The 230,686-nt window shown below is 59.7% G+C and carries 217 protein-coding genes and 2 tRNA genes (2 of these 219 only partly in view); 124 read left to right on the top strand and 95 right to left on the bottom strand.

Annotated features, from left to right (window positions below):
- The 3 genes in view from rph to hemW are tightly spaced (each overlapping or abutting the next) and all read left to right on the top strand, a layout consistent with a single transcriptional unit that may run on beyond the window.
- Positions 1-160: the final stretch of a ribonuclease PH gene (rph, locus tag ABD815_RS03320; protein WP_344843423.1), read on the top strand. 554 nt of this gene lie to the left of the window's left edge; 160 of the gene's 714 nt are visible here — the last part of the coding sequence; its start codon lies off the left edge, out of view; it ends in the stop codon at positions 158-160.
- Complete coding sequence (rdgB, locus tag ABD815_RS03325; RefSeq protein ID WP_344843426.1) at positions 160-774, top strand: RdgB/HAM1 family non-canonical purine NTP pyrophosphatase; 615 nt, start codon at positions 160-162, stop codon at positions 772-774. Before rph ends, rdgB begins: the two co-directional genes overlap by 1 nt.
- Positions 764-1,933 (top strand): radical SAM family heme chaperone HemW, encoded by a 1,170-nt coding sequence (hemW, locus tag ABD815_RS03330; RefSeq protein WP_344843429.1) that lies wholly within the window; start codon positions 764-766, stop codon positions 1,931-1,933. Before rdgB ends, hemW begins: the two co-directional genes overlap by 11 nt.
- Here hemW and ABD815_RS03335 read toward each other — a convergent pair.
- The 7 genes from ABD815_RS03335 to hemJ form a co-directional block, all read right to left on the bottom strand.
- Positions 1,930-2,844, bottom strand: coding sequence for a ParB/RepB/Spo0J family partition protein (locus ABD815_RS03335; protein WP_344843431.1), 915 nt, complete (start codon positions 2,842-2,844; stop codon positions 1,930-1,932). The two genes, hemW and ABD815_RS03335, sit on opposite strands and share 4 nt — an antisense overlap.
- A gap of 3 nt (positions 2,845-2,847) precedes the next feature.
- Positions 2,848-3,645, bottom strand: coding sequence for a ParA family protein (locus ABD815_RS03340; RefSeq protein ID WP_344843433.1), 798 nt, complete (start codon positions 3,643-3,645; stop codon positions 2,848-2,850).
- Positions 3,638-4,255, bottom strand: a complete 618-nt coding sequence (rsmG, locus tag ABD815_RS03345; RefSeq protein WP_344843436.1) for a 16S rRNA (guanine(527)-N(7))-methyltransferase RsmG — start codon at positions 4,253-4,255, stop codon at positions 3,638-3,640. Before rsmG ends, ABD815_RS03340 begins: the two co-directional genes overlap by 8 nt.
- Positions 4,255-6,132 carry a tRNA uridine-5-carboxymethylaminomethyl(34) synthesis enzyme MnmG gene (gene mnmG / locus ABD815_RS03350; protein ID WP_344843438.1) on the bottom strand — a complete coding sequence of 626 codons (1,878 nt, stop codon included), beginning with the start codon at positions 6,130-6,132 and terminating at the stop codon, positions 4,255-4,257. Before mnmG ends, rsmG begins: the two co-directional genes overlap by 1 nt.
- A 6-nt stretch (positions 6,133-6,138) precedes the next feature.
- Entirely contained in the window at positions 6,139-7,425 is a 1,287-nt protein-coding gene (mnmE, locus tag ABD815_RS03355; protein ID WP_344843441.1) for a tRNA uridine-5-carboxymethylaminomethyl(34) synthesis GTPase MnmE, read from the bottom strand.
- A 27-nt stretch (positions 7,426-7,452) separates the two neighbouring features.
- Complete coding sequence (gene rho / locus ABD815_RS03360; protein WP_344843444.1) at positions 7,453-8,733, bottom strand: transcription termination factor Rho; 1,281 nt, start codon at positions 8,731-8,733, stop codon at positions 7,453-7,455.
- A 125-nt stretch (positions 8,734-8,858) separates the two neighbouring features.
- A complete protein-coding gene (gene hemJ, locus ABD815_RS03365; protein ID WP_344843447.1) occupies positions 8,859-9,311 on the bottom strand; it encodes a protoporphyrinogen oxidase HemJ in 453 nt (150 codons plus the stop codon).
- Between the two features lie 396 nt (positions 9,312-9,707).
- Between hemJ and ABD815_RS03370 the strand changes: the two genes are divergently transcribed.
- The 4 genes from ABD815_RS03370 to dnaQ are packed head-to-tail and all read left to right on the top strand — an operon-like array spanning position 9,708 to position 12,472.
- Positions 9,708-10,313, top strand: coding sequence for a Maf family protein (locus ABD815_RS03370; RefSeq protein WP_344843450.1), 606 nt, complete (start codon positions 9,708-9,710; stop codon positions 10,311-10,313).
- Positions 10,310-11,140 (top strand): shikimate dehydrogenase, encoded by an 831-nt coding sequence (locus ABD815_RS03375; RefSeq protein WP_344843453.1) that lies wholly within the window; start codon positions 10,310-10,312, stop codon positions 11,138-11,140. The genes ABD815_RS03370 and ABD815_RS03375 overlap by 4 nt, the downstream gene beginning before the upstream one ends.
- Positions 11,137-11,736, top strand: coding sequence for a dephospho-CoA kinase (gene coaE, locus ABD815_RS03380; protein ID WP_344843456.1), 600 nt, complete (start codon positions 11,137-11,139; stop codon positions 11,734-11,736). The genes ABD815_RS03375 and coaE overlap by 4 nt, the downstream gene beginning before the upstream one ends.
- Positions 11,729-12,472 (top strand): DNA polymerase III subunit epsilon, encoded by a 744-nt coding sequence (gene dnaQ, locus ABD815_RS03385; protein ID WP_344843458.1) that lies wholly within the window; start codon positions 11,729-11,731, stop codon positions 12,470-12,472. Before coaE ends, dnaQ begins: the two co-directional genes overlap by 8 nt.
- Positions 12,473-12,475: 3 nt before the next feature.
- On the opposite strand, the gene secB is transcribed toward dnaQ, so the two are convergent.
- A complete protein-coding gene (gene secB / locus ABD815_RS03390; protein ID WP_344843461.1) occupies positions 12,476-12,985 on the bottom strand; it encodes a protein-export chaperone SecB in 510 nt (169 codons plus the stop codon).
- 57 nt (positions 12,986-13,042) lie between these two features.
- Positions 13,043-13,552 (bottom strand): FxsA family protein, encoded by a 510-nt coding sequence (locus tag ABD815_RS03395; protein WP_344843463.1) that lies wholly within the window; start codon positions 13,550-13,552, stop codon positions 13,043-13,045.
- Between the two features lie 108 nt (positions 13,553-13,660).
- Here ABD815_RS03395 and ABD815_RS03400 point away from each other — a divergent pair, with 108 nt between their 5' ends.
- The 3 genes from ABD815_RS03400 to ABD815_RS03410 are packed head-to-tail and all read left to right on the top strand — an operon-like array spanning position 13,661 to position 15,952.
- On the top strand, positions 13,661-14,332 hold the full coding sequence (locus ABD815_RS03400; protein WP_344843466.1) for a Tim44/TimA family putative adaptor protein: 672 nt from the start codon (positions 13,661-13,663) through the stop codon (positions 14,330-14,332).
- 10 nt (positions 14,333-14,342) lie between these two features.
- Positions 14,343-15,359 (top strand): murein transglycosylase A, encoded by a 1,017-nt coding sequence (mltA, locus tag ABD815_RS03405; protein ID WP_344844249.1) that lies wholly within the window; start codon positions 14,343-14,345, stop codon positions 15,357-15,359.
- Positions 15,356-15,952, top strand: a complete 597-nt coding sequence (locus tag ABD815_RS03410; RefSeq protein WP_344843469.1) for a Smr/MutS family protein — start codon at positions 15,356-15,358, stop codon at positions 15,950-15,952. Before mltA ends, ABD815_RS03410 begins: the two co-directional genes overlap by 4 nt.
- Here the strand turns inward: ABD815_RS03410 and hslU are convergent, their stop codons facing one another.
- The 9 genes from hslU to regB form a co-directional block, all read right to left on the bottom strand.
- Entirely contained in the window at positions 15,953-17,254 is a 1,302-nt protein-coding gene (gene hslU, locus ABD815_RS03415) for an ATP-dependent protease ATPase subunit HslU (protein ID WP_344843472.1), read from the bottom strand.
- Positions 17,251-17,808 carry an ATP-dependent protease subunit HslV gene (gene hslV / locus ABD815_RS03420; protein WP_344843475.1) on the bottom strand — a complete coding sequence of 186 codons (558 nt, stop codon included), beginning with the start codon at positions 17,806-17,808 and terminating at the stop codon, positions 17,251-17,253. The genes hslU and hslV overlap by 4 nt, the downstream gene beginning before the upstream one ends.
- 131 nt (positions 17,809-17,939) lie before the next feature.
- Complete coding sequence (gene trxA / locus ABD815_RS03425) at positions 17,940-18,260, bottom strand: thioredoxin (protein WP_344843478.1); 321 nt, start codon at positions 18,258-18,260, stop codon at positions 17,940-17,942.
- A 58-nt stretch (positions 18,261-18,318) separates the two neighbouring features.
- A complete protein-coding gene (gene addA / locus ABD815_RS03430) occupies positions 18,319-21,726 on the bottom strand; it encodes a double-strand break repair helicase AddA (RefSeq protein WP_344843482.1) in 3,408 nt (1,135 codons plus the stop codon).
- On the bottom strand, positions 21,723-24,686 hold the full coding sequence (gene addB / locus ABD815_RS03435; RefSeq protein WP_344843485.1) for a double-strand break repair protein AddB: 2,964 nt from the start codon (positions 24,684-24,686) through the stop codon (positions 21,723-21,725). Before addB ends, addA begins: the two co-directional genes overlap by 4 nt.
- Positions 24,679-25,305, bottom strand: coding sequence for a nucleotidyltransferase family protein (locus tag ABD815_RS03440; RefSeq protein WP_344843488.1), 627 nt, complete (start codon positions 25,303-25,305; stop codon positions 24,679-24,681). Before ABD815_RS03440 ends, addB begins: the two co-directional genes overlap by 8 nt.
- Positions 25,306-25,331: 26 nt before the next feature.
- Positions 25,332-26,390 carry an aminoglycoside phosphotransferase family protein gene (locus ABD815_RS03445; RefSeq protein WP_344843490.1) on the bottom strand — a complete coding sequence of 353 codons (1,059 nt, stop codon included), beginning with the start codon at positions 26,388-26,390 and terminating at the stop codon, positions 25,332-25,334.
- Positions 26,391-26,430: 40 nt separating this feature from the next.
- On the bottom strand, positions 26,431-28,005 hold the full coding sequence (locus ABD815_RS03450; protein WP_344843492.1) for a PAS-domain containing protein: 1,575 nt from the start codon (positions 28,003-28,005) through the stop codon (positions 26,431-26,433).
- 75 nt (positions 28,006-28,080) lie between these two features.
- On the bottom strand, positions 28,081-29,481 hold the full coding sequence (gene regB, locus ABD815_RS03455; RefSeq protein WP_344843494.1) for a sensor histidine kinase RegB: 1,401 nt from the start codon (positions 29,479-29,481) through the stop codon (positions 28,081-28,083).
- 91 nt (positions 29,482-29,572) lie between these two features.
- On the opposite strand from regB, the gene ABD815_RS03460 reads away from it, so the two are divergent.
- Together ABD815_RS03460 and ABD815_RS03465 are read left to right on the top strand one after the other, a co-directional pair.
- Positions 29,573-30,202 (top strand): SCO family protein, encoded by a 630-nt coding sequence (locus tag ABD815_RS03460; RefSeq protein WP_344843497.1) that lies wholly within the window; start codon positions 29,573-29,575, stop codon positions 30,200-30,202.
- Positions 30,203-30,304: 102 nt separating this feature from the next.
- Positions 30,305-30,856: an ActR/PrrA/RegA family redox response regulator transcription factor gene (locus ABD815_RS03465; RefSeq protein ID WP_344843500.1), complete on the top strand. Its 552-nt coding sequence runs from the start codon at positions 30,305-30,307 to the stop codon at positions 30,854-30,856.
- Positions 30,857-30,859: 3 nt separating this feature from the next.
- Here the strand turns inward: ABD815_RS03465 and ABD815_RS03470 are convergent, their stop codons facing one another.
- Positions 30,860-31,786, bottom strand: a complete 927-nt coding sequence (locus tag ABD815_RS03470; RefSeq protein WP_344843502.1) for a LysR family transcriptional regulator — start codon at positions 31,784-31,786, stop codon at positions 30,860-30,862.
- Between the two features lie 96 nt (positions 31,787-31,882).
- Between ABD815_RS03470 and ABD815_RS03475 the strand changes: the two genes are divergently transcribed.
- Positions 31,883-32,035 carry a hypothetical protein gene (locus ABD815_RS03475; RefSeq protein WP_344843504.1) on the top strand — a complete coding sequence of 51 codons (153 nt, stop codon included), beginning with the start codon at positions 31,883-31,885 and terminating at the stop codon, positions 32,033-32,035.
- A 128-nt stretch (positions 32,036-32,163) separates the two neighbouring features.
- On the opposite strand, the gene ABD815_RS03480 is transcribed toward ABD815_RS03475, so the two are convergent.
- Positions 32,164-32,787: an HD domain-containing protein gene (locus tag ABD815_RS03480; protein WP_425549844.1), complete on the bottom strand. Its 624-nt coding sequence runs from the start codon at positions 32,785-32,787 to the stop codon at positions 32,164-32,166.
- A 79-nt stretch (positions 32,788-32,866) separates the two neighbouring features.
- On the opposite strand from ABD815_RS03480, the gene ahcY reads away from it, so the two are divergent.
- Together ahcY and ABD815_RS03490 are read left to right on the top strand one after the other, a co-directional pair.
- Positions 32,867-34,255, top strand: coding sequence for an adenosylhomocysteinase (ahcY, locus tag ABD815_RS03485; protein WP_344843507.1), 1,389 nt, complete (start codon positions 32,867-32,869; stop codon positions 34,253-34,255).
- Between the two features lie 240 nt (positions 34,256-34,495).
- Complete coding sequence (locus tag ABD815_RS03490) at positions 34,496-34,837, top strand: DUF2853 family protein (RefSeq protein WP_344843510.1); 342 nt, start codon at positions 34,496-34,498, stop codon at positions 34,835-34,837.
- A gap of 282 nt (positions 34,838-35,119) precedes the next feature.
- Here the strand turns inward: ABD815_RS03490 and ABD815_RS03495 are convergent, their stop codons facing one another.
- The 4 genes from ABD815_RS03495 to ABD815_RS03510 form a co-directional block, all read right to left on the bottom strand.
- Positions 35,120-35,518: a DUF1761 domain-containing protein gene (locus ABD815_RS03495; protein WP_344843512.1), complete on the bottom strand. Its 399-nt coding sequence runs from the start codon at positions 35,516-35,518 to the stop codon at positions 35,120-35,122.
- A 61-nt stretch (positions 35,519-35,579) separates the two neighbouring features.
- On the bottom strand, positions 35,580-35,999 hold the full coding sequence (locus ABD815_RS03500) for an EVE domain-containing protein (RefSeq protein WP_344844254.1): 420 nt from the start codon (positions 35,997-35,999) through the stop codon (positions 35,580-35,582).
- Positions 35,999-36,271, bottom strand: coding sequence for a YciI family protein (locus tag ABD815_RS03505; RefSeq protein ID WP_344843514.1), 273 nt, complete (start codon positions 36,269-36,271; stop codon positions 35,999-36,001). Before ABD815_RS03505 ends, ABD815_RS03500 begins: the two co-directional genes overlap by 1 nt.
- Before the next feature lie 3 nt (positions 36,272-36,274).
- Entirely contained in the window at positions 36,275-37,246 is a 972-nt protein-coding gene (locus tag ABD815_RS03510; RefSeq protein ID WP_344843518.1) for an NAD(P)H-dependent glycerol-3-phosphate dehydrogenase, read from the bottom strand.
- A 151-nt stretch (positions 37,247-37,397) separates the two neighbouring features.
- Between ABD815_RS03510 and ABD815_RS03515 the strand changes: the two genes are divergently transcribed.
- The 9 genes from ABD815_RS03515 (at position 37,398) to ABD815_RS03555 (ending at position 46,884) form a co-directional block, all read left to right on the top strand.
- A complete protein-coding gene (locus ABD815_RS03515) occupies positions 37,398-38,036 on the top strand; it encodes a uroporphyrinogen-III synthase (protein WP_344843521.1) in 639 nt (212 codons plus the stop codon).
- Positions 38,037-38,119: 83 nt separating this feature from the next.
- Positions 38,120-39,328 (top strand): COG4223 family protein, encoded by a 1,209-nt coding sequence (locus ABD815_RS03520; RefSeq protein WP_344843523.1) that lies wholly within the window; start codon positions 38,120-38,122, stop codon positions 39,326-39,328.
- A gap of 12 nt (positions 39,329-39,340) precedes the next feature.
- Positions 39,341-40,828, top strand: a complete 1,488-nt coding sequence (locus ABD815_RS03525) for a heme biosynthesis protein HemY (protein WP_344843526.1) — start codon at positions 39,341-39,343, stop codon at positions 40,826-40,828.
- Between the two features lie 64 nt (positions 40,829-40,892).
- Positions 40,893-40,968, top strand: a tRNA-Thr gene (locus tag ABD815_RS03530).
- A 104-nt stretch (positions 40,969-41,072) separates the two neighbouring features.
- The gene (locus ABD815_RS03535; protein ID WP_344843528.1) at positions 41,073-41,900 is read left to right on the top strand and encodes a flagellar motor protein MotB; all 828 of its coding nucleotides are present in this window, start codon (positions 41,073-41,075) and stop codon (positions 41,898-41,900) included.
- Positions 41,901-41,987: 87 nt separating this feature from the next.
- Positions 41,988-43,280 (top strand): flagellar hook protein FlgE, encoded by a 1,293-nt coding sequence (locus ABD815_RS03540; RefSeq protein ID WP_344843530.1) that lies wholly within the window; start codon positions 41,988-41,990, stop codon positions 43,278-43,280.
- Between the two features lie 33 nt (positions 43,281-43,313).
- Complete coding sequence (flgK, locus tag ABD815_RS03545) at positions 43,314-44,774, top strand: flagellar hook-associated protein FlgK (RefSeq protein WP_344843532.1); 1,461 nt, start codon at positions 43,314-43,316, stop codon at positions 44,772-44,774.
- On the top strand, positions 44,774-45,778 hold the full coding sequence (locus ABD815_RS03550) for a flagellin (protein WP_344843534.1): 1,005 nt from the start codon (positions 44,774-44,776) through the stop codon (positions 45,776-45,778). Before flgK ends, ABD815_RS03550 begins: the two co-directional genes overlap by 1 nt.
- Positions 45,775-46,884, top strand: coding sequence for a flagellar basal body P-ring protein FlgI (locus ABD815_RS03555; protein ID WP_344843537.1), 1,110 nt, complete (start codon positions 45,775-45,777; stop codon positions 46,882-46,884). The genes ABD815_RS03550 and ABD815_RS03555 overlap by 4 nt, the downstream gene beginning before the upstream one ends.
- Before the next feature lie 167 nt (positions 46,885-47,051).
- Here ABD815_RS03555 and fliP read toward each other — a convergent pair whose 3' ends face one another.
- Genes fliP through fliF form a run of 4 tightly spaced genes read right to left on the bottom strand, consistent with a single transcriptional unit; the run spans position 47,052 to position 50,300 of the window.
- Positions 47,052-47,789, bottom strand: a complete 738-nt coding sequence (fliP, locus tag ABD815_RS03560) for a flagellar type III secretion system pore protein FliP (protein WP_344843540.1) — start codon at positions 47,787-47,789, stop codon at positions 47,052-47,054.
- 3 nt (positions 47,790-47,792) lie between these two features.
- Positions 47,793-48,071 carry a FliM/FliN family flagellar motor switch protein gene (locus ABD815_RS03565; RefSeq protein ID WP_344843543.1) on the bottom strand — a complete coding sequence of 93 codons (279 nt, stop codon included), beginning with the start codon at positions 48,069-48,071 and terminating at the stop codon, positions 47,793-47,795.
- Positions 48,064-48,684, bottom strand: coding sequence for a FliH/SctL family protein (locus tag ABD815_RS03570; protein ID WP_344843546.1), 621 nt, complete (start codon positions 48,682-48,684; stop codon positions 48,064-48,066). Before ABD815_RS03570 ends, ABD815_RS03565 begins: the two co-directional genes overlap by 8 nt.
- Entirely contained in the window at positions 48,681-50,300 is a 1,620-nt protein-coding gene (gene fliF / locus ABD815_RS03575; RefSeq protein WP_344843549.1) for a flagellar basal-body MS-ring/collar protein FliF, read from the bottom strand. Before fliF ends, ABD815_RS03570 begins: the two co-directional genes overlap by 4 nt.
- A gap of 124 nt (positions 50,301-50,424) precedes the next feature.
- On the opposite strand from fliF, the gene ABD815_RS03580 reads away from it, so the two are divergent.
- The 9 genes from ABD815_RS03580 to ABD815_RS03620 all read left to right on the top strand — a co-directional run bounded on the left by ABD815_RS03580 (position 50,425) and on the right by ABD815_RS03620 (position 59,701).
- Entirely contained in the window at positions 50,425-50,925 is a 501-nt protein-coding gene (locus ABD815_RS03580; protein ID WP_344843552.1) for a flagellar basal body-associated FliL family protein, read from the top strand.
- A 10-nt stretch (positions 50,926-50,935) separates the two neighbouring features.
- Positions 50,936-51,331: a hypothetical protein gene (locus tag ABD815_RS03585; protein ID WP_344843555.1), complete on the top strand. Its 396-nt coding sequence runs from the start codon at positions 50,936-50,938 to the stop codon at positions 51,329-51,331.
- Positions 51,328-51,951, top strand: a complete 624-nt coding sequence (locus tag ABD815_RS03590; RefSeq protein WP_344843558.1) for a MotE family protein — start codon at positions 51,328-51,330, stop codon at positions 51,949-51,951. The genes ABD815_RS03585 and ABD815_RS03590 overlap by 4 nt, the downstream gene beginning before the upstream one ends.
- 70 nt (positions 51,952-52,021) lie before the next feature.
- Positions 52,022-52,891, top strand: coding sequence for a flagellar motor stator protein MotA (motA, locus tag ABD815_RS03595; protein ID WP_344843561.1), 870 nt, complete (start codon positions 52,022-52,024; stop codon positions 52,889-52,891).
- On the top strand, positions 52,888-55,188 hold the full coding sequence (locus tag ABD815_RS03600; protein WP_344843564.1) for a tetratricopeptide repeat protein: 2,301 nt from the start codon (positions 52,888-52,890) through the stop codon (positions 55,186-55,188). Before motA ends, ABD815_RS03600 begins: the two co-directional genes overlap by 4 nt.
- Positions 55,189-55,369: 181 nt before the next feature.
- Entirely contained in the window at positions 55,370-57,457 is a 2,088-nt protein-coding gene (flhA, locus tag ABD815_RS03605; RefSeq protein WP_344843567.1) for a flagellar biosynthesis protein FlhA, read from the top strand.
- Positions 57,454-58,233, top strand: coding sequence for a flagellar biosynthetic protein FliR (locus tag ABD815_RS03610; RefSeq protein WP_425549835.1), 780 nt, complete (start codon positions 57,454-57,456; stop codon positions 58,231-58,233). The genes flhA and ABD815_RS03610 overlap by 4 nt, the downstream gene beginning before the upstream one ends.
- Positions 58,230-59,327, top strand: a complete 1,098-nt coding sequence (locus ABD815_RS03615; RefSeq protein ID WP_344843572.1) for an EscU/YscU/HrcU family type III secretion system export apparatus switch protein — start codon at positions 58,230-58,232, stop codon at positions 59,325-59,327. The genes ABD815_RS03610 and ABD815_RS03615 overlap by 4 nt, the downstream gene beginning before the upstream one ends.
- Positions 59,324-59,701 carry a hypothetical protein gene (locus ABD815_RS03620; protein ID WP_344843575.1) on the top strand — a complete coding sequence of 126 codons (378 nt, stop codon included), beginning with the start codon at positions 59,324-59,326 and terminating at the stop codon, positions 59,699-59,701. Before ABD815_RS03615 ends, ABD815_RS03620 begins: the two co-directional genes overlap by 4 nt.
- Here the strand turns inward: ABD815_RS03620 and ABD815_RS03625 are convergent.
- Genes ABD815_RS03625 through ABD815_RS03665 form a run of 9 tightly spaced genes read right to left on the bottom strand, consistent with a single transcriptional unit; the run spans position 59,698 to position 64,284 of the window.
- Positions 59,698-60,204: a flagellar basal body-associated FliL family protein gene (locus ABD815_RS03625; protein WP_344843578.1), complete on the bottom strand. Its 507-nt coding sequence runs from the start codon at positions 60,202-60,204 to the stop codon at positions 59,698-59,700. The genes ABD815_RS03620 and ABD815_RS03625 overlap by 4 nt on opposite strands.
- Positions 60,205-60,216: 12 nt before the next feature.
- Positions 60,217-60,942: a flagellar basal body L-ring protein FlgH gene (gene flgH, locus ABD815_RS03630; protein WP_344843581.1), complete on the bottom strand. Its 726-nt coding sequence runs from the start codon at positions 60,940-60,942 to the stop codon at positions 60,217-60,219.
- Between the two features lie 20 nt (positions 60,943-60,962).
- Complete coding sequence (gene flgA, locus ABD815_RS03635) at positions 60,963-61,391, bottom strand: flagellar basal body P-ring formation chaperone FlgA (protein WP_344843584.1); 429 nt, start codon at positions 61,389-61,391, stop codon at positions 60,963-60,965.
- On the bottom strand, positions 61,388-62,173 hold the full coding sequence (gene flgG, locus ABD815_RS03640) for a flagellar basal-body rod protein FlgG (RefSeq protein WP_344843587.1): 786 nt from the start codon (positions 62,171-62,173) through the stop codon (positions 61,388-61,390). The genes flgA and flgG overlap by 4 nt, the downstream gene beginning before the upstream one ends.
- Positions 62,174-62,187: 14 nt before the next feature.
- On the bottom strand, positions 62,188-62,904 hold the full coding sequence (locus ABD815_RS03645) for a flagellar hook-basal body complex protein (protein WP_344843589.1): 717 nt from the start codon (positions 62,902-62,904) through the stop codon (positions 62,188-62,190).
- Positions 62,904-63,170 (bottom strand): flagellar biosynthetic protein FliQ, encoded by a 267-nt coding sequence (locus ABD815_RS03650; protein WP_344843592.1) that lies wholly within the window; start codon positions 63,168-63,170, stop codon positions 62,904-62,906. The genes ABD815_RS03645 and ABD815_RS03650 overlap by 1 nt, the downstream gene beginning before the upstream one ends.
- 4 nt (positions 63,171-63,174) lie before the next feature.
- Positions 63,175-63,468: a flagellar hook-basal body complex protein FliE gene (gene fliE / locus ABD815_RS03655; protein WP_344843594.1), complete on the bottom strand. Its 294-nt coding sequence runs from the start codon at positions 63,466-63,468 to the stop codon at positions 63,175-63,177.
- 22 nt (positions 63,469-63,490) lie between these two features.
- The gene (gene flgC / locus ABD815_RS03660) at positions 63,491-63,883 is read right to left on the bottom strand and encodes a flagellar basal body rod protein FlgC (protein ID WP_344843596.1); all 393 of its coding nucleotides are present in this window, start codon (positions 63,881-63,883) and stop codon (positions 63,491-63,493) included.
- A gap of 11 nt (positions 63,884-63,894) precedes the next feature.
- Positions 63,895-64,284: a FlgB family protein gene (locus ABD815_RS03665; RefSeq protein WP_344843598.1), complete on the bottom strand. Its 390-nt coding sequence runs from the start codon at positions 64,282-64,284 to the stop codon at positions 63,895-63,897.
- An 80-nt stretch (positions 64,285-64,364) separates the two neighbouring features.
- Between ABD815_RS03665 and ABD815_RS03670 the strand changes: the two genes are divergently transcribed.
- A complete protein-coding gene (locus tag ABD815_RS03670; protein ID WP_344843600.1) occupies positions 64,365-65,690 on the top strand; it encodes a FliI/YscN family ATPase in 1,326 nt (441 codons plus the stop codon).
- A gap of 5 nt (positions 65,691-65,695) precedes the next feature.
- Here ABD815_RS03670 and ABD815_RS03675 read toward each other — a convergent pair whose 3' ends face one another.
- From ABD815_RS03675 to ABD815_RS03700, 6 genes are all read right to left on the bottom strand, one after another.
- Entirely contained in the window at positions 65,696-66,490 is a 795-nt protein-coding gene (locus tag ABD815_RS03675; protein WP_344843603.1) for a DUF1217 domain-containing protein, read from the bottom strand.
- Entirely contained in the window at positions 66,487-66,894 is a 408-nt protein-coding gene (flbT, locus tag ABD815_RS03680) for a flagellar biosynthesis repressor FlbT (RefSeq protein WP_344843606.1), read from the bottom strand. Before flbT ends, ABD815_RS03675 begins: the two co-directional genes overlap by 4 nt.
- Complete coding sequence (gene flaF / locus ABD815_RS03685) at positions 66,891-67,268, bottom strand: flagellar biosynthesis regulator FlaF (RefSeq protein ID WP_344843609.1); 378 nt, start codon at positions 67,266-67,268, stop codon at positions 66,891-66,893. Before flaF ends, flbT begins: the two co-directional genes overlap by 4 nt.
- An 89-nt stretch (positions 67,269-67,357) precedes the next feature.
- Positions 67,358-68,920, bottom strand: coding sequence for a flagellin N-terminal helical domain-containing protein (locus ABD815_RS03690; protein ID WP_344843612.1), 1,563 nt, complete (start codon positions 68,918-68,920; stop codon positions 67,358-67,360).
- A 228-nt stretch (positions 68,921-69,148) separates the two neighbouring features.
- Positions 69,149-69,502, bottom strand: coding sequence for a hypothetical protein (locus ABD815_RS03695; protein WP_344843615.1), 354 nt, complete (start codon positions 69,500-69,502; stop codon positions 69,149-69,151).
- Positions 69,502-69,774, bottom strand: coding sequence for a rod-binding protein (locus ABD815_RS03700; RefSeq protein ID WP_344843619.1), 273 nt, complete (start codon positions 69,772-69,774; stop codon positions 69,502-69,504). Before ABD815_RS03700 ends, ABD815_RS03695 begins: the two co-directional genes overlap by 1 nt.
- 114 nt (positions 69,775-69,888) lie before the next feature.
- Between ABD815_RS03700 and ABD815_RS03705 the strand changes: the two genes are divergently transcribed.
- The 3 genes from ABD815_RS03705 to ABD815_RS03715 all read left to right on the top strand — a co-directional run bounded on the left by ABD815_RS03705 (position 69,889) and on the right by ABD815_RS03715 (position 73,378).
- Positions 69,889-71,781, top strand: coding sequence for a flagellar hook-length control protein FliK (locus ABD815_RS03705; RefSeq protein ID WP_344843623.1), 1,893 nt, complete (start codon positions 69,889-69,891; stop codon positions 71,779-71,781).
- A gap of 12 nt (positions 71,782-71,793) precedes the next feature.
- The gene (locus tag ABD815_RS03710; RefSeq protein WP_344843624.1) at positions 71,794-72,468 is read left to right on the top strand and encodes a flagellar hook capping FlgD N-terminal domain-containing protein; all 675 of its coding nucleotides are present in this window, start codon (positions 71,794-71,796) and stop codon (positions 72,466-72,468) included.
- A 70-nt stretch (positions 72,469-72,538) separates the two neighbouring features.
- Positions 72,539-73,378 carry an aminoglycoside phosphotransferase family protein gene (locus ABD815_RS03715; protein ID WP_344843627.1) on the top strand — a complete coding sequence of 280 codons (840 nt, stop codon included), beginning with the start codon at positions 72,539-72,541 and terminating at the stop codon, positions 73,376-73,378.
- On the opposite strand, the gene ubiB is transcribed toward ABD815_RS03715, so the two are convergent.
- Together ubiB and ubiE are read right to left on the bottom strand one after the other, a co-directional pair.
- Positions 73,365-74,900: a 2-polyprenylphenol 6-hydroxylase gene (gene ubiB, locus ABD815_RS03720; RefSeq protein WP_344843630.1), complete on the bottom strand. Its 1,536-nt coding sequence runs from the start codon at positions 74,898-74,900 to the stop codon at positions 73,365-73,367. The genes ABD815_RS03715 and ubiB overlap by 14 nt on opposite strands.
- Positions 74,901-75,653, bottom strand: coding sequence for a bifunctional demethylmenaquinone methyltransferase/2-methoxy-6-polyprenyl-1,4-benzoquinol methylase UbiE (gene ubiE / locus ABD815_RS03725; protein WP_344843631.1), 753 nt, complete (start codon positions 75,651-75,653; stop codon positions 74,901-74,903).
- Positions 75,654-75,739: 86 nt separating this feature from the next.
- On the opposite strand from ubiE, the gene mutM reads away from it, so the two are divergent.
- From mutM to ABD815_RS03770, 9 genes are all read left to right on the top strand, one after another.
- The gene (gene mutM / locus ABD815_RS03730) at positions 75,740-76,591 is read left to right on the top strand and encodes a bifunctional DNA-formamidopyrimidine glycosylase/DNA-(apurinic or apyrimidinic site) lyase (RefSeq protein ID WP_344843634.1); all 852 of its coding nucleotides are present in this window, start codon (positions 75,740-75,742) and stop codon (positions 76,589-76,591) included.
- 61 nt (positions 76,592-76,652) lie between these two features.
- Complete coding sequence (locus ABD815_RS03735; RefSeq protein WP_344843637.1) at positions 76,653-77,429, top strand: enoyl-CoA hydratase; 777 nt, start codon at positions 76,653-76,655, stop codon at positions 77,427-77,429.
- A gap of 152 nt (positions 77,430-77,581) precedes the next feature.
- Positions 77,582-77,845 carry a 30S ribosomal protein S20 gene (rpsT, locus tag ABD815_RS03740; RefSeq protein WP_344843640.1) on the top strand — a complete coding sequence of 88 codons (264 nt, stop codon included), beginning with the start codon at positions 77,582-77,584 and terminating at the stop codon, positions 77,843-77,845.
- 768 nt (positions 77,846-78,613) lie between these two features.
- Complete coding sequence (gene dnaA, locus ABD815_RS03745) at positions 78,614-80,005, top strand: chromosomal replication initiator protein DnaA (protein WP_344843642.1); 1,392 nt, start codon at positions 78,614-78,616, stop codon at positions 80,003-80,005.
- Between the two features lie 158 nt (positions 80,006-80,163).
- Entirely contained in the window at positions 80,164-81,279 is a 1,116-nt protein-coding gene (gene dnaN, locus ABD815_RS03750; protein ID WP_344843644.1) for a DNA polymerase III subunit beta, read from the top strand.
- A 34-nt stretch (positions 81,280-81,313) separates the two neighbouring features.
- Positions 81,314-82,423 carry a DNA replication/repair protein RecF gene (gene recF / locus ABD815_RS03755; RefSeq protein ID WP_344843646.1) on the top strand — a complete coding sequence of 370 codons (1,110 nt, stop codon included), beginning with the start codon at positions 81,314-81,316 and terminating at the stop codon, positions 82,421-82,423.
- A complete protein-coding gene (locus tag ABD815_RS03760; protein ID WP_344843649.1) occupies positions 82,420-83,040 on the top strand; it encodes a LysE family translocator in 621 nt (206 codons plus the stop codon). Before recF ends, ABD815_RS03760 begins: the two co-directional genes overlap by 4 nt.
- An 86-nt stretch (positions 83,041-83,126) precedes the next feature.
- A complete protein-coding gene (gyrB, locus tag ABD815_RS03765; protein ID WP_344843652.1) occupies positions 83,127-85,562 on the top strand; it encodes a DNA topoisomerase (ATP-hydrolyzing) subunit B in 2,436 nt (811 codons plus the stop codon).
- Between the two features lie 220 nt (positions 85,563-85,782).
- Positions 85,783-86,463 carry a hypothetical protein gene (locus tag ABD815_RS03770; protein ID WP_344843654.1) on the top strand — a complete coding sequence of 227 codons (681 nt, stop codon included), beginning with the start codon at positions 85,783-85,785 and terminating at the stop codon, positions 86,461-86,463.
- Positions 86,464-86,487: 24 nt separating this feature from the next.
- Here ABD815_RS03770 and ABD815_RS03775 read toward each other — a convergent pair whose 3' ends face one another.
- The 5 genes from ABD815_RS03775 to ABD815_RS03795 form a co-directional block, all read right to left on the bottom strand.
- Positions 86,488-89,178, bottom strand: coding sequence for a cation-transporting P-type ATPase (locus ABD815_RS03775; RefSeq protein ID WP_344843656.1), 2,691 nt, complete (start codon positions 89,176-89,178; stop codon positions 86,488-86,490).
- A 113-nt stretch (positions 89,179-89,291) separates the two neighbouring features.
- Positions 89,292-90,374 carry a DUF1513 domain-containing protein gene (locus tag ABD815_RS03780; protein WP_344843658.1) on the bottom strand — a complete coding sequence of 361 codons (1,083 nt, stop codon included), beginning with the start codon at positions 90,372-90,374 and terminating at the stop codon, positions 89,292-89,294.
- 3 nt (positions 90,375-90,377) lie between these two features.
- A complete protein-coding gene (locus tag ABD815_RS03785) occupies positions 90,378-91,388 on the bottom strand; it encodes an imelysin family protein (protein WP_344843661.1) in 1,011 nt (336 codons plus the stop codon).
- Position 91,389: 1 nt separating this feature from the next.
- A complete protein-coding gene (locus tag ABD815_RS03790) occupies positions 91,390-92,919 on the bottom strand; it encodes a di-heme oxidoreductase family protein (protein WP_425549836.1) in 1,530 nt (509 codons plus the stop codon).
- A 54-nt stretch (positions 92,920-92,973) separates the two neighbouring features.
- The gene (locus tag ABD815_RS03795) at positions 92,974-94,209 is read right to left on the bottom strand and encodes an imelysin family protein (RefSeq protein ID WP_344844259.1); all 1,236 of its coding nucleotides are present in this window, start codon (positions 94,207-94,209) and stop codon (positions 92,974-92,976) included.
- 293 nt (positions 94,210-94,502) lie between these two features.
- Here ABD815_RS03795 and ABD815_RS03800 point away from each other — a divergent pair, with 293 nt between their 5' ends.
- From ABD815_RS03800 to ABD815_RS03845, 10 genes are all read left to right on the top strand, one after another.
- A complete protein-coding gene (locus tag ABD815_RS03800) occupies positions 94,503-95,087 on the top strand; it encodes an ANTAR domain-containing response regulator (RefSeq protein ID WP_344843664.1) in 585 nt (194 codons plus the stop codon).
- Positions 95,084-96,259, top strand: coding sequence for an ABC transporter substrate-binding protein (locus tag ABD815_RS03805; RefSeq protein ID WP_344843665.1), 1,176 nt, complete (start codon positions 95,084-95,086; stop codon positions 96,257-96,259). Before ABD815_RS03800 ends, ABD815_RS03805 begins: the two co-directional genes overlap by 4 nt.
- A 271-nt stretch (positions 96,260-96,530) precedes the next feature.
- On the top strand, positions 96,531-97,898 hold the full coding sequence (locus tag ABD815_RS03810) for a CmpA/NrtA family ABC transporter substrate-binding protein (RefSeq protein ID WP_344843668.1): 1,368 nt from the start codon (positions 96,531-96,533) through the stop codon (positions 97,896-97,898).
- Positions 97,899-97,975: 77 nt separating this feature from the next.
- Positions 97,976-99,058: an ABC transporter permease gene (locus ABD815_RS03815; RefSeq protein ID WP_344843670.1), complete on the top strand. Its 1,083-nt coding sequence runs from the start codon at positions 97,976-97,978 to the stop codon at positions 99,056-99,058.
- A gap of 5 nt (positions 99,059-99,063) precedes the next feature.
- Positions 99,064-100,746, top strand: coding sequence for an ABC transporter ATP-binding protein (locus ABD815_RS03820; protein WP_344843673.1), 1,683 nt, complete (start codon positions 99,064-99,066; stop codon positions 100,744-100,746).
- A gap of 64 nt (positions 100,747-100,810) precedes the next feature.
- The gene (locus ABD815_RS03825; RefSeq protein WP_344843675.1) at positions 100,811-101,764 is read left to right on the top strand and encodes a GAF domain-containing protein; all 954 of its coding nucleotides are present in this window, start codon (positions 100,811-100,813) and stop codon (positions 101,762-101,764) included.
- Positions 101,765-101,777: 13 nt separating this feature from the next.
- Positions 101,778-104,222: a nitrite reductase large subunit NirB gene (gene nirB / locus ABD815_RS03830; RefSeq protein ID WP_344843678.1), complete on the top strand. Its 2,445-nt coding sequence runs from the start codon at positions 101,778-101,780 to the stop codon at positions 104,220-104,222.
- Positions 104,219-104,551, top strand: coding sequence for a nitrite reductase small subunit NirD (gene nirD, locus ABD815_RS03835; RefSeq protein ID WP_344843680.1), 333 nt, complete (start codon positions 104,219-104,221; stop codon positions 104,549-104,551). The genes nirB and nirD overlap by 4 nt, the downstream gene beginning before the upstream one ends.
- Positions 104,548-107,169, top strand: a complete 2,622-nt coding sequence (locus ABD815_RS03840) for a molybdopterin-dependent oxidoreductase (protein ID WP_344843682.1) — start codon at positions 104,548-104,550, stop codon at positions 107,167-107,169. Before nirD ends, ABD815_RS03840 begins: the two co-directional genes overlap by 4 nt.
- Positions 107,170-107,304: 135 nt before the next feature.
- Complete coding sequence (locus ABD815_RS03845) at positions 107,305-111,306, top strand: hypothetical protein (RefSeq protein WP_344843685.1); 4,002 nt, start codon at positions 107,305-107,307, stop codon at positions 111,304-111,306.
- A gap of 18 nt (positions 111,307-111,324) precedes the next feature.
- On the opposite strand, the gene ABD815_RS03850 is transcribed toward ABD815_RS03845, so the two are convergent.
- Both ABD815_RS03850 and ABD815_RS03855 read right to left on the bottom strand, forming a co-directional pair.
- A complete protein-coding gene (locus tag ABD815_RS03850; protein ID WP_344843688.1) occupies positions 111,325-112,242 on the bottom strand; it encodes a glycosyltransferase family 2 protein in 918 nt (305 codons plus the stop codon).
- A 1-nt stretch (position 112,243) separates the two neighbouring features.
- Complete coding sequence (locus ABD815_RS03855; protein ID WP_344843691.1) at positions 112,244-113,095, bottom strand: ABC transporter permease; 852 nt, start codon at positions 113,093-113,095, stop codon at positions 112,244-112,246.
- An 81-nt stretch (positions 113,096-113,176) separates the two neighbouring features.
- Between ABD815_RS03855 and ABD815_RS03860 the strand changes: the two genes are divergently transcribed.
- Positions 113,177-114,550 carry a KpsE/RkpR family capsule polysaccharide export protein gene (locus tag ABD815_RS03860; RefSeq protein ID WP_344843694.1) on the top strand — a complete coding sequence of 458 codons (1,374 nt, stop codon included), beginning with the start codon at positions 113,177-113,179 and terminating at the stop codon, positions 114,548-114,550.
- A 6-nt stretch (positions 114,551-114,556) separates the two neighbouring features.
- The gene (locus ABD815_RS03865; protein ID WP_344843697.1) at positions 114,557-115,252 is read left to right on the top strand and encodes an ABC transporter ATP-binding protein; all 696 of its coding nucleotides are present in this window, start codon (positions 114,557-114,559) and stop codon (positions 115,250-115,252) included.
- A 4-nt stretch (positions 115,253-115,256) separates the two neighbouring features.
- On the opposite strand, the gene ABD815_RS03870 is transcribed toward ABD815_RS03865, so the two are convergent.
- The gene (locus tag ABD815_RS03870) at positions 115,257-117,584 is read right to left on the bottom strand and encodes a S8 family serine peptidase (RefSeq protein ID WP_344843699.1); all 2,328 of its coding nucleotides are present in this window, start codon (positions 117,582-117,584) and stop codon (positions 115,257-115,259) included.
- A gap of 787 nt (positions 117,585-118,371) precedes the next feature.
- On the opposite strand from ABD815_RS03870, the gene ABD815_RS03875 reads away from it, so the two are divergent.
- The 4 genes from ABD815_RS03875 to ABD815_RS03890 are packed head-to-tail and all read left to right on the top strand — an operon-like array spanning position 118,372 to position 122,598.
- The gene (locus tag ABD815_RS03875) at positions 118,372-119,475 is read left to right on the top strand and encodes an NAD-dependent epimerase/dehydratase family protein (RefSeq protein ID WP_344843701.1); all 1,104 of its coding nucleotides are present in this window, start codon (positions 118,372-118,374) and stop codon (positions 119,473-119,475) included.
- Between the two features lie 48 nt (positions 119,476-119,523).
- Entirely contained in the window at positions 119,524-119,670 is a 147-nt protein-coding gene (locus ABD815_RS03880) for a hypothetical protein (protein ID WP_344843703.1), read from the top strand.
- A gap of 23 nt (positions 119,671-119,693) precedes the next feature.
- Positions 119,694-120,695: a hypothetical protein gene (locus ABD815_RS03885; protein WP_344843706.1), complete on the top strand. Its 1,002-nt coding sequence runs from the start codon at positions 119,694-119,696 to the stop codon at positions 120,693-120,695.
- Between the two features lie 43 nt (positions 120,696-120,738).
- Positions 120,739-122,598 (top strand): rhamnan synthesis F family protein, encoded by a 1,860-nt coding sequence (locus ABD815_RS03890; protein ID WP_344843709.1) that lies wholly within the window; start codon positions 120,739-120,741, stop codon positions 122,596-122,598.
- A gap of 47 nt (positions 122,599-122,645) precedes the next feature.
- Here the strand turns inward: ABD815_RS03890 and trhO are convergent, their stop codons facing one another.
- Positions 122,646-123,557, bottom strand: a complete 912-nt coding sequence (trhO, locus tag ABD815_RS03895) for an oxygen-dependent tRNA uridine(34) hydroxylase TrhO (RefSeq protein ID WP_344843710.1) — start codon at positions 123,555-123,557, stop codon at positions 122,646-122,648.
- Positions 123,558-123,679: 122 nt separating this feature from the next.
- On the opposite strand from trhO, the gene ABD815_RS03900 reads away from it, so the two are divergent.
- The 4 genes from ABD815_RS03900 to ABD815_RS03915 all read left to right on the top strand — a co-directional run bounded on the left by ABD815_RS03900 (position 123,680) and on the right by ABD815_RS03915 (position 127,128).
- Entirely contained in the window at positions 123,680-124,018 is a 339-nt protein-coding gene (locus ABD815_RS03900; RefSeq protein ID WP_344843713.1) for an H-NS histone family protein, read from the top strand.
- Between the two features lie 87 nt (positions 124,019-124,105).
- A complete protein-coding gene (pncA, locus tag ABD815_RS03905; protein WP_344843715.1) occupies positions 124,106-124,705 on the top strand; it encodes a bifunctional nicotinamidase/pyrazinamidase in 600 nt (199 codons plus the stop codon).
- 78 nt (positions 124,706-124,783) lie between these two features.
- On the top strand, positions 124,784-126,046 hold the full coding sequence (locus tag ABD815_RS03910) for a SulP family inorganic anion transporter (protein WP_344843716.1): 1,263 nt from the start codon (positions 124,784-124,786) through the stop codon (positions 126,044-126,046).
- Between the two features lie 125 nt (positions 126,047-126,171).
- The gene (locus ABD815_RS03915; RefSeq protein ID WP_344843718.1) at positions 126,172-127,128 is read left to right on the top strand and encodes a calcium/sodium antiporter; all 957 of its coding nucleotides are present in this window, start codon (positions 126,172-126,174) and stop codon (positions 127,126-127,128) included.
- A 3-nt stretch (positions 127,129-127,131) separates the two neighbouring features.
- Here the strand turns inward: ABD815_RS03915 and ABD815_RS03920 are convergent, their stop codons facing one another.
- The gene (locus tag ABD815_RS03920) at positions 127,132-128,082 is read right to left on the bottom strand and encodes an NAD(P)-dependent alcohol dehydrogenase (RefSeq protein ID WP_344843720.1); all 951 of its coding nucleotides are present in this window, start codon (positions 128,080-128,082) and stop codon (positions 127,132-127,134) included.
- A 68-nt stretch (positions 128,083-128,150) separates the two neighbouring features.
- On the opposite strand from ABD815_RS03920, the gene pncB reads away from it, so the two are divergent.
- Positions 128,151-129,443, top strand: coding sequence for a nicotinate phosphoribosyltransferase (gene pncB / locus ABD815_RS03925; RefSeq protein ID WP_344843722.1), 1,293 nt, complete (start codon positions 128,151-128,153; stop codon positions 129,441-129,443).
- Here pncB and ABD815_RS03930 read toward each other — a convergent pair.
- A complete protein-coding gene (locus ABD815_RS03930) occupies positions 129,440-130,801 on the bottom strand; it encodes a KAP family P-loop NTPase fold protein (protein ID WP_344843725.1) in 1,362 nt (453 codons plus the stop codon). The genes pncB and ABD815_RS03930 overlap by 4 nt on opposite strands.
- A gap of 144 nt (positions 130,802-130,945) precedes the next feature.
- Between ABD815_RS03930 and ABD815_RS03935 the strand changes: the two genes are divergently transcribed.
- Positions 130,946-131,188 carry a hypothetical protein gene (locus ABD815_RS03935; RefSeq protein WP_344843728.1) on the top strand — a complete coding sequence of 81 codons (243 nt, stop codon included), beginning with the start codon at positions 130,946-130,948 and terminating at the stop codon, positions 131,186-131,188.
- On the opposite strand, the gene arfB is transcribed toward ABD815_RS03935, so the two are convergent.
- From arfB to ABD815_RS03965, 6 genes are all read right to left on the bottom strand, one after another.
- Positions 131,169-131,585 carry an alternative ribosome rescue aminoacyl-tRNA hydrolase ArfB gene (gene arfB / locus ABD815_RS03940; protein ID WP_344843730.1) on the bottom strand — a complete coding sequence of 139 codons (417 nt, stop codon included), beginning with the start codon at positions 131,583-131,585 and terminating at the stop codon, positions 131,169-131,171. The two genes, ABD815_RS03935 and arfB, sit on opposite strands and share 20 nt — an antisense overlap.
- A 347-nt stretch (positions 131,586-131,932) precedes the next feature.
- On the bottom strand, positions 131,933-132,574 hold the full coding sequence (locus ABD815_RS03945) for a queuosine precursor transporter (protein ID WP_344843732.1): 642 nt from the start codon (positions 132,572-132,574) through the stop codon (positions 131,933-131,935).
- Positions 132,575-132,668: 94 nt separating this feature from the next.
- On the bottom strand, positions 132,669-133,535 hold the full coding sequence (locus ABD815_RS03950) for an esterase-like activity of phytase family protein (protein WP_344843734.1): 867 nt from the start codon (positions 133,533-133,535) through the stop codon (positions 132,669-132,671).
- Positions 133,508-134,386 (bottom strand): penicillin-insensitive murein endopeptidase, encoded by an 879-nt coding sequence (gene mepA / locus ABD815_RS03955; RefSeq protein WP_344844262.1) that lies wholly within the window; start codon positions 134,384-134,386, stop codon positions 133,508-133,510. Before mepA ends, ABD815_RS03950 begins: the two co-directional genes overlap by 28 nt.
- Before the next feature lie 25 nt (positions 134,387-134,411).
- On the bottom strand, positions 134,412-135,779 hold the full coding sequence (locus tag ABD815_RS03960; RefSeq protein WP_344843737.1) for an MFS transporter: 1,368 nt from the start codon (positions 135,777-135,779) through the stop codon (positions 134,412-134,414).
- Between the two features lie 74 nt (positions 135,780-135,853).
- A complete protein-coding gene (locus tag ABD815_RS03965; RefSeq protein WP_344843740.1) occupies positions 135,854-136,393 on the bottom strand; it encodes an acyl-CoA thioesterase in 540 nt (179 codons plus the stop codon).
- A 116-nt stretch (positions 136,394-136,509) separates the two neighbouring features.
- On the opposite strand from ABD815_RS03965, the gene ABD815_RS03970 reads away from it, so the two are divergent.
- Together ABD815_RS03970 and recQ are read left to right on the top strand one after the other, a co-directional pair.
- A complete protein-coding gene (locus ABD815_RS03970; RefSeq protein WP_344843742.1) occupies positions 136,510-136,797 on the top strand; it encodes a YggT family protein in 288 nt (95 codons plus the stop codon).
- 69 nt (positions 136,798-136,866) lie between these two features.
- Positions 136,867-138,903 (top strand): DNA helicase RecQ, encoded by a 2,037-nt coding sequence (gene recQ / locus ABD815_RS03975; RefSeq protein WP_344843744.1) that lies wholly within the window; start codon positions 136,867-136,869, stop codon positions 138,901-138,903.
- A gap of 9 nt (positions 138,904-138,912) precedes the next feature.
- Here the strand turns inward: recQ and ABD815_RS03980 are convergent, their stop codons facing one another.
- From ABD815_RS03980 to ABD815_RS03990, 3 genes are all read right to left on the bottom strand, one after another.
- Positions 138,913-141,078: an ATP-binding protein gene (locus tag ABD815_RS03980; protein WP_344843747.1), complete on the bottom strand. Its 2,166-nt coding sequence runs from the start codon at positions 141,076-141,078 to the stop codon at positions 138,913-138,915.
- Positions 141,079-141,161: 83 nt separating this feature from the next.
- Complete coding sequence (locus ABD815_RS03985) at positions 141,162-142,337, bottom strand: acetyl-CoA C-acyltransferase family protein (protein ID WP_344843748.1); 1,176 nt, start codon at positions 142,335-142,337, stop codon at positions 141,162-141,164.
- Positions 142,338-142,414: 77 nt separating this feature from the next.
- The gene (locus ABD815_RS03990) at positions 142,415-143,377 is read right to left on the bottom strand and encodes a LysR family transcriptional regulator (RefSeq protein WP_344843751.1); all 963 of its coding nucleotides are present in this window, start codon (positions 143,375-143,377) and stop codon (positions 142,415-142,417) included.
- Positions 143,378-143,518: 141 nt separating this feature from the next.
- On the opposite strand from ABD815_RS03990, the gene ABD815_RS03995 reads away from it, so the two are divergent.
- Both ABD815_RS03995 and ABD815_RS04000 read left to right on the top strand, forming a co-directional pair.
- Complete coding sequence (locus tag ABD815_RS03995) at positions 143,519-143,971, top strand: cupin domain-containing protein (protein ID WP_344843754.1); 453 nt, start codon at positions 143,519-143,521, stop codon at positions 143,969-143,971.
- Positions 143,968-144,351 carry a hypothetical protein gene (locus tag ABD815_RS04000; RefSeq protein ID WP_344843757.1) on the top strand — a complete coding sequence of 128 codons (384 nt, stop codon included), beginning with the start codon at positions 143,968-143,970 and terminating at the stop codon, positions 144,349-144,351. Before ABD815_RS03995 ends, ABD815_RS04000 begins: the two co-directional genes overlap by 4 nt.
- A gap of 2 nt (positions 144,352-144,353) precedes the next feature.
- On the opposite strand, the gene ABD815_RS04005 is transcribed toward ABD815_RS04000, so the two are convergent.
- The 3 genes from ABD815_RS04005 to ABD815_RS04015 form a co-directional block, all read right to left on the bottom strand.
- Positions 144,354-145,097: a metallophosphoesterase family protein gene (locus ABD815_RS04005; protein WP_344843759.1), complete on the bottom strand. Its 744-nt coding sequence runs from the start codon at positions 145,095-145,097 to the stop codon at positions 144,354-144,356.
- Between the two features lie 87 nt (positions 145,098-145,184).
- Positions 145,185-146,777, bottom strand: a complete 1,593-nt coding sequence (gene serA, locus ABD815_RS04010) for a phosphoglycerate dehydrogenase (RefSeq protein ID WP_344843760.1) — start codon at positions 146,775-146,777, stop codon at positions 145,185-145,187.
- A gap of 152 nt (positions 146,778-146,929) precedes the next feature.
- The gene (locus ABD815_RS04015) at positions 146,930-148,075 is read right to left on the bottom strand and encodes a phosphoserine transaminase (RefSeq protein WP_344843763.1); all 1,146 of its coding nucleotides are present in this window, start codon (positions 148,073-148,075) and stop codon (positions 146,930-146,932) included.
- Positions 148,076-148,276: 201 nt separating this feature from the next.
- On the opposite strand from ABD815_RS04015, the gene serB reads away from it, so the two are divergent.
- Positions 148,277-149,149: a phosphoserine phosphatase SerB gene (gene serB, locus ABD815_RS04020; RefSeq protein ID WP_344844269.1), complete on the top strand. Its 873-nt coding sequence runs from the start codon at positions 148,277-148,279 to the stop codon at positions 149,147-149,149.
- Between the two features lie 5 nt (positions 149,150-149,154).
- Positions 149,155-149,934 carry a TSUP family transporter gene (locus tag ABD815_RS04025; RefSeq protein ID WP_344843766.1) on the top strand — a complete coding sequence of 260 codons (780 nt, stop codon included), beginning with the start codon at positions 149,155-149,157 and terminating at the stop codon, positions 149,932-149,934.
- Here ABD815_RS04025 and ABD815_RS04030 read toward each other — a convergent pair.
- Entirely contained in the window at positions 149,931-150,911 is a 981-nt protein-coding gene (locus ABD815_RS04030) for an asparaginase (protein WP_344843768.1), read from the bottom strand. The genes ABD815_RS04025 and ABD815_RS04030 overlap by 4 nt on opposite strands.
- A gap of 193 nt (positions 150,912-151,104) precedes the next feature.
- On the opposite strand from ABD815_RS04030, the gene ABD815_RS04035 reads away from it, so the two are divergent.
- From ABD815_RS04035 to ABD815_RS04045, 3 genes are all read left to right on the top strand, one after another.
- The gene (locus tag ABD815_RS04035; protein WP_344843770.1) at positions 151,105-151,638 is read left to right on the top strand and encodes an invasion associated locus B family protein; all 534 of its coding nucleotides are present in this window, start codon (positions 151,105-151,107) and stop codon (positions 151,636-151,638) included.
- A gap of 115 nt (positions 151,639-151,753) precedes the next feature.
- Positions 151,754-152,935: a dual-specificity RNA methyltransferase RlmN gene (gene rlmN / locus ABD815_RS04040; protein ID WP_344843773.1), complete on the top strand. Its 1,182-nt coding sequence runs from the start codon at positions 151,754-151,756 to the stop codon at positions 152,933-152,935.
- 273 nt (positions 152,936-153,208) lie between these two features.
- Positions 153,209-155,038 (top strand): ABC transporter ATP-binding protein, encoded by a 1,830-nt coding sequence (locus ABD815_RS04045; RefSeq protein ID WP_344843776.1) that lies wholly within the window; start codon positions 153,209-153,211, stop codon positions 155,036-155,038.
- Here the strand turns inward: ABD815_RS04045 and ABD815_RS04050 are convergent.
- On the bottom strand, positions 155,035-155,892 hold the full coding sequence (locus ABD815_RS04050) for an LOG family protein (RefSeq protein ID WP_344843779.1): 858 nt from the start codon (positions 155,890-155,892) through the stop codon (positions 155,035-155,037). The genes ABD815_RS04045 and ABD815_RS04050 overlap by 4 nt on opposite strands.
- A 113-nt stretch (positions 155,893-156,005) precedes the next feature.
- Between ABD815_RS04050 and dapD the strand changes: the two genes are divergently transcribed.
- Together dapD and ABD815_RS04060 are read left to right on the top strand one after the other, a co-directional pair.
- Positions 156,006-156,833, top strand: coding sequence for a 2,3,4,5-tetrahydropyridine-2,6-dicarboxylate N-succinyltransferase (gene dapD / locus ABD815_RS04055; RefSeq protein WP_344843780.1), 828 nt, complete (start codon positions 156,006-156,008; stop codon positions 156,831-156,833).
- Between the two features lie 26 nt (positions 156,834-156,859).
- Positions 156,860-157,207 (top strand): hypothetical protein, encoded by a 348-nt coding sequence (locus ABD815_RS04060; protein ID WP_344843783.1) that lies wholly within the window; start codon positions 156,860-156,862, stop codon positions 157,205-157,207.
- Here ABD815_RS04060 and ABD815_RS04065 read toward each other — a convergent pair.
- Positions 157,201-158,253 (bottom strand): transporter substrate-binding domain-containing protein, encoded by a 1,053-nt coding sequence (locus ABD815_RS04065; protein ID WP_425549837.1) that lies wholly within the window; start codon positions 158,251-158,253, stop codon positions 157,201-157,203. The genes ABD815_RS04060 and ABD815_RS04065 overlap by 7 nt on opposite strands.
- 162 nt (positions 158,254-158,415) lie before the next feature.
- Between ABD815_RS04065 and dapE the strand changes: the two genes are divergently transcribed.
- From dapE to ABD815_RS04090, 5 genes are all read left to right on the top strand, one after another.
- Positions 158,416-159,567 (top strand): succinyl-diaminopimelate desuccinylase, encoded by a 1,152-nt coding sequence (dapE, locus tag ABD815_RS04070; RefSeq protein ID WP_344843786.1) that lies wholly within the window; start codon positions 158,416-158,418, stop codon positions 159,565-159,567.
- Positions 159,557-159,982 carry a GNAT family N-acetyltransferase gene (locus ABD815_RS04075; RefSeq protein ID WP_344843789.1) on the top strand — a complete coding sequence of 142 codons (426 nt, stop codon included), beginning with the start codon at positions 159,557-159,559 and terminating at the stop codon, positions 159,980-159,982. The genes dapE and ABD815_RS04075 overlap by 11 nt, the downstream gene beginning before the upstream one ends.
- Positions 159,983-159,999: 17 nt before the next feature.
- The gene (locus ABD815_RS04080) at positions 160,000-160,578 is read left to right on the top strand and encodes a TIGR04282 family arsenosugar biosynthesis glycosyltransferase (RefSeq protein WP_344844274.1); all 579 of its coding nucleotides are present in this window, start codon (positions 160,000-160,002) and stop codon (positions 160,576-160,578) included.
- Between the two features lie 37 nt (positions 160,579-160,615).
- Positions 160,616-162,871: a ribonuclease R gene (gene rnr, locus ABD815_RS04085; RefSeq protein WP_344843792.1), complete on the top strand. Its 2,256-nt coding sequence runs from the start codon at positions 160,616-160,618 to the stop codon at positions 162,869-162,871.
- A gap of 85 nt (positions 162,872-162,956) precedes the next feature.
- Entirely contained in the window at positions 162,957-164,222 is a 1,266-nt protein-coding gene (locus tag ABD815_RS04090; protein ID WP_425549838.1) for a lytic murein transglycosylase, read from the top strand.
- On the opposite strand, the gene ABD815_RS04095 is transcribed toward ABD815_RS04090, so the two are convergent.
- The 9 genes from ABD815_RS04095 to ABD815_RS04135 form a co-directional block, all read right to left on the bottom strand.
- On the bottom strand, positions 164,219-167,149 hold the full coding sequence (locus ABD815_RS04095) for an error-prone DNA polymerase (protein WP_344843795.1): 2,931 nt from the start codon (positions 167,147-167,149) through the stop codon (positions 164,219-164,221). The two genes, ABD815_RS04090 and ABD815_RS04095, sit on opposite strands and share 4 nt — an antisense overlap.
- A gap of 102 nt (positions 167,150-167,251) precedes the next feature.
- Positions 167,252-167,743: a hypothetical protein gene (locus ABD815_RS04100; RefSeq protein ID WP_344843797.1), complete on the bottom strand. Its 492-nt coding sequence runs from the start codon at positions 167,741-167,743 to the stop codon at positions 167,252-167,254.
- A 109-nt stretch (positions 167,744-167,852) separates the two neighbouring features.
- The gene (locus tag ABD815_RS04105) at positions 167,853-168,332 is read right to left on the bottom strand and encodes an RNA pyrophosphohydrolase (RefSeq protein WP_344843799.1); all 480 of its coding nucleotides are present in this window, start codon (positions 168,330-168,332) and stop codon (positions 167,853-167,855) included.
- 38 nt (positions 168,333-168,370) lie between these two features.
- On the bottom strand, positions 168,371-169,699 hold the full coding sequence (locus ABD815_RS04110) for a S41 family peptidase (RefSeq protein WP_344843801.1): 1,329 nt from the start codon (positions 169,697-169,699) through the stop codon (positions 168,371-168,373).
- A gap of 50 nt (positions 169,700-169,749) precedes the next feature.
- Positions 169,750-170,880 (bottom strand): murein hydrolase activator EnvC family protein, encoded by a 1,131-nt coding sequence (locus ABD815_RS04115; RefSeq protein ID WP_344843804.1) that lies wholly within the window; start codon positions 170,878-170,880, stop codon positions 169,750-169,752.
- On the bottom strand, positions 170,877-172,403 hold the full coding sequence (gene gpmI / locus ABD815_RS04120) for a 2,3-bisphosphoglycerate-independent phosphoglycerate mutase (protein WP_344843807.1): 1,527 nt from the start codon (positions 172,401-172,403) through the stop codon (positions 170,877-170,879). The genes ABD815_RS04115 and gpmI overlap by 4 nt, the downstream gene beginning before the upstream one ends.
- Before the next feature lie 92 nt (positions 172,404-172,495).
- Entirely contained in the window at positions 172,496-172,966 is a 471-nt protein-coding gene (rlmH, locus tag ABD815_RS04125) for a 23S rRNA (pseudouridine(1915)-N(3))-methyltransferase RlmH (RefSeq protein ID WP_344843810.1), read from the bottom strand.
- Positions 172,966-173,355, bottom strand: coding sequence for a ribosome silencing factor (rsfS, locus tag ABD815_RS04130; RefSeq protein ID WP_344843813.1), 390 nt, complete (start codon positions 173,353-173,355; stop codon positions 172,966-172,968). The genes rlmH and rsfS overlap by 1 nt, the downstream gene beginning before the upstream one ends.
- A gap of 324 nt (positions 173,356-173,679) precedes the next feature.
- Positions 173,680-174,996, bottom strand: coding sequence for a mechanosensitive ion channel family protein (locus ABD815_RS04135; RefSeq protein ID WP_425549839.1), 1,317 nt, complete (start codon positions 174,994-174,996; stop codon positions 173,680-173,682).
- A 405-nt stretch (positions 174,997-175,401) separates the two neighbouring features.
- Here ABD815_RS04135 and leuC point away from each other — a divergent pair, with 405 nt between their 5' ends.
- The 3 genes from leuC (at position 175,402) to leuD (ending at position 178,325) form a co-directional block, all read left to right on the top strand.
- Positions 175,402-176,823, top strand: coding sequence for a 3-isopropylmalate dehydratase large subunit (leuC, locus tag ABD815_RS04140; RefSeq protein ID WP_344843815.1), 1,422 nt, complete (start codon positions 175,402-175,404; stop codon positions 176,821-176,823).
- Positions 176,824-176,931: 108 nt separating this feature from the next.
- Positions 176,932-177,741, top strand: a complete 810-nt coding sequence (locus tag ABD815_RS04145; RefSeq protein ID WP_344843818.1) for a hypothetical protein — start codon at positions 176,932-176,934, stop codon at positions 177,739-177,741.
- Positions 177,720-178,325, top strand: a complete 606-nt coding sequence (leuD, locus tag ABD815_RS04150) for a 3-isopropylmalate dehydratase small subunit (RefSeq protein ID WP_344843820.1) — start codon at positions 177,720-177,722, stop codon at positions 178,323-178,325. The genes ABD815_RS04145 and leuD overlap by 22 nt, the downstream gene beginning before the upstream one ends.
- Positions 178,326-178,388: 63 nt before the next feature.
- On the opposite strand, the gene ABD815_RS04155 is transcribed toward leuD, so the two are convergent.
- A complete protein-coding gene (locus ABD815_RS04155; RefSeq protein ID WP_344843823.1) occupies positions 178,389-179,054 on the bottom strand; it encodes a 3-oxoacid CoA-transferase subunit B in 666 nt (221 codons plus the stop codon).
- A 13-nt stretch (positions 179,055-179,067) separates the two neighbouring features.
- Entirely contained in the window at positions 179,068-179,721 is a 654-nt protein-coding gene (locus tag ABD815_RS04160) for a CoA transferase subunit A (protein ID WP_344843824.1), read from the bottom strand.
- Between the two features lie 364 nt (positions 179,722-180,085).
- Here ABD815_RS04160 and ABD815_RS04165 point away from each other — a divergent pair, with 364 nt between their 5' ends.
- Together ABD815_RS04165 and ABD815_RS04170 are read left to right on the top strand one after the other, a co-directional pair.
- Positions 180,086-180,922, top strand: coding sequence for a hypothetical protein (locus ABD815_RS04165; protein ID WP_344843826.1), 837 nt, complete (start codon positions 180,086-180,088; stop codon positions 180,920-180,922).
- A gap of 107 nt (positions 180,923-181,029) precedes the next feature.
- Entirely contained in the window at positions 181,030-181,956 is a 927-nt protein-coding gene (locus tag ABD815_RS04170) for an endonuclease/exonuclease/phosphatase family protein (protein WP_344843829.1), read from the top strand.
- Here ABD815_RS04170 and ABD815_RS04175 read toward each other — a convergent pair.
- On the bottom strand, positions 181,897-182,805 hold the full coding sequence (locus tag ABD815_RS04175; protein WP_344843832.1) for an NAD-dependent epimerase/dehydratase family protein: 909 nt from the start codon (positions 182,803-182,805) through the stop codon (positions 181,897-181,899). The genes ABD815_RS04170 and ABD815_RS04175 overlap by 60 nt on opposite strands.
- Positions 182,806-182,905: 100 nt before the next feature.
- Between ABD815_RS04175 and ABD815_RS04180 the strand changes: the two genes are divergently transcribed.
- Positions 182,906-183,811 carry a LysR family transcriptional regulator gene (locus tag ABD815_RS04180; RefSeq protein ID WP_344843835.1) on the top strand — a complete coding sequence of 302 codons (906 nt, stop codon included), beginning with the start codon at positions 182,906-182,908 and terminating at the stop codon, positions 183,809-183,811.
- Positions 183,812-183,872: 61 nt separating this feature from the next.
- Positions 183,873-184,979 (top strand): 3-isopropylmalate dehydrogenase, encoded by a 1,107-nt coding sequence (leuB, locus tag ABD815_RS04185; RefSeq protein ID WP_344843838.1) that lies wholly within the window; start codon positions 183,873-183,875, stop codon positions 184,977-184,979.
- Between the two features lie 11 nt (positions 184,980-184,990).
- Here the strand turns inward: leuB and ABD815_RS04190 are convergent, their stop codons facing one another.
- Complete coding sequence (locus ABD815_RS04190) at positions 184,991-185,281, bottom strand: hypothetical protein (protein WP_344843841.1); 291 nt, start codon at positions 185,279-185,281, stop codon at positions 184,991-184,993.
- Between the two features lie 98 nt (positions 185,282-185,379).
- Here ABD815_RS04190 and ABD815_RS04195 point away from each other — a divergent pair, with 98 nt between their 5' ends.
- From ABD815_RS04195 to ABD815_RS04275, 17 genes are all read left to right on the top strand, one after another.
- Positions 185,380-186,318: a DMT family transporter gene (locus ABD815_RS04195; protein ID WP_344843843.1), complete on the top strand. Its 939-nt coding sequence runs from the start codon at positions 185,380-185,382 to the stop codon at positions 186,316-186,318.
- 54 nt (positions 186,319-186,372) lie between these two features.
- Positions 186,373-186,449 (top strand) — tRNA-Pro (locus ABD815_RS04200).
- Positions 186,450-186,635: 186 nt separating this feature from the next.
- Positions 186,636-187,547, top strand: a complete 912-nt coding sequence (locus tag ABD815_RS04205) for an ABC transporter substrate-binding protein (protein WP_344843846.1) — start codon at positions 186,636-186,638, stop codon at positions 187,545-187,547.
- 104 nt (positions 187,548-187,651) lie between these two features.
- Entirely contained in the window at positions 187,652-189,169 is a 1,518-nt protein-coding gene (locus tag ABD815_RS04210) for a sugar ABC transporter ATP-binding protein (protein WP_344843848.1), read from the top strand.
- Positions 189,162-190,187, top strand: a complete 1,026-nt coding sequence (locus ABD815_RS04215; RefSeq protein WP_344843851.1) for an ABC transporter permease — start codon at positions 189,162-189,164, stop codon at positions 190,185-190,187. Before ABD815_RS04210 ends, ABD815_RS04215 begins: the two co-directional genes overlap by 8 nt.
- Positions 190,187-191,158 carry a galactofuranose ABC transporter, permease protein YjfF gene (gene yjfF, locus ABD815_RS04220; RefSeq protein WP_344843854.1) on the top strand — a complete coding sequence of 324 codons (972 nt, stop codon included), beginning with the start codon at positions 190,187-190,189 and terminating at the stop codon, positions 191,156-191,158. Before ABD815_RS04215 ends, yjfF begins: the two co-directional genes overlap by 1 nt.
- Before the next feature lie 14 nt (positions 191,159-191,172).
- Positions 191,173-191,973 (top strand): FadR/GntR family transcriptional regulator, encoded by an 801-nt coding sequence (locus ABD815_RS04225; protein ID WP_344843857.1) that lies wholly within the window; start codon positions 191,173-191,175, stop codon positions 191,971-191,973.
- A 34-nt stretch (positions 191,974-192,007) separates the two neighbouring features.
- Positions 192,008-193,753, top strand: a complete 1,746-nt coding sequence (gene araD, locus ABD815_RS04230) for an L-arabinonate dehydratase (protein WP_344843860.1) — start codon at positions 192,008-192,010, stop codon at positions 193,751-193,753.
- Complete coding sequence (locus ABD815_RS04235; protein WP_344843863.1) at positions 193,753-194,685, top strand: Gfo/Idh/MocA family protein; 933 nt, start codon at positions 193,753-193,755, stop codon at positions 194,683-194,685. Before araD ends, ABD815_RS04235 begins: the two co-directional genes overlap by 1 nt.
- A gap of 144 nt (positions 194,686-194,829) precedes the next feature.
- Complete coding sequence (locus tag ABD815_RS04240) at positions 194,830-196,350, top strand: aldehyde dehydrogenase (NADP(+)) (protein WP_344843866.1); 1,521 nt, start codon at positions 194,830-194,832, stop codon at positions 196,348-196,350.
- Positions 196,351-196,563: 213 nt separating this feature from the next.
- On the top strand, positions 196,564-197,004 hold the full coding sequence (gene aroQ, locus ABD815_RS04245; RefSeq protein WP_344843869.1) for a type II 3-dehydroquinate dehydratase: 441 nt from the start codon (positions 196,564-196,566) through the stop codon (positions 197,002-197,004).
- A gap of 102 nt (positions 197,005-197,106) precedes the next feature.
- Positions 197,107-199,548, top strand: coding sequence for a glycoside hydrolase family 3 C-terminal domain-containing protein (locus ABD815_RS04250; RefSeq protein ID WP_344843872.1), 2,442 nt, complete (start codon positions 197,107-197,109; stop codon positions 199,546-199,548).
- Between the two features lie 5 nt (positions 199,549-199,553).
- Entirely contained in the window at positions 199,554-200,429 is an 876-nt protein-coding gene (locus tag ABD815_RS04255; protein ID WP_344843875.1) for an NAD-dependent epimerase/dehydratase family protein, read from the top strand.
- The gene (locus ABD815_RS04260; RefSeq protein ID WP_344843878.1) at positions 200,426-201,037 is read left to right on the top strand and encodes a sugar transferase; all 612 of its coding nucleotides are present in this window, start codon (positions 200,426-200,428) and stop codon (positions 201,035-201,037) included. Before ABD815_RS04255 ends, ABD815_RS04260 begins: the two co-directional genes overlap by 4 nt.
- A 133-nt stretch (positions 201,038-201,170) precedes the next feature.
- Positions 201,171-203,057 (top strand): polysaccharide biosynthesis protein, encoded by a 1,887-nt coding sequence (locus tag ABD815_RS04265; RefSeq protein WP_344843881.1) that lies wholly within the window; start codon positions 201,171-201,173, stop codon positions 203,055-203,057.
- Positions 203,058-203,102: 45 nt separating this feature from the next.
- Entirely contained in the window at positions 203,103-205,253 is a 2,151-nt protein-coding gene (locus ABD815_RS04270) for a YjbH domain-containing protein (RefSeq protein ID WP_344843884.1), read from the top strand.
- The gene (locus tag ABD815_RS04275; RefSeq protein ID WP_344843887.1) at positions 205,250-205,942 is read left to right on the top strand and encodes a YjbF family lipoprotein; all 693 of its coding nucleotides are present in this window, start codon (positions 205,250-205,252) and stop codon (positions 205,940-205,942) included. Before ABD815_RS04270 ends, ABD815_RS04275 begins: the two co-directional genes overlap by 4 nt.
- A gap of 106 nt (positions 205,943-206,048) precedes the next feature.
- On the opposite strand, the gene ABD815_RS04280 is transcribed toward ABD815_RS04275, so the two are convergent.
- Positions 206,049-206,264, bottom strand: coding sequence for a hypothetical protein (locus ABD815_RS04280; RefSeq protein WP_344843890.1), 216 nt, complete (start codon positions 206,262-206,264; stop codon positions 206,049-206,051).
- Positions 206,265-206,560: 296 nt separating this feature from the next.
- Here ABD815_RS04280 and ABD815_RS04285 point away from each other — a divergent pair, with 296 nt between their 5' ends.
- The 7 genes from ABD815_RS04285 (at position 206,561) to ABD815_RS04315 (ending at position 213,699) form a co-directional block, all read left to right on the top strand.
- Positions 206,561-207,748: an MFS transporter gene (locus ABD815_RS04285; RefSeq protein ID WP_344843893.1), complete on the top strand. Its 1,188-nt coding sequence runs from the start codon at positions 206,561-206,563 to the stop codon at positions 207,746-207,748.
- A gap of 86 nt (positions 207,749-207,834) precedes the next feature.
- Complete coding sequence (locus tag ABD815_RS04290) at positions 207,835-208,857, top strand: polysaccharide pyruvyl transferase family protein (protein ID WP_344843896.1); 1,023 nt, start codon at positions 207,835-207,837, stop codon at positions 208,855-208,857.
- On the top strand, positions 208,854-209,471 hold the full coding sequence (locus ABD815_RS04295) for a glycosyltransferase family 29 protein (protein WP_344843899.1): 618 nt from the start codon (positions 208,854-208,856) through the stop codon (positions 209,469-209,471). Before ABD815_RS04290 ends, ABD815_RS04295 begins: the two co-directional genes overlap by 4 nt.
- 85 nt (positions 209,472-209,556) lie before the next feature.
- Positions 209,557-210,579 carry an aspartate-semialdehyde dehydrogenase gene (locus ABD815_RS04300; RefSeq protein WP_344843903.1) on the top strand — a complete coding sequence of 341 codons (1,023 nt, stop codon included), beginning with the start codon at positions 209,557-209,559 and terminating at the stop codon, positions 210,577-210,579.
- A gap of 649 nt (positions 210,580-211,228) precedes the next feature.
- Complete coding sequence (locus ABD815_RS04305) at positions 211,229-212,854, top strand: mucoidy inhibitor MuiA family protein (protein WP_344843906.1); 1,626 nt, start codon at positions 211,229-211,231, stop codon at positions 212,852-212,854.
- Between the two features lie 352 nt (positions 212,855-213,206).
- Positions 213,207-213,416, top strand: a complete 210-nt coding sequence (locus ABD815_RS04310) for a hypothetical protein (protein WP_344843909.1) — start codon at positions 213,207-213,209, stop codon at positions 213,414-213,416.
- A gap of 28 nt (positions 213,417-213,444) precedes the next feature.
- Positions 213,445-213,699 carry a hypothetical protein gene (locus ABD815_RS04315; protein WP_344843913.1) on the top strand — a complete coding sequence of 85 codons (255 nt, stop codon included), beginning with the start codon at positions 213,445-213,447 and terminating at the stop codon, positions 213,697-213,699.
- Between the two features lie 6 nt (positions 213,700-213,705).
- Here ABD815_RS04315 and ABD815_RS04320 read toward each other — a convergent pair whose 3' ends face one another.
- Positions 213,706-214,353, bottom strand: coding sequence for a carbonic anhydrase (locus tag ABD815_RS04320; protein ID WP_344843916.1), 648 nt, complete (start codon positions 214,351-214,353; stop codon positions 213,706-213,708).
- Positions 214,354-214,516: 163 nt separating this feature from the next.
- Between ABD815_RS04320 and ABD815_RS04325 the strand changes: the two genes are divergently transcribed.
- The 3 genes from ABD815_RS04325 (at position 214,517) to ABD815_RS04335 (ending at position 217,172) form a co-directional block, all read left to right on the top strand.
- Complete coding sequence (locus tag ABD815_RS04325) at positions 214,517-214,894, top strand: hypothetical protein (protein WP_344843919.1); 378 nt, start codon at positions 214,517-214,519, stop codon at positions 214,892-214,894.
- 71 nt (positions 214,895-214,965) lie between these two features.
- Complete coding sequence (locus ABD815_RS04330) at positions 214,966-216,348, top strand: leucyl aminopeptidase family protein (RefSeq protein WP_344843922.1); 1,383 nt, start codon at positions 214,966-214,968, stop codon at positions 216,346-216,348.
- Positions 216,345-217,172, top strand: coding sequence for a C40 family peptidase (locus ABD815_RS04335; protein ID WP_344843925.1), 828 nt, complete (start codon positions 216,345-216,347; stop codon positions 217,170-217,172). Before ABD815_RS04330 ends, ABD815_RS04335 begins: the two co-directional genes overlap by 4 nt.
- On the opposite strand, the gene ABD815_RS04340 is transcribed toward ABD815_RS04335, so the two are convergent.
- Positions 217,169-217,516, bottom strand: a complete 348-nt coding sequence (locus tag ABD815_RS04340; RefSeq protein ID WP_344843928.1) for a DUF2794 domain-containing protein — start codon at positions 217,514-217,516, stop codon at positions 217,169-217,171. The genes ABD815_RS04335 and ABD815_RS04340 overlap by 4 nt on opposite strands.
- Positions 217,517-217,792: 276 nt before the next feature.
- A complete protein-coding gene (locus ABD815_RS04345) occupies positions 217,793-219,454 on the bottom strand; it encodes a Y-family DNA polymerase (RefSeq protein ID WP_344843931.1) in 1,662 nt (553 codons plus the stop codon).
- 157 nt (positions 219,455-219,611) lie between these two features.
- Here ABD815_RS04345 and ABD815_RS04350 point away from each other — a divergent pair, with 157 nt between their 5' ends.
- Positions 219,612-220,043: a c-type cytochrome gene (locus ABD815_RS04350; protein WP_344843934.1), complete on the top strand. Its 432-nt coding sequence runs from the start codon at positions 219,612-219,614 to the stop codon at positions 220,041-220,043.
- Here ABD815_RS04350 and ABD815_RS04355 read toward each other — a convergent pair whose 3' ends face one another.
- Both ABD815_RS04355 and ABD815_RS04360 read right to left on the bottom strand, forming a co-directional pair.
- Entirely contained in the window at positions 220,044-220,313 is a 270-nt protein-coding gene (locus ABD815_RS04355; protein ID WP_344843936.1) for a hypothetical protein, read from the bottom strand.
- The gene (locus ABD815_RS04360) at positions 220,310-220,966 is read right to left on the bottom strand and encodes a TetR/AcrR family transcriptional regulator (RefSeq protein WP_344843939.1); all 657 of its coding nucleotides are present in this window, start codon (positions 220,964-220,966) and stop codon (positions 220,310-220,312) included. The genes ABD815_RS04355 and ABD815_RS04360 overlap by 4 nt, the downstream gene beginning before the upstream one ends.
- A 217-nt stretch (positions 220,967-221,183) precedes the next feature.
- Between ABD815_RS04360 and mbfA the strand changes: the two genes are divergently transcribed.
- The 3 genes from mbfA to ABD815_RS04375 are packed head-to-tail and all read left to right on the top strand — an operon-like array spanning position 221,184 to position 223,269.
- The gene (gene mbfA / locus ABD815_RS04365; protein ID WP_344843941.1) at positions 221,184-222,161 is read left to right on the top strand and encodes an iron exporter MbfA; all 978 of its coding nucleotides are present in this window, start codon (positions 221,184-221,186) and stop codon (positions 222,159-222,161) included.
- Positions 222,162-222,193: 32 nt separating this feature from the next.
- Complete coding sequence (locus ABD815_RS04370; RefSeq protein ID WP_344843944.1) at positions 222,194-222,652, top strand: YaiI/YqxD family protein; 459 nt, start codon at positions 222,194-222,196, stop codon at positions 222,650-222,652.
- A complete protein-coding gene (locus ABD815_RS04375; RefSeq protein WP_344843947.1) occupies positions 222,649-223,269 on the top strand; it encodes an HAD family hydrolase in 621 nt (206 codons plus the stop codon). The genes ABD815_RS04370 and ABD815_RS04375 overlap by 4 nt, the downstream gene beginning before the upstream one ends.
- On the opposite strand, the gene ABD815_RS04380 is transcribed toward ABD815_RS04375, so the two are convergent.
- The gene (locus ABD815_RS04380) at positions 223,266-224,516 is read right to left on the bottom strand and encodes an MFS transporter (RefSeq protein ID WP_344843950.1); all 1,251 of its coding nucleotides are present in this window, start codon (positions 224,514-224,516) and stop codon (positions 223,266-223,268) included. The two genes, ABD815_RS04375 and ABD815_RS04380, sit on opposite strands and share 4 nt — an antisense overlap.
- Before the next feature lie 110 nt (positions 224,517-224,626).
- Between ABD815_RS04380 and zapE the strand changes: the two genes are divergently transcribed.
- Positions 224,627-225,703 (top strand): cell division protein ZapE, encoded by a 1,077-nt coding sequence (zapE, locus tag ABD815_RS04385; protein WP_344843953.1) that lies wholly within the window; start codon positions 224,627-224,629, stop codon positions 225,701-225,703.
- 129 nt (positions 225,704-225,832) lie between these two features.
- Here zapE and ABD815_RS04390 read toward each other — a convergent pair whose 3' ends face one another.
- The 4 genes from ABD815_RS04390 to ABD815_RS04405 all read right to left on the bottom strand — a co-directional run bounded on the left by ABD815_RS04390 (position 225,833) and on the right by ABD815_RS04405 (position 230,108).
- Entirely contained in the window at positions 225,833-226,861 is a 1,029-nt protein-coding gene (locus tag ABD815_RS04390; protein ID WP_344843956.1) for an LLM class flavin-dependent oxidoreductase, read from the bottom strand.
- 108 nt (positions 226,862-226,969) lie between these two features.
- Entirely contained in the window at positions 226,970-228,244 is a 1,275-nt protein-coding gene (locus tag ABD815_RS04395) for a bifunctional folylpolyglutamate synthase/dihydrofolate synthase (RefSeq protein WP_344843959.1), read from the bottom strand.
- Complete coding sequence (gene accD, locus ABD815_RS04400) at positions 228,241-229,146, bottom strand: acetyl-CoA carboxylase, carboxyltransferase subunit beta (protein ID WP_344843961.1); 906 nt, start codon at positions 229,144-229,146, stop codon at positions 228,241-228,243. The genes ABD815_RS04395 and accD overlap by 4 nt, the downstream gene beginning before the upstream one ends.
- Positions 229,147-229,220: 74 nt before the next feature.
- On the bottom strand, positions 229,221-230,108 hold the full coding sequence (locus ABD815_RS04405; protein WP_344843964.1) for a CPBP family intramembrane glutamic endopeptidase: 888 nt from the start codon (positions 230,106-230,108) through the stop codon (positions 229,221-229,223).
- Between the two features lie 118 nt (positions 230,109-230,226).
- Between ABD815_RS04405 and ABD815_RS04410 the strand changes: the two genes are divergently transcribed.
- Positions 230,227-230,686, top strand: partial view of a hypothetical protein gene (locus ABD815_RS04410; RefSeq protein WP_344843967.1) — the 5' portion only. 206 nt of this gene lie beyond the right edge of the window; 460 of the gene's 666 nt are visible here — the first part of the coding sequence; the start codon lies at positions 230,227-230,229; its stop codon lies beyond the right edge, outside the window.

The raw sequence follows: 230,686 nt of genomic DNA on the forward strand, positions 1-230,686 counted from the left end.
CGACGGTAACTTCATCATGCTCGCCAACGGCCAGATGATCGAAACCCAGATGAGCGCAGAAGGCGCGACCTATTCGCGTGCCCAGATGAACGAACTTCTCGACCTCGCCGATAAAGGCGTGGCCGAACTCGTCGCCGCCCAAAACGCAGCGGTCGCATAATGCGAAAGTTCGACGGTCAAAAGCTCGTCCTTGCCTCCCACAACAAAGGCAAACTGCGTGAAATCGCTTTGCTCGTCGAACCCTTCGGGATCGAGGTCGTCTCCGCGGGCGACCTCAACCTCGAAGAACCCGAAGAAACCGAAAGCACATTTGCCGGAAATGCACGGATCAAGGCACATTTTGCCGCCACCGCGTCCGGCCTACCCGCTCTTTCCGATGACAGCGGGATCATGGTCGACGCGCTCGACGGCGCGCCCGGCGTTTTCACCGCCGACTGGGCCGAAACGCCCAACGGGCGCGACTTCCCCATGGCGATGGAAAAGGTCTGGACCCTGCTAGAGGAAAGAGGCGCCCCCGAACCCCGCACCGCCCGCTTTTGCTGCACCCTCTGCCTCGCATGGCCTGACGGTCACGACGAAATTTTCGAGGGCACGGTTTCGGGACGCCTCGTGTGGCCAATGCGCGGCGATCTCGGCTTCGGCTTTGACCCGATCTTCCTGCCCGACGGAAAATCGGAAACATTCGGCGAAATGGACCCCGCCAAAAAGCACGCAATGAGCCACCGCGCCGATGCTTTCACCAAATTGGTCTCCGGCTGCTTCGATGGCCGCTGAAAGACCCGAAGACTGGCAGTTCGGCGGGTTTGGTCTCTATATCCACTGGCCATTCTGTCAGGCAAAATGCCCGTATTGCGACTTTAACTCCCATGTCACGGCCTCAATCGACCAAAAACGTTGGTGCGCGGCCTATCTGAGCGAACTCGACCGTGTGGCCCAGACAACCGGCGGTCGCGTGTTGCGCTCGATCTTCTTCGGTGGCGGCACACCCTCCCTGATGGAGCCCGAAACCGTCGCCGCCATTATCGAGCGCGCGCAAAAACACTGGCGCTTTGCCAATGACATCGAAATCACGCTGGAGGCCAACCCGACCTCCGTCGAAGCGGGCCGTTTCGCCGGTTACCGCGAAGGCGGCGTCAATCGCCTCTCCATGGGTATCCAGTCCCTGCGCGACGACGACCTGAAACGCCTCGGCCGCCTGCATTCCGTCGACGAAGCCATCCGCGCCTTCGACACAGCCCGCGCCCATTTCGACCGCGTCAGCTTTGACCTCATCTACGCACGTCAGGGCCAATCCTTGGCAGACTGGAAAACGGAACTCCGCGAAGCCCTCGCCATGTCGATCGACCACCTGTCGCTCTACCAACTGACGATCGAGGAAGGCACCGCCTTTGGCGACCGCTACGCCGCCGGAAAACTGCGCGACCTGCCCGCCGAAGATCTCGCCACGGACATGTATTTCGCAACGCAGGAGATCTGCGACGCCGCAGGAATGTCCGCCTATGAAGTGTCTAATCACGCCCAAACAGGGTCTGAAAGCCGTCACAACCTGGTCTATTGGCGCTACGGCGATTATGCGGGTATCGGCCCCGGCGCCCACGGTAGACTGACGCTAAACGGCTCCCGCCACGCAATCGACACCCCACTGGCCCCCGGCGCATGGCTCGCTCAGGTCGAAAAAACCGGCTCCGGCCAAAAATCCGCGACCCTCATCACAGGCGCAGAACAGGCAACCGAATACCTCCTGATGGGCCTGCGCATCACAGAAGGCGTCGATACATCGCGCCTATCAGCTATGCTAGGACGCGAATTTACAATTAAAAACAATTACTTAGTGGAAGAAGGCCTGATAGAGCAGCACGAAAACGCTCTGAGGGTCACGGCCAAAGGCCGCCCCCTCCTCAACGCAATCATCCGAGAATTGATGCCGGATTAACGGCTGCGCGACAGAATCTGACAAAGCGCGTCGAGATCGTCGAGTGACCCGTATTCCACCGTCACACTACCGCTCTCTGTTCCGTCTTTATGATCGATCTGGACCTTCATCCCGAGAGCCGCGCTCAAATCACCCTCGAGAGACCGCGTATCCGCATCCTTCGTCGACGAACCGCTCGATGAACGCCGTGTTTTCGCCGGCTGGTCATCATCACGATCCTTCGCGCGCCGCTCTGCCTCACGAACCGACCACCCGTTTTTCACGATCTCGCGCGCCAAAGCCGCCGGATCCTGCGCCGCCAAACAGGCCCGCGCGTGACCGGACGACAAAGCCCCGGTTTCGACGAGCGTTTTCACCTCATCGGGCAGATTCAGCAGACGCATCAGGTTTGCGATATGGCTGCGGCTTTTACTTAACCCTTCGGCCAGCTTTTCCTGCGTATGCCCGAACCGCTCCATCAACTGCTTATAGCCCGCAGCCTCCTCAATCGCGTTGAGGTCGTCGCGCTGAATATTCTCGATAATCGCAACTTCGAGAACCTCGGTGTCCGAATAGTCCCGCACAATCACCGGCAATTCATGCAGTTGCGCCTTCTGGGACGCCCGCCACCGCCGCTCGCCAGCAACGATTTCAAACGCACCTTCCCGCGTCGGACTCGGCCGCACGATCAATGGCTGAATGACACCCTTCTCACGAATCGAATCGGCCAGCTCGTTGAGCTTTTCCTCATCGAACCGACGCCGCGGTTGATCCGGATTTGGAATGACGCTTTCAATCGGCAGCACCATATCTGGTCTGCGTGGCGCGCTTTCACCACTATCTGTAGTTGGCTCCGGCGTCACGTCCGCCATCAAAGCAGACAGCCCGCGCCCCAATCCGCGCGCTTTTCCTTTGGTGAATTTATCTGCCATTTCTTAGCCTCCCCGAACCACGAGTTCTTCTGCCAGCGCGCGATAGGCCTGACTTCCTTTCGATTCCGGATCGTAGGTTAGCACCGGCATCGCATAGGACGGCGCCTCACTTACCCGTACGTTCCGTGGAATTACCGTTTTGAACACCAGATCACCCAGATTATCCCGCGCATCGGCCTCAACCTGACGGGAAAGATTGTTCCGCTGGTCGTACATCGTCAACACCACGCCTTCGATGCGCAGCGCGGAATTTGCCGTCTGGCGTACCTCGCGGACCGTCAACATGAGCTGCGACAGCCCCTCCAACGCAAAAAATTCGCTCTGCAGCGGCACCAAAACCGAATGCGCCGCGACCATGGCGTTCACAGTCAGCAAACTCAACGACGGCGGGCAGTCGATCAGAACAAAATCGAGGCGAAACGCATCCAGCGACCTTTGCCGTAGCGCGTCGTGCAGCAGAAAACTGCGCTTTTCATTGGATATCATCTCAATATCCGCAGAACTCAGATCAACCGTCGCTGGAGAGATATAAAGCCCTTCAATATCAGTCGCTTGAATGACATCGGCCGCGTCAACCTCCCCCAACACGAGGTCATAGGTCGTCAAATCGCGCTTTTCGGCTGTAATCCCGAGGCCAGTGGATGCATTCCCCTGCGGATCCAAATCCACGACGAGCACGCGATACCCCAGTTCGACCAAACCAGCCGCGAGATTGATTGCCGTTGTCGTCTTCCCTACGCCGCCTTTTTGGTTGGCCATGGCGATAATACGGGGTCCTTTCGGACGCGAAGGGTCAGTCACGCTTTAGATCTCCGATTCGAAGTACAACAGCATTATCATCCGTCTTGCTCGGAATTGCTTCGTGTTTAAAGCGCCATTTTGATTGAGCTTCCGCCATTTCGTCCTCAAAACGCGCACCCTTCATCAAAAGCGCACTTCCACTAGGCGCAAGATGACAGGCAACCAACTCCAATAGCGGCCCAAGTGGCGCAAGCGCCCTCGCCGAAACAACATCCGCGTTCAGATTTTCCATCGAATCGATTCGCTGCGCATAGACCTTTGCGGAAAGTCCAAGGTCCCGAACCACCGTCCGAAGGAACGCGCACTTGCGCTGATCCGATTCAATCAGGTGAAATTCGATCTCTGGCGCAATCTCTGCCGCGAGGACCGCACAAACCAATCCCGGAAACCCGGCACCGCTTCCTATATCCGCCCAACGCTTTGCCCCGTCGGGCCGCAGAAAGAAAACCTGCGCAGAATCGACGATATGACGCGTCCAAGCATCAGAAATCGTTGATTTTGCCACCAGATTGATCTTCGGCGACCACTTTTCGAGGAGTGCTTGGTAGGTTTCGAGCTTTTCAATTGTTTCACGTGAAACATGCTCGGTCAGCCAACGGTCATCCCCCATCACGATGCTTTCGCCCGACTTTTCTGGCGAATCCGCGAAACGATCAGATTCGCCGCCGCCGGCGTCATCCCCTCGATCCGCAAAGCCTGCGCGATATTCTGCGGGCGCGCGACAGCTAGCTTCGCGCTCAACTCGTTCGAAAGCCCGGAAAGCCCTGCGTAATCAAAGTCATCCGGAATCGGCACGACCTCATCACGCCGCAACGCTTCGACATCCAACTTCTGGCGATCAATGTAACTCGCGTATAGCGCATCACGCTCCAATTGCTCCACAATCTCGGGATCAATGTCGGAAATACGCGCGTCGATTTTCACGAGATCCGCAAAGGAAACATCCGGAAACGACAAAACCTGATAAAGCGAACGCCGCGACCCATCCTCGCTGACCTGCAAACCCGCCTTTTTCAGCGCATTTGGCGTGTAGGCATCCGCCTCCAAACGCGCACGTCCGGCTGCCAGCGCTTCCATTTTCGCGCCAAAGACCTTCGAACGCGTCTCGCCAACCAATCCCACATCAACACCGAGCGGCGTCAAACGCTGATCCGCGTTGTCCGCCCGCAGCGACAGCCGGAACTCGGCGCGCGACGTAAACATCCGATAAGGCTCCGTCACCCCGCGCGTAACAAGATCGTCGATCATCACCCCGATATAGCTCTCGATACGCGAAAACACGGTCCCCTCCAGATCCGCTGCACGACGCGCAGCGTTCAATCCGGCAACCAACCCTTGCGCCGCTGCCTCTTCATATCCCGTCGTTCCATTGATCTGACCGGCAAGGAAAAGACCAGGAACCGCTTTTAATTCAAGCGTTTGGCGCAATTCGCGCGGATCCACGTAATCATACTCAATCGCATACCCAGGCTGGAGAATGGTCACATCCTCAAGGCCAACGATGGAGCGCACGTAGGTTTCCTGCACATCCAAAGGCAAAGATGTGGAAATGCCGTTCGGATAGACCGTGTGATCATCCGCCCCTTCGGGCTCCAAAAACACCTGATGGGACGTTTTATCCGCGAAACGGACAACTTTATCTTCGATAGACGGGCAATACCGCGGACCGACGCCCTCGATATGCCCGCCATACATGGCAGACCGCGACAGGTTCGCGCGGATCACATCGTGGGTTTTTTCGTTGGTGTGCGTGATGCCACAGGCGATCTGGGGCGCGGAAACCTTGCGATTGAGGAAGGAAAACAGCACAGGATCATCATCCCCCGGCTGCATTTCCAGAATATCCCACTTGATCGTGCGCCCATCGAGGCGCGGCGGCGTCCCCGTTTTCAGCCGCCCCATGCGTAGCCCGAGGCCATATAGCCGCTCCGCCAGCGCGATGGACGGCTTATCCCCCATTCGCCCGCCCGATTTACGGACGTCGCCAATGTGAATAACGCCGTTCAGGAAGGTCCCCGTCGTCAAAACCACAGAAGCCGCGCTCAGCGTGCTCCCATCGCCCAACACAACACCGGTGACGACACCACCCTCAACACTGAGATCGATCACTTCACCTTCGAGAATCGTCAGGCCTTCCTGCGATTCCATCTCCGAAAGCATGGATTCACGGTAAATCTTGCGATCCGCCTGCGCACGCGGCCCCTGAACCGCCGGCCCTTTGCGCCGGTTCAACAGCCGAAACTGGATACCCGCACGGTCCGCAACGCGTCCCATAACCCCGTCCAGCGCATCAATCTCGCGCACGAGATGGCCTTTACCGAGGCCGCCAATCGCCGGATTACAGGACATTACGCCGATTCCATCGCGCTTTAGCGTGATCAAAGCCGTCCGCGCACCTGTCCGCGCCGCAGCAGCAGCCGCATCGGTTCCGGCGTGACCTCCGCCGACCACGATCACATCAAAGTCCCGTTGTTTCACGTGAAACACCTAATCCTATTTTCCAATGCAGAAGCTGGAGAAAATCTCCCCCAACACCGCTTCAACGTCGATTCTGCCAAGCAGGCTGTCTAACCGCCTGATCGCTGTCCGTAAATGCTCGGCCGCGATCTCCGCTCTGTCAGAACCGTGCAATACCTCATTTTGCACTGATTCCAAAGAGCTCAGCGCATCCGTCATCGCCACCTTATGTCGCTGGCGAATGGCCGTCGAGGCACCCATGACCTTCGCGGACAGGGTGTCGGAAATCCGCTCAACCAACACATCCACGCCGAAACCACTGCGCCCGGACACGGAAGGCGCACCCACACGCCCCTCGTCATCCTTTGACACCAACACAATATCCCCGTCGCGCGGCGCAATATCAGGCACCTCGTCCGGCCCACTCACGAGGAAAACCCGCAAATCCGCCAATTCTGCCCGCTGCTTAGCCCGCTCAACACCAATCGCCTCGACCTGATCCGCCGTTTCCCGCAGACCCGCCGTATCCAACAACGTCACCGGCAACCCGGCGAGGTCCATCCGCACCTCGATCACATCGCGCGTGGTGCCCGCAATCTCCGATGTAATCGCCGCGTCCCGCCCTGCCAAGGCGTTGAGCAACGTCGATTTACCCACATTCGGCGCCCCGACAATCGCAACCTCAAACCCGTCACGAATGCGTTCCGCGCCCCAGGCGCCAGCAACCTCCGCCTTCAATTCCTGCTGAACAGAGGCGATCAATTGCGCAACTTCCGGCGACACATCCACGGGAACTTCCTCATCCGCGAAATCAATCGTCGCCTCGATCAGGGCCGCCGCACGGATCAACGCCGCCCGCCACCGCTCTGTCTTCTCGCCAAGCGCACCGGAAAACACGCGCAAAGCCTGCCGCCGCTGCGCCTCGGTTTCCGCCTCGATCAGATCGGCGAGCCCCTCAACCTGCGCGAGATCCAACCGCTCATTCTCCATCGCGCGCCGCGTGAACTCACCGGCCTCCGCCGACCGCAGCCCGTCAATTTCCGACAGCGCCGCCAAGACCGCATTCACCACAGCGGTCGATCCATGCAACTGCAACTCCGCCGCACGCTCACCGGTAAAGGACGCACCCTCCTCGAAAACAATGACGAGCGCCTCATCCAGAAACTCGCCCTTGAACGTCAACCGACGCAGCGCCGTGCGCCGCACAGACGGCACATCTCCGGCCAGCGTTTCAACCGCATGAAACGACAGCGGCCCGGAAATCCGGACCACTGCAACTCCCGCTTTTCCGCGGGCGCTCGCCAAGGCGAAAATCGTATCCATAGGCGTAACCTATTGATATTATTACATTTAAGCGTTCATTGAGTCGAAGAACTCGCCATTCGTCTTGGTCTGCTTCAACTTCGAAATCAGGAACTCGATCGCGTCCGTCGTGCCCATCGGGTTCAGAATCCGACGCAACACATAGGTCTTCTGAAGATCCTTGGAATCGACCAGCAACTCTTCTTTCCGCGTCCCGGATTTGAGAATATCCATCGCAGGGAAAACACGTTTATCCGCAACCTTGCGATCCAGAACGATCTCGGAGTTACCCGTCCCTTTGAATTCCTCAAAGATGACTTCGTCCATCCGCGACCCCGTATCGATCAACGCCGTCGCGATAATGGTCAGCGACCCACCTTCTTCGACATTTCGCGCAGCACCAAAGAAACGCTTCGGGCGCTGCAGAGCATTCGCATCCACACCACCGGTCAGAACCTTGCCCGACGATGGCACCACGGTGTTGAACGCACGGCCCAGACGCGTGATCGAGTCGAGCAGGATCACAACATCGCGCTTGTGCTCGACCAGACGTTTCGCCTTTTCAATCACCATCTCGGCCACGGCCACGTGACGCGTCGCAGGCTCGTCAAAGGTCGAGGACACAACCTCCCCCTTCACCGACCGCTGCATATCCGTCACCTCTTCGGGACGTTCATCGATCAACAGCACGATCAGATAGCACTCGGGATGGTTCGTCTCGATCGAATTGGCGATGTTCTGCAACAGCACCGTTTTACCCGTGCGCGGCGGCGCCACGATCAAGGCCCGCTGACCCTTACCGATCGGCGCGACAAGGTCGATGATCCGCGCAGAGCGATCCTTGATCGTCGGATCCTCGATCTCCATCTGGAACCGCTCATCGGGATAGAGCGGCGTCAGGTTGTCAAAGTTGATCTTGTGACGCGCCTTCTCGGGCTCTTCAAAGTTGATCTGCGTAACCTTGGTGATCGCGAAATAACGCTCGCTCTCGTCAGGCGCCTGCATCACGCCCTCGACCGTATCGCCGGTGCGCAAACCATGCTGACGGATCACATCGGGAGAAACGTAGATATCATCGGGACCCGGCAGGTAGTTCGCCTCGGGAGAGCGCAGAAACCCGAACCCATCCTGCAGAACTTCCAAAACGCCATCGCCGGAAATTTCCCACCCTTCCTCGGCCCGCTCTTTGAGGATCGAGAACATCATGTCGCCTTTGCGCATGGTCGAGGCGTTCTCGATCTCGAGCTCTTCAGCCATGGACAGCAGGTCCTTGGGGCTTTGCGCCTTGAGTTCGGCCAGGTTGAGCTTTTCGTTGGTCTCGTCGATCATCGGAAATATCCATCACGGGCCGCTAAAACGACCCTAAAATCTAAATGTAACTGGGAAATCCACGCGGCCAGGACGGCCAGGATTTGTCGCTAAGTAGGCGTTTGACCGCTTCAAGTCAATCTTTCCTAGAACGGGCGCGCAATCACCATGACCACAATCACAATCATCAAAAGCGTCGGCAATTCGTTCATCATCCGGTACTGACGCCCCGTCCGCGTATTTGTTCCGGCCACAAATTCCTTGCGCCGAACAGCGCACCACATGTGAAACCACGTCATCGCAATCACCGACACTGCCTTGATCCACGACCACGCCGATCCCCAATCGACCACACCCGGCGTCATCACCAAAATCAACCCGAACAGCCAGGTCGAAATCAGAGCGGGGTTCATGATGATCTTCAAAAGCTTCTTTTCCATGTCCTGAAAAAGCAGATCCGTCTCAGACCCCGCAACCACGCTTTCCGTGTGCCGCACAAACAATCTCGGCAAATAGAAAATCCCTGCCATCCACGCGATCACGGAGATCACATGCAAAGACTTCGCCCACGGGTATATCGCCAAAAGAACATCACTCATGAGCCTAGGTGTCTCTCCTTTCCAAATAAAAGAAAAGAAGAAAGAATTGATGATGTTGTAAGTAGGGCCTGTGGATAATGGGGATTATCGACCTATCCCCAGAACCGTGCGCACGCTCTCGGCCCACCATGGTTATCCTCGCCCGAATGTGGGTAACCGCAAAAATCCGGTATTTCCCGCATCTGTAACGCGCAACCTGCCGCTTCGTCACCCTGTGAACAGCTTTCGGATAACTCACGGCTGGACCATTTGTCCCGAGGGTGTGAAAACGACTTCTCCCTAGGGACATGTGCCCTCGAAAAAAATGTCAAACTCTGGACTTGTCCACCGCCCTGCGGCTTTGGCAAAACACGAACAGAGTCGTCCCGTCGGTTAAACCGGAGTTATCAACAGGCCATGAACACACCGACACGCCTCATACTCGCGTCAGGATCCTCGATTCGTCGCCAGCTCCTCGAAAGCGCCGGTTTGGACGTTGAAACGACCGTGGCGCGAATTGATGAAGAAACGATTAAAATTACGCTGATCGACGAAGGCCACAGCCCCCGCGACATCGCCGACGCCCTCGCAGAAGGCAAAGCACGCAAAGTCGCGCTCAAAAACCTCGACGCCTTCACCATCGGCTGCGATCAAACCCTGTCCTTCAAAGGCACGCTCATTTCAAAAGCCGCCTCCCGCGACGAAGCCCGCGACATTCTCGCCCGCATGCGCGGCGAGCGCCACATCCTCCATTCCGCGGCCGTCATCTATCACGATGGCGAACCCGTCTGGCGCCACATCGGCGAAGTCCGCCTCACCATGCACCCCGTCTCCGACGCCTATCTCGACGATTATCTCGACCGGAACTGGGACAGCGTGCGCGACGCCGTGGGCTGCTATAAACTCGAAGAAGAAGGCATCCGCCTCTTTTCCCGCATCGACGGCACCTATTTCGATGTCCTCGGCCTCCCGCTCACCCCGCTCCTTTCATATCTGGGGCAAAGAGGTATCATCGCGACATGACCAACAAAATTCCTCTCGCCGGCGTCATCGGCTCCCCGATTGCCCATAGCAAATCCCCCCATCTGCATAACTACTGGCTCAAACGCTACGGCCTGCCCGGATTCTATATCCCCCTCGATGTCAGTCAGGCGGATCTGAAATCCGTCCTCGCCGAAATGCCGAAAATGGGCTTCGTCGGCGCCAATGTGACCATCCCGCACAAAGAAACCGTGCTGGGTCTGGCCGATATCGTCACCGACCGCGCGGCGCTGATCGGGGCGGCAAACACGCTGATCTTCCGCGCCGATGGAAAACTGCACGCCGACAATACAGACGGATACGGCTTCGTTGAAAACCTGCGCGCCAACTCCGATTGGGATCCCGCCGCCGGCCCCGCCGCCATTCTCGGCGCAGGTGGCGCGGCCCGCGCCGTCATCGCCTCCCTTCTGGAGGTCGGCGTCACCGAAATCCGCATCTCCAACCGCACCCGCACCCGCGCAGACGCGCTTCGCGCCGAATTCGGGTCGAAACTGACCGTCCACGAATGGGTGCAGGCGGGCAATATGCTCGACGGCGCGCGCACCGTGGTCAACACAACCGCCCTCGGCATGACCGGAAAACCCGACCTCAAAGTGCCGCTCGACGCCCTCAGCCCCCGCGCCGTCGTCTCCGACCTCGTCTACACGCCGCTGCGCACGAATTTCCTCGAAAAAGCCGCCCAAAACGGCTGCCAGACCGTCGATGGCCTCGGCATGCTCCTCCATCAGGCCGCCCCCGGCTTTGAACGTTGGTTCGGCCACCGCCCCGAGGTCGACGAAGACACCCGAAACCACGTTCTGAACGCATGAAACGCCCGCTCGTGATCGGCCTCACCGGCTCCATCGGAATGGGCAAAAGCACCACGGCCAAGATGTTCGCCGATCTGGGCGTGCCCGTCTGGGATGCGGACGCCGCCGTTACCCGCCTCTACGCACAAGGCGGCAAAGCGGTCGAACCGATCCGTGCATGGCTGTCAGAGGCGATCATCGACGGCGCGGTGTCCAAAGACGTGCTGAAATCCCACATCCGCAGCACCAAAGACGCGCTCACAGACCTCGAAACCATCGTCCACCCCTTGGTGGCCGAGGATCGCGCGAATTTTCTGGCCAATATCGATGCCGATATCGTCCTCCTCGACGTGCCGCTGCTGTTTGAAACCGGACTCGACACCCAGGTGGACTGCATCGTGGTCGTATCCGTCGACGCCGACACCCAATCCGCCCGCGTTCTCGCCCGCCCCGGCATGACGCGCGACCAATTCGAAGCGATTTTGGCCAAACAAACCCCCGACGCCGAAAAACGCGCCCGCGCGGATCACGTCATCACCACCTATTCAATGGACGACACCGCCGAGCAGGTTAAAACTGTGGTCGAAAACCTACGCAAGGACGCCGCAAATGCGTGAAATCGTACTCGATACCGAAACCACAGGCTTTGATCCCGAAGGCGGTGACCGTCTCGTGGAAATCGGTGCGATCGAACTCATGCGCCACGTCCCGACCGGCAACACCTTCCACGTCTATATCAACCCCGAACGCGATATGCCCGACGGGGCTTTTGGCGTGCACGGCATCGGTCCAGACCTTCTCACGCCGCCCCGCCCTCCAAAACCGGGTGAAATCACCCTAAAAGACAAACCGCTATTCGCCGCCGTGGCGCAGGATTTCCTCGACTTCGTGGGGGACTCCAAAATGGTCATCCACAACGCGTCCTTCGATATGAAATTCCTCAACGCCGAACTCGGCTGGCTCGGCAAACCGCGTCTGCCCATGGAGCAGGCCATCGACACCCTCGCCATCGCGCGCCAGAAATTCCCGGGCTCCCCCGCCTCCCTCGACGCGCTGTGCCGCCGGTTCCTGATCGACAACAGCTCGCGCACCCTGCACGGCGCGCTTCTCGACTCGGAAATTCTCGCGGAGGTCTATCTCGAACTCATCGGCGGTCGGCAACCCGATCTGGTCCTCACCCCCGACGCGCAGGAACAGGACGACGCCCACGCAGCCGGCGCGAATACCGCGTGGCGCCCCTCGCGACGCCCCAATCCCCTGCCGAGCCATATCTCGGACAAAGAAAAGGCCGCCCACCAAGCCTTTGTAGAGGCAATGGGCGACCAAGCGTTGTGGCGTAAACTGGCTGACTAAGCCTTAGTTCGTTGTCGCAGCGGCAGCCTGAGCTTCGGCGCGACGTGTCATATCCTGACGATAGAGCTGAACGAAATCGATGTTGTCGAGGTTCAGCGGCGGGAAGCCACCATCGCGGGTGATGTCATGCACAATGCGACGCAGGAACGGGAACAGCATCCGCGGGCATTCGATCATCAGGAACGGATGCAGCTGCTCTTCGGGAACGTTCTCGATGTGGAACACACCGGCGTAATCGATCTCGAGAATGAAAAACGTCGCATCGCCGCTCTCCGTCTTCGACTCGATCTTCACCTTGGTGCCGACCTCGAACTGGTGATCTTCGGTGCGCTTCTTGGCATCCATCGCGACCTGAACCGAAATATTCGGACGGCCTTCAACCTTCAGCGACTTCTGCGCCAAAATGTTTTCAAACGACATGTCGCGGATGTACTGGCCAAGGATCTGCATCTTGACCTGGTTCTGCGGCGCTTCAGGGGCCACATTCGTTGTTGTTTCGCCGTTTTCGGCCATTGGGATATCCTCGGATCACTCAAAATCGCTGCTTTGTATCAGGTTGATTGAGCCGCCTCAATGGCGTGTCCATCCCGATTTGCCGCTCGACGGTGTCTTTGGGATCTCCGTGGTCTCCGGCGTCTCCGCCTCGCGCCACTCCCCGTCAATCACATCGCCACCCGCAGGACGCTCGCCGCGATGCTGCGCGCCCTGACCCGACCCCATATCGAACGTCTGGATCGTCACACGCGATCGCACCGCCTCATAAATATAGCGCCGCACAGGCGGGGCGAGCAGGGCAAACCCGACCGCATCGGTGAAAAACCCCGGCGTCAGCAACAAAGCCCCCGAAAACAGGATCATCGCCCCATCGGCCAAGGCACCCGTCGGATCACTCAGCTGCGAAAACGACTGGCGCAGCCGCAAAAGCGCCGCCGATCCCTGCTGACGCACCAGATAGGTGCCCAAAATGGCAGTGACGATCACGATCAAGAGCGTCGGCCACGTACCGATCCACCCACCAACCTGAATGAACAACGCGATCTCGATAATCGGAATCGCAACGAAGAGGGCAAAAAGCCACATAGAACCTCCAACGGTGTTTTTCCGAGGGCCGGTAGACTTGACCCCCTGCCTGACCTACATAGGAAGAGAAGTGGCAAGATGCCATGTTCTCACGTCAAAGAGGTATTCATGGGCGGTTCTTCTCTACTTTCGCTGCTTGTTCTGGCTGCGATCGCGGTCTTTCTGATTTTGCGCCTGCGCAGTGTTCTTGGAACACGCGACGGATTTGAAAAACCACGCGTCGCGCGTCCCGAAGAGGATGCATCCGCTAACCGCAATCGCCGTGGCTTTGAGGTCATCGAAGGCGGCCCCGATCACGACATCACCGAAAATGTCGAAGCAGGGTCCCGCGCGGCCGAAAACCTCGCCGCGATGAAACGCATCGAACCCGATTTCTCGGTCTCCGAATTTATCGGCGGTGCACGCGGCGCGTATGAAATGATCCTGATGGGCTTTGAGGGCGGCAATCTCGAAGAGGTGAAATCCTTCCTCTCCGAAGACGTCTATGACGCGTTCAAATCCGTGGTCGACACCCGCGTCGAAGAAGGCCTCGAAGTGGACGCCGACTTCATCGGTCTGCGCGAAATCCAGATCATCGACGCCGATCTCGACCGCGCCGACAACGAAGCCGAAATCAAAGTGCGCTTTGTTTCCGAGCTCAGCTTTGTTGTGCGCGATGCGACCGGCCAGATCGTCGAAGGCAACCCCAACGCCATCAAACGCCAGAAAGACATCTGGACCTTTGCCCGTACTTTGGGTGCCGACGACCCGAACTGGATCCTCGTCGCGACCGGAGCCTGACGTCGTGCGCGTGGCAGGCGCCGCCTTCGCGGCCTTGCTATCCCTGACATCCACGGCCGCCGCGCAGGAGGACCTGTCCCTTCGCGTCCTCGATTTCGCAGAACTCGACGGGTGGAGCGACGATCGCCACGATGAGGCGCTCGACGTTTTCACCCGCTCCTGCGACCTCATCGACGGACCCGAATGGCCCGGCCTGTGCGAACTCGCCTCGCGCAACCCGCAGGCCCGCACCTTCTTTGAACTCTTCTTTCGCCCCGTCCTGATCGAGGATGGCCGCGACCCCCTGTTCACCGGCTACTTCGAACCCGAAATCGACGGCGCGCGCACCCGAACCCACCGCTTCCGCGTGCCGGTCTACTCCCTGCCCTCGGGGGGAACCTCCCTCACCCGTTCCGAGATTTCACAGGGCGCACTTGCCGGTCGCGGCCTCGAAATCGCATGGGTGGATGACCCGACAGAACTGTTTTTCCTGCAGGTGCAGGGATCGGGCCGCATCCGCCTGACCAACGGCCAAACCATTCGCATCGGCTACGCAGGCCACAACGGCCACCCCTACCGATCCTTGGGCGAAGCGCTCATCGCGCGTGGCACCTATGAACCCCATCAGGTCTCCGCCGACGTGATCAAAAACTGGGTCCGCCGCAACCCCGTCGAAGGTCAGGCCCTCCTCGATCACAGCCCGTCTTACGTGTTCTTTCGCGAACTCCCCAACCTCGCCATGTCGCTCGGGCCCATCGGCGCGATGAACCGCTCGATCACGCCGATGCGCTCCATCGCGGTCGACCCGTCTTTTGTCCCGCTCGGCGCGCCGGTGTGGATCGAAAAGGCAGGCGCGGACCCGATCCACCGCCTGATGATCGCGCAGGACACCGGCTCCGCCATAAAAGGGGCACAGCGCGCGGACGTGTTCTACGGCACCGGCGACAAAGCAGGCAAACAGGCCGGCCGCATCCGCGATCCCGGCCGCGTCATCGTCCTGCTCCCCATCCAAATCGCCTACGCCCTCCAAGAGCGAGCCGCCGGATGAGCCGCCGCCGCAAAGGGCTCACCCCCGAGGATCTCGAGGTCTGGGAGGCGGTGCGCAAAACCGCCGAACCGCTGCAGCCGAAAATCCCCTTCGCGACCTCGCAGGACACCCCCGCGAAACCGGTGCCAAAGGCGAAAAAACCCCGCTTCGAGGTGACGGATTTCCGCCTCGGCGACACCGCGCCCGCGCGTCAAACGCCCCACGACATCGCGCCGCCCCTGTCGCACAAACTCGACCACGCGCCCCTCAATATGGACCGCAAACGGTTCGGCAAAATGAAAAAGGGGAAACTGGCACCGGAGGCGCGGATTGACCTGCATGGCATGACGCTCGCCGCCGCCCACCCCGCGCTGACCGGATTTATCCTGTCCTCACATGCGGCGGGTCGTCGTCTCGTGCTCGTGATTACCGGCAAAGGCAAACATCGCGACGATGGCGGCCCCATTCCGGTCCGCCACGGCGTCCTGCGCCATCAAGTGCCCCATTGGCTGCACTCCGCCCCGCTGAAATCCTGCGTGCTGCAGGTCAGCCAAGCGCATGTGTCCCATGGCGGCGAAGGCGCACTCTACGTCTACCTGCGCCGCCATAAGTGATCAGAGCATAAAGCGGCTCACATCTGTGGCCTTGGCCATGTCGCCGACATGCTTCTGCACATAATCCGCATCGATCGTGACCACATCGCCCGAGCGATCCGGCGCGACAAAGGACAACTCCTCGAACACCCGCTCGATGATCGTATAAAGACGCCGCGCCCCGATGTTCTCCACCGTGCCGTTCACCTCCGCCGCAATCCGCGCAATCGCCGCGATCCCGTCTTCGGTAAACGTCGCCGTCACGCCCTCGGTCTCCATCAACGCGGTATATTGCAACGTCAGCGCATTATCCGTTTCCGTCAAAATCCGCACGAAATCACCCTCTTCGAGCGCGCGCAGCTCCACACGGATCGGCAAACGCCCCTGCAACTCCGGCAACAGATCGGATGGCTTGGCGATATGGAACGCGCCCGACGCAATGAACAGAATATGGTCGGTCTTCACCGGCCCGTGCTTCGTGGACACCGTCGTCCCCTCGATCAGCGGCAACAAATCGCGCTGCACACCCTCGCGCGACACATCGCCCCCGCGCGCATCCGAGCGGGCACAAACCTTGTCGATCTCGTCGAGGAACACGATGCCGTTTTCCTGAACCGCCTCCAAGGCATTGCGCGTCACCGTCTCGTCGTCGAGCAGCTTGTCCGCCTCCTCGCCGATCAACACATCATAGCTCTGCGCCACGGTCAGCTTTTTGCGCGTCGTGCGCCCGCCAAAGGCTTTGCCGAACAGATCGCCGAGATTCATCCCCGCCATCTGCGGCTGCCCCGGAATTTCGAACATCCCCGCAGGCGTGCCGCTCTCCTGAACATCCAACTCGATGACGGTGTCGTCCAACTCGCCCGAATGTAGCTTGCGGCGGAACATGTCGCGCGTCTGCTCGCGCGCATCAGATCCCGCAATCGCCTCGATCACCCGCTCTTCTGCGGCCTCGACCGCCTTGGCGCGCACGTCTTCGCGCATATGCTCGCGGGTCTGCGCAATCGCCACATCGACGAGATCGCGCACGATCTGCTCCACATCACGCCCGACATAGCCCACTTCGGTGAACTTCGTCGCCTCGACCTTCACAAACGGCGCACGCGCCAGCTTTGCCAAACGCCGCGAAATCTCGGTCTTACCCACACCGGTGGGCCCGATCATCAGGATGTTCTTGGGGTACACCTCTTCGCGCAAATCATCGCCCAACTGGCGACGCCGCCACCGGTTGCGCAGCGCCACGGCCACCGCTCGTTTCGCGTCCTTTTGCCCAATGATGTAACGATCGAGTTCCGAGACAATCTCTCGTGGTGTCAGGTCGGTCATTTGGAAATCTTCTCCACGGTCAAATTGCCGTTCGTGTAAACACAGATGTCTGCCGCAATCGCCATCGCTTCGCGCGCAATCGTCTCGGCGTCCTTGTCGGTGCTCATCAATCCACGCGCCGCCGCGAGCGCAAAGTTGCCCCCCGACCCGATCGCGGCCACATCATTCTCGGGCTCCAAAACATCGCCCGCGCCGGTGATCACCAACAACTCCGTGCCATCGGTCACGATTAACATCGCTTCCAACTTCTGGAGATACTTGTCCGTGCGCCAATCCTTGGCCAACTCCACCGCCGCGCGCGTCAACTGACCCGGCGTGGCCTCCAATTTGGCCTCCAACCGCTCCAGCAACGTAAACGCATCCGCCGTCGATCCGGCGAAACCGGCCACCACATCATGCCCACCGGGGGTCAGACGCCGCACCTTGCGCGCCGTGCCTTTGATCACCGTCTGGCCGAGGCTGACCTGACCGTCACCGGCCACTACAACCTCACCACCACGGCGCACACCGATAATCGTCGTGCCGTGCCATCCTGGAAACTCATCGCGAGACATGACTGCTCCTTTTTACCTTCAAACATATATGGAAACGATCGCCACGGGGTGCAACCAACTGATGGGTGCCCAAAAACGAAAAGGGCGCCACATCGGGCGCCCTTTGATAAACCTGTCGAGGGATCAGACGATCAAACAGACTCGGCCATCCAACCCTGCAGAACCGCCTTCGGAGCCGCGCCGATCTTGTTGGAAACAACTTCGCCGTCCTTGAACATGAACAACGCAGGAATGCCGCGCACGCCGAATTTCGCCGGCGAGTTGGGGTTTTCGTCCACGTTGACCTTCACGACTTTGACCTTGCCTTCAAACTCGGCGGACAGCTCTTCGAGAGCCGGCCCGATCTGCTTACATGGACCACACCATTCCGCCCAAAAATCGACGACAACGGGGATATCGGATTCAAGCACTTCCTGCGCGAAAGTGTCATCTGTTGCTGAAACGGTAGCCATTCCATATTTCTCCTGAAAACTAAACTTGGCTGGAACGTAAGTGCGCACCCCCAGCGGGTCAAGATGTAGTGGGCTGTGCAAGGGCGCTCATCACGATGTCGAGAGGCACAGGGCATAATTCCGCCGTCGCTGTCCACAAAACAGCCGTTTCGATTGCGCGACCGGGAAAAATCAACCGGCACGCCTCTGCATAGGCCCCCAATTGGCGCAGGATTCCGAGGGGGATATCCTCCACCCGATCCGGCACCACGCGGTTCGATTTGTAATCCACAATCCGCACGCAGGTCTCGGTTACGATCAACCGGTCGATGATCCCGCTCACCATCGCCCCGCGGAGCGCCCCGCCCAGCGCATCGATGCGCGCCGAAAACGGCACCTCCGCCAACCCGCCCGCACCAAACACGGGCCACTCATAACGCGCATCAATCACCCGCGTCACCTCGGGCAAAAGGCTCTCCAACTCATCGCCGAGCGCGGGTTCCTCAGCCATCGCCAAAACATGGCGCGCCACCGCCCCCCATGTGTCGCGGCGATGCGCGGGCAGGTGTTCGATCAACAAATGGATCTGCCGCCCGCGCCGCATCGCCGCCTCTGCATCCTCACCGGCCTCCCCGCCGATTTCACCCGCCAATGCCTTTGCCCCGCCGAGGTCAGAGGGCGACAAAACCACCTCTTTTGGCACCGTCACAGCCGCGACAACGTCGCGACACCAAGGCTCTAATCCCGCCGAACTGCCCGCCTCAGGCACCTCACCGCCCCGCCGCGCGGGCCAATCGCCAAACGAATGGCGCAAACCGCCACAGAACCCGAATTCATGCGGCGCGGCACCCACGGCTTCCAACCCGACACGCACCTGTTCGTACCAATGCTTCTCCTTGTCGCCCGCTCCCCCGACGACGAGCCAATTTTTCGCCCGCGTCATCGCCACATAGAGGAGCCGGTTCTCTTCTTCCTCATCCTGCGCCGCGATCTTCGCCGTCGCCTGCGCGAGCGCCTCGGATCGCTCCGCCTTCGACGTGCGCCACGCGATCTTTCCCTCGTCGAGATCGACAAAGTCATCCTTGGATTCGCGCGTGTCGCGCATCGTGTCGGGCAAAATCACAATCGGCGCTTCCAGCCCCTTGGCCCCATGCACCGTCATCACCCGCACGAGGTTCGACCCCTCGTCGAGCACGCGTTTGATCTCGATGTCCTGCGTTTCGAGCCAGCTGACAAACCCCGTCAAACTCGGCGTTTCCGTGCGCTCATAGACCTGCGCCTGCTGGAGCAACGCATCAATCCCGTCCTCGCATTCCCCGCCGAGCCGCGCGACAAATTTGCGCCGCCCCCCGTGCCGGATCAACGCGCGCTGGATCAATTCATAGGGCCGCAGATAATCCGCCTGCATGCGCAGATCATCAATCACCGCCATCGTGTCGGGCCAATCGCCGCGCTGGGCGCGCAATTCCTGCCACAACGACACCGCCCGCCGCTCATGCGCCAGCGTATACAAATCCTGCTCGCTCCACCCGAACAGAGGCGATCGCAAAACCTCCGCCAATGCCAGATCGTCATCCTGGAGCGACAGGAACGCGAGCAGCGATTTGATGTCCTGCACCGCCAATTCATCCGACAGGTCCATCCGGTCCGCACCCGCCACCGGAATGCCCTTGGGGTGGGCTTTCAGCGCGCGCAAAAGCGGCGCGAACAACCCCGACCGTTTGCGCACAAGGATCAAAATATCCCCCGGCGCGACGGCTGTGCTCTCGCTCTCCCGCTTGCGCGGAACCGACCCCGTTTCCAGAACCTCGGCCACGAAATCCGCAACGCGGCGCGCCAACTGGCTGGTGTGATGCTCGTCACCCACCTGATCGGGCGCGAACTCCCAATCGCTCTCGCCCTTCTCGGGCTTCACCGCCTCGATCGAGTCCCACAAATCAACCCGACCCGGCGTGGCCTCGAAAAACGCCTCATGGAACATCGGCCCCACGCCGGTCCCGCCACAGGCCTCGAACACCGCATCCGTTACCGACAAAATCGCCTGTGACGACCGGAACGAATGCTCCAACGCGAGATCCTGAAACGGCTCGCCCGCCCCGCTAAAACGCTCTGAAAACAACGCCTTCATATCATCAAAGGCATCGGGCGCCGCGCCTTGGAACGAATAGATCGACTGCTTGCGATCCCCGACCACAAACAACGTGCGCTTCTCGTCCTCGCGCGCGCCCTTCCCGGCGGTGAACTCCGCCGCGAGATGTTCGACCACTTTCCACTGATCGGGACTGGTATCCTGCGCCTCATCGACGAGGATGTGATTGATCCCCCCGTCGAGCCGGTAAAGCACCCATTCCGCCACGCTCGACGTCGCAATCAAATCGCGCGTCTTCACGATCATGTCGTCGAAATCGAGCACCCCCAACGCGGCCTTCTTCTCCAGAAACCGCGGCAGGAACCCTTGGGCAAACTTGTGCAGCGCCATCGTCTTTTGCGCGTCCTGAAACGCCAGTAACGACTCCCGCGCCTCCTCGACCCGCAACATGAAATCTTCCAGATCGCCGAGCGGCTCTGCCGCCGCCTCGGCAATCTTCTTGTTTGGAAATCCGCGCCCGAACTTGGTCTGGAACGGCGCGGTTTTGGATGTGCCGTCAAACACCAGCTTTGGCATCATCGCGCCCAGCAAAGACATCGACGGCTCGCGCCCCGCCCAATCGCGCAACAGATCGCCATTGGCCACATCCGTCTTGGCCGCCGACGTCGCAAAAACCCCCGCCGCCTCGCGCAACATTTCGCCCTCGCCGCCCCTAAACACCGAGGCCAATATATCGACCTCGCCATACCCTTGGGGCAACCCGAACCACGACCGGATTTCATCGCCACTCACCGGCGCGCCAAAGGCCTCGCGCTCCGCTATCACCGCATTGCACAACGCATAGGGATCGCCGCCGCCCAAATGCACCGCCACCGCGTCAATCGCATCGCGCTCCGCCCCGCGCGCCATCTCGTCGAGCGTCTCATCCACCAACCGCCGCGTCATCATCGCGTCCATCTCGCGGAACTGCGGCGACACCCCCGCCTCCAACGGAAACCGCCGCAAAAGCGCGCTGCAAAACGAATGGATCGTCTGGATTTTCAACCCGCCCGGCGTCTCCACCGCACAGGCAAACAAGGTCCGCGCCTGATCGAGGCGCGCCTCGTCCAAAGCCGCCCCGTCGACAAATCCCTCCAACTTGTCGCGCAAATCTGCATCACCCAGCATCGCCCATTCCCCGAGCGTCACAAACAAACGGTTCTGCATCTCCGCCGCCGCCGCCTTGGTGAACGTCAGACACAGGATCTTTTCCGGCGGCACCCCGTCGAGCAACAATCGCGCCACGCGATCCGTCAAAACCTTGGTCTTGCCCGACCCCGCATTGGCCGAAAGCCACGTCGAAGAGGTCGGTGCAGACGCCGCCAATTGCCGCAAAGACGCTGGATGGTTCCGGCTCACGACACATCCTCCGGCAGGGCTTCATCCCAATCCGACCACTCGCCATAGCGCGCCAGATGTTCGAAATCTGTGACATAGCCGAGCGACTGCATCGCGCGCCGCGACGTATATCCCGTGGCCGGATCGTCATAGGTCGCAATCAACCGGATCAACCGTTTCCGCATGGTCTCGATGTCCACATCGGACACCGCACGCTCAAACAGTTTTAGAGCCGAATTCAGCCCAATATAGGTCAATTCCACCACCGACTCCGGCGCCACCCCGTCGATTTTCCCCGCCACGGCCATCATCGCCTCGACGTCCAACTGGATGGCATATTTGCCGACCTGCTTGGCGGTCGGGGGCGTTCCGGATTTGTAATCGTAGATGATCAACCCGCCGCTTTTGTGCCGGTCCACCCGATCCACCGTGCCCGTGATCGAAAAATCCACCTCCGGCACATGCATCGCGCCCTTGGCCTCCAAGGCCACGATATCGCCCTTCGCCTTGCGCGCCCGCTCCGCATCCACCAACCCCGCCGTGATCCGGCGCAACCGGCCGAGCCATAGGCGCGCCGTCGCAGGATGTTCGTCCACCTCCGCCAGAACCGCCTCGGCCACCGCCAACAACCGCGCGCGCGATTCCTCGACCGTCTCCTCGCGATCCTCCGACAGATAGCGCTCCATAATCGTGTGCAACGCCGTCCCCCGATCCCGCGCATCCGCCGAACGGGTCAACGGGTCGAGCTTGTTCAGCTTCAAAACCCGCGTCGCGTAAATCTCGTAAGGGTCGCGGATCAAGGTCTCCAAACGCGTCACCGACAACTGCCGCGGGCGCGCATCCACGGGCGGGCGCGGGCTCGGGCGATGCGCAGGCGCGACGCGGACCTCCGGCGTTTCGATCATCTTCGCCCGCTCGATCCACCGCTCTCCGCGTGCCCGCATCTCGCGCAGCGTCTCTTTGCCCTCGCCCGACATCCCCTCCATGAGGTTCGTCAAACGCGACACCCACCGGCTCGGCACCGTCTCCGTCTCCGCATTGCGCCGCGCGCGGATCAAAACCACCTCGCGCGCGCCAATCGCCTGCTGGAAATCATGCGCGGATAGGCCGGTTTTCTGATCGGGTGACGACAACCCCGCCTGACGCCGCATATCGCGGCTAAACCACGGATCACTCGCGGGCGCTTCGGGCCACACCGTTTCATTGAGCCCGCCCAAAACCACGCGGTCCGCATCCAAAAACCGCGCCTCCAACGTCCCCCAGATCATCACACCGGGATGTGTGGGCGACGGATCACGCACGGTTTCGCGCGAAATCAGCGCGCGGAACAAATCGCCAAAGGCCTGCACGGACATCACATCGCCCGCCTCGCTCGTCGCGGCCAATGTTTCGACCAGATGGCGCACCGCCCGCCCCGGCCCCTGCGCCCACAACTCCGCATCGCTCTCGCCCATCGGCCCGCGCACCAAAGCGCCCGCAATATCCAGAACGCGGTCCAGATGCGCCCCGATAGCCACCTGCGGCGCCTCGACAAACAGGGGCAAAATCTGCCCGACCCATTCCACCCAAACCTGCCGCTGCTCGGCCTGCGCGGGGTCGCGTTTCTCGCTCATAGCCCAGGCGCGCATATCCTCAATCGTGGGATAGGCACGCGAACGGCGGCGCAGATGCACCTCCATCTCGCGGCTCCACAAAAGGTGAAATCCACGCTCGAATCCCGCCGAACTCGCCCCTGTCGCCGTGAGAGGGTGTTTGAGCAGGACCAGCAATTCCTCGGTCGTGATCCGCTGCCCGAGCAACCCCACAACATGGCGCAACAACCGCCCCGGCGCGGTCTGGTTGAGAGGCACCCCCGCACTGTCATCGGGCACGATGCGCCACCGGTCCAACTCCGCCGTCACGCGCCGCGCCAGATCACGATCCGGCGTCACGAGGACCGAGCGCAGCCCCGCCTCCACGCCCTCACGCAGAACCAATGCCGCCGCCGTCGCCTCCGTCTGAATATCGGGCGCTTCGATCAGGGTCGTCGTGGCCGCAATCGCCCCGACACCGGCAAATTTCGGCCCCTCGCGCATCCAGTCATCCGTCACCGGCGCGGGCCGCATCGCCAAAGACACCAACCGGTTGCGCACATCATCAAAGGGCGCACCATCGCTCCACGGCATCACATCCGTGCGCCCCAACCCGAGCGTTTCGGCCAAACTCACCAGCCGCTTCTGGGGATGCTCCTCATGCCCCGTCTCGCGCAACGTCGCCCAAACCCGCGGCGTCACATGCGGATCGGCACCCGGGAAAATCACCGCCCCCTGCGGCAGACGCGCAACCGCCTCCATCAACAGCGCCGTCGTGGGCCGCGACCCCGTCGATCCAACCACCAGAACCGGATCATCGCGCCCGCTGAGAACCCAATCATCGGCCAACCGCTCAACCGCCTCGCGCAGCCGCGCCTCCGCCGTCACACCGCCGGTTTCGCGATCCAGAAACGGAAAAGCAATGCCCAGAAATTGCAGCGATTCCTGCCAGTGGCGCGACGCATTCGGGATCGTGATCCCTTCCAAAGCTTCGCTCCCCGCACCCGCCTCATGCAGCTCCCCCACCACCGACACCAGACTATCGGCCAGATCGAAAATCCCCGATTTGGGCGCAAAACCCGCCTCGCGCGCCAGAAACGCCTCGACCAACCGCGCCATGTCCAACTTCTGGCGCAACGGCGCTTGGGGCAGTTCGAGGTCATGGAAAACCGGATCATCGGGCAGGCGCGACAACAACCGGATGCGCGGCTTCAACCCCGGCGCATAGCCCCCGAAGGCATCGCCAATCGCGCGCCCCAACTTCGACGTGTTCACAATGATCTGCGCGCGCGCCACCCGCTCCGGCGACGCCCCCGCCATCCGCTCCATAAACCCGCGCACAACCTCGCGCGGATAATCGACGCCACAGGGCAACCCGAACAGACGCGGCTTGTCGCTGGCCTCAAACATGGAACCCCACCATCTCCTCGGCCAAAGAAATCGCCTCCGGATATCCGACATCGGCCCACCGACCCGGATAGGCGACCCCGTACAACCGCCCCGCCGCCCCGATGCGCTCCCACACTGCGTTTAGCGAAAAATGTGCCCCCGCCTGTGCCGCGACAGGCGCGGTGCGAATGATCTGCGCGCCGGTGTAAACAAACGACCCGCCGCGCGCCAAACGCCCGTCCGCGCCCACCGAAAAATCGCCCGACCCCAAATGCCCGACCGTGCGATCCATCGCCACGACCAACAACAACGCATCCATCCGCGCCGGATCCCACGCCTGCGCCAAAACATCCGCCGCCAAGGCCCCGTCCCACAAAGCATCCGTGTTCATCGTGTAAACCGCATCGCGATCGAGCCGCCCCAGCGCGTTCTTCAACCCCCCGCCGGTCTCGAGCAATTCCACCTCATGGATCGTCTCGACCCCACGCGGCTCCAAATGCGCATGCAACGGCGCGGGCAAATAATGCAGGTTGGCAAACAGACGCTCCACACCGGCGAGCTGGTCGAGCGCATGATCGACCAAAGGTCGCCCGGCCACCGCAATCATCGGCTTGGGGCGATCCGCGCTCAGATCACGCATCCGCGTCCCGCGCCCTGCGCAAAAGATCATTCCAGTGTCGGGACGCTGGCGCATTTTGACCTGAGGATTTGCAAATTATCGGGCGTCGGCGGCGGCAGATCGCGCAGAACCACTCGCGCGAGATCGGAGAGATCGGGGTGCTTCAAATCGCGCATCAAATGGTCCCAAACCCGCGGGATCAAATCCACATAGGCGGGTTTGCCAAAATGCAGCGACAGACGCGCGAAAATCATCAAAATCCGCAGGTTACGCTGCACCGAACAAATCGCGAATTCACGGTTGAGGCGCAAACGCCCCACCCCCGTGGCCGCCCCGAACTGCGCAATCCCCGCCTCGCGAACCGCAGGCGGCACATCGCGTCGCGCGTCCGTCAAAAGGGAGACGAGATCATAGACCGCAGGCCCCGTCATCGCGTCCTGAAAATCCAACAACCCCACGCGGGCCACGCCATCGCGTTCAGACAACCACAACAGGTTCTGCGCATGAAAATCGCGCAAAACCGTCGTGCGCCCGCGTCCCAGACTGGCGATCAAGGGATCGAAATACGACTTGGCCTCTGCGGCCTCCGCCGTCAAATCGCGCCCCGAAATCGCCGCGCCGTACCACCGATAGGAACTCAGCGCGAGATCAACCATCACCGGCTCATAGGGCTTCAACCCCGCCATCGGCGCCGCCCCCGCGAGTTTTGCCAACACATCAACCGCGCCAGAATAGAGCGTCTTTTCCTGCTCCGGAGCACGCTCACAAACCTGATCGAACAGGTCGTTGCCCAAATCCTCCAGAACCAGAAACCCCGCCGCCACGTCGCGCGCCAAAATCTCCGGCGCCGAAAACCCGAGCCCGCCGAGATAATCCGCAACCGCCACAAAGGGGCGCACATCCTCCCCTTGGCTCGCCGGCGCATCCATCAAAATGGCAGATCGCGACGGCCCCTCGAACAGGCGGAAATACCGCCGCCGTGACGCATCACCGGCCAGCGGTTCAACCCGCGCACCCTGCCACGGCGTCGTGGCGAGAAAGGCGGCCATCTGCGCATCGCGCGGCGCGACCTGTGCCGAGGTGTCTGAAAGTGTTGCTTGTCCCATGGCGCAACTTTAGGCACCGGACCTGCGGATACAAGCGCCTTTATATCTCGGCGATCTGGATGCTCGCCACTTTGGGTTTGCCCAATGGCAAAGGCGTCGCGCCCTGTTGCTGCGACGTAAATCCGACCAAGGTCTGCCCATGCGGCAAAGGCACCACACGGCAGGCAATCCGCCGCCCGTCCCATGCCCGCGTCGAGCCCGATATTTCGCGCCGCTCGCGCCCGTGACCAATGCTCTCGCGCACCTGCGTCCACAGCGGCGTCGGCGCACATTTCCCATGCCACAACCGCGTCGCCTCCTGGATGGTCGACACCTGCACGGTCTCCATGGATTTCGACCCCCACAGCGTGTCATAGGCCGAATTCGTCACCAAAAGCGCCCCGTCGGGTCCAAACACCGCAATCGCCTCCGACAGGCTGTCGATCACATGATGCGCGGTGTCGATTTCGGAGCGGAACCGCCGCGTCAGCGTGATTTCCGCCGAGATATCTTCGAACAAAAACGCAATCGCCCCATCGGGATGCGGACGCCCCGACACGCGATAGGTCACATCACCGGGCAAAGACCAAACCTCTTCGTAGCTGCCATCACGCGCCGCCGCTTCGAGATCCTCGATCGCCTGACGCCAGCTTTTGTAATCCTTCGGCTCCGGCATCATATGGCTGTCGCGCAGCCGGTCCAGAAACTGCGCCAGATCGGGACGCGTGATCAGAAAATCCACCGGCAAACGGGTCAGATCTCCCAGCGCCGGATTGAACAACGCCAACTTCCGCGACCGGTCAAACACCGCAAGTCCCACGGTAAGATGGGAAAATGTCTTGGTCAGGGTCTGAACGAACTCACTCAGATGCGCCTCCGCGCGCACCGTGCGATCCGCAGGCGAAGCCGAAAACAAAACTCCGTCGCTCATCTCCCGGCGCGTCACGTCGAACCACTGGCGGCTCTTGGCACCCACCACCTCGACGCGTTGCGACGCCAACCCGTCCTCACCGGACACCTTGAATACCCGTGCGGGCGGCCATGTCGGGGGTTGCGACCCATCGCTATCGGCATCGGCGAGCGCCAGATACGCCGAGTTCGCCCATGTAATCGTCCCGTCGCGCAATTCGCGCCACACCGGAAACGGCACGTGATGGGCCGTTTCGCGCAGCGTTTCGAGCTCTTCCTCCATCGCGCGCATCGAAAACCGGTCAACGCCGCCGCGCATGTCACCCGCCTCCTCGGCAAAGGCAATGCGCGCCAATCCGTTGCGCCATTCGCATTTCAAAACCGCCATCCCGTCGCGCGCATCAATCGTGATCCGCCCCGTCTCGGCCAGCGCCGCAATCTGGGTGTTCAACTCGGGAAACCGCGACAACATCACGGAGAGAAACCGCGACCAATCCGACCCGACGTCGGCGGCAGAACTCATGATATGGCGCGCACTTTCCGTCGCGCTCACCAACCGCTCATCGTCGAACAGGAACACCATTTCACTGTCGGGCGCATTCAATTGCAACGCCTCGCGCCGCTCGCTGCGCCGCCCCAAAGCCGTGAGAACACTCAAAACACCCATCGAAATGAGAAAGCTCACCATGGCGAGCATAACGAGGGTTATCAGGGCGGACGTGGGCATGTGATTCTAACAACGCAAACGGATTTCGACCCCGTCAGTTGTCATGGATTAGAATTAACAGAGACTTAAATTTGTCTAAACGCCGCCCGCAAAAGGCGCGTTCTCACCCAGCGCTTTCTTGCGCTCCTCATCAGTCACCGCAATGCGCGCGCGCGGCCACGACAACTCGACAATCGCCCCCGAACGCCGCCCCGCATGCAGATGCACGTCATTCTTGCCCGACCCGTTGGCAAAGGTGATCTCCGCCCCCGTGCGCTCCAACAGCGTCTTGGCGATGAACAGGCCGAGCCCCATCCCCTCATACCCCGGACGACGCGCCGCCTCGCGATCCGCCCGCCGCCTGCGCACAAAGGGATCGCCGATGCGCCCGAACACCGACGGCGGAAACCCCGCCCCGTCATCCACGATCATCAACCGGATGCGCTCGGCGTCCCACATCACATCGATCCACACCGTCGCCTCGGCGAAATCGACCGCGTTCTGCACCAGATTGCGCAGCCCGTGAATGATCTCGGGACGACGCACCACATAGGGCTGGTCCTCGCCCGCCTCGCTGCCCAACACGTCGATGATCACCGTCTTGCCACGGGTCAGATGCGGCTCGGCAGCCTCTTCGACCACCGCCTGCAACGGCGCGATGCGCATGTGCAGATCGTCTTTGCCCGCCCGCCCCATTGAGCGCAAAATATCGCGACACCGATCCGCCTGCTCGCGAATGAGAACCGCATCCGCCATCAATTCCGGCCGGTCCTCCAGATCATCCACCAACTCCGAACTCGTCAGCTTGATCGTCGCCAAAGGCGTGCCCAACTCATGCGCCGCCGCCGCCACAACACCGCCGATATCGGTCAGCTTCTGCTCACGCGTCAGCGCCATCTGCGTGGCGAGCAACGCCTCCCCCATGATGTGCGTCTCCGATGTCACCTTCCACGAAAACACGCCCAGAAACACAACTCCGATCACAATCGCGACCCAGGTGCCGAACAAAAACAGATCCGGCACCATCAAAACCGCCCCGCCCTGCGTCCTCAACGGCACGTTGTAGAGCACCAACAGCGACACCAGAAAAATCGCCGCCGCCCCGATCAAAATCGCCGACTTCGGGCGCAAAGCAGAGGCGGAAATCGTCACCGGCGCGAGGATCAGCAACGCAAACGGATTGTTCAAACCCCCCGACAGATAGAGCAGCGCCGACAATTGCACGATGTCGAAAAACTGCATCAACGCAGCCCCGCGCTCACTCAGCCGCGTGTTCCCGGGAAACAGGAAATAGGCCAAAAGGTTCGCCGTCACCGACGCCCCGATGACCAAAGCCAACCCGCCGATCTCCAACCGCAACCCGAACACAAAGCTCGCCGCCATCACCGCGATGATCTGGCCCGCAATCGCAATCCAGCGCAAATTGGTCAGCGTCTGAAGCCGGACCCAATCCGATCGCCGCTCCGACGACATCCACTGCGTGTCTGCATTGCTCATCGACACTCACTTCACATGCTGCGTCATTTGAGAACCTTGATAGTCCGCGCCAGATCCGCGATCAATGCGCGCAAATGATAGGAGCCCCTCCATGTCCACGCGCACATTCGCCTCAATCGCCATCCTCGCCGTCGCCGCAGGCCTCGGAATCTCGGCGTGGTTTGCCATGAAACCCGCCTCCGACGACCCCTTCGCCCAATGCCGCGCCTCGGCAGTCTCCGGCGGCGCAGGCGCAATCGGCGGCCCCTTCGAGGTGGTGCGCGAAGACGGCGTGACCGTCACCGACGCCGAAATCTTCACCAAACCGACCATCCTCTACTTCGGCTACACCTTCTGCCCCGACGTCTGCCCGCTCGATTCAATGCGCAACGCCGACGCCCAGCGCCTGCTCGAGGAACGCGGCTATGACGTGCAAACCGCCTTCATCTCCATCGACCCCAACCGCGACACCGTCGAGGTCGTGGCCGAGTTTACCGACCTGTTCCACGACAACATGATCGGCTTCACAGGCTCCCCCGAACAAATCTCCACCGCCTCGAAAGCCTTCAAAACCTATTTCAAGGCACATACCGACGAAGACCCCGAATACTACCTCGTCGACCACTCCACCTTCTCCTACCTCGTGATGCCCGACACCGGTTTCGCTGAATTCTTCCGCCGCGAAGACAGCCCCGAAACCATGGCCGAGCGCACCGCCTGCTTCATCGACGCCGCAAAATAGCCCACACCCCAGCGACCGCATGCCGCAGCATGGAATTTGACCTACCCATGCACCAAGCCTAATGTGTTGCAGTAGTCCCAGAACTGGCCTCGGGAGGCGCATGTGGAAGACCTAACACCGGACCTCGGCGACGATCGCACCCTCCTTCTCGTCGATGATGACGAACCCTTCCTGCGCCGCCTCGCGCGCGCCATGGAAAAACGCGGATTTGACGTGGAAACCGCCGAAACCGTGGCCGCAGGCAAAGCCATCTCCACCGCGCGGCCCACGGCCTATGCGGTGATCGACCTGCGCCTTGGCGACGGAAACGGCCTCGACGTGGTCGAAACCCTGCGCGCCAAACGCCCCGACTCACGCATCGTCGTGCTCACCGGCTACGGCGCCATCGCCACCGCCGTCGCGGCGGTCAAAATCGGCGCCACGGACTACCTGTCCAAACCCGCCGACGCCAATGACATCATGAATGCGCTGCTCGCCAAAGGCGACGCCCTGCCCCCGCCCCCCGAAAACCCGATGAGCGCGGATCGCGTGCGCTGGGAACACATCCAACGGGTCTACGAACTCTGCGACCGCAACGTCTCGGAAACCGCGCGCCGCCTCAATATGCACCGGCGCACACTACAGCGCATTCTGGCCAAACGCTCCCCGCGTTAGACCCTAATCCGGCTCAACATCATCCCAACCGCTGGCCAACTCTTCGAGAGTGGCCACCGGTTCGGCATTCTTGATCAACCAGTTGCGAAACAGCCGGATGTTGGGCGACAAAACCCCCGCTGCCGTCACGATGTAATACCCGATGTTCTCCGGATCGCCCTCGTAGAGCACCTTCATGCGCCCCGATGCGATATCATCCTCGACCAGAACACGGCTCTGGATCGACACCCCGTGACCGGACCGCACCGCCGACAGCGTCAGCGCATTACTCGCCAACTCGCGGTAGCCTTCTTCGTGGAAATCAATCCCGATCCGCTGCCCCCACGCATATTGCTCGGAGGAAAATTCCGAAAACAGCCAATAGAACCCCGAGGTATCTTCGATATCCTCCAACCGGTCCTCGGGCGTGTAATCGGGGCTGCACACCACGGTAAACGGCGACATCAACAAAGGCACCACATCCACCCCCGGCCAACTGCCGTGCCCGAACCGGATCGCCAGATCAATGTCGTCGGCGCGCATGTTCGACAGCCCCATCGACGGCTGAACCTGCACCGAAATATGGGGATGCTCGGACCAGAACGCGCCGAGTTTCGGCATCAACCACACTTCCGCAAACGTCGGCGTCGTCGAAATCCGCAACGCGCGCCCCGTCTTCTCATCGGTCACCGCGCGCACGCCACTCACGATCATGCCGAACCCCTCGGCCAGCGAATCCGCCAAAGACCGCCCCGTCGCGGTCAGCGCCATGCCCTTTTTGTCGCGCTGCAACAGCTTTTCACCCAGATGGCTCTCCAACCCGCGAACATGCTGCGCCACGGCGGCATGGGTCACGTTCAACTCGCGCGCCGCCGCAGAATAGCCACCCAAACGGGCCGCGGACTCAAACGCGCGCAGCGATGAGAGTGAAGGTATATCTCGCCAATCCATGCGCACATGATAGTTCAGCTTACATATGGAAAGCCATTGCGATTTCGCAAATCACGCCGACTCAGGCAAAAAGAATTCCAGCAAAGGAGTTCGCCCATGTCATTCTTTACCCGCACCAACACACGTTTCCGGCTCGGTTCCTTTATGCGTAAATCCGCGCAGGGAAAATCACGCCGCCTTTGCCTCAATAAAGAGAGCGAAATGCGTCACGATCTCGCGTTCCAACTGAACCGCAAAGTCTGGTTCTGAGGCGATCGGTAAAAGGGCCGGCAAAAGGGCAGGGGAGAGGTATCTCCCTACCTCTTTTTAACATGTAAAACATGTAAAACGGCGATTTCGCAGTTTGTAAAACCCTGCAAACACCCGCCACAAAGTCTTTAATACCCTGACAAAAGCACCTCGAAGCGCGACGTAAACGCCATCCGCGCCTCCAAAGGCGGCCGCAGCAAAATCGCGCATCCCTCGATGATCTGCGGGTCGGGCACGCCAAAGAATTTGTTGCTCTCGGCCACCGTAAACCCCGCAATCTGCGTCGCCTCGAGCCACGCAGAGATTCGATCCGCCTTTTTGATCTTTTTCTTCACCGCCACGGGCAATTTCGCAGGCAACCCGAAACGGATGTGAATGGCCGCCGTCAACCGGTCATCCAACTCCCCGTATGCCGACCCCACAGCCGCCTTCACAGGCGAAATCATATCCCCGATCACATACTCCGGCGCATCATGCAGCAGGGCCGCCATCTGCCATTTCACCGGCTCGGAGGGATAGAGTTTGCGGAAAATTTCCTCAACCAAAACAGAGTGTTCGGCGACCGAATAGGCGAAATCGCCCCGCGTCTGCCCGTTCCATCGCGCCACAAAAGCCAGCCCGTGCGCGATGTCTTCGATCTCGATATCTACCGGCGTCGGGTCGAGCAGATCGAGCCTGCGCCCCGACAGCATTCTCTGCCATGCACGTGTCTTGCTCACGGCGTCGCCTCCGAAAATCGCGCTCCAGTTCATGCGTTGTAAAGCAGCTTTAATTGAAAAGGCCAAGGTCCGGTGCTATCCCGCGCGGGAACAAGATTTAAAGGAGCGTCCCATGGCCGCCGACTACATCGTAAAAGATATCTCCCTCGCCGAATTCGGGCGCAAAGAGCTCGACATCGCAGAAACAGAGATGCCGGGTCTGATGGCGCTTCGCGAAGAATACGGGGAAAAACAACCACTTAAAGGCGCGCGCATCGTCGGATCGCTGCACATGACGATCCAGACCGCCGTGCTGATCGAAACCCTGACGGCACTGGGCGCAGACGTGCGCTGGGCGTCGTGCAACATCTTCTCGACTCAGGACCACGCCGCCGCCGCCATCGCCGCAGGCGGCACACCGGTCTTCGCAATCAAAGGCCAATCGCTGGCAGAACACTGGGATTACCTCGACAAATCCTTCCAGTTCCCCGAGGGCGCAAACCTGATCCTCGACGACGGCGGCGACGCCACACTCTACGTCCTTTTGGGCGCACGCGCAGAGGCCGGCGAAGACGTGCTGGGTGTGCCAACCTCCGAAGAAGAAGAGGTTATTTTCGCCCAGATCAAAAAACGCATGGCCCAATCCCCGGGCTGGTTCACCAAAACCCGCGAGGCCATCAAAGGCGTCTCTGAAGAGACAACCACCGGCGTTCACCGCCTCTACGATCTGCACAAAAAAGGCCAACTGCCTTTCCCCGCGATCAACGTGAATGACTCCGTGACCAAGTCGAAATTCGACAACAAATACGGCTGCAAAGAGAGCCTCGTCGACGGCATCCGCCGCGCCACCGACACCATGATGGCCGGCAAGGTCGCCGTCGTCTGTGGCTATGGCGACGTCGGCAAAGGATCCGCCGCATCTCTGCGCGGGGCAGGGGCCCGCGTGAAGGTTACCGAGGTCGATCCGATCTGCGCGCTGCAGGCCGCGATGGACGGTTTCGAAGTCGTCCTTTTGGAAGATGTCGTTGATTCCGCAGACATTTTCATCACCACCACCGGCAACAAAGACGTCATCCGCATCGAGCATATGCGCGAAATGAAAGACATGGCGATCGTCGGAAACATCGGCCACTTCGACAATGAAATTCAGGTCGCGAACCTGAAAAACCACAAGTGGACGAACATCAAAGACCAGGTGGACATGATCGAAATGCCGTCCGGCAGCCGCATCATCCTCCTCTCCGAGGGCCGTCTGTTGAACCTCGGCAACGCCACCGGCCACCCGTCGTTTGTGATGTCCGCATCCTTCACCAATCAGGTGCTCGCGCAGATGGAACTCTGGAATAACGGCGCGGCCTATGAAAAAGGCGTCTACATCCTGCCAAAACACCTCGACGAAAAAGTCGCCCGCCTGCACCTTGCCCGTATCGGTGTAAAGCTGACCGAGCTGAAAAAAGAGCAGGCCGACTACATTGGCGTAACTGTCGAAGGCCCGTTCAAGCCGGAACACTACCGCTACTAAGCCATCCATACCTTTGGGAAATAACGACACATCAAAGCCGCCCGACATCCGTTCGGGCGGTTTTTCTATGCCCACCCAAAATTCCCGCTTTCGATATCCCGGGCCGAATCTCGTCAAGTAAGCCGGAATCTTAGGAAAATTCCCCCTTTGTTGATTTGGAAAATCGCTTTACCGTCTGCCCAGCTCCAACGACGGGCAGGCCGATTGAGCCGCAAATTTTGACAAGGTGGGAGAAGACCTATGGGAAAACGTGACGATCTGATCGCGAAATACGCAGAAGACATCAAAACCAAATGCGGCATGACGCCCGACATGGACCTGCTGACGAAGGTCACTATCGGTTGCGGTCCCGCAATCTACAACGCCGACGCATCGACCGTCGCCGGTTCGCAGCCAAGCGAACTCGAAACCGTTAAAAACAACTTCCTCGTCAAAAAACTCGGCCTCGCAGACGGCCCCGAGTTGATGGATGCGATCAATTCCGTGATCGATACCTATGGCCGCTCCGAGCGCACAAAATACCGTGCCGTGGTCTACTACCTCCTGACCAAGCATTTCGGCAAAGACGCCGTCTACGGCTAAGTCGTTTTACGGCAACGATTAAACCGCGCGGGCCTCACGGTCGGCGCGGTTTTTTTTATTGTTGGCAACGGGTTAACTTAAAGACACCTTACCAAACCGTCTCGGAGTTGAGCGAAATTCTAACCACTTGAAGATTGCGTCGACTCTCTCGTTTGGCCTAGTGTCCTTTCACGGACCAGGATGGACCGGACCTAATATTCAGAACACGTGTGGTGCTTAGGGAGCACGTGGGGTGGTGGAGGGTTCCGGGGGGTCGGGACCCTCCTTTTTTTCATAAAAGCGTTAGAAAAGACCGAGGATCAGACCAATGACGGCGGGCCCCGTAATCGCGTATAGCCCGTCAATCAATGTCAGATTCCGTGGACGACCCGCATAGCCGTAGTTCATCGCAATCCATGGCGCGATCATGAACACGCCCACGCCGAGTCCGGCCACAAACCCCTTTGCGCCCGTGTCGATCCCCGCCATCGCAAACACATGACGCATCATGCCCGCCATCAGGATCATCGCGATGCCGCTAATGATAAAGGGCACAGGTGATGCCTGATCGACAGGCTTGCCGTTCTCGTCACATTTAATGCCGGCAGCAATCATCCACGGCTTTGACAGCGGCGACATGTAGATTGCAGCTCCGGTCAAAAAACCGCCAAGCGCGGCCACTAACACAGCCAATAGTCCCATTTTCATCCCTCTTCGTTGAAGATACCTATCGTCTTAATCAACCACAGGACCGAAAACCTGACTAGGGATTTGTCTCACCTAACTCGCAGACGACTTTCCATTCTTCGGGCGACACCGGCTGCACCGACAGGCGCGTGTTGTTCACCAGAACCATGTCGGACAGGCGCGGGTCGTCTTTGCACATCGCCAGCGTGACGGGTTTGTTAAACGACCTCACGGCCTTGATATCCACACACTCCCAACGTTCGTCATCGGTGGTGCTGTCGGGATGGGCCAAGGCACAAACCTCAACGATACCAACGACTTCTTTCTCCGCGCGTGAATGGTAGAAAAACCCCAGATCGCCGATCTGCATTTCGCGCATGTTGTTGCGGGCCTGATAGTTGCGCACGCCGTTCCACTCCTCGCCGACCTCGCCCTTGGCAAACTGTTGGTCCCACGACCATACTTCGGCTTCGGATTTGAAGAGCCAATACCGCATCAGCCGACCACCCGTTTCCATGCCTCAATCCGCACGGCACTGAACAGGCCGGCTTTGGCGTAGGGGTCGTTTTCCGCCCAGCTTTGCGCATCCGCGCGTTCCGCGACATCGACGATGACCAGCGATCCCGACATCTCGCCGGCCTCGTTCAAAAACGGACCGGCCTGCGCCACGACACCGGTTTCCTTGATGTAGGCGAGATGGGCGTCACGGTTGTCGAGGCGCGTTTGAAGGGCGCCTGCTTTATCGGTGCAAATGAGGGCGTAGAGCATGTGTTACTCCTTTTTGAGAGGACGGGAGAGCAGGGCGCGCAGTGCTTCGGCGACCGACGTTCCACCGTCAGAGACCTCCGCCACAGCGCGCGTGATTGGCATTTCGAGAGCTTCGTGCGCGGCGTAGCGGGCAACCGCTTTTGCGGTCGCCACGCCTTCAACCGTGACCGAGGCGTCAAAGGGTTCCTGACGCCCGAGCGCGAGCCCGAAGCGGTAATTCCGGCTCTGCTCGGAGCCACAGGTCAGTGCGAGATCACCCAGCCCCGACAGGCCGGTCAGGGTTTCGGGCCGCGCCCCGCGATGGGCCGCCAACCGCTGCATTTCGGCAAAACCACGGGTCATCAACGCGGCGCGGGCGCTATCGCCGAACCCCTCGCCAATGCAGGCGCCACAGGCAATGGCGATCACATTCTTCAACGCGCCGCCCAGCTCCACACCCATGGTGTCGGTGGTGCGGTAGAGCCGCAGGCTACGTGTCGAAAGCGCAGATTGCAGATGCGCGGCAAGGTCATCATCCGCGGCCGCAATCGTCAGCGCAGTCGGCAGGCCGAGCGCGATGTCGGCGGCAAAACTCGGACCCGACAGAATCGCGCGCTTGGCATCGGGTACAAAGGACGCCAGAATTTCAACCGGCCCTTCCTCGGTCTCGAAATCAATCCCCTTGCAGCAGGTGACAAGGGTTCGATGAGATAGCCGTTCGCAGTGGGATTGAACAAACGGGCGCAGGGTTTGCATCGGCACGGCGAGCAAAACAATCTCGGCATCGCCAAGCGCGTCGTCGATGTCGGGCGTTGCGACCACGGACTCCGGTAAAATCCGATCGGGCAGGCGGCGTCGGTTTTCGTGATCCGTATTGATATCACGCGCCAATTCGGGATCACGACACCACAAACTGACCGGGGTCCCGTCCGCACCAATAGCCGCGGCGAGAGCCGTTCCGAATGCGCCTGCGCCGAGAACCGAGATCCGGGCCACTTGCTCCCCCAGTCTGTGAATGCCGGCACCGCGTGCCAGTTTCCTTGCAATTCCCGAATGCAGGTATCACCCTCACACGGACCGCACAATCCCGAGGCCCCGCTTGACCCAGTCCTTGCTCCTGACGCGACCAAAACAGGATTCCGAAAGAATGGCCCGCCTCTATGAGATGGAGTGGCCAAACCTCGATGTGATCGTTGCGCCCGCGATGAAGATCGTGACTCTTTCCGGCGATTTTCCCGAGCACGGGTATGAGGCGACACTATTGACCTCGCGCAGCGCCGTTGCCGCCGCCCGCCAGCACTTCCCCGATATTGCCGCCTATTGCGTAGGCGACGCCACCGCACAGGAAGCGCGCGACGCAGGCCTGAGTGCAGTCTCCGCCGCAGGAGCCGCACCCGATCTGATCGGGCTCATCCTCAAGGATGGTTTGAAAAAAGTCGTCCATCTGCGCGGCGCACATTCCCGTGGTGAAATCGCGCAGAAACTGACCTCCGCTGGCGTCCAAACGGACTCAATTGTGGTCTATGATCAGGTCGAACGCGCATGGAAAGACAAAGAAATTGAACGCATTGAAAACACGCATAGGCTAATTGTTCCGGTTTTTTCCCCGCGTTCTTCTGCTCTCATTGGGTCGCGTCTGGCGTCTTACCGTGGCAAGATCACCCTGATCGCAATTTCAAAGGCGGCGCGGGACGAATGGAGCGGGCCGAAACCGAAGCATATCGAGATTGCGGAAAAACCGGACGCTCCGGCGATGAAAGCGGCAATAGCGTCGCAGTTGGCGTGAACATGCCTTGAGGGCGGATCAGTCCGAGTCTAAGTTGTTAGTGCGGCACGAAAATGCCGGTTGCGAATTCGAGAGGATAGGTTGTGGCGTCTCCCAAAAACCCCCAAGAAAGCGAAAAACCGGATACTTCCGACGCGATCGAAGACGCCGTTGAGGTTGAACAGGAAGCACCCGAGTCGACGCCCGATGAACCGGACGCGACCGTTGAGCCCGACAAAACCGCCGATGACGTTGAAGATAGTGCCGATGACGTCATCGACGCCGAGATTGTCGACCCCGTAGACCCAATCCCCGCAGAGACACCGACGCCACCTGCCGTTGAGAAAGTCGTGGTCAAACGCGGTGGCGTTGTGGCCCCTTTGATCGGTGGCGCGCTGTGCGTTGCGCTGGGCTATGCAGGCGCGCAGTTTCTGAAGCCGAGCGGGTGGCCCTTTCCCGGTGCGAACACCGCCGAACTGGAAACGCGTCTCGCGGGGCTAGAGGCCGAGGTGGACACCGTGAAATCGGCAACTGCCGACCTCACCGCGAATGTGTCCGAGCAAACGCAGGCCTTGTCGACCACATTGGATACGCGGATCGGCGAAGTCACAACTGCCCTGTCCGAGATTGATGTAACCGAACAAATCGCGCCGCTCAGTGAACAACTGACGAACCTCGAACGGCGCCTGACCGGCGTCGAAGCGCGCCCTGTCGAAGACGCGATTGTGTCTCCGGAGGCGACGGCCGCATACGAACGCCAGCTGAGCGAAATGCAGGCCCTGTTGGATTCCGAAATCAAACGCCTCGAACAGGCAAAAGAGTCCGCCGAGAACGAAGTCCGCGCCGCCAATCAAGCGACCGCTGTGACCACACTACTGGCAGCAATCGACACAGGCGCACCCTTCGCGGCACCTCTCGCCGAAAGCGGCCTGTCGGCAACCGACGAAATGATGGCGGCGGCAAAGACGGGCGTCCCAACGGCGAGCGAACTGCAGGACAGCTTCCCCGACGCCGCCCGCGCCGCTCTGCGCGCCACTGCCCGCGAGGCGCAGGATGCAGGTGAGCAGGGGTGGTTCCAAACCGTTCTTCGCACCCAAGTCGGATTGCGGTCCACGACGCCCAAAGAAGGCGATGATCCCGACGCCATCCTGTCACGCGCGCAAGCCGCCGTGCGGGAAGAAAGATTCAATGATGCGCTCGCAGAAATCGCGGCGCTTCCGGAGGTTGGCCAAGAGGCCATGTCGGATTGGACATCACGCGCTAAATCGCGTGCGGATGTTCTCGCTGGCATCGACACACTCCTTGAACAGTAGAAAGGTGCGACCATGCTTTGGTCTTTGGTAAAGATCGTTCTCTTCGTCCTGATCGTGGCCGCACTCGCCTACGGGGGGGGACTTCTCCTCGAAAGCGAAGGCAGCCTTCAGCTCTCTTTTGCGGGATACGAAGTCACGCTGCAGCCATTGCAGGCGGTCATTGCGCTCGCGCTTTTCATACTCGCGTGCTGGGTTCTTCTCAAAGTTGTCGGTCTCCTGATCGCCTTCGTGAAATTCCTGCTCGGGGACGAAACGGCGATTTCGCGCTACTTCGATCGTAACCGCGAACGCAAAGGCTTCGAGGCGCTGGCAGACGGCATGATGGCGCTCGCCTCCGGTGAAGGCCGTGTGGCGATGACGAAAGCGGCCAAGGCTGAAAAGTATCTGCGCAAACCGGAACTCACGAACCTTCTGACCGCGCAGGCCGCTGAGTTGAGTGGAGATCGCAAAAAGGCCGAACAGGTCTATCGCAAACTGGTCGCCAATGACCGCACGCGCTTTGTTGGCGTGCGCGGAATCCTCAAACAGAAATTGGAAGAAGGCGACACGGATACGGCGCTCAAACTTGCCGAAAAGGCCTTTGCCCTGAAACCCAAGCACGTCGAAACCCAGGATGTTTTGCTAAAACTTCAGGCTGAAAAAGGCGACTGGGCATCCGCGCGTAAAACGCTGTCGGAAAAGCTGCGTCATGGGGCCATTCCGCGCGATGTGCACAAACGCCGCGACGCCGTGCTCGCCCTGTCAGAAGCCAAAGGTGTTCTGGAAGACGGTGCGACAATCGAGGCACGCGAAGCAGCGATTGAAGCGAACAAAAAGTCTCCCGACCTCATCCCGGCTGCTGTCATGGCCGCCGACGCATATGTTCAGGAAGGCAAACCCCGGCAGGCAACGCGCGTTCTGAAAAAGGCATGGGAAGTTCAGCCCCATCCCGACCTGGCGGCTGCGTTTGCGCGCATCGCGTCCGATGAAACACCTGACGAGCGCGTAAAGCGGTTCAGGACACTGACCCGCGCCGCGCCGAACCATCCTGAAACCAAAATGCTTCAGGCCGAACTCCTGATTGCCGCCGAAGATTTCCCCGAAGCACGCCGTGCCATCGGTGATCTGGCCCAGATCAACCCGACCGCGCGCAGCCTCACCATCCTTGCCGCAATCGAACGCGGAGAAGGCTCCTCTGACGTTGTGGTTCGTGGATGGCTCACGCGCGCTCTGACGGCACCTCGCGGCCCCCAGTGGGTGTGCGACAATTGCCAGACCGTGCATGCGGACTGGGCGCCGGTTTGCGAAGACTGCGGTGGGTTCGACACGATGAGCTGGCGCAAACCAAACCGCGCAGAAGTCTCTATGCCCGCGGGCACTGAAATGTTGCCAATGATCGTTGGCACAGATCCTGCACCGGTCCCTGACGACGCGGAAATTGAAGGTGAAATTGAAACCTCGGCAGACGCTGTCGAAGTCGCAAGCGCCGAAGAAGGCGAAAGCCGACCCGCCGCAAATTAGGGCTACACACAGTCATGAGACGGTGCTAAAGACCCGCCTACGTTCGCTTTCGGGTGGGCAAAGTGCCGGTGTAGCTCAGCTGGTAGAGCACGTCATTCGTAATGATGGGGTCGTAGGTTCGAGTCCTATCACCGGCACCAGTTCCTCTACCCGAAAGTCCCGATTTCCTTACATTCTTATGGATTAAGCGCTCTTTCATCCCTCTTTGATACCCCTGTTTGTGGGTGAACAAAGAGGTGGCGGTATGAGCGCGAAAAGTAATGCGCCCATTATTATTAAGCGCAAAAAGGTAATTGCCGGAGACGGGCACCACGGTGGCGCTTGGAAAGTGGCCTACGCGGACTTTGTGACTGCGATGATGGCGTTCTTTCTGTTGATGTGGCTTTTGAATGCAACGACCGAAAAGCAACGCAAAGGGATTGCGGATTATTTCAATCCCACGATCCCCGTAAACCGGATTTCCGGTGGCGGCGACGGATCATTCGGCGGGGATTCGGTCTTTACCGAAGAGACATTGTCGCAAAATGGCACGGGCGCCTCAATGATCACCAAAGGTGACAAGGCGCAAACCCAAGAAGAAACTGAAAAGGCGATGGAGGCCAAAGGTTTTGCGGATGTGCAGGAGCTCCTCACGGCCTTCAGTGGCGAGAGCATGGCCGCTGACGATGCAATGCGTCACATCGTAACCAAGGTCACGGACGAAGGGCTGATCATCGAGCTTTTCGATTTTGAGGACGAACCCCTTTTTGTGCGCAGAACGGCGTTGCCCGAACAGGTCACTCGTGAATTGATTGCGGTGTTGGCCGAGGCCGCCACCCTGGTTCGCAATAAGATTGCGGTCAAAGGCTACGTTGCTTCCCAGCCGATTGTGGTGGCCGATAATCCGGTTTGGGATTTGTCTTACCAGCGCGCTGATGCAATTCGCGTTCTGTTGGAAAACAGTGGCGTGGCGTCCAATCGATTTGACCGCATTTCCGGGCACGCGGACAAAAATCCTTCGGTGAGCAACACCATGGCGGCACGCAATAACCGTTTGGAAATTGTTCTGTTGAGAGATGAGGGCAGAAAGTAGTTTCGATTTTATGCGTTAGCCGAGCGTTAAGGCTTGCTGTGCAATCTGATCCCATCCTTCGGGAAGAAGCAGCAGAAAGGCGCTATCATGACCATTTCCTCCTCGCTAAATGCGGGTGTCGCAGGGCTGAACGCCAATGCAACCCGGCTTGCGACGATTTCTGACAACATCGCCAACTCCAGCACCTATGGCTACAAGCGCGCGGCGGCCGACTTTGAGTCCTTCGTGATCGCAAACAATGCTGGTTCGGGCGTCTATTCCGCAGGCGGCGTGCGGGCATTTACCACTCGACTGATCGAAGAGCGCGGCGCGCTGATCTCGACCTCAAATGCGACAGACATCGCCGTGGCGGGCAGGGGCATGCTCCCCGTTACCACCGAAGTCTCCCTTGAGGGGTCCAGTGGCGACCAACCGATGATGATGACAACCACCGGTTCGTTCCACACTGACGCGGACGGTATACTGAAAACCGACTCCGGCCTCGTACTTTTGGGTTGGCCAGCCGATGCCGATGGCAGCGTTCCGACATTCCCGCGTGACACGATGGCTGGCCTGGAGCCGGTTGTCATTAATGCAAACCAGACGGCTGGTGATCCGACAACGCGGATGAACCTCGGGGTTAACTTGCCTGCCGAAAACGCAACCATCGATCTTCCGCTTTCGGTTGAGTACTTTGGAAACCTCGGCACATCTGAAACGCTCGACATCGTGTTTTCGCCCGCCGCTGCGGAAAACACATGGACAATGACAATCCGGGACTCCGCACAATCGGCGGCAATTATTGGGGAATACACGGTTGTCTTTGACGATAGCCGCGGATCCGGCGGCACGCTTTCCACCGTCACCCCCACGGTGAATAACCCAGCAACTGCAACCTACGACTCGGTGGCAGGCACGCTTGCACTCACCGTTGATGGCGGCCCCCTCGAAATGACCATCGGGCGTCCCGGGGATACCAACGGACTGACCCAGCTTTCCGACAGTTTCGCCCCAACCCAGATTACCAAAGACGGCTCTCCCGTGGGTAACCTGACCTCCGTTGAAATTGATGACAACGGGTTCATGACAGCAACCTATGACACCGGCTTTACGCGACGCATCTATCAAGTGCCGCTTGTCGATGTTCCAAACCCGAACGGTCTGATTTCTCTAAATAACCAGACCTATCAGGTTTCGCCTAGCTCGGGCTCCTTCTTCCTGTGGGACGCGGGAGACGGGCCAACAGGGGCAATCGCGGGATATGCACGCGAAGGGTCTACCACTGATGTCGCGGGCGAACTCACCGACCTGATCCAAACGCAGCGCGCGTATTCTTCGAACGCAAAGGTCATTCAGACCGTGGACGAGATGTTGCAGGAAACAACCAACATCAAACGCTAACCGAGTAGCCCTGTGAGTGTGGAGGATAATTAGATGAGTATAACAAACGCTCTTTCCAATGCTCTCACGGGGCTAAGCGCGGTGTCGCGCGCAGCCGACGTTGTATCCAACAATGTCTCCAACGCGATGACCGATGGGTATGGTCGGCGCGACATTGAACTGTCTTCGCGCACGCTCGGCCGAAATGGTGCAGGCGTCGAGGTCGTGGGTGTCTCGCGCCACTACGATCCCGTGGTAACGGGGAACCGTCGCCTAGCGGATGCGTCCGTCGGCATGGAAGGAACCCTGGCCAGCTTCCAGGAAAACTTCGCACGTGCTTTGGGACAGGCCGATGAACCCCAATCGCTCACCGGACGGATCACAGGTCTGGAGACCGCGCTGATCGAAGCGGCGAGCCAGCCACATTCGGACGCACGCTTGAGTGCCGTTCTCAATGCCGCAAAAGGCATCACCGACAGTTTGAATTCCGCAGCAGATGCGATCGTAACCGAGCGTGTTCAGGCGGATAGCTCAATTGGAAAATCAGTCGAATTTCTTCAATCCGCGCTCGAAAAGGTCGTGGAAATCAACGTCTCCATTCAGGAGAGCTCAACCATTGGCTATGACGTCAATAGCCTGCTCGACCAAAGACAGGGCATCATTGACCAGATATCCGAACTTGTGCCGGTAAAAGAGATCCCACGCAAAAACGGCATGGTCGCGCTGATGACGACCGGTGGCGCGATGCTTGTGGATTCCAAGGCGGCAACACTCGAATTCACCACGACGCCAACAATCTCACCCGATATGACCATCGAGAATGGCCCGCTTTCAGGCCTCACGTTAAATGGTCAACCCGTTTCAACGGACATGGAAAGTGGGTTTATGGCGGGCGGGAAATTGGCCGCGTTGTTTCATGTGCGAGATGTCGCTGCGCCTCAGGCACAGGTTGAACTCGACGCTGTTGCCCGCGACGTCATTGAGCGGTTCCAGTCACCGGCAGTCGACGCGACGCTTGGCCTGACGGATGCCGGATTGTTCACAGACGCCACTTCCTATTTTGACAGTGCAAACGAAGAAAACATTGCCGCCCGCATATCCGTAAATAGCGCCGTTGACCCGTCAAAGGGCGGTGATTTGTGGAAGCTGCGCGACGGGATCGGCGCCCTCGCGGAAGGGGACCCGGGCAACGCTTCGACGCTGAGATCTCTGGCAGATGCCTTGAGGGCACCAAGGTCGCCGGTATCAGGCGGGTTCTCGTCGCATGAACGCTCGTCAGTGTCGCTCTCGTCAGACCTCTATTCATTGGTTTCCACGCGACTACTCGACTCCGAAAGTGCGCAGAGTTTCGCATCGGCACGTCAGGAAACCTTTCGCAGCATGGAACTCGAGCAGGGCGTGGACACGGATCAAGAGATGCAAAAACTGCTTCTCATTGAACAGAATTACTCCGCCAACGCCCGTGTCATCGAAACGATCGATAAACTCATCGACCAACTTCTGGGGATGACATAATGACCGGTATAAACTTCGGCGACCTCGCCTCATTCGTGAAATCGTCGCGCCTTACGACCCAGATCAAAACCGATTTGGAGCGCCTGACCCACGAAGTCGCAAGCGGGGAAAAGTCAGATATCACAAAGGCGGTGTCGGGAGATTTCGGGCCGCTTTCCTCTATTGAACGCTCATTGCGAACCCTGGACTCCTATGCGCGTTCGATAGCTGAGACCTCCGTGTTTATGACAGGCGTCCAAACGAGCCTTGGCGCGGTTTCTGACCACGTTTCATCAATCGCGCCTTCGTTATTGACGGCGGCCTCTCTGGGCGATGCAACCACGCTGGATGTCACTGCAGAAGATGCGCGCGCCAGGTTTGAATCTGTCGTTTCGGCCCTGAACACCCATGTGGGTGGCAGGGCGCTCTTCAGCGGTTCTGCAACGCATCACACGCCCCTCGCAACATCGACGGAAATGCTCGACTCCATTAGGGTCGACATCGCTGGTCTCACGGATGTTAACGACATTATCACGGCCGTCGATGCATGGTTCGACGATGTCGGCGGCGGGTTTGAAACGATGGGGTATGGCGGCTCTGCTACGGCCCTTTCCGACTTTTCCCTGTCCGACACTGACACGACATCGATGACGATCAAGGCGGATGACCCCTCAATTCGCGAATTGCTCAAAGGGTTCGCTTTGGCAGCATTGGCCGGAGATTCCGGAATTGGCGGTCCCGCAAGTCAAAAGACGCTCCTGCGCACGGCTGGCGAACGTTTGATGAGCAACGAAGGCGATATCGCGCGACTTCGCGCACAGGTCGGCAGTTCAGAGGCGCGGATCGAAGAAGTCCAACTCTCCAATGGTGCCCAGACATATGCTTACACCGCAGCGAAATCGGAAATCGTCTCAGTCGACATCTACGAAGCCGCAAGCCAACTCACCCAAACTGAATCGCAGCTCGAACTGGCGTACACGATTACCGCGCGCCTTTCGCGCCTGAACCTTTCGGATTTCCTATGAAAACTTTGAAGACTATTGTCGCAATCGTAGCCTGTTTCCTGACGGCTTTTCCCGCAACAGCGGGTCCGATCCGCATTAAGGATCTCGTCGAATTTGACGGCGTTCGTGGAAATGACCTCGTTGGGTATGGTTTGGTTGTCGGCCTGAACGGCACTGGCGACGGTATTCGAAATGCGCCCTTCACCGAAGAGATCATGTCCAATGTCCTAGAACGTCTCGGCGTCAATGTGACGGGCGAACAGTATCGACCCAAAAACGTTGCGGCGGTGTTTGTGACTGCGGCTCTACCACCCTTCGCGCGGGCAGGTTCTCAAATCGACATAACGGTTTCGGCCATCGGGGATGCCAAAAGTCTTCTCGGCGGAACACTTATTATGACGCCGCTTAACGCAGCGGATGGTCAAATCTACGCTGTCGCCCAAGGGACAATTATTGCAGGGGGCGCATCCGCCGAGGGCGATGGGGCGTCTGTTGTCCAAGGCGTCCCGACAGCAGGAGTTATTCCATCGGGCGCGCGCGTGGAGCGGGAAATCGATTTCGACTTTACTGCATTAACGACAATTCGACTCGCGCTGCGCACGCCGGATTTCACGACGGCTGAGCGCATTGAGAATGCGATCAACGGAGAATTCGGGCGCGTCGTTGCACGCATGCTCGATGCGGGTACCGTTGCCTTGGACATCCGTGCGACGAGAAGCCTCTCACCCGCCCACGCTCTCGGGCGCGTAGAAAACGTGCTCGTGACGCCGCAAACCAAGGCGCGCATTGTTGTTGATCAACGCTCGGGCACCATCGTTATGGGTGAAGACGTCCGGATTTCCCGCGTTGCCGTGAGCCAAGGCAATCTGACGCTTCGCATAGAAGAAGCGCCTCTTGTCGTGCAGCCAAACCCGTTCTCAGAGGGCGGGACCGTCGTGGTGCCACGCACTAAAGCCGATATCCAAGAAGAGCCTGGCATCGGTTTGGCCGAAATCCAGGAAGGGACGTCTCTATCTGAAGTGGTGGCGGGCCTGAACGCGCTCGGCGTCTCGCCGCGTGACATGATCGATATCCTCAAGAGCATCAAAGCCGCAGGTGCACTGCACGCAGAATTCCTGGTCCGGTAGGAACAACGGCACCGATTCCAGATCGGTGCCGACACTCTGATCGCTAGGATACGTAGGGAACATCACCCACGCCGCTATCGCGCAGCAGGCCACCTGTCGCTCCGGAAAGAGATAGGTTCCCACAACCCAACCGCACTTTGGCCATTAGGCGGGGGACGATTTCGAAGTTAGAAGTAACTCCGAACGAGCGCGCTGGATATGAGTGTCCATCCGTTGGCCATGACGAAAAATGCCAGCTTGAATGGTAGCGCGACAATTGCCGGTGGTACCATCATCATGCCCATGGACATCAGAATGGCGGACACAACCAAATCGATTACCAGAAACGGCAAAAAGATCAGAAAGCCGATTTGGAACGCTCGCTCCACTTCCGACAAGAGGAATGAAGGAACAAGTACCGAAAGGGACGCATCGCGAGGGGCGGCCAATTCAATGCCGGCATCGGGTCGCAGGTTCATCAACTCTTGTAACGTATCCGGATCAACGCGATTTCCCATGAAGCCGCGGAAAGGATCGATGGCGTTGACGAAAGCGGCCTCGATTTCCACCTGACCGTCGACAAACGGCTGAATGCCGGATGCCCAACTTTCAAGAAAAACCGGCTCCATCACGAAATAGGTCAAAAAGAGCGAGAGGCTAATAATCAGCATGTTTGGCGGAGACTGTTGGAGGCCGAGCGCCTGCCGCAGAATCGACATCACCGTTACAATGAACGGGAAACATGTGATCGTAACAGCGAGACCAGGCACGATGCTGAGCACAGTGACCAGCACCAAAAGCTGAATAGCCCGCGTTGCCATAGATCCGTCATCACCAAAGGACATCGAAAAGTCCTGCGATATCGCGGCGTGCGGCAGGAAACTTGCGACGAGCGCAATCGCAATGAACGGAACAATTTTGCGCATGGTCTAAAGGCCATCCTTGAGATCGGCGACTTCGGTCAAACGCACCACGAGTTGCCCGGCATGTTCGCCCTCGCCTTCCTGAAGCTCACCTTTCGCAATCAGCCGATCACCGACATAGAGCTCCACCGGATCATCAATCTTTTGGTCGAGTGTCAGAACGCTGTCGTTTTTGAGTTTGAGGAGGTCTTTAACAAGGGGTCGCGCCTTTCCGACCGATACGAGAATCTCGATTGGAACGTGATAAAACGGGTTGGCGTTTTTGAGCTCTTCGGTCTCAGCCATTTTTGAACACCTCTTCGTTTAGCGTGTAGACGGAATTGATTGCTTCGCTGATCTTGGCAATCGCGCCGTCGAGATCGATTTTTTGCTCGCGGTCCCCGAGCCGTAGAAACACCTGACCCTCGGCGAGGGACGGCTCTTCAATGATGTCGACGGGAAGGGACAGTGAGGAATCCAGATAGGTTTTCACGGCGGGCAGGCTGTTGGGAGAAATCACCAACTGAACCGGTGCATCCGAGGCCTGAGAGCCAAGAGACATGATTTCGCTGACAATCGTCTGGCCAAGTGTTTGGGTCACCAAATGGGGTAGAACCTTGCTCACCATTTCTTCTAGAAGTGGTTCGAGCGCGCGCATCACATGAGCGCGCGCCTCGTGGAATGTGAAGCCGAGTTCCTGAAGGTTATGGGCAAAGTCGGCACCAATCCGAGACTGATCGGCGCCTTCCGCGCGCACAGCATCATCCCATCCGGCCTTGTATCCGCGCTCATATGCGGCCAACCGTACCTCTTCGAGTTCTTCGGAGGACACGTTCACCGGCGGGGGGGCCGCTTCTGCCTTCTTTTGGAGACTTTTTGTGACCCCGAAATCTTCGAGTGAAATGCACGTGTGTTTCACGCGTTCTCTCCTTTTTCTTCCATCCAGCCGCGCAGGATTTCGACTGTCTCGGACTCACGATCTTCGATCAGCTTCTTCAGCCTTTTGACGGGATCAGTCGGAATTCCGATGTCGTCATCTCCAAAGTCGAAATCCGAAACCACGCCCAGAGTTGGCAACTCAAACGTGTCGTTATCGATCTCGCCGTTGAGAGCCGGTTCGGGCATGCGCGCCAACGCTGTTCCTTGTGCAGGTTCAGCAGGGGCTTCCATGGCGTTGACCAACGCGCGGGTTGGTTGTGCGGGTTTTGTGAGGATGGGGCGAAGGACAAAGAGGCCGAGGATGAGTGTAACGACGGCGAGTACCGCGAGTTGAATTATGGACATCACATCCACCCCGAGCGCGGCCAGCCCGCCGGTTTCCGATAGGGTGCCTTCGGAAACGACCGGTTCGAATTGCATGGATTTGATGGTGATTTGATCGCCACGCGATTCGTCAAAACCAACCGCTGACGCTACCAATTCGCGCAAAGCTTCGAGTTCGTCGGAGGCACGTGCTTCCCATACTTCGCCTTCTGCGTCGCTTGTGAGGACCCCATCTACAAGGACGGCTACGGTCACCCGTTTTATTGCGCCGGGGCCACGTTGGACTTCTCGACGGGTTTCGGAAACCTCGTAGTTTATCCGTTCGCGCGTTTCGCTATTGCTGGAATTGGAATCACCGCCAGATGCCCCATCACCCGTTGGCAGATTAGAGGCCACGGTCACGGCGCCCGCGCGTGTGTCTTGTGCCGACGTGCTGCGTTCCTCGATTTCGGAACTGATTGCGACTCGCCCGTCCGGATCAAAGCGACGTTCAATAATTTCTTCCTGATCGGTGACGGTCTCTACCGACACCTCCACGACGGCATGCCCATGGCCCACGCGTGCTTCGAGGATACGTTCCACGCGGAGTTTGAGTTCAGAGGAAAGATCGGTGGCGTTCTGTTGGTCGCCGTTTTCGTCGGTGGAAATCACGATCCCGTTGCGACCGTCGATGATGGAAACCGAATCCGGGGAAAGGCCCGCGACGGCCGAGGCGACAAGGTATCTGAACGCGCGCGCCTGTTGAGTGGAGACGGCCCCGCTCGACGAAGTTACCGTTACAGATGCAGATGATGCGATCTGACGTGCGAAAGGTTGGGACGAGGGGTTCGCGATATGAACGCGTGCGGAGCGAATCTGTGGTGATGACACTATAGTGCGGGCAAGCTCGCCTTCTTTCGCACGCCAATAAGCCGCATCGAACATTTGGGAAGTCGTACCAAAACCCGACAGGTTATCGAGCAATTCGTAGCCGCCGGTCGCATTGGCCGGCAGGCCCTCGGCCGCCAGCGTCATACGAAGTTCATCGCGCGCGGTCGCATCTACAAAGATCGTCCCGCCGCGAATCTCATATGCTGTACCGCGTGTTTCGAGGGATTGGACAACCTCGCCAGCGGCGCTTTCTTCCAGACCTGCATAGAGCAACGTCATGTTCGGGCGCGTGGCGATACTGGAAAGTGACAGAATTGCCAAAACCATGATCACGGTTGCGCCCGCGACGATTAGGCGGCGACGAGGATCGAGGTTCGCCCAGACGGATACGATCTGCTGCAATGCATCACTCCATGAAACTGCGGGCTTCTGCCCTGCATGCAACTAGGAATGATCGAACAGCCTTAACAATCGGTTAGCTACCTGCGGTCTAAAACAGATTCGCAAACCTTTTTTGGATGGTCCAATGTCAGAAGACACATCATCAGAAGATCCGGCACCAAAGAAAAAGTCCAAGCTGCCTATGCTGCTCGGGCTCGTTTTGATGCTCGCATTAGGCGGAGGCGGATTTTTCGCTGTCTACTCAGGATTGATTCTTGGGTCAGACGATTCACACGCTTCGGAATCCGATGGACACGATGAAATGCCCTCAATTGCGGCACCTGTGGTGGCTTTCGTGCCGATCGAACCGTTGATCATAAATGTCATCGATACATCCGGACGCGGCCACCACCTCAGATTTCACGCCCAACTCGAGGTTACTCCGTCTACCGAAGACACCGTGATTTCGTTGATGCCACGCATCGTCGATGTGCTGAACGGCTACCTTCGTGCGGTTGAGGTTTCGACGCTGGAAAACCCGTCCGCTCTCATCAACCTGCGCGCCCAGATCCTTCGACGCCTGCAGATCGTTGCCGGCGCAGATCGCGTTAAGGACGTTTTGATTATGGAATTCGTTATAAACTAGGAGCGGTCACATGACACTCATCGCAGACATTCTGATGATCGCAGGCACCCTCGCCGTAGGGTTCTATTGCATCATCCTTTCCCGCCGCCTCAGCAAGTTCACGGACCTAGAAAAAGGCGTCGGCGGGGCAATTGCCGTTCTTTCCGCGCAAGTTGATGACATGACAAAGACCCTCATCAAAGCTCAGAAGACCGCGGGTCTATCGGCGACAAAACTTGATGAACTCACGATTCGCGCCGAAGACGCGTCCAAACGTTTGGAACTCCTCATCGCGGCGACCCAGGATTTGCCGGACTTGGCAGAGTCCGCGGAAAAACCGTCTGCTGCACCCGAAGAGGAAGAAGATGCGGCGGTCGAGTTTTCCATGTTCTTGAGCCAAAGAAATCGGGCGGAGGCTGCAGAATGACATCCCCGGATAAGCCACGCAAATCGACGCCACGCCGTTCTTTTAGATCAGGTCGCGGTGCCCTCATCGCAATCTCTGCTTTGTTGATTACCTCCGCAGGTATCCGGATATTTGACGGGACGGGCGCTGCAATTGCGCGGGAACTGGATGTCGTTCCGTCAAGTGACTCCGAACATTCTGCGCAGCCCGTCGCAATGGCGTGCCAGTCCGACGAAGGAACGCAAGCTTTGCTTGACGCTTTGCGCGCACGCGAGGTCGCTGTCGTTGAAAAGGAACTTAGCCTGTCCGAGCGGATGAAAGAGCTCGAAGTTGCAAAAGCGGAGATTGCATCGGATCTCGATGCTTTAACCAAAGCACAAGCCCGCCTCGAAGCCACGATGTCACGCGTTAGCACGGCCGCGGAAGACGACCTTTCGCGCCTGACAGCAGTTTATGAGGCAATGAAGCCAAAAGAGGCCGCGGCCCTGTTTGAAGCAATGTCGCCCGAATTCGCGGCGGGGTTCTTGGGCCGAATGCGACCCGAATCCGCGGCGAACGTCATGGTGGGTCTGCCGCCAGAGTCCGCTTACTCGATCTCGGTCATCCTCGCAGGTCGAAATGCCAACGCGCCGCGGGAGTAACAGGACGGATTGTTAACTACTTTGTGTGAGGTTCGAAAATGAGTAGTGAATTGATCCAAGGAAGTGGTTCATGATTGGTTTTGTCGGAATTGCGCTGATCTTTGTTATGGTTTTTGGCGGTTACCTCGCTGCGGGGGGTAAACTTGGCATCATCATGAAATCACTGCCGTTCGAGTTCATGATGATCGGTGGCGCCGCGGCCGGTGCCTTCGTGATTTCAAACGATATGGCGGCGATCAAACACACACTGAAGGATGTCGGAAAAGTCTTCAAAGGCCCCAAATGGAAACCCGAAGATTATAGGGATTTGCTGTGCCTTCTGTTCGAATTGATCCGCCTGGCGCGTCAAAACCCTGTTGGTCTGGAAGAGCACATCGAGTCTCCTGCAGATTCCGCCATTTTCACGAAGTATCCGAAAATTCTCGGTGATGGAGAGGGGGTCGCCTTGATTTGTGATACGCTTCGATCCGCCTCAATGAATTACGATGATCCCCATCAGGTTGAGGAGGTTCTCGAAAAACGGATTGAAGCGAACCTGCATCATGCATTGCACTCTCCACACGCTATGGCAGCCGTCAGCGATGGCCTGCCCGCGCTTGGAATTGTGGCCGCCGTTTTGGGCGTGATCAAAACGATGGCGTCCATCGATCAGCCGCCGGAGATCCTCGGAAAAATGATCGGCGGCGCACTTGTTGGTACATTTCTCGGGGTGTTTCTGGCCTACGGTCTGGTTGGTCCATTCGCAGCAAAAATGAAATCCGTGATCGAAGAAGACGGGCATTTTTACCAATTGATCCGCGAAGTGCTGGTCGCAAACCTCCACAATCACGCGACCAATATCTGTATCGAAGTCGGCCGTCAGAACACGCCAAGTCACTCACGCCCGAGCTTTTCCGACCTCGAAGAGGCGCTGAAAGAGGTCAAATCGGACGCCGCATGAGACAGCTTCTTCTAATCTTATGCATGTGCTTTCCAACCTTCGCGTGGGGCGACCAGATAACGGTTCGCTCCGGTGAACATGCCGACTTTTCGCGACTTGTTATGTCCTTCCCTGACGATGTGCTTTGGGAAGTCGGGCGAAGTGATGAGGACTATGTTTTCAACTTACTTGAAGGAGACCACACCTTTGACGTCTCCGAGGTTTTTCGGCTGATCCCGAAATCGCGGATTCAATCCGTTCAAACCGACAACCATACACTCGTTTTGTCAGTCTCCGGAAATGTGCACGCCGATGCATTCGATCTTGCTGGGGGGCGGGTGGTCATCGACATCAAAGATGGCGCCGCTCGGGTAGGGTCAGAGTTCGAGAAACCACTCGTGATGGACGAGGCCGAAGCGGAGCCGATTGTCACCGCAATCACAGAGCCGGAATATGCGCCGGAGGCAGGGACTACGGATCACCGTATTTCCTTCGCGGAGCAATCCGATTTCCAGAACACACGGATGTCCGACACGCTCACTATTCCTGCGCGAAAAAAACCCTTCTCTCTACCCATTCTTGTTGAAGACCGCCCGCAACCGAAGACTCTTTTGGACACCATCATCTCTCTTGATAACGGACAAGAAGAACACTCCGTTGATCCGGACTCGGCGGACCGAGAAAGCGACTTCAGGTCTCGCGTGGGGTCGATGATCTCCGATGCAATTTCGGACGGATTGCTCCAACCAGATGTGCGGGACAATGACGTCTCTACGCTAACGCAGAGCGAAGCAGAGCCGCCAACGAGCGCGCCAGAGGTCGAAGTAGCCACCGCTGAAGAAGTTCAAACTCCGCGGTCACATCTGCAAATCCGTTCTGCGACCGGTGAAGAGGTGGGACTTGGAATAACAACACCGCGAGTGACGCCTGAAGGCGTTCAATGCCTAGCGGATCGTGTGGTTGATATAGGTTCTTGGGGTCCTGCGCCAAACGAAGCAATCATTTTCTCCGAGCTCCGCACGCAGCTGCTTGCGGAATTCGATGAACCCGATCCCGAGGCTGTCGAGAAACTCGTGCAGTACTATTTGTTTCTGACCTTTGGCGCAGAAGCGAAGAACGCTCTATCGAGCCTAGATGTGCCGATCGACAACGCAGACATCTATCGCGACCTAGCCGATATTCTGGACAGTGGCGCAGCACGTTCGAACTCTCGGCTTCATAGTCAATTGCAATGCCCGGGGCCCGCATCATTATGGGCGATTATGGCCGCGCATGACATTTCCCCAAGCGACGAAATCGACAACAGGCAGATCCTTGCGACCGTGATCGCGTTGCCAGTCCATTTGCGGGATTTTCTAGCCCCGATGCTCGCGGACCGGTTTTTCCGTGCCGGTGATTTCGAAATGGCGAAATCAATTCAGCAAGCTGTGCAGAGGTTTCAGCCGATGGACGCAAACTCATTCGAGCTTCTTGATGCAGAATTCAGTTTGGCAGAGGGTCAACCCGATCACGCAGTGAACCAGTTTGAAGCCATCTTGGCATCAGATGGTGAGAATGCAGCAGTGGCTCTGGTCCGCGCTATTGATACGCAGGTTGCCCAAGGATTGCCGGTTCCAGCGGAAACCGTGGATACGGCACGGGCATTCGCGGCCGAGTTCACGGGTGATCCATTGGAGCCGGAACTCTTGGCGGCAATCGTGAAAGCACGCGTAGCCTCGGGTGACGCGCATGGCGCACTCCGGTCGCTATTGCATAAAGATGCGGGCCACGGCTTCACGAGCGAAACCAAGGCAGACCTGCTTGCATACTCTCTCGAGCAAACAGCGGATGTGTCATCCGACGTGCAATTCCTTTCTGTCCTTTTGGCGGATACGGATGCTCTGTCCCACACGAAGTTTTCACGAGATGCCGCTTTTGCATCGGCCACGCGCCTTCTCAATCTTGGTTTCCCTGAAACGGCCGCGGCGCTCACAGGCAACCTTGATGAAACACGCTCCGAAGATCGAGAACTTGCCGCTCGGATAGCGATCGCAAATGGAAGCGGTGTAGGCGCGTTGGCTTGGGTCAAAAACGTCGAAAGCGATGCAGCGACCAAAATTCGTGAGGACGCTTTTGCTTTGATGGGTGTGACCAGCGGCAATACTCAGACCTCCGGCCTCGAACAGCCCGAGAGCAACAGCGCACTCCAGTCAGGGAATGGCATCGCGCCGCCAACCGACAGTGCGCAAAGCGATGATCCAACAATCGCTCAGGCCGAAGCCCTCCTTGCAGGTAGTTTGGGCCGTTCAGAGCGCGTTCAACAATTGCTCTCCCAGTAACATCCCCAATCGCATTATAACCCTTTGTAAACCAACGCGCTGATACGGTTGCTCAAATGCATCTGCAAGAATTGCGATGGGCGAGCATGAATTTTTCCAAATCGATTAGTGACTGGGCCGGTGGGCATCGCGGGGCGAGTAGAACCGCGCCATTTTTCGGCGCGAAGCCATGGTGCGCGGCATGAAATTTTCAATCGCCGATGTTTTTCGCCCCACGATCCTGCTCGCATTGGGCCTAATGGTCGTCATCGTCATGATGGTCCTTCCTGTCCCGTCGTGGCTCCTTGATCTGGGACTGGCGGCCAGTTTTGGCCTTGCGATTTTGATATTCACCGTGACGCTTTTTATTGAGCGTCCTCTGGATTTTTCCGCTTTTCCAACCGTCCTGCTCGCTAGCTTGATGCTTCGCCTGTCGCTCAACGTTTCGTCGACGAAGTTGATCATTGGCGAGGGCCACACCGGTACGCGTGCCGCAGGGGCCGTCATCGAAGGCTTCGCAAGCTTCGTTATGAACGGCTCGGTTTTGTTGGGGCTCGTGGTTTTCACCGTTCTTTTGATCGTCAACTTTATGGTGATTACCAAAGGGGCCGGGCGCATGGCGGAGGTCGGTGCCCGTTTCGCGCTGGACGGTATGCCGGGTCGCCAGCTTGCAATTGACGCAGACCTCTCGGCAGGCGCGATTACCCACGAAGAAGCCAAACAGAGACGGGAAACAGAGCTCGCCGAGACGACGTTTTTCGGCTCGCTTGATGGTGCATCCAAGTTTGTAAAAGGCGACGCGGTCGCAGGCCTTCTCATCACGCTGTTGAACCTTGTGATGGGGCTGGTGATCGGTATTTCGATCCATGGAATGCCGCTTGGTCAGGCTTTTAACACGTACTCAATCCTCACGGTGGGTGACGGTCTCGTCAGCCAGATTCCATCGGTGGTAATCTCGATTGCAGCGGCGCTCTTGTTGGCGAAAGGGGGAACCTCGGGTTCCGCTGACCTCGCCATCTTCAAACAACTCGGTAACTACCCGCCAGCCCTCTACACCGTTGCCGTGATGATGGGGCTTTTTGGTCTGGTGCCTGGCCTGCCGTTCATTCCTTTCATGGGGGGTGCCATCGGCCTGGCGACAGCGGCGTATTTTGTGTCCCGAAAGGCCGCGGAAACCAAGCTCGACATTGAACAAGGCCAAGCGAAAGCAGATGTCGTCGAGAAAAAGGAGTCTCTCGGAGACATTCTTGATCTGGATGACATCCACGTCGAGTTCTCGCCAGATCTCGTGTCGATGGTACTCGACCCCCAAACCGGACTGGACGCGCGGATATCGAACATGCGCAATCACGTGGCGTCGTTCTTTGGTCTGGTTTTGCCTGAAATCCGGCTCACCGACGACCCGACCCTTCCGCCCGCGTCCTATGTGATCCGCATTCAGGGCGTTGAACAAGCCCGCGACACTATTCGCCAGGACAAAGTCCTCGCGCTCCTGACCAACGAATTGGAAGGTTTGCCAACGGGGGAGGATGTATCTGAACCGGTTTATGGCGCACCCGCACGTTGGATTGAAACCGGTAAAAAAGAGGACGCAGTGCTGGCGGGTTGCACCGTTGTCACCCCGACCGAGGTGCTCGCCACCCACCTTCTGGAAGTTATTAAACGCAACTTCTCACGGCTGCTGTCGTTGAAATCCCTGCGCCGGCTTCTCGACGAAATGACCAACCTGTCCGATCCAGTGCGCAACGAGGCAAACCGGAAACTTCTCGAGGATCTTGTGCCCGAAAAGGTCCCGCTGGACCTATTGTTGTCGGTCCTTCGTCTGTTGCTCGAAGAGCGCGTGTCGATCAGAAACCTGTCCCTCATCATGGAGGCAATCTCTGAGGCGCGCGGCGCCCATGCCACGCCCGAGTCGATCTGCGAACATGTACGTCAACGCCTCGGTTTCCAGATCGTCTCGGAACTACGTCGCAGCGATGGAACACTCCCGCTCCTGCAACTTGCGCCCGAATGGGAAGAGCGCTTTGTCACGCATCAAATCGAAGGTGATCGTGGACGTTCCGACGTTGCGCTTCCCCCCGATGATTTCAATCGCCTCGCGCGTTCCATGGCCGACAAAATCGCACGGGCGAGCGAGAACGGCGTTTATCCGGCAGTGATCACGTCGACAAAGCGCCGCCGGTTCCTACGCACCGTGCTGTCTGCTCAGGGCATCCAGAACCCGGTCTTTTCGTTCGAGGAAATTGGAACCGATGCGCGTCCCTCGCTCGTGGGTCTCGTTCCGGCATGACGGATTCTGTGGCCCTTTTACTTTCGCTGGGATTGTCCTGGATTGGGGTCGCATTTTTGATCTTCGTGCGGGTTGGTGCGGCTATGGCTGTTCTGCCTGCTTTTGGCGAAAAATCCATTCCCCAACGAATTCGTCTGGTCCTCACGATTGCCTTCACGATGATCGTCTTTCCCTCGGTTGCCGGCGATCTGAAGTCGCTCGATCTCGTACCTGCCGCCATGGGCGGCGCAATCTTCCCAGAGGTCATCGCGGGTCTTGTTTTTGGCCTCGCCTTCCGGCTGTTCGTGATGACCCTGCAAATGGCGGGCGTTATGATCGCGCAGTCTACTTCCCTGTCCCAGATTTTCGGCGGCGGTGTCGTCGAAGCGCAACCCGCGATCGGGCACATTCTCTCCGTTGCAGGCCTCGCATTGGCGGTCATGCTCGGCCTACATGTGCGTCTGGCCGAACTTTTGATCGTGTCATACACGCTTTTCCCGTTCGGCGAATTTGTCTCGGCGCAGGATTTGTTGACCTGGGGCACATCCCACGTTGGCGCGACTTTTTCACTGGCCTTTACCCTCGCCGCGCCCTTTGTGATCGGGTCGTTGATCTATAACGTCGCGCTCGGCGTCATCAACCGCGCGATGCCTCAGTTGATGGTCGCCTTCGTAGGCGCGCCCGCGATCACACTTGGCGGGCTGATACTTCTATTTGCCTGCGCGCCGGTCCTCCTCGAAGTTTGGCAGGGTGAATTCGCCAAACTACTCGTGAACCCGTTCGGGGGAATGCGATGAGCGGCGGTGAAGACTCAGGTGAAAAGCAGTACGAGCCGTCACAAAAGAAACTCGATGACGCCCGTAAGAAGGGGGAAATCCCCCGATCTGCCGACTTAACAACCGCTGCAGCCTATGCGGGGTTCGTATTGGCTGGCCTTGCGGTAGGTGGACCGGCCCTGCGCGGCCTCGGTAATACATTGCAGAACTTTCTGGGCAGCGTCGATCAACACGCCATGGACTGGTTCGAAGGCAGCGCGTCACCCCTATCCGCGCGCCTGTTTTCAGATGTCCTTTGGGATCTTCTCCCATTTGTCGTCATTCCGGCAGTACTTGCATTGCTCACAATATTCGCCACCAGATCGATGGTCTTCGCGCCCAGCCGGATCGAGCCAAAGCTGTCAAAAATCTCGCTGATTTCCAACGCCAAGAACAAATTTGGTCGAAGTGGTCTATTCGAATTCGCCAAGAGTTTCTCGAAGCTGACCATTTACGGCATTGTTCTGGGCGTTTTTCTCTACGGAAAACTGCCGCTCCTGATGTCCATGGTCGGAATTGGCCCCGGCGTCGCGACCCGTATGATGGTCGAGCTAACTGTGGAGTTCATGACGCTCGTTGTCGGGATTGCGATCGTCATCGGTGGGATCGACTATCTGTTCCAATATTTCGAACACATCCGCAAACACCGCATGTCTCGCAAAGACATGACCGACGAGTCCAAGGAGCAGGAAGGCGATCCGCACGTCAAACAGCAACGTCGCCAGAAGGGCTACGAAATCGCGATGAACCAGATGCTGTCTGATGTTCCAAAGGCGGATGTTGTTATCGTTAACCCGACTCACTACGCCGTGGCTTTGCAGTGGGATCGCCTGCGCGGCGGTGCGCCCGTCTGTGTCGCGAAGGGCGTCGACGACGTGGCGGCGCGCATCCGCGAAAAGGCCGCGGAAAGCGGCGTGCCCATCCACAGCGATCCACCGACGGCGCGTGCCCTGTTTGCAACGATTGATATCGGGTCGGAGATCGCGCCGGAACACTACAAAGCTGTCGCCGCCTCGATCCGGTTTGCGGAAGCAATCCGTCAGCGTGCCAAGAAAGGGTTTGGTGGTTCGAAATGAGCAAGATGTCGAAAAACCTCGCCCGTCTGAGCGACATCGCGCGCGTTCAGTTGAACCTGGAGATGGCAAAAATGGCCGAAATACAACGCCGCGAGGACGCTCAGCGGGCAAAAATCACGGAACACGATCAGGAAGACGCGCGTATTCGCGGCGTGGTCACGTCCGATGATGTCGATTTGACAATGCTCGCCGCGATGCCGGAATGGACACGTATGCGGGCAGGGCAGAAGGCCGATGCACAACGATCCCTCGCAGAGATCGCAGCGCAGCGCGAAACGCAAATGCGTGCAACACGAAAGGCATTTGGAAAAAAGGACGCGTTGGAAAAGCTGACGGCGCACAGCAAAGAGACGCCGCGTTCTCAGGAAGGTTAGTTCATATCCTGACGCACGATGTCGGTGACCAACACGTCATGGATTTCTGTACCCACAGTCACCTGCGCGGCCTGCACCAGATTGCGGCGTAGGGTGCTCATGGCTGCGCCGTCGGTAAAGGTTCCTTTGAAGCCGCCTGCATTCGCGTGATCAAACAAAACCTGCAGAAATGCGTCCCGCAACTTTGGCTCACGCGCGTAGATTGCTTCGCGGAATCCAGCGTCAGTTTCGAGGTTGAGCGACATCACAACCATTGCCGCGATCCGGTCACCGTCAATGTCGGGGATAACAAACTGGTTGTTGAGTTTGACGTATTCGTAGGTCGAGGTATCCACTTCGGGCTCGTGCGCGACGGCGATAAGTTCGCTGTGGCCTCCGTCCGAGGGGGCCGCACATGGGTCAATTTCGACTACTTCCGCGGGCGGACGTAGCATCAGTCCGCCCCCGACGCCGGCACCGAGGCCAACGAGTGGCAGTAGAAGTGGCATGAGTTTTCCAAGCACGATGTCTATTCCTTAAAACGGCAGGACAATGTCTGCGATTTGTTGACCATATCGCGGCTGTTGAACCTGACTGATCTGACCGCGACCGCCGTACGAAATTCGTGCAGAGGCAATTTTGTCGTAGGTGATGTTATTCTGGCGCGAAACATCTTCGGGGCGCACATATCCTTCGACGAGGAGCTCGCGAATTTCGAAGTTCACCCGCACCTCCTGCGATCCCTGGATGCGCAAAACGCCGTTTGGCAGAACGTCGACGATAGTTGCCGCGACCATCAATTCGATCTTTTCGTTACGGCTAACGGACCCGTTCCCTGTCGATGCGGAGGACGAATTTGTCCCGACTGCATTCGCGAGGCTCGCACCTTCCGGCAGGGACCGATCCACGCGCTGGGAAATGCCGAATAGATCAGGAATGCCCATCGACTCCGAACCTGAACGATTGCGGCTCGTCGTGTTGGAAATCTCCGCCTTTTCGTCGATTTCAATGACTACGGTTAGGATATCGCCCCGTTCCATCGCGCGCCGGTCTCCCAGAAGTGAGTGGCGCGAAGCGGTCCACAAAGACGCGCCATTCACCGCGCTGCGTTGTTCGATTTGCTCGGGAAGCGGCGGGTAGAGCATGGCCGATGCCTCGGGCGAGTCCTGAATGGGTGTGAATTCGGGCAAACGCCCAACTGTATCGAGGTTCGTGCAGGCGGAAACGCCCATGGTGAGGAGCAAGAGGTATGACATGCGCATGGCGGGTCGCTTCCTTGAGGCTAGGGGGTAATGACATGGATGGTTCCGTCTTTGGCAACGATGCCCGAGACGGTGGATTTCGACGTTAGGTTCATCGCGCGGACCGTGTCTCCGGGGCCGGCGCGACCTAATGCGCGCGCTTCCGCAGAGATGGTCAGTCCGCCGGTGGCATAGACAAGTCGCACGATCTGATTTCGCTCAACCGTGGCGGGCGGACCGATATCGCCCATCCGAACAGGGCGGCCCGAATACAGAACGACGCGTGCCTCAAGCCCGACGGCCTCCCCGATTGTTGAAATCGCGCCTGCGATATCCCCGTCCACAATCGCAAGATCTTCTGAACTCAGCACGGATTGGGGACGGATCGTGCGTGCGGCGACGACGGTTTCTGCCACGACCGGCGGCGCCGTTAACGCGAAGGCGACTATGAAAAACGATGCTCGGATCATCTGACGTTCGACGTAGCTGAGAGCATTTGGTCGGCCGCCGTGATGACCTTTGCATTCAATTCGTACCCGCGCTGGGCTTCGATCAGTTCGGTCACCTCTCTGACGGCATCAACCGAACTGTCTTCGAGATACCCTTGGCGAACCGTTCCCAGCCCCTCGGAACCAGGTGTGGTTACAAATGCAGGCCCCGAACCGGCTGTTTCGAGAAACAGGTTCGACCCGATGGCTTCCAGACCTTTGGCGTTTGAAAACCCGGCCAAGGTGAATTGTCCGAGCTGTTCTGCTTCCACGCGGTCGTTGAAGTACGCGTAAACCTCGCCCTGCGCGTTGATCGAAATGGAACGCGCATCGTCGGGAATGACGATATCGGGCACGACACTGTGACCATCCGATGTAACGATAAGACCATCGGCCGACCGTTTCAGACCGCCGTCGCGGGTGTAGGCGGATTGACCCGATGGCAGCGTAACCTCGAGATACCCGTTGCCTTCGATTGCGATATCGAGGTCGCCACCGGTTTGCGACAAAGATCCCTGCGCCAGTTCAACAGTCACCGAGGAGGGTCGAACCCCAAGCCCGAGCTGCACGCCGGTCGGCAAAACCGTTCCGTCCGATGCGTTGATCGTGCCGGGGCGTGTCAGCTGTTGATAGTGCAGGTCAGCAAACTCGGCGCGGCGCGCGTTGTAGCCGGTGGTGTTCATGTTCGCGAGGTTTTGGGAAATCGTTTCCACGCGCATCTGCTGCGCACTCATTCCGGTGGCCGCGATTTTAAGTGCTCTCATAACGACAGTCCTTTCTAGCGGCCAAGCGTGGAGATCACGGAGCGAATCCGTTCATCTTCTTGGTCGGTGAAATTTTTTCCCAACGTGTAGGCGTGCTGCACTTCGATCATCCGCGCGATTTCGGTAATCGCGTTGACGTTCGAGTTTTCGACGTAGCCTTGGAGAATGACGCCTTCCTGCAGTGGCTCGAATCCGGCATCCGACGTGAAACGAACACCGTTGGTGCGGGACATACTGTTAGGATCGGTGGGCATATAGAGGCCGACTCTTGCGATCGGTGCCCCATCCGCAGAAAGCGTCCCGTCAGACGCTAGCCCGATGGATTTCGCCGATGTCGGGATGAAAATCGGTGCACCGCCGTCATCGAGCACCCGGTAACCATCGTGCGTCACCAGATCGCCTTGCTCATTGGGCGTAAACGCACCCGCGCGCGTTAAGGCTTCGCCATCAGGGGTCTCAATGAGGAAGAAACCATCGCCTTCAATCGCGAAATCGAATGTCCCGCCTGTCGGCGTCAGCGGCCCTTGGGCGTCATTGGTGTGGCGAACCTCGCCACTCGCCATGGACAGGGAATCTTCATCGGGCTCGAGCGCGGCGATATGTTCCGCGAAAATCAGACCCTCTTTGCGAAACCCGGTCGTAGAGACGTTGGCGATATTGTTTGCGATCGCCTGCATTTCATTTTTGAGACCGGACAGTCGGGTCAGGGCGGTGTAGCCTGCCGTATCCATCACATGCCTCCGATCAGTGGAATGATGCGGTCGGTGAAAAAGGCCACGAGTGTTTCGGTCATAAAGCCCATGGTGGCCCAAAAGACGATGAGGATGGCCACGAGTTTCGGCACGAAGGTAAGGGTCATTTCCTGAATGCTGGTCAGCGCCTGAAACAGGCCGACACCAACACCCGAAACCAGCGCGACGAGCAGGATTGGGGTCGAAATGATCACCCCGACCCAAAGACCCTGCCGCAGCGTATCGTAGAAAATCATGTCCTGCATGGCGCTACACCGGCATCCGGAGGATTTCTTGGTAGGCCTCGACAACCTTGTCACGAACGGTCACAGCCGCCTCTACGGCGAGTTCTGTTTGCGCCAGAGCCTGAACAAGAGCCTGGCTGTCCGCCTTGCCAATCAACGCTTGCTGAGCGGTTTCATCAGCGTTCTGCAATGTCTCCGCAAAACTGCCCGCTGCCTTCGCAAAGGCGCCGGTTTTCTCCGTTCCCGTACCGACTGTCGGTGCGGTTGCAGGTTTGGTTGCCGCATATCCAAGGGCGGCTGTGGCGGATCGGATGTCCATTCTGGTCTCCTTCCATGCGCCTTTAGCGACGCAACAAATCGAGTAGGGATGATGACATTTGGCGGGCCTGGTCGAACATTTTCAGGTTCGCCTCATAACTGCGCTGCGCTTCGCGCGAATCCGCAATTTCAATCATCAGATCAACGTTTGACCCCGTGTAAAAACCGTTCTCACCCGCCATCGGATGACCGGGATCGTAAATTTCTGTTGGTTCTTTCGTGTCCAATTGAACGGGACCGGTGGAGACATGGCCACTGCGCGTGCCTCCAGTGACCATGGGTTCAAAAGCGACCACTTTGCGCTGGTACCCAGGCGTATCTGCGTTGGCGATGTTTTCGGACACGTGGCGCAGACGGTTGCTCTGCGCCTGCATACCGGACGCGGAAAGCGACATGGTTTTGAGAAGGTCGGACATGCAATCGTCTCCTATCTACGGCCAATGGAAAGCTTGAGAATGGTCAGCGACGATTTGTATGTCGTCAGCGCGAGATCGTGCTGGTGGCGCACCTCTGCCGCTTTCATCATTTCGCTTTCCAGTGAAACGGTGTTGCCGTTCGGCGAACTCGAATCCGGCGAATCGATCATGGCGCCAAAATTGACGCCGCTGTCGGTCGCGGAGAGATGGCCCTGTCGCGTTGCGCGAAGGGTGGTTTGTGGCGTTTCGTTGGCCACAACTGACGCGAAATCCGCAACATCCTGTGCGCGGTATCCCGGTGTGTCAGCATTCGCGATGTTCTTCGCGATGATTTCCTGACGCGCAGTGGCATGATCTGCCAGTCCACTCGCCATTCGGAAAATGTTCAGGTTATTGAACATCGGGGCTTCTCCCACGATTGGTCTCAACCAAGGCTTAACCCTGATTCCTTTAGAAAGGGTTGTCAGGATCGGAGAAGCACATGAGCGGCCTAGGATTTGATCGACTAACTTCGGAGATTGCGGCGGTGAAATCCGCATTCGCAATCGGCCGCATCGTTGAGGTGTCGGGCGGAACGATCTCCGTCAGTGGCCTCAGCAAAGTCGCAGCGCAGGGCGATCTGGTCGAGATCGGCCGTGGCGCGACGGTAAGACGGGGCGAGGTGCTCCAGCTTTCTCAGGACATTATTACCGTCCTGCCGGACGGCGGGCCGGAAGGCCTATCAATCGGCAATCCGGTCGCGCATCTCGGGCAGAGCGAAATCGCCCCCGACATTTCGTGGGTCGGTCGTGTGATCGACCCCTTCGGCACGCCACTTGATGGCAAACCTCTGGTCGGCGGAACAGTGCGCAGGAAACTTCGCGGTGAACCGATCAATCCGACCGAGCGACGCGCTCTTGGCGCGCGCCTCGAAACCGGACTTGCCGTTTTGAACACATTACTCCCCGTCGTTCGCGGACAACGTGTTGGACTGTTCGCTGGATCCGGTGTCGGTAAATCGACGCTTCTCGCAAAACTTGCGACAGGTCTCCAAGCCGACGTTGTCGTGATTGCGATGGTGGGCGAACGTGGCCGTGAAGTGCGCGAATTTATCGATCGTGTCCTAGGCCCGGAGGGTATGCGCCGCACTATAATCGTCGCTGCCACGTCCGATCAGTCACCCATGGTGCGGCGGCGCTGTGCATGGACGGCCATGACGGTCGCGGAACACTTCCGTGATCTCGGGCGCCAGGTTCTATTCCTCGCTGACTCCGTCACGCGTTTCGCAGAGGCTCATCGCGAGGTGGCTTTGGCGATGGGGGAGCCAAGTTCGCTTCGTGGATTTCCGCCGTCCACCTCGCATATGATCACATCCCTTTGCGAACGTGCGGGGCCGGGCGTTGGCGACAGTGGAGATATCACGGCGATCTTATCCGTCCTCGTCGCGGGCTCGGATATGGAAGAGCCGATTGCAGATATTATGCGCGGCGTTTTGGATGGCCATATCGTGCTCGACCGCCAGATTGCTGAACGCGGAAGGTTTCCCGCGATTGACCTCCTGCGGTCCGTTTCGCGCGCCCTGCCACATGCCGCGAGCAATGAGGAAAACGCCATTATTGGGCGGGCGCGACAATTACTTGGCGTTTTCGACCGATCGGAAATGATGATCCAAGCGGGGCTTTACGCCAAAGGTTCCGACCCACTAGTGGACGAAGCGATAACGGTATGGCCAAAGCTCGACGCGTATCTGGCCGAGTCAGAGTATGAAAACACCGGTGAAAGCTTTGCGCGGCTCGAGAAATGCTTGCGACCACTCGAAGCAATCTAGGTCCGCTAATAGTTACTCAGAAGACTGAGAGCCGTTGCGGCGGGCGACATCCCTGAGTTTGCACTCGAAATATCGGACCGCAAAAGGAACAGGCGGATTAATTCGCCACGTTTTTCTGAATCCGCAAAATCGGCCACCTCGCTAGTTTCGAAATACTGCTCCGATTTGTCCCGGAAAGTATCCAGCTGCTGGTCGAGATCAAGCGCGCCAAACGAAGAAGGTAAACCCAGTGCAGTTTCAAAAACCGTCCGAATTGGTGTGTTACCCATCACGGTGTACCATCGCCCATCATCAGACGTGTCCTTGGCGGCAATCTCACCCAGTTCTCTGTCCAGCGACAGCGCAAGGCGAAGTGACTCGTCTTGCTCACCGATTGCAACTTCGAATTCCTGGTCGAGATATCTTTGCGTAATCTCAGGTGCGAAGGTCGACAAGGAGGTGTTCGGCACATCGAAGTTCCCGAAACCAAACGCTTCTGAGAATGCATGGTAGCGCTTGTCCGTTAACCGATTGGAAAGCGCATCGGAATCCAGCGTTCCGTCTTCCAAGACTTTTTGGATGAAGTATTTGTTGTTGATATCGTCGCCTAGGCCGAATGCCCCAAGTGCAACGGATAACAGTCGCCGATCAGCCATGAGGTCTGCGGCGGTTTCAACCTTTCCAATGTTTTCTTCGAAATAGTTGGTGTCGCGCTGTACGGTTTTTGACTCGGCAAACGCGGCGCGTTGCTGCGTTTCTGTGCGAGCCAAAAAGGCCCAGCCGGCATATCCGCTTAGGGGAACAACCGGCTGGTACGTCATTGGATTTTTGCGGCGGCTAGAAGACGCTCCTCGCGGGGCAGAAGGCCACGGAGGGTTTTGAGCGCCGGATAAAATTGCTCATTGCGAATTTCCTGAGTCGCTACATCGAGTATCTCGCGGCTGTCTTGGTCTTTGAGAACCTGACTTAGCTGTTCGATCCCCCGCATCAGTTGCAGCGTCGCCTCCTTGGCGTCCGCATCCCCCGACAACACGAGTTGGACAATGTAGCACACCCGTCGGACCGGTGTGGTGACCTCTTCTGGATGAATGGCGTCGCGTAGCCTGAGGATGTTCGCGTTCGGCGTGACAATCGACAGCCGTGAGCGGCGATCGCCGTTCTCGATGACAGCGCCATTAATGAGGACGCGTTCTTTTGGACCAAGTTTCAAAACAAGACCGCTCATTTGGCACCCCCCGTCGTTTGAAGACCGCGCATGACGGCAGTATTTATTTCGATCAAGGCACTTGCCTCGGCTTTCCGGTTCAGGACGGCAGAAGTGTGCTGGATCGTGAATTCTGCGAGATAGAAGATCTGAGCGCGCAGCTGTGCGGGCAGTCCATTGTTGCTGTCGGCAACGTCAGACGCGAGCAGTGTCCAGAGACGACGGTTTTCGTTGAGCGCTGTAACGAAAGCCGGATAGGAAGCCTTCTTGTCGCGATCTGTGGCGCTTAGACGGCGTGTGACACGAGCGAATGCTTCGTATTCTGTGCCGCGGGCGGTGCGAATGGGAGCTGAAGTATTTGTGTAGGCCGTTCGGGCCATATCGAGTGCGTTCACGTCTGATCCTTCCGGTGACAATGACATCGACGACGCGGTTTTTACCGCTGAAAAGCAGGGCGCCTATAGAGCGCCCTGCCATGAGGCCCTTACCGGAAGAGCGAGAGAATGGACTGCGGTGCCTGGTTCGCAATCGAAAGCGACTGAACACCCAGCTGCTGTTGGACCTGCAGCGCCTGGAGTTTGGCGGATGCCTCTTCCATGTCTGCGTCCACCATTGCGCCGATGCCGGATTTGAGAGAGTCCGTCAGCTTGGAAATAAAGTCGGACTGAGTGTCGATCCGACCCTGTGCCGAGCCAAACTCTGCAGCTGCATTGATCGAGTTGTTGATCAGAGTTTCGATGTTTGCCAAAGCGTCGTCTGCGCCCTGGTTGGTGGTGACATCGATGTTGTCGAGACCAAACAAGCCACCCGAAGCCGTGCCGCCGGACCCGGCAGCAGTTGCGAGAGCAATGTCTGAGCCGCTGTTGTCGATTTTGAGGCTCGCCTGACCCGTGGTCGAGTCGATTGCAACCTGTGCGGTGACGCCGTCAAGTTCTGCGGCATCGATTGCAGTCTTCAGGCCGCGCGCGACATCAGCAAAGGTCTCACCCTGGCCCGCCGTGTAGAAGTAGGCAGTACCATCAAAACTTGCCTGATAGCTGTTGCCTTCTTTTGGCGACAAATCGGCGTCAAAGAAGATCTCTTCAGCACGTTGATCCACCGAACCGGAAACAGTCGTTGTGTTGCCGGTTGCAACTCCATTGATTGTTTGGATGTACGCAGCGTCGTCGCCGCTAGCGTTGGTGGCGATATCCAGAGCTTCGAAGGACCGGGTCGAAGTGATATCGATCTGGTCGGTATCGGTTCCGGCAGTGAATGTCACATCTTCCAGATCAAGAGCGGACAGTTGAGACAAAAGTGCGGTGCGCACAGTCGCATCAGTCGTATCATCGGCTGTCGCGGTATAGCTAACGGTCTGCCCAGCAACAGTGACAGAATACGATTCGCCCGTATCCAATCCACCAGTTGCGTTGAATTCGATAGTCGCCGAATTGCCTGTCGCAGAGAGAGTTGCGCCTGGGTAGGTGCTGCCTGATGCCGCATCGAGCATCTGCCCGGACAAGTTTGTGCTACCGCTTGTGCCGACACCATTCGTACCCGCAGAAGCCGAAAGGTCCTGACGTCTAACGGTGATGTCGGATGCAGAAACAGTTCCGTCCGAAGACCGGTCGAGGGAGGACAGGATGTTAACGTCGTCGGTACCCTGAACCAAATTGAGACCATTGAACTGCGCCGCGCCCACAACCGATTTGATCTGGCTTGTAAGTGCTTCGATGTCAGTCTGGATTTTGTCGCGATCAACGTTGGATTCTTGTGCGGCGACGATCTTACCTTTGATATCGGTTAGCAGATCGGTCACGGTTTCGGATGCACCCGCTGCCACCGCGAGGGATGACTGACCAAGTGCAAGGCTGTCAGAAATGCCTTGGAAACCTTTGACGTCGGATTCCATTACCTTGGAAATCGCCCAAACCGATGCGTTGTCTTTGGCGGACGAGATCGACTTACCAGTCGAGATCTGGCTTTGGACGTCGGCCAGGTTGGAGTTGATGGATTTCAGTGTTTGGAGCGCAACCATAGCGCCGTTGTTTGTCAGAATGCTGGACATAGCATTTTCCTTTTATGCAGCGCCGCATTTTACGACGCTCATGTTTCAGGTTTCGCCCCCACGGGCGAAGTTTCGGGATCGACATTCTGATCGATAACGGCGGAGTCATTTGCGACCTGCCGTGCCACCCCCTCGGGATGCCTGATGGACACTGAAGCCTAATGGCTAAGAGTTTCCTAAGTCTGGGAGATGAGATGTTCTCAATTTGAAGAAAATCTGGTTTTCGTTTTAGGCTTTGCGGGTCATCGTCGACCCGGAAGAACCAATTGCCGTCCCCGCGCCTGCGGGTCCGTAGACAGTCAAACTCTTGTTCGCGCGCGTAAGTGAAACGATGAGAGTTTTGGCATCGCTCAGCCCCCGTGATGCGGCCTGAAGGAGTCTGATATTGCGCTCCGACTTCCGTTTGAGGTCGTTCAGTGTCGATATGGAATTCTTCTCGCGCGCCGTCTGAATCATCAGGCGCTCTTTTTCCTTTTCGAAACCGGCAAGCGCGTCGAATCGCCCGGAGAGAAGCGCATCGCGCTCCGCATCCAAAAGGTGGTTCAGCGCACGCGAGGCGCGCATGAGATCGAGTAAAGCCATTACCGGTCCTTCATGTATTCAAAGAGTTGCCGGGCCAAACCAATGCCGCCCGCTTCCACCATTTTTTCCGCCTGCGCTTCGACGAGAAAGGATGAAAACTGATCTTCACCTGAGCCGCCTCCGAATCCCTCGGGCGTTTTCCCAATGCCCGCTGTCTTGAGCATTTCGGCGAGAAACGTCGCCTCCAGCTTGCGGGCAGCGTCCATGAGCGCCTCGTCACGCGTCGGCGCGGCGGGTTTTCCGGTTTGTGAGGTTAGGCCGGTCAGTTCCATGTCGAATGACTCCAAGTCGAACGAATTTCTCAGAGGCTGACAGGAACCGGTAAACATCCGGTAACGATATGATGGCATGGTCGGCACGAGCTTATTAGGAGCCCCGTGCAAGAAATGCAGAACTCCGTATCAAATCTACCGACTCTCCTGCCTGTGACGTCGTCGCAGGGCGGGACCGATTCCGTTGCCGGCAAACCTCCTGTCGCTGGCACGAATGACGCGGACATGATGGCGTTCGCGTCGTTCCTTCAGGATGGGCAAAATCGGTCGACACTCAACGCCGGGAACGGTGCAGAGAACAGCGGAGCACAGGTGCTCGCCGGCCAATTCTTTCCAAACCAGTTGCCTCGCGAATCCATCTTGAAAGGTGCGTCACTCTTGAAAATGGAGGCGCAAATCGAACCGGGTGTGAACCCGCGCCAACCAACCGCTACTGACGTTGCACCGCTATCTGTATTGGCCAGAACTTCTGATAATGCAGAGGATACCGCCCAATCGCACGACTTGCCCGCACATCAATTGCGACCAGAAACGGCAGATGTGACAGCGCAAACCTTAATGGTGAACACGATTGTCGCGCAACCCAGCGCAGGCCTTTCCACCGGCACCGCGAATCTAACCGACCATAGGTTTTCCGGTGAGCCCGATACCGGCAAAGCCGCTACAGCTGGCCAACATGAGCGCGACCGCAACCCGATAGCAACCGCAACAACCATGCACGTAGGGGTGACCCAGCAATGGGGTGCAGAAACGAATCACAACCACATCGCATCGCGCGCCGATATTGTGTCGGGCCCTGCGGAACTCGCGACTTCAACGGCCAGCGGCACGGTGACCTCCACCGATCTCGCCAGTTCCGAAACAAAAATCTCGGACACTCCGGTCGACCTTTCTTCGCAGAAACCGTCTGAAAATGCGCCGGCTGCCGGTCGCAACAACGCGTTTTTCGCGCAGGCAACCTCGACGGGTGCCTCGGTGGGTATGAATCAATTGAATTCGACCGCCGATACAACATCCACCCAAAACGCGCGCGTTGCTCTGTCCCCCGAATCCAACGCGGTCCGTGATCCGCAAACCCAACAACCATCGGTCCCGCAAGCTACGGCTCGAATGGGTGAAGCGACTGTATCAAGTGCCGCGACGCAAAATCCAAAATCCGCTGAACTCGACCCAAATCCCGCGGCGCGAGACAGAAATGCGCGCAACGAATCCAATCCAGATCGCACAGCGCAAACATCTAAGCCGACATCTGTTTTTGAAGCCGCCGTGGCGGTCTCGGGTGCCGTTCCAACCCATTCTCGGGGCCCGAACGCATCGCGTTTCGGCAAAAACGGGGAGGATGTTGCCGCAACCGTCGGTCCAGTGAGCAGATCCGGCTCAGACGGCGCATCCATTGCAGCGCAGACAATTGAACAAGGCCCGATAACTGGATCCCCCGTCCAAGATGTAACCGGTCAACAGACCGCTATCATCGGCCAGGGAGACGAACTCCAAACGCCTTTTGCAGAGATGATCGAACCTGTGACCGGTGAGCGATTCGAGACCAGCGCGTCTGAAAAAAGGGAACCCGCGTCATTGACCGCGTTGTTGAAATCCCCGGATCTGCCGCCTCGCATCGCGGCCCAGCTCCTGCAGGGCGCACGCGAACTCGCTGATCGGCCGATGGAAATCACGCTCGCGCCCGAGGAATTGGGTAAGGTTCGCATGACATTGCAGGTCGGTGACAACGGCGCGGTCCATTTGCTAATCGCCGCGGAGCGCGGTGAAACACTCGACCTGATGCGACGGAATACGGACCTTCTCATGGAGCAGTTCCGTGACCTTGGCGTCAAGGATGGCGGGTTCAGCTTTCAAAGTTTCGGCGGCAATTCGTCGAATGGCGAGGGGGGCGGTGATTCCCGTGGGGACACGCCACCCACCGCAAATATCGCCGCAGAAATTTCATCTCCGAGTGAGCCCCTTCGCGTCCAGTTGGACGGGCGAACCGGCATCGATATCCGAGTATAGGAGACAGGGAACATGGTAGACGCGATCACCAGCGCGACGCCCGCATCGAGCGGCTTTTCAAACACCGCCCAGCAGAAAACCGGCACATCCGGCGTGAGTTCGGACTTTGAGACTTTCCTCAAAATGCTGACTGTCCAGATGCAGAATCAGGACCCGCTCAACCCGATCGAATCCTCGGATTATGCCGTACAGCTCGCTACGTTTTCCTCCGTTGAACAACAGGTGCTCACCAACGATTTGCTGACATCACTCGGCAACCAGTTCAATTTGATGGGGCTGTCCCAAATCTCCAGTTGGGTAGGGCAAGAGGCGCGCAGCACGGCGCCTGTGCTCTTTGATGGATCGCCATTGGATATCGTTCCTGCACCTGCGACCGGTGCGGACAAAATGGTGATCGCGGTCAAAGATAGCAAAGGCGATGTGGTTCAGAGAATGGAACTCGCCCCCTCGGACGAAAAGATTTCGTGGGCCGGCGTCAGCGATTCGGGTAACCCCATGCCCACCGACACATACAGTTTCACCGTGGAAAGCTATGCGCATGGCCAACTCATGTCCTCCAAAGCAGCCGAATCCTTTGGTAAGGTGATTGAGGCGCGTGCGGAAAACGGCGGTATCGTTCTCACCCTCGAGGGCGGCAGCGAGGTCGCGGCAGAAGCGGTCACCTCCATTCGTGAAGCCGCCAGCTGAGGCTTGCGCCCCGCAGGGTCGTCGCTAAAGTCGCGCGACTATGCAAAGCGCTTCGACATCAACGACACCCATGTCTCACGAGGGCATTCTAGCCCTCGTTGACATGCTCGGGCTTGCTACACCGACAGTCACCGCAATGGCCGGCGGGCGAACAAACGCGCTTTGGCGCGTGCGGGACGGGGAAACTGATCTCGTCCTGAAGGTGTTTGATCGCACGCGTGGCAACGCCATGTTCCCGAACAACCCTGCGTGCGAGGCCATTGCGCTCAATGCCTTGGCGCAAACAAACCTCGCCCCGAAACTTCTGAAATCCCTGAGAACAGATCGGGCCGAGGCGATCGCCTATGAGCATCTGGAAGGCACACCATTGGAGCGTGCGAACGGATCACTCCTTTCGGCCCTGTCCCGGTTGCACACGGTTCCGCCCCCTCTGGGGCTGCGATCTATTGCCTGTGGCGAAACGGACCTCCTCGCGCAAGGCGACGCTTTCCTCGAAAGCTTAACCGATCCGTTGAGCCGCTCAGTCGCACGCAAGCGGCCTGAGCCCGCCAATTTACCCAACCGCGGGCCGCAGGTATTCCTGCACGGAGACCCTATTGCGCCCAACGCCATTCAAGGCCACGCAGGCCTGCGCTTTATCGATTGGCAATGCCCCGCCATTGGTGATCCCGTACTGGATATAGCCGTGGCGATGTCTCCCGCGATGCATGTTGCATACGGAAACCGGCCATTGGACCCGCAGGAAATAGACGATGCGCTGGATGCGTATGATGCGCCTGACACGATCGCGCGATACCGCGCGTTTCGACCCGTCCTCGCATGGCGGATGGCGTGCTATTGCGCGTGGAAAGCGGCCAAGGGCGAAGCGATTTACGGCGAAGCGGCAGAGGCCGAGCTTAGGTCATCATAATCGCCACAACGGCGCCAATACCCGCCGCAACAGCGCCACCAAACCCGAGCACCGCTGCCTGTTTCCAACGTGACGGCTCTGGCGGAGGCGTGTTCTCTTCACCCATCCGCACCAGCAGTGCCTCGGCGAGCTGGGGCAGCCGCGGCCCGAAACGCGCCAGAACTGTCCCCGTTTTCGCCAGATCACGCAGCACCGCGCGCGGCCCGACATGGCTCTTGATGTAATCCTCGACAATCGGTCGGGCGACTTCCCAAATGTTGATGTGCGGATCGAGCGAACGCGACACGCCTTCGACAACAACCATGGTCCGCTGTAGCAAAATCAATTCGGTCCGTGTTTCCATGCCGAAACGTTCGGTCACTTCGAACAGGTAGGACAACAAACGCGCCATCGAAATCCGGCTCGCGTCCATGCCGAAAATCGGCTCCCCGACTGCGTGCAACGCGCGGGCGAATTCATCGACATCACGGTCCGCAGGCACATAGCCCGCTTCGAAATGAACCTCGGCGACACGCCGATAGTCCTTGCGAATGAACCCGAACAGGATCTCCGCATAGACGCGGCGCGTGTACTCGTCGAGCGCACCCATAATGCCAAAATCGAGCGCGACGATGGAGCCGTCAGCCGCGACCTTCAAATTACCATGGTGCATGTCCGCGTGGAAATATCCGTCGCGCAGCGCGTGCCGCAGGAACATCTGCAGCACCTTTTCACCCAAGGCGACCGTGTCATGACCCGCGGCAACAATCGCATCCACGTCGGAGGCTGCAATGCCCTCCACCCATTCGAGCGTCATCACACGGCGCGACGATTTGGACCAATCCACCGAGGGGACGGAAAAACCTTCGTCGTTGAGCGTATTCGCACGGAACTCGGATGCCGACGCACTTTCCAGCCGTAGGTCCAACTCTCCGTTCACCACGCCTTCGAAGTGTTCGATAACATCGTGGGGGCGCAGACGGCGCGACGCAGGCGACAGTTTTTCAATCATCCACGCGGCAAAATAGAAGGCATCAATATCACGCCGGAATGCGCGTTCGATCCCGGGACGCAGCACCTTGATCGCGACATCTTTGCCCGTCTCCACGTCCCGCGCTTTGTGGACCTGCGCGATGGAGGCGGCGGCGACGGGTTCGGAAAAATCGGCAAACAGTGCGTCGAGCGGCTGACCCAATTCCGTGGTGATCGTCTGGATCGCGCGCGCCCGCGGAAAGGGGGGCAATTTGTCCTGCAGCACACGCAATTGCTGCGCCAGCTCCGTGCCGACAACATCCGGTCGCGTCGACAGAATCTGCCCGAATTTGATGTAGGCCGGTCCCAGCGCGGTCAATGCCCGCGTCACGGGTGGCTGGGCGGGATCCCCTTTGAACCCCAACCATTGGATCGGCCAGACTACAGTGCGGGCCAGCACGCGAAAGAGCCGAGGTGCTTCCATCGCATCCATGGCCACGCGCATCGCGCCGGTCCGCTCCATTGTCGCGCCGGTGCGGATCAGCCGCCAGATATTGTGCGGTCCGCGCATTTAAATTTTCCAACCCGAATGGAGCGCGGCAATGCCCAAACTCAAATTGCGATACTTCACCTGCTCGAAACCTGCGGTGCGGATCATAGTCGCAAATGTTTCCTGATCGGGGAATTTGCGGATGCTCTCGACCAGATACTGGTAGCTGTCACGGTCGCCCGCAATCATCTGGCCCATCTTCGGGATCACGTTGAACGAATAGAGATCATAGGCCTTTTGCATCATTGGCGTGGGAATTTGCGAAAACTCCAACACCATCAGCCGTCCACCCGGTTTGAGCACACGGTAGGCTTCTGACAATGCATCCTGGATCCGCGTCACGTTCCGGATACCAAAGGAGATCGTGTAGACGTCAAAACTATCGCTTTCGAACGGTAATGCCATCGCATCCGCCGTCACCCAATCGAGCCGATCCGAAAGGTTCCCCGCCTCGGCGCGTTTGCGCCCCTCGACCAGCATCGATTCCGTCATGTCCAACACAACCGCGCTCGCCGAAGGCGCACGTTTGAGGAAGCGGAACGAAATATCGCCCGTGCCACCGGCCACATCCAGCAGGCGCTGACCCGCGCGCGGCGCGAGCCAATCCATCATCGCATCCTTCCAGACGCGGTGAATGCCCAGCGACATCGCATCGTTCATGACGTCGTATTTGGATGCAACCGAGGTGAAGACGTCGTGCACGAGGCCCGCCTTCTCCTCTTCCGCCACGTCTCGGAAGCCAAAATGGGTCTTGTTGCCGTGACCTTCCGCCATCGTCCTTGAACCTTTCGCAAACTCACCCTTCTTATAGGGCGCACAACGCAGCATACAATCGCAAGCGCGGACCCGAGGAGACCAAAATGCCCGAATTACCCGAGGTCGAGACGGTACGTCGCGGACTGGAGCCGTCGATGAGCGGCTCACGCATCACCCGCGCCGAAGTAAACCGACCCGATCTGCGATGGCCGTTTCCGCCCGATATGGCGGCGCGGCTCACCGGCGCGCGGGTCGAACGGCTGCGGCGACGGTCGAAATATATCCTCGCCGACCTCGACAGCGGCGAGACGCTATTGATCCATCTGGGCATGTCGGGCCGCATGACCGTATCCGGCGATCCTCTCGGCCAATTCGTGCATGATCACCCCGCAGCCGAGAAACACGACCACGTCGTCATCCACCTAGATAACGGCGCGCGCATCACCTTTAACGACCCGCGCCGGTTCGGGGCCATGGACCTGATCGACACGGCCATGTGCGACACCCATCCGCTTTTGGCGAAACTGGGACCCGAACCTTTGGGAAATGCATTCAACGAAGCCCACCTGATCGCTGCCTTTGCTGGGCGCCGGATGCCCGTCAAATCCGCGCTGCTCGATCAACGCATCGTGGCCGGCCTTGGCAATATCTACGTCTGCGAGGCGCTGTTTCGGACCGGAACCCACCCCGCCCGTCTCGCCGGTCGTATCGGCAAACCGCGCGTCGCCGCTCTCGTGCCCGTCATTCGTGCGGTCCTGAGCGAAGCCATCGAGGCCGGCGGTTCATCGCTGCGCGACTACCGTCAGGCAGATGGCGAATTGGGCTATTTCCAGCACAGTTTCGCAGTCTACGGACGCGAAGGCGAACCCTGTTCGAGCGACGGCTGTACCGGCACGATCCGCCGCCTCGTCCAATCGGGTCGCTCCAGTTTCTTCTGCCCGTCCTGTCAAAGATGACTTGATCGGCGCGACCTGCCTGATAGGACTCCCCGCATTGCTAAAAGGAGCGGGATGCCCCATGGCCTACAAAACCATCGTGATCGAAACCAATGACGACGTTGAGCTCATTCGCCTTAACCGACCGGACGCGCTCAACGCGCTAAACTCCGAATTGTTGGGCGAACTCGCCGATGCACTCACCCGTGTCGATGGCGATCCGAAAGTGCGCGTTGTGGTTATCACCGGTTCTGAAAAGGCCTTTGCCGCCGGCGCCGACATCAAAGAGATGTCGGAGAAAACATATGCCGACATGGCGCTCACCGACTTCTTTGGCGCAGAGGCAAACGCCATTTCCCGCGTGCGTAAACCTGTAATCGCGGCCGTCTCCGGCTACGCGCTGGGCGGGGGATGCGAATTGGCCATGATGTGCGATTTCATCATCGCGTCCGACACCGCAAAATTCGGCCAGCCCGAAATCAACCTCGGCATCATGGCAGGCATGGGCGGCACGCAACGCCTCACCCGTGTCGTCGGAAAATCCAAAGCCATGGAAATGCACCTGACAGGGCGCTTCATGGACGCCGAAGAAGCCGAGAGATCAGGCCTCGTGTCGCGCATCGTGCCGGCCAAAAAGCTCGTCGACGAAGCCTTGGCCACGGCGCGCAAAATCGCCGAGAAGAGCGCGATCTCCGTCGCCCACACCAAGGAATCGGTCAATCGCGCCTATGAAACAACTCTCTCCGAGGGCCTGTTGTTCGAACGCCGCGCTTTCCATTCCCTGTTCGCGACCGAAGACCAGAACGAAGGCATGGAGGCCTTCCTCGAAAAACGCGAACCGCAGTTCCGCGACAAGTAGCGCCACAAATCTCTTTCCTTCTGCGCGATTCGTGCTTATAGGCACGGCTTACATGCGCGTGGAGCCCGCTCAGGCTATGATTATCCGCCCCTTCGGGGTTCGGGGTCTATGTGCGACAGGAATTCAAATAGACCTCTAGAGAGGAAACGATCATGGCAAATTCGCCCCAGTCCAAAAAACGCGCCCGTCAGGCCATCCGTCGCACCGACGTCAACAAAGCCCGCCGTTCGCGCATCCGCACCTACCTGCGTAAAGTCGAAGAAGCGATTGCTTCCGGCGACCAATCCGCAGCTCAGGAAGCACTCCGCGCAGCTCAGCCCGAGCTGATGCGTGGCGTTACCAAAGGTGTCGTTCACAAGAACACAGCATCGCGCAAACTGTCGCGTCTTGCGTCCCGTGTTAAAGCTATCGCCTAAACGCTCTCGACATTCCGAGATCTCAAAACGCGCCCCGGGGCGCGTTTTTTGTTGCCCGCACGTCAGCTGAATTTCGCGTCACGAATGCTGCACTGCGTCGATTCTCGCCGGGCGCGCGGCTAGCAAATTAGCCCGCGATCAGGCAACTGACATTCGTGGCTCCGTGGCGTCAACCGGCCGGATTGCGGCAATTCCGCCACGGCAAATGCACTGCAAAAACGCCTTTTCGGATTCGCTATCATCAAAGCACGAGTCAAGCGTGAAGATCGATTGCGCCGCGCGCTCCGGCATTGGTAGCTTCTCTATGCGATTCACGTCGTCTTGGGGGGACAGTCGGAACGCGCGGTTGATTCTGTAACGATTACGTAGAGTAAACATTACGTCACCGCCGCGTGCCGGGCAGGTTTCGGGTTGGGGTACCCGATCGCCTGCTGTCCAACACTGATGGCACGGGTTTTTTCCGTGTCGCCGCCGTTGGTTTGTCCATTAATCCCGCATGCATGTGGCACGCTGGAATAGGTCGTTCGGGGAGTGAGGTCCCCGTTCATTGTTCCGGGGTTGTGCCACGGTATTGCGATCGTAACCGGCTGTTATGCCGTTCCCGCGCGTCAATTATGACGCCGATGAACGGTGTAGATTTGTCTGTCGGTATTTCGACCAAGACGACCTGAATATCGCATGAGCTATGGGTTCAACGCCATTAGAAGCGGGGGCCCGGTGTCGAATAATCGGCATCCAATGACAACGATAATGGGTCGAACGAAGAATATGAAAAACGATACGTGGGGACGTGTTAAAGAACAACTTCTCGAGGCTGTCGGGCGTAGCAATTTCGCAAACTGGATTGAACCTCTCGAAATGGTCGAAATCGAGGAAGGCGTGGCGGTATTCACCGTGCCAACCAGCTTTATGGCGAATTGGGTCTCGCGCAATTTCTCGGATGTGATCGTGAAACATCTCGTAGCGGCCGGTGTGCCCGCGACGCGACTGGATTTCAAAGTCGTCGCAAATCGCCGCGCTAATGGTGCGGTGCCTGCGGGCAACCAGCCAAAGGGCGACGCCATGAGCGCAACCCCCGCACCCGCCGCGGAGGTGAACGTCGAAACCAAACCCGAAGAGCTTCCCGGCGCACCGCTGGATGCGCGCTTTACCTTCGACAACTTCGTCGTCGGCAAACCCAACGAACTGGCCCATGCCGCCGCGCGCCGCGTCGCCGAAGGTGGACCCGTGACCTTCAACCCCCTGTTCCTCTATGGCGGCGTCGGTTTGGGCAAAACCCACCTGATGCACGCAATCGCCCACGAAATTCGCGAACGCAGCCCCGAGTTGCGCGTCCTCTACCTCTCCGCCGAACAATTCATGTACCGCTTCGTGCAGGCCCTGCGCGACCGCCAGATGATCGACTTCAAACAAATCTTCCGCTCGGTCGACGTGCTCATGGTCGACGACGTGCAATTCATCGCCGGCAAGGATTCCACGCAGGAAGAATTCTTCCACACCTTCAACGCGCTGGTGGATCAGAACAAACAGATCATCATCTCCGCGGATCGCGCCCCCGGTGAGATCAAAGATCTCGAAGACCGGATCAAATCGCGCCTGCAATGCGGTCTGGTCGTTGATCTGCACCCGACCGACTACGAATTGCGTCTGGGCATCCTGCAAACCAAAGCAGAGGCCTATCGCGCCCAATATCCCGACCTTCAGTTCGCGGATGGGGTTCTCGAATTCCTCGCCCATCGCATCACGACCAACGTTCGCGTCCTTGAAGGCGCGCTGATGCGTCTCTTCGCCTTCGCCTCTCTGGTGGATCGCGAAATCACACTCGAACTCACGCAGGAATGTCTCGCCGATATCCTCAAGGCGTCCGACCGCAAAGTCACCGTCGAGGAAATCCAGCGCAAGGTGGCCGAACATTACTCGATCCGGCTGTCCGACATCATCGGCCCCAAACGTGTCCGCTCCATCGCGCGGCCCCGTCAGGTCGCCATGTACCTGTCCAAACAACTGACGTCGCGCTCGCTTCCCGAGATCGGTCGCCGGTTTGGCGGTCGCGACCACACCACCGTCATGCACGGCGTGCGCCGGATCGAAGACCTGCAAATTCAGGACAGCCAACTGGCCGATGACATCGAATTGCTGCGTCACGCACTCGACGCGTGACGCGATAGCGCTGCACTGCCGCGAAAATGTCGTGGCGGTGCGCTCTCAGCCCTTGACGCTCCACCGTGGAGCCAACACAGTCCCGTGAAACATTATCTTGCGTCAGGCGATGGATCGTTTAGGTTCAACTCCCGACCTTTTGGATCGACGAGGGTGGCATGAAAATCAGCATTGAACGCGGCGCGCTTTTGAAAGCCGTCGGGCAGGCGCAATCGGTCGTCGAGCGGCGCAACACTATTCCGATTTTGGCGAACGTCCTGATCGAGGCAGAAGGCAATTCTGCTTCCTTCCGCGCGACGGATCTCGACATCGAAGTGATCGACAAATGTGACGCCATGGTCGAACGCGCTGGCGCAACCACGGTCTCCGCTGTGACGCTGCACGAAATCACGCGCAAACTTCCCGACGGCGCGATGGTGCAGCTTAGCGACGACGGCACCGGCCGCCTGACGGTCGAAGCGGGGCGCTCGAACTTCTCGCTCGCCACGCTCCCAAAAGAAGACTTCCCTGTCATGGCCTCGGCCGAATACGACAGCAACTTCGCCATTCCCGCACCGGTCCTGCGCCGGCTGTTCGATAAATCGAAATTCGCGATCTCGACCGAGGAAACCCGCTACTACCTCAACGGCGTCTACATGCACGTCTCCGAGGGCGAAGGCGGCAAGGTTCTGCGCTGCGTCGCGACCGACGGTCACCGTCTCGCCCGCGTTGATGCACCGCTCCCCGATGGGGCTGGCGACATGCCGGGCGTGATTGTGCCGCGCAAAACGGTTGGAGAATTGCGCAAACTTCTCGACGATGACGACATGTCCATCGCGGTCTCCGTGTCCGAGGCGAAAGTGCGCTTTGCCACACCCGACATCACGCTGACCTCGAAAGTCATCGACGGCACATTCCCCGACTACACCCGCGTCATTCCCGTGGGAAACACCCGCAAACTCGAAGTGGACGCGTCCGAATTCGCCAAGGCCGTGGATCGCGTCGCGACCGTGTCTTCCGAACGCTCGCGCGCTGTAAAACTGGTGCTGGAGGACGATAAACTCGTGCTCTCCGTCAACGCACCCGATAGCGGTGCCGCCGAAGAGGAACTGGTTGTCGCCTATTCCGATGAACGCCTGGAAATCGGTTTCAACGCGAAATACCTGCTCGAAATCGCGAGCCAGGTCGACCGCGAAAACGCCGTCTTCCTGTTCAATTCCTCCGGCGACCCGACCCTGATGCGCGAAGGCAATGACACCTCCGCCGTCTATGTCGTCATGCCGATGCGCGTGTGAGTTCACCGCAGCTACCGACAGAATGCGAGGGTCCATGGGCGGCCTTTTTATCGAAGAGCTGACCCTATCCCATTTCAGATCGCACAAGGCCGCGCGTCTCGAACTGGACGGGCGGCCTATCGCGCTTTTCGGCCCCAATGGTGCCGGAAAAACCAATATCCTCGAAGCAGTCTCCCTCCTCTCGCCGGGCCGTGGCCTGCGCCGTGCCGCACCCGATGAAATTTCGCGCAAACCGGAAAGGCTCGGATGGAAAATCCGCGCCGACCTTGTTTCGCTCCACCAATCGCATGAAATCGAAACATGGGCCGAAGACGGTCAGTCGCGATCAGTCAAAATCGACGGAAAATCCGCCCCGCAGGTGGCGCTGGGGCGCATCGGGCGTGTGGTCTGGCTGATCCCCGCGATGGATCGCCTCTGGATCGAAGGCGCAGAAGGGCGCCGCCGGTTCCTCGACCGCATGGTGATGAGCTTTGAGCCCCGCCATGCCGAGGCCGTTCTGGCCTACGAAAAGGCGATGCGCGAACGCAACCGTCTGCTCAAAGACATGGTGCGCGACGCCCATTGGTATGGTGCTCTGGAGGCGCAGATGGCCAGCCACGGCGCGATGATCATGGAAAACCGCCTTCTATCGCTCGAACGGCTCGCCGCCGCACAGGAGGGCGCGCAAACGGCCTTTCCCACCGCCACACTCACACTTCAGGCCTCGGATGGCTCACAACTCCTGTCTTCCGCCGATGACCTCCTTGCCGCTTTCCGCGACGGTCGCCCCCGCGACCTCGCCGCAGGACGGACCCTGATCGGACCCCATCGCGCGGACCTCGCCGCAGTTTACGCGGCCAAAGACGTGCCTGCCGACCAATGTTCCACCGGTGAACAAAAAGCGCTTCTGATTTCCCTCATCCTCGCCAACGGACGTGCCCTCGCCGAAAGCTTCGGTGCGCCGCCGATCTACCTCCTCGACGAGGTTGCAGCCCACCTTGACGCCGCCCGTCGCGCCGCGCTTTATGACGAAATCTGCGCTCTGCGGGCACAGGCATTCATGACCGGCACCGGGCCGGAACTCTTTAGCGAACTCGGCTCCCGCGCCGCCCATTTCGAGGTGACGGAAGAGGCGGGCGCTTCACACCTGAAAGTCGTCGAATGACCATCACGCTGCCCGAACTCGGCCTCTACGCGCTCGCTCTCCTGATCCTCTTTCTGACCCCCGGCCCGGTCTGGGTCGCCATGCTCGCACGCGCTCTGTCCGGCGGATTTGCATCCGCGGCGCCGCTCGCACTGGGTGTGGTGGTGGGTGACGTCCTCTGGCCGCTCCTCGCTATCCTCGGCGTCACGTGGATCGTGTCGGAATTCGAAGCCTTCCTGACCGTCCTGCGCTGGGTTGCGGTGGCGATGTTCCTGTTCATGGGGTTCATGCTGATCCGCCACGCCGATCGAACGATCGCATCCGACAACCGCCTGACCCGCCCCGGCGTCCTCGCGGGATTTCTCGCAGGCCTCGTCGTCATCCTCGGCAACCCCAAAGCCATCCTGTTCTACATGGGCCTCTTGCCCGGCTTCTTTGACCTCACAGCCCTCACCAGACCCGATATCGTGGCGATCTGCGCGATCTCTGCGGTGGTCCCGCTCCTCGGCAACCTCGTGCTCGCCGCGTCAGTGTCCAAAGTGCGCGCGCTCATGACGGCACCCGGCGCAATCCGGCGGATGAACATCATTGCCGGCTGCCTCCTCATAGCTGTTGCGTTCGTGATCCCCTTCACCTGACGGCGACCCCTAAATATTGTGCCATCTGCGTGACAATGCACCCGCCGTGACGTATAAATCAGGCAGGAAATAACAAGGATTTTCAAATGTCCGACGACGCGCAGCAGTCACCCGCATACGGTGCCGATTCCATCAAAGTTCTCAAAGGCTTGGAGGCGGTGCGCAAACGCCCCGGCATGTATATCGGTGACACCGACGATGGCTCGGGCCTGCATCACATGGTTTACGAAGTCGTGGACAACGGCATTGACGAAGCTTTGGCGGGTCATGCCGACTATGTGACCGTGAAAATCCACAAAGACAGCTCGGTCTCCGTGCGCGACAACGGACGCGGCATTCCCACCGATATGCACACCGAAGAAGGCGTCTCCGCGGCCGAGGTCATCATGACCCAGCTGCACGCTGGCGGTAAATTCGACAGCAACTCCTACAAGGTTTCCGGTGGTCTTCACGGCGTGGGTGTTTCCGTCGTGAACGCCCTCTCGGAATGGCTGGAACTCAAGGTCTGGCGCGCTGGCAAAGTCCACGTCGCCCGTTTTGAACACGGTGATACCTCCGAACACCTCAAAGTCATTGGTGACGCGGGCGATGAGACCGGCACCGAGGTCCGCTTTCTCGCCGCCTCAAAGGTCAACGACCCGAGCTTTACCTTCTCAAATCTCGACTACTCTTTCGAGACGCTCGAAAAGCGCCTGCGCGAACTGGCATTTCTGAACTCCGGCGTGCGGATCATTCTCGAAGATCACCGTCCCGCCGAACCGCTGCGCTCGGAGTTGTTCTACGAAGGCGGCGTGAAAGAATTCGTCAAATACCTCGACCGCCACAAAACCTCGATGATGCCCGAACCGATCTTTGTGACCGGCGAACGCGACGACATCGGCGTCGAAGTGGCGATGTGGTGGAACGACAGCTACCACGAAAACGTCCTGCCCTTTACCAACAACATCCCCCAGCGCGACGGGGGCACACACCTCGCCGGTTTCCGCGGTGCCCTGACCCGCACGCTGACCAAATACGCTGCCGAAAGCGGGATCGCGAAGCGTGAGAAAATCACCTTTACCGGCGACGATGCCCGCGAAGGTTTGACCTGCGTGCTTTCCGTAAAAGTGCCCGATCCGAAATTCTCGTCCCAGACCAAAGACAAACTGGTCTCCTCGGAGGTGCGTCCCGCCGTTGAAAACCTCGTGGGCGAAAAACTCACCGAGTGGATGGATGAAAACCCCGCGATTGCCCGCATGATCGTCGGCAAAATCGTCGAGGCGGCGATGGCGCGCGAAGCGGCGCGCAAAGCGCGCGAACTGACCCGCCGCAAATCCGCGCTGGACGTCAACTTCCTCGCCGGCAAACTCAAAGATTGCTCCGAAAAAGATCCTGCCCAGACCGAAGTCTTCCTCGTCGAGGGTGACAGCGCCGGCGGCTCCGCCCAAACCGGCCGCGACCGCCGCACACAGGCGATCCTGCCCCTCAAAGGTAAGATCCTCAACGTCGAGCGCGCGCGTTTCGACCGCATGCTCGGATCGCAGGAAATCGGCAACCTCGTCATGGCGCTCGGCACAGGCATCGGGCGCGATGAATTCAACATCGACAAACTGCGCTACCACAAGATCGTCATCATGACCGATGCGGACGTCGACGGTGCCCACATCCGCACGCTTTTGCTGACCTTCTTCTTCCGCCAGATGCCGGAGCTGATCGAACAGGGCCACCTCTTTATCGCCCAGCCACCGCTCTACAAAGTGGCGCGTGGCAAATCAGAGGTCTACCTGAAAGACCGCGCGAGCCTCGAAGACTACCTCGTCGAACAAGGCATCGATGGCGCTGTTCTACGGATGAAAAACGGCGAAGAGATCGCCGGTCAGGACCTTTTGCGCGTGGTCGAGGGCGCACGCTCCTTCAAACGAATTTTGGACGCCTTTCCAACACATTACCCCCGCCACATCGTCGAACAGGCCGCCTTCGCAGGCGCGTTTGAACCCGGCCGCGTGGACGCCGATCTGCAAGGTACCGCTGACCGCATCGCACAACGTCTCGACATGGTCGCGGCGGAATACGAACGCGGCTGGACAGGTCGCCAGACACAGGATGTCGGTATCCGCCTGACGCGGGTTCTTCGCGGTGTCGAAGAGGTCCGCACACTCGATGGCGCGATCCTGCGTGGTGGCGAAGCGCGTCGTATCCACCGCGAAGTCGACGCGACCAATGGCGTGTTTTCCGACCCCTCGCGTCTCGTGCGCAAAGAACGCTCGACCCCCATCTATGGGCCGACCGATCTGCTCGACGCGATCCTCGAAGAGGGTGAAAAAGGCCTGTCGCTCCAGCGCTACAAGGGCTTGGGCGAAATGAACCCGTCGCAGCTATGGGAAACCACACTGGACCCCGATGCCCGCACGCTCCTGCAGGTGAAGATCGAAGATTTCGTAGAAGCGGACGACATTTTCACCAAACTCATGGGCGACGTCGTCGAACCCCGCCGCGAGTTCATTCAGGAAAACGCCCTGAACGTCGAAAACCTCGACGCCTGACCCTATTTGCAAGTGAATGAATTTTGCTCGGCGACGCGCATGTAATTGCGCGTCGCCCTTATGCTTTGGCACGGTTAAGTTTCTGATCTGGCGGCACTTACGCGATTTGCATGCAGACCTCCGCATCCCGCGACACGTTCATCAGAGCAAAGTGAGCGAAACGGCGAAAAATGCGCTATACTCTCAACACAGCACCGAATGCTCACGCGCAGGAGAGAAAATGTCCCTTCGTCGCCATGTTGCTATTCTCGCCTGCCTGCTCCTCTCGGCCTGCGGTTTCGTAGACTTTGACAAAGCGCCCGTGGGCCGGTTTGACGGCTCGCTTCTCGTCATGTGGGTCGGTGAAGGCGACTCATCGGGCGATGGACGTTTCGTATACGTCCCGAGCCGCACGCGCCCGCTCACCTTTTATCGCGACAGGCCGGGCGTTGAGGTCACCACGATACAGCCGGACCTGATGTACACCGACGGCGGGTCCATTCCGAAAGCCGGGCAGCTTTTCAACGGCTTTTCCCCGTGGGGCTATGCGCCGGCCTATATGGTGCATGACTGGCTCTTCGTCGCGCGCCACTGTTTGATCGATGGGGATGCCAACGAAGCGGAGCAAAAGATCGCGGGCATGGAATTTCAGGAAAGCGCCGAGATTATTGCCGAAGCGATCAAGACATTGGTCGCCACCGGCAAGGTCCAGAATAACGATGTTGCCCCACGGGTGATTTCCGGTGCCGTCGCAGGACCGTTTGCCTATGAACGCTGGACGGTACAGGGCGCCTGCAAAGACGACCGCGTTTCGCAGGAACACCGCCGAGAGGTTGAAGCAGCCTTTGCACAACGCTCCGGCGCGCGCCTGCGAACACTGGGCGCTCCTGCGGCCAGGATCGTCGCCGAAATCTCTTTCTGACACAGTGCGCGCAAAGTTACGCTCTCACTGCCCATTCCTGCGCCGGACGGTGAGCCGGATCTGTTTCTCGATTTCGATGGTCGCGAAAAACGTCACGCCAATGGCGAGCATGATCAACCCGTCCACAAAGGACACGGACGCCGTGCCCATGATCTTCTGGGCCACGGGAACATAGGTCACAATGAACTGCGCCGGGACAATCACGGCAAGGCTGATCCAGACCGCCCGCGTCCCACGGATCGCATCCCATGACAGGGACGTTCCATACATGTTGCGGATGAAGAAGAGGTGGAAAATCTCCAGTATGACCAGCATGTTCATCGACATGGTCTGCGCCAAGGCCGGCGAATAGCCCCGGTCAATCGCATAGGCATAGAGCCCGAACACGGCCGCAACGAACAGTGCACCGACCAAGGCGACATGCCACACCAACTCACCCGTCAAAAGCGGTGCAGAGCGTTCACGGGGACGCCGCAACATCGTACCCGGCTCGGTCGGCTCAAAGGCGAGCGCGAGGCCCAGCGTCACCGCCGTAATCAGGTTCACCCAGAGTATCTGCACCGGACTGATCGGCAGGGCCAACCCCAACAAAAGCGCAGCGACAATGGTGCCCGCCTCTCCGGCGTTGGTCGGCAAGGTCCAGCTGATCACCTTGCGCAGGTTGTCGAACACGGTGCGACCCTCGCGCACCGCCGCGGCGATGGATGAGAAATTGTCGTCGGTCAGCACCAACTCGGCGGCCTCCTTCGCGGCTTCCGATCCCTTGACGCCCATCGCAACACCCGCATCCGCCCGCTTCAACGCGGGGGCATCGTTCACGCCATCGCCGGTCATCGAAACGGTCAACCCCTGTGCCTGCATGGCCGTCACGAGCCGGAGTTTGTGCTCGGGTGAGGTGCGCGCGAAGATATTGGTGCCCATCACTTCTCCCGCCAACTCGCCATCGCTCATATTGGCAATATCGGCGCCGGTGAGCACCTTGTCGGCATTGATCAACCCGATCTGCTCACCAATCGCCGCGGCGGTTCCGACATGATCACCCGTGATCATCTTGACCGCTATTCCGGCCCGATGACACTCCGCCACCGCTTCGATCGCTTCGGGCCGTGGCGGATCGATGAGACCCACCAATCCCGCCAAGGTGAGGTGGCCGTCGATGTCGCTTTCCTGCAGGCTGTCCGCCTTGGTGTCGGCATATGCCAGCGCAATGACGCGCTCTCCACGCCGCGCAATACGATGTGCTTCGCCCGTCCAATGGCCTTCATCAAAGGGGGCGCCATCCGAATTGCCCATCTGGGCCCGGCACATCCCGAGGATACGCTCGGGCGCGCCTTTTACCAAAATCTGACGCGTCCCATCGGGCGCCTCGATCAAAACCGCCATGTAGCGGTGCGCCGCGTCGAAGGGTATTTCGTCCAGTCGGCGTAATCCCTCGACAGGGAATTCCGCCTTACCCGCAAAGGCCAAAAGAGCGCCCTCCATCGGGTCGCCTTCCACGGACCAATGACCGGCCTTGTCCGACAACTCGGCGTCATTGCACAGCGCCGCAATCTTTGCGACCGCCTCCAGATGGGTAGACGCCGGAGCGGGCGTAATGTCCCCTGCCGGCGCATATCCCGCACCGGTGACGGTATGATGCCCGCTGGCCAGCCCGAGAGAGGCAACCATCATCTCGTTGCGCGTCAGCGTCCCTGTCTTGTCACTGCAAATCACCGAAACCGCGCCGAGCGTCTCGATCGAGGGCAGCTTGCGCACGATCACGTTGCGCTTGGCCATGCGTTTCACACCAATGGCAAGCGTGATGGTCAGCACCGCAGGCAGGCCTTCGGGGATCGCGGCAACGGTCAGACCGACCACAACCATGAACATCTCGTCAAAGGGAATGTGGCTGACGAAGTACCCAAAGGCGAGCAAGACTGCCGCCAGCACGAGGATCATCGCCGTCAGCCACTTGGCGAATTTGTTCATCTGCTCAACCAGCGGCGTGGTCAAAACGCCAACATCGCGCAGCATCCCGCTGATCCGGCCAATCTCCGTCGACAAACCCGTGGCCACAACGACGCCACGCCCGGTTCCCGCAACAACCGTCGTGCCGCTAAAGGCCATCGGCTTCCTGTCGCCCAACGGCACATCGGGTGCCACGGGGTCAGTGGATTTGTCCACCGGCACAGATTCACCGGTCAGAACGGCCTCCTGAATGCGCAATGCTCGCGCACCCGAAAGACGCAGGTCGGCCGGAACCCGATCACCGGGTTCGAGCAGGACGATATCGCCCCTCACGAGGTTCTCGGCGGGAATGCTCACACGCCGGTTGTCACGCATAACATTGGCATGGGGCGCCAGCATGGACCGGATCGCCGCCATGGCATTCTCTGCCCGCCCTTCCTGAATGTAGCCAACGATTCCGTTGACCAAAACAACGGCTAGGATCACACCTGTATCGGCCCAGTGCTGCAATATCCCGGTGACCAAAGCCGACCCCAGCAGGACATAGATCAGCACATTGTGGAAATGCCCGAGAAACCGCAGGATCGGGTGCCGACCCGCCCGTATTGGCAGAGCATTCGGTCCGTCTTCGTCGAGCCGTCGGGCAGCTTCCTGAACGGTCAACCCTGTCGTGCTGGTGCTGAGCTTTTCGATGCAATCCAACGCCTCGTGCGCATGCGGGTCCCGCAGATCCGCCAGACCTCGTTCAGATTTTGCGGTCTTGGTCATCATGCCCACCTTTTGCTGCGCTCGCCCGACGCGCGTTGCTTTCCCAAAACACCTTGCACGAACACGGGTTGGCTGCAAACGGGCACCACGGCTTCTTGCCGTGCGGCAAATGGCTACGCGTGCAACGCGACGAGGTGGTTGTCCCATTGAACATCATGTTGGATCAGAACACCCGCGCTCGCCCCATCAGGCCGCCCGATTTCGCCGGTCCCTGACGTGATGGTAAAGCCACCCTGCGCGGGCGCGACCCCGCATACATCGGCCATCGAAATCGAACGTCGATACCGCGCCGTGGCCACATCAAACACCTGAACCAACCCGCCGCGCGGCGACGTGATCGCCACCTGCGCCCCATTGCCACTGAACGCAATGCTGCCGGCGTAGCCCTGCATTTTGCGATGTTCGTCCGGCGGCGTGTCCAGATAGGTGAACGCCGCGCCGCGCCGATGTAGCGCGACCAAAGACGGCGCTTCGCTCACATCGCCCTGCCACTGCATCGCAAAGGCGACCAACCCATCGGGCGACACCGCGAGATGGCGAATGGAATTCATATGCCGCGACGCCTCCGGTTCAACCTGCTCCACGATCTCGCCCGACAGGCTCACGTAGGTCAGGTTGGGCTGCATGAAGGGTATGTTGAGCTTGGCACGACCGCTGTCAGGATGCGTTTCAATACCGCCATTGGCCACGACGAGGGTGCGTCCATCCGGCATCAGGCGAACGTCATGCGGGCCAATCCCGCCGGAGGCAAAGCTACCGATCCGGCGATACCCGTCCGCCACATCCCAAACCCCGATCATTCCCGTCGCGGTGTCAAATTCGTTCTCTGTGGTGAACAACCGTGTCCCATCCGCCGAAAACGCACCATGCCCATAAAAATGCATCCCCGCAGGCGCGTTCAACACCGACGTCGTGCGGCCCGTTTCGCAATCAATAACGATGGCAAAGGTTCCCGGTCGGCGCGCAAAAGCCACCGCTTGCGCCCGATGGGGATGTGCCGCCGCCGCATGGCCACGATCCGGCAAATCGACGCTGAACAAACCGTTCCCGTCTTCATCGAGACCAAATAGCCGATAGGCCCCCGTGCCATCTCGCGCCGCCGCCAGATAGGCGGGATGACCGACCTTGGCCCACCCCCGACCCGCATAGGCCGACGCCGCCGCGAGCCCGCCTATAAACGCGCGCCGTGTCGGCATGTCTCAGTCCCCGTCCAGCGAATTGAATCCTGCTTCAACCCCGAGGTGGGGCCCCAATTCTCCCGCCACAACGGTGCGCAGCTCATCAATCTTCTGTTGCAGGATTTCGACCCGAAAGCGGCCCGACGGGTCACTGACCCCCGCGAAAACCGGATCGTCCGATAGCCCGGCCGCCTTTTCCAGCGCACTGTCATAGGCCTTTCCCAGCGCAGCCGCGACATCGGGCGCATCCGCAGCCAAAGCCCGCGCCAACTCCCGCGTCGCCTCCAGAGAAATCACCACATGGCGCAACGACCGCCCCGACCGACGCGCCTCCGCGCGCGCCGCACGCGGTTTGTCATAGGTCCCGAGCGGACGCCCGAGCCGCGTGTCGGACGTGAACTGTAGCCCCGCCGTCACCGCCTTGAACAATTCCTGTAGCGCCTCTTCCTCGCTCCGGTAGACGTCATTTTCCCCCGCCGTTTCAAAAAGCGCGAGGTACCGATCCTGCCAATCTTCCAGAATGGCATCCGCGTTTCGCGCAATATCTGCAGCCACCGCACGCCCCAACGCGCATCGGTAATCCGCCGTGTCCGGCGTCGCAATTGCACCATCGTAGAGCAGGTATTCGAGACCATAGAACCCGCGCGCCGCAATGGATACCGACCCGAAGGCCGCCGGATCTTCAACGACGGGATCCCTGTCACGGATCAACGCGCCCAAACGCGACGGTGTCGCCCCGCGACTGTCGGGCCAAAACGCCAAGGCAAACGCCCGCTCGTCCGTCTCCGTGGGACCAAACCGCAAATGGCTCACCGCGACCCACGCATCAAAGGCCTCACCAAAGCGCGCCTTCAATTCGCCATTGTCCTGCGAACACGCGCCCTGTGCCGCCGTTGCCAAATCGTGGCTCGCCTCGGCCAGTGCAACAAACCCCGGCAGCACAGTGTCGCGCACCACATCTTCGGCCTTGGGGGCGGCCATACCCGAGGCGGGCAGGAGCGCGATGAGCGCAGGCATCAGATACTTTTTCATATTAAAGGCTTTCCAGAAAACGGATCAGGGCGTCGCGGTCTTCGGGCAGCATGTCCACCACGGCATCACGCGCGACCTCGGCCTCGCCCCCATGCCACAACACCGCCTCAAGGAGCGATCGCGCGCGCCCGTCGTGCAGGAAAAATGTGTGCCCCGAAACCTGTTCGGTCAACCCAATTCCCCACAAAGGCGCGGTGCGCCATTCGCGACCTGTCGCGCGCGCTTCGGGTCGGTGATCGGCCAATCCTTCGCCCATGTCATGCAGCAGGAAATCCGAATAGGGCCAGATCAGTTGAAAACTCTGCGCTCCCCCGTCGGCGAGACGGTTTGTCACGAACTTTGGCTGATGACAGGCCGCGCAGCCGGTGTCGTAGAACACCTCCTTGCCACGCAGAACCTGCGGGTCACCCACATCGCGTCGCGCGGGCACGCCGAGGTTGCGACTGTAAAACGTCACGAGATCGAGCCCCTCATCATCAATCTCGAACTCTCGAACGTCCCCGTCCCCATGCGTCGCCGATTGGCAGGCGGTCTGCATCACCGTGCATTCGCCCGCGCCCGCAGGAAAGAGCGAGCTTGAAATCCCGATGTCACCGGAAAAGGCGGCGGCGGATTGTTCCGTGATCGTGGGCTGACCGGCTTTGTGCCCGAACCGACCCAACATCGGCTGATCGAACTCTGTCGACCACACCACGTTCGCGCGCCCCGAAATACCGTCGCCATTCACGTCATCGGGATCGGCATTGGCGATGATATCCGCCGCAGGAATGGCCTCCACCAACCCCAACCCGATCATCTGGGGCGCCACCCGCGGGCTGAGCATCGCCTCCGCATGCAGCGGTCCATAGCCGAGGTTCGCCGCGCGGTAACTCGGCACCCGCAACTGCGCAACCTCACCCCCCGAAAGCGCAACCTGCACTTCCTGATACGCGACCTCGAACCGGTACTCGGCGGGCACACCCGCGACGCTTTCGTCCTGCAATTGGCTGCCGTAAACCGGATCGGGCAGGGTGGCGATATAATCCTCGATCTCTGCGATACCGTCTTCTGGCTTTCCCGGAATAGAGACGCGCAGGAAAATCGACGTCGCGCTGTCATCGGGCCCGCTCGGGGGATGACCGCGCCCGTCTTTCAGGTGGCACCGCTGACAGGAGCGCGCATTGTAAATCGGCCCGAGCCCGTCAGAGGCCAGCGTGGAGGAAGGCGAGGACACCCAGACCTTTTTGAACAACCCGTTGCCGAGCTTGAATGTCAGTTCCTCATCAAACCCCAAATTCTCGGAGGCATGCGAAAATACATCCCGCACGTCCGTGGCCCGCACTGTGGCGGCGCCGGCGGACATCTCCTCAAACGCTGCGGGGGCAGTGAAATCGACCGGCATCGCGGTCACAGCGGCGATGCGCGCGGCTTCTTCGGGGGTGCGGGGTACGATGTCCAGATGCGGCTCATCCAGAACACCGGCAAGCGCGCTCGACGCCATCATAGCGGCGGCAAAAATGGACGACATCGGGAACAGAGCTGGCTTGAACATAGGTTTGCTTACTGCGAAGTCCCGCCGCGCGCCATGCCCGCGACGGGGAAGAGATTACTCGAACACAGCGCCCGGATTGTCGAGACTATCGGAGCCTTCGATCTCGATCCCGTCCGCACCCAGCACGCTCACAATGCGCTCGATGGTGCGGGTCTGGTCGATGAGCGCATTCACGCCCCCCATCACCAAGGCTTCACCGGCATCATTGCCGCGCTCGAGCATCATGTCGTAGCTCAGCCCCGCTTCGGCTGCGGTCTTGATACGACCGAGTTTCAGCATCGTCTGCGACAGCTTCGTGCGCATTTCCGCGTCCAGAACCGGATCAAGCTCGCTGATCAGATCGGACAAAGACGGCCCTTCGACCAGACGACCATCCGCACGCTGATAGGCCCCGAGGTAGACGTTCTGGATGCCCAGACCGTCATAGTAATGGCTGTTGTGCGTGTTGTCGGAGAAGCAATCGTGCTCTTCTTCGGGATCGTTAAGCATAAGGCCCAAACGCATCCGCTCACCGGCCTGCTCGCCATAGGACAAAGACCCCATGCCCGTCAGGATCGCATCGATACCCGCCTTGGAATCGTCAAGCAGGGCCTGACGCGCCGCGCCATCTTCATCCCACTGCGCGGCCATCCACGTCAGGTCGGACACGAGCAATTCGCTCGCCGCGCGCAGATAGTCACCGCGCCGGTCGCAATTGCCATTGGTGCAATCATCGCCCGTCGCATAATCGGTCCACGGACGCGCACCCGCACCGGCCGCATGCCCGTTGAGGTCCTGACCCCAGAGCAGGAATTCAATCGCGTGATACCCCGTGGCCACATTGGCCTCGACCCCATCCGCCTCATGTAGCGTATCTGACAAAAGCGCAGGTGTGATCTCGGTGGCGTCAATCGTCTCGCCCGACAGCGTGAACTGCGGCGTGGCAACGACATTCAGCACAGCGATCTCGTTTTCGTCCGTTGGACCCCCGTAGGAAGCATCGACATAGTCGATCAGACCCTCGTCGAGAGGCCATGCGTTCACCTTGCCCTCCCAATCATCGACAATCGCATTGCCGAACCGGAAAACCTCGGTCTGCTGATAGGGGACCCGTGCCGCGCGCCATGCAACCTGTGCGGCCTGCAGCGTCAAATCAGACGGATCGGCAACCAAAGAATCGACCGCAGCCAGCAGTTTCTGCGCGCTCGTCAGGCTGTCTTCATATCCCGCCTGAGCGATATTGGCGTAGGTTTCGAGAATGGCGGCGTCTTCAACCTGTGCGAATGCCGAGGTGGCGAATGCGACGACCATGGCCGTAGACGTTGCGAAAAATGGGCGATTCTTCATTCGACTGTCCTTCGATTTCCATTTGGCCGCAATTCCTATTGAATTACTCGGATAAGTCAATCCGACAAAATCAGTCGGAAAATGAAAACCCTCGCCGTCCCGCCATTTCGCACCGTGCACCGCATTTTTGCCCGAAATTTCCGCAGCACGCGCTGTTGCGCACAGCTTTGCGCCATGTAGTAAGATCAAAACAACGCGCGCGGGCCGTCGTTACGAATTTGCTTCATGTTGCCCCCGAACTAGTGAGTCATGTCGCCATGCCCGCCCAGCTTTCCATCATCATCGTCGAATCCGATCGCGACCGCGCCCTGCAGATCGTCGATAGCCTGCGCGAAGCTGGCCCCTTTGACATCAAAGTGATCTCCGAACCCACCGCACTGGCGCGCAAGATCGAAGAACACCAGCCCGACATCGTGCTCATCGACATCGCCAACCCGTCGCGCGATATCCTCGAAGAACTCGCCGTGGCATCCGGCCCGATGGAGCGCCCCGTGGCGATGTTCGTGGACCGCTCCGACGAAGGCCTCTCTGCCGCCGCGATCGAGGCGGGCGTCTCCGCCTATGTCATCGACGGCATGCAACCGGCCCGCGTCAAACCGATCCTCGACGCCGCCATCGCACGCTTTCGCATGTTCCAACGCATGCGCACCGAACTGGCCGAAACCAAACGCGCCCTCGAGGAACGCAAAGTCATCGACCGCGCCAAAGGCATGATCATGAAGGCGCGCGGCGTCGAAGAAGACGAAGCCTACGCCATCCTGCGCAAAGCCGCGATGAACCAGAATAAACGCGTCGCCGACGTTGCAGAGGCACTCGTACTGGCTGCGGGGTTGCTATCATGAGCCCGACCCTGATCCCCGTTGGCTACATCCCCCTCGTGGACGCCGCCCCCCTGATCGTGGCGCAGGAAATGGGCTACGCCGCCGAGGAAGGCATCGCGCTCGACCTCAAACGCGCGCCCTCCTGGTCCTCGCTGCGCGACATGCTCAGCTACGGGCAGGTGGACGCGGCGCATATGCTTTCACCCGTGCCCATCGCCACGGCCATGGGGCTGGGCGGTGGCGGCACGCCTCTGGTTGCGGCCTCGGTGCTCTCGGTCAACGGCAACGTCATCGGCGTCAACGCACGCCTCGAAAAACGCCTGCGCGACATCGGCCACGACTTCGCCTTCAACGACGCCAAAGCGGCGGGCGAAGCGCTCATCGCCGCCGCGCCCGACGGGTTGCGCATCGGCGTGCCGTTCCCCTTCTCGATGCACGCCGAACTGGTGCACTACTGGCTCTCCGCCCTCGGCCACCCCGATCCCTCGCGCATCACCATCCGCACCGTGCCCCCGCCCCTGATGGTGGACGCCATCGGCGCGGATGAAATCGACGCCTTCTGTGTCGGGGAACCCTGGGGCTCCATGGCGGTCGAAAACGGGCTTGGCGCACTGATCCTTCCCGGGTCGGCGATCTGGGCCTTTGCGCCGGAAAAGGTGCTCGCCGTGCGCGCCGATTGGGCCGACACCGAACGCGTGCTGATGGGCCGTCTGATCCGCGCCGTCTGGCGGGCAGGGCGGTGGCTTTCCGATCCCGCGTCGCGCACCTTGGCCGCCGAAATCCTGTCGCGCCCGCAATACCTCGACATGTCACCGGAGGTCATCGATCGCGCGCTGTCCGGCCGCCTCGTGATCAATAGCCGCGGCGAAGAACGTCAGGTCGACCAGTTTTTCGAAACCCACCACGGCGCCGCCAACTTTCCATGGCGCTCACAGGCGGAATGGATCGCACGCCATCTGGCCGAACGCTACGGGCGCGATCCGGACGCCTCCGTGCGCCTCGCGCGGACCGTGTTTCGCAGCGACCTCTACCGCGCCGCTCTCGCGCTCACTGCCGCCGAACTCCCCGGCGCATCCTCGAAAATCGAAGGCTCGCTAACCACCGAAACCGCCGTCGCATCAGAATCAGGCAAGCTGTTCCTGAGGCCGAACCAGTTTTTCGATGGCGCGATTTTTGAGCCAACCACCGATTGATGCCTAAGATTTGGTCATTTTTGACCAAATGGTTTCCGCGCCGCAGCATTTTTTAACCCCGAAACACATTTGGCGCGTTGCGTGACGCGAAACCTTCGGGCACCCAATAGGCCATTGGGAGGCAACGGTGCCCCCGACCGGAATTCACCCACAGACTGGGTATTCAGAGCAAAGCCGCTCGACCGTTCTCTTCACAATGAAGGGATACGTGTCAGCGGCTTTTTTCGTTTTGACCTGCCTTCGGGCGGGGAACGCACAAAGGGACAGACAGATGAAGAACCTCCTCCTCGGCCTCGTTGCCTCTACCACGCTCGCCTCGGGCGGTTGGGCCGAAATGCTCGATCTCGAAAAAGATGAACTGACCTTCGGCTTCATCAAACTCACCGACATGGCCCCCCTCGCGGTGGCCTACGAACAGGGCTTTTTCGACGACGAAGGCCTCTTCGTCACACTCGAAGCGCAGGCAAACTGGAAGGTTCTTCTCGACGGCGTCATCGACGGCACGCTGGACGGCGCCCATATGCTCGCCGGTCAACCGCTCGCCGCGACCATCGGCTACGGCACAGAGGCCCATATCATCACGCCCTTCTCCATGGACCTCAACGGCAACGGCATCACCGTGTCGAACGAAGTCTGGGCAGAGATGAAACCGAACATCCCACAGGATGCTGACGGCAAACCGGTTCACCCGATCTCCGCCTCCGCCCTCGCACCCGTGGTCGAAAAATATGCCGCCGAAGGCAAACCGTTCAACATGGGCATGGTCTTCCCGGTTTCGACCCACAACTACGAACTGCGCTACTGGCTCGCCGCCGGTGGCCTGCACCCCGGATACTACAGCCAGGACAACATCACCGGTCAGATCGGCGCCGATGTCTTCCTCTCCGTGACCCCTCCACCGCAAATGCCCGCAACTCTGGAGGCCGGCACCATCTACGGCTACTGCGTGGGTGAACCATGGAACCAGCAGGCCGTGTTCAAAGGCATCGGTGTGCCCGTCATCACCGACTACGAGCTGTGGAAAAACAACCCCGAGAAGGTCTTTGGCATCAACGCCTCCTTCGCCGAGGAATACCCCAACACCACCAAAGCGGTCGTCAAAGCGCTGATCCGCGCCGCCATGTGGCTCGACGAAAACGACAACGCCAACCGCGCCGAAGCCGTGGAAATCCTGTCGCGCCCCGACTATGTGGGCGCCGACTACGAAGTGATCGCCAACTCCATGACCGGCACCTTCGAATACGAAAAAGGCGACACCCGCGAAGTCCCCGACTTCAACGTGTTCTTCCGCTACAACGCGACATATCCGTTCTACTCCGACGCCATTTGGTATCTCACCCAGATGCGCCGTTGGGGCCAGATCGGCGAAGCGAAACCGGATAGCTGGTACGACGAAATCGCCAAATCCGTCTACAAACCGGAAATCTACCTCGAAGCGGCCCGCCTCCTCGTCGACGAAGGCCTCGCCAACGAAGCCGACTTCCCATGGGACAGCGACGGCTACAAAGCCCCCACACCCGCAGGCGACATCATCGATGGCATTGCCTACGACGGCAGAACCCCGAACGCCTACCTCGACAGCCTGCCGATCGGCCTGAAAGGCGAACAGACCGTCGTTGGCGGCGAAGTTAAGGGCTAAACCCAAGCCCCCCCTGCGGGACGCCGCCCCCTCCGGTGTCCCGCAACCCCCCTTCCTACTGACAAAGGCCCGAACCCATGACCGCAATCGACCCGCAATCCCTTAGCGCCGCCGACCGCGAAGCGAAAAGGGCCCGACTATTCACCCGCATCAACAAAGCCGACGCCTGGTTCCGTGTGCTGGGGCTTTCGTGGATGACACCCATCCTCAAAGCCGTCGCCGGTGACAACCCGCGCGCGCAGTTGAAAGAAATCTGGAAACTGCTCGGCGTGCCCGTGCTCGCCATCATCGGCTTCCTGATGCTCTGGGGCGCGCTTGCCCCGACCGTGCAAACATCGCTCGGCGCGATCCCCGGACCCGGCGCGGTCTGGACCGAGGCTGTGAACCTTCACAAAGACGCCGTTCTCAAATCCGAGAAAAAGGCTGCCTTCCTCGAACGCGTCGAAGCCCGCAACGAACGCTTCATCGCCTCCGGTGAGCCCGACCGCGTCAAAGACATCCCCTACACAGGCTCGCCGTCCTTCTACAATCAAATCTGGACCTCGATCGTCACCGTCTTCTTCGGCTTCCTGATCGGCTCGGCCATCGCGATCCCTCTGGGCATTTTCGCAGGCCTCTCCCCCTACGCCAACGCGGCCATCAACCCGCTGGTGCAAATCTTCAAACCGGTCTCGCCACTGGCGTGGCTGCCGATCGTGACCATGATCGTCTCCGCCGTCTACGTGACCAACGACGGGATGTTCGCGAAATCCTTCCTCGTCTCCGCCATCACCGTGACGCTCTGTTCGCTCTGGCCGACCCTGATCAACACCGCGCTGGGCGTAGCCTCGATCGACAAGGATCTCGTCTCCGTCTCCAAGGTGCTCAAAATGAACACCTACACCAAAATCACCAAGCTCGTTCTCCCCTCCGCCCTGCCGCTGATCTTCACCGGTCTGCGCCTGTCGCTCGGTGTGGGCTGGATGGTGCTGATCGCGGCGGAAATGCTGGCCCAGAACCCCGGCCTCGGCAAATTCGTCTGGGATGAATTCCAAAACGGCTCCTCGCAGTCGCTGGCGAAAATCATGGTCGCCGTGCTGACCATCGGGATCATCGGCTTCCTTCTCGACCGCGTGATGTTCGCCCTGCAATCCCTCTTCACCTTCTCCAACAACCGGTGACCCAGATGACCGTCCTCAAACTCGACAACGTCACCAAATCCTTCGGTGAAGGCACGCACAAACAAACCGTGCTCAACGGGATCAACCTGAGCGTGGAGGAGGGCGAGTTCCTCGTTCTCCTCGGCTTCTCCGGCTCGGGCAAAACCACCCTCATCAACCTGCTCGCAGGCCTCGAAAAACCCAGCTCCGGCAAAATCACCTACCGTGGCAAACCGATCGAAGGCCCCGGTCCCGAACGCGGCGTGATCTTTCAATCCTATTCGCTGATGCCGTGGCTGACGGTGGATGGAAACGTGGCCCTCGCCGTGGACTCCGTCTTTCCGAAAATGTCCTCCGCCGACAAAAAGGCCAAGGTCGATCACTACATCAAAATGGTCGGTCTCGGTCACGCCAAAACGCGCCGCCCCGCCGAACTGTCGGGCGGTATGCGCCAAAGGGTGAACGTGGCCCGCGCGCTGGCGATGGACCCCGAAATGCTGCTCCTTGATGAGCCGCTTTCCGCCCTCGACGCGCTGACCCGCGCCAATCTCGCCGATGAAATCGAACACATCTGGGAGGCGGATAAAAAGACCTGCGTGCTGATCACCAACGACGTGGACGAAGCCATTCTCCTCGCCGACCGCATCATCGCGCTCAACCCCGATGGCACCCTTGGCGACGAATTCCGCGTCACCATCCCGCGCCCGCGCGACCGCACCGAAATGAACAACGACGACACCTTCAAAAGCCTGCGCGCCCAAGTCACCTCCTACCTCATGGATGTCGGCATCAAGGCGAAAACAGAAGGCTCACGCCAACTCCCCAACGTGCGCGCGATCCATTCCGTGCCCGCCGCCGTCGCCAAGGCGCAGGAAGGTCTGATCGACAACCGCTACCTCGATTTCTCCCAGATCCACAAAATCTATCCGACACCAAAAGGCCCGCTCACCGTCGTCGAGGACTTCGACCTCAAAGTGGACCGTGGCGAATTCATCTCCCTCATCGGCCACTCCGGCTGCGGCAAATCAACCGTCCTTACCATGACCGCCGGCCTCAATGACGTCTCCAAAGGCGTCATCAAACTCGACGGCTACGAAGTGCGCGGCGCTGATCCCGAACGCGCTGTGGTGTTTCAGTCGCCAAACCTCTTCCCCTGGCTCTCGGCAAAAGAAAACGTCTCCATTGGAGTTGATCGTGTTTACCCAACAGCCTCCCGCGCAGAACGACAGGACGTCGTTGAATATTATCTTGAAAGGGTCGGCCTTGCTGATTCTATGGACAAACCCGCGTCATCAATGTCGAACGGCATGCAACAACGCGTAGGCATCGCCCGCGCCTTTGCCCTCTCCCCCAAACTCCTGCTGCTCGACGAACCCTTCGGGATGCTCGACAGCCTCACGCGCTGGGAACTTCAGGAAGTGCTGATGGAAGTGTGGGAACGCACCAAAGTCACCGCGATCTGCGTCACCCACGATGTCGACGAAGCGATCCTGCTCGCCGACCGCGTGGTGATGATGACCAACGGCCCGCAGGCCACCATCGGGCGCATCGTCGACGTCGACCTGCCGCGCCCGCGCACCCGCAAAGCGCTGCTCGAACACCCCGATTACTACCGGTACCGCCAACAGGTCCTCGATTTCCTCGAGGAATACGAACATGGCGCGAAACCCAAACCCAAAACGGCTGCAAAAGCCATCGCGGCAGAGTAGGCGGCCCCCGCCCGCTCCCCCGCAAAACCCGTGGCGCATCGCGCCGTTTAAGGAGACGCCCGTCATGGACGCGACACTCGAAACGCCAATCGACACCTTCATTCAGGTGGCCGAAGTCTGGGTCCCGAAAGGCGACACGCTGGTCTATGCCGGCGGCGATTACAACGGTCTGGACACCTTTGAGGCCGCATCGCGCAAAACCAGCTTCGGCATGGGCGAAGGCCTGCCCGGCAAAGCATGGGCCGAAGGTCGCCCCATCGTCCTCAAGGCCTTCGATGGCTCCTACTTCCAACGCACAGAGGCCGCCAAGGAAGTCGGCCTGACCTCCGCCGTTGCCATCCCCGTCTTCGACGATGAAGTTCTCAAAGCCGTGCTCGTCGTTCTCTGCGGTGACGACGCCACCCGCATCGGCGCGATCGAGGTCTGGAGCGATGACGACGCAGGCATGCTCAAACTCGACGACGGCTATTACGGTGCCGCCGAAGAGTTCGAATTCGTCTCCCAACACACCCACTTCCCCAAAGGTCAGGGCCTCCCCGGCGTGGTCTGGGCGGCGCAATCGCCGATCCTGATGCGCGACCTCGGTTCGGGCTACAAATTCATCCGCGCCTCGGCTGCGGGCAAAGCGGGCCTGACCACCGGCCTCGGCATGATCGTCCCGGTCCCGGGTAATAAACCCTACATCCTCACGCTGCTCTCCGCGCTTGGCACACCCATCGCGCGCCGGTTCGAAATCTGGGACGCGCGCAGCGCCCGCATGGGCCAATCGGGCAACGCCGTCCTGATCGACGGCATCTGCCAACGCGAAGGCGCGCTGTGGCGCGACAACGGCGACGGCGTGAACGACGAGGCCCCCGTGGCCAGCGCATGGAAAGGCGTCGTCGGTCAGGTCATCGGCTCCGGCCTCCCCGTCGTCACCCGCTCCAAAGCCGGCCTGCCCGCCGGATACACAACCTTTGTCGGCCTGCCGATTTACCGCAAGGGCGAGCTGTCTCACATCGTCGCCTGGTACAACTGAGAGGATCAGACCCATGAGTAAACAAAAACTCATCGTCATCGGTGCCGGCATGGCCACAGGTCGCGCTCTCGAACACCTGTTCGACGCCGCCCCCGACGCCTACGACGTCACCCTGTTCAACGCCGAGCCGCGCGGCAACTACAACCGCATCATGCTCTCCCCCGTCCTCTCGGGCGAAAAGACCTACGCGGAAATCGTCATCCACGACGCGGACTGGTACGAAACCAACGGCGTCACCTGCCGCTTTGGCGAACGCATCGCCTCCGTGGACCGCGACCGCAAAGTGGTGATCGCCGAGAACGGTGACGAACTGCCCTACGACAAACTGGTGTTCGGCACCGGCTCGAACCCCTTCATCATCCCGCTTCCCGGTCACGACCTCGACGGCGTCATCGCCTACCGCGACCTCGAAGACACCAACACGATGATCGAAAGCTCCGCCATACCGGGCGCACGCGCCGTGGTGATCGGTGGCGGCCTCCTCGGACTGGAGGCGGCAGCGGGCCTGCGCATGCGCGGCATGGACGTCACCGTGATCCACCTCATGGGCCACCTGATGGACCGCCAACTCGACGAACCGGCCGGCTACCTGCTGCGCAAAGCCCTCGTGGATCGCGGCATCGACGTGCGCTGCTCCACCAACTCCAAAGAGATCCTCGGCGAGAACGGCAAAGTCCGCGCGCTCCTGCTCGATGATGGCACCGAAATCCCCTGCGAGTTGCTCGTCATGGCCGTGGGCATCCGCCCGAACGTCAAACTGGCGCAGGACAGCGGCCTCGCCGTCGGACGCGGCATCCATGTCGACGACCAGATGATCACCTCGGACGCCGATATCCTCGCCGTGGGCGAATGCGTCGAACATAACGGCGCGGTCTTCGGCCTCGTCGCCCCGCTCTACGATCAGGCCAAAGTCGTCGCCAAAACCCTCCTCGGAGAGGTCGACGCCTTCCAACCCAAAGAGGTCTCGACCAAACTCAAAGTCACCGGCTGCGACCTCTTCTCGGCGGGCGATTTCGCCGAAGGCGCGGACCGCGAAGACATCGTCTACCGCGACCCCGCGCGCGGCGTCTACAAACGCCTCGTCCTGCAGGATGACAAACTCATCGGCGCGGTGATGTATGGCGATACCGCCGACGGAAACTGGTTCTTCGGACTGATCAAAGACGGCACAGATGTCGCCGAGATGCGCGAAACGCTGATCTTCGGCCCCGCCTATCAGGGAGGGACCGCCTCGGACCCGCTCTCAGCCGTTGCAGCCTTGCCGGATGATGCAGAAATCTGCGGCTGCAACGGCGTTTGTAAAAGCCAGATCGTCAACGCAATCAAAGACGGCGCGGGCACCCTCGCAGACATCAAAGCGGTCACCAAAGCCTCCGCCTCCTGCGGCACCTGCACAGGTCTCGTCGAACAGGTCATGGCCGTCACTCTCGGCGACAGCTTCCAAATGCCCGCCGCCCAACCGGTCTGCGGCTGCACCGATCTGACCCACGAAGACGTGCGCCTCCTGATCAAATCACAAGAGCTGAAATCCCAACCCGCCGTCTGGCAGGAACTGGGCTGGAAAACCCCCAACGGCTGCCACGTCTGCCGTCCGGCGATCAACTACTACCTGCTCGCCGACTGGCCGCTCGAATATACCGACGACCTGCAATCGCGCTTCGTCAACGAACGCAACCACGCCAACATCCAGAAAGACGGCACCTATTCCGTCATGCCACGGATGTGGGGCGGCATCACCAACCCGTCCGAATTGCGCGCCATCGCGGATGCGGCCGAAAAATACAACGTCCCCACGGTTAAGGTCACAGGCGGCATGCGCATCGACCTTCTGGGCGTGAAAAAAGAGGACCTGCCCGGCATCTGGTACGACCTCAATCAGGCCGGCATGGTCTCCGGCCACGCCTATTCCAAAGGTCTGCGCACCGTCAAAACCTGTGTGGGCACCGACCATTGCCGCTTTGGCACACAGGACAGCACCGGCCTCGGCATCCAGCTCGAAAAGAAACTCTGGGGCTCGTGGACACCGCATAAAGTCAAACTCGGCGTCTCCGGCTGCCCGCGCAACTGCGCCGAAGCCACCTGTAAAGACATCGGTATCATCTGCGTCGATAGCGGCTACCAGATCGGGGTTGGCGGCGCGGCAGGCATGGACGTGAAGGAAACCGAACGCCTCGCAGATGTCGCCACCGAAGAGGAGGCCATCGAATGGGTCACCGCCTTCATGCAGCTCTACCGCGAAAACGGCAAATACCTCGACCGCGCCTATAAATGGGTCGCAAAGGTCGGCCTCGACTGGGTCAAGGAAACGCTCGCCGATGACGCCACCCGCACGGCGCTGAACACCCGTTTCGAAATCTCGCAATCCGTCTACCGCAAAGACCCGTGGGCCGATCACGCCGAGAAACGCGCCGACAAATACCAACCTCTCGCAGACCTGACACTGGAGGCCGCAGAATGAGCTGGATCGACATCGGCCACATCGAAGACATCCCCCTGCGCGGCGCGCGGATCGTGAAAACCGCCGTCGGCTGCGTCGCCGTGTTTCGCACCGCAGAGGCAGAGGTCTATGCCGCCTCCAACACCTGCCCGCACAAAGGCGGCCCCCTGTCGGAGGGCATAGTGCACGGCCAGAAAGTCACCTGCCCGCTGCACAACTGGGTTTTCGATCTGAACACCGGACTGGCCCAAGGCGCCGACGAAGGCCAAATCACCACCTATCCGGTCCGTCTGGATGGCGCGCGTATCCTGCTCGACGGCGACGCCGTCAAAACGCGGAGCGCTGCGTGACCGCACAGACCATCAAAAGCACCTGCCCCTATTGCGGGGTCGGCTGCGGCGTCCTTCTCACACCGGACGGGCAGGGCGGCCTCGCGGTCAAAGGCGACCCCGACCACCCCGCCAACTTCGGACGCCTGTGCTCCAAAGGCTCGGCGCTGGGCGAAACCGTCACACTCGACGAACGCCTCCTGACCCCGCAGGTGAACGGCGCGGCTACCGATTGGGACAGCGCGCTCGACCTCGTGGCGCGTAAATTCCGCGACACCATCGACACCTACGGCCCCGACAGCACCGCCTTCTACGTCTCCGGCCAATTGCTCAGCGAAGACTATTACGTCGCCAACAAACTGATGAAGGGCTTTATCGGCTCGGCCAATATCGACACCAATTCCCGCCTCTGCATGGCCTCCTCCGTGGCGGGCCACAAACGCGCTTTTGGCACAGACACGGTTCCCGGCACCTACGAAGATCTCGACGAAGCCGACCTGATCGTGCTCGTCGGCTCCAATCTCGCATGGTGCCATCCGGTCCTGCACCAACGCATCCTCGCGGCCAAGAAAAAGCGCGGCACCAAACTCGTCGTTATCGATCCGCGCCGCACCAATTCCTGCGATGGCGCGGAAATGCACCTCGCGGTCGCACCGGGCGGCGATGTCCCGATCTTCAACCGCCTGCTGAGCGCCATCCACGACCGTGGCCACACCGACCCCGATTTCCTCACCCACGTCGAGGGCGCCGAGGCCGCATTCGCCAGCGCCGCAGATCAGGACATCACCCCGACCGGCCTCTCGGAGGGCGCGATAGAGGCCTTCATCGACCTCTGGCTGAGCCATGAAAAGGTCGTCACGATCTACTCGCAGGGCGTGAACCAATCCTCGTCGGGCACCGACAAAGTCAACGCGATCCTCAACTGCCACCTCGCCACCGGACGCATCGGCAAACAGGGCTGCGGTCCGTTCTCCGTCACCGGCCAACCCAATGCCATGGGCGGGCGCGAAGTCGGCGGTCTGGCCAATATGCTCGCCTGCCACCTCGATCTCGAAAACGCCGACCACCGCGCAGCGGTCAAAGATTTCTGGTCCGCCCCCGCGATCCCCGATGCCGCCGGCCTCAAGGCCGTGGACATGTTCCGCGCCGTGGGCGAGGGGCGGATCAAGGCGCTCTGGATCATCCACACCAACCCCGCCGTCTCCATGCCCGACGCCAATGCCGTGCGCGACGCCATCGCGGGCTGCGACTTTGTCGTGGTCAGCGACATCACCGCACAGACCGACACCGCGCGTCTTGCCGATGTGATCCTGCCCGCCACCGCATGGGGCGAAAAGGAAGGCACGGTCACCAACTCCGACCGCACTATCTCGCGCCAACGCACCGTGCTGCCCGCCCCGGATGGCACGCGCCCCGACTGGGACATCCTCGCCGACGTGGCCCGCCGCATGGGCTATGGCGCGGCCTTCGATTACGCCTCTCCGGCGGAAATTTTCCGCGAATACGCCGCCCTCTCGGGCATCGCGGGCGGCTTTGGGCGCGACTTCGACATCTCCGGCCTCGCCGACCTCACCGACACCGAATACAGCGCGCTCGAACCGACCCGCTGGCCGGTGAGCGATGGAAAAACCGGCGGCCGCTTCTTTGCCGACGGACAGTTCTACCACCCCGGCGGCAAAGGCCGCATGATCCCCGTCACCTACCGCGCGCCCGCCGCCAAAACCGCGCGCAAATACCCATTCCGCCTGAACACCGGCCGCATCCGCGACCAATGGCACACGATGACGCGCACCGCGCTGAGCCCGCGCCTCTCGGCCCATCTCGCCGAACCCTTCGTGGAAATCCACCCCGAAGACGCCGCCGACCTGTCCATCGCCCCCGCCGATCTCGTCACGATCCAGAGCCCCGAAGGCACCGCGATCCTGCGCGCGCGCATCACCGACACCGTGCAGCGCGGCACCACCTTTGCCCCCATGCACTGGACCGGCGAAACCGCGCCCTCGGCACGCATCGACGCGCTGGTCGCCGCCGTCACCGACCCGATCTCCGGACAACCCGAAAGCAAAGCCGCCGTCGCCCGCCTCAGCCGCTTTGACGCGGACTGGTACGCCTTTGCCGTCTCCGCGCGCCCCGTCGCCCCCGACTGCGCCTATTGGGCCCGCGCGCGCACCCATTCGGGATGGCGCGTCGAACTCGCCGGCACCGGCACCATCGCGGATTGGGAGGCCGAGGCACGCCGCCTGTTTGACCTGCCCGACCTGCCGGCCCTGTCCCTGATCGACGTGCAACGCGGCGCGGCGCGGCTCGCGTTTTACGATGGCGACACGCTCGTCGCCGCGCTGTTCGTCTCGCGCACTCCGGTCGCGGTGATGCGTGACTACCTCGCCTCGCTGCCCTCCGAGGGCGGCCCCGATGTCCTCTCGGGGCGCACACCTGCCAACCGCCCCGACCCCGGACCGGTGCTCTGTTCGTGTTTCAGCGTCGGCGTGAACACCATCCTGCGCGCCATCGAAACCGATGGCCTGATGACTGTCGAAGCCGTCGGCGCCGCCCTGTCGGCAGGCACCAACTGCGGCTCGTGCAAACCCGAAATCGCGGCACTTCTCGCCCAAACCAACCTGCGCGCCGCCGCGGAATAGACGCGAATTGTTCGACAACTATAATCGCATCGTCCTAAAACCTTAACGATCTACCACACGGATGCCGCATTCCGGCAAAAACCCGTTAACGCCTGACCCCCTACCGTCACCGAGGGTTTCGAGCGGTGGTGGGACATGGTCTCTTTTCTATATGGATCAAAATACGGGGCGTCGGATGATATCCTTTTCGAAGGCATCTCCGACCTGCAGACCGTTGAGGTAAACGGGGTCACCTACCTCTATGCCGTGAACACGGCCCATGATCTGGTCGCATCCTTCAGCCTCTCCGCCGATTTCAACACCCTCACCCACATCAACGACCGCTCGGTCACCTCCTACAACGGTGACGTCTCGGGCATGGCGATCGCTGACCTCGACGGCACGCTGGTGCTCGCGCCGACCGGATCCACGTCACTCTCCTTCGGCTTTTACGTCCTGCGCGCTGACGGCGGCATCGGCGGCTATCACCGCACGCTCGACAATGCCCCCGCCTTCACCACCCTCGCCTTTAGCGAAACCGCAACCGGCAGCTCCCTCGCCATCGGCGTGCTGCGCGACAGCGACGAAATCGGCGTCTACCGCACCGACACCGGCACCTCCCTGACCCAAATCGGCTCGCTGCCCGCAACGGGGCTCGCCGACAGCACGATCACCACCTTCACGCAGGGCGGCCAAACCTACGTCGCCCTCGCCTCGCGCGTGGACAACAGCGTCACACTCTACCGGCTCTCCGACGATGGCACGCTGCTGCGCACCTCCGAATACGGCGCGAATTACCAACTCGGCCTCAATACCCCTGTCGACATGCAAACCGTGACCATCGGGGATCAAACCTACCTGCTCGTTGCCGGTCAGGAGAGCGACTCCCTCACCGTCCTCGGCATAGACGCCGACGGCGCGATGAACCTCGTCGACCACGCCATCGGCAGCACCGCCACCCGCCTGCACCAACTCACCGTCATGGAGCAGATCGAGGTCAAAGGGCACCACTTCGTCATCGTGGGCGGCGGCGCGGATGGTCTGACCCTGTTGGAGGTCCTCCCTGACGGACACCTGATCACCCACGGCTCGATCGCCGACACCAATGCAATGACGCTCGACAACGTCTCCGCCCTCGTGGTGACCGAGGCCAATGGCCAGATCAACGTCTTCGTGGCTTCCGAAACAGAGGTCGGCGTGACCCGCCTGACCATTCCGACCGACACGCTCGGCACTTTGGTGACGGGCACGCAGGCCGGTGAAACCCTGATCGGCTCGGCCCTGTCGGACACGATTTTTGGCGCAGGCGGGGGTGACAACCTGCTCGGCCTTTCAGGCGATGACATCCTCGTCGACGGCACCGGCGCCGACAGCATGACCGGCGGCGCCGGCGCGGATCGTTTCGTGTTCAACGCGGACGGCAAAACCGACACGATCACCGATTTTTCCATCACGCAGGACCGCCTCGACCTGTCGGCTTTCCCGCTCCTGCGCTCCGTGGACCAACTCAACATCATCCCCACCGCCACAGGCGCGCGCGTCACCTATGGCGACGAGACAATCGAAATCCATAGCGACACAGGATACCCGATCCTCCCCGACCAACTGCGCGCCCGCATCGACCTCCCCCTTTCGCACATCACGGAAGGCGCCAGCGCGCCGGGCGAAGTTTTCACCGGCACCACTGGCAACGACATCCTGACCGGATCGGGCGCGGGCGATCTGTTCGAGGCATGGGATGGCGACGACATTCTCGTCGGCATGGGCGGCGCGGACAGCTATGTGGGCGGGGCAGGGCACGACACCGTCGACTTCTCGTGGTCGCAGCGCGGCGTCACAATCGACCTGCTCGCCGCACAGCTCAACACCGGCGACGCCTTCGCCAGCCACTTTGACGGCATCGAAGCCTTCATCACCTCCGACCTCGCCGACGAATTCTACGGTGATGATGACGCCAACCACGTCAATCTCGGCGACGGGAGCGACATCGCAGAGGGCCGTGGCGGCGACGATTATTTGAACGGTGGGCGCAACAATGATCTGCTGCGCGGTGGCGACGGCAACGACACCCTCTTAGGCGGCCACGGCCGCGACACGCTCTACGGCGATGCAGGCGACGACGTCCTCGATGGCGGCACCAAAGACGATGTACTCCACGGCGGCGATGGCAATGACACCCTGCACGGTGGCAGCGACGACGACATCATGTATGGCGACGCAGGCAACGACACGTTCACAGGCAGCAACGGCGTCGATTTCTACGATGGCGGCACGGGCCGCGACACCGTCGACTACTCCGAAGAATCCGAATTCGTCGACGTCGACCTCGCCGACGGTCAGGGCACCGATGGCGCGGCGCTCGGCGAAACCCTGATCTCCATCGAAAACCTGATCGGCACCGCCTTCGCCGACCACCTCTCCGGCTCATCCGCCGCCAACGAACTCCACGGCGGCGCGGGCAACGACTACCTATCCGGCATGGAAGGCGACGATGTGATCTATGGCGACGACGGCGACGACTGGATCATCGGCGGCACCGGTTCAAACATCCTCGACGGTGGTGCAGGCATGGACACAGTCGACTACTCGAGTGCGGCTCTGCGAATAACACTCAACCTCTTTGTGCCCGACTCGAATTTCGGCGCGGCCGCAGGTGACACCTTTTCGAGTATTGAGAACGTCATCGGCACCACCTTTGACGACGTTATTATAGGTTCTGACAACGATAATTTTATCTTTGGTGGCGCAGGTGACGATCGCCTCTTCGGACGCGACGGCGACGATAGATTCGAATACTCGGCAGGCGCCGATTACATTAATGGTGGTTCGGGCTCTGACTCCATGAGCTACGCTTCCGCAAATGGCGCTGTTCGAGTTTGGCTGGCCGATCCGGTCCGCAATGCAGGAGAAGCAGCGGGCGATGAACTCTACTCCATCGAAAATCTAGAAGGCACGGACTTCGACGACCGCCTACTGGGCACGGATGGCGCAAATATCATGATCGACGGGTCAGGCGACGACGTCGTTTACGGGTACGCAGGAAAAGACACATTTATGTGGTCCAATGGGGCCGACTACCTCCACGGAGGCTCAGGTACCGACACGATGGATTACTCCAAGGCCACCGAACGCGCCGTTGTTTATCTGGACGAGCCTGAGCGAAATGGCGGAAGCGCCTCGGGTGACACACTGATTTTGATAGAGGATCTTATTGGCTCCGCATTCGACGACGTGCTCGTTGGAACGGCCGGGAATAATACGTTTTACGGCGGCGCGGGTAATGACCGACTTTGTGGCTATGGCGGAGCCGATACGTTTATCTCTTCCGAAGGCGCGGATACCATCTATGGGGGGGGTGGCAGGGACCATTTGACGTTTGCCGACGCAAATACGGGTATCATAATTCGCCTACTCGAAACCGATAGGAATAGCGGAGCGGCCTCGGGATACGAGTTGTACTCCATTGAGGACATAACGGGCACCTCTTTTGACGACTTGATCCTAGGAGACGACGTTAGCAATGCAATCGTTGACGGCGCAGGAAACGACCATATCTGTGGGTATGGCGGCAACGATTTCTTCTTCCATTCTGATGGATACGACTCATATTACGGCGGTGACGGCTCCGATACGATGTCCTTCCTAACGGCCACAGAGGGAGTGACGATCTGGCTGGGCGATAATAGTTTGAACGCCGGTGCAGCCGCACAGGATCTATTCTACTCGATCGAAAACATAGACGGTACAAACTTTGATGATGTCATCGTGGGCTCAAACGCCGCAAACACCGTCACTGGCGGAGATGGCAACGACACGATCTCGACCCTCGGTGGTCGCGATGTCATAGACAGCGGCGCAGGCAACGACCGCCTGGCAGGCGGTGGCGGCACAAATACGCTCACTGGTGGAGCGGGCAATGACACGTTTGTTTTTGAACGCGGCCGCGACACCGTGATGGACTTTGATCCGGCCATGGACGACCTCGTTTTTGCGTCCTCATGGGCGAGCGGAAATCATGCCACCGATATCGACATACTACGAGCGAGCGCGACTGACACAGACGCTGGCCTTATCATCGATCTCGGTTCGCTCGGTGTCATTACTCTGGTCGGAGTGACGGGTTTCTCCTCGATCGAGGCGTCAATCTCCTTCGCCTGAACCGCCGCGCATAGCCCGTTAAATGCGCCCCAATGCCGCCGCGAGATAGAGCGACACCGTGCCGATCCGAGATTGGCGAACCAACCCCGCCGCCCGCACCGCGCCCAATGCCTTCACCCCGCGCGCCGCGCGCGCCGCGACGAACCGGTCGAAGGTCGCGCAGGCCTCGGGCGTCAAATGGGGGCGCATCGCCTCCAGAGCCACGGTGTTCTCATCATTCCATCCCGCAAACCGTCCGGTGAACAGCCCTCTGATCCGCGCCATCTTCGCCTTGAATCCGGTGTTCGACCCGATCAGGTTTTGCCCGTGCTGGCGATAGTGCAGACAGGGTTCGGGATCATAAATCACCGGCAGTCCCGCGCCCGTGGCGATCTGATAGGCCCACCAATCATGCACGGCGGGCAGCCGTTTCTTTGGCGTAAGCGCCAATAGATCACGCAACCGTCGATCAAAGACCATGGTATTGCCGCCCGCGAGGCTCTGCACCAAAGCATTCTCGAAAGACGGCGATTTGCGGAAATGCGACGAGGTGCCCAAGGGCGCCCCGTCTTCGCCCACATAGGCGGTCCGCCCGCCAACCAGAGCCGCCCCCTCTGCCAACTGCGCCAATCGCACCGCCAGATGATCGGGCATCCACACATCGTCCTGATCGCAAAACGCAAAATAATCCGCGTCGATTTCGGGCCGCGCACAAAGCGACAGGAAATTTGCCGCCGATGTGCCCCGTCGCGGACCGTCCACCAAATGCACCTGCCCGGGATGGGCCTCTGCAAAATGTTCCACAATCGCGCGGGTGCCATCGGTGGATCCGTCATCGCTCACCCAGAGGGCCCAGTCTTTGTGGGTCTGCGCCGCGATGGACCGTAGCTGTTCGCCGATAAAACGCGCGCCATTGTAGCTCGCCAACAGGATCGCGACCGAGCGGCCCTGCGCCATGCTACAGGTTCTCCATCAGATCGCGGTAATAGCGGTTGAGCAAAATCAACCCCGTCACAAGGCACACCAGCGCGAAGAGATAGACATAGGTCAGGTCCACATAATCGCCGCGATAACTGTTGTAGAACCCTTTGCGCATTTGCCCGACCACATGCACGATGGGATTGTATTCCAACCATGCGCGATAGGGCTGGGGAACGGCTTCGTGCAGAAACAGCACGCCCGAAATGAACACCAACGGGCGGTTGACCGCGTTCCAGAATTGCTCGAACAGCGGCGATGCGGTCGATAGCGCACAGGCCAGCGCACCGACCCCCAACCCCAAAACCGCCGCCGCCGAAATCCCCGCCAGAACCTCCACGGGGCGGAACACAGAATTGGTCTGCGAGGCCATAACCAGAACCCCGATCACCACCGAAAAGATGATCACCTGCGTCAACGCCGTCAGGATAAAACGCGCCAAAAGCGCATCAACATAGGTCACAGACGGATAGCTCAAAAGCTGGCGCGAATACTTCAACGAACCGGTGATTTTCGACTCGACCTCACGGTAGATCGTGTAGGGAAACAGCCCCGTCGCATAGAACAGGGCAAAGCTCGTCCCCAAGGGCGGCGAGCGCAGCGCGAGCGAAAACACCACCGACATCAATATGATACCCATGACCGGCGTAACGATAGCGTAGAGATAGGCGAGGCGCGATTTCCCGTAGGTCGTCGCCATTTCACGGATCAGCAACGCCGACGTCGCGCGCACCAGAGAGCGCAGCATTGAGCGCCCTGCAACCGGCTGCGGGGTCACCGCCCGTAGGGGTTTTCTCGGTGCTGCGCCTTGGGCCGCGTCCTGGTCGTCCATGCCGTCCGTCGTGACTTTGTTCTTTTGAACCCGTGCCAACTGATATAGATACACAAGGGTCCAGGCAACGAGTTAGTATAAATGTCCGCCAAAGCCGACCCCACGGACGGGCCGCCCCTGACGCCCTACGAGCAAGAAATGCAAGAGCGCCGTCGCCGCCAGGAAGCGCACCGTGCGCGGGTGAAATCCGCGGGCGAAACGGCGGAGACCGATATGCAAGATACCCCCGAAAAGGTCCCTGCCGACACGACCGGCGCAGCGGCAAAAGCCGGCGGCGCGAAAAAACACGCACCTACCAAGGATTTCAAAGGCCCCAACCGCGACCGCATGAAACCCGTCGCGGCACCCGCCCGCCTGCGCCGCCGTCACGTCACCCTGATGGCGAGTTTCGTGGCCTTCGTCCTGCTGCCCGTCGCGCTCTCGGCGTGGTATCTCTACACGCTGGCCTCCGATCAATTCGTCTCGCGCGTCGGGTTTACCGTGCGCACCGAAGACGTCGCATCCTCCTCTGATCTGCTGTCCGGCTTCACCTCACTGAGCGGTGGAAAAGCCTCCGACAGCGACATTTTGTTCAGCTACCTGCGCTCGCAAACCCTCGTCGAAGACCTCGACGAACGCATCGACCTGCGCTCGCTGTTCTCCAAACCGGAACGCGATTTCTACTTCGGCTTTGACCCCGCCGGCACGATCGAGGACCTCACCGAGCACTGGCAGCGCATGGTCAAAGTCTACTACGACGAAGGCTCCGGTCTGATGGAATTGCAGGTCAACGCCTTCTCCGCCGAGGACGCCACCCTGATCGCAAATGAACTGCTCGCCCTATCGAGCACCCTCGTCAATGAACTCAACGCGCAGGCCCGCGCGGATTCGACCCGCTACGCGCGCGAAGAACTCGAAAAGGCGCTCGAGCGGCTCAAAGAGTCGCGCCGCTCCGTTCTGGCGTTTCGCAATGAAAACCAGATCGTCGACCCGAACGCCGACATCGCCTCGCAAAACAGCCTGATCACAACGCTGCAACAACAACTCGCCGAAACGCTCATCGAATACGATCTGCTCGCGGCCTCCACCAACCGCGAAAACGACCCGCGCATCCAACCGCTGCGCCAACGCATCGACGTGATCCGCGACCGTATCCGCCAGGAACGCTCCAAATTCGGCGCAGGCACCGACGAAGACGGCGGCGCCTTCTCCGAACTGATCTCCGAATACGAAGGGCTCAGCGTCGAACGCGAATTCGCCGAGCAATCCTATATCTCCGCCCTCGCCGCCTTCGATAGCGCGCAGGCCGAGGCAGGCCGTCAAAGCCGCTACCTCGCCACCTTCATCGCGCCCACTCAGGCCGAACGCTCGACCCATCCCAAACGCGCCCGCCTGCTCGCGCTCACCGCGGTCTTCGCGCTCCTGATCTGGGCGACCGGCGCGCTGATGTATTACGCCGTGCGCGACCGACGCTAACCCGCCATGATCCACCTTCAGGACCTTTGGAAAACCTACCGCTATGGCCGCGATCGCACCGTGGTCGCGGCGGGCCTGAACGCGGTCTTCCCGACCGGCGTGACCGTGGGCCTTCTGGGGCGCAACGGGGCGGGCAAATCAACGCTCCTGAAAATGATCGCGGGCACAATCCAGCCGGATTCGGGGGATATCCACTCCACAGGCACCATCTCGTGGCCTATCGGATTTGGCGGCAGCTTTCACCCCGAACTGACCGGCGCGCAAAACATCCGCTTTATTGCGCGCACTTATGGCGTGGACACGGATGAGCTGACCGACTTCGTTGAGGACTTTGCCGAACTCGGCCAAAGCTTCCACCATCCGCTGCGCACCTACTCATCGGGCATGAAATCACGACTGGTATTTGGCACCGCCATGGGCATCGGATTTGACACCTATCTGGTGGACGAAGTCACGGCCGTGGGCGATGAGGAATTCAAACGTAAATCGCAGGCTGTGTTCCGCGAACGCCTTTCCGCGGCCTCGGCGGTTTTTGTGTCGCACTCCAACCGAATGATACTCGATCTCTGCGACGCGGGCGCGGTGATCGAAGGCGGCCACCTCTATTACTACGACGACATAAAAGAAGCGCTACATCATCACCGGTGGAACCAACAAAACCTCAGCCGCGTCGAAGACAACGTCGCGCGCGGCAAAGGCTGAGCGTTTACACGAACAGGATGCTGTCGGTCAGAAGCGCTGCATCGTTGATGCCGATGACCGTCAGCGAACCGTGTGAGCCGAAGTCAAAAATGGTGTTCCCATCGATGACGCTTGCGTATGCAGAAATGATATCCGCAGCAGTCTCTGCCGGCGCGTCCCATGGCTCACCCATCATCGCGATTTGGTCAGTTCCAATTTTGAAATCAAGTATCTTGTCGTCGTTTCGACCTGCATAGCTTGCAAACACAAAGGTGTCTCTTCCGCCATCTCCGCGCATGACATCGGATCCTGAACCCCCTTCGATCCAGTCCTTCCCCTTGCCACCAGAAATGTAGTCGTTGTAACCTTCCCCGTAGAGGGTGTCGTCGCCGTCAAAGCCGATAATCAGGTCGCCACCGTTTCTACCGAACAAAAGGTCATTTCCGGTCTCGCCATAAAGGTAATCCTTATCGCTGCCGCCGATCAACTCGTCGTTGCCCGCGCCGCCATAGAGCCAATCTTCACCGTCTTGACCATAGAGACGGTCGTCGCCTGCACCGCCCATGGCCGTGTCATTACCGCTGGAAAGAACGATCAAATCGTTGCCCCGCATGCCGTAAACGGTCTCATCTGAAGATGTGCCAACAAAACGATCATTGCCGTCACCGAAAACGAAACCTTCGAAATCCGAAGACGCGTCTACATCAAGCAATTTCTTACCGCCGATGTGAACACGCTGATTGGTCAGCACGACCTCTACATTATCGGAGAACGCTGCGAAATTAACCCAATCCGTGCCGCCATCTAGATCCTGCAGTGTTTTGCGGTTCGCCGGATCTAGCGCGATCAAGTCCGCCAAATCCGGCGTGTAATGATACACGCTGTCCGCACTGTACGCGCCGCCTTCAAACGTCACGCCGAGGTCATAAACCTGCCCCGCGGCCACATCGCCCGCCGTGGTATCGGTGAACTCGACCGCCCATTCGCCGCTCGACAAGGTCCCGAGCGCGCTGTTGATCCCGAAGGAAAACTCGAGCGTGTTGGACTCTGGAACCAATCCCGCGCCACCCTCGGACTCCATATAGAACGCCGGCAAATGGTTGCCGTCCGGATCGACCAAGGCAATCGAGAGCTGCGAAAAATCATTGTGCATGACGTCGAGCGAGAAGGTGATGTGCTCGACCTCCATCTGCTCTGTGACGTCAAAGGTAAACACCGTCGTCGCCGGATTGGCCTCCGTGCCCTGCGCGATCGTTTGCGAGCCGGAAAACGCAACCTTGCTCACCGTCATCTCATTGGCGGATGTCGCGGCAACCGGCGAGAAAATCGACCACGCCTCGGCCATACGAACGGCACCAAAAGCATTGACCATGCCGAACCCGTAGGACGCGTGATGCGTCAGGCCGGAGCCATTCCAGTTGTTCGCCCCGTTGATCGCCCATTCGCCGACCTCGTTACCGCTCGCAGCCGCACCATAATCCGACCCGGTATGTGACGCCGACAGCGCGAGAATTTCCTGTACATCACGCCACCCCAAATCGGGATTGGCATCCAACATCAACGCCACAACGCCCGACACAATCGGTGTCGCCGCCGAGGTGCCGCCGAAGATCTCCGTGTAATCCCCGGCATCCAAACCCGCCGCGCCGGGCAGATCGGTGGTCACCGAAGCCGCAGGAGAGGCGATAAAGACAGAGGACCCGAAATTCGAATAGGACGTCGCATCGCCATAGCCATCCGTGGCCGCAACCGCGATCACATGGCGCGAATTCGGGGCACCGGTCGCCGCCGCATTGGACGCCCAGTTGCCCGACGCCTGCACGATGATCGACCCCAATCCGTCACGCCCGTTCAAGGCCGCGAGGTCGAAATACTCCGAAAAGAACTCGGCCGACGACCCGGAAGAAGACGCATTGTTCTCATCGGCAAAAGCCGGGAAAAACCCCCAACTGTTGGAGACGACGTCGAACACTTCCATATGCTCCAAGGCCTGCGAAACCGCAGAATACCCGTAGTCATATGCCGTTTCGAGAAAGTTGACCGAGGTAATGCTCGAAAGGTTGGCAACACCGACCCCCCCGAGCCCGTTGTCCGCCTCCGCGCCGATAAGCCCCGCCACCGAGGTGCCGTGCCCATCCGCAACCGTCTGGTAGGTCGCCGTATCAATCGACCCGCCCAGATCCAGCTCGAGCGCGGCGAGATAGTTGTCATCGAGATCGGCATGATCAACCGCAACGCCCGTGTCATAGACCCCGACCGTCACGCCCGCGCCGCGAAACTCCGCCCAGATCGCTTCGATGTCGCCGATCAGGCTAAAATGCCATTGGTTCGCATAGAGGGGATCGTTAAACATGGGTCAACTCATCAGGCTTGTGGGCATTCGGACATATGTCGCGAAATTCCGTGGTTAAAATAGGGCAAATGTGGGGCACATCCGACTTATTCGATGTGTATTCAGCGCATTGCGATCGTGTATTCCTCCGCCTGCGCGTCGAATAATTCCACCGCCACCTGTCCTAAAACAGGGCGGCCATTTCGCGCAGAGTATCTGTCTTTGCAGCTTTGGAGGCAACCAATCTTTCCGTTACCATCGATTTGCGCACAGTTTTTTGCCGCTCGCCCTGCGCATTTGCAAAGCAATCTACCGCCCTGCGCGCGACCCTCGAACTTAGTGACGTAACGTCACTGTTCACCACGGATTTGACGCGGTCTAGCTGACGCCTTGCTAGGTAGGCTATAGGCCACTCCGCCCCGCCATAACTGACGCATGCCGCCCGAATTTCCCCGCCAAACACGGCGATTCACAGTGCTAAGAGCCGACAGACATCAAACGCGGCCCGCCACAAAGACGGGTCAGCCGAACACTGAAATGACGACACACCGCGCGCCACTTGCGAAATTTTCCGGCCCCGACTGGCCGATCGGCCCCCCGCAAGGGACCAAAATTTCGGCGCGCAACAAAATACGGCAAAGGCAGCAGTCCCCTGCGATGGCAACTAACCGCCGATAACCACCGATGAATGCAGATGGTCAATTTGGCCTGTCGACGTTCATCGCAACAATGAATAGGGCTCAATTGAATTGGGCCTGATGACAAACTAAGGATTGGTGGCCTCGTTAGAGGCCTGGCGAAGGAAAAAATGAGTATCTCTGACAAACGTATCTTCATCACTGGTGGCGCTGGTTTTATCGGGTCCCGTCTCGCATTGCGTCTGATCGCTGACGGCGCGCAGGTAACCGTTCTGGACAACTTCCACCCGCAGGCACATGAGGGAAACCCCGACAACCGCGCCTCGCTGAACGTTGATGGAATTACCGTTGTTGAAGCCGACGTTTGTGACGCCGCCGCACTACAGGCCGCGATGAAGGCCGCGCAGCCCCACATCGTCTTCCACCTCGCCGCCGAAACCGGCACCGGCCAGTCCTTTGACCTGCCCACCCGCTATTGCAACGTCAACGTCATCGGCACCACCACCCTGATCGAAGCGATCCGCGCCACCGGCGGCGTCGAACGCGTCATCGTGGCAGGCTCGCGCTCGGTCTACGGCGAAGGCGCCTGCGTGGACGCCGACGGCCTGCCCGCCGCCGCGCTCGAACGCGATCCCGCCGATCTCAAAAACGGCGACTTCGCCCCCAAAGACCGCCACGGCCGCTCGCTCACGCCCGTGCCGACCGCCGCCGCATCCTGTCCCGTCGCCCCCGCGTCCATCTACGCCTCCAGCAAACTGATGCAGGAATACCTGCTCACACAGGCGTTCTGGGGCACCGATGTCGAGGTCGGCATCCTGCGCCTGCAAAACGTCTACGGACCCGGCCAGTCGCTCAACAACCCCTACACCGGCGTGTTGTCGATCTTCGCGCGCCAGATCCAGGAAGGCAAAACACTCGAAATCTACGAAGACGGCGTCATAACCCGTGACTTCGTGCTCGTCGACGACGTGGCCCGCGCCTTCCAGATGATGGCAGCCGCCGACCAGATGCCCAAAGGCATCGTCGACATCGGCGCAGGCTCCGGCGCAAGCATCCTCGACGTGGCCCGCATGATGCTGGTGGCCTTCGGGGAGAGCCCTGATAAGTTGCGAATCACAGGCGCCTTCCGCCCCGGCGACATCCGCTACGGCGTCGCCGACATCTCACGGGCAGCCGAACTTTTGAAATGGGAACCAGCAATGGACCTCAAAGAAGGTCTGGAGAAACTCGTGCTTTGGTCCAGCCAGCAATTTCATGAAACAACTGCCGGCTAAACTCGGCGTACCTACGCCACAACTTTGCAACCCATAGGAGAAAAACCAATGTCTGACACCGATTCCACCCTTAACGAGCGTCGTCGTATGATCTATGTGCAGCAGCGTATCGCAATTGTTCAGGACGAACTGACAGCTTTGCGTGCCGAACGTGAAGAGTTGAAAACCAAACTGTCGGCCCAAAAAGAGTCCTGAACTTTTAAGGAATTGGAGACCGAATGCTTGTCCTTCATGTGGGCCCACACAAAACGGCCAGTACCTATATTCAACAGAACCTTCACCGCGACCGTAAGGCGCTCGAGAAGGCTGGCTGGATTTACCCTGAGCTGGGAACGCTAGGACTACCCGCGCACCACGATCTAGCTCACAACTCCGGTGCCTATCTGACACCGGAGTCCGCACAACACCCGGACCTGGTAGCACTTGGTCAGTCCACTGACCAAAACCTTCTGTTTTCGGCAGAAGGTTTCTGCCGCTGGCGATTGCGCAAATTTGAGTGGCTCGCCGATGCACTCGGCCGCGACGTTATCGATGTGGTCTACGTGGTGCGCGATCCCATCGATATTTTCAATTCCTACTGGGCAGAAGAAATCAAACAGGGTTACCCTGCGGGGCTGCCTGAGAGGTTTAGCGAGCATTTCAATGACCCAATGGCGTCACGCATCCTGAATCCGATGCTGGATCTGGCGCCTCTACTGCGCTCTCCACGTGTTAAGGTGCATGCAGTGCCCTTCAATACGCTGCGTGACCGAGGCATCGACATTTACGAGAACATCTGCAAATCCGTACTCAAAATCGAAGATATGGAATTTGTGTCGGATAAGCCGAAGAACACGTCGTTTCCTATTGAATTGACAGAGTTCTTGCGACTTCTGACCTTGATGGAAGCGGGCCCCAACAAATATGTGGGCTCCGCGCTGCGCCATCGTTTCATTTCAAACACGTCACCCAAAGAACGCCAGCAACTGGTCGAACTTGTGCGCGTAAACGGGAAAGACGCGCGACGAGAAATTACGTTTGAGCCCAATCTATTCTACAAAAGACGGCTCTCCACGATGCTGCGAACAAAACTGGCGGAAAACTGGACCTTGGATATAGGCGATGACGAGTTGTTCAAAACCGAACAACAGAAATACGTCTATTACAGCGAATTTCAAATGATGAGTAATGAAGTCATAAAAAATGCCGCTGAAAGCTATTTCACACGAGTGAAAAGCTGAATCTCTCATCTAACGTGCACCTAAGAAACGAGATAAAAATCTAATGCGGAAAAGCGCAGCCATATACGTTATCCAATTCGAAATGCATGACGACCCGCACGTAAAGTACGCGGTCCAAAAGCTACGCGAAAAAGTCGACTGGTTGGTTGTCGTAACAAACAGTGCGTTTCTCGATGCAACCGATGGTGCACTCGATCATATCGGTCCTGACCGCGTGATCGCATTCGACCGAAAGCCAACAATTCTCTCCGGATACCGTCGCGGATTGCTCGATTTGCGTGAAACATCTGAAAGTTGGGGCCCTGTAATCGTTACCGGTAGCCATGTTTTCGGGCCGATTGACGGTATTGATTCCCGCATTTGGGAAATGGAAGAAAACGATGTGCACCTCTTCTCGCCCTATTGGCACAATGCTGACCTGGATGTGCGCCTTACCGATAAAAAAATCCCTTCACGTTTCGCCTATCTCGATTTTTCGGCCTTTTCTCCAACACTTCTGACCATGGACGGGTTCTGGAGCTTCTGGCGCGATCTGCCCGAAATAGAAGAATATTGGGACGAGGTGACCAAGGGCCTCATTCCTTTTTCGGACTTTCTCCGATCCGAAGGCCTTAAGGTGCAATATGCGCTTGAGGACTCGACCCTTTCGACAACTGACCCACGCAATTTTGAGGTGCACAAACTGGTGCAATTTGGGGCACCATGTTTTCCGACCTCGATTCTGTTTATCGACCCACTTCTAAATGACCTGAACGCAATCGATCTGCGCAAGGCATTGGATCTCCTTCGCGTCAAAAACCCGGAACTCTATCGTAGCGTAATCAGTTTCGCGACGCGCCGACTTCAAATGCGCCATTTCAATACGATTGCGGATCAGTACGAATTTTTGCCAGAACACTATGACGGTGAAAAATCCGAATGGGAATTCGGACGAGTGGCAGTGTTCATCCACGCCTTTTATGCGGAGATGATGCCGGAGTTTTGGGAACTCATTGAACGCCTCCCTATGGACATCCACCTGTTCCTGACGACGGCAACCGCAGATAACAAAAAGCGAATTGAAACCTTTCTGGCCGAAAAAGGCTTTCCCGCAGAAGAAACAACCGTGCGTGTGGTGGAGCAGAACAGAGGGCGCGACATGTCCTCGCTCTTCATCACTTTCCGCGATGTGATCCTCTCGGAAAAGTACTCGGTCGCATTGCGTTTGCACTCAAAACGAACTCCACAGGTGTCGCGCCAGGTTGGCGAGAGCTTCAAAGAACACCTCTTCGAGAATCTCGTGTCTTCACCGAACTATGTTCGCAATCTCCTCGATATGATGGAGCGCGAACCGGACATTGGTCTCGTAATCCCGCCGGTCATTCATATCGGCTTTGGAACTTTGGGCCACTCCTGGTTCAACAACCGCCCGAGTTTGCAACGTATCGCAACCGACATGGGGCTGCGTGTGCCATTTGATGATCACACGCCGGTGACGGCCTACGGCACAATGTATTGGTTCCGTACAGATGCGCTGCGAAAAATGTTCGAATGGAAATGGAAATGGGAAGACTACAACCCAGAGCCGCACCATTTGGACGGAGGCCTTGCGCACATTCAGGAGCGCCTGATCGGCTATTGTGTTCAGGACCGCGGGTATCGCGTGATGTCGGTGATGTCACCACGACTGGCCGCACGCAGCTACGCCAAACTGGAGTATAAACTCCAACGTCTGGCCTCGCTGACAAACTCCGGCAGTATCCTCGAACAGGTGCGCCAGCTCGAAATGAACAATTCGACCCTGCGCTCGCGGATTTATCGCGGGTTGCAGCAAAAATACGGCGCGGTGCTGACCCGCTATCCGGCCTCCCGCAACATGCTGCGCCCGTTCAAAAACGCCGTGCAGTGGGTGCTGCGCGGCTAAACCGCCTTTCGAAAAATCGGGTAATAGCTCGGGGGTGATCTAGAAGATCACTCCTGACGCCCCATGTGCACTTCGCCGCGCTTCTTGGCCAGTGCGATCTGCTTCTCGCGCTCGCGGAACCCCGCGCGGCGCTCTTCGCTCACCTCGTCGATGCAGCGGTGACAGGACACACCCTGCTCGAACTCTGGGCGCGCCTTGTCCTCGGGCAGGATCGGGCGGCGGCAGGCGTGGCACAATTCATGCGGCCCCTCTTGCAAACCGTGGCCAATCGACACGCGCCCGTCAAAAACAAAGCACTCACCTTCCCAAAGGCTTTTCTCTTCGGGCATTTCTTCGAGGTATTTAAGAATGCCGCCCTTTAAATGGTAAACGTTTTCAATCCCCTGCCCGAGCAGGTAATTTGTCGACTTTTCACACCGGATACCGCCGGTGCAAAACATCGCAATACGCTTGTTGTGAAACCGGTCTTTATTTTCTTCCCACCATTGCGGAAATTCGCCGAAACTCTTGGTATTGGGATCAATCGCCCCCTTGAAGGTGCCGATCTCGACCTCGTAGTCGTTGCGCGTGTCGATGATCGCCACGTCTTCGGCGGCGATCAGATCGTTCCATTCCTGCGGCGTGCAGTAATGTCCCACGGCGGCCAGCGGATCGACATCCGGCTGTCCCATGGTGACGATCTCTTTCTTCAACCGGACCTTCATGCGGATAAACGGCGGCTCGACCGCGCTCGACAGTTTGTAATCAAACCCGTCGCACCCCGGCAGCCCATTGATGTAACTCACCAATTTGTCGATCGACGCCGCAGTCGGCCCCGCAACCGTCCCGTTGATCCCCTCGCGCGCGAGCAAAAGAGTTCCGGTAATCCCCTCGGAAACGCATAGCTCCAACAGGGGCCCCCGCAGCGCCGCAGGGTCCTCGAAACGGGTGAAATGATAGAGTGCACAGACTGTAAACATGGGCGCTTTCCTACTCCCGCTCGGCAGGGAATTGCAAGTCTCGGCGGTTTTCGAAAATCTATTTGAATGTTTGATTATCACATATTATGCAGGGCCACTTATAACCGGGAGAACACGTAAAAATGGCAAGCATCGACATCGAAGATCTCAGCACCTCAGACCTCACAAAACTCGAAGCACAAATCGAGAAACGCAAAAAGGAACTCGCAAAAGAGAACCTGAAAACCGCATCCGAAGAAATCAAAGCGGTGCTGGCCAATTACGAACTCACTCTTGATGACGTATTGCCATTGATCTCCAAAGGCGCCGCCAAACGTGTGTCCAAGCCACGCGGCAAAGTCGCCCCCAAATACAAAAACCCCGCTGACGCGTCCCAGACATGGACCGGCCGTGGCCGCAAACCCCTCTGGGTCATCGCCGCGCTGGACTCCGGTAAAACGCTCGACGATATCGCGATCTGATCGCCCCGCGCCCCCACAGGCGCGACGCACATTGACCTCTCCGGTCGCCCCCGCCACCATGGCGCAAACCGCGACCGGAGAGAGATCATGCACCCCACATCCCACGCCCTTCTCGTCATTGACGTGCAAAACGACTTCTGCCCCGGCGGCGCGCTCGCCGTGTCGGGCGGCGATGACATCGTGGACGGCATCAACGCGCTCATGGCGGACTTCAAAACCGTGATCCTCACGCAGGACTGGCACCCCGCCGGCCACTCCTCCTTCGCTTCCACCCACAAAGCCGACCCCTTCACGATGACGCAAATGCCCTACGGCCCCCAAGTGCTCTGGCCCGACCACTGCATCCAAGGCACCAGCGGCGCCACCTTCCACCCCCGCCTGCGCACCGACGGTGACCTGATCATCCGCAAAGGCTACAACCCCGCCATCGACAGCTACTCGGCCTTCTTCGAAAACGACCACAAAACCCCCACCGGCCTCGAAGGCTACCTGCGCACCCGGGACATCGACACCCTCACCATGGTTGGTCTGGCCACCGATTTCTGCGTGAACTTCTCCGCCGTGGACGCCGCCACCCTCGGATTTGCCACCACCGTGCGCAGCGACCTTTGCCGCGCCATCGACATGGACGGATCGCTGGCCGCCGCCATGGACGCGATGAAGGGGGCAGGGGTCACAATTACGTAACACCCCCCTTGCGCCACACCCCACTTGCCTGACGCAGACCGCCGCGCCATTGTCGCCCCATATTCCCGAGGGACGATCATGCGCCCACGTCTGCTGAACACATTGCCTCAAACCACACGCACCTCGCTCGGCGGGGATGTGCTCGCCGGTATCTCCGTCGCGCTCGTGGCCCTGCCGCTCTCCATCGCCATCGCCATCGCCTCCGGCGCGCCCCCTGAAACCGGCATCATCACCGCGATCATCGGCGGCTTCTTCGTCTCGGCCTTCGGCGGCTCTCTGGTGCAGATCGGCGGCCCCACAGGCGCCTTCATCGTCGTCGTCTTCTCCGTCATCGCAGAGCACGGCATGAGCGGCCTGATCACCGCCACCTTCATGGCCGGCATCCTCCTGCTCATCGCCACCGCCCTGCGCGCAGGCACGCTCATCCGCCACATCCCCGAAGCGGTCATCAACGGCTTTACCATCGGCATCGCCGTCATCATCGCCGCCTCCCAACTCAACGACGCCCTCGGCCTCGGCATCGCCAACCTGCCCGCCGACTTCGTGCCCAAAATAGCCACGCTTTGGGCCGGATTAGGGTCGTTTTCCTTCGCCGCCTTCGCCATCTGCGTGGCCACCATCCTGCTCGTCACCCTGCTGCGCCGCGCCGCCCCGCGTCTGCCCGGCCTCGTGGTCGCACTCGCCCTGACCTCGGCCGCCGTGCCGCTGTTCAACCTGCCCGTGGACACCATCGCCGACCGCTTCGGCCCGCTCTCGGGCGCGCTGCCCAAACCCACCCTGCCGGACCTCAGCCCCGCAAAACTCGCCGAGCTCTTCCCCTCCGCCCTCATCATCGCCTTCCTCGCGGGCGTCGAATCCCTGCTCTCGGCCATCGTCGCCGACCGCATGATCGCCGACCGCCACCGCCCCAACGCCGAACTCCTCGCCCAGGGCCTCGCCAATATCGCCTCCCCGATGTTCGGCGGCCTGCCCGTCACAGGCGCCATCGCGCGCACCGCCACCAACGTGCGCGCAGGCGGGCGCACCCCGCTGGCCGGCATCGTCCACGCCCTCACCCTATTGGTGGTGATGAGCGTCGCCGCCCCGCTCGCCTCCCAACTCGTCCTGCCCGCACTCGCAGGCGTGCTCCTGCTCACCGCATGGCACATGGCCGAGGTCGACAAATGGCCCGAGTTCCTCAAAACCCGCCGCTCCGACGTGCTCCTGCTGTGCCTGACCCTCTTCCTCACCGTCTTCGCCGACCTCACCATCGCCATCGGCACAGGCGTCACCCTCGGCCTCGCCCTGCGCCTGCAAAGACGCGGCGTCCCCGACCCCGACTGGGACCCGCGTGACAAATAGCCAACCCTGCGCGCGATTTTTCACCCCCCCACTTGTAGCGCCCCGACACCGATCATAGGTCTGGCGAACGGCACCTGCGCCGTGGCCCGGACCGGCCAAAAACCGGCCCCATAGGATCACACCCCTTGCTCGACATTCTCCTCGTCACCCTCGGATTTATCGGTCTGGTTCTGGGGGGTAACGCGCTGGTGACAGGCGCCGTTGGCGTGGCGCGCCACTTCGGCATTTCCCCCATCGTCATCGGCCTCACGCTCGTGGGTTTCGGCACCTCGATGCCCGAACTCGTGACCAGCGTTCAGGCCGCCTATAGCGGCTCGGTCGGGATCGCGGTGGGCAATGTGGTCGGCTCCAACATCGCCAATATCCTGCTTATCTTGGGGGTTTCGGCTCTCCTCGCGCCAATCGCCGTCGATGCGCGCGCCTTTAAACGTGACGGCACCATGCTCGCCATCGCCACCGTCCTGACGCTCGCGCTGGTGATCGGCGGTTTCATCGGGCGCGGGGCAGGGGGGCTGCTTGTCGCCGCCCTCGTGGCCTATGTCGCCTACACCCTGCGCGCCGAACTGCGCAGCCGCACCCCCGCGGGCGACCTCTACGATGACGAGGCCGCAACCATCCCCGAAACCGCCTCCAACCTCGCCAATATCATCCGTCTGATCGCAGGCCTCGCGGTGACAATCATCTCCGCACGCCTGCTCGTGACAGGCGCGATCTCGCTAAGCACAACTTTGGGAATTTCCGACACCGTGATCGGCCTGACCGTGGTCGCCATCGGCACATCGCTGCCCGAACTCATCACCTCCGTCATCGCGGCCAAGCGGGGCCAGAGCGACGTCGCCTTCGGCAATATCATCGGCTCCAACATCTTTAACCTGCTGGGTATTCTGGGCACCACGGCGATCCTCACCCCGATTGCCGTGCCCGCAGAAATCCTGCGCATGGACATCTGGGTCATGGTCGCGGCCACGGTGCTCATGCTGGTCTTTGCGCGCACCGGATGGCACCTCAGCCGCAAAGAGGGCATCATCTTCCTCGCCCTCTACGCCGCCTACACAACCACCCTCGTGGTGCTGAACAGCTAGGCGCTAAGCAACCACCACCAATTTCCCCGGCGTAGCCCCCGCGCCCATGCGCGCCAGCGCCTGCATCGCGCCTTCGATCTGCACACGTTCCCCGATCACCGGCGAAATCACCCCGTCGCGCGCCAGACCCATCAATTCGGCCAACCGGTCGGGGCCCTGATTGACCGCCAGAACGCCGATCGACTTGCCATCGCGCCGCTTGCGCAAACCGGCCAGCGCAACGTGGATCAGAACCAACATCGGCCCGCCCACCATCATATACCGCCCACCGTCCGCGAGCGCAGGCACCAACTCCCGCGGGCGCCGCGTGCCGTACATGTCGAGGATAACATCCCAGGTCTCGCCGCTGGTCGCGAAATCCCACGCCTCGTAATCGCGCACCTCATCGGCCCCCGCCGCCGCCATCACCGACAGCTTGCCGACATTATCCACGCCCGTGACATGGGCACCCAGAGACTTGGCATATTGAATTGCCATCGGCCCCGAACCGCCGCCCGCCCCGTTGACCAGAACCCGCATCCCCGCGCGCACGCGATCCGAAAACGCATCCAACACAATCGTCCCCGACTGCGGCAAACAGGCCACCACCGTGGGATCCATATCGGCCGCCACCGGCACAAACCGATCCGCCTTGGCCACACAAATCGACGCAAATCCACCGAAACTGCCAAAAGTATCCGCCACAACCCGCTGACCGACCTGCAACGCGACACCCTCACCCACCGCCTCGACAACCCCGACCACGTCAGAGCCCAACACACGCGGGCGCGGGCGAAACGCACCGGCAAGGCGCGCATACCCCGGCCGCCCCGTCACAAACTCCCAATCGCTCGCATTCGCACCACAGGCCTCGACCCGCACCGCAACCTCGCCACGACCCGCCTCGGGCACCGCAATATCGCGCAACGACAGATTGCCGAGCCCGCCATAGCCTTTCTGCACAACCGCTTTCATCGAACCAATCCTTGCATCTTCGCGCGCCGCTCTGGTTTAACAGACCAATATCAATAAGGTGGGCACCCATGGTCGACATCGCAACCCGCGTCTATAACCACAAATGGAAGATAGACCCGATCGTCCGGTCCCTCATCGACACGGATTTCTATAAACTCCTCATGTGCCAATCGGTCTTTCGCAACAAAGCGAACACCACCGTCACATTCTCCCTCATAAACCGCTCGAAACATATCCCCCTCGCCGACATGATCGACGAAGGCGAATTGCGCGAACAACTCGACCACGTGCGATCCCTCTCGCTCACCCGTGGCGAAAGCACATGGCTGCGCGGGAACACCTTCTACGGCAAACGCCAGATGTTCACCTCCGACTTCATGGAATGGTTCGAAGGCCTGCGCCTGCCCGCCTACCACCTCGAAAGACGCGGCGACCAATACGAACTCACCTTCGAAGGCAACTGGCCCGAAGTCATGCTCTGGGAAATCCCCGCCCTCTCCATCCTCATGGAACTACGCTCACGCGCCGTCACCGGATCCATGGGCCGCTTCGAACTACAGGTCCTCTACGCCCGCGCCATGACCAAACTCTGGGAAAAGGTCGAACGCCTCAAACCTCTCGACGACCTGCGCATCGCCGACTTCGGAACCCGCCGCCGCCACTCATACCTCTGGCAGGACTGGTGCGTGCAGGCCATGACCGAAGGCCTCGGCGACAAATTCACCGGAACCTCCAACTGCCACATCGCCATGAAACGTGACCTCGAAGCCGTCGGCACAAACGCCCACGAACTCCCCATGGTCTACGCAGCCCTCTCCAAAACCGACGACGAACTCGCCAACGCCCCCTACGCCGTCCTCGCCGACTGGCACGAAGAACACGACGGCAACCTGCGCATCATCCTGCCCGACACCTACGGAACCCGCGGCTTCCTCGACCGCGCCCCCGACTGGCTCGCCGGATGGACAGGCATCCGCATCGACTCAGGCGACCCCGCAACAGGCGCCGAAATCGCCATCGACTGGTGGAAAAAACGCGGCGAAGACCCGACGCAAAAACTCATCATCTTCTCCGACGGCCTCGACGCCGACAAAATCATCGCCCTCCACAAACAATTCACCGGCCGCGTCCGCACCAGCTTCGGCTGGGGAACACTCCTGACAAACGATTTCCGAGGCCTAACCGACCACGACTCCCTCGCCCCCTTCTCCCTCGTCTGCAAAGCCATAAGCGCCAACGCAAACCCAACCGTAAAACTCTCCGACAACCCCAACAAAGCCATGGGCCCCAAGGAAGAAATTAGCCGGTATAAGAGGGTGTTCGGAGTAGGGGATCAGGTGGCTCAGGATGTGGTGGTTTAGGGGGTCAGGGCCTCGTCGATTAGTGCAATAGGGTTTAAATAGTCATTGAGAAGGTTCTCTATGACATCCTCGGGCCAATTTGACCCGAGACCGCCCCACATACTGCGAAATCCTTTTTTGTTCTTATCAACAGTGTCCGGGGCAAGAAGACTCCGCCACGCATAGTCTGCTACCTGCGAGTGAAACGTTGACTCCTCCGTTACAGAGGCCGGTAGTCCGATGAATCTTGAAATATCCTCGTAGGCTAGTTCAGCGGAAACTGCCTTTCTAAATAGATCTGGTTTGCCATGTTTCATAAGAATCAAGGAGGCCAACGTATAGTTGTAGCCATAAACATTGTTCTTGATCGATTTTTTGGGGTCGGCAATCAGAGCTATTTCAGTTAGGACTCTCTGTGCTTGCCGTATCGATTGGAACCTGAATGCCGGAAATTCTGTGATCAACACAATTACAATATCGGCAATATTTTTGTTTATGTCCATTTTTCGGGACATTTCTTCAAAGTACTTGGTCGCCACAGAATTGGGGTATCCGCGATACCCACTCCGATCTGGCAGAGTGAGGGATACCGATACAAATTTCTGGAGATATGTTTCCGCATCTACCCTATCGCCATAGCGTGATCGGACCGTGTTCAGGAGTTCTTTGATATTGACGCCAAGCACGAAATGAACTCCCGGAACGAAGAAAAAGTGCTTCATAACTTCCAGCAAATCCAACGCAAAATCCGGCCGACATCTATCGAGTTCATCAACAACAAAAACGAACTTTTTGGTTGGAACCCCATCGTCATCAGGCTCGGTAAGTTTTACTAGCGCCGCACGAAACTCAGCCATAGCGGCTCGTTTCCCGTCCTCCTTTTCCCAAAACGCATTGACTTGCTCTATTAGCTCGTCTTCTGTTCTCTCAAGTGCAGCATCCGCAACTACCCCAACGGCTTCGCTTGCCCCAGCGGTTCCCATGGCTAACCCAATTCGCAGAGCCGGACGCCACAGCTTGGCCGCCGCAGTTTTAACCATAGCGAGCGCGTCTTTCGGCTTTTTTGCCTTCTCCATGCGATCTGCCAGAACGCCGGTTAGACCAATGAGCGGATCGTCGAGAAAGTCGTTTTCAAAGGCGTCGAAGTATATGGTCGTTGCTTTACCCTTGTTTTCTATCTTGTGAGCTCCGACCCAGCACTTCAGAAAAAAACTCTTTCCAGAACCCCATGCGCCGTCCAGCGCAATTACCAATGGTTCATCGATATTCTCGACTAGTTCGGATAGGTTTCTACTTTCTCGCTCGCGAGATAATATGTCATGTTTCGCAAAACCATCTGAGTAAATATCAATATCTGCATGCGGTGGTGTAATTCTCATTTTCGGAACTCCGCTGAATATAATTCCGAAAGAAACAACAAGGGCGACTTTGGGTCAACAACTCAATTCACCCCAACTCCCCCCACACCCTAGACACCCCACACCCCAAAGCCGTACCCTCCCCCAACACCAAGGAGCGGCCACATGCTTGAATCCATCTTCGGAACCGTCTTCGTCCTCGCCATTCTGGCGGCGTCTCTCTTCATCACCTACTGGCTGTTCGTGATCGTCGCGGACATGGCAAAGGCGCGGGGGCAGAGCCGGACGCTTTGGTGGTTCATCTCCCTCATCATCACGCCCATCACCGCCATGATCGTCCTGTGGCTGTTCTTCGAGCGAACCGAGGACGCCCCGCCACCCGTGCGGTTTACTCCACCCGCCCCCTGAGCGCCTTCACCTCGCCACGGACCTTCTTGGCCTTGATCCGCCGCTCGATCGACCCTTTGGAGGGCCGCGTCTTCACACGGAATTTCGGCTTTACCGTCGCCTCGCGGATCAAATCCGCCAACCGTTCGCGCACGATCTCGCGGTTGCGCGCCTGATGGCGGGTCTCGTCGCAAAACAAAACCAACGCGCCCTCTTTCGTCCACCGCCGCCCCGCCAACCGGCGCAGACGCGATTTGACCGGATCGGGCAGACTGGGCGAGCGCGCCGCTTCGAACCGCAACTCGACCGCCGACGACACCTTGTTCACGTTCTGCCCACCCGGACCGGACGACCGCACAAACTGCTCCGTCAGCTCCCAATCGGCAATCTCGATGCTATCCGTGATCCTCAGCGGCATAAGAGCCTCTCGTAAAACATGTAAAACATGTAAAGCGGGGCGCGCGCGAAATGTAAAACCCTAACAACCCGCGCCACATTTCCGTTAAAACACTGCAAACTCACCCCCCGAACCCCCAAAAATGGAAAAGGGCTGCCCAGATCAGACAGCCCTTCGAGTTCGAAGAAGATGGGCCAGTTAGGAAGACCCAATCAGAAGTGTTCTGCGCTCAGGACTGCCTGAGAACAACGGCCCCCCTGACTGTCTTGACCTCATTTTCCAATACCACTCTAGACACTGGACCACCTCCTTTCGATGAATTGCCGATAGGACGATGGTGGCACAGATTTGGTATATGGCAAGTAAATTTATACCATACGTGCGCTCAGGCGCCCAACAATTAGGCGAAACGGCACGAGCGCGATCAAAGCAAGGGCGAGTTTTACACCCCAATCCGCCACCGCGAGCGATACCCACAACGGAACCGGCGCTCCAACGTTCAGGAACGGCACCGCATCCCACGCCCACGAAATCTCGCTATCCGCATTTTGGCCAAAGAAAACAACGCTCTGAGAAAACGCGAGGCTAAAGAAGATCGCCGTATCCAATGCCGATCCAACCAAGGTCGAAACCAAAGGCGCCCGCCACCACGCACCAGCGCGCAAGCGGTTGAAAACAAACACATCTACCATCTGCGCGACGAGAAACGCCGTCGCCGATCCCACCGCAACCCGCAGCGCAACCGCAGGGTAGCTATAGCCATCGCCCTGCAACATGATCTGCGTGCCGATCAGGCTGCAAATGATCCCGGTAATAAAGCCCGCAAAGATAACTTTCCGTGCGGAATCAGGGCCATAGACCCTATTCATCACATCGGTGACCAAAAACGCGAGCGGATAGGTAAACGCCCCCCATGTCAGCAATCCGTCCAAAAGGAGGAACTGAACGAGGATATTGGAAGCCACCACAATAGCGGCCATGGCAAAAATGCCAGTAAGAAGTCGTGTCATGATATATTCCGTTTTTTATCGAAGGTGACGGCAACTCGGCCCTTTCGGGCAGGATGGGGGCGTTTAACGCCGGTGGGGCGCACTGACAAGCCCCCTAGTTCGTAATGCGGTATTCCACAAATTCGGTGATCTGGAACGGCTTGAAATTATCGTCTGAAATCATGGTGATACGGATGCCCTGGTCATCCTCCCACACCGCGATCCCTTCCAGATTGTCGTGACTGCCCAACCCCGTCTCGATCAAAGTGACCTCATCGGTCAGCCCCTTTGGCCCCAAATCGAACCGGCGCACGCGACTCGAAAACCCGATCCCGCGGAACCACCGCTCCAACAAATAGAGCCGCCCGTCCGGCCCGAAATCGAGCCCCACAGGCAGGTATTCCCCATCGCGGCGCAGCCGGAAGGCAATGTCCCACGCCCCGTCGCGATAGCGATACACCGGAAACGGACGCTCCATTTCACCCGACCGCTCGGGCACCGCATAAACCACGCCGTCTCCATCAACGGCGAGCGCCTCCAACCCCGAATTCACCTGCAATTCGCGGAAATCCCGATAGCCCGCCGTGTCCTCTGCAAACCCGTCGAGATCGGCGTAGGACCACACGCGGTGACGGCCCTCAAAGCTCACATAGATTGTCCCGTCGGGCGCAATGGCCAGCCCCTCGGCGTCTTCCCAGAACTTCGGCAAAACCTCCGAACGACGCCCCTTGAGGAACCGCAGATCCGAAACCGCAATGCCCGAAATCACACCGTTCTCACCGCGCGTCACCGACCCCGAGGCCACGGACCCGCTATCCGTCACAGTGACAAAATCCATCCCGTCCGCGCTCAACTCCAGCCCCGAAAACCCGCCATGCTGCGGATCATCAGAGGACCATTTATAGCGACCGAGGTAGCTCGCATCCTGCGCAACGGCACCCGTGGAAAACAGGCTCAGTGCGAGGAGAGTACAGATGAACATTGCGCGGGCAGACCTGCCATTGTGAGGGGGGCTTTGGGTGCCGCCGGTTTCGCATTGGGATCAGGGGGCGGCGGGTTGAGGATGTTATTCACCCAAACCTGCGCATCCGCACATCCATCCCCTGCCGGAGGTGGCGCCTGATTGACACAGGAATTATCACCCGCTGGGCATTTGAGCCGCACGTGGAAATGATAGTGGTGACCCCACCATGGCCGCACTTTATTGAGCCACGCACGATCGCCCGTCTCGTCCTTGCACATCTGCACCTTCGCGCCGGGAAAGACGAAAATCCGTGCCACACGCGGATCAGAGGCCGCCGCCTTGATCACCTCGTGGTGCTGGGGGGTCCAGTCGCTATTCACATAGGCCCCGTTGGCGCGGCGCATCGAAATCGACGACAGGTTTTCACGCTCCGTCGCGCTCAGGTCCAACCTTTTGGGCGGCAGCATCCAGATATCCGCATCCAGCCCGATCTGGTGGCTCGCATGCCCCGACAGCATCGGCCCGCCGCGCGGCTGGCTCATGTCACCGACATAGATCCCCGCCCATCCGGGCTGACGCGCAGCCTTGCGCGACAGGTCCTGCACGAAATCGACCAACTGGGGATGACCCCAATTGCGGTTGCGCGACAGACGCATCGCCTGCCACGTCGCACCGGTTTCGGGCAATTGCGCAGCCCCGCCGACACACCCCTTGGCATAGGAGCCAAAGGATTCTGACGATTGACGACTACCCGCACTCACAGCCCCAAAGAGCTGCTTGGCAGGGCGATAATCGCTCGACGATACGGTTACATTTGAACGCGGCGCGGGTTCACCACCGCCGCAGGCCGCCAAAGCGGCAATCATCATAAAACTGGCCAGAAGTCGCACTGCTCTACGCCTCTCTTTCGCCTCTAGGGTTCACCCACGCTAACAGGATAAGGCCAATGAGGAAAAGCACGATTAACGGCGTTACGCCTAATCTCGCCGATCCGGTGGCCGCCGTGACGATCCCGATCAGGGCCGGCGCCATAAACGCCGTCGCCCGCCCCGTCAGCCCGTAAAGCCCGAAGGCCTGCGTCGATTTCTCCAGCGTCGTGTGCAACGTCATGAGCGTGCGCGACGACGACTGCAACATCCCGCCCATGCCGCCAATCAACACGCCACAGACGAAAAACACCGTGTCGGGCAGGGTCGATCCCTCCGGCAATGGCATCCCGAACAACTGCTCGCGCGACATGCCCACGACGATGAAACAAACCCCCGTCAGAACCACGATGGTGGCGATAATCACCGGCTTTGGCCCGATCCGTTTGTCGATCCGCCCGCCGATCCACGCAAACACCGCCGCCGCGATGATCGACACGATCCCGAAAATCCCCACCGTGGTCAGCGACCAGTTCAACACCAGCTTCGCATAGACCCCGCCAAAGCTGTAAATCCCGTTGAGCGCATCGCGGTAAAACATCGACCCGATAAGAAACGCGCTCATACTGCGGCGATGACGCAGACCCGTGACGGAATCTTTGAGCGACGCCATCGCGCCGGAAAAGCTCGCCTTCAACTTCGTCGCACCCAGATCATGCACCCACATGAAATAGGGCACCATGAACAGCGCAAACCATAGCGCGGTGAAGGGGCCGACAAACCGCGTGCCCTCACGCGCCGCCGCATCCAACCCGAACAACGGCTTGACCCCGAACAACGTCAGCCCGCTCTCCTGCTCCACCAACAGCCCGAGCGCCAATACCAGCGCGATCAACCCGCCCAGATAGCCAAAGGCGAACCCCGTCCCCGAAACCTTCCCGATCTCTTCCTGCGACCCCAACGTGGGCAGCTGCGCATTGGTGAAAATCAACGCGAACTCGGCGCCGATGAACCCGACGCCAAAGGCGGCCAGCATCAACCACATGTTCCCGCCCGCCGGATCGGTGAACCACAACAAAGACGCCCCGATCACATAAAGACCGGAAAAGAAGATAACCCACGGAATCCGCCGCCCCGTGGTATCGGCCAATGCCCCCACAACAGGCGCACCAATGCCCACAGCGATCCCCACGAGCGTCAGGCACAGCGACCAAACGCTCTGCGCCCGCGCATCCGCGGCAACCTCGCTCAGACCCGTGCCCATGAAATAACTCGCGGCAACGGCGGCAAAAAACGGCCCGTAGATGAAGGTCAAAAGGAGTGTGTTATAGGGCTGCGACGCCCAATCGAAGAAGTACCAACCCCAAATGCGCTTACGCATTGTTGTGTCGTTCATGCCCATGCCCCGTCTATTGCTTTGTTGGCGATAGAATAGGCAAACCGGACGCGAGGCAACGGAATTAAACGGGCTCAGCTATCCTGCATCGGCGGCCAAGGGCGCAAACGGTCGGTCTCCACCCACCCCTGAACCCACGCGGGCAGGGCAGGGCTCACAACGCCCGGTTCGACCATATCGGCCAACTCCTGGGGGTTGATCATCTTGCCCTTGCGCGTCACCGCCCCGCGGATCAGCACATGGTTGCAACACTCCCCCGCGCCATTCCACATCGACTGCTCCATATAGAGGAACCTGTCGTCATAGCCGATCGCGCGCGTGCGCATTTCGAGACGCTGGAATGTGGTGACCCGCTTGCGATAGCGCACCGACGCCCCCGCCACGGCCAATCCCAAACGATTGTCCTTGATCGCCTTGGCACTGCCATTGCGCAAAGACATCGGCAAACGCCCCAGATCGAACAGGGTCAGCGTGCGCCCGTTGTTGAGCTCCATCCACAGGTCGATATCCCACGGCCAACAGATGTGGTGGGAAACATGGGTGTCGAAATACCCCAAAGGCGGCATACGCCGTGCCTTGGACATTTGGTAGATCATGCGGATAACTGGATACATGCACGCACCGTCGCAGTTTTTTCTGCAACTGCAAATACGACGTAACGGCACAGCTAACTTGCACTCATGCGCATGAACCCCTACCTCTCTGGGAACCCTAAAAACGGACCTGTTACATGCTCTCCATTCTCCAAATCCTCCTGATGATCCTCGGTGTCGTCAAATTCGTCATGATCGTCCACATCATCATGAGCTGGCTGATCAACTTTCAGGTCCTCAATATCCGCCAACCGCTGGTCAGCCAGATCTGGTACGGCCTCACCCGCCTGCTGGAGCCGATCTACGCCCCGATCCGCCGCCTCCTGCCTGCGATGGGCGGCCTCGACCTCGCGCCTCTGGTGGCGTTCCTTGCGATCTACGCAATCGAGATTGTGATCCGCAACAACGCCCACCTGCTGATCTAAGCACATTCCGCACTTGAGGCCCTGCCACTGGCGTGCGAATCTGACGCCAACCAAATAGAGCAGGGCACAATGGAACAGGCGCGGGCACTTCTCGCTTCAGTCTTCGGATTCGATGATTTCCGACCCGGTCAGGCGGAGATCGTGGAGGCCGTCACGAAAGGCAGCAACGTGCTTGCCATCATGCCCACGGGCGGGGGCAAATCGCTGTGCTTCCAACTCCCCGCGCTCTGCTCGGATGGGCTGACGGTCGTCATTTCGCCCCTCATCGCCCTGATGCGCGATCAAGTCGAAGGGTTGCGCGCCGCCGGTGTTGCCGCAGGCGCGCTGACCTCCGGCAATACGGATGAGGAAAACGACGCCATCTTCGCCGCCCTGAATGAGGGCTCTCTCAAACTCCTCTACATGGCTCCCGAACGCCTCGCCTCGGGTGGCACGCTGCCGCTGCTCAAACGCGCAGGCGTCGCCCATATCGCGGTGGACGAGGCGCATTGTGTCTCCCAATGGGGCCATGATTTCCGCCCCGACTACCTGCGCATCGGTGATCTGCGCCGCGCGCTGGGCGTGCCGCTGGCCGCCTTCACCGCCACCGCCGACGCCGAAACCCGCGCCGAAATCGTCACGCGCCTGTTTGACGGCGATGCGCCCGAAATCTTCCTGCGCGGCTTTGATCGCCCCAATATCCACCTCGCCTTCGCGGTAAAAGACAGCCCCCGCCGCCAGATCCTCGACTTCGCGGGCGCACGTAAAGGCCAGTCCGGCATCGTCTACTGCGGCACCCGCGCCAAAACCGAAAGCCTCGCCAAGGCTCTGGTGGAATCCGGCCACAACGCGCTCGCCTACCACGGCGGCATGGACGGCGACCGGCGCCGCGAAGTCGAACGCCGCTTCCAACAGGATGACGAGGTCATCGTCGTGGCCACCGTCGCCTTCGGCATGGGCATCGACAAACCCGACATCCGCTGGGTCGCCCACGCCGATCTGCCCAAATCCATCGAAGGCTACTATCAGGAAATCGGCCGCGCAGGCCGCGATGGCGCGCCTGCCGAAACGCTCACGCTCTACGGTGCCGATGACATCCGGTTCCGCCGCTCCCAAATCGACGAAAGCCCCGCGCCCCCCGAACGCCGCGCCGCCGATCACGCCCGCCTCAATGCGCTCCTCGGTCTCGCCGAGGCCCAGACATGCCGCCGCCAGACCCTGCTCGCCTTCTTCGGCGAAGAGGCCACCGCTTGCGGGCACTGCGACCTCTGCGACACCCCGCCCGAGATTTTCGACGGCACAGAGGCGGTGCGCAAAGCCCTCTCCGCCGTCCTGCGCTGTGACCAAGGCTTCGGTGCGGGCCATCTCATCGACGTGCTGATGGGCAAATCATCGGATAAAACCAAACAATGGGGCCACGACGCCCTCTCGGTCTTCGGGGTCGGGCGCGAATACTCCAAACCGCAATGGCAGGCCGTGTTCCGCCAGATGATGGGCGCCGACCTGATCCGCCCCGATCCCGCCCGCTTTGGCGCGTTGTTCATGACCGAACCCGCGATGCCGATCCTCAAAGGCGAAGGCACCATCACCTTGCGCCGCGACACCATCACCAAAACCAAATCCTACCCCGTGGTGCGCGCGCTGGTGGGCGAAGAAGACGCGCCGCTCCTCTCCGCGCTCAAAGCCAAACGGCGCGGCCTCGCCGAAGAGGCCCGCGTGCCCGCCTATGTGGTCTTCCCCGACCGCACCCTGATCGAAATGGCCCAGAACCGCCCGCAAACGCTCGACGCCATGGCGCGCATCGGCGGGGTCGGGGCCAAGAAACTGGAACGCTACGGTGATATCTTCCTCGCCGTGATCCTCGGCGCAGAGGCCCCCCACATGCACCCCGCCCGCCGCAAATTGGCCAGCGAAGGGGGCGGCGATCTCTTCGATCAACTGCAGACCATCCAGACCCGCCTGACCCGCGGCGACTGCGGAACGCTCAAACCGCTCACGCTCACACCGTCCCAAATCAGCAAAATCGTCAAAATGCGCCCGCGCGACATCGACGCGCTATCCCGCATCGTGGGCGAGGCGCGCGCCGAACGGTTCGGCGCGGATATGATCGACGCGCTGAGCGCCTGATCCCCGCCCTCAGGCGCTCATCACCGCCGCATCGTCAACCACGTTGATCTCACGACACTCCGCGGGCTTGGAGGCCAGAATCCGGTCGATGATCGCAGGCTTGCGCAGCGGCTTGGTCAGATAATGGTCCAACCCATGCGCGAGGATTTCCTGATCGTCGCCTGCCATCGCATGCGCCGTCAGCGCCACGATCGGCACATGGCGACCGGTCTCGGCTTCGATGCGCCGGATTTCCCGCGTCGCCTCTTTGCCATCCACCTCGGGCATCGAAATATCCATGAACACCAGATCGGGCTCAAAGGCGTGGTATTCCTCAATCGCCTCGCGCCCGTTGGTGGCAAACCGCAAATCAATATCCAGCGATTTGAGCATTTTCCCGAACACCAGCCGGTTGGTTTTATTGTCCTCGGCGGCCAGCACCCGCATGGCGCGCGCCTGTGGAACCACCTGAACATCGGCGCGCGACGGCGGGGAGAGCGCGGCAAGCGTGCGCCACAAATCCTCCCGCATCAGCGGCTTTTGCAGCGCCGTCACCGTCTTCACCGTGAGTGAGCGCGCCGACACCGGACCCGAGGTCATCAACATGATCGGCGCCTTGATCCCCTGATCGCGCAGCATCTCGATCAAGGCGGGCATATCCGTATCGGGCAACCCGTCAGAGATCAGATACACCTGCCCGTCAGGCGCCTCCGCCAACATCTGCGCGGCGGTGTCATAGGCCGACACCCGCAACCCCAAAGCCGTCATCTGCTTTTCAAGAATGAGCGCACTGGCGCGCACATTGTCGAGCAGGACCGCATGCTGCATCCAGTCGGGCAACACAGGCGTCTCGCTCTGCGTCACTACATCCATCGTCACGTGAAACCCGAAACACGACCCCGTGCCGCATTCGCTATCGACCCAAACCTCGCCGTTCATCAAAGAAACCAACTGACGCGTAATCGCCAATCCCAACCCCGTGCCCTCGAACTTGCGGTTGCGATCATCCTCGACCTGATTGAACTCGCCGAACACATGTTCGATCATCTCCGGCGCAATCCCTATCCCTGTGTCCTCGACCGACACATGCACGCGCGACCGCTTGCCGTTTTCCTCGGGCAAACCGACCACACGCACCACCACATGACCCTCATGGGTAAACTTCACCGCATTGCCGATCAGGTTGGTCAAAACCTGCCGCACCCGACCCGGATCGCCGATGAAACTGGTCGGCATGAACATGTCGTAATCGATAATCAGATCGAGCCCCTTTTGCGCCGCACTCGGCTGCAACAGGACCAACACATCGTGGATACAGCGCTCCAGATCGAACGGCTCGGGATGCAGCGTCAGCTTCGTCGCCTCGATCTTGGAATAGTCCAACACATCGTTGATCAACCCGAGCAACGCCTCGCCCGAACTCTTGATCGTCTCCACATAGAGGTTCTGTTCCTCGTCGAGCGTCGTCTCGCAGAGCAAATCCGCCATCCCCACCATGCCGTTCATCGGCGTGCGGATTTCGTGGCTCATATTGGCGAGGAACGACGACTTGGCACGGTTCGCCGCCTCCGCCCGCGACCGCGCTTTTTTCAGCCGCTCTTCATAGCGGATCGTTGAGGTGATATTGAGACCGAGCGACACCATATCGCCCACCGACGACCGGCGATCCACCAACTTCACGAACTGGTTGTTCCACAACCGCACCACATGGGGCTCGCGCACAGGCGCACGCCACCGCGCCATCGCCCGCTCGATATAGGTGCCCCGATCAAGGTCGCCGATATCCAACAACCCCTCTTCCACGGCCAGCGTCACGATCTCCTCGTAACTCACCCCGGGGCGGATCGCCTCCAACCCGTCGAACACCTGCAAATAGGCCGGATTGGCCGCAACCAGGGTGTCGGAGGGATCAAAAACCGCGAACCCGTCCTGAATGGTCTCCAGCGAATCCCACAACCGCCGCTCCGCGATCACCGCCGCCGTATGCGCCTTTTCCAGATCGACCTTGGTGCGTGAATTCTCGTCGCGCAAATGCGCCGTCTCTTCGCGCGTCACAACGATTTCATCACTCAGAGACCGCGCATGGCGCGACAGCTTTCTGTTGGCCTCATATAGCTCGGCCTGCTTAAGCTCTAACAAACGCTCGGCTGCCAACCGGCCACGGCGTTCCAGCATCATCTCTTCGGACAAATCCATCGCATATCTCCTGACGGCCCGCCGTTTCAGGCAGTTGGGTCAGAGAGTCGCCGAACATGGTAAAAAGGTCCTTAACGCAGACCCTAGAGCCGCTCGATTGCCAAGGCGATGCCCTGACCGCCACCAATACACATGGTGATAAGCGCCCGCGTGCCCCCGATCCGCTCCAATTCATAGAGCGCTTTGACGGTGATAATCGCCCCCGTCGCCCCGACCGGATGACCCAAAGCAATCGCGCCGCCATTGGGATTGACTACCGCCGGATCCAACCCCAACCCCGCATTGACCGCCAAGGCCTGCGCGGCAAAGGCTTCGTTTGACTCGATCACATCGAAATCACCCACGCCCAACCCCGTGCGCGCCAGCAACGCCTGAACCGCAGGCACCGGACCGATCCCCATCACCTCGGGGCGAACCCCCGCATGGGCATAGCCGATGATGCGCGCGCGCGGCGTCAAACCCGCCGCTTGCGCCGCATCCGCGCGCGCCAGAACCAATGCCGCCGCGCCGTCATTCAACCCCGACGCATTGCCCGCCGTGACCGTCCCGTCCTTGGCAAATGCAGGGCGCAATCCGGCCAGAACGTCCAATGTCGTCGCCTTGGGGTGCTCGTCGGTCTTGACCTCCACCGTGCCGCGACGGTTCGTGATCTCGATGGGCACGATCTGCTCATCAAAATACCCCGCCGCAATCGCACGCGCCGCACGCTCCTGACTCTCCAATGCAAAGGCATCCTGCGCCGCGCGGCTCACCCCGTGCTCGGCGGCAACATTCTCCGCCGTGATCCCCATGTGGCCGGTGCCGAACGGACAATTGAGCGCCCCGAGCATCATGTCCTGCGCGCTCACATCGCCCATCTTCTGACCCCACCGCGCGGCGGGCACGATGTAGGGGCTGCGCGACATGCTCTCGGCGCCACCGGCCAGTGCGAAATCCGCATCCCCCATGGCGAGCGCCTGATAGGCCGACACGATCGCCTGCACGCCCGAGCCACACAGCCGGTTCACATTCATCGCAGGCGTGGTGTCGGGAATGCCCGCGCCCATCGCCGCCACGCGCGACAGATACATATCGCGCGGCTCCGTGTTGATCACATGACCGAACATCACCTGCCCGATCTGACCGCCCTCGACACCCGCCCGCGCGAGCGCCGCCGCAGCCACCTGCGTGCCCAGATCACAGGGCGCCACACCGGCCAAAGCCCCGCCAAACGAACCAATGGCACTGCGCGCGCCGGATAGAATAACGATGTCGGACATGTGATTTCTCCCTGATTTCACCCGATCATGGCGCAGGGAAAATCGCGCGACCACAATAACCCTACGTCCCCAAATCCCTACGTCTCGACGATCCCGCGCCCGTCCGGCCCCTCGTCGAGATCGGCCAACAATTCGCGCACCACCCCGCGCAGCCACCGATGCGCGGGATTGGTCGTCATGCGCCGGTGCCACAGCATCCGCAATTCGTTCGTTCCGATGTCGATCACCTGCGGATGGCGTGTGACCAATCCCGCGCGCGCCCGCACCCGCGCCATCTGCGACGGGATCACCCCGATGATATCGCTGCCCGCAACCAACTGCGCCACGGCGTTGAATGTGGGCAGGGTCGCCGCAATATGCCGACTGCGCCCGACACCGGCCAAAGCCGCATCCAGATCCTGCGGATAAACCCCCGTCGGGGCAAAATGCACATGGCTGAGATCGCAATAGAGATCGAGCGGGATCGCATCCCCGTCCCCGATCCCCAGACGCGCCAGACGCGGATGCCCGACCCGCGCGATATTGATCACCGGCGACCAGAAACACGGCTCCCAATCGCACCACGTCGGGAAATCGATATTGGGCAGAAACGCCAGATCGACATGGTCACTGCGCAGCCCCTCCAGCGTGCTCTCGAACACCGTATCCACCATGTGGATGACCACACCGGGGGCCTCGTGCTGCAACCGTTTCATCAGCGCGGGCATTAGCAATTCCGAAAAGAAATCCGACCCCGAAATCACGTAGCGCTGCGTGGCACGGGAGGGGTCGAAATCCTCCGGTCCGGCCAGAATGCCCTCGATCTTCCCTAACGCCTCGCTCAACTCCCCCGCCAGCGACAGCGCATAGCCCGTCGCCACCAACCCTTGTCCCTCCCGCACGAACAACTCATCCCCGAGGGCTGCGCGCAACCGCGACAGGGCCGCCGAAACCGCAGGCTGGGACAGCCCGATCCGCTCGCCCGCCTTCACCGTCGACCCCTCGCGCAACAAGGCATCGAGCACCCGCAGCAGGTTCAGATCAAAGGCCCGCAAATCCACCGGACAAATTCCTCACATACAATCAATCAATTTAACAAATAGCCTAACCTGGGCCACCCTGTCATCAGCGTCCTTGCCGACGCCTCCACCTCAACGCGAACCTGCCGGTCCAACCGGCGCTTCCACCTTTGGGAGATCCCTATGCTTGCACCTGTAAACGAGCGCCCGACCCACGACTGGATGGGCACCACCTACCAAACCATCCTCGCGCCGCAGGAAACCGCCGGCGCGATGTCGATCACACAGATCATCGCCCGCGCCCACGACGGCCCGCCCCGCCATATCCACCACGACGCCGATGAAACCTTCGTCGTGCTCTCGGGCGATGTGGAATTCTGGCTCGACGGCACCCGCTTTACCCGCGGCCCCGGCGAAACCGCCCATATCCCGCGCGGCGCGGACCACACCTACCGCGTCTGCTCGGACACACCCGCCCGCGCGCTGGTGATCCTCTCCCCCGGCGGCTTTGAAAACTTCTTCGTCGAAATGGCGCAAAACAACTACGCCATTCCCACCGACATGCCCGCGATCACCGCACTCGCAACCGCCCACCACCTCGACTTCACCGGCCCACCACTGGAGGACGCATCATGAAAGGCATCGGTTTCGCATTCTTCGCGCTTGGCGTGCTCTGCGCCCTGATCGGCATGGCTTGGGGCATCCAGATGTCGGCCACCGCCAACCACGCGCTGAGCCCCGCACACGCCCACCTCAACCTGATCGGCTGGGTCACCATGGCGCTGATGGGGGCCTATTACACACTCACCCCCGCCGCCGCATCCACGCGGCTCGCCAAAATCCACCTCGCACTAACCACCGCAGGGGTGATCATCATCGTCCCCGGCATCGTCATGGCCCTCACGCAGCAGGGCGAAACAGCCGCCAAAATCGGCTCCGTCCTGACCATCGCGGGCATGATCTGCTTTGGCGTGAATGTGCTGCGTCACGGGCTGGGCGCGAAAACCGCACCCTGAAGCTACTGGGGAATGCTGTGCACCAAAGGCGCGCGACCACTGGCACCCACGACCTCTTCGTGACCGTTCTCGATCACCATGACCGTCAAGGCGTGCCCGTATCCCGCCCCTGAATCGATATCGATCCGGTTGCCGAAATGCGTGGGCGCATCAATCGCGGTGTGCCCATGCACCACCACCCACGGCAAGGTCCCGTGATAATCGAGCCACCCTTCGCGGATCCAGATCAGATCCTCTTCGTCCTGATCAGCGAGCGCCACACCGGGGCGAACCCCCGCATGGACGAACAAATACCCGTCCCACTCATAGGTCAGCGGCAGGTTTTCGATGAACTCCAGATGCGCCTCGGGCACCGCACGCCGCGCCTCCATCGACCCCACCTCGAACTCGCCATCGCTCGCAATCACCCCGTAGGAGGCCAATGTCGTCGGCCCGCCGAGCGCGGGATGCAACCAACTCTTGTGCGACTTGATCTGGTCGTCATGGGCAATCCCGTGACGCACAAACCGGCAAAACATCCGGTCGTGATTGCCCCGCAACGCGACCCAAGGTTTCCCCGCCGCAATCCCCTCCATCAGGTAGGAAATCACACCGGCGCTATCAGGCCCGCGATCCACGTAATCGCCCAAATGCACAACAACCGCATCCGTATCACCGACCCGCGCCCGATCCGCCTCGATCCGCGCATGCGCGGCTTTCAACATGTCCAGTTGACCGTGGATATCCCCGATGGCGTAAATCCGCATGACCGTCTCCTATTTCGCAGGTGCAGAAAACCGAAGGGCCGCCGGAATGTCCAGCGGCCCCCACGTGAATGTTTTGTAATGTGGCGATCAGGCCTTGAAATGCAGCGGACGCACCTGCTGGAACATGCCGCTGTCTTTGAGCGCCTTGACCGTCTCCGGTTTGATCGGCGTATCGAGGAAGGTCATCGCAATCGCGTCCCCACCCTCGGCAGAGCGACCCAGCGTGAAGTTGGCGATGTTTTCGCCATGCTCGCCGAGCATCGTGCCGAGTTTCCCCAGAATACCGGGAACGTCCTTATTGGTGGTGTAGAGCATGTGCTCGCCCACTTCGGCGTCGATGGTGATGCCCTTGATCTGGATGAACCGCGGCTTGTCATCGGAGAACACCGTGCCCGCGATGGTGCGGTATTTCTCGACCGTCTGGATGTCGAGCTTGATGTAGCCTTCGAACACACCCGTCGCATCCTGCGTGGTGCGCGACAGCTTGATGCCACGCTCCTTGGCGATCACCGGCGCGGAAACCATGTTCACGTCGGGGTTCACCGCCTGCATAATGCCCGCAATCACCGCCGCGTCGAGCGCTTTGAGGTTCATCTGCGAGGCCACACCATCATAGGTGATGTTGACCGTCTCGATGGCCTCATCGGTGACCTGACCGATGAACGACCCGATGCTTTCGGCCAATTTGACCCATGGGCCCATGACCTTGGCTTCTTCGGCGGACATCGACGGCATGTTCAGCGCGTTCTCGACCGCACCGTCGAGGAGATAGTTCGACATCTGCTCGGCAACCTGCAGCGCCACGTTTTCCTGCGCTTCCGTGGTCGAGGCCCCAAGGTGGGGCGTGCACACAACATTGGGCAGACCAAACAGCGGGTTCTCGGTCGCAGGCTCTTGGGCAAACACATCGAACGCCGCACCCGCCACATGACCGGATTTGAGCAATTCGGCCAAGGCCAGCTCGTCAACCAACCCGCCGCGCGCACAGTTGATGATCCGCACACCCTTTTTCGTCTTGGCGAGGTTTTCAGCCGACAGGATGTTGCGGGTGCTATCGGTCAGCGGCACGTGCAGCGTGATGAAATCGGCGCGCTTAAGCAATTCGTCCAACTCGACCTTCTCGACACCGATCTCGTCAGCGCGCTCCTCGGACAGGAAGGGATCATAGGCGACCACTTTCATCTTCAGACCCAGCGCGCGGTTACAAACGATCCCGCCGATGTTGCCCGCACCGATCACGCCCAGCGTTTTCGCGGTGAGTTCGACACCCATGAACTTCGACTTTTCCCATTTACCGGCATGGGTCGACACAGAGGCCTCGGGCAATTGACGCGCCACGGCAAACATCATCGCAATCGCGTGCTCGGCGGTGGTGATCATGTTGCCGAACGGCGTGTTCATCACAATCACACCCTTCTTGGATGCGGCTTCCTTATCGACGTTGTCGGTGCCGATACCGGCGCGACCCACAACCTTCAACTTCGTGGCATGCTCCAAAAGCGACGGCGTCACCTTGGTGGCCGACCGGATGGCCAAGCCGTCATACTGGCCGATGATCTCGGCGAGCTTGTCTTTGTCCTTGCCCACGTCGGGCAGGTAATCAACGTCGATCCCGCGGTCGCGGAAAATCTGAACGGCGGTTTCCGAGAGCTTGTCGGAGACGAGAACTTTGGGGGCCATGTGCGGCACTCCTCTAAATCGGTGTGAATTGCTTTTTGGGGTCCGCCGACCCCCGTTTTAAAACATGTAAAACATGTAAAACGGGGGTGGGCGCAGTTTGTAAAACACGTGCAACCTTCGCCACAAAGTCGTGCAAAGATGTCAAAGACGCATCAGGCCTGCGCGGCGATCTCGGTTTCAAACGCCCACTCGAGCCACGGCATCAGAGCCGCAACATCAGAGGTTTCAACCGTGCCACCACACCAGATCCGCAGACCGGCAGGCGCGTCACGGTAGGCGCCGATATCAAAGGCCACGACTTCGTTTTCCAACCGCTTGGCAACCGCCTTCGCAAATGCCGCACCGTCCTTGATACGATCGTCGGTGAACTTCAGACAAACAGAGGTATTGGACGCCGTCGCCGGATCATTGGCGAGGTTGGCGATCCACGGCTTGGCCGCGCAGAAATCGTGAATAACCTGCGCATTGGCATCCGCCCGCGCGATCAAACCCTTCAGACCACCGACGGATTTGGCCCACGCCATCGCCACGAGGTAATCCTCAACCGCCAACATCGACGGCGTGTTGATGGTCTCGCCACGGAAGATACCGTCGATCAATTTGCCACCCTTGGTGAGGCGGAAAATCTTCGGCAAAGGCCAGGAAGGTGTATAGTTTTCAAGACGTTCCACCGCCCGCGGGGACAGAACCAACATCCCGTGCGCCGCTTCGCCGCCCAGAACTTTCTGCCACGAGAACGTGGTGACATCCAATTTGTCCCACGGCAGGTCCATCGCAAAAGCGGCAGAGGTCGCATCGCAAATCGTCAGGCCCTCACGATCCGCAGGGATCGCATCGCCACCCGGAAGACGCACACCCGAGGTGGTGCCGTTCCATGTGAAAACAACGTCGGTGTCGAAATCGATCTCTGCAAAATCAACGATATCGCCGTAATCGGCGGTCTTTACCTCGGCATCGATTTTGAGCTGCTTGACCACATCCGTGACCCAACCGGCCCCGAAGCTTTCCCATGCAACCATGGTCGCCTTGCGCGCACCGAGCAGCGACCACATCGCCATCTCGACCGCACCGGTGTCGGACGCAGGCACGATGCCGATGTGATAATCGGCAGGGATTCCAAGCACTTCGCGGGTCGTCTCGATCGCAGACTTGAGCTTTTCCTTGCCCACAGCGGCACGGTGCGAGCGACCCAGAGGGGCGTCAGACAGGAGATCGAGCGAAAATTCGGGGAATTTGGCACAGGGGCCAGAAGAGAAGCGCGGATTAGCCGGACGCGCGCCGGGTGCAGGGGTAGCCATTGCTGGTATCCTTCCAGATAAATGCCTCTCGTTGGGGAGAGGTGTCCCGCCGCCGCATGTAGCGATATCCATTCCTTCTGGCAATTCCCAATCGTGTGACCGACCCAGATTTGTCGCAGGCACCCCCTGTTGCCTGCGCACTGGATTTACCCGCCCCGCCCCGCTATGACGCCCATGAAATTTCCCGCCGGAGACGCCCCGATGTATACCGCCACGCTGCTCACCGATCCCCAAAAACCGACCCTGTCGCGCGACGCGGTAGAGGCCCTGCGCAATGCTTGGGGCGGGGGTGAGGCGCAGTGGCTCGCCACCGGCGAGGCGGCGGAAATCGCGCTGCAATCCCTGCCCGACAACCACTGGGACGTCTGGGCCGCGCTTCAGGCGCAGGGCATCGACCTGATCGTGCAAAAGACCGAAAACCGGCGTAAATCCATGCTCTTAGCCGATATGGACAGCACGATGATCCAGCAGGAATGCATCGACGAACTCGCCGATGTGGCCGGTGTCGGCGACCACGTCAAAGAGATCACAGCCAAGGCGATGAATGGCGAATTGGACTTTGACGGTGCCCTCACAGAACGCGTCGCCCTGCTCAAAGGTCTGCCCCAATCGGTGATCCAGACCGTCATCGACACCCGCATCACCTTCATGCCGGGGGGGCGCGAATTGCTCGCCACGATGAAGAAAAACGGCGCCTATTGCGCGCTCGTCTCCGGCGGCTTCACCGCCTTCACCGGATATGTTGCCGATGCGCTGGGCTTTGACGAAAACCGCGCCAATATCCTGATGGTCGAGGACGGCAAACTCACCGGCAAACCCAGCCTGCCGATTCTCGGCCGCGCGGCCAAGGTCGAAGCCCTCGAACAAATCACCGCCCGCCTTGGCATCTCGGAAACCGATGTGATGGCCGTCGGCGACGGGGCAAACGACCTCGGCATGCTGACCCGCGCAGGCGCAGGCGTGGCGCTCCACGCAAAACCCTCCGTGGCCGCCGAATGCGACATCCGCATCAACCACGGCGACCTCACAGCACTCCTCTACATTCAGGGCTACGCCAAGTCCGAGTTCGCCTGAACCCTATGGAATCCCTCACGGATCTCTCCCTCTCCATCCCGACCGAAGCGATCGCGCTGCTCCTGATCGCGGCCTTCGTGGCGGGCTTCGTGGATAGCATCGCAGGCGGCGGGGGCCTGATCACCGTGCCTGCGCTCCTGCTCGCCGGCGTGCCCCCCATCGCCGCACTCGCCACAAATAAGGTGCAGGGCCTCTTCGGCGCTGGCATGGCCGCAATCACCTACGCACGCGCCGGGCACGTCAACCTGCGCGCCCAGATCGGCACGGCGCTCCTGTCGTTTGCGGGCGGCGTCTGCGGCGCTCTGCTGGCCTCCACATTGCCCACCGACGTGATCCGCCTCGGCCTGCCGGTGCTGCTGATCGGTGTGGCGCTGTTCTTTGCGCTCAAACCCGGCCTGAGCGACATCGACGGCCACCGCCGCCTCTCGCCTTTGGCGTTTTCGGCTGGATTTGTGCCTTTTATCGGCTTTTACGACGGCCTCCTCGGCCCCGGCACAGGCGCGTTCTTCATGCTCGGCTTCGTGGGCCTCGCAGGCTACGGCATCCTCAAAGCCACCGCCCACACAAAGCTGTTGAACTTCGCCTCCAACATCGGCGGGCTGGCGGGATTTCTCCTCGTCGCGAAACCACTCTGGGCCCTCGGCCTCGCCATGGGCGCGGCGCAAATCGCAGGCGCCTACATCGGATCGAAACTCGCCACCCGCGTCGGCGCGCGGCTGATCCGTCCGGTGCTCGTCATCACCGCGACCGCTCTGGCGCTGCGCCTGTTGTGGGACTGGTTCTAGGCGGGGAAACCCGCATAGGGACGGATTTCGCCGGTAATAATCCCTGCAAAATTAGGCACTTCGGGGTTCAGCCGCTTTTTCACCACCGGATCATTGCCATCCAGAACGCCGAGTTTGACCAAGAGCGCCGCAATCGCACATTCCGAGGCCCGCGTCGCCCCATCGGCAATCTTCACCGCCACGCCCAGACCCTGATCGGGCAGAATGGCGGTAAACACACCCTCCGCACCCGTCTTGATCGCCGCCTTGCCACCGGCGGCGCGCATGAGGTCGGTGCAGGCCCGCCCTTCGCCCGCGACCAGAACCGGATGGGCCATCATCGCCTCGCGCAACCGCACCGCCGCCCGCGCCATCGCGTCCCCGTCTGCGCGCGCCGCCGCGAAATACGCCAACCCACGCCCGAGGCCCCGCACCGTGGCCGCGTAGTTGGGCGCCGAACACCCGTCGATCCCGTAGCCCAAACTGGCCTCGCCCGTAACGGCTTCGATCGCTTCACGGATCGCCACCTGCACCGGATGATCGGGGTTCACATAGTCCCCATCGGCCTTCAAATCCTGCGACAGGGTCAAAAACCCGCAATGTTTGCCCGAACAGTTGTTATGCACCCGACACGGGGTTTCACCCGCGCGCAGCATGTCGTGGCGCGCCTTGTCGCCCATCGGCTTTTGCACGCCACAGATCAGATCGTCCTCGCCGAGCCCGAGTGTTTCCAGCCACGCCCGCGCCTTTGCCACATGCACCGGATCGCCATTATGGGACGCGCAGGCAAAGGCCAGTTGCGAGTCATCCAAACCGGCCCGATCTGCCGCACCGGAGGCCACCAGAGGCAGGGCCTGCATCATTTTCACCGCCGAACGCGGCAGGATCACATGGTCCAGATCGCCCCAGCCCTCGACCACCTCTCCGGCGGCGTTGGTCACCACGGCAAAACCGCTGTGCCAGCTCTCGCAAATCGGACCCCGGATCACGTCAACCATGCGTTCAGTCTGTACCAATTTAGTGCCTTTCACGTTTCAGCGAATTTCCGCCAAAGGGCTTTCCCTGTTTGGCGGATTTGCGTTAGGGTCGTCCTCGATCTGGAACAGACCCAGATTGCGCCGTCAACCGCATCACCAGAACGCGGGTACGGCAAAGAAATGGTCGAATTAGCCAGAGGCAGCGAGAGATCAAATGAGTTTTTCCGTTAAGACCGCCATGCTCGGCGTCGTGTTTTCAATTGCCGCAAGCGCCGCGTTTGCGCAAGAGAGCACCAACCAGGTTGGCGCGAACACCGATTGGTATGTTTTCGAAGAAGCACAGCCGACCAAACAGTGTTGGATCGTGTCGAAACCGAAAGAGACCGTAAACACCGACAGCTCGGGCCGCATCAAATCCGTGCGCCGTGGTGAAATCCTCCTCTTCGTGTCCTACGCCCCCGCAAGTGGCGTAAAAGGGCAGGTGTCCTTCGCGGGCGGCTACCCTTTCGCCTCCGGTTCGGAAGTGACGCTGGAAATCGGGGGAACGGATTACCCGCTCTTCACCGAGGGTGAAACCGGTTGGGCCGCAACGCCAGAGGATGACCAACGCATCATCGCGGCGATGAAACGCGGTGCGGCGGCGACACTCACCGGTCGTTCCGCACGCGGGACCGTCACCAAAGACACCTTCTCCCTGCTCGGGTTCACCGCCTCCGTCGAAGAGGCCGCCAAACGCTGCGGCAGCTGATTTTCGCACCCGTGATGTGAATTGACCCTGCCTGCGGCGGGGCCGTTTTGCTGTGGCTTTCCAAGTCGCGGGGAATCCTGTATTCAGCGCGCTTATCCAAAAAGGCCTCAAACCGATGACCGAACCCAGCGCCCCCGTCACGCAGGATGTTGTGACCATTCCCCGCAAGGAAACGCCCTCTGACAAGATCAACCTTGTCGGCCTGACACGCGCACGTCTGCGCGAGGTGCTGATCGAAAACGGCGCGCCGGAAAAGCAGGCCAAAATGCGCGCGGGTCAGATTTGGCAATGGATCTACGGCTGGGGCGTGCGCGACTTTGATGCGATGACCAACCTGTCCAAATCCTACCGCGAAGAGCTCGCCGAGACATTCGAAGTGCGCATTCCGGAGGTCGTCTCCAAACAGGTTTCCGAGGACGGCACCCGCAAATACCTCGTGCGCATCAACGGCGGCCATGAGGTCGAAGTGGTCTACATCCCCGAAGAGGACCGTGGCACGCTGTGCGTGTCGAGCCAGGTTGGCTGCACGCTGACCTGTTCGTTCTGCCACACGGGCACGCAAAAGCTGGTGCGCAACCTGACGGCTGGCGAAATCGTCGGTCAGGTGATGATGGCACGCGATGACCTCGGCGAATGGCCAGAGCAGGGTGCGCGAAACACCGAAACGCGCCTGCTGTCCAACATCGTCCTGATGGGCATGGGCGAGCCGCTGTATAACTTCGAAAACGTCCGCGATGCGATGAAGATCTGCATGGATCCCGAAGGCATTCAACTCTCCCGCCGCCGCATCACCCTGTCCACCTCCGGTGTCGTGCCCGAAATCGCGCGCACAGCCGAAGAGATCGGATGTCAGTTGGCCGTGTCCTTCCACGCGACCGAGGATGAGACCCGTGACAAACTGGTTCCCATCAACAAAAAGTGGAACATCGAAACCCTTCTCGACGTGCTGCGCACCTATCCGAAGGTGTCGAATTCGGAACGGATCACCTTTGAATACGTGATGCTGCAGGGCGTGAACGACACCGATGAGGACGCGCACCGCCTCGTGGCATTGCTCAAAGGAATCCCGTCCAAGGTCAATCTGATCCCCTTCAACGAATGGCCCGGCGCGCCCTACAAACGGTCGTCCAACAACCGCATCCATGCCTTTGCGCGAATTCTGTTGAACGCGGGCTTTGCCTCGCCGATCCGCACGCCACGCGGCGAAGACATCATGGCGGCCTGTGGTCAGTTGAAATCCGCCACCGAACGCGCCCGCAAATCCCGCGCCCAGATCGAAGCCGAAGCAGGCCGCTAAAGCGCCGCGACACGCATCGTTCCTCAACCGGTCAGCACCAGGTTTGGCCGGTTGAAACACGCCCCCGTGCCGGCGACATAAATCTTTTCAATGACTTTTAGGGCCCGAGCCGCTAAGAAACCGCCACGGGTGAGTCGCCCGAACATGATGGAGACGTTCAATATGGATAACAGGACCGCATTTTCCCGCCACTAGGCCGGTCTGCTTCCTGTGGCCGGTCAAATCGACCCGCCTCATCCATTCTGATTGTCTTAGCCCCCATGGAGGGCCCCCATGTTCCGTTATTTCGAAAAACTCGTAGACCCCTTCGCGCCGCGTCCACGGACCAAGCCGCCGGCGACCTATATGGCGTTCCTGCGCGAGGAAATCGCGCCCTTTCGTCGTGTCGTTCCCTTTCTGATCGCAGCCGGAGTTCTCATCGCGGCGATTGAAACGGGACTGATTTTCTACGGGGGCTACCTGATCGACGTCATGTCCGAATCCGGCCCCGACACATTCCTGTCGCGCCATGGTTTCATCCTGCTTCTCGTCGCGCTGGGCGTGGTCTTCCTGCGCCCCTTTGCCATTGGTGTGCAGCACCTTTTGCTTGAGCAAACTCTGGCGGGAAACGTTCAGGAGCAGGTTCGTTGGCGCGCCCACTCATGGCTTCTCGGCCAGTCGTCGTCCTTCTTTCAAAACGACTTCGCGGGCCGGTTGTCGAACCGCGTGATGCAACTCGGGCAGGCCACGGAGGACTCCCTCTACATGGTGTTCGAGGCCTTGGTCTTCGCGCTCGCCTACATCGTTGTTGCCGTGGTTTTGCTGGCCGAACTGGACCTGCGCCTTGCGGTGCCATTGGTCGTCTGGGCCGTGGTCTATGTGCTCTACGTGCGTTACATCGCGCGTCGGGTCGCCGTGGCGTCGGAAAAACACTCAGACGCGCGCTCGCGCACGACGGGGCGGATTGTTGACGCCTATGCCAATATCGAAACGGTCAAACTCTTTTCCTATGGCGGGCGCGAGCAAAGGTTTGCGTTGACGTCCCTGCGGCGTTTGCGCCTGAACCTGCAGCGGTTCCTGCGCCTCATGACCGAACTCGCCTTTGGCCTCAATGCGCTCAACGGTTTGCTGATCGTTGGGTTGGTGGGGCCTGCGATTTGGCTCTGGCTCGACGATCAAATGACGATCGGCGCGGTGGCAGCGGCGCTAACCCTGACCAACCGTCTCAACGGGATGTCGGGTTGGATCATGTGGATCGTCATCCGCCTGTTCGAGCAATCGGGTGTGATCCGCGAGGGCCTGCGCTCTGTCGCGGTGGCGCAAACCGTGACGGATAAGGAAGACGCCAAAGAGTTGGCGGTCGCGGGCGGCGAAATCCGTTTCCAGAATCTGAGCCACCACTACGGCAAAGAAAACGGCGGGCTCGACGGTATCGACCTGACGATCAAAGCGGGCGAACGGGTCGGTCTCGTGGGGCGGTCGGGTGCAGGCAAATCGACCTTGGTCAACCTGTTGCTGCGGTTTCGCGATGCCGAAGAGGGAAACATCCTGATCGACGGTCAGGACATCTCTGCCGTCACGCAGGACAGCCTGCGCCGCAACATCGGGATGGTCACGCAAGACAGCTCGCTGCTGCACCGTTCGGTGCGTGCAAACCTGTTGTACGGGCGCCCCGATGCGAGCGAGGAGATGATGGTCGCAGCAGCCAAACAGGCAGCGGCGCATGATTTCATCCTCGAATTGCGCGACCAGAACATGCGGGTGGGATACGACGCCTTCGTGGGCGAGCGCGGTGTGAAACTTTCGGGCGGTCAACGTCAAAGGGTGGCAATCGCGCGGGTGATCCTGAAAGACGCGCCGATCCTCATTCTGGACGAAGCGACCTCTGCTCTCGACAGCGAGGTAGAGGCGGCCATTCAGGACACGCTCTATTCCGTGATGGAGGGCAAAACGGTCATCGCGATTGCGCACCGTCTGTCCACCTTGGCGCGAATGGATCGGATCGTGGTGCTCGACGCGGGGCGGGTTATCGAAACCGGCTCCCACGCCGAACTTGTTTCACAGGGCGGCCTATACGCGGACCTGTGGAATCGCCAATCCGGCGGGTTCCTGGCCTCGACCTAGCGGCCGGGAATCTCGCTGCGCCGCTTTCCGGCACCTTCCCAGGTCTCGATTGCCTCGACGGCTTCCTCGGCGGTTTCGACAAAGCGGAACAGGTCCAGATCCTCTTCGGAGATCGTTCCGGCCTCTGCCAAGGCTTCGAAATTGATGATCTTGCGCCAGAACGCTTCGCCGAACAGAAGGATCGGCACCCGCTTCATGCGGCCGGTCTGGATCAGGGTGAGGGTCTCGAACAGCTCGTCCATCGTCCCGAACCCGCCCGGAAAGGCGGCCAAGGCATTCGCGCGCATCAGGAAATGCATCTTGCGGATGGCGAAGTAGTGGAAGTTGAAACACAGGTCAGGCGTCACGTATTCGTTCGGGGCCTGTTCATGGGGCAGCACGATGTTGAGGCCGATTGACACGCCACCCGCATCGGCCGCGCCACGGTTGCCCGCCTCCATCACTCCCGGGCCGCCGCCGGTGACGATGACGTTCTCGCGGTGGCCGTTCTGTTTGGATTTCAGCGTCATCAGCCGCGCAAATTCGCGCGCAACTTCGTAGTATTTGGACAGATCCGCGAGTGCCTTGGTTTTCGCGGTATCCTTCTTGGCCGGCTCGGGAATGCGCGCGCCACCGAACAGAACGATGGTCGAATCGATCCCGTATTCGGCCATCATCAATTCGGGTTTGAGCAGTTCGAGTTGTAATCGCACGGGACGCAATTCATCGCGCAGCATGAACTCCTCATCCGAAAAGGCGAGGCGATATGCGGGCGCGCGGGTTTGCGCGGTGTCGGGCGTATGACGCGCCGCCTCTCGGTCCATCTGGCTGTCGCGCAGGGGATGGCGGCGGGGGGTGTGCGTATCGTCGGACATTTTTTCTCCGGTGTCAGGGTCATTGGGTCGCGCGCCTTCGCGTTGCGTGCGGGCGTGGCAGCGACTATAGGCACCTACAACAGATTTGTTCACGACACGAGGGGGAGAAACCCATGTCCAACGTCCAGCTTGAAGCCGCAATCGAAGCCGCATGGGATGCGCGCGACACCATCACGTCTGCCACGACCGGCGAAACACGTGAGGCCATCGAAGACACGCTGAACGCACTCGACAGCGGATCACTGCGCGTGGCCGAGCGCGGCGATGATGGAACGTGGCATGTGAACCAATGGGCGAAAAAGGCCGTCCTCCTCGGTTTCCGCATCAAGGATATGGAAGAACAATCCGGCGGCCCGCAGGGCTCTGGCTGGTGGGATAAGGTCGACAGCAAATTCAAAGGCTGGGGCGACAACCAATGGCGCGCTGCCGGTTTCCGTGCCGTGCCAAACGCGATCGTGCGCAAATCGGCCTACATCGCGCCGGGCGTGGTTCTCATGCCATCCTTCGTAAACCTCGGCGCACACGTCGGTGAAGGCACCATGGTCGACACTTGGGCCACGGTCGGCTCCTGCGCGCAGATCGGCAAAAACGTCCACCTTTCGGGCGGCGTCGGGATCGGCGGCGTGTTGGAACCCATGCAGGCAGGCCCGACGATCATCGAGGACAATTGCTTTATCGGTGCACGTTCGGAAGTCGTCGAAGGCTGCATCGTGCGCGAGGGCTCTGTTCTCGGCATGGGTGTGTTCATCGGCCAGTCCACCAAGATCGTGGACCGCGAAACCGGCACCGTGTCCTATGGCGAAGTGCCGCCCTACTCGGTCGTCGTCGCAGGCTCCATGCCATCCAAAAACGGCATCAACCTCTACTGCGCGGTTATCGTGAAGCGCGTCGACGAGCGCACCCGTTCCAAAACCGGCATCAACGAGCTCCTGCGCGATTGATCCGCAGGCGAGGGCAGGAGTGATCCATGGCTGACAAAGAAAAAAAGCCGTCACGGCAAAAGGTCTTCACCCTCCTCGTCCAGGTCGGGCGCAAGGAGGGCGATGGCCTGCCTTCTGCGGCGACCGGCGGTGCTCTGATGATCTATGCCTCCGGCGTTGATGAAGCCGAGGCCGTGCGCGAAACCGTGGCCATCCTCAAACAGGCCGACCTCGCGCCGCTCGATGTGACGGGCTATGGCACGCTGGATGAACGCCTTTCGGAAGGCCACGATATTTCCGACGAGGAAAGAGAGCTGATGGCGCGCGCGCTTGCGGAGAACTCGGTTGTCGTGGCCCAGATGACGCCGTTCTACGACGACAAACCGCTTCAGTAACCGAGAGTGCCGAACCACTTTGTGTAGAGCTCGGAATAGGTTCCGTTCTCACGTAGGTGCAAAAGGCTCTGGTTGATCGGTTCGCCCAAAGTCGACCCTGACGGCAGTGCGATCCCGTAGCTTTCGCGCAGGAAAGCCTGCCCGACCAACTCGACCTTCCCGCGGGCGTCATGGGACGCGTAATAGGCAAGGATGGGTGCATCGAACACGGTCGCATTGATTTCACCCGCCTCGAACGCCGCGAGCATTTCCGCCGGTGACTCATACCCGATGTAGCGAATATCGCGCCGGTCGAGGAACTCCGCCGAGGTCGATCCGGCAACCGTTCCCACATCGCGTTTGTAGAGGTCGGAAAGGCCGGAGACATTCGACTGGATTGCTTCGACGGTCAGCACCGATGTGATGCGCGCGACAAACAACGAGACGATGAAGAGCGACGAAATCACCATGAACACGCCGATGATACGGCCCAAAGGCGACTGAGGCTGGCGCTCCTCAAAGCCGCCATTCACGACCAGATTGAGCGCCCACCAGAATGCCGGGAACATCGCTTTGCGCGCCGGTAGGTCGAAATAGGGCTGCCGCTCGCGTTCGAGTCGCCACATCAACATCCCACCACCGAAAAGCACGGCAAAGGCGGCTGCGACCCACATCAGGAACTCGCGCGACATGATGAGTTGCCAAACCGGCATTCCCGACCCTTCGATGGGCGTCATGATCTGCAGACCGCCCTCGAACATGGGCTGCGAAAAATCCATGACCTGCTCGCGCGCCGCGGTGATTGAAATGTTGGCGACGGCCGCATCCACGGTGCCGGCTTCGACCGCGGCAAGCATGTCCCCGAATGTCGAAAAGCGCTCAACCTCGTATTCCCGACCCAGATCGGAGGCGACTTCGGCCCAAAGATCGAGAGAAAAACCGGTTTCCTTACCATTTTCCACCATGGAAAAGGGCAGACGAGTAACCGTACCCACCCGAAGATCCTGAGCGGACAAGGTGAGCGGTGCGACCAAGAGGCCGAGTAGAAAGATCGCGCGGCAAAACATTTTCAGAACCCAAGCTTTCGCGCGGATGTCGCACATTGAAAAACAGGTGACAATGATTTTCCTTGTTTTGTGACTCTACGTTGCCCTGCTGAGTTGTATTTGCGGTGCCAGCGAGATTGCAGTCCGCCCGCGCGCTCGCTAACCAATAGGCATGGAGGCACCATGACACTTGATCCAATCGACCTGACCGCACAGCTCGTTCGTTGTCCGAGCGTTACACCCCACGAAGCCGGCGCGCTGGAAGTTCTACGCGAAGTGCTTGAAGGCGGCGGTTTCAGCTGCACTCGGGTCGATCGCAACGGCACGCCGAACCTGTTTGCGCGGTTTGGCGAAAAGGCGGCAGGCCGCACCTTCGGTTTTAACGGGCACACGGACGTTGTGCCGGTCGGGGACGAAGCGTCATGGACCCGACCGCCGTTCTCCGGTGAGATCGCCGATGGCATTCTATGGGGGCGCGGCGCAACCGACATGAAATCCGGTGTTGCGGCCTTTGTTGCGGCCGCTGTTGATTACGTCACCCAAACGCCACCCACAGACGGTGCCATCGTCATCGCGATCACCGGCGATGAGGAAGGCGTTGCCACGGACGGGACTGTCGCGCTCCTCGACTGGATGCGCGCTGAGGGGGAAACGATGGACGTGTGCATCGTTGGCGAGCCGACCTGCCCCGACGCGTTCGGGGACATGATGAAGATCGGACGGCGCGGGTCGCTCAACGCGCGCATCACCGCGCGCGGCGTTCAGGGGCATGCCGCATATCCGCATCGGGCCGCTAATCCCATTCCGGTTCTGGCCGCATTGGTGGACGCGCTTTCTCGGCACAGTCTTGATCAGGGGACGGCGCATTTTGATCCCTCAACTCTCGTGGTGACCAGTTTCGACACCGGCAACCTCGCCACCAATGTGATCCCCGCCCAATGCAGCGCCATGCTGAACATCCGCTTCAACGATGCGCATACCGGAGCGGAGCTGTCGGATTGGCTTCGCGCTAAGGTGGCGCGGGCGTGCGAGGGAACAGGTATCACCATGGACGTCGAGATTTCGATCTCGGGTGAAAGCTTTGTCACGCTTCCCGGACCCTTCGTTGACACCGTTCGACAGGCGGTCGAGGCGGAAACAGGCCGCGCGCCGGTTCTGTCGACATCGGGCGGCACATCGGACGCACGGTTTGTCAAGAACCTGTGCCCTGTGGTTGAATTCGGTGTGGTCGGAAAATCCATGCACCAAGTAGACGAACACGTCGCAGTCGATGACATCACTGCGCTTAAAAACGTGTATTCCCGCGCGATTAGAGCCTATTTTGATGAAGTATAGCGTTCAGAAAACAGATGACATCGCGGCCTGCATCGCGTTGCGGATTGCCGTCTTTGTTGAAGAGCAGCAGGTGCCAATGGACGATGAGATCGATGATCTCGACGATGTGGCCATGCATTACCTTGCCCGTGATCCGGACGGCAAACCCGTCGGAACCGCGCGCATTTATGAAGTTGGCGATGTAGGCAAAATCGGGCGGGTATGCGTGGTCGCATCGGCGCGGGGCACTGGATTGGGACGGGCCCTGATCGACACGTGCCTGCGCGAATTGCAGTCCCATCCGCACCTTACGACCATACGTATCGGTGCGCAGGACCACGCGATCGGGTTCTACGAAAGCTTCGGGTTCAAGGTTGTCGGAGACGGCTATCTCGACGGCGGCATCCCTCACCACATTATGGTGCGCGCACTGTGAAGCCCGTGGTCGTGGTGATGGTGAAAGAACCTCGTCCGGGCCGCGTGAAAACGCGACTAGGCAAGGAGTTCGGCATGACCCGCGCCGCATGGTGGTATCGCCATCAGGTCGCGCGCACCTTGCGCCGTCTGGAAGACCCGCGTTGGACGCTGGCCCTTGCCGTTGCGCCAGACCGCGAAGGGATGATGAGCCGTGTTTGGCCCGCTCATTTGCCAAGGTTCAAGCAGGGTCGTGGGAACCTCGGCGACAGAATGCGGCGGATTTTCCAATCCATAGGTCCGGCCCGCACCGTGATCATAGGCAGCGACATTCCCCACATCGAAAAACATCATATCCGGTCAGCTTTGGCTGGATTGGGGTCGAATAAGGGCGTGATTGGTCCTGCTTCCGACGGGGGGTACTGGCTCATCGGGGTCGATGGGACGACGGTTCTGCCGCGGGAGTTTTTAGGTCACGTGCGATGGTCCACGCCGTTCGCACGCAGTGATACAATGGCCACCGCGGCGGGTTGGTCCTGGGCCGAGGTGGCAGAGTTGGACGATGTGGACACCCTGTCCGATCTGCTCCGAATTTGCGCGAAAGCACAACGGAATTGAGATGGTGACGGCGATTGGGCCATGGTAGCGTAACGCCATGAACAAGACCCCTACCAAAGCCGAAATCCTCGCATGGATCGCCGAGAATCCCACCCAAACTGCCAAACGCGATATCGCTAAGGCCTTTGGGATCAAAGGGACTGCCCGGATCGATCTCAAGCGCATTCTCAAAGAGCTGGAAGACGAGGGACACCTGCGCAAGCGGCGCAAGACCTACCGTGATCCCGAAAAATTGCCACCCGTGGGTGTGCTCTCTGTCATGGCGCCCGACCAGAACGGTGACCTATTCGCCAAGCCGCTGGAGTGGGCAGGTGAGGGGCGCATCCCGCGCGTGCTGTTGGTTCTACGCGAAAGCGATCCGGCCTTGGGGCCAGACGAAAGGATCCTCGCGAATTTGCGTGAGGTGAAAGCGGACGACCACGAATACGAGGCGCGCCTGATCCGCAAAATCGGATCGAATCCGCTCAAACTGCTCGGTGTCTTTCGCAAGACCGCCGAGGGTGGGCACATCAAGCCGATCGACAAAGGGTCGAACAAAGAATGGCTGGTGCGACCCGGCAATGAAAACGGCGCTAAAGACGGTGAACTGGTGGAAGCCGAACAGGCAGGCCCGCGCAACCGTCTCGGCCTGCCCATGGCGCGTATCATCACGCGGCTCGGCGACCCGTCAGAGCCACGCGCGGTCTCTCTCATCGCGATCCATCAGCACGGTATCCCCGACAGCTTTCCCGATGCAGTCATCGACGAAGCCGACGCCGCCAAGCCAGCGGGCCTGAAAGGGCGCGAGGACCTGCGTGATATTCCACTTATCACCATCGATCCGGCGGATGCGCGCGACCATGATGATGCGGTTTGGGCCGAATTCGACACGGATCCGGCCAATAAGGGCGGTTTTGTCCTCTGGGTCGCGATTGCGGATGTAGCGCATTACGTCACGCCCGGCTCGGCGTTGGATCGTGAGGCATGGAACCGCGGTAACTCGACCTATTTCCCTGACCGTGTTGTGCCGATGCTGCCTGACCGTCTGTCGGGTGATTTGTGTTCGCTGCATGAAGGCGTGCCACGGGCCTGTCTCGCCGTGCGCATGGTGATCGACGCGGATGGGAAAAAGCGCAAACACACGTTCAAACGCGGGCTGATGAAATCCGCAGCCTCGCTGAGCTACGCACAGGTCCAGCAGGCGCGGGATGGTGACCCGGATGAGGCCTGCGCGCCGCTGATGGACACGGTCATCAATCCGCTATTCGAGTCCTATGAGGCTCTCAAAATGGCGCGTCAGGCGCGCCAACCGCTCGATCTCGATCTGCCCGAGCGCAAGATCATTCTGGGTGACGACGGGCGTGTGCAATCTGTGGCATTGGCCCAACGGTTCGACGCGCACAAGTTGATCGAAGAATTCATGGTGCTGGCCAATGTGGCCGCCGCCGAGGAGCTGTTCCACCGCAACCGACCGCTGCTTTACCGCGTTCACGAGGAACCGTCGGATGACAAACTCGATGCCCTGCGCGAGGTTGCTGCCGCATCGGGGTTCACGCTCGCCAAGGGGCAGGTCCTCCATACGTCGCACCTCAACCGCCTTCTGGCGCAGGCCGAGGGAACCGATCACGACGAGCTCATCAATATCTCCACCCTGCGCTCGATGACGCAGGCCTATTATCACCCCGACAATTTCGGCCACTTCGGGCTCGCCCTGCGGTCCTATGCGCATTTCACCTCGCCGATCCGCCGCTACGCCGACCTGATCGTTCACCGCGCGCTGATCGCAGCCCACGGGTGGGGCAAAGACGGGCTGTCGCACGACGAAATCGAGCGGCTGGAAGAAACGGCGAAACATATTTCGGAAACCGAACGCCGCTCCATGTCTGCCGAGCGTGACACCAACGACCGATACCTTGCGGCTTATCTGAACGAGCGGATCGGGACCGAAATGACCGGGCATATTTCCGGCATCCAGAAATTCGGCGCCTTCATCAAGCTCGATGAAACCGGCGCAGACGGGCTCGTGCCCGTTCGCAGCATGGGCGCGGAGTTTTTCCACTTTGATTCAAAGGAACAGACCCTCATGGGGGCGGATTCGGGTCGAAAGATATCCATCGGACAGAGCGTTGTTGTGCGCATCGCGGATGCAGTGCCGGTGACGGGTGGATTGGAACTCGAACTGATCTCCGTGGACGGGGATACCATGCCCCGTGGCCCCCGTCAGGCGCGCGGTCGCTATGTGAGCCGAAAAGCCAACGCCGGCAAAGCCAAGCGGGACAAAACCCGCAAAAAGGTCCAGCGACGCCGCAAGTAGCAGGCAGGTTTTCGCCTCTTCGTTTTAACGTCCGTTCTGTCTTCCCACGGTTTCCGATACCGTTGGGAAAAGACAGGATTTTAACATGTGTGAAACGTTATTTCGAACAAACCTGAAGGCCTCCCTTTGTTTCGGGCTTGGTCTTGCTGTGTCGATTGCGCAAAGTGGCGCGGCGGCGCCCACAGGGGTATCAATCGTGCAGGGAGCGAACGTGACAGGCGACATTCAGGTCAAGGCGACATTCGACCAATGGAAAGCCGGCTTTCGGCAGCGGGCCATGCGCGAAGGCATCTCGGCGACGACATTTGACCGGGCCTTTCGCGGTGTTTCCTACAACAACGATGTCATCAAGAAGGACCGCAACCAGTCCGAGTTCACCAAACAGATTTGGGACTATCTCGATAGTGCGGCGTCCCCCACGCGGGTGAAAAACGGTCAGGCGGCGATGCGTAAACATGCGCGGGTTCTCGACGCGATCGAGGCGCGGTTTGGCGTCGATAAATATGTCGTGGCCGCGGTTTGGGGTCTGGAGAGCGCCTATGGTGCGACCCGTGGTGATATTCCAGTGATCGAGGCCCTGTCCACACTGGCCTATGACGGGCGACGCGGGCGTTTCTTCGAGGCACAGCTTCTTGCGGCGCTGCGCATTCTCCAGTCCGGCGATGTGTCCGCGCGCAATATGAAGGGGAGTTGGGCAGGGGCCATGGGCCACACCCAGTTCATTCCGACCTCTTTCCTCGCCTTCGCGGTTGATGGCGATGGCGACGGGAAACGCGACATCTGGGCGAGTGATCCGACAGATGCGCTGTCATCAACGGCGGCCTATCTGGCGCGGCACGGGTGGAATAAAGGACAGCCATGGGGCGTCGAGGTTCGCCTGCCGCGCGGGTTCGACTATTCTTCCGCACGACGCGATACGATGCGTAGCCCGTCTGATTGGGCCCAGTTGGGCGTGATTGGGGTCGATGGAAAACCCGTTGCGAACTACGGGCGCGCGTCGATTTTGCTGCCTGCAGGGTCGCAAGGGGCGGCCTTTATGATCTTTGACAATTTCGCGGTGATTGAACGCTACAACAAAGCGGACGCCTATGTGATTGGCGTCGGTCACCTGTCCGACCGGTTGAAGGGTAGACCGGAAATTCAGGCGTCATGGCCGCGCGGGTATCAACCTTTGGCGTTTAACGACAAAAAACGGATGCAGCGGATTTTGACCCAAAAGGGCTTTCTCGATGACAAGGTCGACGGCATTATCGGGCCCAATACGATCAATGCGATCCGCGATTTCCAACGCTCCATCGGGGTCACGCCGGATGGCTACCCGTCGCAAAAACTGCTCGAACAGTTGCGCTAACGCGGTTCGCTCAGCGATCCCAATCCCGTTGGGCGGATCAGATCGGTATCTAATCCGGGCGAAAGCCGTTCTCTGAGCAGAGCGACAGGGTGGCGTCGTAGCGTGAGGCGCATCGACACGAAGTCCTCCACGATCTCCTCGCCCTCGGTCATCTGCGCGAGGGTGACGTGGGGCTCGTCGATGGCTTCCCCGTCGAGGTCCTGGGCAAAGAGCGGCAGCGGCTTGTCGCCCCCAATGGCCTTCACCTCCCACAAGGCTTCGCGGCGGGTCAGTCCGAGTGCGGCAAAAGTATCCGCCTCTGCAAGCATGCGCAGCACAGAGGGAGACAACCCCGCCCGCCGCCACAGGTCCAGAGGTTCGCGGTAGCCATTGCCCCGCGCCGCCGTGAGCCAATTGGCGTCTTCTTCCCCCATCGAGCGCAGTTGCCGAAAACCCAACCGCACCGCCAACCCGCCTTTGTCATCGGGCTCCATCACATTGTCCCAAAAGCTCGCGTTCACGCAAACGGGCCGGATCTCCACGCCGTGTTCACGCGCATCGCGCACGATCTGGGCGGGCGCGTAGAATCCCATCGGTTGAGAGTTCAGCAGAGCGCAGCAGAAAATGCCGGGATGGTGTCGTTTGAGCCAGGCGGAGGCATAGACCAGCAGGGCGAATGAGGCCGCGTGGCTTTCAGGAAATCCATAGGAGCCGAAGCCTTCGATCTGGGAAAAACACCGTTCCGCAAAGTCGAGATCATAGCCATTGGCCAACATCCCCGACAGGAACCGACCTTTGAAATCCGAAACGCTGCCGTGCTTTTTAAAGGTGGCCAAAGAGCGGCGCAGGCGGTCGGCCTCCTCTGGCGTGAACCCTGCACCCGTGATGGCGATCTGCATTGCCTGCTCTTGGAACAATGGCACCCCGAGCGTTTTGCCCAGCACCGCCCCGAGCGCATCGGAGGGAAAACTTACTCGCTCCTCGCCATTGCGGCGACGGATGAAGGGGTGGACCATATCGCCCTGGATCGGTCCGGGCCGGATGATCGCGACCTGAATGACGAGGTCGTAAAAGGTGCGCGGCCGCATGCGGGGCAGAAAATTCATCTGTGCGCGGCTTTCGACCTGAAAAACGCCCAGACTATCCGCCTCGCACAGCATGTCGTAGACGGCAGGATCCTCGGGGGGGAGCGTGGCCAGCGCGTAGTCGGTTTTGTGATGCTCGCGGATCAGGTCGAATGATTTGCGGATGCACGACAGCATGCCAAGCGAGAGCACATCGACCTTCAGGATGCCGAGCGCGTCGATGTCGTCTTTGTCCCAACAGATGACGGTGCGGTCCTCCATCGACGCATTTTCGATCGGCACCAATTCGTCCAGACGTCCCTCGGTGATGATGAACCCACCCACGTGTTGGCTCAGGTGACGCGGGAATCCTTGGATCTCTTCGACCAGCTCCATCGTTTTCATTAGTCTCGAATCCCGCGGATCGAGGCCAATTTCGCGCAGCCGCTCGAACTGCGACCGTGTTGCACGTTCGAACCCCCAGAGCTGGGACGACAGCGCGCCGAGCGTGTCCTGCGACAGACCCATCGCGGCGCCAACTTCACGTATCGCGCGTTTGCCGCGGTAGTGGATCACGGTCGCGCAGAGCCCCGCGCGGTGGCGGCCGTAGCGGGCGTAGATATGTTGGATCACCTCTTCGCGCCGCTCGTGTTCGAAATCCACGTCGATGTCGGGCGGCTCGTCGCGGGCCTCCGAGACGAAGCGTTCAAACACCATCGTGCCGATTTCGGGGCTGACGGAGGTCACGCCGAGGCAATAGCAGACCACAGAATTGGCCGCCGATCCGCGCCCCTGACACAGGATGCCACGCGAGCGTGCGAAGGCGACGATGTCGTGAACGGTCAGGAAATAGGGTTCGTATTTGAGCTTGCCGATCAATGCGAGTTCATGGGCGAGCATGTCGCGCACCTTTTGCGATGCCCCCGCCGGATAGCGCCGTCGCAGCCCCTCATGCGCGAGCCGTTCAAGCCGCTCTGCGGGCGTTTCGCCCCCGCTGACCTCGGAAGGGTATTCGTAGCGCAATTCATCGAGGCTGAACTGGCAGCTCTCTGCAATCTCGCCGCTGCGCGCGATCTCTGCGGTGAAGTCGGGAAACAACCGTTCCAAATCGGCCTGCGACCGCATCCGCTGTTCGGCATTGGCCAAGGCTGTGCGGCCCAGATCGTCCACCTTGCGCCCTTGCCGGATTGCAGTGAGCACATCGGCCAGCCGCCGTCGCCCGCCGCGATGCATGAGGGGGCGTGCGCTCACCACGCAGGAAAGACCCAAATCCAGCGCAATATTGCGATAATGAACCCAACGCGGATGATCCTGCCCGTCGTAGAGCGGGTAGAGCAGGAGGTCGAGATCCTCGCCGAAGGCCCGCGCCAGCCGCCGCGTGTGGCGCATCCAGATGTCGCGGCCGGGGCCTGCATAGCCGAATGGCGGGTGGAGCAAGAGGCGACAGGATTTCAGCCCCTCCATCACCTCGTCCAGCGTGATCTCACAGGTCCCTTTGGCGGCTTTCAGACGGCCTTTGGAGATCAGGCGCGATAGCGTGCCCCAGCCGTTTCTGTCGCGTGGCAGCGCGGTGAGGCGGATCCCTTCGACCGTTTCCAGCAGAGCGCCGGGAATGAGGCGTGGCACCGTGTCGATGGGCGCGGAGGGTGGTTTGGGGATATGGGCGGGCCGCTCAGGACCGATGGGGTCGGCAAGACGCGCATCACGGTCGCGTTCAATCTCACGTGCGGCACTATGGGCGCGAACGATGCCGGCCACCGAGTTGACGTCGGTGATTGCTACCGCCTCAATCCCGAGGGCGGCGGCGCGGCGCATGTACTCCTCCGGATGGGATGCACCGGTGAGAAAGGTAAAGTTGGATAGGGCGCAGAGCTCAGCGAACATACGATCAGTATATTCACCTTTTGTTCTCTTTTCGAGTCATCTCGTGCGAACGTCCCCTTTGCCGATCACAAAGGGGACGCATGCCATTCGGGGCGAACAGGATCAGTCGGCGGCTGCGACAACCTCACAGCCATAGCGGCCGCAATATTTGTACGTATCGAGCTGCGCGGAGGTCGGTTCGTATTCACCGAAGAACCCGCAGTTATCGAGAGAAAAGTGAAAGGCGCCGCCGAGATCGCGTAGAATAAATACGCCCTCACGGGTCGAGTCCAAGACACCGCAGGAACCGCCGAGGCAGTTCTCGGAAACCATCATATCGATGTCCACTGTGGTGCCGAAATCGACCCCATCGAACTTTTTACCTTGGAAATTCGCCGCAAAGGTCTGGCCGACGGCGTTGCCGTCTTGGTCGATTGCATGCTCACCAACTGCATTTTCATGCGGCGTGATCGTGCCGTAGACCATCAGGTAGGGCACTTGTGCCTCCTGGATGAAATAAAACTGCTCTTCGGCCGTTGGGGCCGAACACTGAGCAATCGCTGCGCTGGAAACTGCAGTCGCAATACCAGCCAAAAGAAACGTCTTAAGTTTCATTGTCTTACCCCTGACATACGCACACATATGTGCTCTGGAGTAAGTTAATGAAAAAATTTGGCGGAAATCGGGCCGGTTGCAGGAAAACCCCCAACCCTACGCGCATCCGTTAAATCGCGGGCGCCGCAAGAAGGGAGTCGAAACGGTCAACCAACTGCCCGTAAATCTCCCGTTTGAAGGGAACGATCCCGCGCAGCAATTCTTCCTTATCTACCCATTTCCATTCAGAAAATTCGGGATGATCGGTTGCGATATCGATCAAATCGTCGCCCCCGTTTAACCGCGCGACAAACCAAAGCTGTTTCTGGCCCCTGAATTTACCTTTCCAAACCTTCCCCAAAAGGTGGTCTGGCAGGTCGTAAAACAGCCAATCCTCGGATTGCGCCACAATTTCGACGCAATCTGCGGCAACCCCGATCTCTTCACCAAGTTCACGCAGAGCCGCATCCTGCGGTGATTCACCGGGATCGATTCCCCCCTGCGGCATCTGCCACGCGTCAGGCGTATCGATGCGCTCGCCCACAAAAATGTGGCCCTGCGCATCGAGAAGCATAACACCGACACAAGGCCGATAAGGGAGGTCAGTCATATGAACCGCCATTTTCCGCGTCTCCTTGCGGTGTCCGATTAGTCAGCGATTTTCGAAAGACCTTTGAGCAGGTCAACGGCGTAGGCGAGTTGGTAATCCTCGTCGCGCAATTTCGCGGCTTCCTCGGCGGCTGTCCGTTCTTCCTCGATCTGGCGGCGTTGGTCTTCGGTCAAGCTGTCGTTGTCCAAAGCGCCGCGCAGGTCGGCCTCGGAGCGGAACTGCGGCGTTTCCTCTTCGTCGGTCCCGGCGTCAGGGCGGCGTGGGGGCTGTTCCACGACGATGTCAGGGGAAATACCAAGCGCCTGAATGGAGCGACCGGACGGCGTGTAATAGCGCGCAGTGGTTAGGCGCATCGCCCCGTCAGAGCGCAGTGGCATGACGGTTTGCACCGAACCCTTACCAAACGATTTGGTCCCAACGATGATCGCGCGGTGATGGTCCTGAAGGGCCCCTGCAACGATCTCGCTTGCGGAGGCCGAGCCGCCGTTGATGAGAACCACGATCGGCATGCCTTCGGCAAGATCACCCAGTTCCGCATTCACACGGTCACTGTCCTGTGGGTTGCGGCCACGGGTCGATACGATTTCACCTTCGTCGAGGAAGGCATCGGAAACCTGGATCGCCTGATCGAGCAGACCACCGGGGTTATTGCGCAGATCGACCACGACACCATCGACATTCTCGATCCCGCCCAGTTCCTCGATCGAGCTGGCAAGCCCGTCGCGCAGGTTCGGGAATGTCTGGTCGTTGAATGTGGTGACGCGCAGGACAACCGCATTGCCTTCCACGCGGGACCGCACAGCAGTGAGTTTGATCGTGTCGCGGATAATGGACACATCAAAGGGTTCATCAATGCCTTCGCGAACGATGGTGATGACGATTTCGGAGCCAACGGGGCCGCGCATCATTTCAACGGTTTCATCAAGGGTCATGCCGAGCACGCCTTCGCCGTCCACCTGCGTGATAAAGTCGCCTGCCTCGATTCCCGCGATGTCGGCGGGTGTGCCGTCCATGGGGGCGACGACTTTGACAAAGCCCTCTTCCTGTGTGACTTCAATTCCCAGACCGCCGAACGAACCCGAGGTTTGAACCCGCATCGCGGCGGCATCTTTTGGCGAGAGATAGGAAGAGTGCGGATCGAGCGATGTCAGCATCCCGTCGATCGCCGCCTCGATGAGTTCTTCTGAGTCCACGTCTTCGACATAGTTTGACCGAATGCGTTCAAACACGTCACCGAAGAGGTCGAGTTGCTCATAGACGTTAGAGGTCTTTTCGGATTCCTGAGCGATTAGCGGACCGGCAAATTGCGTCGAAACCAAGGTTCCGGCAAGAACGCCGACAACACCCGCCATCATATATTTCTTCATGTCTCTACCTCTTCCCGACATCCGCCGGATTCCCGTTTTCTCGCTCCTGGCTATCGGACATCCGAAAACCATTCAGATGGATCGACCGGCTTCTCGCCTACTCTTACCTCTATATAGAGCGTTTGAGAAAGCCCCGAACCCGTTCCGAGGGTCGCAGCCTCCACAAAAGAGTCAAGCGGCGGGGAATTGCCCCCCATTAAGCCAATCGCCGCACCGGATTGCACGACTTCGCCAATTTCACCGTATATGGCGTCGAGCCCCGCAAAAACCAACAATACATCCTTGGCGGGCTCAAGAATGATCACATTTCCGTAGTCGAGAAAGGCGCCGCGATAGCGCACGGTTGCGGGCGCAGGTGCGACAACCAACGCGCGCGGACGTGTGGCGAGCAACCATCCAGGGCGCACAACCCCCGCCGCATCGGCTTCGCCGGACCCGCGCAACAGGCGGCCCTGAACGGGGAGAGGCCACGCCCCCTTTTCAACATCGAGGTCGGGGAGGGGGATGACGCCGTCCACGACGTCCAGAACGGCGAGGCCTTCGGCAAAATCGGCGAGCGATTGGGACGACTCGATCAGACCATCCAGACGCACAGCATCGGTCACAAACCGGCGCGGCAGTTCGGTGCGGTTTCCCATCGCCTGAGACAAATCTGTCCGGGCGCGTTGAACCTCTTCGAGGCCGGCTTCGAGTTTTGCCATGGCTTCGCTTTGCAACTCGCGCAGGATGGAGGTTTCCTGCAACCGAACGCGCAGATCTTCGGCCTCTGCCTGCAGGGCGGGCGTCACGGCGGACACGAGCATTCCGGCGCGCGCATAACTCAGCGGACCGGACGGGTGGACCAAGGCCTCGGGCGTGGCGTCAGGTTGCAGGCGGATCAGAACGCCCAGCAGTTCCGACACCTTTTCGCTTTCGGCATCAAACCGGCGGCTGAGTTCGGCTTCGCGCAGATAGGCCTGACGCAACGCGACACGCATCGATTCCAATCCGTTTTCATAGGCGGAAACCACGCGCGAAAGCGCCCTTACCCGATCGGACGCACCCTCGGCAGCCTGCAGGCCCTCATGGGCCGTGTCGAATTGGGCCATGGCATCGCGCACGAGATCCGCCGCGGGCGGTTCCTGCGCAAAGGAAGCCGAAGCGAAAACAGACAGGATCAGAGCCGCAAGTGCGCGTTTCATGTGACGATTAGGGTCTCGCCGGTCATTTCATCGGGCTGTGGAAGGCCCATGAGCTGTAGGAGCGTCGGGGCCACATCGGCAAGACGTCCGCCATCGCGCAATCGCGCACCCGCAGGTCCGCCAAAGAGAATGACAGGCACAGGATTGGTGGTATGCGCGGTATGCGGCCCGCCTGTGACGGGGTCGATCATGGTTTCGCAGTTGCCGTGGTCGGCGATGACCACCATGGCGCCACCGGCGGCTGCAAGGGCGGTCACAACGTCGCCGAGACCTTTATCCACCGCCTCGCAGGCCGCGATGGCAGCAGCGAGGTCACCGGTATGGCCGACCATGTCGGGGTTGGCGTAGTTGGTTACGATCAGGTCATAGCCTGCGCCAATCGCCTCTACGAATTTCGCCGTCACTTCGGGCGCGCTCATTTCTGGTTGGAGGTCATATGTCGCAACCTTCGGACTCTGCGGCATGAACCGGTCTTCGCCGACCTCGGGCGTTTCTTTGCCGCCGTTCAGGAAGAAGGTCACATGCGGGTACTTTTCCGTCTCCGCGAGGCGGAACTGACGCAGGCCGTGTTGAGCCACCCACGAGCCGAGCGTATTGACGATGTCGCGCTTGGGGTAGGCGGCCTTCATATATTCGCTGTGCTGGACGGAGTATTCGACCATTCCGAGAAGCGCGCTGAGTTGCGGACGCACACCAGTGTCGAATTCATCAAACCCCGGCTCGCCTATGGCGCGCAGGATTTCACGGGCGCGGTCGGCGCGGAAATTCAAACAGAAGACGCCGTCGCCATCTTTCACGCCACCAAACCCGTCTATCACCGTGGCTTGGATGAACTCGTCGTTTTCGCCGCGGGCATATGCCGCCGTCACGGCCGCTTCGGCGGTGGGCGCGGTTTCCATGCCTTGCGCTTTGATCATGGCGTTATAGGCCTGCGACACGCGTTCCCAACGATTGTCACGATCCAACGCGAAATAGCGACCAATGACGGTGCCGACAGTTGCGCCTTTCGGGAGGCGTGCGACGAGATCAGGAATAAACCGGTCTGCGGATTTCGGGGCGACATCGCGTCCGTCGGTTATCGCGTGGACCACCACGGGCACGCCGTGATCGCTGACCAGTTTAGCCGCCGCGAGCGTGTGTTCGATGTGACCGTGCACCCCACCGTCGGAAATCACGCCCATCAGATGCGCAGTGCCACCGGCCGCTTTCACCGTTTCGGCGAAGGCGTTGATCTCTTGGTTATCAAAAAAGCTACCATCCTCAATCGCGAGATCGATCTGGCCGAGGTCCATGGCAACGATGCGACCGGCACCGATGTTTGTATGGCCGACTTCGGAGTTGCCCATCTGCCCTGTCGGCAGGCCCACATCGGGTCCAAAAGTGGTGAGCGCGCTATTGGGACAAGTCGCGATGAGGCGATCATAGGTCGGCGTGTTGGCCAGAACGGGCGCATTGCCCTCGGGCGTTGGCCCGATGCCCCAACCATCCAGAATACAGAGCACGACAGGTTTCGGTGCGGCCATGGTTGCCTCCTACGGCTAATGTTGGCCCCTTCTACCGCCTGCGCGCGGCAGGGTGAACCGTTCCTGTTGTGTAGGAGCAAAAAACTTGGGCGCTATGCCCTGTGATACGGGCCGCCTGCGAGGATGGAACTGGCGCGGTAGAGTTGTTCGCACAGCATGGCGCGCACCATCATGTGGGGCCAAACCATCTTTCCAAAGGAGATCGAAAAATCCGCCTTGGCACGCAGGGACGGATCGATTCCGTCCGCCCCGCCAATCACAAAGGACAGATCGGATCGCCCGTCATCGCGCCATTTGGCGATGTGGTTCGCGAAATCGGGGGAGGAAAGGAGTTTTCCGCGCTCGTCGAGTGCGACCACGAAGGCGCCGGTCGGTATCGCGCGTTCGAGAAGGTCGGCCTCTGCGGACATGCCGCCACCTTTACGGTCATCCACTTCGCGGATGTCGAGCGGGCCGAGCGATAGGGCACGCCCTGTTCGCTCAAACCGCGTTTGGTAGTCGTCAATCAGCGCCGCTTCAGGGCCGCTTCGCAGGCGGCCCACAGCGCATATTTGGACGCGCATCAGTCCGTCGGCGCTTTCCGCTGCAGATCGGCCTTTGCTTCATCCGGGGACATCCACATTTTCTCCAACTGGTAGAAATCGCGGACCTCGGGGCGGAAGATGTGAACGATCACATCACCTGCATCAATCAAGACCCAATCACCCTGATCGCGGCCTTCGTCGCGGGTCAGGATATCGCGCTCATGTTTGAGGACGTCTGACAGTTTGCTCGCCATAGCCGAAACCTGACGGGTTGAACGACCGGAACAAACCACCAGAAAATCAGCGATCTCCGATTTGCCTCGCAAATCAATGGAGACAATATCTTCCGCTTTGTCCTGGTCGAGGGTGTGAGTGATGAAATCCAGCAATTGCTGGCCTTCGTGCCGTTCGGTCACTGCTCCACTCATGAGCGGCTCCGATGCAGCGGCGCCATTGGCCGCAGACTGTGCGTATGACAGGACATCGTCCTCCTGGGTTGCACGCCGGTCATCGCCCCGACGCTGGGCGTAGTGCAAATGTAGCACTGCGAATGTGAAATCTCAACGCCAGAGGGATAATCTCGGCGCGCAGGGACCTATAGGGCACATTGCGACCGCCCAAAACCCGTAAATTCGCGCACAGAACATGCGCAGGCGGCGAAGGTTTGCCTATAGCGCAACGGATTTCGCCGGTGCCAGGTCACGCAATGTGCGCCGCACGCCGACGATTTAATTAAAATGCCGCGAATATTCCTACTCTGGGGGCGTGGCCGCCAAAGCGGGGCCGTCCAACACGCGGACCTCACGTTGCGGGTAGGGAATCGAGATGCCGTGCTCCTTGAACGCGTCCCAAAGGGCGAGGTAGACGTTGCCGCGAATGTTGGTGAGACCGCCGGTCGGATCGGTAATCCAGAACCTCAGGATGTAGTCCACGCTGCTATCGCCAAAGCCGACTATGTGACAAACGGGCGAGTGGGTATGGAGCACGCGTTCGACGCTCGCGGCGGCGGCCACCGCAAGGCGGCGCACCTCGTGGGGATCGTTGTCATAAGACGTTCCAAAGAAGATATCGAGGCGCACAAAATCGTTGGAGTGCGACCAGTTCACCACCTGCCCCGTGATGAGGTCTTCGTTCGGGATCAGGTATTCTTTGCCGTCGCGTGTAACGACCGACGCATAGCGCGCGCCCAGCGTATTGATCCATCCAAAGGTGTCGCCAAGCGAGATCACGTCGCCGGGTTTGATGGATTTGTCGAGGAGGATGATGACCCCCGAGACGAGGTTGGACACCACTTTCTGAAGGCCAAAACCGAGACCCACACCGATCGCACCCGACAGCACGGCGAGACCCGTAAGGTCGAACCCCACGGCTTTGAGACCTATGAAGAAGGCGGCTGCATAGAGCGTAATTTGCAGGACTTTGACGAGGAGCACGCGCATCGAGGGTGAGATGTCTTCGTTCTCTTTGATGCGCGACGATGTCTGTGTGGCGACGATGCGCGCAAACGAGAACAGGAGTGCCGTGACGACGAGTGCTTTTAGGATGGCCAAAAGCGAAAGACGGAAGTCGCCGAATTCCACCGCGAATGTGTCGAGGACGGCCATCGTTCGATCCTGAGCGCCGAGGAGGAGAATCGTCACGTATATCCACAAGCTCCACCGCACGATCCGCCGCAAAAACGGATTGCGCACCAGTTGCACCGCGAAGCTGACGAATACCCATGCGGAGGCGATTTCCGCGACAATGCGGATCAGGTAGGAGCGCGACGGCCAGGTCACCTCCTGCATGACGAGGTAAATGCCCCACAGGATCAGGGCCCAGATGACCAGCCACATGCGTTTCTCAACGGCGAGCAACCAGCGCAGTTGGAGCTTTGACCACCCCTCTTTCGAACGGACCCACGTGCGAAAACGCGCACTGGCCAGTTTCCCGAGGAGACGTGCCGCGGCAAATGCCGCAAGCATGAGCCCGATTTGATAGAGGTTCCAACGCCGAAGCAGGCCGGTCAGAAAGCCGACCGCTTCATCGCCGGTTTGTGTCAACAAGTCCGAAAACTGTACCGGATCCAAACGTCGCCCCCCTCGAAACTGTGCGAATCATGCCTGCGGGATGCGCGCGACGCAACATGTGACGGCCAAATAGCATCCGCCGCGGGATCGCAGTATCGCTCCCGCGCGCCAATACATATTCGCGTGAAAACGAATACGTCTGGCCTGAATCGCCAAATTGGGTCAGCATTTTACGGGGTTCAAACCGGCGCGCCACGCCGAGCGATCTTGATACCATGCGCAATCAGGCGTAAACGGAGCACCATGACACGTGTGTTTGATATGGACGACCGCGCCCGCCTGCCTTGGCGGTTCTTTGGTGCGTCTTTGACTCTTCTCGCCCGACTTCGGGGCTGAGACCTATTTGGCATGGCCTGCGCCTGCCGACGTGACTGTTGAAATACCTAAAATTTTACGGAGAGCGAAATGACCGCCCCGAAGACAATCTATGACAAAATCTGGGATGCCCATGTTGCCCACGAGGCCGACGACGGCACCTGCCTGCTCTATATTGACCGCCACCTCGTTCACGAAGTGACCTCGCCGCAGGCCTTCGAAGGACTGCGCATGACCGGTCGCAAAGTGCGCGCGCCGGAAAAAACCATCGCCGTGCCCGATCACAACGTGCCCACCACGCTGGATCGCGCGAATGCTGCGACCATGACCGAAGACAGCCGTATTCAGGTCGAAGCGCTCGACAAGAACGCGAAGGATTTCGGCATCAACTATTACCCCGTGTCCGACATCCGTCAGGGTATCGTGCACATCGTGGGTCCCGAGCAGGGTTGGACCCTTCCCGGCATGACCGTCGTTTGTGGTGACAGCCACACCGCGACACACGGTGCCTTTGGTGCGCTCGCCCACGGGATCGGCACCTCGGAGGTCGAACATGTTTTGGCCACGCAAACGCTGATCCAGAAGAAGTCCAAGAACATGAAGGTCGAAATCACCGGCAAACTGCGTCCCGGTGTGACCGCGAAAGACATCACTCTGGCCGTCATCGGCGCAACCGGTACTGCCGGCGGCACGGGCTATGTCATCGAGTACTGTGGCGAAGCGATCCGCGCTCTGTCCATGGAAGGTCGCATGACCATCTGCAACATGGCCATCGAAGGCGGCGCACGCGCAGGCCTCATCGCGCCTGACGAGACCACCTTCGAATATGTGAAAGGCCGCCCGCACGCGCCAAAAGGCGCACAGTGGGAAGCCGCGCTGGCATGGTGGAAAACGCTCTACACCGACGAAGGCGCACATTTCGACAAAGTCGTCACTCTGAAAGCCGAAGAGATCGAGCCGGTTGTCACATGGGGCACCTCGCCCGAAGACGTGTTGCCGATCACCGCGTATGTCCCGAGCCCCTCTGATTTCAAAGGCGGCAAGGTCGACGCGGCAAAACGCTCGCTCGATTACATGGGCCTCACACCGGGTCAGAAACTCACCGATATCCAGATCGACACCGTCTTTATCGGCTCCTGCACCAACGGCCGGATCGAAGACCTGCGTGCCGCCGCTGCGATCCTCAAAGGTAAGAAGATCAAAGACGGGATGCGCGCGATGGTCGTACCCGGTTCGGGGCTTGTGCGCGCTCAAGCCGAGGAAGAGGGTCTTGCCGATATCTTCAAGGACGCCGGTTTCGAATGGCGCCTCGCGGGTTGTTCCATGTGCCTTGCCATGAACCCCGACCAACTCGCCGAAGGTGAGCGGTGTGCCTCGACGTCGAACCGCAACTTCGAAGGCCGTCAGGGCTATAAAGGGCGCACGCACCTCGTGTCCCCCGCCATGGCTGCCGCCGCTGCGCTCACCGGACATCTGACCGATGTGCGTGAACTGATGGGTGAGGTCGCCTGATCCGATGACCCGGAACGGCGCATATGTCCATCCGATCTGGTCCGGCCCAGTCCGGTCATGTCGGAGAACACATGTGCCGTGCGGGGATTACGGCGACAGGCATCAGGCATGAGAGAACCGGAAGTCATCCACTCTGACGAACAGATCAGAGTCTCGCTTATGCGCTCCGGAAAGGCGCGTACGGGCCGGACTCTGCTGTCTTTCACTGGGGTTGGTCATGCGCTGAATGGCATTGATGTGCAAAAACCGGAGTTCTTTAAGGCAGGTCAGGGCTACGACCAGATGTTTTTCATCAGTGATCTGAATCGTAGCTGGGGCAATGCGCTCGATTTTGACGCATTGGCCGATGTGCTGGCGCCCTATATCGGGGATCAGTCTGTCGATACGCTTGGCAACTCCATGGGTGGCTTTCTATCGCTTCTCGCGCCGGCGTTTTTCGATGTGAGACGCGCAACGGCCATCGTTCCGCAGATCAGTGTCCATCCGGATATCGTTCCATGGGAAACCCGTTGGTCGGACTATCGGGGTGCCATTCGCGACTGGCAGTTCCCGTCAGTTGCACAGCATCTGGTTGATCGCACCGATTACGCGGTCGTCGTCGGTGACGATGCGCTCGACCTGCGCCATGTCGCTTTGCTCCCGCAGCGGAAAAACCTAACCGTCCTGTCGGTTCCCGATGGAGGTCACAATGTGGCGGCGCGGCTCAAAGAGCTTGGCTTGCTCGACGACTTCGTCCGCCACGTTATGGACGGGGATGATCTTGAACACTGGTTCAACGACGATTTCCTGCCCGCTCTGAAAATCAACGCGGCCGCGGCATCAGCCGCCGTGCGCGACCCGATCCAATTAAGCTGGCCCGCCAGGGTCAAATCCAGTCTTAAAAGCAAGGTTCAAAAATGGAAAAGTTTGAAAAACTGACCGGCATCGCGGCGCCCATGCCGCTCGTCAATATCGACACTGACATGATCATTCCGAAAGTGTTCCTCAAAACGATCAAACGTTCGGGCCTCGGCGTGAACCTGTTTGACGAGATGCGCTATGACCGTCAGGGCAACGAGATCGCCGATTTCGTGCTCAACAAACCCCAGTATCGTGAAGCGCAGATTCTTGTGGCTGGCGACAACTTTGGTTGTGGTTCGTCGCGCGAACACGCGCCGTGGGCGCTGGCGGATTTCGGGATCAAGGCGATCCTTTCGACCTCCTTTGCCGACATCTTTTACAACAACAGCTTTAAAAACGGCATCCTGCCGATCGTGATGCCACAGGACGTTATGGACGTTCTCATGGCTGATGCGGAAAAAGGTGCGAATGCGCGCATGACGATCGATCTGGAAAATCAGGTCGTGACGACATCGGACGGGCAGGAGTTTCCGTTTGAAGTCGATTCGTTCAAGAAGCAGTGCCTGATGAACGGTCTCGACGATATCGGCCTGACCATGGAAAAGGCACCCTCGATTGATGCCTATGAAGCGCAGATGTCTCAGGCGCGTCCTTGGGTTTGATTGCTCTTTTATGAGATGCGAAAACGGCGGCCCAAGGGTCGCCGTTTTTCGTTTCCGGCCCGGTCAGGCGGCAACCTTGCCGAATTCCATTTCCGGTACATTTCTTGAATGTATGAGACGGGCAGTGGTCGCGGCCTCGATCATCTCAACCGTCACGCCGGGCGCGCGTTCGAGCAGGTGCAGCCCGTCTTCTTGTGGTCGGATCACGGCCATTTCTGTCACGATCAGGTCGATCCGTCGCTGCGACGTCAGGGGCAATGTGCACTCAGGCACGATTTTGGGTTCGCCTTTGGCGGTGTGTTGCATGGCGATGATGACCTTCTTCGCCCCGGTAACGAGATCCATCGCCCCACCCATTCCCGGTGTGTAATGGCCGGGGATCATCCAGTTGGCCAGATGCCCTTTTTCATCAACCTGCAGCGCGCCGAGAACCGTGAGGTCAAGGTGCCCGCCACGGATCAGGCCAAACGAAAACGCGGAGTCGATGGTCGATGCGCCCGGAACGAAGGATACGAACCGTCCGCCCGCGTCGGTGAGATGTCGGTCTGTCATGCCCTCAGGCGGGCGGTGACCCATGCCGACGGCACCGTTTTCGGCCTGAAAGAATACGCCAAGGGATTCGTCGAGATAGTCGGAAACCAGCGTGGGAATACCGATGCCGAGGTTAACCAACGTGCGCGGTTCGATTTCCTGCGCGACGCGGCGTGCGATGAGTTCTTTGGGGTCCATGAGACTGCCTCCTTCAAGCCGCTTTTTTGATCACGTGATCGACGAGAACGCCCGGCGTCTTGATCGCATCAGGCGATAGCATGCCAACGGGCACGATCTCTTCGGGTTCACAGATCACCGTTCGACCGGAAAGCGCCATGATCGGGTTAAAATTAGTCGCCGTCAGCATATAGGCGAGGTTGCCTGCATAGTCGCAGGTGCGCGCGGCGATCAGGGCAAAATCAGCGCTGAGCGGTTCTTCGAGCAGGTAGTCGCGACCCTGAACGTTGATGATCTTTTTGCCCTCGGCGATCCTCGTACCGACCCCCGTCGGCGTCAGTATCCCGCCCAATCCGACACCGGCTGCGCGAATGCGTTCGACGAAACTCCCCTGTGGGACCAACTCAACCTCCAGTTCGCCGGAGGCATATTGAGCCTGCACGATGGTGTTCAGGCCCATATGGCTACAAATCAGTTTGCGCACGCATTTGGCGGCGAATAGGGGCCCGGGACCGGTCGTATCACGCGCTGTATCGTTCGAGATCAGGGTGAGATCCTTTTTGCCGGATTCAGCGAGCGCGTGGACAATGCCATCTGGCGTACCAACGCCCATAAAGCCCGAAAGCATCACCGAGGCGCCGTCCGGTATCATGGCAACTGCTTCGTCGACGGAAATGGCGAGATGCATCACGTCCTCCTGTGTAATTGCACTGGTTTGACCCTGTTAAAAGCGCTTCGGATGCGAAGAACCATGCGCTGTGTCAAAGCCTGTGCATTTTTCGCATGGTGCCTTAATTTTCGGCTTTTACTCAACATATGGTGGCTGAACGTGCGCTCAGCACTACGGATGACGAACAATGATGCAAAATCGCACCGGTTTGTTCACGAAAGCGCCCAATTTCGGCGGTTAACCTTAACCGTTCCTTGCTGAACTTGGTGAAAGAAGGCAGAAATTGGGCAAGATTGAGGCATATCGTCATATTTGGCGAGATCAAAACGGGAAAAGGGCGCGGCATCGTATCGCGACCGACCAGTTTGAGGGAACTTGGGCAGTGCTTAACCGCATTCTAGGAGCGCTTGCGCGTGCGGCTTTGGTGGTCGTCATGATCGCAACGCCGGCCATCATGTTGAATACGGTCTCTTCGGATTCCGAGCAGGTCGTAGCCCTTATTGCGCTCTTTGCTGCCGCTCTGACATTTTTCGAATACGTCTCCGCCTATCCCGGACTCATCGAATTCCGCGATGCGCCACCGTTTAACCGTGTGCGTTTTGCTTCGCTCTTTGTCACCGTATTGCTGCTGACGATCATATGTCGTGGCATTGCGCATCCGACCATTATCTCCGAATTTGTCACAGCCGTGGGTGCCCTGATCGGCTATGCGTTGGACTTCCCGTATTCGCCCGTTCGCCTCGTTGTCCTGTCACTGCCGCCGGAAACCCCACAGCATCAGGTAAATCTGGTGCGCGTCGCGGCCGGCATGAGCTATCTGATTTCGCTCGTTTCGCTCTGTGTGTTTTTGGTCGCGCTACGCGTCGGTCATTGGCCGTCAAAGCACGGATCGTTCAACGTCTGGGTCAACTTGCCGACATTCGACCCTACCGCTGGTGGGGATGTTGTGAGCCGCCTGCGTCGTGACGCACGGGTCAATATCGTGATCGGCTTCCTGTTGCCGTTTTTGATGCCCGCTGTGATACAGTCGGCGTCGAACCTCTTTGGTGGGGTGCATACGGAAAACCACCATTCCCTGATCTGGACCGTCGCCGCATGGGCATTTCTGCCATCTTCTCTCTTTATGCGCGGCATTGCCATGGGACGGGTCGCCGACATGATCGAGAACCGTCGTCGTCAAACCTACGCCAGCGCGGACATCGAACACCTCGTCGCCTGATCGCTGCGACAGCGCTGCTTTTCATTGCCCAACTCGCCCCAGCCCTCGCGCAGGACTACCTGCGTGTCGCAACCTGGCATGTTGAACTCTCTCGCGACGGACCGGGTGTGTTGTTGCGTGACATCCGCAAAGGCGATGTGCCCGATGTGGTTGCAGCACTCGAGATGATCGAAGCCGCGGCACCTGACATTTTGCTCCTGACCGGTTTTGACACCGATTATGACGGGCTAACGGCCGCGGCATTCGCGCAGGCTGCAGGGTTCGATCATGTCTATTCGAGGATCGCAAATAGCGGTGCGGCAACGGGGCGGGATCTGGATAAAGACGGACGCCTTGGTGAGCCCGAAGATGCGCAGGCCTATGGAGATTTCACGGGCCAGCGCGGGATGGTGCTCCTGTCAAATTTGCCCGTCGATGTCGACGCGAGCCGCCATTTTGACGACCTGCTTTGGAAAGACTTCGCGCAGGCCACGATCCCTGAAGGTTTTTTCGACGCGGGCGATTTGGACATCCTTCGACTGTCCACGGCGGGTCATTGGGATGTCGCTGTGACATGGCAAGGGGCGCCATTGCACGTTCTCGCCTTTGCCGCCTCGGCGCCGGTTTTCGACGGAGACGAGGATCGAAACGGCCGGCGCAACGCGGACGAAATTGCCCTGTGGCGCGCCTATATGTCTGGCGATCTCGGACCCGCGCCAGCGGGTGAGGTTGTTGTTGTCGGCAACGCAAACCTCGACCCGTTGGATGGTGATGGCCAACATGACGCGATCCGTGAACTGCTCGCCGATCCGCGCCTCCAGGATCCCATGCCTGCGGCAGTTCGCGATATGCCCGAACCGAACCCCGAACACAGGGGTGATCCGACCCTAGATACCGCGGATTGGTCAGACCCGATGCCGGGCAACCTGCGCGTGTCATATGTGCTGCCCGCCGCGTCCCTGTCCGTCCTGGATGCGGGCCTTATGTGGAGCCCCTCAGGAGAGGGAGAGGTGCGTTTTCGTCATGCGATTGTTTGGACGGACCTCGCGCGGTAGGGCGGATAGGATCACGGTTCGCTCGTCCGTGAATTCGAAATCGGGCAACAGCGCGCGAAGTTTGTCGTTCGAGAGCGCGTGCGGCGTGTCATAGAGGTAGCGCATTTCGCTCAGCTCGCGGGCAAGCTCCCAGAACGGAGAGAGCACGCGCATCACCCACCATGGGAATGGTTTCAGTTTGAGCGGTCTGCCCAGTTCACTTTCGAGCACGGACTGGATTTCCGACACCGTGAAATTCGCTCCACCTAGGTTCACGTCCGTAAAGGCCGGTAACTCCGCGCGTTTCTCGGCGAGGCGTCGTGCCGCCTCGGCCCAGTCGGGGAGATAGCAGAAGGCATGCATCGTGTCCGGCGCCGAGGGTCGGGTAATATTACCGTTCGCAATGTCTCGTAGATAGAAAAGCCCCATGGCATCATCATCGCCTGCTTCGCCACTGATAAAATCGCCCGCGCGCAGCACTATGGTTTGAACGCCAGACGCACGGTAGGCGGCTTCGCAGGTTTCGCGGATATGACCCTTTCGCGCGGAGGGTTTGTGCGGCGTCTCTTCTATCCAGATGCCGGGTTGCGCGCCAAAGACATAGACGTTTCCGGGCAGGATAACCGTGGCCCCCGCCGCTTTGGCGGCAGCAATGGTGTCGTTGGTGATTTCGGGGATCAGTTGGTCCCAGTTGTGGTAGTTCTTCGGATTAAGGCCGTTCACGATCACATCCGCCCCTTTCGCTTGCGATGTCATATCGCCCCGTTCACGGTCATAGAGACGCACGTCCCAACCCGCCTTCTCGAATGCGCGGCGTGCGTGGCGGCCAATTTTTCCGGAGGCTCCGAGGATTAAAACGGTTTGTATCATGGTCGTATTCCCTATCTGAAAGTGCTCTTTCCGGAAGAGATATGATATACGCATGTGAAATATAATTGCCTCATTTTGGAGGTATGATATTCATAATTGAATGGATTGCTCGCCCCATAAACTCGACTGGTCTTTGGTCCGCGTCTTTGTGGCCGTGGCAGATGCAGGATCCCTGTCAGGCGCGGCGCGAAACCTCGCGATGAGCCAGCCGACCGTGGGTCGCCATATCCATGCGTTGGAATCAGACCTCGGCGTGACATTGTTTTCACGCCAACCTGCGGGGATGGAGCCGACGCCCGCTGCGCAAAAATTATTGCCAGCGGCCAGAGACATGTTGGAGGCGGCGGGACGTTTTACCCTGTCCGCCGCGGGGGAGGAGGGGGACCTCGCGGGGACGGTTCGAATAACGGCGTCCAACATTGTGTCCCATTATGTCCTTCCGCCAATCCTTGCGGAGCTTCGCCGTAGAGAACCACTCATCGAGATTGAACTGGTTCCATCCGATAGCACAGAGAACCTGTTGTTTCGCGAGGCCGATATCGCCCTGCGAATGTATCGCCCGCGCCAGCTCGACATGATCACCCGCCATATCGGTGACGTTGAGATGGGCACATTTGCGTCGCGCGATTACTTGGACCGGCGGGGTCGCCCCCAGCGGATTGAAGACCTCGCGCAACATGATCTGATCGGGTTTGACCGCAGTGACCTGATGCTCAAAGCGATGTCGCAAATGGGCATTGCCATGCGGCGTGAAGATTTCCCGATGCGCATCGACAATCAAACCGTCTATTGGGAACTGGTCCGCGCAGGCTGCGGCGTCGGCTTTGGACAAAAGAAGATCGCGCGCGCCGATCCCAGGCTGGAGGCGGTCCTGCCGGATTTTGTGATCCCGCCGCTTCCGATCTGGCTCACCACCCATGAAGTCCTGCGACACACGCCGCGAATTTCGCGGGTGTGGCAGCATTTGGATGAGTCCCTGACCACCTATCTTGCGCAGGTTTCTTGACGCCATTGGCCCCGTCCGTTACCCGAAGTCGACGCATGAAACACGAAGGACTCGACGCGATATGAGCACGCCCTCCCTCCTAATTCTGCCCGGCGACGGTATCGGCCCCGAAGTAATGGCCGAAGTTGTCAAAATCATTGACTGGTACGGCGACAAACGCGGTCTCAAATTCGACGTGTCCCATGATCTCGTGGGCGGTGCGGCCTATGACAAACATGGCACGCCGCTGCACGACGATACGATGGCGCGGGCTCAAAAAGCCGATGCTGTTCTTCTCGGTGCGGTTGGTGGACCCAAATACGACGTCCTCGACTTTTCGGTAAAGCCGGAGCGCGGCCTCCTGCGCCTGCGCAAGGAAATGGATCTCTACGCCAACCTGCGCCCCGCGCAGTGTTTTGACGCGTTGGCCGATTTCTCTTCGCTGAAGAAAGACGTGGTTGCCGGTCTCGACATCATGATCGTGCGCGAATTGACCTCGGGCATCTATTTCGGCGAGCCGCGCGGCATCTTCAAAGAAGGCAACGAGCGCGTCGGCGTCAACACGCAGCGCTATACCGAGAGCGAAATTGCCCGCGTGGCCCGCTCCGCCTTTGAGCTGGCCCGTCGTCGCGGTAATAAAGTCTGCTCGATGGAAAAAGCCAACGTGATGGAAAGCGGCATCCTGTGGCGCGATGTTGTCACCGAGATCCATCAGGCCGAATACGCCGACGTCGAGTTGAGCCACATGTATGCGGATGCAGGCGCGATGCAGCTCTGCCGTTGGCCCAAACAGTTCGACGTGATCGTGACCGACAACTTGTTCGGCGATCTTCTGTCCGATGCGGCGGCGATGCTGACCGGCTCGCTCGGTATGCTGCCATCCGCGTCGCTGGGTGCGCCTATGGAAAACGGTCGCCCCAAAGCGCTCTACGAGCCGGTTCACGGATCCGCGCCCGATATCGCCGGTCAGGGAAAAGCGAACCCGATTGCCTGTGTGCTCTCCTTCGCGATGGCGCTGCGCTATTCGTTCGATCAGGGTGACGAAGCCACGCGCCTCGAAAATGCGATTGAAAAGGTTCTCGCCGACGGTGCTCGCACGGCTGACCTGTTGGGCGAAGATGGCGTGACGCCTCTTTCTACTTCGCAAATGGGCGATGCCATCGTCGCGGCGCTTGAGGCAACTATTTAAGCCGGGGCGCCTTAATCGAAGACGTCGAGAACTTCCTCGATGAATTCGCCTAGATAATAAGCAAAGCCACGTTCGCGCTTTTTGTGGGGGCGTGGCTTTCGTTTTGGCTGACGGGCTTTGTGACCCTTCTTGCCACCGATGGTGAAGGCGTCTTCCACATGGTCAACGCGAAGGCTTTTCATGCGTGACAGCGGCGCAGCACAGGCCGCGCATTTCAATTCGTGGCGGGTCTTACCACCCAGATCGAGGACAGTCTTGTTCCCGCAATAACAGCAGGTTGCGGATTTGTACGTGCGATGCATGACGCCACATGTGGGGCTTTGTGGCCAAACCACAAGAAAAAATTCTTGCACCTTGCGCCCAAGGGGCGTGTTCTCACCCAAAAGTAAGGATATCCGCAATGAATCTAAACGGCGCCTTTTTCGCCCTCATCGCTTTTGGGATTTTTGCGACCCATGACGTCGTGATCAAATTTCTCGGTGCGTCTTTTGCACCGGCGCAGTTGGTATTCTTTTCGACGATGTTCTCGTTTCCGCTCATCACTCTGATGCTGATGCGCGACAAAACCGAAGGCAATCTGCGCCCCGTGCATCCGTGGTGGACGCTTCTACGCACCGCCTGTTCGACGATTAATGCGATTGCGGCTTTCTATGCCTTTTCCGTTCTGCCGTTGGCGCAGGTCTATGCGATCCTGTTTGCAACGCCGCTCCTGATTACATTGCTCTCTATCCCAATCCTGAAAGAACACGTTGGCGTCCATCGGTGGGCTGCGGTTGTTGTGGGTCTAATTGGCGTGTTGGTTGTCCTGCGACCGGGAACGACGGAATTCACCTTGGGGCATATGGCCGCTCTGACCTGCGCCTTTGTCGGTGCGACTGCGTCCATCATCGTGCGAAAAATCGGACGTGAAGAGCGCACGGTGGTGTTGATGATCTACCCGATGCTGTCGAATTTCGTTATCATGGGCGCTCTGATGACCCTCTCTTACCGTCCGATGGAATTGGTCGAGGTGGGTGGTATCGGCACGATTTCGGTGCTGGGATTCCTTGGCGGGCTCCTCCTCATCAAGGCGTATAAAGCGTCCGAAGCGGCCGTGGTCGCGCCCATGCAGTACTCTCAGATCATCTGGGCGACCATTTTTGGTTTTGTGCTTTTCGGGGAAAAAGTGGACACGCCAACCCTGATCGGGGCGTCGATTATTATCCTTTCCGGCCTCTATATCGTCTTCCGCGAAGCGCAAGGGGGAAGGTCCGCAAACACTCCCGTTCTGCGGACTCGATCGCGTGCATCGTCGGCCTCCTCCTTTCGCATTTCGCCGTTTCTACGTCGCTTAAAATGATCGGAATCGACTCTTGCAAAAATGTGAGAGTGTCATTATTTCGCGCGGCACGGTCGGAGCGTAGCTCAGCCTGGTAGAGCACTGTCTTCGGGAGGCAGGGGCCGGAGGTTCGAATCCTCTCGCTCCGACCAATTGTCAAAGGTCCCTAGCGGGGCCTTTTTTTTGTTTTCGCCATCTCATCTCCCCCTCGAACCGCATCAAACGCGCCGCGGCGCGGCGGAACATTTTGTTGCCCGTTAATAAGTAGTATTATATTACTAATGATCGTGACCCTGCCCGGGAGGGGCCAGGAGCACGACCAAGGGAGGACTACAATAATGAAACTCAACACCATTCTCACCGGCGTGGCTGCATCCGCACTCATGTCGACTGCGGCATTCGCCGATGTGACAATCGGATTTAGTCAGGTTGGCTCGGAAGGCGATTGGCGTCCTGCATTCTCGAAGAACATGCAGGATGAGGCCGCGACCTACGGCGTCGATCTGAAGTTCGCAAACGCACAAGGCAAACAGGAAGAGCAACTCCGCGCAGTACGTGCGTTCGTCGCCCAAGGCGTCGATGCCATCATCATCGCGCCGGTCGTTGTGACCGGATGGGAAGATGTGCTCGAAGAAGCCAAGGACGCCGAGATTCCTGTTTTCCTCGTCGATCGTGACGTCGATGTCGAAGACAAGTCGCTCTACGTCTCGCGCATCTCTGCCGACTTTAATCTCGAAGGGAAAATCGCGGGTGCGTGGCTCGCCACAGAGTCGCTCGGTAGCTGCAAAATCGTCGAAATGCAGGGCACCACAGGCTCCGCGCCGGCCATTGAGCGCAAGGGCGGCTTCGAGGCCGTGATCGACCAATTCCCGGCGATGGAAATTGTTGCCACCCAGTCCGGTGACTTCACCACCGAAGGCGGCAAAAAGGTCATGGAAGCCTTTATCAAATCGACCAACAACCTCGACGGTATCTGCGCCGCATTCGCGCATAACGACAACATGCAACTCGGCGCGATCCAGGCCATGAAAGAGGCCGGTTTGAAGCCGGGTGAAGACGTTCTCATGGTCTCGGTCGATTATGTGCCCGCGATTGTCGATGCGATGAACGCAGGTGAGGCCAACGCGTCTGTTGAGCTTCGCTCAGCGGTTGCCGAATTCATCTATCCGGTCATCACAGACTATCTCGATAGCCCGACTGACCTACCAAAGTGGATCGTGATCCCGTCGGACCTTCACGTCGCGAACTGATCCGATCGGATTGGATCGCACAAACGCCTGTCCTGCCCCGTTCGGGGCGGGGCAACAAATGCCGCCATGACTGAGGTTGGCGGCACAAAAACGACAGGCGCAAGATGACCAGTGATGAAACCCAAAATGCCCGCGTGACCATGCGCGGTATCCGCAAGGCCTATCCAGGTGTTCTTGCGCTCGACGGTGTTGATGTCGACATCTATCCAGGCGAGGTGCACGCACTGTTGGGGGAAAACGGCGCGGGAAAATCCACGTTGATTAAGGTGCTGACCGGCGCTCTGCCGCGCGATGCGGGGGACATTCACCTCGAAGGCCGCGCGGTTCATTTCGCCACCACAGGTGACGCGCAATTGGCCGGTATTTCGACGGTGTATCAGGAGGTGAACCTGATCCCCGCGATGTCCGTGGCACAGAACCTGACGTTGCAGAAAACCGGTGGTCGTTTTGGTGTCATTTCATGGCGCAAAGCCCGAATTGAAGCGCAGGAAAAACTCGACCGGCTCGGGATGAAGCTCGACCTTGAACGCGCGGTTGGCAGCTATTCGGTTGCGATCCAACAACTCGTCGCCATCGCACGTGCGCTGGATGAAGACACACGTGTTCTGGTCTTGGACGAACCCACCGCGTCCCTCGATGCGACCGAAACGGCCGCCCTTTTTGATGTCGTTCGCGCATTGAAAGACAAAGGCATCGCCATCGTTTTCATCACCCACTTCCTCGATCAGGTTTATGAGATTTCCGACCGCATAACCGTGTTGCGCAATGGCCAAAGGGTCGCGACGAACATGGCCGCGGATGTCCCGCGTCAGGAGTTGATTTCGATGATGATCGGGCGTGAATTGGGAGAGGTCGAACAGGCCTTTGCCGGCAGACGCCGCGACAGTGACGGCGACATCGTTCTCTCGGCAAAAGGGGTCGGGAAAAAGCGGGTGCTCGATCCTTTCACCCTCGATTTGCGGGCCGGTGAGGCGGTCGGGCTTTCGGGTCTGTTGGGCTCGGGGCGCACCGAATTGGTCAAACTGCTCTACGGGGCCATTCGTTCCGACGAAGGAACGCTGGAGATGAAGGGCGGCGGCATTGCGGGCACAAACCCGCGTGCGTCCCTCGATGCGGGGATCGTGCTCTGCCCCGAAGACCGCAAGTCCGAAGGACTGGTCGGCGAGTTGTCGATCCGCGAAAACATCATCCTGTCGATGCAGGCCAAACAGGGGTGGCTCGCCAAAGTGTCGCGCGCCGATCAGGATCGCATCGCGCAGGAAATGATCACCGCTTTGGCCATCGCGACACCTGACGCGGAAAAACAAGTGCGCCAGTTGTCGGGAGGCAATCAGCAGAAAGTCGTGCTCGCCCGCGCACTCGCGTGCGCGCCAAAAATCATGCTGCTCGACGAACCCACGCGCGGGATCGACGTGGGTGCACACGCCGAAATCCTCGCGCTGATCCGCAAGCTATGTGCCGAGGGTCTCGCGCTATTGGTGGCGTCATCCGAGATTGACGAAGTTGTCGCCTCATCGGACCGCGTCGCGGTGCTTCGCGACCGTCGCAAGATCGGTGAATTGGCCGGAGATGACATCACGAGGGACAACATCGTTACGATGATTGCGGGGGAAGATGACTGATACAAATGCAAAAACGGGGCGGTTCCACGGGCTCCTGCAAAGTAGAGCGATTTGGCCGCTTCTCGCCCTCGCATTGATATTGATTGTGGACGGGATCATCTCGCCCAACTTCTACGATATCCGCATTGTCGAAGGTCGCCTGTTCGGCAACCTGATAGACATATTCTACCGCGCGGTCCCCACCGCCATGGTCGCTCTGGGAATGGCCATAGTGATTGGCACCAAAGGTATCGATCTCTCTGTGGGCTCGATTGCCGCCATATCAGGCGCCATCATCGCATGGCGCATTCAGGCCGGTGATCCGCATGGCGTGGTTCTATTCTATGCGGTTGGTGCGGGCGCAATTTGCGGCATGTGGAATGGCGGGTTGGTCGCCATTTTGGGCATCCAGCCGATCATCGCGACACTCATTCTTATGGTGTCGGGTCGTGGTATCGGGATGCTGATCAACCTGTTTTACGGCGGCACCAACCCCAGTTTTCAAAGCGACCTTTTGCAGGGGCTTTCGACGGGATCGATTGCCTATATCCCCACGCGTCTGATCGTCTTTGCGGTGTTGTTTGTCGTCGTCTGGCTGGTGCTGCGGCGAACGGCATTGGGGCTATTCGTGGAGGCAACAGGGGGGAACGCAGCCGCATCCAACCTCGCGGGGGTGAATGCCAAGCTGATCATCTTTGTGGCCTATGTCATTTGCGGCATTATGGCGGGGTGGGCCGGTGTCATCCTGACGGCGGACACGCACACCTCCGATCCGGTTTCGGTCGCTCTATACATTGAACTCGATGCGATCCTCGCCGTTGTCATTGGCGGCGGGTCATTGGCGGGGGGGCGTATCTACCTCGGAATGACCGTGATTGGCGCGCTGGTCATTCAGGCACTCACCACGTCCATTCTGATCTCTGGCCTGCCGCCTGAATACAACCTCATCATCAAGGCGCTGGTCGTTCTGTTTGTGCTGGTCCTCCAATCCGAAAAGGCCCGCCGTGGCCTGATGACCAAACTGTGGGGAAAAGCCTGATGTCCGCGTTGCTCAACAAAAAGTATCTGCCGTTCTATGCGACGGTATTCGTGTTCATCGCGATCTTTCTGATCGGCGGGGCGATGTACAAAAACTTCCTGACCACACGGGTTTTGGGGAATATCCTCGCGGATAATTCGTTCATCATCATTGCCGCGATTGGCGCGACGTTTGTGATCTTGTCGGGGGGAATCGATCTGTCGATCGGGTCGATGATCGGCTTTGTCGGCGTGTCCATGGCGGTCCTTGATTCCATGGGTTGGAACCCGCTGGCGACCGCCGTTCTCATGCTCGCCTTCGGGTTCGCTTTCGGCGCATTCCAAGGGTGGGTGATCGACGGCCTCGATATCCAGCCGTTTATCATCACGCTCGCGGGGCTCTTTCTGCTGCGCGGTGCGTGTTTCATGGTCACCATCAACTCGGTTCCCATCAACCACGAATGGGCGGACCTTTATACGGACATCAAAATCCGCCTGCCGGGCAAAGGTCTGCTTCGCTCGTCGGCTATTGTCATGCTTGTGAGCCTCGCCATTGGCATCTTTGTCGCCCACTTCACACGCTTTGGCACCAACGTCTACGCATTGGGCGGGGACAAGGAGTCGGCGCGATTGATGGGTGTGAATGTGCGCCGGACAACGGTGATGGTCTATGCTGTTGCCGGGCTCTACTCCGCGCTCGCGGGGGTGGTCTATGCGCTCTACACGAAATCAGGATATCCGCTCGCGGGGTCCACTTTGGAGTTGTCGGCGATTGCGTCTGTCGTTCTGGGCGGCACCCTTTTGACGGGGGGTGTCGGGATGGTTGCGGGCACGCTTTTCGGTGGCATGATCCTCGGGCTGATATCGACCCTGATCATTTTCAACGGGTCGTTGAATTCCGCGTGGATTCTCATCAGTAGTGGCATTCTCCTTTTCGCATTTATTGTGTTACACCGATTTCTTGTCGGGTCTTTCGATCACAACCGACAATGACAGATAGAGACAGAATGACAGCCAAGCCACAGCCCTCCAGACCAACGGACGCCCCTGAACGGCGCGCACGAACCGCGCCGCGCGCCCACGCCGCGCAATTCCTCGCGCAGGCCACACCTGCCTCTGCGCTCGTCAATCAGATCGGTCGCGATATCGTCGGTGGCGTTCACGAGGCGGGCGCTCTTTTGCCTAACGAAGTGGATATGCGAGAGCGTTTCGGGGTGTCGCGTACGGCCCTGCGGGAGGCCTATAGCAAGCTGACGGCAAAGGGATTGGTTCATGCGCGCCCGCGTGTCGGGACCTCTGTGCGCAATCGTGCCGATTGGAACATGCTCGATGAAGACGTCCTTGCATGGCACCTGCAGACGCTGCCAGCCGAGGAGATCGCCGCCGATCTTTACGCATTGCGCCGCATGATCGAACCCGGTGCATCCCGGCTCGCCGCGTCCATCCGGTCGGACGAGGACATGCAGGCGATTGATGATGCTTTCGCGCAAATGAAGCGCAGCACAACCGACGAAGCCGCGTTGGTGAAGGCCGACTATGCCTTTCACGTCGCAATTCTGTCCGCCACAGGAAACGGGTTTATCACCGCGTTCTCCGCGCTTATTCATACGGCAATGCTGGCTGTGTTCGAAATCTCGTGGCGTGGCGCAGAAATCATTAGGGACCAACGTATCCGTCAACACGGCGACGTCGCAGATGCAATCCGCGCCAAGGATCCCGACAATGCGCAACGTTTGATGGAAGAGCTTCTCGACAGTTCCATCGAAGACGTGCGCGAGGCATTCGAGCCAAGAAATCAACAATCCTGATGCGCGAAGGCACAGATAACAGAGAGACGGGAACATGACTTTTAAACCGGCCGCTTGGCCACGCGAACTCCGGTCTCAGGCTTGGTACGGAGGCACATCGCGCGATGTGATCTATCACCGTGGCTGGATGAAAAATCAGGGCTACCCCCACGATCTTTTCGATGGGCGCCCGATCATCGGCATTCTGAATACGTGGTCCGAACTCACGCCGTGCAACGGGATTCACATGAAAGAGCTCGCCGAAAAGGTGAAAGCGGGCATATGGGAAGCGGGCGGTTTTCCCGTCGAGGTGCCGGTATTCTCGGCATCCGAAAACACCTATCGCCCGACAGCAATGATGTTTCGCAACCTCGCCGCGCTCGCCGTTGAGGAAACCATTCGCGGGCAGCCGATCGACGGGTGTGTGCTTCTCGTGGGGTGCGATAAAACCACGCCGTCCCTGATGATGGGGGCCGCGTCCTGCGATTTGCCCTCCATCGTTGTGACGGGTGGCCCGATGCTGAACGGGTACTATCGCGGCGAACGGGTTGGCTCCGGCACGCATCTGTGGAAGTTCTCCGAGGCCGTGAAGGCAGGCGAGATGACACAGGAAGAATTCCTCGAAGCCGAAGCCTCCATGTCGCGCTCGACGGGCACCTGCAACACGATGGGCACGGCATCGACAATGGCCTCGATGGCAGAGGCGCTCGGCATGGCAATGTCGGGGAACGCGGCTATTCCCGCCGTGGACAGCCGTCGCCGTGTGATGGCGCAATTGTCGGGACGTCGCATCGTGCAAATGGTCAAAGACGATCTGAAACCATCCGACATCCTGACCAAAAACGCCTTCGAGAACGCGGTGCGCGCCAATGGCGCAATCGGCGGGTCGACCAATGCGGTGATCCACCTGCTCGCGCTTGCGGGTCGTGTGGGCATCGATTTCACGCTGGATGACTGGGACCGCTGCGGGCGCGATATCGCCACCATCGTCAATCTTATGCCGTCTGGAAAATACCTGATGGAGGAGTTTTTCTACGCCGGTGGTTTGCCTGTCGTGCTCAAACGTCTCGGCGAAGGCGATCAGTTGCATAAGGACGCGTTGACCGTCTCGGGCGCTTCGATCTGGGACGAGGTGAAGGACGTCATCAACCACAATGAGGACGTTATCCTTCCCCTCGAAAGCGCGCTCACCAAACAGGGTGGAATCGCGGTCCTGAAGGGCAACCTCGCGCCGAACGGAGCGGTGCTGAAACCTTCGGCGGCTTCCGAGCACCTCCTGTCCCATCGCGGTCGCGCGGTCGTTTTCGAAGACATCGACGACTACAAAGCGAAGATCAACGACGAAGATCTCGACATCGACGAGACCTGCATCATGGTGATGAAGAACTGCGGCCCCAAGGGGTACCCAGGGATGGCGGAGGTCGGCAACATGGGCCTGCCTCCAAAGGTGCTGCGCAAAGGGATTACTGACATGGTCCGTATCTCCGATGCGCGCATGTCGGGCACGGCTTATGGCACCGTTGTGCTGCACACCTCACCCGAAGCGGCCGCGGGCGGGCCGCTCGCCGTTGTGCGCAATGGCGATGTGATCGAGATGGATGTGCCCAACCGCCGTCTGCATCTCGATATCTCTGACGAAGAACTGGCGACACGTCTCGCAGAGTGGAAACCGACGCACGAACGCGCCGCCACGGGGTACGCATGGCTCCACCAGACCCATGTTGAAGGCGCGGACACCGGGGCGGACCTCGACTTTCTCAAAGGATGTCGTGGTGCGCCCGTTGGAAAGGACAGTCACTAATGGCGAAGAGAAAAATCGCACTGGCTGGCATTGGCAAGATCGCCATTGACCAACACATTCCGACGCTCGCTCAAAGCTCCGATTGGGAACTCGCCGCGGCGGTTTCGCGTCACCACAAAGTCGAAGGCGTGCCAAATTTCACCGACTTTGCGCAGATGCTCGACGCGCATCCCGACATTGACGTGGTGAGCCTGTGTATGCCGCCGGTGCCGCGCTTTGACTACGCAAAGGCCGCGCTAGAGGCCGGTCGCCATGTCATGCTCGAAAAGCCCCCCGGCGCAACGCTGTCGGAGGTCTTCGCGCTGGAAAACATGGCCGCCGCACGTGGGCTCACCCTTTACACCAGCTGGCATTCCCGGTCCGCGCGTTTCGTGCCGGCCGCCAAGGCTTGGCTGCAGGGCAAGCGCATCGATAGCTTCGCGGTGACGTGGAAAGAAGACGTGCGTAAATGGCATCCCGGGCAGGACTGGGTGTTTGAACCGGGCGGCATGGGCATTTTCGATCCGGGCATCAATGCGCTCTCGATCGTGACCGAAATCCTGCCCGATCCGATCCATCTGCGCTCTGCGACCCTCGACTTCCCCGCCAACCGCGACACGCCCATCGCGGCGCGTCTGGATTTTGTTCATCCCCATGGTGCCAAGGTAAGCGCCGAGATGGATTGGGATCATCAGGGCGATGATGTATGGGACATCGTGGCGGTGACGGATGCAGGCACGCTGGCGCTGCGCAATGGCGGGGCGGTGATGGAAATCGATGGTGTCCCGAAAGGGGACGAGGCCGGTTTGGCGGGCGAATACCCTGCGCTTTATGCGCATATGGCCGACCTTGTGGCGCAGGGTCGATCCGACGTTGATTTGGCGCCGATGCTGCATGTTTCGGACGCGCTTACGTTGGGCAAGCGCAATACGGTTTCCGATTTCGACTGGTAATTACGACATAGACACGAACGTGCGGACGGCTGCTGGAAATTGGCCAGGTTCCGCATGGAAAGTAATCGTTGCATGCGCGCACTTGGGCAACCATCTTTGCCCAACGCGTATCAGGATAGATAGAATTGAATTGGGGGAAATGAGATGAACACAACTTTCAAACCGCACGGTAAGCACCTCGTCGCAGGTGAATGGATCGGGACGGATAACACGTTCCCTTCCGAGCCGGCACATGGCGACGTGTTCCAGTTCTCAGTCGGCACGCCCGAGCTTGTCGATCAGGCAGCACAGGCGGCAGAAGACGCGTTTTGGACCTATGGCTATACGAGCCGAGATGAGCGCGCTGTTTTCCTCGAAACGATTGCCGAGGAAATAGACGCGCGCGGCGATGCCATTACCGAGATCGGCACGTCTGAAACCGGACTGCCCGACGGGCGGCTGCAGGGCGAACGTGGCCGCACTGTCGGTCAGTTGCGTCTCTTTGCGAGCCACATTCGCGACGGGGCCTATCTCGACCGTCGCCACGATGGCGCGCTCCCCGATCGCCAACCCCTGCCGCGTCCCGATATTCGTATGATGCAGCGCCCGATCGGGCCGGTCGCGGTGTTTGGTGCATCCAACTTCCCGTTGGCGTTTTCGACGGCGGGCGGGGACACCGCATCCGCGCTCGCAGCCGGATGTCCGGTGATCGTGAAAGGCCATTCGGCCCACCCCGGAACCGGCGAAATCGTCGCCGAGGCCGTCCATGCGGCGATTGAAAAGTGCGGCATGCCAAAGGGCGTTTTTTCCTTCATCCAAGGCGGAAAACGCGATGTTGGTCAGTCCCTCGTGCAACATCCGCTGATCAAGGCGGTCGGATTTACTGGATCGCTAGGCGGAGGTCGCGCCCTCTTTGATCTCTGCGCGCAGCGCCCTGAGCCAATCCCGTTCTTTGGTGAACTGGGCTCGGTGAACCCGATGTTCTTCCTGCCCGACGCGCTAAAGGCGCGCGGCGCGGAAATCGCGGCGGGATGGGCGGGATCGCTCACAATGGGGGCGGGACAGTTCTGCACCAATCCCGGCATCTCTGTCGTGATCGACGGCGAGGACGGCGATGCATTCATCGAGGCGGCAACGAACGCGCTCGCCCCCATGGGGGCCCAGACCATGCTGACCGACGGTATCGCGCAGGCCTACCGGCAGGGTCGCGACCGGATCGCAGGCACCGCAGGCGTGCAGGAATTGCTGACCTCGACCTGTGATCTGCGCAACGCCACGCCTTATCTGTTTGCTACGACGGGTAAGGAATGGCTTGAAAACGAAGTGCTGGGCGAAGAGGTTTTCGGCCCCCTCGGTCTTATCGTCAAAGTTGCTGATTTCGACGAACTTCTGTTGTTGGCCAAATCGCTGCAGGGCCAATTGACCTGCACCGTGCATATGGATGCAGGTGACGCCGATGCCGCGCGAAAATTGTTGCCCGTGCTCGAACGCAAAGCCGGTCGAATCCTCGCCAACGGTTTCCCGACAGGCGTCGAAGTCTGCGACGCTATGGTGCACGGCGGCCCCTATCCGGCATCGACCAACTTTGGCGCAACCTCGGTGGGAACGATGTCGATCCGCCGGTTCCTGCGTCCGGTCAGCTACCAGAACATTCCCGAAGCGGTGCTTCCGTCCGATTTGGGCTAATCTGGCCGTGAGAAGATTTGAAAACCGCGCGCAAGGTCGCGCGGTTTTTTCATGCGCTGAGCGCGCGTGGCTGATGCGGTGCACTTCTGGGACCGGGGACAAACGGTCCACGCACCCCTTCGCGAAAATACAACATCCTCGAGCGTATGCGATTTTCGTCTGGCCAAAACATTGGTCGATCAGGTTAAGTGACGCCAACCAAGGAACTTTGCCATGACCAAAACGATCTACATCCTGAACGGACCGAACCTGAACCTTTTGGGTAAACGGCAGCCTGACATCTACGGTCACGCCACGCTCGAGGATGTTGAGGCGCTCTGTGCATCGGCTGCCAAGGATGCAGGCTGTGACATCGTGTTTTGTCAGTCGAACCACGAAGGGGATTTGATCGACTGGATTCACGAAGCGCGTGATGCGGCGTCAGGGATCGTGATCAACCCTGCGGCGTTCACCCACACGTCTGTGGCGATCCTTGATGCGCTCAATACCTTCGACGGGCCCGTGGTCGAAATCCACATCAGTCAGGTTCACAAACGCGAAGCTTTCCGCCACCATTCCTATGTTTCGATGCGCGCAGACGGTGTTCTGGCCGGTTTTGGCATCGATGGTTACGCCATGGCCGTGTCGCAAGTTGCGAAAATGATCCCCGCCTGAACGCGACCTGTTCCACCGGGAAATCCGACACCGATTAATTCGGGCTTTCTGAGCGCTGGATGCGCCGCTAGGTTGCGCTCCAAGTCAGTTTGGGAGGATCGGATGACCAACAAATCCATTGAAGCCATCGTGGATGAAATGACGCTGGAAGAGCAGGTAGCAATCCTGTCTGGCGAAGATTTATGGTCACTTCCGGCAATCGAACGGCTCGGGATCGCAAAGATCCGTGTCACCGATGGTCCAAATGGCGCACGTGGGGCCGGATCGTTGATCGGGGGTATCACTGCGGCGGCGTTTCCTGTCGGGATCGCGATTGGCGCGTCATGGGACACCGATCTCGCGTATGACATCGGCTCTGCGATCGCGGATGAGGTAAAATCCAAGGGCGCTCATGTATCGCTCGCCCCGACGGTCAACACCCACCGCTCGGTTACAAATGGCCGCAACTTCGAATGCTATTCCGAGGATCCCGAACTGACCGCAGATCTGGCCGTTGGCTACATCAAGGGCCTTCAGGACAAACAGGTCGCGGCAACGATCAAACACTTCGCGGGCAACGAATCCGAGTTGGAGCGCACCACGATGTCCTCCGAAATCGACGAACGCAGTCTGCGCGAAATCTATCTGCGTCCCTTCGAATCGGCTGTGAAAGAGGCCGGCACTTGGGGGATCATGTCGTCCTATAACAAACTGAACGGCACCTACACGGCTGAGAGCCATTGGCTGCTAAGCGAGGTGCTACGCGATGATTGGGGCTACGACGGGATCGTAATGTCCGACTGGTTCGGATCACGCTCCACCGCGCCGACAGTGAACGCGGGTCTCGACCTGGAAATGCCCGGGCCGACACGGGATCGCGGCGAAAAACTCGTGGCAGCGGTGGAGGCAGGCGATGTGTCGCGAGACACCGTGCGCACGCGGGCGCTCAACGTGCTGCGTTGGATGGAGCGCACGGGCGCACTTCATGACACGACGGAGTGGGTGGAAAAGGCCGACAATCGCGCCGAACACCGTGCGCTGATCCGTCGTGCGGGCGCTGATTGCGCGGTTCTTCTCAAAAACGACGGTATTCTCCCGCTCAACGCCGAAGAAGGGTCGATTGCCGTTATCGGCCCCAATGCGCATATCGCGCAGATCATGGGCGGCGGATCCGCGCAGTTGAACCCACATTATCGCGTCTCGCCTCTGGACGGCCTGAAGGCGCGGCTTGGCGAGAGCAATCTTACCTTTGCCGCAGGCTGCACCAACCATCGGTGGGAGCCGGTCCTGACGGGTGACTTCACCGTTTCCTATTTCAACAACACCACCATATCGGGTGATCCGGTCCACACGGAAAGCGTTAGCGAAATCAACAACTTCTGGATTCCTCCTTTTGGCGGCGCGCAGGTCGATCCATCGGCATTTTCCGCGAGGGCCACAGGCACATTTACCGTCCCGACCTCGGGTATCCATAATCTGGGCGTGCACTCGGCGGGTCTGTCCAAAGTCTATGTTGATGGGAAACTCGTCGCGGATGCATGGACGAATTGGACAAGCGGGCGCACGTTCTTCGAGGAAGGGTGTGACGAGGTCGTGGGCGAGGTCGAACTGGAGGCAGGGCGCAGTCACGAGATCACGGTCGAATTCCGCTCCCGTGCCGCAGACAACCTGATCCTGTCTGCAATCCGGGTCGGTCTGTCCAAACCACTCGGCGATGAGGACATTGCCGAAGCCGCGCGCATCGCGTCACAGGCGCAAACAGCTCTGGTCTTCGTGGGCCGGTCCGGCGAGTGGGATACCGAAGGGTCCGACCTGCTCGATATCGATCTGCCCGGTCGCCAGAACGATCTGGTCGCCGCCGTTGTCGCCGCCAACCCGAACACCATTGTCGTGCTGCAAACCGGCGGCCCTATTGAGATGCCGTGGCTCGGCAAAGTGCGGGGCCTCGTCCAATTCTGGTACCCCGGTCAGGAGGTCGGCAACGCCGTGGCTGATGTGATCTTTGGCGATGCCGAACCGGCAGGACGCCTGCCACAGACATTCCCCGCCCGCTGGCGCGACAACCCCACGTGGAGCCAGGACCCGGAAATCTATCCCGGACTCGATGGCAAGGTGCGTTACGAAGAGGGCGTTTTCATCGGCTATCGTCACTACCAAACGCAAGGAATCGAGCCGCTGTTCCCGTTTGGATTTGGTCTGTCCTACGCCAGTTTCGAGCTTTCCGAGACGACTGTGGATGCTGATACCTTGTCCGTTCGCACCAAGGTGACGAACACCTCGGATCGCGCCGGCAAGACCGTCATCCAACTCTACCTTGGCGACGACGAGGCGAGCGTGCCGCGGCCCGCAAAGGAACTGAAGGGCTTTGCCAAAGTGGCGCTGGAGGCAGGTGAGACGAAGGCAGTTACCATTCAGCTGTCACCGCGCGATTTCGCGTTTTTCGATGTTTCCGCGCGGCTATGGCGGGTTGAGGAGGGCAGCTTCACAATTTCCCTCGGCTTCTCGGCAGATGATATCGCTGCAACGCTTCACTTGTCGCGCCCTGCGGCAGAAATCGCGGTCTGATCCGGATGACGTCTCGGCGCTTTCTCTTTGTCGGATCGACAGGACGGATTGGGCGTCTCCTCAACCGTGCGCTCCGTCAGGCGCCGGTAGACGGAGTTGAAATGGTTTGGGTGGTTCGCCGCCCGGACGCGGAATTCGATGATACACTGGTTTGGCCCGATCTTTCGGATCCGGCACCCCTGTTGGAACATGTCGCCAAATTCGGTGCCTTTGATGTCGTCTTCGGTTTTGCTGGCGTTTCGCAGAACTCGGACAAATCGGACCCGACCGCTATGGCGCAGCACGTATCGCTCGCGCGAAATACGGTTTTGGCCGCGAAGGTTGCGGGAATTCCGCGTGTTTTGCTGGCATCTTCGTCGGCGGTTTACGGCGCGGGAAAAGGCGTGCCGTTTCGCGAAGATGATCCTCTCACGCCCGTGAATGCCTATGGCGCTTCGAAACGGGACATGGAGCACGCAGTGAGCGGCGAAGACGGCGTTACGTGTTTACGGGTCGGGAATGTCGCCGGTGCGGATATGCTTTTGACCAATGCCCTCGCGTCGGATGGGGCGCCTCTCACCCTCGACATTTTCCCCGATGGGCACGGACCGCGGCGCTCTTATATCGGTCCAAATAATCTGGCGCGGGTTTTGGTGGGGCTAGCGTCAGTACCATCGCCTCTTCCAAAACTACTGAATGTTGCCGCCCCGAACCCTGTGGCCATGGATTCGATCCTCGACGCTGCAGGTATCAAATGGACCTCCCGCCCCAAATCGGCATCGGGACATCAGGACATCGTGCTCGATTGCGCCCGCATCGCACAGGTCGTTCCCTCCGAGATTTCCGAAGTGACCGCAGAAGGGATCGTGGCGGACTGGCAGCGCACGATAGGTGCCCTATGACCCTCTCAAAGCGACTCTTCGATATTGCCCTATCGCTCCTGCTGATGGTTTTACTGTCGCCGGTGATTGCCTGCATCGGCGTCTTGATATGGCTGCGCGACGGGTCGCCGGTCTTCTATGTCTCCGAGCGGATGAAAACGGACAAAATCGCCTTCTCACTGATCAAGTTCCGCACGATGAGCCATGCAACATCCGACAGCGGTGTTTCAGGGGGCGACAAATCGGGCCGGATTACCCGCACAGGGCGCTTTCTGCGCCGCACGCGGCTCGACGAGTTACCGCAGCTTTGGAATATTCTTCGCGGGGACATGTCGTTTGTCGGCCCACGCCCCCCTTTGCGCACCTATGTCGAGCGGTTTCCCGACCTCTACGCAGACGTTCTGAAATGCCGCCCCGGCGTGACGGGTTTGGCAACTCTGATCTTTCATCGCCACGAAGAGATGCTGCTCGCGCCGTGCAAAGACGCCGAAACGACGGATGAGGTCTACGCGCGTCGCTGTGTCCCGCGAAAAGCCCGCCTCGACATGATCTATGCCGCTAGAAGAAGTTTCTGTTTTGATCTGTTTTTGGTCTTTCAAACGGTACGGAAACTACTCAAGAGAGGCTGATTTTTGCCGACTTTTGAGCGGCCTGTGGACATCACTGCCCGTTTTGGTGCACAGGTTGATTGCTTCTATGCACATACACCTCAAAGGCGTGCAGGCTGAGGCAAGTAGAATTCACGAATCCGGACCCGTTTGAGTGTATAACAAAGTTCTCATTGATGGATTGACCGCACTGCCCCACAAATTGGTGCGCGCAATTCTCGTCGTGTCGGACTTTTCAATGGTCGTTCTTTCCGCCCTCTTGGCGATTGGCATGATCATCGGGTTCGAGAATTTCGGTGGCAGCGCGCACCTGTGGCAGTTCCTGTGCCTCATCGGTGCGATATCCCTGATCACCATTTTCGTCTTCCGGATTCAGTTGATCAAACTCTCTGTTTTCAGCTCCCGCGATGTTCTCAAAATCGGGCAGGCCGCAGGCGTTTTGACGATCGTCCACCTGTTCGGGGCCTTGATGCTCGATGTGCCGCGCGCGATTGCGTTGACGCTTGTCTTTGGCAGTCTCGCCTTCACGTCTATGGTGGCATCCCGTGCGATTGCTACGGTGGCTCTGGGCGCGTTGCGTGACCGGATCCGTGCGCGCAGGCCTGTTGCGATTTTCGGGGCCGGCGGTACGGGCATCCAGTTGGCCTCTGCCCTTCGAACGTCGCCCGATGTGCGCCCCGTCATGTTCTTTGACGACAACCCCCTCCTGCATGGGATGGATATTGGCGGCATTCCGGTGGCACCTCCGCGCGAATTGGTGATCGAAGCGGCACGTCGCGGGCTAGAGCAGTTGATCATTGCATTGCCGGAAAGCGCGCAGGAACGGCGCGACGGATTGGTCGAGATTTGCGAACGCATCAACATGGAAGTTCAGGTTCTTCCACCGTTTGCCGAACTCCTCGCCGGGAAATCGAATACGCCCGAGCTCAAAACAGTGGACCCGCATGACATTCTGGGTCGCGCAAAGGTCGATTTGGACACGCCCGAAATCGCCAAGAGTTATGCTGGGCGTGTGGTGATGGTCACGGGTGCGGGCGGGTCGATCGGCTCCGAACTATGTCGTCAAATCCTGACCTGCCGTCCGGCCAAAATCGTCCTTTTCGACGTTGCAGAGTACAACCTCTATAAAATCGAACACGAACTGAACCCCTTGGCCGACGAACGCAAAGTTGCGCTTTCCGCCCATCTGGGATCGGTCTCGGACGCCACGCGCGTGAAAAAGGTGATCGGCGACGAAAATGTCGAGATCATCCTCCACGCAGCCGCTTACAAACATGTGCCCCTTATCGAGACGAATGAGATCGAGGGCGCGCGCAACAATGTCATGGGAACCAAGATCATCGCAGACGCCGCTGTTGCGGCCGGTGTTGAGCGGTTCATCCTCGTGTCCACGGACAAAGCGGTGCGCCCCACAAACATCATGGGCGCGACCAAACGGATGGCGGAACTGATCATCCAGGACCTCCAAACCCGCACCCAGGCGACAAAATTCGCGATGGTGCGCTTTGGAAACGTGTTGGGGTCTTCGGGTTCTGTGATGCCACTGTTCCAGAAACAGCTGGAGGCGGGCGGTCCGCTAACCGTGACCCACCCCGACGTGTGCCGCTACTTCATGACGGTGAACGAAGCCGCACGGTTGGTTCTGTTGTCGGGTGCCTATGCGACCGGTGGGGATGTCTTTGTCCTCGACATGGGCAAACCACAGCGGATCATCGACATCGCTTACAAGTTGATCAAATTGTCCGGTCGGACAGTCAAAAACCCTGCCACAGGCGAGGGCGACATCGAGGTAAAGGTGATCGGTCTGCGCCCCGGCGAGAAGCTCTACGAAGAGCTGCTGATCGACCAAAAGAACGTCGTGCCAACGCCGCACCCGAAAATCCTGCGCGCCGAGGAAGATTATCTTTCCCAGATCGAAGTCGCGGCCTTCCTGAGGGAAGTGCAGCAGGCAATCGACTCCTCCAATGCGACCCAGCTCAGGAAAGTTGTGGCCGCGCGGATTGACGGATATAAGACCCAACAACTGCCCGTTAACGCTTAACACTGTTCGCGCGACGGGAAAGCACCTAAGAAAAGGTGCAGTTAAGTGGGATCGGCATGTGCCGAAACGGGGGCCAATGCGGTGACAAAAACGAATTCGTTTCTCCGGACAGTCGTCTGCGCAGGCAGCGTTATCGGCGTTGCATCGCCCGCCTGGCCTGAAACCCTAGAGAGCACGCGTTACGGGCTATACGGCAATCCCGGCATCATCGACATGCCTTCGGCAGAGGTTGCGCCGGACGGCGAACTATCGCTCTCCCATATCCGTTTCGGACCAACGGTGCGGACTTCCCTAACCTTCCAGATTGCGCCGCGTTTGTCCGGCAGCTTGATCTATTCGGGCACCAAAAACCTCACCGACGACTACGATGTTTACTGGGATCGCTCCTTTGACCTCGCCTACCGTCTAGTCGATGAAACCGAATGGCGCCCTGCGGTGAATATCGGTTTGCGTGACTTCCTCGGAACGGGGTTGCTGGGCGGTGAATACATTGTCGCGACCAAGTCCATCGGGGACAAGCTGCGCGTCACGGGCGGGCTCGGATGGGGGCGTCTGGCGTCCTATAATCCAACCAGCCTGTCGTTTGGAACACGTCCCGCGATCACGAGCGTTAACACCGGCGGCACACCGAACTACGACCAATGGTTCCGCGGCCCCGTCGCGGTCTTCGGTGGCCTGACCTATGCGGTAAACGACAAACTGACATTGATGGCCGAATACTCTTCGGACGCATATGAGCAGGAAGTCGATCGCGGCATTTATGAACACAACTCCCCCGTCAACGTCGGCCTGAACTACCGCATCCGCGATAGTTATAATCTGACGGCGGCCTATGTTTCCGGCTCCAAACTCGCATTCGCGATTACCGGCACGCTGAACCCGAAAAAGCCACGGGTGTCCGGCGGCATCGAACAGGCCCCGCTGCCCGTTCGCGTGCGCCCCTCGCCGAGTGCGGATCCTTTGGGATGGTCTGGCAAATGGATCGAAGACGGCACAGACGAGCCGGGAATCCGCAAAAGCGTCGCAGAGGCGATGTCAAAAGAGGGTCTGGTCCTCGAGGCGATGTCGCTCACTTCGACCCGCACAGAAGTCCGGTTCCGCAACACCCGCTATCCGGCCCGCGCCGAGGCGTTGGGCCGTCTGTCCCGGATGATGTCGCGGGCCTTCCCGCCGTCGGTCGAGACCTTCGTGCTCACCGAAGTTGTAAACGGCGTCCCCACCCATTCGACGGTCATTTCGCGCCGCGATCTGGAGCGTTACGAATTTGAACCCGCCGGCACCATGCTCGAAGCAGTCACTTTCGCCGATCCACTGTCACTGCAATCCGACCGCCTCGTCGCGGTGGACGGAGTGTATCCGAAACTGAGATGGTCAGTTGGCCCCTACCTCGCGGCCTCTCTTTTCGACCCCGACACCCCCGTGCGCTTTGATGCGGGTGTGCGTGCGCGGGTGAAATACGAGCTGGCGCGCGGACTGACACTGAACGGTGCAGCATCGGTCAAATTGACCGGCAATATCTCCGACAACAGCGTGGCCGTGAGCGATGCGGAGCTACCCGTTGTGCGCCGCGACTCTTCGCTCTATTCCGACCGTGTCCAACTCGAAAACCTGACGACAAACTGGTACGCGCGCCCTGGCAAAAACCTCTATTCGCGGGTGTCTGTTGGCTATCTGGAACGGATGTATGGCGGCGTTTCCGGCGAAGTTCTCTGGAAGCAGCCGTTGAATCGCTTCGCCCTAGGCGCAGAGGTCAACTACGCCGCAAAGCGTGACCCTGACAGCCTGTTTGGCTTTGATGATTACGACACCGTCACCGGTCATGTCAGCGCCTATTATGACTTTGGCAATGGCTACCACGGGCAGGTCGACATGGGCCGTTACCTTGCTGGCGACTGGGGCGCGACCGTTTCCGTCGACCGCGAATTCAATAACGGTTTCCGTGTAGGGGCCTACGCAACTCTGACTGATGTGCCATTCGATGAGTTTGGCGAAGGGTCGTTCGACAAAGGTATCCGCATTACGATGCCGGTCGACTGGTTCGTGGGCACGCCGACGTTGGAGAAAAACGATGTCGTCCTTCAGTCGCTGACACGGGATGGTGGCGCACGCCTGAACGTGTCCGGCCGCCTCTATGAACAAATCCGTGCCACGCAGGGCGCCGAGATTGAAGATCGCTGGGGGCGCTTCTGGAGATGAGTTTGATACGCACACTCCTTGCCACCATGGCGGTGGCCACGCTCCTGTCCGGTTGCGGCAATGACCAAACCGCGCAGCGCACAAAGGACACCGTTGGTGAACTGCGCGGAATGATCAAAGCGCGCCTTTCCGGCAAAAAACCCGCTCCTCAGACCCAACCTGATCCCCGCCTCGCCATCGACGCGACGCTGAAAGCGATCCCCGGTGTTCCGCTCCAGTTTGTCTTGTTCGAGAAAACGGGCTCCTACGCCATTTCTTCAGTCTACGGCACGAATGGGGGGGTCGTGACATGGGTGACGGCTGACAAGTTGTCGATGAGTTTCGATGGGCCGGTCCTGACCGCCACCCGCGGGTTCGGCAATGATCTGATGTCCCTCGAAGACGGTGGCGCCTCTGCGATCATCGCCCGTCGCGGTTCGGGCACAGTGCAAAAGACCTACCGTTTTCTGGACGGGCTGGACCGCACAGCGCGCCTGCCCAGCACTTGCACAATCAAACCCGGCGCGCGTGAAACCATCGCGAATGGGGACATCCGCGTGAGCGCAACTGTCGTCACCGAAAGCTGCAGCGCGGGCGGCCAGAAATTCAACAATGTCTATTGGGTTGATGCATCCGGCCGGATGGTCCAATCGGTCCAGTGGGGCGGTCCCGGCCTCGGCAAGATGGTGTTCCAGCGCCTTCGGTACTGATCCTGCGTGCCGGTGTCGGCAGACGGCATTTCATCCCTTAACCATCAGCACAAAAGAAAACGGCGGCCCGTAAGGACCGCCGTTCAGACTATAACGTCAGACGATATTAGAGTTCGTCAGCGGTGTCGTCAGAAGAGTTCAGAGCAACGGCGAGAGCCGCAACGCCGAGAAGCAGAAGAAGTGCGTTGCCACCGAGGGAGCCGGAAGAACCGGACTCTTCGATCACAGGGATTTCTTCGATCACGGGCTCGGAATAACCACCAGCGTGAGCAGCGGAAACGGTCGCGAGAGCGAGCGTAGCAGCGTAGATAACTTTTTTCATGACCAGATTCTCCAAAACGAAGTAAGCACTCGACCGGATGGCCAAGCTCAAATCGGATTTTGCATAAAGGGCGAAGCAGGGAAACCCCAATTTTTTTCGGCTCCCACGAAAACGCGCCAAATTTCGACAAACCGTGGCTAAATCGCGTCACCTCTAGGTGAATTGGCGACAGTTCGCCGATCAGACCATCGCGCCCCGCTGGATTTGGTCCTAATTTGAGCCGGTTAGACCCGCGAATCTAGCCGAAATGTGTCGGATATTCGCACAGTGTCTTTTGCGGAAACTTCGGGAAAACGATGGTCAAAGGCTTTTTCTGGCTCGTTCTTGCCTACGGGCTCAGCCAATTCTACCGCGCCTGTCTCGCAGTGTTCGCGCCGGTTCTGGCGGCAGACATTTCGGTCGGTGCAGAAGAGATCTCGCGCGCGCTTGGCGCGTGGTTCCTGGCCTTTGCGGCAATGCAAATTCCGGTCGGCTGGTTGCTCGACAACCGCTCCCCACGGATCACGGCGGCGGCTCTCCTGTTCACGGGCGGGGGCGGGGGGGCTTTGGTCTTTGCGTCGGCGCAGTCGGGGGCCGGTATTCTGGCCGCGATGATTCTGATTGGGATCGGCTGTTCATCCGTTCTGATGACGTCGTTCTATATCTTTGCGCGGCTCGCAGCGCCCGCGCGTTTTGGTGCTTTGGCAGGTCTCGTGCTAGGCGTGGGATCGATCGGGAATGTGATCGCCGCCGCCCCGCTGTCATGGTCACTGGAGGCAATTGGTTGGCGCGCGACCATGGTTGCAATTGCCTGTCTGACCGGTTTGGTCGCTCTCGCGCTGTGGCGATTTGTCGAGGATCCGCCACGCATCACTCGGGCCAGCGACGAAAAGAGCCCGGGCCTTGGCACAGTCCTACGGTTGTGGCCTCTGTATCCGATCCTCGCCATCGCATTGGTATCCTACGCACCGGGCGCGGGGCTGCGCGGTAGTTGGATCGGGGGCTATCTATCGGATGTATATGGTCTCGACGCAGGGCAGATTGGCACCGCCACGGTGTATATGGCTTTGGCCATGATCGCCGGTAGCCTTTTGTTGGGGCCGCTCGACCGTCTGATCCCGTCGAGCAAGGGGATCGTTCTGGGGTGCGGTATTCTGGGAATTGTCACGTTGTTCCTTCTTTGGAAAACCGCCGGCACCGCCAGCCTGACTTTGAGCGTCGTTCTTTTTATGGCGATCGGGTTTTTCGCCTCCAGTTATCCGCAGGTGATGAACCACGGGCGAAGCCTCTTGCCCCCCGAGCTGACGGGGCGCGGCGTGACCCTCATCAATCTCTTTTCAATCGGGGGCGTGGGGCTCAGCCAGATCGCGACTGCCGAGGTGTTCTCGGCTGCTTCATCCGGTGGCATTGCGCCCCTGGCCGGTTATGGCGCCGTATTCGCGTTCTTTGCCATCGCGCTCGCGGTTGGGTGCGTGATTTACCTGTTTAGCACGCAACGGTCATGATTGGATGATTCCCGCGCGCACTGGCAATGACGCGCGCGCTGTCCTATCAGTCTTGACCGAATGACCCGCGATGGATGCCGCAACCAATGACCCGTGATCCCGCCCCGAAAGTCGTTGTCATGAACGACACCTCGACCCGCTACCACCATGGTTGCGCGCGGGTGATGCGGCTCTTGGTCCAAGGTCTGGAATCGCGGGGGTTGACGGTGACGGCGCGGTCGGCGGCACGCCATGAATGGGCGAAAGACGCGGCATTTATTGACGCTCTAGGCGATGCGGATCTCGTCGTTATCAATGGCGAAGGCACGCTGCACCATGGAAAAGACGCGGGCAGGCGATTGCTCGACGTGGCCACGCATCCCGCGCGCCGCGGAAAGCTCGCGCTGATCAATGCGCTCTGGCAGGACAATCCATCCGACTGGGGCGCGCTCGCAGCGCAGTTCGATCTGCTCTCGACGCGCGACCAAGCTTCGGCGGATGAACTCACGAAGGCCTCTGGATGTGCGGTGCGCATGGTTCCTGACCTGTCGCTCAGTGCGCCGGTTGTGGCCATGGGGCAGGCGCGAAGCGGGATTATTGTCGGGGATAGCGTGAAGTTCGATGTGAGGCGCGCCTTGGCAGGGGCGGCCAAGCGCCTCGATGCGACCTTCGTGCCGACGAAAACGCTCGCCTCACCGATTTGGGAGTTTGCTCCCGCCAAGTGGGCGCTCTTTTGTGCCTATAACGGGCAGGCAACTCTGGCTCCGCCTGCCTTCGCGATGGCAGCGGATGAGGCGCAATATCTCGACTGGCTGTCAAAAGCCGAAGGTCACCTGACCGGACGGTTTCATGCGGTGTGCCTGTCTCTTCTAACCGGAACGCCCTTCGTGGCCGTCACATCGAACGCACGCAAGATCGAAGCGCTTCTTGCAGACGCAGGATTGACTGCGGACCGGATCGTTCCGACGAGCGCCGTTGCGGATTTGACCACAGACGACATCACACGCGCGTTCACAGACGGCGAAAAGGTGCGGATCGACCAGTTCCTATCGCGGGCACAATCGGACGCCGCGAAGCTGTTCGACGATCTTGCAATACTCGCGCACCAAAATGCAGGACCCGTGTCATGATCGGTTGGTACCTGTCGAAACTGCAGAGGAGCAGCAGCTACGCAGAGCGGTTCTCTCTGTCGCGCGAAGACATTCTGGCGCGCCTGTCGGCAAAATCCGTCGCCATCGTCGGCAATGCACGTGCGCTTTGCGAGACCTCTCAGGGGTCTGACATCGACGCCGCTGACATCGTCATCCGTATCAACAGTGCGCCCATGCCCGCCGCCGCCTCACACGGGCAGCGCACGGATTGGCTCGCCATGTCGACGCCTGTATCGCAGGCCATTGTGCAGGAGCGCGCGCCGGACCTTTTGATGTGGATGACGCCCAAACGGCGGCGATTGCCCCTACGCATTGCGCGCCACAGGGATTTCTACCTCAACGCCATCGATGACTGGCAACGCCTGCGCGCGACCTTGCCTGCGAACCCGACCACCGGATTGATGGTCATCGACCTGGCCGCCGCATCAAATGCATCGCGCGTGGACCTATATGGCTTTGACTTCTTTTCGTCCCTGTCGCTGTCGGGGCGACGGTCGGCAGAGCAGGTGCCCCATGATTTCGGGTCGGAACGCGAGTGGGTGGAACAGCGAATGGGGGCCGACTCCCGCCTCACACTTCACCCCATGAAATAAGGGCGATCACGGATTCCGGCTTTACATCAGGGACGGATACGCTATGCCCCACCACTGTCATCGAGACACGTAAGGAGACCTTCTGATGGGTTATAAAATCGTCGTCGCAGGTGCTACGGGCAACGTGGGCCGCGAAATGCTGAACATCCTCGCCGAGCGCGAGTTCCCTGTTGATGAGATCGTGGCGCTTGCCAGCCGTAGATCTCTTGGCACCGAAGTCAGTTTTGGCGACAAGACCCTGAAAACCAAGGACCTCGATACCTTCGACTTCTCAGGGTGGGATATCGCGCTCTTTGCTGTCGGGTCGGAAGCCACCAAACAGTATGCCCCCAAGGCTGCTGCCGCAGGCTGTGTCGTGATCGATAACTCGTCGCTCTACCGTTACGACGCTGAAATCCCGCTGATTGTGCCGGAAGTGAACCCTGACGCGATCACGATGTATTCCAACAAGAACATCATCGCGAACCCCAACTGCTCGACCGCGCAGATGGTTGTGGCGCTCAAGCCGCTCCATGACCGCGCAAAGATCAAACGGGTTGTCGTCTCGACCTACCAGTCGGTTTCCGGTTCGGGCAAAGAGGGCATTGATGAACTCTGGGATCAGACCAAGGGCATGTATGTCCCCGGTCAGGAAAAGCCTGCGAACAAGTTCACAAAACAAATCGCCTTCAACGTGATCCCGCACATCGATGTTTTCATGGACTCAGGCGACACTAAAGAAGAGTGGAAAATGGTCGCCGAGACCAAGAAGATCATCGATTCCTCGATCAAGGTGACCGCGACCTGCGTGCGCGTTCCGGTGTTCGTCGGCCACTCTGAATCGATCAACATCGAATTCGAAGACTTCCTCGACGAAGACGAAGCCCGCGACATCCTTCGCCAGGCACCAGGTATTCTGGTCGTCGACAAACGGGAAGACGGTGGCTACGTCACCCCCGTCGAATGCGTTGGAGATTTCGCGACATTCATTTCGCGCATCCGTCAGGACGTAACCGTGGAAAACGGCCTCAACCTGTGGTGCGTGTCCGACAATCTGCGCAAAGGCGCCGCCCTCAACGCGGTGCAGATCGCGGAGCTCCTCGGACGTCGGGTTTTGAAAAAAGGCTAAAGGGTCGGGCAGCGGCCCACCGATTTGCAAAAGAATTTCAGGAGGGGCGCCGGTTCGGCGCCCTTTTTGATTCTAGTCGATCGGATAGGTGTGGTGCGCCTTTGGTGAGGCGAAGGGCATTCTTTCGTCGCTCGCCTATCCCCGTCCGTACGGAAACTGCGCGAGAGCGGAGGACCACAAAACGGGTAAGAAGCTGATTTTATTAAGGTTAATCGCACGGAGTTGATCGCTATTCGAATGGCGCGGTCACTATGCCTTCGCACGCAGGTCAACTGTGGCCACAATGTGTTTTTTCGGTGCTCAGAAAGTTTCTTTTTATGAGGGTGCCGCGATGTTCAGGGTTTCGATCAAGCTGTATGGATCTAGGTTTCGACGCGCAAAAGCAGATAGAATTTCAAAGGCTATGCCGCGCAACGAAAGACAGGGTGCGATCCCTGTGCACAAACGCGAGGACTTGCGTCGTGTCTATCAAGATGCCTTTCGCGACGTGCTCGACACAAAGCAATGCCTCTCCAAAGGCGGTAGCCCCCGGTAGAGACCGCATGGCAATCTCCCGCCGGAATGGCGAATTGGCACAAAAGTGAAGCGGAAACGCCTTGCGTCGGGCGAAGGCTCATCATCTGATCCTCCCAACACAACGGAGGAACCGATGTCTTCAATGCCCACCGCAACCCGCATGTTCGCCGCCCTTATCATCTGCGCCACGCCTGCCGTCGCCGACACCTTCGAGGGCGAAAGCCGCGTCTCCGCCGTCACCCTCTACCCGCAATCCGCACAGATTGAACGGCACGCCACGCTGACGCTTCCGGCAGGCACGCATACAATCGAATTCAACGACCTGCGTCAGGGGGTGTCGATCGACAGCGTCGAAACCCATGTTAGCGGCGCCGTTCTCGGACCCGTTTCGACGCGCCTCGAACCCGTCAGCGACAGCGATCTATACGCAGGTGCGAGTGAGGCGCGAGATCGCGTAAGATCTCTCGAAGCGCAATTGAGAGACGCCGAGTTGGAAGTCGCCCGTCACCGCCACGAAGCGCAAGCGGCGGCAGATACGCTCGAATTCCTGTCGCGATTGAAGTCTGGCAACACGGCCACGATCGAAGACTACGCCGCGACCGTTCAATTGATCCGCGAACAATCCTTTGAGGCCCGCGAAGTGATGGCCGCCGCCGAAGTGCGCGCGCTGCAGGGTGAAGAAGCGCTGGCGCAACTGCGTGATGATCTTCGCGATGCTCAGGGGGCGCTTGCGCGACTGGCCGGCGATCGTGCAGATCGGTGGGTCATGTCTCTAGAGGTCGACGTGGCTCAGGAAGGCGAGGTGGCGGTGACGTTCCGCTATACGACGCCCAACGCATCTTGGGTGCCCACGTATAAAGCGTTCGTCAATACCGAAGCGGAGACACTTTCCGTGCAGCGTGACATGCAGGCCTACCAGACGACAGGCGAGCCATGGGTAGACGTCGCTCTGACCTTTGCCACCGACAACCCCCTGCGCCGCAGTGAACCCCAACAGGTATGGCCGCAAATACGCCGCGTGTTCGATCCCGAAGAAATGATGCCAATGGCACCAAAAGCCGCCTCCCGCATGGAAAGCGTCGCCGGTGACGCGATGATGGAAATGTCCGTGGCCTCTGACGCGGTACCGACACTCTCCATACAGGGGCTGTCGCAAACCTACGTCTATCCCGATCCCGCAACGCTCTATTCCGTCGAGGGGAGCAGCAATTTCGCCCTCGCGCCGATCGAGTTTGATCCCGATCTGGTCGTGCGTGCCGTTCCGCTCTACGAGTCGACGGGGTTCCTGCTCGCCAACCTTGTGAACGACAGCGGCGAGATGCTGATCCCGGGCAAGGTGCAGTTGTTCCGAGATGGCACGCTGGTGGGTGAAACCGGCATTGGCACCATCGCTGACGGCGAAGAAATGGCGCTTTCGTTCGGTGCGATTGATGGGATCAAAGTGGATCGCGTGGTTCTAGACCGGAACGAAGGCGATCGCGGCATGATCCGGCGCGCCACCGAAGCCACGTCCGCAGTGCGCCTTTCGGTGGAAAACCTCACCGCGCGCACATGGCCTATCGAAGTAATCGACCGTGTGTCTGTGTCCGAACAGGAAGACCTCTCGGTCGATTGGAACGCTAACCCCGCGCCCGACACCGTCGGGGTCGAGGACAAGCGTGGCGTCTTGGCATGGACGTTCGACCTCGCTGCGGGCGCGAGCTGGACGAACGAACTGGAGGAAACCTTGCGGTGGCCGGAGGGGCAAATCCTACAATAGGGGACCCGAAATCCCACTCAACTCATGCGCGTTTTGGAGACGATGATTCGGAGCGCGCAGGGGCTGTTTCCACATTGACACATTGATGCCCGAATTATGCCTCGGCGGCGCCTGCGGCCCGTCACGGGTCTTCATGCCCGTTAACCGCGTTTGCCGAGGTGAAGAGAATTTTAACTTTTGCAATCAGCGACTTCGGTGGTGATTAGCATTTTGATATACTTGAATAAAATGCGACCGGCTCCGGCGCGGTTCGCAGATCGTTCAAATTGGAGCAATGTGGATATTCGTCCCCGCTTCGTTCCGTGTTCCCATGTTCTCAAGGGTTCGGGGGTACGGACCGAAAGGATGAAACATGATCAAGCTCTTGCAAACAGCGAGCCAATCCGTCGAAACGAAAGGCGCGATCATTCTCAACTGGAACGTGCGTTCCGTTGATGCGGTCGGTCGTGCTGCTAACCACAATCTGACGCGTGAAGCCCGTGCGTCCAATGTCGTCGTGATCGGCGGACATTTGGATATGCCGGATTTCCGCCCCGACCTCGGCGCCCGTTTGGCGGCCTGACCTTCACTTCAATACCAAGGATATGAAAATGACAGACTATATTGCAAAAGCCCGCTCCAACCGCGTCATCGCCCTTAGCCACCACCAGTCCGGTGCAGTGATGTTCTTTCCACAAGACATGAGTGAAGAGAGAACGGGCGCACGTCAGTTGATCACCAGAATGTCCAAACCGATGTTCGTACGTTCGACAGCGATCACTGCGTCCTCACGCGTGACAGCGCCTGACATGGAAAATGTCGCGAACGAACCCTACCAGCTGAGCGCAGATCAGCGCGCCGCCTAAGCAGACCTACACCGAAACGAACTTTTTCGTTTCAGCGTCGTATTGCTGCAAATCGCCATCGCCGATGTTTGTCCAAAGACCGTGCAACGTCAGTTTGTTGGCCGCGACGGCTTCCTGCACAAACGGGAACGTCATCAGGTTTTCGAGCGACACGAGAACCGCCTCATGTTCCAGCGCGCGCGTGCGGTCCTCTTCAGGAATGTCGAGGACCCGCTCGTAACCCGGCCGTAGGATGTCCATCCACCGGCCAACGAAGGATGACTTCTGTTCGAGCTCCGGCGCGTTGCCCGAACACATGTCATGGCACCCTTTGACGCCGCCGCAGTTGGAGTGTCCGAGCACCACAATATGCGCCACTTTGAGTGCCGTCACAGCATATTCAACCGCAGCGGATGTACCGTGGTGATCGCCGTCGTCCACGAAAGGTGGCACCAGATTGGCGATGTTGCGGTGAATAAAGAACTCACCCTGATCCGCACCAAAAATGGACGTCACGTGAACGCGGGAGTCACAGCACGAAATGATGAACGCGCGGGGACGTTGGCCTTCACTGGCCAAGCGGGCATACCAGGCTTCGTTTTCCGCAAACGTGGTGGCTTTCCATCCGTGGTATCGTTGGACCATATAGGCCGGAAGTGCGCGCGCGTATTTCATTCCTGGTATCTCCCCATCTGCAACGGCTGCAAGATCGCGGCGAATGTAGAGAGAGTTTTCCCTGAATTCGAGCGAAAAACCCTTTCGGGATAAACCTTTTCTACAACGCTCTGGGGCACATTCGGGACAAGCGCGTGGGGCGCCGGTGAATAGGGGTGATTGAATGATGGTAGCAAAACTCCGCCTTGGAGGCGAAGTCGAGGTTGATCGTGACCGATTGGAACAACTTTACGGCCAGTTGGGGTCAAATAACGCGGATGGGGTGATTTCGCGGGCCATGGAAGAACTCGCCACACGCCTGGCAAAAGTGGAAGCGGCTCACAAAGCGGGGCAGTTCGAAGACCTTCACAAAGCGGCCAAATCTATGGTCGCAATTTCCGAACAAATCGGTTTGCGGACGTTTTCGAGTGTCGCGAAAGATGTGGCCGATCTCGCGCGAGACGACGATGGCACAGCGCTCGCCGCTTGTGTCGCGCGTTTGATGCGGATCGGAGAAAACTCCCTGCTCGCAGTGTGGGACATGCAGGGTGCGTCCATCTAGGTCGAAGTGGAGCTTGCAGGTGGGGTTGTATCGCGTAGGTTTGGGGAAATGATCCCAAACTGGCGGTTGAAATGACCCTGACTTTTGCACCCGACCAACCCGACGCGCTGCCACTTTATGCTGTGGCGGTCGAGGATCTCGATGACGTACTCGCCTCCCTGGGCGAACAGGCGGGCGCATGGGTAAAAGCGGTTGGTTTCAAAGCGGAGGCGGGGCAGGCATGCCTCCTTCCCGGTGACGGGGGGCCTGTTGGTGCCCTCGCGGGGCTTGGTAGTGCAGCGACGCGCAAACGGACGCGATTCGCGCTCGCCTCGGCGCGCGCTCAGCTGCCTGACCGTGTGTTTCGCTTGGAGACGGAGCTAACTGGCACGGCCTTGGAGGAGCAATGTCTTGGCTGGTTGCTCGCGGGCTATCAATTCACGCGCTACCGCGGGACGGAAACGCCGATGGCACGTCTGATCGCGCCGGAAGGTGTCGATCCGCACCGGTTGGAGACGATTGCCGCCGGTGAGGCGTTGACCCGCGATCTGATCAACACACCCGCGAATGACATGGGGCCGGACGAATTGCTGGCCGCCACGCAGGCGCTCGCCGATCAGTTCGGGGCCGGTATTTCCGTCGTTTCGGGTGAGGACCTGCTGACGCAGAACCTGCCGATGATCCACGCGGTCGGCCGCGCCTCGCCACGCACGCCGCGGCTGATCGATATGCGTTGGGGGGATGCGGGGCCGCTTTTGACCCTGGTCGGCAAAGGCGTGTGTTTTGATACCGGTGGTCTCAACATCAAACCGGGCGCGTCGATGGGCCTGATGAAAAAGGACATGGGGGGTGCGGCAACGGTCCTCGGTCTCGCGCAAATGATCATGGCGCTCGATTTGCCGATCCGGTTGCGTGTCCTTATTCCTGCCGTCGAAAACGCGATCTCCGGATCGGCCTTCCGCCCGCAGGATATCCTGACATCGCGCAAAGGTCTGACGGTCGAGATCAACAACACCGACGCGGAAGGGCGGCTGGTCCTCGCGGATGCGCTGGCGCTGGCCGATGAAGAAAAGCCTGACATGCTGGTCTCTTTTGCTACCCTGACAGGCGCTGCGCGTGTGGCGATGGGCCCCGATATCGCACCGTTTTTCGCAACCGAGACTTCCGACGCGGGTGCGGTGATCATTGCGGCCCGAAAGGTTGCCGATCCCGTATGGGAGCTGCCGTATTGGGAGCCCTACGAGAAGATGATCGAACCCGGGATTGCGGATCTCGACAATGCCCCGTCAGGCGGAATGGCGGGGTGCATTACCGCCGCCCTGTTCCTGCGCCGCTTTGTGACGCAAACGCCGAACTACATGCATTTTGACATTTACGGCTGGAACCCTGCGGCTGCGCCTGCGCGTCCAAAAGGGGGCGTGGGACAAGGCGCGCGCGCACTGCTGGCTGCTTTGCCTGAGCTTTTGGCGCTATGACGGACCGCCGCACGACCGCTGCAAATGACCGCGTTGCTCGCGATGGTTTTGCGTCGGACGGCCAACAGGTTGTGGTTCCTGTGCGAACCAATGTGGCCGCTCCTATGGCCGATCTGCGCGCATCGCCCGAGGGCGCAAGGGACCGCCAACTCCTTTTTGGCGAAGGCTTTGACGTTCTGGAGCGGCGCGATGGGTGGGCCTTTGGCTGTGCCGTGCGCGATGGATATGTCGGCTACTTGCGCGAAACCGATTTGGGCGAAGTTTCTCGCGCGACCCATATCGTCTCCGCGCGCGCGACCCACCTTTATCCGCGTGATGACTTCAAATCCGAAGCAACGGTTAGCCTGTCTTTTGGCAGCCGCTTGACCGTCGTTGATGAGCGGCGAAAATTCATGGAGGTCGCCGGTGGCCTATTCGTGCCAAAGGCGCATATCCGCCCGATCGAACGCCCCTTTTCCGATCCTGTGACAATTGCGCAGCTCTTTTTCGGAACACCCTACCTCTGGGGCGGGAACTCTGTGTTCGGCATCGATTGCTCGGGGCTGGTTCAGGCGTCGCTTTTGGCCTGCGCCATTCCGTGTCCCGGCGATAGCGATATGCAGATGACCCTCGGCTCAGCAGCCGATGCGCCCTATGAGCGTGGCGATCTGTTGTTCTGGTCGGGGCATGTGGCGATTTGTGTCGATGCCGAGGTTCTGGTCCACGCCAATGCGCATCATATGGCGGTTGCTTATGAACCGATCCAGCGTGCGATAGACCGCATCGCCGCACAGGGCGACGGGGCTGTCATAGCACACCGCAGGTTGTCGGCGCAGGGCCTCTAATCGACCGCGCGGATCAGCAGGCGATCAAACACTCGAAGAACCGTGCGTAGATCGTGTCCGCGTTTGAGGATCTGTCCATCCATCGCAACCACCGCATACATGCCCTGCCGGTTGCGCAGGCGCGGGCGTTTTTCGATGCGGTACAGTGGAAATTCAGCCGTGCGGCGAAACACCGAAAACACCGCGACATCTTTGAGAAACGAAAGCCCGTAGTCGCGCCATTCGCCCGCCGCGACCATTTTCCCATAGACGCCCATAATCGCACCCAGCTCGTGCCGGTCGAATGCAATCCTGTCTTGCTCGCCGGGGTGTCCCGTAAAAGGCGTGTGTGTTGGCACATTCATGCGCTTAGCTTGAGCGCAATTTGCTCATAAATCAAGAAAACCTGAGGGTTCGCAGGGGCGTGCCACATTTGTGCCGCGAAATGACCCGGCATCGGGCTGTTTCCGATCCTCTTTCTGCCTGCTTGTGGGGTCAAAACTGTTCACAGAGCGAGAACGCTTTGCCCGGTGTCGCGGTTTAACAGCCCCCACCCAGTTCGCGGCCCCGGGCTTCTCGCTCCCTTCATACTCAAAGCCGAGGCAGCTAGTCTGTCTCGGTTTTTTCTTTGTCGGAAGGGCTCAGGCGAAACTGCCATGGCAGAACCAGCCCGACGACATCGCCCCCCCATGCGCATAGTAGAGCCAGAGCGCTTCTCCGTCCTCGCAGATCACATGCCAATAGTCGCGCACACCGCTGCGCCAATCCGGGTCGTCGAGCCACCATTCCGGCGCGAGCCGTTCGGGGCCGCGCGCGGTTCGAACCCGACGGTCCCGCCCGCGCAATCGGAACGTCTGCGGCATCCGCGCGTGATCGGGGGCGTGAACGGGTTCGGGGCGCCAGATCAAAAGCGGGCGGGGGCGCTGCGGGTCGGGCCATGCCTGCGACCATGGTTGCGACCATGCGGCGGCAAGCAGTCGCGTGGATTTTTCGGGGATGTGGCTATCGGCGGGCTGGATGCGGGTGATCCGTTCCATTCCGACCCGCGTCCCGAGCCGCCCTATCAGATCATCCACCGCATGACCCGACTGCGCCATTTTCTGGGCCGCTTCTGTCGCGGCCAGATGTCCGCGCACCTGCTGGTCATGCACGGGCTCCGTCACGACGGCTTCCAGACGGATCGCGTCGATCCCGAAACCGGCGTCGATATCGGCGAGTTTGAGCATCAGGAGCGGTTTGATCCGGTCGGGATCATGGGACGGGCGGGCCAGCCCGACCTCCACGCTTTCGCGGCCCTGATCCACCCGCAGACAATCGAGGCGCACCCGCCGTGCCCCGCGCCCCTTTTCCTTCAGGCGTGCCTGCAGTGCGGGCAGGAGGCGGTCGAGGCCTGCGATGATGTCGTCAACGAGGCCGATCGGTTCGGGCAGGGTGAGGCGCACGGCGAAATTCAGGGGCGGGCGTGCCGGCGAGACCGGTTCCGGTTCCTGCCCCAACGCCTGATCCAGACGACGCACGAGGTTGCGCCCGAAGCGGCGCGCCAGCGCGGCCCGCGGCATGCCGATGAGGTCCCCGATCCGGCGCAATCCGAGGCGCGCGAGTTGCGTGACCGTATCGTCCTCGACCCTGAGGGCGGCGATGGGCAGAGGGGCAAGCACGGCATGCAATTGGCCAGAGGGCGCGATCCGTGGCGCGCTTTGCACGGTGGCTGTAACGCGCGGTGCGGCGCCACCCCGTTCCCAATGCCGCCGTTTTGCGGCACGCGACCGTGTGGCACGGGCCTCTTGGTCGATGGCGTCGCCGGAACGCAGGCGGGCCTCTTCGTGACCGGCAAAACGGGCCAGCGCCCAGGCCGCGCCAACCGTATCGGCCAGCCCCACCTCCACGCTCAGACCCAGAGAGACAGCTTGGGCGGTGATATGCGCGACCATGCCCTCTTCCCCGCCGAAAAGATGCGCGCAGCCGGTAATGTCGAGCACCAGCCCGTTTGGTGGCACATCCGCCACCCAAGGAGAAAACACCCCCGCCCACCGCCGCAGCGCCATGAGAAATGCCGCCTCCGCATGCGGTGAGCGCAGGCGCGTGACCAAGCTAGGGCACATCGCCATCGCGTCGCGCAGGGGTTGATCGGGAACCAGACCGGCATGGGAGGCGGCGGTGGAGAGAGACCACAAAACCTGCATCTGGCCGGTATCACGCAAGACCGCGAAAGGCGCGTCATCGGCCGTGGCCTGACCCAGACGGATCAACCTCTCGGCCCCCATGCGCGGGAACCACAGTGACAGGATACGACGACGGCTCACAGGAACGACTCACACAAATGTTCACTAAATGTTCTCTTTACTAGCAGCCGCGATTTTCCGCTGTCGAGTCCTGTGTCTGTCAGGATTGTGAGTTTTTTTCTTACAAATAGGCCTTAGAGTTTCGATCAGCGCAAATCCAAACAGGGAATCTCCACCTATGCAAAAAATCGTTCTCGCGACTGCACTCGTGATCTCGGCGACCTTTGGCGTCATGGCCCGGGCCGATGTTGAAAATCCGGCCGTCATGGCACGTATGGACGCCATGAAAACCATCGGGGGATCGCTCAAAACCCTCGGAGACATGGCCAAAGGCGCGGTCGCATTCGATGCCGCCGCCGCGAATGCCGCTCTTGATGCTGTTGAACAAAAGGCAGCGGCTGTGCCTGCACTTTTCGAGGCACAGGAAACCGATCCGGAGAGTGAGGCAAAGCCCGAAATCTGGACCAATTGGGAAGACTTTGTTGCCAAGTCCAAAGCGCTCGAAATGGCTGCGGCTGGCGCGACGATTACCGATCAGGCGTCAATTGGTGCGGCTATGGGTGCGCTTGGTGGCACCTGCAAGGCATGCCATTCCGACTACCGGATGTAACTATCCACACCACACGCGCGTAATGCGATTGTCCGGACCGATGTCGAAATTGATGCGGTCCGGGCGATAGTCCTGCGTGATCGGCATGCCCGGATAGATGATGCGACTACCCACGGGCAGGATCATTGCCGCGAAAACATCGGGGCTGCGGCCGATGAGGTCCGACATCGACGCAGCGCCACAGGCGTTTTCTTCGGGGACGGCATCCGCCACCTCTTCCTCACAGCCCGAGAGTGACAGGATCACCAGTAGTCCAATCAGAGCTCTCATGATTTTACCCCGTAGTGACTCAGAAACATGTCGACGGCATTGCGGATGATTTTATCCCGCTCGGCGGCGTCAACGGAGACCCGTGGCTGGAACGTGCATAGAGTCACCGCCCGCACCTTGCACAGCTCCAAAAACTGTTCGGCTGCGAGGTCGAAGTCATCGATGCGCACCTCGCCACGTGCCGCCGCCTGTGACAGGTATTCGGATATCCGGTCGCGCACGAGTTTGGGCCCGTTTTCGTAAAACTTTCGCCCGATCTCGGGAAAGCGTTCGCTTTCGCCCACCGCAACCCTGTAGAGCGCCTGCCCCAAATCCGAGAGCATGAAGTCGAGTAGTTTTCGCCCCGCAACCGGGAGCAACACATTGGGTGGCAGGTTCAGGTCGACCTGTTCGTCGTAGGCCTCTGCCTGCCGGAGGGCTTCGCGCAGGGCAATCTCGACAAAGAGGACACGTTTATCGGGGAAATAACTATACAGCGTCGCCTTCGAAACGCCGGCTTCGCGTGCGATCTCGTCTACGGATGCGCCTTCAAAGCCTTCGCGCAGAAACACGCTACGCGCCCCTGCAACGACCTGCTCGAACTTTCGCCCGCGTTTAATTCTGGATGTTTCGATGGACAACGCCACTCCCTGGATCGGTTTGATATTAATCATTTACGCCGCGTGCGACAATGCGCGAAAAAAGGCAGGCCTTGCGGCCTGCCAAGTACACGACAGGGATGTCGAATTTGTCGAATGAAAAGATCGACAAAGGCTAAGTAAACCGTTCGGTTCACTTGTGCAATCGCATCCCGCTTGAAACCGATCACATTCCCGCGTTGAAATCCAACTGCGGAGTCCATAACTTAGAATTATTCTAAATGAGGTTGCCATGGCTTTTGTATTTTCAAACCGCAAACGCTTCAAAGACCTAAGCGAACAGGAAGTCATCGCGCTTGCCATTTCCTCCGAGGAAGATGACGCGCAGATATATCGCAACTACGCGGCATCGCTGCGACCCGAGTACCCAGACAGCGCCGTTGTTTTTGAAGAGATGGCAAAAGAGGAAGACGGCCACCGCGCCGCTCTCATCAAGCTGCACAAGGACAGGTTCGGTGACCACATCCCGCTGATCCGGCGTGAACATGTTGCCGGTTTCTACGCCCGCAATCCGGTCTGGCTGATCGAGAACCTTGGGTTGGACAGGATCCGCTCCGAAGCGCAGGCAATGGAGCGTGCCGCAGAGGAGTTCTACCGGAAAGCCGCACAGCGCACCACGGACGCGGATACGCGTGAATTGCTCGGACATCTCGCCGCTGCCGAGGCCGGCCATGACAAACGCGCAGGCGACCTGATGGACGAACATCTGGGTGAGGAACAGCGCGCGGTAGAGGATGATTCCGCGCACCGTAAATTCATCCTGACCTGGGTTCAGCCGGGGCTAGCGGGCCTGATGGACGGGTCTGTGTCGACACTGGCACCGATCTTCGCCACAGCCTTTGCGACGCAGGATACATGGACGACATTTCAGGTCGGGTTGGCTGCGTCCATCGGGGCGGGCATTTCGATGGGGTTCACCGAGGCCGCGTCTGATGATGGCGAATTGTCAGGACGGGGTTCGCCGCTCAAGCGCGGCTTTGCCTCGGGCATCATGACGACAGTGGGGGGGCTCGGTCACGCCCTTCCCTATCTCATTCCTGATTTCTGGACCGCAACCATCACTGCCCTCGTCGTTGTCTTCGTTGAACTCTGGGCCATTGCGTGGATTCAGAACCGGTATATGGAAACACCCTTCATGCGGGCGGCCTTTCAGGTTGTGTTCGGGGGCGCGCTGGTATTCGCTGCGGGTGCACTTATCGGCGGCGGTTGATGGGTGCCTGACCTGAAAAGAGCCGAGGTTCCGTGACCAAAATCTACGTCGATGCCGATGCCTGTCCGGTCAAAGCCGAGGCGGAAAAGGTCGCAACGCGACACAAATTGCCGTGCCTGTTCGTGTGCAACGGCGGGCTGCGCCCATCCCCCAACCCCTTGGTCGAAATGGTCTTTGTGCCGGACGGCCCCGATGTTGCCGACATGTGGATCGCGGACCGTGCAGGGCCGGGTGATGTCGTGGTCACCGGAGATATCCCGCTCGCCGCCAAGGTCGTGGCATCGGGCGCGCGGGTTCTCAAACATAATGGTGAAGCGCTCACAGAGGCCAATATCGGCAATGTCCTCGCGACCCGCGATTTGATGGCCGACCTACGTGCCGCCGACCCGTTTCGCCAAGGCGGTGGCAAAGCGTTTTCCAAAGCGGACCGATCGCGTTTCCTAGATGCGCTCGAGCGGGCCGTGCAAGCAGCCAAAAGGGATGTGACATGAGCGTGGAAGCGGTGGTTTTCGATATCGGAAACGTTCTGATCGAATGGCAGCCGGAGCGGCACTACGACGCCACCATCGGCGAGGCACGGCGGCGGGACATGTTTGCCCGCGTGGACCTGCACGAGATCAATGATCGCGTTGATCGCGGGGCACCGTTTCGCCAAACCATCGAAGAGGCCGCTGAGCGCTATCCGGACTTTGAGAGCGAAATTCTCATGTGGTACCACGAATGGATCCACATGGCTCAGCCTGAAATCCCCCATTCTGTCCGTATATTACGCGCTTTGCGCGCCAAAGGTGTGCCGGTGTTTGCCCTGTCGAATTTCGGGATCGAGAGTTTCGAATTTGCCGAAACGAAATACCCGTTCCTGACCGAATTCGACCGCCGCTATATCTCGGGGCACATGGGCTGCGTGAAACCACATGCCCTGATCTACGAGATGGTGGAGGCGGATTGCGGGATCGCGGCGCAGGGTCTTTTGTTTGCTGATGATCGTCAGGAAAACATCGACGCGGCCGCCAATAGGGGATGGCAGACGCATCTGTTCACAGGGCCCGATGGCTTGGCCGACCGACTGGTCAAAGAGGGCCTGTTGAGCGCAGAGCAGGCGCGCTAGGCCAGTGCGCGCTCCACGCGTTTGCCGAGCGGGATTTCCTTGATCGGCAAATGGACGATCGCGGAGAAGGCGCCGACCCCCACGCCAACCCACCAGACGATCGTGTAATCGCCGTAGATGTCGTAGAGCTTTCCACCGAGCCAGACGCCAAGAAAAGCGCCGAGTTGGTGGGAAAAGAACACGATCCCGTAGAGCGTTCCCATGTAGCGCAGCCCGTAGACATAGGCGACGAGGCCGGAGGTCAGCGGCACCGTGGCCAGCCATAGCGCGCCCATTGTTACCGAGAAGATGAGCACGGATGTCGGCGTGATCGGCAGGGCGATGAAGACGGCGGCGGCGATGGTGCGACCGAGGTAAATACCTGAAAGCAGGTACTTTTTCGAATAACGCTTGCCCAGATAGCCGGCCAGAAGGGTGCCGGCGATATTGGCCAGACCGATCAGGGAGATCGAAATCGCGCCGAGCGCGGAGGTGGTCGAAACACCCAGTGAGGCCAGCGTTCCCGAGGGGTCAATCGCTCCGCACATCTCTGTCACCATCGCAGGGAAATGCGCGGTGACAAAGGCGAGCTGATAGCCGCAGGAGAAAAAGCCGAGGAAAATCAATGTGTAAGTCGGGTCGCGGAAGGCCTTGCCGAGGATCATGCCAAGGCTGTCTTCGATGTCGGGTTTGGAGGCCACGGGCGCGCGCATCAAGGGCAGTGCGAGGAGCGAGGCGATGACCGAGGCGGCAAAGAGGAGGAAGACGTTTTGCCAGTCCATGAAGGACAAAAGCCATTCGGCAACCGGCGCGCCGAATACCTGACCGCCGGACCCCGCAGCGGTGGCGATGGCCAAAGACATGGAGCGGTTTTCATCCGATGAGGCGCGGCCCACGACGGCCAGAATGACCCCGAAACCTGTGCCCGCGATGCCGAAACCGATGAAGATTTCAAAGAACTGATGGGCCTCCGGTGTCACCGCCATGGAGGACATGACCAGACCGGCGGCGTAGGTTAAGGCCCCGAGAATAATAGCTTTTCTATCGCCAATGCGTTCTGCGAGCGCGCCAAAGATCGGCTGCCCGATGCCCCAGAAAAGGTTCTGGATCGCGATGGCGAGCGAGAACTCGGCGCGCGGCCAGTTGAAGTCGGCAGCGATCGGAATCTGGAACACGCCAAAGGAGGCGCGGATCGCGAAACTCACGATGATGATGATGCAACCCGCGAGGAGAACGGGCGTAAAAAGCGGGGTGCGTTGTGCGGCCATGGGTTTTCCTTTTCACCATAAATTGGCGAAGGACGCGGTTCGGTCAATCAAATGATCTGCATACCCCCCATCACCTTTTCTTATCATCCACTTGGCTTTATGGGATTCGGATGGACAGTTTGCGCGATATCTATGCTGCGAAAGTGGCGTCTGGCGAGTTGCGGGGGGATGCGGCTCAGGAGGCGGTTTTGCCGCTTTTGGACGAGGTGCGCGCGGCGTTGAAGGCGCGTGCGAATGCCAAATCGGGGTTACTGTCCCTGATCGGCGGGCTCAAAAAACCGGCGCCGGTTCGCGGGGTATATCTCTGGGGCGGGGTTGGGCGCGGGAAATCCATGCTCATGGATTTGTTTCATGAAAACAGTCCTGTAGCGTCACGTCGCGTGCATTTCCATGCCTTCATGCAGGAGATCCAGAGCGACATTCACGAGGCACGAAAGGCCGGTGTTTCCGATGCGATCCAGCCCTCGATCGCCAAGGTTGCGTCTGATGTGCGGCTGTTGTGTTTCGATGAAATGCAGATCACCGATATTGCCGATGCGATGATCGTGGGGCGGCTTTTCGAGGGGCTGTTCGAGCGCGGTGTGACGGTGGTTGCGACATCGAACCGTGTGCCCGATGACCTCTACAAAGACGGGTTGAACCGGCAACTTTTCATGCCCTTCATCGCGCTGATCAAGGAGCGGATGGAGGTCTATCACCTGCATTCGCCCGTGGATTATCGCCAAGGGCGGCTGACGGGAACTCCTGTTTATTTTCAACCGGTTACGGATAGTGTTCGGGTGTCGATCGGTGATATCTGGCGCGATTTGACGGGCGGTTCGGGTGAAAAACTGACGCTGAAAGTCAAAGGCCGTGATGTGGAGTTGCCGCAGTTTCACAATGGTGTGGCGCGGGCGACGTTTTGGGATCTCTGCGGGCAGATGTATGGGCCTGCCGATTACCTCGCCATTGCGGATGCGGTTAAGTTGTTGATTTTGGAAGATATTCCGAGGCTCGGGCGAAATAATTTCAATGAGGCGAAGCGGTTTGTGACGCTGATTGATGCGCTTTATGAGGCGAAAGTGCGCCTTGTCGCATCGGCTGTGGATGAGCCGGAGCGGCTATATGTCGAGGGGGCGGGGGCGTTCGAGTTCGAGCGCACGGCATCGCGGCTACGTGAAATGCAGGACGCCGATTGGGGTGTTTGAGGTGTTTTAACGACTTTGTGGCGCGAGTTCGCAGGGTTTTACATCACCGGAATTGGCCGTTTTACGTGTTTTACATGTTTTAAAGCGACACGGCCCCCGACACAGCGGTCGGGAGCCTGTTCGGCGGCGTTATTTTCCCGACAGGATTTCGCGCACGCGGGGGATGACCTCCTGGCCGTAGAGGCGGATGTTGTCCATCAGCACCTCGTGGGACACGGGGCCTGCCGAGTATTTCAGATCGAAGCGTTCGGTGCCGAGGACCGACACGGTGGCCGCGATTTTTTGCGCCACGGTTTCGGGGGAGCCGACGTAGAGCGCGCCGTGGTCGATTTCCTGATTGAAGGCGTCGCGGGTCAGGGGCGGCCAGCCACGGGTGCGCCCGATGCGGTGGTGCATGACTTTGTAGCCCTCAAAGAACCGCTCGCGGGCCTCTTTGTCGGTGGCGGCGATATGGCCGGGGGAATGGCTGCCGATGGGGAGGGGCTTGGCATCCATTTTTTCGCGCACTTCGCGGTAGAGGTCGGCGTAGGGTTTGAAGCGCGCGGGCGGCCCGCCGATGATGGCGAGCGCCATGGAGAGGTCGTTGGAGGCCGCGCGCACCACCGATTCCGGTGTGCCGCCGACGCCGATCCAGACAGGCATCGGGGTTTCGGGGCGCGGGTAGACGGTTTGCTGTTTGAGGGGGGCGCGGTGGCGGCCCTGCCAGCTGACCTTTTCATTGCGCGAGAGCAGGTTGAAGAGGTCGAATTTCTCTTCGAATAACATTTCGTAATCAGAGAGGTCGTGGCCGAAGAGCGGGAAGCTTTCGGTGAAGGAGCCGCGCCCGAGGGTGATTTCCGCGCGCCCGTTCGAGATCGCCTGTAGGGTCGAGAAGCGTTGGAAGACGCGGATCGGATCGTCCGAGGAGAGCACGGTGACGGCGGAGGCCAGTTTGATGCGCGTGGTTTGCGCGGCGATGGCGGCGAGCACCGGTTCGATGGCGGAGACGGCGTAATCGGCGCGGTGGTGTTCGCCGAGGCCGAAGACATCGACGCCGACCTGATCGGCGAGTTTGGCCTCTTCGATCACGTTGCGGATCACCTGGCCGTGGGAGAGGTCGTGCCCTTTGGCGTCTGTGGTGACATCGCCGAAGGTGTCGATACCGAATTCGAGGGTCATGGCAGAGTCCTGTCTGTGCGCTCCAGTGTTTGGGGCACAGGTAGCGGGATTTCACGGTCAGGCAAAGATGCGCGGATGCACAGAGGATGTTCGCGAGGCGCGGGTGCCTCAGCCGTTTTCGCGCAGGATATTTCCGGCCAGATAGAGCGATCCGCAAATCAGGATGCGCGCCTCGGGGTCGGTTTTGACGATCTCCTGAACGGCGGTGAGGACATCGGGCGCGATGGTGGTTTGCATGCCGACCGATTTGGCCATGTCGGCGGTTGTTTCGGCGGGCAGGGTGTTGGCCTCGCCGGGGATCGACACGGCGGTAAACGAGCGCGCGTGGGGGGCGAGCGGGCGCAGGTATCCGGCGATGTCTTTGGTGTTGAGCATGCCGCAGATCAGGTGCGTGGGGCGGTTTGGCAGGCGGGTCAGCGCCTCCGACAGGGCGTGGCCCGCGGCCGGATTATGCCCGCCGTCGAGCCAGAGTTCGCCGTTCCCTGCAGCCTCGATCAGGGGGCCGGTGCGCAGGCGTTGCATCCGGGCGGGCCATGTGGCGTTCAGGAGCGCGCCCTCCAGCGCGGCGTCGCCCGCGTCGAGGTGGCGCAGCGCGGCGAGCGCCATGCCCGCGTTGTCGATCTGGTGTTTGCCGATGAGGGTGGGAAGGGGCAGGTCGCGCAGGCCGAGTTCGTCCTGATAGATCAGGCGGCCGCGTTCCTCCCAGACGTGCCAATGTTGGCCGTAGGCGAGGATGGGCGCGCCGAGGCGGGCGGCGCGGGCCTCGATCACGTCGAGGCCTTCGTCCTCTTGGCGGCCCACGATGCAGGGCACGCCGCGTTTGATGATGCCCGCCTTTTCGCCCGCGATTTCGGCGAGCGTCGTGCCGAGGTATTGGGTGTGGTCGATGGAGACCGGCGTGATCACTGTGAGGGCGGGTTTTTCGACCACATTGGTGGCATCGAGGCGTCCGCCAAGGCCGACTTCCAGCAGGGTGTAATCGGCGGGCGTGCGCGCCATGGCGAGGATGCCCGCGACGGTGGTGATTTCGAAATAGGTGATCGGCAGGCCGGCGTTGGCGTCTTCGCATTCCTGCAGGATGTCTCGCAGCGCGGGTTCGGAAATCAGGTCACCGGCGAGGCGGATGCGTTCGTGAAAGCGCGCGAGGTGGGGCGAGGTATAGGCGTGGACCTTTGCCCCCGTCGCCTCCAGACCGGCGCGGATCATCGCCTGAGTGGATCCTTTGCCGTTGGTGCCCGCGATATGGATCACGGGGGGGAGGTCGTTTTGGGGATTGCCGAGCGCGTCGAGCAGGCGCCAGACGCGGTCGAGCACGAGGTCCATCACCTTGGGGTGCAGCGACATGAGCCGATCGAGGATCACATCGGAATGCGGGCTGCTCACGCGTCGCCCTCGTCCTCGTCTTGCGGGGCGGGGAGGTCGCCTGCGACAGCGGGGGGCAGGCCGGTGAGCATGCGCAGGATCGCGGTCAGTTCGTCTTTGAGTTTCAGACGGTGGGTGACGCGGTCGAGCATGCCGTGGTCGAGCAGGTATTCGGCGCGTTGGAACCCTTCGGGGAGTTTTTCGCGGATCGTCTGTTCGATGACGCGCGGGCCTGCGAAACAGATCAGCGCGTTGGGTTCGGCGATATGGACATCACCGAGCATGGCATAGGACGCGGTGACGCCGCCCGTGGTCGGGTGGGTGAGCACGACGATATAGGGCAGGCCGGCTTCTTTGAGCATTTGCAGGGCAACGGTGGTGCGCGGCATTTGCATCAGCGACAGGATGCCTTCCTGCATGCGCGCGCCGCCAGCCGCCGAGAACATCACGAAGGGGCGTTTGAGTTCGATGGCGCGTTCGACGCCCGCGATGAACGCGTTGCCGACATACATCGACATGGAGCCGCCGATGAAGGAGAAATCCTGCGCCGCGGCCACGATGGGGGTGCGGTTCATGTCACCTTCGGCGACGAGCATCGCCTCCTTTTCGCCGGTCGCCTTTTGCGCGGCTTTCAGGCGGTCGGGGTATTTTTTCTGGTCGCGGAAGTGCAGCGGGTCCTGCACGGGGGTGGGCACGGCGATGTCGGTGAAGACGCCGCCATCAAACAGCGCCTTGAAGCGGTCGCGCGGTGTGATGTGCATGTGGTGGTCGCAGCTGGTGCAGACGTTGAGGTTGTCGGACACTTCGCGGTGGAACAGCATCGAGCCGCATTCGGGACATTTGGTCCAGAGGTTGTCCGGCGTTTCGCGTTTGGAAAACAGCGAGTTGATCGTCGGGCGGACGTAGTTCGAAATCCAGTTCATGCGCGGACCTTTGGACGGGGCAATTGGGTTTGCGTTTTGCAGTTGGATTTAAGGGGTGGGGGCGGGAATTGCAATCAACGCCTGATCGCGATGCGCGCGGCGAGCCATGTGACGAAGAGGACGGCGGCCTCGAAGACGATGATCATCGGGTCGGCGAGGATGTCGGAGAGGTCGGCGGTTCTGGTGTAGAGGCCGAAGGCGGAGAACAGCCCGTCGGGCGGGGCGATGAGCATGGCGGAGATGTTGTTGACGAAGTGCAGCACGATGGCCGGTCCGAGCGTGCCCGAGCGCGCCGTCAGATCGCCCGCCGCGAGGCCGAACATCACCGCCCAGCCGAGCGTGAACCACAGGCCAATGCCGGTCAGGGTGCCGTTATAGTGCAGGAGGCCAAAGACGAAGGCAGAGGCGAAGAGGCCCGACAGGTAGGACCCCGTTGCGCCCGCGATTTGCGATTGCAGGTAGCCGCGAAAGAACACCTCCTCTGCGGTGACCTGCACGGCGATACCCAAGAGCGCAAACGGCACCCACATCAGCCATTGGCGCAGCGGGAGTTGGGCGACGAGTTGGCTGCCTTCGCCGTCCCATGGCAGCATCAGGGTGATGGCGACGATGGGGGCGATCCATTTGGTTGTGGTGCGGATTTGATCGCGCATCAGGGCGGCGGGGCCGGTGATGTCGCGCAGCGAGCGGTCGTGCAGGCGGCGCGCGGTGAGGATGGAGCCGAGCAGCAGCAGGGAAAATCCGGCGAGCACCACGAAGACCCCGCCTTGGCGGGTGGAGACCGTGTCGCTGGGCAGGGCAAAGGGCGACAATTCGGGGGCCAGCGACATGACCACCGAGTAGAACAAAGGCGTGACCGCGCCGATCAGCCCGAGGGCGAGCACGAAGACCACGCCGAGCCGCCAGAACTCCGGTCGCCGCGTTGCGGATTGCAGGATCGCGTCATAGGGGTGGGGCGTCATGGTGGGCCTTTCTGGCGTGGTGCGACTGGCATAACACCGCGCACGCGCGGGGCAAAGGCTTGCTGCGCGCGGCGATTGACCTGTAACTGCGCGCGCCAAACCCATGAAGGAGCCGCGCGTGGCACGAATCACTCCAGAGACTTTGATACGGCTGGTCCGTGTTGTCGGGTCGGTGGGCGCATTCGGCCTGTTTTCGGCCTGTCAGGCGTTTCCCCAACTCGTGCCCGAAACGCCGGTTGCCTCGGCGAGCGCCAATGCCCCGCGCGCGCCCCGTCAGGCGCAGCTTTATGGCGGGGCGTTCAAGGTTGCAGGGCCCAAGGGTTATTGCATCGACACCGCCGCCTTGCAGGACAGTTTCGTGTTGCTGGCCGAGTGTAACGCGCTCGAAGGGCGCAGGGTCGAGCCCGGTCAGACGGTGCCTGCGATCCTGACTTTGTCCGCCTCTGAGCCGCTAGACGATGTCGCGGTGTTTGATCCCAGCGCCGCGGCGGCGTTTTTTGCCACGCAGAACGGGCGCACGGCCCTGTCGCGGGTGGGCAATGGCGACACGGTGACGGTTCTGGAGACGCAGAAAAAGG

This window comes from Celeribacter arenosi (genome assembly GCF_039539485.1).
Taxonomy (GTDB): Bacteria; Pseudomonadota; Alphaproteobacteria; order Rhodobacterales; family Rhodobacteraceae; genus Celeribacter; species Celeribacter arenosi.

What these genes read in the sequence shown, in the direction of transcription:
- secB (WP_344843461.1), bottom strand. Translation starts at nt 12,985, where the DNA reads ATGGCCGAAAACGGCGAAACAACAACGAATGTGGCCCCTGAAGCGCCG.
- ABD815_RS04355 (WP_344843936.1), bottom strand. Translation starts at nt 220,313, where the DNA reads ATGAGAGCTCTGATTGGACTACTGGTGATCCTGTCACTCTCGGGCTGT.
- ABD815_RS04000 (WP_344843757.1), top strand. Translation starts at nt 143,968, where the DNA reads ATGAAAGGCATCGGTTTCGCATTCTTCGCGCTTGGCGTGCTCTGCGCC.
- ABD815_RS03935 (WP_344843728.1), top strand. Translation starts at nt 130,946, where the DNA reads ATGCTTGAATCCATCTTCGGAACCGTCTTCGTCCTCGCCATTCTGGCG.
- ABD815_RS03515 (WP_344843521.1), top strand. Translation starts at nt 37,398, where the DNA reads ATGGCCCGCCTCTATGAGATGGAGTGGCCAAACCTCGATGTGATCGTT.
- ABD815_RS04015 (WP_344843763.1), bottom strand. Translation starts at nt 148,075, where the DNA reads ATGGCTACCCCTGCACCCGGCGCGCGTCCGGCTAATCCGCGCTTCTCT.
- ABD815_RS03460 (WP_344843497.1), top strand. Translation starts at nt 29,573, where the DNA reads ATGTCCACGCGCACATTCGCCTCAATCGCCATCCTCGCCGTCGCCGCA.
- ABD815_RS04380 (WP_344843950.1), bottom strand. Translation starts at nt 224,516, where the DNA reads ATGGCCGCACAACGCACCCCGCTTTTTACGCCCGTTCTCCTCGCGGGT.
- ABD815_RS03665 (WP_344843598.1), bottom strand. Translation starts at nt 64,284, where the DNA reads ATGTTCAATAACCTGAACATTTTCCGAATGGCGAGTGGACTGGCAGAT.
- accD (WP_344843961.1), bottom strand. Translation starts at nt 229,146, where the DNA reads ATGAACTGGATTTCGAACTACGTCCGCCCGACGATCAACTCGCTGTTT.
- ABD815_RS03440 (WP_344843488.1), bottom strand. Translation starts at nt 25,305, where the DNA reads ATGCGTGATCTGAGCGCGGATCGCCCCAAGCCGATGATTGCGGTGGCC.
- gyrB (WP_344843652.1), top strand. Translation starts at nt 83,127, where the DNA reads ATGTCCGACGACGCGCAGCAGTCACCCGCATACGGTGCCGATTCCATC.
- ABD815_RS04310 (WP_344843909.1), top strand. Translation starts at nt 213,207, where the DNA reads ATGATCAAGCTCTTGCAAACAGCGAGCCAATCCGTCGAAACGAAAGGC.
- ABD815_RS03675 (WP_344843603.1), bottom strand. Translation starts at nt 66,490, where the DNA reads ATGACGTACCAGCCGGTTGTTCCCCTAAGCGGATATGCCGGCTGGGCC.
- ABD815_RS03690 (WP_344843612.1), bottom strand. Translation starts at nt 68,920, where the DNA reads ATGTCCAGCATTCTGACAAACAACGGCGCTATGGTTGCGCTCCAAACA.
- ubiB (WP_344843630.1), bottom strand. Translation starts at nt 74,900, where the DNA reads ATGCGCGGACCGCACAATATCTGGCGGCTGATCCGCACCGGCGCGACA.
- hemJ (WP_344843447.1), bottom strand. Translation starts at nt 9,311, where the DNA reads ATGAGTGATGTTCTTTTGGCGATATACCCGTGGGCGAAGTCTTTGCAT.
- ABD815_RS03410 (WP_344843469.1), top strand. Translation starts at nt 15,356, where the DNA reads ATGAGCCGCCGCCGCAAAGGGCTCACCCCCGAGGATCTCGAGGTCTGG.
- ABD815_RS04240 (WP_344843866.1), top strand. Translation starts at nt 194,830, where the DNA reads ATGAACACAACTTTCAAACCGCACGGTAAGCACCTCGTCGCAGGTGAA.
- ABD815_RS03525 (WP_344843526.1), top strand. Translation starts at nt 39,341, where the DNA reads ATGCTTTGGTCTTTGGTAAAGATCGTTCTCTTCGTCCTGATCGTGGCC.
- ABD815_RS03960 (WP_344843737.1), bottom strand. Translation starts at nt 135,779, where the DNA reads ATGAACGACACAACAATGCGTAAGCGCATTTGGGGTTGGTACTTCTTC.
- ABD815_RS04210 (WP_344843848.1), top strand. Translation starts at nt 187,652, where the DNA reads ATGACCAGTGATGAAACCCAAAATGCCCGCGTGACCATGCGCGGTATC.
- ABD815_RS04295 (WP_344843899.1), top strand. Translation starts at nt 208,854, where the DNA reads ATGATCGGTTGGTACCTGTCGAAACTGCAGAGGAGCAGCAGCTACGCA.
- ABD815_RS04335 (WP_344843925.1), top strand. Translation starts at nt 216,345, where the DNA reads ATGACGGACCGCCGCACGACCGCTGCAAATGACCGCGTTGCTCGCGAT.
- fliE (WP_344843594.1), bottom strand. Translation starts at nt 63,468, where the DNA reads ATGGACATCCGATCCGCCACAGCCGCCCTTGGATATGCGGCAACCAAA.
- ABD815_RS03500 (WP_344844254.1), bottom strand. Translation starts at nt 35,999, where the DNA reads ATGCGGTATTGGCTCTTCAAATCCGAAGCCGAAGTATGGTCGTGGGAC.
- ABD815_RS03995 (WP_344843754.1), top strand. Translation starts at nt 143,519, where the DNA reads ATGCTTGCACCTGTAAACGAGCGCCCGACCCACGACTGGATGGGCACC.
- rlmN (WP_344843773.1), top strand. Translation starts at nt 151,754, where the DNA reads ATGACCGAACCCAGCGCCCCCGTCACGCAGGATGTTGTGACCATTCCC.
- fliP (WP_344843540.1), bottom strand. Translation starts at nt 47,789, where the DNA reads ATGCGCAAAATTGTTCCGTTCATTGCGATTGCGCTCGTCGCAAGTTTC.
- ABD815_RS03965 (WP_344843740.1), bottom strand. Translation starts at nt 136,393, where the DNA reads ATGTATCCAGTTATCCGCATGATCTACCAAATGTCCAAGGCACGGCGT.
- serB (WP_344844269.1), top strand. Translation starts at nt 148,277, where the DNA reads ATGTATACCGCCACGCTGCTCACCGATCCCCAAAAACCGACCCTGTCG.
- ABD815_RS03715 (WP_344843627.1), top strand. Translation starts at nt 72,539, where the DNA reads ATGTCTCACGAGGGCATTCTAGCCCTCGTTGACATGCTCGGGCTTGCT.
- ABD815_RS04350 (WP_344843934.1), top strand. Translation starts at nt 219,612, where the DNA reads ATGCAAAAAATCGTTCTCGCGACTGCACTCGTGATCTCGGCGACCTTT.
- ABD815_RS04045 (WP_344843776.1), top strand. Translation starts at nt 153,209, where the DNA reads ATGTTCCGTTATTTCGAAAAACTCGTAGACCCCTTCGCGCCGCGTCCA.
- ABD815_RS03585 (WP_344843555.1), top strand. Translation starts at nt 50,936, where the DNA reads ATGACACTCATCGCAGACATTCTGATGATCGCAGGCACCCTCGCCGTA.
- ABD815_RS03970 (WP_344843742.1), top strand. Translation starts at nt 136,510, where the DNA reads ATGCTCTCCATTCTCCAAATCCTCCTGATGATCCTCGGTGTCGTCAAA.
- ABD815_RS04145 (WP_344843818.1), top strand. Translation starts at nt 176,932, where the DNA reads ATGAGAGAACCGGAAGTCATCCACTCTGACGAACAGATCAGAGTCTCG.
- ABD815_RS03800 (WP_344843664.1), top strand. Translation starts at nt 94,503, where the DNA reads ATGCCCGCCCAGCTTTCCATCATCATCGTCGAATCCGATCGCGACCGC.
- ABD815_RS04360 (WP_344843939.1), bottom strand. Translation starts at nt 220,966, where the DNA reads ATGATTAATATCAAACCGATCCAGGGAGTGGCGTTGTCCATCGAAACA.
- ABD815_RS03870 (WP_344843699.1), bottom strand. Translation starts at nt 117,584, where the DNA reads ATGTTTAACGATCCCCTCTATGCGAACCAATGGCATTTTAGCCTGATC.
- ABD815_RS03370 (WP_344843450.1), top strand. Translation starts at nt 9,708, where the DNA reads ATGAACACACCGACACGCCTCATACTCGCGTCAGGATCCTCGATTCGT.
- mnmE (WP_344843441.1), bottom strand. Translation starts at nt 7,425, where the DNA reads ATGGATACGATTTTCGCCTTGGCGAGCGCCCGCGGAAAAGCGGGAGTT.
- ABD815_RS04375 (WP_344843947.1), top strand. Translation starts at nt 222,649, where the DNA reads ATGAGCGTGGAAGCGGTGGTTTTCGATATCGGAAACGTTCTGATCGAA.
- ABD815_RS04005 (WP_344843759.1), bottom strand. Translation starts at nt 145,097, where the DNA reads ATGCGGATTTACGCCATCGGGGATATCCACGGTCAACTGGACATGTTG.
- ABD815_RS03705 (WP_344843623.1), top strand. Translation starts at nt 69,889, where the DNA reads ATGCAGAACTCCGTATCAAATCTACCGACTCTCCTGCCTGTGACGTCG.
- flgH (WP_344843581.1), bottom strand. Translation starts at nt 60,942, where the DNA reads ATGCGCATGTCATACCTCTTGCTCCTCACCATGGGCGTTTCCGCCTGC.
- ABD815_RS03550 (WP_344843534.1), top strand. Translation starts at nt 44,774, where the DNA reads ATGACCGGTATAAACTTCGGCGACCTCGCCTCATTCGTGAAATCGTCG.
- ABD815_RS03580 (WP_344843552.1), top strand. Translation starts at nt 50,425, where the DNA reads ATGTCAGAAGACACATCATCAGAAGATCCGGCACCAAAGAAAAAGTCC.
- gpmI (WP_344843807.1), bottom strand. Translation starts at nt 172,403, where the DNA reads ATGGCCGCACCGAAACCTGTCGTGCTCTGTATTCTGGATGGTTGGGGC.
- arfB (WP_344843730.1), bottom strand. Translation starts at nt 131,585, where the DNA reads ATGCCGCTGAGGATCACGGATAGCATCGAGATTGCCGATTGGGAGCTG.
- ABD815_RS03700 (WP_344843619.1), bottom strand. Translation starts at nt 69,774, where the DNA reads ATGGAACTGACCGGCCTAACCTCACAAACCGGAAAACCCGCCGCGCCG.
- ABD815_RS03505 (WP_344843514.1), bottom strand. Translation starts at nt 36,271, where the DNA reads ATGCTCTACGCCCTCATTTGCACCGATAAAGCAGGCGCCCTTCAAACG.
- ABD815_RS04235 (WP_344843863.1), top strand. Translation starts at nt 193,753, where the DNA reads ATGGCGAAGAGAAAAATCGCACTGGCTGGCATTGGCAAGATCGCCATT.
- mepA (WP_344844262.1), bottom strand. Translation starts at nt 134,386, where the DNA reads ATGATGATTGCCGCTTTGGCGGCCTGCGGCGGTGGTGAACCCGCGCCG.
- rsfS (WP_344843813.1), bottom strand. Translation starts at nt 173,355, where the DNA reads ATGAGTGGAGCAGTGACCGAACGGCACGAAGGCCAGCAATTGCTGGAT.
- ABD815_RS03805 (WP_344843665.1), top strand. Translation starts at nt 95,084, where the DNA reads ATGAGCCCGACCCTGATCCCCGTTGGCTACATCCCCCTCGTGGACGCC.
- flbT (WP_344843606.1), bottom strand. Translation starts at nt 66,894, where the DNA reads ATGAGCGGTCTTGTTTTGAAACTTGGTCCAAAAGAACGCGTCCTCATT.
- ABD815_RS03815 (WP_344843670.1), top strand. Translation starts at nt 97,976, where the DNA reads ATGACCGCAATCGACCCGCAATCCCTTAGCGCCGCCGACCGCGAAGCG.
- ABD815_RS04285 (WP_344843893.1), top strand. Translation starts at nt 206,561, where the DNA reads ATGGTCAAAGGCTTTTTCTGGCTCGTTCTTGCCTACGGGCTCAGCCAA.
- ABD815_RS04050 (WP_344843779.1), bottom strand. Translation starts at nt 155,892, where the DNA reads ATGTCCGACGATACGCACACCCCCCGCCGCCATCCCCTGCGCGACAGC.
- ABD815_RS03795 (WP_344844259.1), bottom strand. Translation starts at nt 94,209, where the DNA reads ATGGTCGTCGCATTCGCCACCTCGGCATTCGCACAGGTTGAAGACGCC.
- rnr (WP_344843792.1), top strand. Translation starts at nt 160,616, where the DNA reads ATGAACAAGACCCCTACCAAAGCCGAAATCCTCGCATGGATCGCCGAG.
- leuB (WP_344843838.1), top strand. Translation starts at nt 183,873, where the DNA reads ATGAGCACGCCCTCCCTCCTAATTCTGCCCGGCGACGGTATCGGCCCC.
- ABD815_RS03845 (WP_344843685.1), top strand. Translation starts at nt 107,305, where the DNA reads ATGGTCTCTTTTCTATATGGATCAAAATACGGGGCGTCGGATGATATC.
- dnaA (WP_344843642.1), top strand. Translation starts at nt 78,614, where the DNA reads ATGAAAAACGATACGTGGGGACGTGTTAAAGAACAACTTCTCGAGGCT.
- ubiE (WP_344843631.1), bottom strand. Translation starts at nt 75,653, where the DNA reads ATGGCGGAAGGTCACGGCAACAAGACCCATTTTGGCTTCCGAGACGTG.
- pncB (WP_344843722.1), top strand. Translation starts at nt 128,151, where the DNA reads ATGGTCGACATCGCAACCCGCGTCTATAACCACAAATGGAAGATAGAC.
- ABD815_RS04195 (WP_344843843.1), top strand. Translation starts at nt 185,380, where the DNA reads ATGAATCTAAACGGCGCCTTTTTCGCCCTCATCGCTTTTGGGATTTTT.
- ABD815_RS04305 (WP_344843906.1), top strand. Translation starts at nt 211,229, where the DNA reads ATGTCTTCAATGCCCACCGCAACCCGCATGTTCGCCGCCCTTATCATC.
- yjfF (WP_344843854.1), top strand. Translation starts at nt 190,187, where the DNA reads ATGTCCGCGTTGCTCAACAAAAAGTATCTGCCGTTCTATGCGACGGTA.
- ABD815_RS03980 (WP_344843747.1), bottom strand. Translation starts at nt 141,078, where the DNA reads ATGGATTTGTCCGAAGAGATGATGCTGGAACGCCGTGGCCGGTTGGCA.
- ABD815_RS03490 (WP_344843510.1), top strand. Translation starts at nt 34,496, where the DNA reads ATGGGAAAACGTGACGATCTGATCGCGAAATACGCAGAAGACATCAAA.
- rdgB (WP_344843426.1), top strand. Translation starts at nt 160, where the DNA reads ATGCGAAAGTTCGACGGTCAAAAGCTCGTCCTTGCCTCCCACAACAAA.
- recF (WP_344843646.1), top strand. Translation starts at nt 81,314, where the DNA reads ATGGGCGGCCTTTTTATCGAAGAGCTGACCCTATCCCATTTCAGATCG.
- ABD815_RS03920 (WP_344843720.1), bottom strand. Translation starts at nt 128,082, where the DNA reads ATGAAAGCGGTTGTGCAGAAAGGCTATGGCGGGCTCGGCAATCTGTCG.
- ABD815_RS03475 (WP_344843504.1), top strand. Translation starts at nt 31,883, where the DNA reads ATGTCATTCTTTACCCGCACCAACACACGTTTCCGGCTCGGTTCCTTT.
- hemW (WP_344843429.1), top strand. Translation starts at nt 764, where the DNA reads ATGGCCGCTGAAAGACCCGAAGACTGGCAGTTCGGCGGGTTTGGTCTC.
- ABD815_RS03900 (WP_344843713.1), top strand. Translation starts at nt 123,680, where the DNA reads ATGGCAAGCATCGACATCGAAGATCTCAGCACCTCAGACCTCACAAAA.
- hslU (WP_344843472.1), bottom strand. Translation starts at nt 17,254, where the DNA reads ATGACCGACCTGACACCACGAGAGATTGTCTCGGAACTCGATCGTTAC.
- ABD815_RS03450 (WP_344843492.1), bottom strand. Translation starts at nt 28,005, where the DNA reads ATGCCCACGTCCGCCCTGATAACCCTCGTTATGCTCGCCATGGTGAGC.
- ABD815_RS03600 (WP_344843564.1), top strand. Translation starts at nt 52,888, where the DNA reads ATGAGACAGCTTCTTCTAATCTTATGCATGTGCTTTCCAACCTTCGCG.
- ABD815_RS03885 (WP_344843706.1), top strand. Translation starts at nt 119,694, where the DNA reads ATGCTTGTCCTTCATGTGGGCCCACACAAAACGGCCAGTACCTATATT.
- ABD815_RS03785 (WP_344843661.1), bottom strand. Translation starts at nt 91,388, where the DNA reads ATGAAAAAGTATCTGATGCCTGCGCTCATCGCGCTCCTGCCCGCCTCG.
- ABD815_RS04260 (WP_344843878.1), top strand. Translation starts at nt 200,426, where the DNA reads ATGACCCTCTCAAAGCGACTCTTCGATATTGCCCTATCGCTCCTGCTG.
- aroQ (WP_344843869.1), top strand. Translation starts at nt 196,564, where the DNA reads ATGACCAAAACGATCTACATCCTGAACGGACCGAACCTGAACCTTTTG.
- ABD815_RS04255 (WP_344843875.1), top strand. Translation starts at nt 199,554, where the DNA reads ATGACGTCTCGGCGCTTTCTCTTTGTCGGATCGACAGGACGGATTGGG.
- ABD815_RS03930 (WP_344843725.1), bottom strand. Translation starts at nt 130,801, where the DNA reads ATGAGAATTACACCACCGCATGCAGATATTGATATTTACTCAGATGGT.
- ABD815_RS04030 (WP_344843768.1), bottom strand. Translation starts at nt 150,911, where the DNA reads ATGGTTGACGTGATCCGGGGTCCGATTTGCGAGAGCTGGCACAGCGGT.
- araD (WP_344843860.1), top strand. Translation starts at nt 192,008, where the DNA reads ATGACTTTTAAACCGGCCGCTTGGCCACGCGAACTCCGGTCTCAGGCT.
- rho (WP_344843444.1), bottom strand. Translation starts at nt 8,733, where the DNA reads ATGATCGACGAGACCAACGAAAAGCTCAACCTGGCCGAACTCAAGGCG.
- dapE (WP_344843786.1), top strand. Translation starts at nt 158,416, where the DNA reads ATGACACTTGATCCAATCGACCTGACCGCACAGCTCGTTCGTTGTCCG.
- hslV (WP_344843475.1), bottom strand. Translation starts at nt 17,808, where the DNA reads ATGTCTCGCGATGAGTTTCCAGGATGGCACGGCACGACGATTATCGGT.
- ABD815_RS03540 (WP_344843530.1), top strand. Translation starts at nt 41,988, where the DNA reads ATGACCATTTCCTCCTCGCTAAATGCGGGTGTCGCAGGGCTGAACGCC.
- ABD815_RS03535 (WP_344843528.1), top strand. Translation starts at nt 41,073, where the DNA reads ATGAGCGCGAAAAGTAATGCGCCCATTATTATTAAGCGCAAAAAGGTA.
- mutM (WP_344843634.1), top strand. Translation starts at nt 75,740, where the DNA reads ATGCCCGAATTACCCGAGGTCGAGACGGTACGTCGCGGACTGGAGCCG.
- ABD815_RS04035 (WP_344843770.1), top strand. Translation starts at nt 151,105, where the DNA reads ATGAGTTTTTCCGTTAAGACCGCCATGCTCGGCGTCGTGTTTTCAATT.
- ABD815_RS03615 (WP_344843572.1), top strand. Translation starts at nt 58,230, where the DNA reads ATGAGCGGCGGTGAAGACTCAGGTGAAAAGCAGTACGAGCCGTCACAA.
- ABD815_RS04290 (WP_344843896.1), top strand. Translation starts at nt 207,835, where the DNA reads ATGACCCGTGATCCCGCCCCGAAAGTCGTTGTCATGAACGACACCTCG.
- dnaN (WP_344843644.1), top strand. Translation starts at nt 80,164, where the DNA reads ATGAAAATCAGCATTGAACGCGGCGCGCTTTTGAAAGCCGTCGGGCAG.
- trxA (WP_344843478.1), bottom strand. Translation starts at nt 18,260, where the DNA reads ATGGCTACCGTTTCAGCAACAGATGACACTTTCGCGCAGGAAGTGCTT.
- ABD815_RS03950 (WP_344843734.1), bottom strand. Translation starts at nt 133,535, where the DNA reads ATGTTCATCTGTACTCTCCTCGCACTGAGCCTGTTTTCCACGGGTGCC.
- trhO (WP_344843710.1), bottom strand. Translation starts at nt 123,557, where the DNA reads ATGTTTACAGTCTGTGCACTCTATCATTTCACCCGTTTCGAGGACCCT.
- ahcY (WP_344843507.1), top strand. Translation starts at nt 32,867, where the DNA reads ATGGCCGCCGACTACATCGTAAAAGATATCTCCCTCGCCGAATTCGGG.
- nirB (WP_344843678.1), top strand. Translation starts at nt 101,778, where the DNA reads ATGAGTAAACAAAAACTCATCGTCATCGGTGCCGGCATGGCCACAGGT.
- ABD815_RS04390 (WP_344843956.1), bottom strand. Translation starts at nt 226,861, where the DNA reads ATGACCCTCGAATTCGGTATCGACACCTTCGGCGATGTCACCACAGAC.
- ABD815_RS03335 (WP_344843431.1), bottom strand. Translation starts at nt 2,844, where the DNA reads ATGGCAGATAAATTCACCAAAGGAAAAGCGCGCGGATTGGGGCGCGGG.
- ABD815_RS03650 (WP_344843592.1), bottom strand. Translation starts at nt 63,170, where the DNA reads ATGCAGGACATGATTTTCTACGATACGCTGCGGCAGGGTCTTTGGGTC.
- ABD815_RS03780 (WP_344843658.1), bottom strand. Translation starts at nt 90,374, where the DNA reads ATGCCGACACGGCGCGCGTTTATAGGCGGGCTCGCGGCGGCGTCGGCC.
- ABD815_RS03820 (WP_344843673.1), top strand. Translation starts at nt 99,064, where the DNA reads ATGACCGTCCTCAAACTCGACAACGTCACCAAATCCTTCGGTGAAGGC.
- ABD815_RS04250 (WP_344843872.1), top strand. Translation starts at nt 197,107, where the DNA reads ATGACCAACAAATCCATTGAAGCCATCGTGGATGAAATGACGCTGGAA.
- coaE (WP_344843456.1), top strand. Translation starts at nt 11,137, where the DNA reads ATGAAACGCCCGCTCGTGATCGGCCTCACCGGCTCCATCGGAATGGGC.
- regB (WP_344843494.1), bottom strand. Translation starts at nt 29,481, where the DNA reads ATGAGCAATGCAGACACGCAGTGGATGTCGTCGGAGCGGCGATCGGAT.
- zapE (WP_344843953.1), top strand. Translation starts at nt 224,627, where the DNA reads ATGGACAGTTTGCGCGATATCTATGCTGCGAAAGTGGCGTCTGGCGAG.
- mbfA (WP_344843941.1), top strand. Translation starts at nt 221,184, where the DNA reads ATGGCTTTTGTATTTTCAAACCGCAAACGCTTCAAAGACCTAAGCGAA.
- ABD815_RS04100 (WP_344843797.1), bottom strand. Translation starts at nt 167,743, where the DNA reads ATGAAACTTAAGACGTTTCTTTTGGCTGGTATTGCGACTGCAGTTTCC.
- ABD815_RS04180 (WP_344843835.1), top strand. Translation starts at nt 182,906, where the DNA reads ATGGATTGCTCGCCCCATAAACTCGACTGGTCTTTGGTCCGCGTCTTT.
- ABD815_RS03555 (WP_344843537.1), top strand. Translation starts at nt 45,775, where the DNA reads ATGAAAACTTTGAAGACTATTGTCGCAATCGTAGCCTGTTTCCTGACG.
- ABD815_RS04320 (WP_344843916.1), bottom strand. Translation starts at nt 214,353, where the DNA reads ATGAAATACGCGCGCGCACTTCCGGCCTATATGGTCCAACGATACCAC.
- recQ (WP_344843744.1), top strand. Translation starts at nt 136,867, where the DNA reads ATGGAACAGGCGCGGGCACTTCTCGCTTCAGTCTTCGGATTCGATGAT.
- ABD815_RS03610 (WP_425549835.1), top strand. Translation starts at nt 57,454, where the DNA reads ATGACGGATTCTGTGGCCCTTTTACTTTCGCTGGGATTGTCCTGGATT.
- serA (WP_344843760.1), bottom strand. Translation starts at nt 146,777, where the DNA reads ATGGCCCCCAAAGTTCTCGTCTCCGACAAGCTCTCGGAAACCGCCGTT.
- ABD815_RS04405 (WP_344843964.1), bottom strand. Translation starts at nt 230,108, where the DNA reads ATGACGCCCCACCCCTATGACGCGATCCTGCAATCCGCAACGCGGCGA.
- ABD815_RS03790 (WP_425549836.1), bottom strand. Translation starts at nt 92,919, where the DNA reads ATGTTCAAGCCAGCTCTGTTCCCGATGTCGTCCATTTTTGCCGCCGCT.
- ABD815_RS04105 (WP_344843799.1), bottom strand. Translation starts at nt 168,332, where the DNA reads ATGACTGACCTCCCTTATCGGCCTTGTGTCGGTGTTATGCTTCTCGAT.
- ABD815_RS03770 (WP_344843654.1), top strand. Translation starts at nt 85,783, where the DNA reads ATGTCCCTTCGTCGCCATGTTGCTATTCTCGCCTGCCTGCTCCTCTCG.
- ABD815_RS04065 (WP_425549837.1), bottom strand. Translation starts at nt 158,253, where the DNA reads ATGTTTTGCCGCGCGATCTTTCTACTCGGCCTCTTGGTCGCACCGCTC.
- ABD815_RS03645 (WP_344843589.1), bottom strand. Translation starts at nt 62,904, where the DNA reads ATGGATACGGCAGGCTACACCGCCCTGACCCGACTGTCCGGTCTCAAA.
- ABD815_RS04205 (WP_344843846.1), top strand. Translation starts at nt 186,636, where the DNA reads ATGAAACTCAACACCATTCTCACCGGCGTGGCTGCATCCGCACTCATG.
- ABD815_RS03395 (WP_344843463.1), bottom strand. Translation starts at nt 13,552, where the DNA reads ATGTGGCTTTTTGCCCTCTTCGTTGCGATTCCGATTATCGAGATCGCG.
- ABD815_RS03480 (WP_425549844.1), bottom strand. Translation starts at nt 32,787, where the DNA reads ATGAACTGGAGCGCGATTTTCGGAGGCGACGCCGTGAGCAAGACACGT.
- flgG (WP_344843587.1), bottom strand. Translation starts at nt 62,173, where the DNA reads ATGAGAGCACTTAAAATCGCGGCCACCGGAATGAGTGCGCAGCAGATG.
- dnaQ (WP_344843458.1), top strand. Translation starts at nt 11,729, where the DNA reads ATGCGTGAAATCGTACTCGATACCGAAACCACAGGCTTTGATCCCGAA.
- rsmG (WP_344843436.1), bottom strand. Translation starts at nt 4,255, where the DNA reads ATGGGGGATGACCGTTGGCTGACCGAGCATGTTTCACGTGAAACAATT.
- addB (WP_344843485.1), bottom strand. Translation starts at nt 24,686, where the DNA reads ATGTTTGAGGCCAGCGACAAGCCGCGTCTGTTCGGGTTGCCCTGTGGC.
- ABD815_RS03445 (WP_344843490.1), bottom strand. Translation starts at nt 26,390, where the DNA reads ATGGGACAAGCAACACTTTCAGACACCTCGGCACAGGTCGCGCCGCGC.
- ABD815_RS03775 (WP_344843656.1), bottom strand. Translation starts at nt 89,178, where the DNA reads ATGACCAAGACCGCAAAATCTGAACGAGGTCTGGCGGATCTGCGGGAC.
- ABD815_RS04225 (WP_344843857.1), top strand. Translation starts at nt 191,173, where the DNA reads ATGACAGCCAAGCCACAGCCCTCCAGACCAACGGACGCCCCTGAACGG.
- ABD815_RS04090 (WP_425549838.1), top strand. Translation starts at nt 162,957, where the DNA reads ATGTGTGAAACGTTATTTCGAACAAACCTGAAGGCCTCCCTTTGTTTC.
- flhA (WP_344843567.1), top strand. Translation starts at nt 55,370, where the DNA reads ATGAAATTTTCAATCGCCGATGTTTTTCGCCCCACGATCCTGCTCGCA.
- ABD815_RS04190 (WP_344843841.1), bottom strand. Translation starts at nt 185,281, where the DNA reads ATGCATCGCACGTACAAATCCGCAACCTGCTGTTATTGCGGGAACAAG.
- ABD815_RS04110 (WP_344843801.1), bottom strand. Translation starts at nt 169,699, where the DNA reads ATGAAGAAATATATGATGGCGGGTGTTGTCGGCGTTCTTGCCGGAACC.
- flgK (WP_344843532.1), top strand. Translation starts at nt 43,314, where the DNA reads ATGAGTATAACAAACGCTCTTTCCAATGCTCTCACGGGGCTAAGCGCG.
- ABD815_RS03735 (WP_344843637.1), top strand. Translation starts at nt 76,653, where the DNA reads ATGGCCTACAAAACCATCGTGATCGAAACCAATGACGACGTTGAGCTC.
- ABD815_RS03855 (WP_344843691.1), bottom strand. Translation starts at nt 113,095, where the DNA reads ATGGACGACCAGGACGCGGCCCAAGGCGCAGCACCGAGAAAACCCCTA.
- flgC (WP_344843596.1), bottom strand. Translation starts at nt 63,883, where the DNA reads ATGTCCGACCTTCTCAAAACCATGTCGCTTTCCGCGTCCGGTATGCAG.
- ABD815_RS03590 (WP_344843558.1), top strand. Translation starts at nt 51,328, where the DNA reads ATGACATCCCCGGATAAGCCACGCAAATCGACGCCACGCCGTTCTTTT.
- leuC (WP_344843815.1), top strand. Translation starts at nt 175,402, where the DNA reads ATGACCGCCCCGAAGACAATCTATGACAAAATCTGGGATGCCCATGTT.
- ABD815_RS03880 (WP_344843703.1), top strand. Translation starts at nt 119,524, where the DNA reads ATGTCTGACACCGATTCCACCCTTAACGAGCGTCGTCGTATGATCTAT.
- ABD815_RS04275 (WP_344843887.1), top strand. Translation starts at nt 205,250, where the DNA reads ATGAGTTTGATACGCACACTCCTTGCCACCATGGCGGTGGCCACGCTC.
- nirD (WP_344843680.1), top strand. Translation starts at nt 104,219, where the DNA reads ATGAGCTGGATCGACATCGGCCACATCGAAGACATCCCCCTGCGCGGC.
- ABD815_RS03760 (WP_344843649.1), top strand. Translation starts at nt 82,420, where the DNA reads ATGACCATCACGCTGCCCGAACTCGGCCTCTACGCGCTCGCTCTCCTG.
- ABD815_RS04025 (WP_344843766.1), top strand. Translation starts at nt 149,155, where the DNA reads ATGGAATCCCTCACGGATCTCTCCCTCTCCATCCCGACCGAAGCGATC.
- ABD815_RS04095 (WP_344843795.1), bottom strand. Translation starts at nt 167,149, where the DNA reads ATGTTCGCTGAGCTCTGCGCCCTATCCAACTTTACCTTTCTCACCGGT.
- ABD815_RS03470 (WP_344843502.1), bottom strand. Translation starts at nt 31,786, where the DNA reads ATGGATTGGCGAGATATACCTTCACTCTCATCGCTGCGCGCGTTTGAG.
- ABD815_RS04160 (WP_344843824.1), bottom strand. Translation starts at nt 179,721, where the DNA reads ATGCATCTCGCCATTTCCGTCGACGAAGCAGTTGCCATGATACCGGAC.
- motA (WP_344843561.1), top strand. Translation starts at nt 52,022, where the DNA reads ATGATTGGTTTTGTCGGAATTGCGCTGATCTTTGTTATGGTTTTTGGC.
- ABD815_RS04215 (WP_344843851.1), top strand. Translation starts at nt 189,162, where the DNA reads ATGACTGATACAAATGCAAAAACGGGGCGGTTCCACGGGCTCCTGCAA.
- ABD815_RS03710 (WP_344843624.1), top strand. Translation starts at nt 71,794, where the DNA reads ATGGTAGACGCGATCACCAGCGCGACGCCCGCATCGAGCGGCTTTTCA.
- ABD815_RS04075 (WP_344843789.1), top strand. Translation starts at nt 159,557, where the DNA reads ATGAAGTATAGCGTTCAGAAAACAGATGACATCGCGGCCTGCATCGCG.
- ABD815_RS03860 (WP_344843694.1), top strand. Translation starts at nt 113,177, where the DNA reads ATGTCCGCCAAAGCCGACCCCACGGACGGGCCGCCCCTGACGCCCTAC.
- ABD815_RS04325 (WP_344843919.1), top strand. Translation starts at nt 214,517, where the DNA reads ATGATGGTAGCAAAACTCCGCCTTGGAGGCGAAGTCGAGGTTGATCGT.
- ABD815_RS03910 (WP_344843716.1), top strand. Translation starts at nt 124,784, where the DNA reads ATGCGCCCACGTCTGCTGAACACATTGCCTCAAACCACACGCACCTCG.
- ABD815_RS04115 (WP_344843804.1), bottom strand. Translation starts at nt 170,880, where the DNA reads ATGAAACGCGCACTTGCGGCTCTGATCCTGTCTGTTTTCGCTTCGGCT.
- ABD815_RS03865 (WP_344843697.1), top strand. Translation starts at nt 114,557, where the DNA reads ATGATCCACCTTCAGGACCTTTGGAAAACCTACCGCTATGGCCGCGAT.
- ABD815_RS04155 (WP_344843823.1), bottom strand. Translation starts at nt 179,054, where the DNA reads ATGGACCCCAAAGAACTCATCGCACGCCGCGTCGCGCAGGAAATCGAA.
- ABD815_RS03495 (WP_344843512.1), bottom strand. Translation starts at nt 35,518, where the DNA reads ATGGGACTATTGGCTGTGTTAGTGGCCGCGCTTGGCGGTTTTTTGACC.
- ABD815_RS03620 (WP_344843575.1), top strand. Translation starts at nt 59,324, where the DNA reads ATGAGCAAGATGTCGAAAAACCTCGCCCGTCTGAGCGACATCGCGCGC.
- ABD815_RS04340 (WP_344843928.1), bottom strand. Translation starts at nt 217,516, where the DNA reads ATGAATGTGCCAACACACACGCCTTTTACGGGACACCCCGGCGAGCAA.
- ABD815_RS03945 (WP_344843732.1), bottom strand. Translation starts at nt 132,574, where the DNA reads ATGACACGACTTCTTACTGGCATTTTTGCCATGGCCGCTATTGTGGTG.
- ABD815_RS03875 (WP_344843701.1), top strand. Translation starts at nt 118,372, where the DNA reads ATGAGTATCTCTGACAAACGTATCTTCATCACTGGTGGCGCTGGTTTT.
- ABD815_RS04060 (WP_344843783.1), top strand. Translation starts at nt 156,860, where the DNA reads ATGGCTGACAAAGAAAAAAAGCCGTCACGGCAAAAGGTCTTCACCCTC.
- ABD815_RS03825 (WP_344843675.1), top strand. Translation starts at nt 100,811, where the DNA reads ATGGACGCGACACTCGAAACGCCAATCGACACCTTCATTCAGGTGGCC.
- ABD815_RS04300 (WP_344843903.1), top strand. Translation starts at nt 209,557, where the DNA reads ATGGGTTATAAAATCGTCGTCGCAGGTGCTACGGGCAACGTGGGCCGC.
- ABD815_RS03850 (WP_344843688.1), bottom strand. Translation starts at nt 112,242, where the DNA reads ATGGCGCAGGGCCGCTCGGTCGCGATCCTGTTGGCGAGCTACAATGGC.
- pncA (WP_344843715.1), top strand. Translation starts at nt 124,106, where the DNA reads ATGCACCCCACATCCCACGCCCTTCTCGTCATTGACGTGCAAAACGAC.
- ABD815_RS03985 (WP_344843748.1), bottom strand. Translation starts at nt 142,337, where the DNA reads ATGTCCGACATCGTTATTCTATCCGGCGCGCGCAGTGCCATTGGTTCG.
- flgA (WP_344843584.1), bottom strand. Translation starts at nt 61,391, where the DNA reads ATGATCCGAGCATCGTTTTTCATAGTCGCCTTCGCGTTAACGGCGCCG.
- ABD815_RS03695 (WP_344843615.1), bottom strand. Translation starts at nt 69,502, where the DNA reads ATGGCTTTACTCGATCTCATGCGCGCCTCGCGTGCGCTGAACCACCTT.
- ABD815_RS04315 (WP_344843913.1), top strand. Translation starts at nt 213,445, where the DNA reads ATGACAGACTATATTGCAAAAGCCCGCTCCAACCGCGTCATCGCCCTT.
- ABD815_RS03375 (WP_344843453.1), top strand. Translation starts at nt 10,310, where the DNA reads ATGACCAACAAAATTCCTCTCGCCGGCGTCATCGGCTCCCCGATTGCC.
- ABD815_RS04175 (WP_344843832.1), bottom strand. Translation starts at nt 182,805, where the DNA reads ATGATACAAACCGTTTTAATCCTCGGAGCCTCCGGAAAAATTGGCCGC.
- ABD815_RS03565 (WP_344843543.1), bottom strand. Translation starts at nt 48,071, where the DNA reads ATGGCTGAGACCGAAGAGCTCAAAAACGCCAACCCGTTTTATCACGTT.
- ABD815_RS03670 (WP_344843600.1), top strand. Translation starts at nt 64,365, where the DNA reads ATGAGCGGCCTAGGATTTGATCGACTAACTTCGGAGATTGCGGCGGTG.
- ABD815_RS04080 (WP_344844274.1), top strand. Translation starts at nt 160,000, where the DNA reads ATGGTGAAAGAACCTCGTCCGGGCCGCGTGAAAACGCGACTAGGCAAG.
- ABD815_RS03400 (WP_344843466.1), top strand. Translation starts at nt 13,661, where the DNA reads ATGGGCGGTTCTTCTCTACTTTCGCTGCTTGTTCTGGCTGCGATCGCG.
- dapD (WP_344843780.1), top strand. Translation starts at nt 156,006, where the DNA reads ATGTCCAACGTCCAGCTTGAAGCCGCAATCGAAGCCGCATGGGATGCG.
- rlmH (WP_344843810.1), bottom strand. Translation starts at nt 172,966, where the DNA reads ATGCGCGTCCAAATATGCGCTGTGGGCCGCCTGCGAAGCGGCCCTGAA.
- ABD815_RS04330 (WP_344843922.1), top strand. Translation starts at nt 214,966, where the DNA reads ATGACCCTGACTTTTGCACCCGACCAACCCGACGCGCTGCCACTTTAT.
- ABD815_RS03890 (WP_344843709.1), top strand. Translation starts at nt 120,739, where the DNA reads ATGCGGAAAAGCGCAGCCATATACGTTATCCAATTCGAAATGCATGAC.
- ABD815_RS03810 (WP_344843668.1), top strand. Translation starts at nt 96,531, where the DNA reads ATGAAGAACCTCCTCCTCGGCCTCGTTGCCTCTACCACGCTCGCCTCG.
- rpsT (WP_344843640.1), top strand. Translation starts at nt 77,582, where the DNA reads ATGGCAAATTCGCCCCAGTCCAAAAAACGCGCCCGTCAGGCCATCCGT.
- ABD815_RS04280 (WP_344843890.1), bottom strand. Translation starts at nt 206,264, where the DNA reads ATGAAAAAAGTTATCTACGCTGCTACGCTCGCTCTCGCGACCGTTTCC.
- leuD (WP_344843820.1), top strand. Translation starts at nt 177,720, where the DNA reads ATGGAAAAGTTTGAAAAACTGACCGGCATCGCGGCGCCCATGCCGCTC.